We start from the raw sequence: 224,982 nt of genomic DNA on the forward strand, positions 1-224,982 counted from the left end.
CAAGGAAATTATGAAACAACTTCCTCCAGAAAGAGTAGTCCTACAAAGCTTTGACTTTAACGTTTTGAAATACTGGAACTTACAGTTCAAAAACAAAAAATATAAAAAGGTGACATTATCGGCTTTAGTGGAACGAGAAGGCATTGAACCAAGTTTTCAAAAATTAGGATTTTTACCAGATATATTCAGTCCGTATTATAAACAACTAACCATAGGAAAAGTAAAAATGTGCCACGATAAAGGCGTAAAAGTTGTGCCGTGGACAGTCAATGATATTGAAGCCATGAAAGAAATGAAAGCTATCGGTGTTGATGGCTTAATTTCTGATTATCCTGATAGATTTGTAAAATAGGAGGAAGGGGAAGAAGGAAAGAAGGGAGGAGAAAAGAGTAAATAAGATGAAAGTCTGAATAGTATTGTCTCTCCTTTCTCTTTACTTACTTCCCCCTTCTTTCCTTCTTCTCCCATTCCTCATTCCTCCATTCCCCTTCAAAAAATGCTAACATTCCCAAACGCTAAAATAAATATTGGTCTGCACATCACCGAAAAACGTCCAGACGGTTTCCATAATCTTGAATCATGTTTCTATCCTGTGGGGTGGTCAGACGCTTTAGAAATTCTTCCTGCTGAAAAATTATCTTTTAAAAGTACAGGTATTGAAATTCCTGGAAATCCAGAAACAAATCTATGCTTAAAAGCGTATCACCTTGTAAAACAGGATTTTGACATCGCTCCCGTGATGATTCATTTGCACAAAGTTGTACCCATTGGAGCAGGAATGGGTGGTGGTTCGGCAGATTGTGCCTTTACAATTAAAACTCTCAATGACCTTTTTGCGTTACATCTTACAACGGAACAAATGGAAAACTACGCCCGACAATTGGGTAGCGACTGTGCATTTTTCATACAGAACCGTCCGCAATATTGCTTTGGTAAGGGTGATGAATTTGCCGAAATTTCGTTGGATTTATCAGGGAAATTTATCGTTTTGGTAAACCCAAATATTCATATTTCAACGGCAGAAGCTTATTCAGGCGTGAAGCCAACGAAAACAGCAGTTGATTTAAGAGAAATTTTACAAAAACCTGTCAATCAATGGATTGATACCGTAAAGAATGATTTTGAAAATCATCTTTTACCAAAATATCCTGCTATCCAAACGATTAAAGACCAACTGTACCAAAGTGGAGCAGCTTACGCAAGTATGACAGGGTCGGGTTCGACAGTATTCGGATTTTTTGACCAAGAAACAGATTTGAAAGAAAACTTTGCCGAATATTCGGTTTGGCAAGGAAAAATGTAGCACGAATCAGCTGATTCGTGTATCACCGCAAACACACGAATCAGCAAATTCGTATTACAATTATGCAACGCAGAGAACCCTTTAAATTTATGCTCCAAACGGCAATCTTCGGAAGTGGATTGATGTTTTTGGGATTGATGATTTCGTACCTAAATTTAGAAAGACCCAATGCAGGTTTTGGCAAAATTGAAATTCCGCAAGTTTTCTGGGTGAGTACGCTTCTCATTATGATTAGTAGCCTAACTTTACACCTTGCCAATATGAATTTCAAGCAGGATAAATACCTGAATTACAGAACTTTGATGGCAATTACGCTTTCGCTTGGGCTAATTTTTATTGGAATGCAATTGTGGGGTTGGCAGGAGATTTTCACTCAAAATGCCAGTCCAGAAGTCAGGACTTCGAGAGGATTTATTTATATGTTGTCGGGCTTACACATTGTGCATATTGTAGTTGGCTTGTTTTTTCTCATCAAAATTTTCGTGGAAGCCATCAAAAGAATGTCTTACGTTGAGTCATTTATCTACTCCGTAAACCCTCCTAACCAACTGAAAATCAACCTCATTATCTTTTATTGGCACTTCGTAGATTTACTTTGGATTATCTTGTTTTTATTTCTGCTTTGGCGGAATTGAGTAACTTAATGACATTGGTCGCTTGCCTATGAGAATGACCACTACTACAAGTATTTTTTCTTTTGTTAATCTTGAAATTTGTCTTAATATAAACCGTTGCGTTATCCACTCAAGCTACAATTAATAAGAATATCAATTGTAGCTTGAGTGATAAAATCACGTTTTGATAAAAAAATATATAAAATTTCATTATTTTTGATAAATTATTCAATCTTACGTGAAAAAATCACATTGACATGCTAATTCGTTTAGTTATTGAAAACTTATTTTCCTTTGGTGAACGAAAGGAATTTAATACTATTCCAAATAATCTTTTAAAAACCCTTAAACATCATAGATATGATATTGATGGTTTTAATATTCTTAAAACTTCTTCTATTTATGGTGCAAATGGATCAGGCAAATCAAATTTAATAAAATCATTAAGCCTTTTTCAAAAACTAATTACTAAAGAAGCTATTCCTTTTAAATTAAAAAATACTCAATTTAAATTTAATAAAAATTCTAACAAAAAAAAGCAAACTTTTGCTATAGAATATATTCAAGACGATACTCCTTTTTATTATGGAATTGAACTTATTGATAGTATCATATCTACAGAAGAATTATATGTATCAGGTTTAGGGCTAAAACCAGATAATCTTATTTTTGAACGTAAAACTGATGAAAATGAGAATACGAAAATCACCTTTTTAAAAGAATTTGAAGAAGATGAAAAAAGTCAATTATTAAAATCTATATTACTTGAAGAATTTATCAAACCAAACAAACCTGTCTTAAGGCTATTATCAAATAGAGAAAATAAGCATTTAAAAAATGTCAAAAAAGCTTATCAATGGTTTGACGAAACACTACAAATAATTACCCCCGATTCTCGACCAAGTGCTTTAGCTCATAAAATTGATAAAGACACATCATTTAAAAATTATGCAGAAGATATAATGTGTTCTTTTAATATTGGTATTACAAGGTTAATATCTGAGAAAAAAGAGCTAAATGATTTTTTTGGTGAAGATGATGAAAAAAAAATTGAGGAACTTACAAAGGCTGTACATGACTCTCCCATAAAAATGGTTGGTTTAAGAAGTGTCGGAGCAGAAGAGTTAATTGTAGTTGAGGAAGACGGTAAAATATGGGTTAAAAGTCTTAATTTAGAACATACTGGAAAGAATGGCAATATAGCTATCTTTGGATTAGAGGAAGAATCAGATGGAACAATACGATTACTTGACTTTGTACCAGCATTTAGGGATGTAATTACCAAAAATAAAGTATTTGTTATTGATGAGATAGAAAGAAGTATTCATCCTTTACTAATTAAAGAATTGTTAAAAAAATTCTCCTTAGATACCGAAACGAAAGGGCAATTAATTTTCACAACGCACGAATCAAATTTATTAGATCAGGAAATATTCAGACAAGATGAAATCTGGTTTACAGAAAAAGATGATAATGGTTCTACGGATTTGTATTCATTAAGTGATTTTAAAGAGCATAAAACAATAGATATAAGAAAAGGATACTTAAACGGTCGATATGGTTCAATTCCATTTTTAGGAAATTTAGAAGATTTAAATTGGCACAAATATGATATTAACTAACAGGCTTTTTGTGAGAGAAACACCTACACGGGAAGCTAAAAGTATTTACATTTTTGGAGAAGGTGCTAAACGAGAATTTCAATACTTTGGATATTTCAAAGGAATGGATTCTCGAATAAAAGTTGAAGTATATAAACTTGGAAACAATGAAAATAATTCTCCTTTAGGGTTATTAAATATTGCTAAGAAATGTATTATTGCAACAGAGGAAAATCTTAATCCCAAATACTCTTTTCAAGAAAATGATGAAGTATGGATAGTTTTAGATACAGATAAAGACAAAGGTGAGTCAAGAAAATCTCAAATAGAAGAAGTAAGAAACTATTGTGAAGAAACGGAAAGTTGGTTTTTAGCTCAAAGTAGTCCTTGCTTTGAAGTTTGGCTCTACTATCATTTACAATCAGAAAATCCTCTTTTCGAAGAAAATGAATACTGCTTTGGTTGGAAAGAATTGGTAAACAAATCAATATCAGGCGGTTTCGATTCTCGAAGACACCCTATTTATATTGAAAATGCAATCAAAAATGCTGAGAAAAATTACTTTTCCAAAGATGGTACCCCTGATATTGGAAGTACAGAGGTATTTAAATTATCAAAAAGTATATTGCCATTAGTAAAAACAAAGATAATGCAGATCTTATCATCTATTGAATAATAGAATGTTTACAATGTGTTTGTTGAGTATTATCTTTTAGATAAATTGTCCTCATACCCAAACCTCCTTAGCCACCAACAAAATTTCTTCAACAAATTCTCTTGAATTGCTTAGTCTTGGTACTTTGTGTTGTCCGCCTAATTTTCCTCGGCTTCGCATCCATGTGTAAAAAGTTTCGTGTGGTACAACGTTAATTTTTGGGGATTTCAACACCATGTCTTTGTAGCGTTTGGCATCGTAATCGGAGTTGATTTCTCGGAGGGTTTCGTCTAAAACCTTATCAAAAACTTCTTGATTATCAGGTTCTTGTGAGAATTCGACTATCCATTCGTGGCAACCTTGTTGGCGGTCGTTCATATACACAGGGCCAGCGGTGTAGTCGGTCAAAACTGCCCCTGTTGCTTCGCAGGCACGAGTAATGGCACGCTCGGCATTTTCTATGATAAGTTCTTCGCCAAAGGCATTTATGAAGTGTTTTGTTCGTCCTGAAATCTTGATTCGGTACGGGTATTTGGAAGTAAATTTGACAGTATCTCCAATTTTATAACGCCACAAACCAGCATTGGTAGAAATCACGATGGCGTAGTTTTTATGCAATTCTACTTCGTCGAGTGTTAATGTTTTCGGGTTTTCATTGTCAATTTCTTCCATCGGAATAAATTCGTAGAAAATACCATAATCCAACATCAAAAGCATTTCGTCGGGACGAGCAAAATCGTCTTGCACTCCAAAAAAACCTTCCGAAGCATTATATATTTCGAGATAACTTATTGATTTTGAAGGAAAAATTTGATTAGCAAACATTTCACGGTAAGGCTGAAAAGCTACTGCCCCGTGAATAAAAAACTCGAAATTTGGCCAAACTTCAAGGATATTTTGTTTGCCTGTTATTTCTAAAACTTTCTCAATCAACACCAATGTCCAAGTAGGTACGCCCAAAATACTGGTTACGTTTTCTTGGGAAGTAACTTCTGCCATCTTTTGGATTTTCTCTTCCCAAACGTCCATCAAAGCAACATCCAAAGACGGCGTGCGAATTAATTGAGCCCAAATCGGGAGGTTTTTCATCACCACTGCCGACACATCTCCCAATAAACTCCTGGAATTCAACTCATTAGAATACAAGCTTCCACCAATAGAAAGTCCTTTCCCTGCAAAAACTTCGGTATCGGGTTTATTAGCAACCAAAAGCGTCATCATGTCTTTTCCTCCCATAAAGTGACAATCGTCGAGGGTTTCTTTGGAAACAGGAATAAACTTGCTTCGTGCGTTGGTGGTACCAGAAGATTTTGAAAAAAACTGAATGTCGGAATGCCACAGAATTTCCTGTTCGCCCCGCATCATACGCTCTATGTACGGGTAAAGATTTTCGTAGGTAGAAATGGGAACACGCTCTTGAAAATCTTTGATAGAACTGATAGTATGATAATGGTACTTTTTACCCCATTCCGTCAACATTGCCGACTGGATTAAATTCCAAAACATTTGCTCCTGCGTCTCCATCGGTCGTTCCATAAACGACTGGATACGGGGCAACCGCCTTTTCATGAGCCAAGCAATAGTTTCGTTGAGGAGAGCCATTTTAGTTTAGGAATTAGGGAATAGGTGTTGGGGATTAGGGTTAGCAAAAGAATTATTAATAATCTAATGACTAAAACTAACAGGAACGCCTGCCGCAACAAATACCTAAAACCTATCATTACAAACATACAAGAATTTATTGAATGTCGCAAGGGGCTTTGTCAGTACAAACATAGTAAAAACCCTCTATCTATCATTTATGCAAAAACCCTCAAAGCCTTTCCTTCAAATTCCTTATCTTTGCAGTCCTACAAAAGTGTTAAGTATCAGGCGACAGTCGCTCGGTATTAAGTATCAAGACGTTTCCACAGATAGCCTTCTTGAATACATAAATCATGGATTGTTTTCGCTTAATACTTTGTACGTAATACATAATACTTTCAAACAAATGATTTCAAAAACATACGCTCCACAAGACATTGAAGCCAAATGGTATCAATACTGGCTTGAAAATAAACACTTTGCGTCAAAACCGAACCCTGACAAGGAACCTTATTCAATAGTCATTCCTCCGCCAAATGTTACGGGCGTGCTTCACATGGGACACATGTTGAACAATACCATCCAAGACGTGCTTATTCGCAAGGCTCGTATGGAAGGCAAAGAGGCTTGTTGGGTACCTGGAACTGACCATGCGTCGATTGCAACGGAAGCAAAAGTGGTGGCGATGTTAAAGGAAAGAGGGATTGAGAAAAAGGATATTTCTCGTGAAGAATTCTTGAAATATGCACACGAATGGAAAGATAAATACGGCGGAATTATCCTTGGACAATTACAAAAAATCGGTGCTTCTTGCGATTGGGACAGAACTCGCTTCACGATGGAACCATCTCTTTATGAAGCAGTTATTGACACTTTTGTTCGTCTTTACAACAAAGGACAAATTTATCGTGGCGTAAGAATGGTCAACTGGGATCCACTCGGAAAAACGGCTCTTTCGGACGAAGAAGTTATCGAGAAGGAAATCATGGCGAAACTTTACTATCTACAATATCCAATTGTGGGTAGCGAAGGTGAGTTTTTGACCATTGCCACCACTCGTCCAGAAACAATTATGGCGGATTCAGCTATTTGTGTGAATCCAAATGATGAACGTTATATGGCTTATCATGGAAAATCAGTTTCGATTCCTTTATTAAATCGTGAAATTCCAGTAATTACTGATGAATACGTAACGATGGATTTTGGTACGGGTTGCCTGAAAGTAACGCCTGCCCACGATTTGAATGACTACGAATTGGGAATTAAGCATAAATTACCCGTTCTTGACATTTTGGATGACGCTGGATTCTTGAATGAAAAAGCCGTTCTTTATGTAGGTCAAGACCGTTTTGCTGCTCGTAGAAATATCGTTAAAGATTTGGAAGAAGCAGGATATTTGGTAAAAATGGAAGAATACAAATCTATCGTAAAAACCTCTGAGCGTACAAGTGCGGTTATCGAACCGAAATTGTCATTGCAGTGGTTTTTGAAGATGGAAGAACTTTCAAAACCTGCTTTGGAACACGTAATGAATGATGACATCAAATTGTATCCTTCAAAATTCAAGAATACCTACCGTTCTTGGATGGAAAATGTACATGATTGGTGTATCAGTCGCCAGTTGTGGTGGGGACAACAAATTCCTGCGTTTTACCTACAAGACGGAACGGTTATCGTGGCAAAAACCAAGCGTGAAGCCTTGCGTAAAGCACAACACGAAATGCAGTTATTTGCCTTAACCGAGGAAGATTTAACCCAAGACCCAGACGTTTTGGATACATGGTTTTCGTCGTGGTTATGGCCAATTTCAGTTTTTGATGGCATCGAAAATCCTGACAATGAAGACATTAAATATTATTATCCAACCAATGATTTAGTAACGGGCCCAGATATTTTATTCTTCTGGGTAGCTCGTATGATTATTGCGGGATACGAATGGCGTGGAGAATTACCTTTCCGCAATGTGTATTTGACAGGTATCGTTCGAGATAAACAAGGACGAAAAATGTCTAAATCGTTGGGCAATTCACCTGACCCATTAGAATTAATTGAGAAGTTTGGGGCGGACGGAGTTCGTTCTGGGTTGTTGTTCTCTGCACCAGCAGGTAACGACTTACTTTATGATGATAAATTAATTGAACAAGGACGTAATTTCTGTAATAAAATCTGGAATGCGTATCGTTTGGTAGAAGGTTGGACGGTTACGGAACAAGCTCCAATTGAAAGCAATAAATTGGCGATTGATTGGTTCAATGCTCGAATTAATCAAACAATTGCGGAGATTCAAGACCATTTCTCGAAATTCAGAATTTCGGATGCGTTATTATCGTTGTATAATTTAGTTTGGGACGATTTCTGTTCAAAATATCTTGAAATTATCAAACCTGCTTACGAGCAACCAATCGATAAAGCTACGTTTGACGGAACTATTGAGATTTTTGAAAAATTGATGTGCTTGCTGCATCCATATATGCCATTTATTACCGAAGAAATTTGGCAAGCATTGGCACAACGCAGTGAAGGTGAAAGTATTTGTAGAGCAACCTTCCCAACGGGCGGAAACGTGAATACTGAGCTTTTGGCAAGTTTTGACGTGATGTTTGAATTAGTTTCAAAAATTCGTGAGACACGCAATGCCAAACAACTTTCTCCGAAAATTGCTTTGCCATTGGCTATTAAAACGGACAATAAAGGACGCTACGAAAACATCGAATCAATTATTGAAAAATTGGCGAATACGGAGACAATTAGTTACGTTTCTGACAAATTAGACGGAGCAATTTCATTCGTGGTAAAATCGGATGAATTCTTTATTACTCTTGAGGGAGAAATCGACATTGAAGCAGAATTAGAAGCCGCTCAAAAGGATTTGGAATACAATTTAGGTTTCAAAAAAGCTACTGAAGCCAAACTTGCCAACGAGCGTTTTGTGGCAAATGCCAAACCAGAATTAGTAGAAAGAGAACGCCAAAAATTAGCCGATGCCGAGTCGAAAATTAAGGCTTTGGAAGAAATGATTACGAGGTTGAAAGGATAATAAAAAGCCCCTAAAATTAATTTTTTAGGGGCTTTTTTGTTTTACAAATCATCAATTTCCTTTTCTGACAAACCTGTCGATTCTACAATAATATTTTTGGTAACGCCTAATCTTTTTAAATCCTTAGCTATTTTCTTAGCATTATCCTTTTCTGCATTCTTCACAGCACTATTTACAGCCGTATTTACAACTTCTCTTATTTCAATATATTTCATTAAACTCTTTTGATAATTATCATATTCACCAGAAGTCATTGCTGCAATTTCTGCTTCGTGGAAAGCTTTTTCAAAAATGGGTTCTCTTAAAATATCAGGAATATCATTCGACGAAGCTAAATTTTTCAAAAAGTATATCCACTTATCGAAATGCGTAACTAACTCATTTTCAGCTTTATTAAACAACGGCATTTGAATAAATTTGAAATGCAATTTATCATAAAACAATTCTCCATCTTGGTCTTTTAGAGCTACTGAACGTAAGAATTTTTGCTTTTCAGCTTCTTCATCATATAAAAAGTCTAAAATGGCAATCATGTAAATGGGCGTTAACCGAAAATCCCACTCATTGCCTTTTTTTGCTTGGTCTCTAATTGGAAATGTAGTATAAAATAAAGACCTATCTTTAAAGAAATTAATCTTTGCTTTCTGCATTTCTACAATAAACCGCTCTCCGCTTTGTGCTTCACAATGAATATCAAAAATAGCACTCCGTTCAAAAGCAAATTCAGACAGATTTTCATTATTTCTAAATGTCAGTGTTGCTATTTGATGATAGTCAGGCAGTAATTGATTCAGAAAATCAATCAATAAATCCTTGTTGGCTTCTTCACCAAAGAGTTTCTTAAACCCAAAATCGGTATATGGATTGATATATTTAGACATTTTAAATATTGATTTTTCGTAAAGTTATAAAAAAATCACAAAATCCACTCCCCTTTAGAAACCCATTGCACCTTCCCTCCTATTCTAATACTAAATTCTGTTTCTGAGATTTTTTGTCCATCGTGGTACAAAATCGAAGGTCTTGGAATTTCGTAGCCTTGCTCTACCGAAATTTTCACGGAATCTGTTCCCATAAAATTGGTTTTCAATAAATATCCCAACAAACAACCATTGGCACTTCCTGTGGCTGAATCTTCAATTAACTTTCCGTCTTCTATTAAAAACATCCGTCCATTTAATTGATTTTCAGCAGAATATGTTTCTTTCGTAAACACAAAGAAATTCATGGATTTACCCGATGGATGATTGGTTTTGTATAATTTGTGTTTCAACAAAAAGTCTAAAATTTTCTCAGCATTGGGCTTCATATTTTGAATTGCCAAAAGACTTTTTACAGGAATAATCAAAAATGCCAATCCCGTAGAAACTTCTAAAATTGGGAATTCTGAAAACAGATCTTCTACTTGAAACCCTAAAATATCTGCTAATTCATCAGCTAAATATTCATTCCCAAAAATTGGATTAATCTGTTGCATCCAAAGTTTATCTTCGACAAAATCAACGGGAATTTTACCCACGCCTAAATTCAAAATAGTCTGATTTACAGGCTGTTTGATAATCTGTTCACGAACCACAAAAGCCGTTCCCAAAGTCGGATGTCCTGCAAAAGGAATTTCTTGCTCCGTCGTGAAAATACGAACATCGTAGCTTTCTGATGTTGAAGTTTGAGTATTAATAAAAGTGGTTTCGGCAAAATTGATTTCTTTAGCAATCGCTTGCATCGTTTCAGAAGTCAATGAGTTGTCATGCTCAAAAACGGCTAATTGATTGCCTTGATATTTATTTTCAGCGAATACATCGACGATGTAAAAAGGGAGGGTTTGCATGGAGTTTTAGAATTTTAGGAAATACAGAGCAGTGCATTTTTAGTAGAGACAAGGCACTGCCTTGTCTAAAGAGACTATCTAATTAAGTTGAAATGGAGAAGGACATATTCTCGAAAATCTACATTCGTTGAGGCATCCGTTGCTGTACTCAATTCTGTTTTTTCCCTTAAATAAGAACATGGATGGAGACAAGGCAGTGCCTGGAAAATCAATCAAAATATGATACAGATAGAAACACCTTAAATAAGGACATTGATGGAGACAAGGCAGTGCCTGGAAAATCAATCAAAATATGATACAGATAGAAACACCTTAAATAAAAACATTGATGGAGACAAGGCAGTGTCTGGAAAATCAATCAAAATATGATACAGATAGAAACACCTTAAATAAAAACATTGATGGAGACAAGGCAGTGCCTTGTCTCTACTAAAATCTAAAACCGTCTCAAAGCCATTTCCGCCACCGTCTTTCCAATTGATAATGAGGACGTTGCCGCTGGAGATGGAGCATTCAAAATATTGATTACCTTTTCGTCTTCGATGATTGAGAAATCGTCCAAAAGTCCACCAGTACGGTCGCAGGCTTGGGCTCTTACACCCGCACCGCCTTCGATAAGGTCAGATTCTTGAATATCTGGAATCAATTCTTGTAAAGCTTTGGTAAATGCGGCTTTCGAGAAACTGCGGTACATTTCGCCCAAACCTGTTTCCCAATATTTTGCTGCCACTTTCTGAAATCCACCCCAAGTGAGGGTTTCCCACAATTCTTTGGCGTTGATGTCCATTTTCTTGTAACCCTCTCTTCTGAATGCTAAAACGGCATTTGGTCCTGCCTCAATTCCTCCACGCATCATACGGGTAAAGTGTACGCCCAAGAATGGAAAATTAGGGTCTGGTACAGGATAGATTAGGTTTTTCACCAAATAATGTTTTTCTGGACGAATCTTGAAATATTCGCCACGAAAAGGAACAATTCTTACATCAATTGGTCTATCCTGCGACATTTGAGCCACTTTATCAGAATACAATCCCGCACAATTGATGACCAATTTGGTTTCGTAAGTATTATATTCAGTTTTCACGATTGACAAAGTATGTCCTTTCGTTACACCAGTTACTTTTTCGCCAAATTGCAAATCTACTCCCAAAGTACGCAATTTATCTGCCATGCGTTGGCAAACTACTTTATAGTCAACAATACCCGTTTGAGGCACCCACATTCCTTCCACACACGCCACGTAAGGTTCGTATTCTTTTACTTCGGCAGGAGAAATTTTACGAACTCCCTCCAAACCATTTTGTTGTCCACGCACATAAAGATTGTCCAATTGTTGGCGTTGTTCTTCTTTCGTTGCCACAACCACTTTTCCTGTGATTTCGTAGGGAATATTTTCTTGCTGACAAAAATCAATCAATTGATGATAACCTTGAATACAATTGGTTGCCTTCAAAGAACCAGGTTTATAATATAGTCCAGAGTGAATAACGCCTGAGTTATTTCCTGTCTGATGTACGGCTACTTCACGTTCTTTTTCAAGCACTAAAATCTTCATATCTGGGCGTTGGTCCTTGATTCTGAGAGCAGTAGCCAAGCCAACAATTCCTCCACCAATTACGACAATATCGTGTTGCATATTTCTTATTTACGGTTATTTTTAATGCAAATATACGAAAAAGCCCTGCAAGATTTTTGAAATCTTACAGGGCTTTCTATGATTTTACGCTTGTTTATAATCATTTAGGAATTGTTGAAATAGCCACTACTACTTCCGTAGACGTTGTAGGCAAACCATATTGAGATAAAAATAATGCCCAAAGGCTCTCATCACCAAAATCAGACTTTTTAGTCGTTTGTGTATAATCGAATTTTTCTTTGCTAAGTATAGAAATATCAAAAACTTGTCTTTTCCCATTGGCATTTGTAAGAGCTATTTGGGTTTCATCAGCAAGAAATTGCCATCTTCCAGTTGTTGTACCACTGCTGGCTGAACTCGAATAAGTACCATCGGCTTTATAAGTCGTTAGCACTGTACTAAATTCAGACGATAAACCTATGGAATTAGGACGAGAAAACTGTACTACGGTTTTAGTTCCACCTCTAATTACTACTTCATTGTATTGCCAAGCTTGCGATGTTAATAATTCAGTCTTGGTGGGAGGTACAACTTCGGGCGTATTGCTATTTGGCGTAATTCGTTCATCACAACTTTGTAAAAAAAAAGCAGTTGATATCAATAAGATTAGCAGTATATTTTTCATGGTATCTTTCATTAAGATATTTATTTTATAAAGAAAATTTTCGGTAATTTGTTTCTAAAACGTCAAAACTCGTACAACTTTGTCAAAATTTAAAACGAAATACACATCACAAAATGTATATTTTTCGTTTGAATTTTAAATGCTAAATTATCAAAAATCAGTCCTAAATTATGAAAAATATCGTCTTGCTCTTCTTTTTTTTCTTTCTTTTAAATAGTGAGGGCATTATCGCTCAAGTAAAAACCACTGAACCCATCAAAAAATATCAACTTCAAATCAGAGCGTATGACTTCGACACCAGAGACGATTTAGAAGGAACTTACATCAAACTTTATAATCTTACTAAAAAGAAATTAGCCGACTCAGCCGTTGTCATGAACGGTTATGCCACTTTTATGCTTGAAAAAGGGAATGACTACGATATTTTAGGACAACGCACTCGATACATGAGTCGTAGAGGAAATTTTAATGCTGCCTGTTATTTACAAGACCCTAAAAAGGTGTTTTGTGTATCAGGAATGAGTATCGAAAATGTTTCAAAACAGTCGAACGGCATTGATTTGGTAGAAGGAGCAATTACATTAAAGAAAATCAATATTGATGATTCTTTCAAAATTGAAAATATTCGCTACGACCTTAATAAATGGGATATTCGTCCAGATGCAGCGAAAGAATTGGACAATTTAGTTCAGATTTTAAGAGATAATCCTAACATTGTGGTTGAATTAGGCTCACATACGGACTCACGGGCGAGCGATGATTACAACTTAAAACTTTCTCAAAAACGTGCCGAAGCCGCCGTTAAATATATCATCGAAAAAGGAAAAATTCCTTCAAATAGAATATCAGCAAAAGGCTACGGAGAAACCAAATTATTGAATAAATGTGATGACGGCGTGGCTTGTACCGAACTCGAACACGCTATGAACCGCAGAACAGAAATCAGAATTACGGGGTATTTAGTAGATGGGGTACCTGTGGATTTAAAGGGAGGAAGTGCTGTTTCTGGCGATAGAAATTAAGTGGTGATTAGTTATTGGTAACTGAGAAATTGGTAAAAGGTGGCTTATTTGTCTATTCATTGCATCATGGTGTTGCCAGATAACATTTAAAATTCTATTAAAAATAAAAGGTGCTTTCAAAAAATCTGAAAACACCTTTTATTTTTAACGTTGAAACGATAAATCGCTAATCCGTTTACTCTCTTTCCATACTTCGTCTCACGTCTTTTTCTTTAATAGAATCTCGTTTATCATAGAGTTTTTTACCTTTCGCTAAGGCAATTTCTATTTTGGCAAAACCACGCTCAGAAATATACATTCGGGTAGGAATTATTGTTAAGCCCACGTCTTTCAAACTGTTTTGGAGTTTGCGTAATTCACGTTTGGTTAATAATAATTTTCTATCTTGCAAAGGTTCGTGATTGTAATGCGTTCCTTCGTTGTACTTAGAAATATTCATTTGACGGATATACAATCCTTCTCCTAAAAACAAACAATAAGCATCAGTCAAGTTTACTTTCCCTTGACGAATGGACTTAATTTCTGTTCCCATTAGCATAATTCCAGCCGTATATTTTTCCAGAAAAGAGTACTCGAAAGATGCCCTCCGATTCCTGATTTCTATGTGTTTTTCTATTTTCTCCTTTGCCATATTTTAGGGGTTAGGAGTTAGGGGTTAGGAATTAGGGCTGGAACTTCTATTTTCCACTAAACCCTAATCCCTAACCACCAACACCTATTTAGAGCTATAATTTGGTGCTTCTTTTGAGATTGAAATATCGTGCGGGTGACTTTCTTTCACACCTGCCGAAGTGATTTTTACAAACTGAGCCTTTTTCAAAGCATCAATAGAACCAGCTCCGCAATATCCCATACCTGCTTTTAAACCACCTACCATTTGGTAAATAATTTCCGAAACTGAACCTTTGAACGGTACACGTCCAACAATTCCTTCTGGTACTAATTTTTTAATATCGTCTTCTGCATCTTGGAAATAACGGTCTTTTGAACCATCTTCCATTGCCTCCACAGAACCCATTCCACGATACGATTTAAACTTACGTCCTTCGTATAAAACAACTTCACCTGGAGCTTCGTCAGTTCCTGCCAACATTGAACCTACCATGATTGAACTTGCACCACCAGCAATTGCCTTTACAATATCGCCCGAGAAACGAATTCCACCATCGGCTACGATTGGTACATCTAAATCAGCAACGGCTTTTGCAGCTTCATAAACGGCTGATAATTGTGGCATTCCTACACCCGCAATGATACGAGTTGTACAAATACTTCCCGGCCCTACGCCTACTTTCACGGCATCAGCACCTGCTTCGGCTAAGGCTCTTGCTCCTGCACCCGTTGCTACGTTTCCGCACATTACTTCTAAACTTGGGAATGCTTTTTTCACTGATTTCAAAGCATCAATTACACCTTTTGAATGTCCGTGTGCTGTATCAATACTTACTACGTCAACGCCAACATTTACCAATGCCGCAACACGGTCGAGTAAATCAGGTGTTACCCCAACTGCCGCCCCAACTCTTAAACGTCCCAATGGGTCTTTACAAGCATTTGGGTGGCTTTTTCTTTTAATAATATCTTTGTAAGTTACCAATCCGATAAGTTTATATGCTTCATCAACAATTGGTAATTTTTCAATTTTATATTCTTGAAGGATAACTTCTGCATCATCTAAAGAAGTTCCTTTTTTAGCGGTAATCAAATTTTCGGTAGTCATCACTTCCGTAACGGGACGAGACATATCTCTCTGAAAACGTAAATCACGATTGGTTAAAATACCGATTAACTTGCCATTTTCATCAATCACTGGAATACCTCCAATTTTCGATTCACGCATAATTTTATGAGCATCTCCGAGCGTTTTACCAACTGTCAAAGTTATTGGGTCAATAATCATTCCCGACTCTGAACGTTTCACTTTTCTAACTTGCTCTGCTTGTTGAGCAATTGTCATATTTTTGTGAATAATTCCGATACCACCATTTTGAGCCATAGCAATTGCCAAAGCAGCTTCAGTAACGGTATCCATTGCAGCAGAAAGAATTGGAATATTAAGAGTAATGTTCTTGGTCAGTCGTGTTTGAGTAGTAACTTCACGAGGAAGGACTTCAGAATAAGCAGGAAGGAGAAGCACGTCGTCATAAGTAAGGGCTTCAAAAAGGAACTTCGATGAGTCTAACATGGCAAATAGCGTTGATAGTGTTATTTGCAAGACAAAGTTACATCGAATTTTGTACTTTTAAAAGAAATGGCAGTTAAAATTGCAAATTTGATAATTTATTAATCTGAAAATAATACTAAATTTGTCTGAACAACTTGAATTTAAACCGTTATTTTTGAGCAACAAATCTTTTAGAATTATAGAAATAGTAGCAAATAAATTGGTCGTTGATTTACAAGCCAACGACCGATTTTAGCTTTTCAACATATATACAAAACTGTAATATTACCCATTTTCAAAGCGAAACAAAATGTTCAATTACTTAGAACCAACATACATTAAAAACTTTATCCAAACCGCCCTGCACGAAGATGTGGGCGATGGCGACCATACTTCACTTTCTACCATTCCAAGCACTGCCACAGGGCGGGCGAGGCTTTTGGTGAAAGATACGGGTATTTTGGCGGGTGTAGAATTAGCTAAAATGATTTTTGCCGAAGTTGACCCTAATTTACAAGTAAAAACCATTTTGCAAGACGGTGCTTTTATCACAAAAGGTGAAATCGTTTTGACGGTGGCAGGTTCGTCGCAGTCCATTCTCAAAGCGGAACGTTTGGTGCTAAATTGTATGCAACGGATGTCGGGCATTGCTACTTACACGGCTTCAATGGTGAAGTTGTTGGAAGGCACAAATACCAAATTATTGGATACTCGCAAGACCACTCCAAATTTCAGATTGTGTGAAAAATGGGCTTGTAAAATTGGTGGAGCGGTCAATCACCGTTATGCTTTGTTCGATATGATTTTGATAAAAGATAATCATGTAGACTATGCAGGCGGCATCTATAATGCTATCAATCAAGCACTTGACTATTTAAAATCTACTGGGCGTGACTTACAGATAGAAATTGAAGTCAGAAACCTTGATGAATTACGTCAGGTTTTAGAAATTGGGAAAGTTGACCGCATCATGTTGGATAATTTCTCCTTTGAAAATCTTCGTGAAGCCGTAAAAATGATTGATGGGAAATTCATGACCGAGGCATCGGGAGGAATCAACGAAACCACCATTCGTGAATATGCCGAATGTGGTGTAGATTATATTTCATGCGGTGCTTTGACACATCATGTGAATAGTTTAGATTTGAGTTTAAAAGCGTATTAGGGGTTTAAATGGCACGCTGATGACGCAGATGCCTTCGGTAACACAGATTTTCACGGATTAAAAAAATGGGATTTGAATGATTGTTTTGGATTAAAAAATCTACTTCTGAAATATCCCAACAAATTGTAGAAAAGAATCTGCGAAAATCTGCGTTTCTGAAAGAATCTGCGTCATCTGCGTGCCAAAAACATAGAACATGAATTTATTAGAAGAATCACAACGAGTTGGCTACGTGAGCCGTTCAGTGCCTTTCAAAGGTGAAGATTTGAAAGAACAAATCTTGAAATTAAAAAAAGAAAAAAATGCCGTGATTTTGGCTCACTATTATGTAGATGCTGAAATTCAAGATATTGCCGATTATTTGGGCGACAGTCTCGGATTGGCACAAGCTGCTGAGAAAACCGATGCTGACATGATTGTTTTCTGTGGCGTACATTTTATGGGCGAAACCGCTAAAATCTTGAACCCAAATAAAAAAGTGGTTCTTCCAGATTTGAATGCAGGTTGTTCATTAGCAGATGCCGCTCCGAAAGAAGAATTTGCGGCTTTCAAAGCAAAATATCCTGATGCCGTTGTAGTAAGTTATATCAACTGTACGGCTGATATTAAGGCAATGACGGATATTATTTGTACGTCGTCCAATGCGGTAAAAGTGGTAGAATCTATTCCTGCGGACAAGCAAATTATCTTTGCTCCAGATGCCAATTTAGGTCGTTATGTTGCCAAGAAAACGGGTCGTGATTTAATTCTTTGGGAAGGTGCTTGTATCGTTCACATTGATATTTCTTTGGAAAAACTCAAAAAAGCGAAAGAGGAAAATCCGAATGCGTTATTGATTGCTCACCCAGAATGTAAGGAAGTAATTTTATCGCAAGCAGATTTTGTGGGTTCAACAACTGCCTTATTAAATTTCGTAAAAACATCTGATTGTCAAGAATTTATCGTGGCAACCGAAGCAGGTATTTTACACAAAATGAAAGCTTCTGTTCCTGATAAAAAACTAATTCCTGCTCCTGCCAACGAGAAAAACTCATGTGCTTGTTCTGAATGTCCTTACATGAAAATGAACACGATGGAGAAATTATACAATGCAATGTTCTATGAATTGCCAGAGATTCAAGTAGCAGAAGAAGTTCGTGTTCCTGCATTGAAAGCATTGAAGGCGATGTTGGAGATTAGTAAGTAATCGTAACACAGACTTTAGTCTGTTTTGAAATATAAACAGACTAAAGTCTATGTTACTTTGCTCTCAAAACAAATAAACCCCTCCATCCTTCCCAACGGCAATGGCTTTGCCTTGAGAATTTATCTTTAAATCATTGAAAATTGCCGTGTCTGGCGTGGTAATTTTTGTCCATTTTGTACCTGCATCTTCTATTTTGTAAAGATTAGTTTTTGCACCATCTACCACAATTCCGTAACCTAAATTTTCAGTCTGAAAAGCTAATTTTGATACATCTCCAGCAACCCCCGTTTTGATAACCGTCCAATTGATTCCACCATCAACCGTCTTCAAAAAAGTGCTGTTTTTACCTCCAACAAATGCCTTTTTATCACTTATCAAATATACAGAAAGTAAATCTTCGGATACAGGCTTTACTTGGTCAATGTAATCATACGTACCGTCTGCCTTTGCCAGAATCACATCAATTGCACCTACTTCTCCTACAAAAATCCCTAATTTATCTTTCAAAAAATGAACATCATTGATATACCCTCCAAGCGTAACATAATTGAAATGACTCAAATTAGCGGTATTTATTGAATGAACTTCCGTATATTTTTTACTATGAAAATTATCATATAGTCGCATTAAAATAAGTCCTTCTTGACTTTTGGGATATACAGTTTGTTGTGCATCAGTAGGACGAGAAATGAGCGTCCAAGTTGTTCCTCCATCAATTGTTCCTAAAACATTTTTACCGTTTAAAATACCCACTTTTTCATCTTTGAAACTTACCGACTGCATGATTGGATTTGCATCGCTAAACTTAACTTCTGTCCAAGTTTTCCCCAAATCTGTACTTTTAAATAAATATCCCTTACTGGCATCATTTCCGAAGGCATACAATATTTGGTCGCTTGCAAAACTTACCGAAACCAAATTGGCTTTCTTCATGGTTGGGTCAGTAAAAAAACTTGTCGTGGGAGTGCTTGGCGTAATTGGAGTCGTTGGTGTTACGGGCGTGGGCGTGGTTTCTACTTTTTCAGAACAGCCCATGATACTCAGACTCCAAAGTCCTAATATTGCCAAAAGTTTAATTGTCTTCATATTTTAAAATTTAAAAATAGTTGTCAGAATTTAGATTTTAGTTGTTCGTTTAAGTACATAAATTGTCGCATATTCTAACCTCTAAAACCCAAATCCTAACACCTCTATTAACTATTTGCGATAAACGGAGCCTGTTTTATAAACCTGTCATCCGTTAATTGTTCAATAAGAAACTCTGCTAAGTTGGTGGCACTAATTTTATCTTCCAGACAATCCTCCAAGCTGACTTTTATATTCCCTTTTTCATCGGTTTGTTCGATTAAAGGCAAACGAACCAGAGTCCAATCAACATTACTGCTCGACAAAATATCATATTCAGTTTGCTTGTCTGCCGTTGTTTTGGGGTAATTAGCGTACATCCAATCCGTTGCAAATTGCGTTTTGGGGCTTTTTTTATCGAAAGGAGTATTTACGTTCAAACCCGTTATAACGATGTAACGTTGAATTTGGTGATTGGTCATTGCCAACAAAATATTTTTTGTGGATTCACTAAAAATATTCGTTTCACTTGACGGTTGCCCAAGTCCCAAAGTGCTGATAATAGTATTACAACCTTGCATCAATAAATGAATATCTGTTGCATTGTTGGCATTACCTTCAACAACTTGAATTAGAGGATTTTTTAATTGGAACGTTTCAGGATTTCTGATGAGGAGTTTAAGGCGGAAACCTCGTTGGACTAACTGATTTACTAAATATTTTCCAGCTTTGCCAGTACCACCAATAACGGCGATAGTTGTATATTGTTTCATGATTTCTTTATAAAATTTAAAATACCATTTTGGGTGTTTAAGAAATTAAACACCTTATGGCAGTGTAAAAACTGCCCATCGGAATTCTAATATTTTATCAAGAGAGTCTAATGATACAAATATACATTTTTTTAGAATAAAGAATACACTTCGATAATCACCTACGCCTGACTCTTCATTTTATTTAATTTTGTTTCTTTGTATAAAAATCATCAATTCATGCTTGAGATAAAACAAATACAACCTGCTGATACTTGGGAACTTCGTCACCGAGTGATGTGGGCCGACAAACCCTTTGAATACGTCCAATTGGCAGAAGATGACTTTGGCTTACACTTTGGGGTTTTCAAAGAAGCTAATTTGGTATCAGTTGTTTCGCTTTTTATAGAGCATAATTCTGCTCAATTTAGAAAATTTGCGACGGAAATATCAGAGCAAGGCAAAGGCTACGGAGGAAAATTATTAGGCTATTTAATTGAAGAAGCAAGCCAACGTAACGTAAAAAAACTTTGGTGCAATGCCCGCCTATCCGCCACAGGATTATACCAAAAATTTGGCTTTCAAATCGTTTCTGAAGCTTGGTTAAAAGATGGCGTTGAATATGTAAAAATGGAAAGGAATTTGTAAAATATTAGTCCTAAAGCCGTAATTTTACATAAATATTAATCCTAAAAAATTGAAACTTTCCCTCATCGTAGCAGTAGCCAAAAACCATGTAATTGGCAATAAAAACCAGTTAATTTGGCATTTACCCAATGATTTAAAGCAATTTAGACGACTTACTACGGGTCATTGCATCATCATGGGGCGTAAAACTTTTGATTCCATCGGAAAACCTCTGCCCAATAGAACTTCTGTGATTATTTCACGAAATGAAGCATTTAAAATTGAGGGTTGTATCACGGTTGACTCTTTGGAAAATGCAATATTGGAAGCTAAAAAAATAGAAAACGAGGAGGCATTTATCATTGGAGGAGCAGAAATTTATCGTTTATCTTTACCTTTAGTAGATAAAATTTACCTGACTGAAGTGCATCATTCTTTTGAAGGAGATACAATTTTCCCTGAAATTGACAAATCTATTTGGCAAGAAACTCACCGTGAAGATTTTACAACTGACGAAAAACATCAATATCCATATTCTTTTGTGGAGTTGAGTAGATGCTTTTCGTAACACAGACTTCAGTCTGTAAATATACCGTAACACAGACTTCAGTCTGTAAATATACCGTAACACAGACTTCAGTCTGTTTATTCACTTACAGACTGTAGTCTGTGTTACTTATTTCAAATAATGATAAAAATAGCAGACCAAGCCATTGATATTCAAGCGTGTATAGATGCAGCACAGTCAGAACGTGCAGGAGCAATTGATGTTTTTATAGGCACAGTTCGTAATCATAATAATGCCAAAGAAGTAGTCCGTTTAGAATTTGAAACATACGATGTCATGGCAGTAAAAAAGATGGAAGAACTTGCCAATAAAGCCCGTGAACGTTGGGATATTGAAAAAATCGTGATGATTCACCGCAAAGGCGTTTTACAAATTGGAGACGTAGCAGTGGTTATTGCCGTTTCAACGCCTCACCGTGCTGCTTCTTTTGAAGCTTGTCAATGGCTGATTGATACCCTAAAAACGGTTGTTCCCATCTGGAAAAAAGAAATTTATCAAAGTGGTGAAGAATGGTTAGAAGCTCATGCGTAAATTTATTTAGTGATTTATTAATCACTAAATCACCATTCGCTCAATCACAAATATCAAAAACTTCCTTACTAAACATATAAAAATGACTACTTGGCTCAAAAAAAATCTGGAAGGTGATTATCAAATTTGGACAGTTATTGCAGCATTGTCCATCATTAGTATTGTAGTAGTTGCGAGTGCCTCAGGGCGACTTGCCGTTCAAGGCGATGGGAATATCTTTTTCCTTGTCATCAAACACACTATTTATATGAGTGTTGGCTTGGGTGCTATGTGGTTTTTTCATCGTTTCGACTACCATAAATTTGCTACATTCTCAAATATTGGCGTTTTTCTATCAATTGGACTGTTGCTATACGCCTATAAATTTGAACATGGTGTCAATAATGCAAATCGTTGGATTCATTTGGGTGGAATGACCTTTATGCCTTCTGATATTGCCAAATTATCGCTCATTACTAACTTGGCGTTAATGTTGGCAAAAAGACAGCATTTGGAATACTCTTTTACAGACATTTTGCCAATGACTGCTAAAATTATTGCCGTTTGCGGATGTATTGCCTTAACCAACGTTTCTACCTCAGCATTACTATTTGCCACTTGTTTTTTGTTGATGTTTATTGGACGAGTACCAAGTAATTTCTTGTTTATGACCCTCGCAGGGATTTTCATGGCAGGTACAGTTTTGGTGATGACAGGAACGGGAAGTCGTATCGAAACAGCTCGAAACCGTATTTCAAACTTCACCACAGGACTTATGGGGAAGAAAGATGCCAATGCAGGGAAAGATACCGACTATCAAATTGAAAGAAGTTATTATGCCATTGCTAATGGAGGTTTTACAGGAAAAGGCCCAGGAAAAAGTCAGCAAAGATACTTTTTGAGTGAATCTGAATCTGATTTTATTTATGCCATCATTATTGAAGAATGGGGCATGATTGGCGGTTTATTTGTACTATGTCTGTACCTATGGCTTTTGTATCGAGGCATGAAAGCCGTTGATAGTTCGGGGCGAGCCTTTGGTGGATTGCTCTCGGCAGGGCTAACATTTAGTTTAGTAATTCAGGCAATGGTTCACATGGGCGTTGCTACGGGTTTAGGCCCAGTTACGGGACAACCCTTACCCCTTTTGAGTATGGGAGGTAGCTCACTTTTATTCACAGGAGCTATGATTGGAATTATCATTTCAGTTAGTAAAGATAAAGTTAAGGATTCAGTTTTATAAAATCACGATATGCCAAAAGTCATAATATCAGGAGGAGGAACGGGCGGACACATTTATCCTGCCATTGCCATTGCCAATGCTTTGAAAGAAATTAACCCTGCCACCGAGATTCTTTTTGTGGGTGCAGAAGGTAAAATGGAAATGGAAAAAGTCCCAAAGGCAGGTTACAAAATCATCGGTTTGCCCATTGCAGGAATTAATCGCTCTAACCTTTTGGCAAATATCAGCTTTCCCAAAAAATTAATTTCAAGTCTTTCAGAAGCACGAGGCATCATTAAGGATTTTAAACCCGATGTTGCAGTTGGTGTGGGCGGTTATGCTTCTGGCCCTGTTTTGTTGGCAGCTTCTATGATGGATATTCCGTATTTGATTCAAGAACAAAATTCTTATGCGGGTGTAACGAACAAATTTCTCTCCAAAAGTGCCGATAAAATTTGCGTTGCTTACCCCAATATGGACGCATTTTTCAAAAAAGAGAAAATTAGAATGACAGGAAACCCTGTTAGAAAAGATATTTTGGAGGTAAACTCAAAACGTGCCAAAGCTCTTGAACATTTTGGTTTATTATCAAGTAAAAAAACAGTTTTAGTTATTGGTGGAAGTCAGGGTGCGAGAACGATTAATGAAGCCATCGACGCTGGATTGACCAATTTAGTCGGAGCAGGTTATCAAGTAGTTTGGCAAACGGGAAAATTATACATCGACCGTGCTAAGAAAACCGCAGAAGTATTTGAAGGGCAAGTATTTGTCTCTGATTTTATTTATGAAATGGATTTAGCGTATGCCATAGCTGATGTAGTCGTTTCTCGTGCAGGAGCATTGTCAGTTTCTGAATTATGTTTAGCCGCAAAACCATCCATTTTAGTGCCACTACCAACCGCTGCCGAAGACCACCAAACCATGAATGCTATGAGTTTAGTAAAAAACGATGCAGCTATTTTAGTAAAAGATGTTACCGCTCGTGAAGATTTGATAAAAGCAACGATTTCATTATTGCAAGACCCAGAGAAACAGGCAATTCTCTGTAAGAATATTCATGAATTAGCCAAGCCAGAAGCCGCCAGAGAAATTGCGGAGGAGGTTTTAAAATTGATAAAATAATTATTTTTATTCCATATTCCGTAGAGACAAGGCATTGCCTTGTCTTATTGGCAGAAGAAAAGATAAACCCTTGTCTGATTGACAGAAGACAATATAAAATCTTGTCTGGTTAGTAGAATATTTTGAATAATAAAAAACGCCGCAAATTTTGATAATTTACGGCGTTTTTTATTGAAATTATATCCTCTAAAAATCTTCGTCTAAAGAGAAAGACATTGATTCTTTTTCTGACATTACACCTGATTTTTGGTATTCTGCCACACGTTTCTCGAAGAAATTAGTTTTTCCTTGCAACGAAATCATTTCCATAAAGTCGAATGGATTGGTTGCATTGTATTGTTTTTGTAAACCCAAAGCTATCAATAAACGGTCGGCAACAAATTCGATGTATTGGCACATCAACTCTGCATTCATACCGATTAATGAAACAGGAAGAGCGTCTGTTACAAATTCTTTTTCAATAGCTACGGCATCAAGAATAATGCTGTAAATATCATTAGGGTCTAATTGGTTTTTTACGTGGTCGGTATAAAGGAGACAAGCGAAGTCACAGTGCAAACCTTCATCTCTCGAAATTAATTCATTTGAAAATGATAAACCTGGCATCAAACCACGTTTTTTCAACCAGAAAATCGAACAGAAAGAACCCGAGAAGAAAATGCCTTCTACGGCAGCAAAAGCGATAAGGCGTTCTGCAAAATTTCCTTTTTCAATCCAACGCAAAGCCCAATCTGCCTTCTTTTTCACACATGGAATCGTGTCAACAGCACGTAACATTTTATCCTTCTCAACTGGATTTTTGATGTAAGTATCAATCAACAACGAGTACGTTTCTGAGTGAATATTTTCCATCATAATCTGGAAACCGTAGAAACATTTTGCCTCAGCATATTGTACTTCCGAAAGGAAATTTACCGCCAAGTTCTCATTAACGATACCGTCAGAAGCTGCAAAAAATGCTAATACGTGTGAAATAAAATGTTTTTCTCCGTCATTCAAACGATTTTCCCAATCGTTCAAATCTTGTGAAAGGTCTATTTCTTCAGCAGTCCAGAAAGAAGCTTCTGCTTTTTTGTAGAATTGCCAAATATCATTTTGCTTGATAGGAAACAATACGAAGCGGTTGGGGTCTTCTACCAAAAGAGGCTCTACCAGTGGAGTATTTGTCATGATTTTAGGAAGAATTTTTAGTTCTGTAACTGATGTTGACTTAAAAGCAAGATGCTCACATTTGATATTAGAACTCCTCAGAATTACAATATATTTTCAGTGAATATCAGAAAAAACTAATGATTTAAAATTAAACTTACTTTGTATAAATTATATTAACGAATTTACAAATTTGACAGTTAATTAGGTTTTATTTGGGGTTAACTATTTGTTTTTTTTGATGAACTAATAATTTCCTGTACAAATGAAAACCGAATAAAATTTACTTACAAGATTTTGAGTTGGAGTGTTACGATATACTTCTATATTTACTATCTGATAAAGTAAAATGTTTTGTATTTTGAAGATTATTTGTCAAATTTAGAAAGCAATCGCTTTAATTACTAATGATTTGTGTTGATTTTAGTCAGGTCAATAAAATAAACATTTCCAGCCTTCTTTAAGCCTCTTTTTAAGTCTCTCATATTCAAACAATTCTCAACAAGTTAATAAAATGACACACAATTTTGCAGGAAAAGTCGCCCTCATTACAGGTGCAGCATCTGGTTTGGGTAGAGCTGCCGCTTTACTATTTGCCCAACACGGAGCGAAAGTAATCGTTTCTGATATTACCATTGACGGTGGACACGAAACCGTAAAAATGATTCAAGATATAGGTGGAGAAGCCACTTTTATAGAGTGTAATGTTGCCAACGAAGAATCTGTTAATAATCTCATTTTCAAAACAATAGAAATCTACAAACGACTTGACTTTGGTATAAACAATGCTGGAATCGGTGGACTATGGACTCCAACACATAAATATCCAACTGATAATTTTGAGAAAGTAATGGCTATCAATACCACTGGTGTTTTTATGTGTATGCGTGCAGAATTGGACGTGATGACCAAACAAGGTTTTGGCTCAATCGTCAATGTATCGTCGGTGGCGGGTTTATCGGGATTTCCCAATAATGTGGCTTATGCCGCCAGCAAACACGCTGTGGTGGGCATGACAAAATCGGCAGGATTAGAATACGCCAAGAAAGGTATTCGGGTAAATGCCGTTTGTCCAGTCTTTACCATTACGCCTTTAGTTACGGAAATGTTTGACGTAATCGGCGACGACATGAAAGATAAATTAGAAGCCTCCATTCCGATGAAACGCTTTGGCAAACCAGAAGAAATTGCGGAGGCAATCGTATGGTTATGTTCGGACTCAGCGTCATTCATCACAGGTCACGCCTTGCCCATTGATGGCGGAATCACGGCGGGGTAATTTTATTGAGTGATTGAGTGATTTGTGATTGAGTAATTTTCGACAATACACTCAATCACTAATTATCTTCCTCTCCTCTCAAAATTACGACTTCATCAACGGAAGGATATTTTAATAATTTTGACATATCATTTTTCCAGAAATCTAAATCCAACAATTGCCCTTTATCGTCTTCGGTCAAAGTAATAACCACAGGAATACCGTCGGTATCAATGTATTCTACCTGTATCAAATCTCCGACGTAACTATCAGGATTATTATTCAAACTGATACTTCCCATTTTGCCACCTTCGTACTCAAAAACATCTTCATTGATGGGATAATCTGCCAAATCTAAATTTAGGCTTTCTAATAAAAAAGTAATTAAAGCTTTTTCGTTGTCTCTTATTTTGCGGGTTTCCATTTTATTTGTGATTGCTTGATTTGTGAATTAGTGAGTTAAAAATGTCAACTCTTTTTCTAAATTCACTCTTGCTTGTGCTTCAAATTTAAGGTAAAAATAATTAGTTTTAAAAATTCGTAATAAATTCTCCAAATGCTTCAAAGTATGATAATGTCTCTTTTTGTCGGAGTAATTTCGTTCGATTTCAGCCCATAATTCCGTAATCAAATCTTGGTCATTTGTATATTTCGTCAAGAGGGCAATGAAAGTTTGTTTTAGCATTGTTTAGCAAGATAGAGTACCCTTTTTTTCGTACTTTTGTAAATATACAAGGCAATTTTACTTATGGCAAAGAAAAAAGAATGGCGTGAAGGTGAAATGATTTTGACCTTCGGACTCACTAAGATAGGTTTTCCCAATACCACGCCACTTTTGGACGAGTGGCTGGATGTACAAGACCCCATCCTTAATCAAGGTGAAAAATACATTTTTGAACATACCTATACAAAAGGCACTCAAAAAATGACCACATGGAGCGAAGAGGATTTGAAAATGAAATTTATCAGTCCTGTTCTCGAATTGGGTGGAGTGATGGAAGATACCATTTTTGCTTCCTTTTTTGATAAAAAATTAGAAGCCAAAGTTGATGGCTATAATCTTTCAGTAAAAGCTGATTTTGTCATTGCCAAGGGTTTGTTAGATTATATGATTCGCCCATTTTTCCACTTTCAAGAATACAAACCCGAAAAAAACCCTACTGGCGACCCAATGGCTCAATTATTAGAAGCATTTTTGATTGGACAAGCCCAAAATGATGACGATAAACCTCTTTATGGTTGCGAAGTAGTTGGGCAAAGTTGGAGATTTATCGTGATGAAAAATAGAACTTACTGCGTGTCTAAAACCTTCAATAGTATGGAAAGGGAAGACCTCCTAAAAATCATATCTATCCTGAGGAAATTTAGAGAAATATTAGAAACAAAACTGCTGTAAATGTAGGACAGGTTTTTTAACCTGTCTTTGGACGATAGACAGGTTAAAACCTGTCCTACAAAATAAATAAATGGATTATTTACAAGGATTAAATCAACCGCAACAAGATGCGGTACAACATATTAACGGGCCGCTGATGATTATTGCGGGTGCGGGTTCGGGAAAAACACGAGTTCTGACTTATCGCACGGCTCATCTTATCAAAAATGGCGTTGACCCTTTTCAAATTCTTCTTCTGACTTTTACCAATAAAGCGGCAGGCGAAATGCGTGAGCGTGTTGAAAAGGTTATCGGAAATGATGCCAAAAACCTTTGGATGGGTACTTTCCACTCGGTTTTTGCCAAAATCCTCCGTTTTGATGGCAAGCATTTGGGTTATACCTCTGACTTCTCTATTTATGATACCGACGATTCAAAATCGCTTATTAGAAGTATTGTAAAAGAACGTGGTTTGGACGATAAAATCTACAAACCAAACGTGGTTTTTAACCGTATTTCGGGAGCAAAAAACCGTTTAATTGGTCCTGACGACTACATCAACAACCCTGTCATTGCGGCGGATGACACGGCGGCTAAATTGCCAGAAATGGGTAGAATTTACAAGATTTACGCCCTCCGTTGTTTCCAAGCCAATGCGATGGATTTTGACGATTTGCTCTTCAACACCAATCTACTTTTCCGTGACCACCCTGCGGTTTTGGACAAATACCAACGGAAATTCAAGTATGTAATGGTGGATGAGTTTCAAGATACAAACGTCTCTCAATATCTGATTGTCAAGAAGTTATCTGACATTTCACGCAATCTTTGTGTAGTGGGTGACGACGCTCAGTCGATTTACGCTTTCCGAGGTGCGAGTATTGATAATATCTTGAATTTGGAGAAAGATTATCCCAATATGACCACCATTAAGTTGGAACAAAATTATCGTTCTACCCAAAATATCGTGGAAGCTGCCAATTCAATTATTGCCAAAAACAAAAATCAGCTAAAGAAAAATGTCTTTACTGAAAATGAAGAAGGTTCATTAATTGAATTGATAAAAGCGAGTTCGGATAATGAGGAAGGCCGCTTGGTTTCAACGCATATTTTTGAGTCGAAAATGAATTTGGGGCTTCGGAATACGGATTTTGCGATTCTTTACCGCACCAATGCTCAATCGAGAACTTTTGAAGAATCCCTCCGAAAACTCAATATTAAATACCGAATTATCGGTGGACTTTCCTTCTATCAGCGTCGTGAAATCAAGGATTTATTGGCATATTTTAGGTTTACGATAAATCAAAATGACGAAGAGGCTTTCAAGCGAATTATCAATTTGCCCAAAAGAGGTATTGGCGATACAACCATTGCCAAAATCACGATTACGGCATCTGAACAACAAATTCCAATTTGGCAAGTCGTTTCCAATATCAAACAATACCAAGCGGGGCGTTTTGCTGATACCATTGAAGGTTTTGCTGACTTGATTAAGTCGTTCAAAATCATGGCGGAATCGGGCAAAAAAGATGCTTACGAAGTGGCATCACACATTGCCAAGTCATCGGGATTATTGAAGGAACTTCATGAGGATAAAACTGTTGAAGGACTTTCTCGCTACGAAAACGTGCAGGAATTATTGAACTCCATCAAAGAATTTGTGGATAATCCAGATGAGGGTGCGGAGGACAAAAACTTGAATACTTTCCTGCAAAATGTTTCATTAATGACCACCGCCGACCAAGACGACCCCGATGGCGACAATGACCGAGTAACGATGATGACCATTCACGGAGCGAAGGGATTGGAGTTTAATCATGTGTACGTAGTGGGTATGGAAGAAGACCTTTTCCCGAGCCAAATGATGCTCCAAAGTCGGGCGGATTTAGAAGAAGAACGTCGTCTTTTTTATGTAGCCATTACCCGTGCGGAAAAGAAATTAATGATGTCTTACGCCGAAACTCGTTACCAATGGGGACGCTTAAAACCTTGCGAGCCAAGTCGTTTCTTAGACGAAATAGACCCTAAATATTTACAGTTTGCCAAAAATATTCGTCGTGCCGTTGAAGATACTCAGCGTTTGCCACAAGGTTTTGTCAGAATGTCGAATCGTGAGCAAAAAATGCCCGATTTTAATACCCCAGACACCAAGACACCCATTGCAAACTTAATTAGACCATCTGTAAACACTCGTCCAGCCGTAGTTGGGAATACCTATAAACCTTCCACCGATTTTACGCCAAGCGATACCAAAAACTTAGCCGAAGGCGACCGAGTTGAGCATTTGAAATTTGGGTTTGGAAAAGTAAAAAAGATAGATGTAAACGGCACCGACCGTAAAGCAAGCATTCAGTTTGAAGGGACAATTGGCGAGAAGACTTTGCTTTTGAGCTTTGCTAAATTGAGGATATTGTAGTAATTTAGAAATACATTTAAACTTAAATCAAGATGTTACATAAAATTGCTTTTTTTAACCATAAAGGAGGAGTAAGTAAAACGACTACTGTTTTTCATTTGGGTTGGATGCTGGCAAATCTTGGGAAAAAGGTTCTTCTCATAGATGCTGATTCACAGTGTAATTTAACGAAGATAGTTTTAAAGGAAAATTATGAATCTTTCTATGAAACTCATCCTCAGCAAAATATCAAAAGTGCTTTGTCCGTAGCATTTGAAGCAAAAACAACGGTAATTGAGGCTTTGGAATGTGTCTCAATTCCTGAAAGAGATAACTTGTTTTTAATGCCTGGTAGCTTCGATATTTCGGAATATGAAGTTCAATTAGGAGTATCTTTCCAAATGTCAAATTCTTTTACCACGATGAAGAATTTACCAGGGGCATTGAATTATTTAATTGAGAAAACAGCGGAAAGATATGATGCTAAGTATGTATTGATAGATATGAATCCAAGTTTAAGTGCAATTAATCAAGCACTGTTACTTTCAAGTGATTATTTTATAGTACCTACATCGCCAGATTATTTTTCTAAAATGGCTCTTGAATCCCTTTCAAGAATCTTACCTCAGTGGGAGCGTTGGGCAAAATTATCTCGAGATATGTTTATTGATTCATCATACCCACTGGCGTTGAATACTCCAAAGTTTTTGGGATATACAGTCAATAATTATACTTTAAGGAATGGAGAACCAGCAAAAGCATTTGATAATATTATTAGTGAAATAGATCAGGTAGTGGTGAATAAATTTATACCTCAACTTAGAAGAGCTGATATGCTTTTGAATAATGATACTTATACAGATAATACATACAAAAGATTACAAATCTCAAACTTCCAAACATTAGGAATTAAATATCAAGATGAAAGCACACCTGTTTTTGAACTTACAGATGCTCAATTAGGACATACTGGAACAGTTTTAGAAAATCAACAAAAACAAAGAAAGGCATTTAGAGACAAATATGAAGCATTTGCCAATGATGTTATATCAATGATAGAATATGCAGAGAGCCATGCAGAAGTTCACGCTTAATCTACAAAGCGTAAAAGATTTAGGTCAGATTTATGTATTAGTTTCTACTAATTTTCCACTTATTGAAGAAAAAGCTGATGATATTCTGAGAGCGAAGATTGTTTTAATGGTTAGTGCCTTTGATACATTTATACATGATGTAGTCAAAGTTGGTATGAGGGAAATCTTTGTGGGTAGAAGACTATCTCATTCCAAATACAATGATTTTAAATTTTCTCTTTCTGCATTGAATAATATCAACAGTAGTAGCAACCAAAGTGAAAAAATAAATTATTTTGAATCAGAATTGGAAAAAATAAACTCAAATGATTCATTCCAATCACCTAAAAGTATCGAATATGCACTTGGATTAATTGATATTAAAAATGTCTGGACATTAGTTTCTCCATTAATGGGAAATGTCAGTGCAATGGATATTAAAAACCGTTTAAGTCTGATAGTTCAGAGAAGGAATAAAATTGCTCACGAATCTGACCATAACCCTGTAACAGGTGATAAATATCCAATTCAAAAAAGTGATGTTGATAATGATATTTTATTTATAGAAAATTTATGCCAAGCTATTTATACTTTGGTTTAAAAAAATCTCTTTAATTTTGCATCGGTCAGAGAAAAATCAAAAAACTTCTTTGAGGTATTGCGGTTCGCCGTAATACCTCATTGTATTTTTAGATAATCTATCAATAATTCCATGAAAATATCAGTAACCTTTATTACCCTAAACTCCGAAAAAACCCTTAAACCTGTTTTAGAAGCCGTTTCGTGGGCAGATGAAATTATTTTGGTGGATTCAGGAAGCACCGATAAAACCTTAGAAATTGCTCAACAATTTAAGGCAAAAATCGTATATCGGGTATTTGATGGATATGGTTCTCAGAAGAATTTTGCGACTGAACAGGCTTCGCACGATTGGATTTTGTCCTTAGATGATGATGAAATCCTTACACCCGAATTACAAAAGGAAATTCAAGATTTAGATTTAAAAAACACTGATTATCAAGGATTTAAAACCCCACGTTCATTGATTTTCTTAGGAAAATTATTGAGATTTAGCGGTGAATATAGACGATTAACCTTGAGACTTTTCAATCGAAAATATGGAAATTGGAATGCAGAATACGTCCATGAAAGCGTAGAGGTGAAGGGGAAAATCGGTACGCTGAAAAATCAAATTTTGCACGATAGCTACCGTGATTTAACAGATTTTTTCAACAAGTTTAACAAATATACTTCGCTGGGTGCGAAGACTTTGGCAGAACGTGGCAAAACGGCTTCGAGCCTAAAAATAATTTCTCGTTTCCCGACAACTTTTTTAAAGATTTACCTTCTAAAAGGCTCTTGTTTAGATGGTTACGCAGGTTTTATGTGGGCATTATTAACAGCGATAAATCCTGTGGTAAAATATGCAAAGCTGAAGGAAATGAGCGAGAGGAAATGATTTTGGATACAAAGAAGGCTTCGTTTTGAACGAAGCCTTCTTTGCAACTTATCTATGAAGAAATCAGAAAACTTTCAATCGTAGAAAACTGATTTTCAGGATTTTGCAACGCTAAAATCAAATTTTCTAATCGTTTTAACAGTTTATCGTTGTCAATTCTTTTTACGTAAGTTGGCAACTGATACGGACGCAAATCGCAAAACTCCCAAGGGTGAAAGTATAAACTCAAATAACCGTCTTTTTTCAAACATCTTTTTGCCGCAAACTGAAAATACCATGCTGGGTAATTTTTGAAACCTAACCAAAACAAAGGAATTCTGCCGATTGGCGTAACAGATGTTGGTAAAATGGTAATTTCGGGCAATTTGTAAACTGTGCGTGGTTTATCCAAATGATTGTATCGTCCTGGCAAAAAAGTCGGGTTCATCGACGAATCGTATTGATAACCAGCCTTTTGCAATTCTGCATAACTGACTGGTTGCAAACGAGGCATTCTAAAACCAAGCACTTTTTGTCCACTAATTTCCATCAATTTCTCTCTCGATTTCCGTAAATCACCCACTTCAAAAACAGAATGATAATAGCCATGTGAAGCAATTTCATGTCCTTCTGCTACAATTCTTTTGATTTGCTCTACGTTATTTTCGGCATAACAAGCTGTACAAAAAATAGTCGTTTTGACTTGATATTTTCGGAATAAAGCCAACACTTTTTCCATGCCTTCGTAAGACATTCGCATTTTGGTCTGAAAATCAACCGTTTGCCCAAATTCTTCAGGTATATCAAATTCTTCTAAATCGAAGGTTAAAAATATTTTATTCATTTTTTTAAGGTTGGAACGTAGATGAATGAAACATAGATGGCACGGATGCTACGCAACACAGATTTTCACGGTTTTTTATCAGATTTAAGCATCAAAATATAGAATTCATGAGAATCTATATCCTTTTTTTAATCTGTGAATATCTGCGTTGCGAAGCATCAGCCTCATCTGCGTGCCATAAATTATCACTCGAAGAAGCGGATTTTCAATAATCTCATAATATTCCCGAACTCTTTTTTAATCACTTTTAAGCCCATTTGTGAAAGAATTACACCCTCACGCAAGGTTAGTGGAACGGTTGATATGATTAAATCATTTTGCTTGCAAGCTCTCATAATAAACTCAGTATCAAACAAATAACGATTAATAATTGTCTTCAAAAACACAGTTCTCCCTCTTTGATTAAAGCCTTTTAAGCCACCTTGTGTATCAGTAAATGGAAGATTCAATAAAAAAGCGTTGAAAATATGTGAGCCAGACGATAAAACCTTACGATAACGTCTCAACTGATTGGAATACGAAAATTGTCTTTCACCCAAAACAATGTCTTTGCCTGCCAATAATTTGTTAATCATTGCTTGCATACAAACCAATTCAAAAGGAAAATCAACGTCAGTATAAACTACAAAATCGTGAGTTGCCAATTTTATTCCTTCACGAAGAGCGTAGCCTTTCCCTTGATTTTCAACATAATTAACATACTGAAAACCTGCAACTTGCGATTTCAAATATTCAATTTGGTTTTCAGAAATCCCTCTCACCGAACCATCATTAACCAATGTAACAAAAAAGATTAATTCGGGAAAAAGTTCTTGTAATGCTACAATATTTCGCTTAATGTCAACGTGCCACTCCTGCTCCTCAGGATTATAACATGGCAATACAATATCAATTGTTTTGTTCATGGAGTGGTTGGTATTTTTGCGTGAAAACTAAATATTGTAAATGCAACCAAACCAATAAAATGGGTAAGGCTTTAAGATTATAAGGAATTACGTATTTATCTCGAATAATCTTTGGGAAAATATCTGTTGGAGATAAGATTGTCAGGATAAAAACGAAAATTACTAAAGCTTTTGTTAGCTTATTTTTCGGACTAATTAAATACCAAAATGCCACGCCCACTACCGAAATAACGTGCGTGTTGGATTCGGCGGCGTGGTTGAATAAAATTACCCACATCATCAAATACGCCACAACCGAAATCCGTAAGGTAATATCCTGATTTTTAACCAAAAAGAATCCATAAGCCAAGAATAAACCTAAGCAAATCAAACCTACTAATTGGATATAAATAATTGGAATTGAGGTGGTTATCAAAGTACAAATCAAACCGATTATTGATACGCCATAGTTTACTTTATGGTCTTCCACTAACAATGTTTGCCATTCAGAATATAATCTCGGCAACTGGTCAAACCCAACTACAAAAGCAGGCAAAATTGCTAATATTCCAAAAAATATGAGATATACAAATACATTTTTGAAGAAGTCTTTTCGATAAAAAGGCAATAAAGCGGCTGAAATTCCGCCATAACCTTTGATAAAAAAGCCCAATGACGACACAAATCCTGTGGCAACTGTTTTCTGATTTTCAAGATTAACGAAAGTCCAAACAATCAGTGCTGCAATCAATGGATTGGTCTGTAAATTATGCAAAGCCGTCATTAATTCTACAAAAATAAACCACCAAATAAAGGTTTTTTGTTTGGAAGAAATCGGTAAAAATTTAATGGCATAAAAGACCATTAGAGCCGAAAAAACATTCCATAAACACATTCCTAACCACATAGGCAGCCATGCAAAGGGAGCAAAAAGGACGGCAAAAGTAGGATGATACAAAAACAAGTCGAAATACTCATTTGGGTATTCTACATGAAGATTTTGACGAGCCAACAAATGAGCGGTGGAAGCCTTAAAAATTTTATAATTATTATAACTTCCATGTAAATAATGCTGTAAGGCTATAACAAAACCTGCCAGTACATAAAAAAACAAAATAACCTTTTCCTGAGAGAAAAAGCTTTTTGCTTTACGCCAAAATGAATTCATAAAATTGAGAGAGTTTAAAGTACAAAAATAGCAGTTATCTTTCGATTGTACATAGAATCACTCCGTGTGCAATCGTTATTTTCATTAAATTTGTAAAAAACTATCTCGAACGAAGAAAATCTTTCCGAAATCGAATCTCAAATATCGAAAATATCCTTTGAAAACATACCTTCGCATTCTCCAATACGCTGATTCTATCAAGACTTTAGCATTTCCATATTTTATTCTCTCATTACTCGCCAGCTTGTTCGGAATTTTAAATTTTACCCTGCTCGCTCCTCTTTTAGATATTATTTTTAAAGATTTAAAACCCGCTGATTTACAAGAATATAGCCAGTCAGTACCGTTCTCGCTGAGTGTAGAATATTTCAAGCACACTTTCTATCATTATTTTTATGAAAGTATTAGTTTGTACGGCAGATTGGGGGCTTTAAAATTTGCCTGTGGAGCAATCGTTGTGTCGGTAATTTTATCAAATATTTTCAGATATTTATCCCAAAGAGTGCTAAAAACGGTCGAAGCTCGCACAATTGCCTCCTTACGTCAGGCAGTTTTTGAGAAAACGATGCAATTGCATTTTGGATTTTTCAATAATGAACGCAAAGGAAATTTGATGGCTCACCTCACAACGGACGTGCAAGAAGTAGAAAATTCTATCGGAAGAGCCTTTACAGCTACGGTTAAAGAGTTTTTTACTTTAATAATGTACTTCGTGACTTTGTTTAATATGTCCACCAAATTGACGCTTTTTTCACTTATTATTTTACCGCTTTCCAGTGGAATTATTGCTTTAATTAGTGGAAAACTTCGCCGTGCTGCTCGTGATGTTCAGTCGTTACAAAGTACGATGGTTAGTACCCTCGACGAAGTTTTTGGAGGCATGAGAATCGTCAAAGGATTCAATGCGGAGAAGGTGGTTTCGGAGAAATTCCGAAAGGAAAATTACAGTTATAAAGATGCCGTTCTCCGAATGGTTTATCGTCAAGAAATGACCTCTCCACTCTCAGAAGCGATGGGCGTTACCGTTGTGGCTGGTATTTTATTGTACGGCGGTTCATTGGTTATTTCGGGCGATGATAGCCTCACTGCGGCTGGTTTTATTTCATTTATTATTTTGTTTTCGCAGGTAATGCGTCCTGCAAAATCTATTTCTGATGCTTTTAGTACCGTCCAAAGAGGGGTTGCTTCAGCAGAAAGAATTTTGAAATTAATTGATACCGTTCCAGAAATCCAAGATGCTCCGAATGCCGTTGAAATTCAAGGATTTAACAAAGAAATTGAGTTTAGAAACGTCAGTTTTTCTTATGAAACTGGCAGAAAGGTTTTGGATAATATTTCATTCAAAATACAGAAAGGAAAAACCATTGCTCTGGTCGGAACATCAGGCGGTGGAAAATCTACGATTGCTGACCTTGTTCCCCGTTTTTATGACCCCAACGAAGGACAAATTTTGGTGGATGGCGTGGATATAAAAAGTATTAAAATCCACTCGCTGACTAAACAAATCGGCATTGTTACGCAAGAATCAATTTTATTTAATGATACAGTTTCTAATAACATCACTTTTGGAACAGAAGCTACTGAAAATCAAATCATTGATGCAGCGAAAGTTGCCAATGCCGATGTTTTTGTGAAGCAATTATCGGAAGGTTATGAAACATTAATTGGCGACCGTGGCGGACGACTTTCGGGCGGTCAACGTCAGCGTTTGAGTATTGCCCGTGCAGTATTAAAAAACCCTCCTATTTTGATTTTGGACGAAGCTACTTCTGCCTTAGATACCGAATCTGAAAAGTTAGTTCAAGAGTCGCTTACAACCTTGATGAAAAACCGCACAACGCTTGTAATTGCTCACCGTTTAAGCACAATTCAGCACGCTGATGAAATTTTGGTAATCAATAAAGGGCAAATTGTGGAAAGAGGAACGCACGAAGATTTACTGAAAAATGAAAACGGATTTTACCGTAAATTGAATAGTATGCAGGAATAATCGTAGTGGCGAATAGCATTCGCCAAATGAAGAGAATCCGTAGTGGCGAATAGCATTCGCCAAATGAAGAGAATCCGTAGTAGCGAATAACATTCGCCAAATGAAGAGAATCCGTAGTGGCGAATAGCATTCGCCACCATTCGTGATAAATTGGCGAATTCTATTCGCCACTACTTATTTCAACAATCGAAAATTACGATATTCGCCAATTCTCCAACCCGTAAGGTTTTCAATCAAAAATCTAAGTTTGTTTTTCAAAGAAAGTTTTTTCTCCCGAATATCAAAATCAAATTGCCAATTTACTCGTTCAAGTCGTGCTTGCATAACCGCAGGATGGGTTCCTTCAAAAGATGCCAACGAATCAATTCCTGAGTAATCAAAAGTATCTTCATATTCCTTCTTTTTTTTCTCCGCAATCTCATCTTTTTCCCAAAAATTAATCGAACTTTTCATCTTCGCTTTTTGCACTTCGGGCGGTTTTACCCAACCATAATGAAACATATAGGCATCAATCATTTTTACGTTAAGCTTCTGATTATCAATCGTTCGGAAACCCTGTGCATCACGATAAGAGGATACATTTTTATTATTCCGAATCACTCGAATTTCTTGTCGGTACCATTTTTGCGAATCCGCCACGTATTGATACGAACCATAAAAATGCCGATATTTCAACAACAATCCCTCTACTTTTGAATCGTTTAAATAATCTTTCATTCCTTGTCTGATAGCAGGTAAATATTGCTCATGCACCACTTCATCACCCTGAATATAAAAACACCAATCTGAATCAGACGAAACGGCAGCTAAGGCCTTATCAGTTTCAACGGCTAAAACTTTCCCACCTTCACGCAGGGAATCATCCCAAACGGTTTCAATAATTTTGATTTTAGGCGAACCAATACTTTTAATTAAACCCAACGTATCATCGTCAGATTTTCCAACCGACACAATCATTTCATCACAAATCGGAAGAATCGACGTGATGGCTTCCACAATTGGATAATCAAATTTTATGGCATTTCGCACAAAGGTAAATCCTGATACTTTCATTTTTGGGTAGGACAGGTTTCCAACCTGTCATGAGTGTTATTAATAGGTTGGAAACCCAATGTCGTTTAGTTAAGCCGATTAACTAAATGACATTAGGTTAAAACCTGTCTTACTGTAAACTAAACAAATCCTTTATCCTCTGAAGGAAACCATTTTTTTATCAGTTTCCGAAGCCTCCTTTGGGTATTGGGAGTTCGTTTATGAATTGCAATTTTTCTAAAATCAAAATACCCAATCGTCTGAATATCATCGTCTAAAGTATTATTTTTAAGAAACGAATCAGCCATCAGTCTTTGGATTTCGGCATTCCATTCTTCTTTATTTGACCAATAATGACCAATAAATTTACTTACGGGCGACAGCTTACCTGTTTCAAATAAAGCCACCGACAAAGCAAACTGCTCAATCAATCGGCGAGTGACCTCTTTTTTCAACATATCATCGCAAATATTCAAAGCCAATTGCGTGATTAACAAGCCTTTATTGGCAGGAATCCCCACCACGCCTGCATTCCACATGGCATGATTTATAGTCATTCCACCAAAAGATTGATTGCCCGTTTGTTGCCACATCAACTTCTCTGTTTTACTTTTCAAAGCCGACAAATCTCCTTCTTTTAAGTGCATTACAGGATTTTGCAAAGTCTTTTTTAGTTGATTTATATCGCCAAATAAAAAAGTATCTGTGTCTAAATACAAAACACACTCATCTGGATGAAGCCCACAAACATACTCAATTGCTTTGATTTTTGCACGCCAAAAAAATTGAAATTCCCCTTGCCAGTCAATCAATTGCTCTTGTGTAATTGGCAAAATCTGTACCCTATTTCCTAATTTTTTATAAAAATCGGGAGCGTCAGTCATCATATAAATTCGATCGAAATCCTCAGTCTGGCTCAGAAATGAGCAAATAGAAAAATATGCTTGAGCATGATTATGTTGGTTTTCACCAAAAACTAAGTAGAGAAGATTCATTTTATAGGTTTATTATAATTTAAAGAGTTTAAATGTTATTTATAGTTAGAATACAATTATTTTATTCGCAGTTGATTTCCAACAAAGTTACAGGGTTTGAGTAAGTTATTACTTCCATAAAATAAGATTTTACAAGTATAATAATACAAGCAAAATGACATAAAAGCGATAGGTATCTAAAACCGAATTCTCAAAGGACAAAATATATCCATTTTTTAGCCCAAAAATCCCTCAAAAATGCCCAAACGTTAGTTGGTACAAGGGATTTTTTGTATTTTTACTTTTTCAAAGAAAATAGCCATGCTTATTGATTTTGAAATAATAATATCACAATCTCCGAAAAATCTAATAATGCAAATAAATTCTGTTTTTGAGATTAGAAATCCGAAAATAGAATCCGCAATCAAAAGATATGTCAGAATTTCAAGAACCAGAAGAAAACAGTAGAGCAAATTATGATGCCGACAATATCCAAGTCCTCGAAGGCTTGGAAGCCGTGCGTAAACGTCCGTCCATGTATATTGGAGATACGGGCTTTAAAGGTCTTCACCACCTTATTTGGGAGGTTGTCGATAACTCCATTGATGAAGCCCTTGCAGGACATTGCGACACAATTAGCGTAACTATCAATACCAATAATTCAATTACCGTAGAAGATAACGGTCGTGGTATTCCAACGGGAATGCACACAAAAGAGAAAAAGTCAGCTTTGGAAGTCGTAATGACGGTTCTTCACGCTGGTGGTAAGTTTGACAAAGACACGTATAAGGTATCAGGTGGTTTGCACGGTGTGGGGGTTTCTTGTGTGAACGCCCTTTCTACTGATTTGAAAGTGACCGTTTACCGTGAAGGAAAAGTATTTGAACAAGAATATAAAATCGGTATTCCACAATATGCCGTAAGAGAAATTGGCACAACTGAACGTCACGGAACAACCGTTACTTTCAAGCCAGATGAATCTATTTTCACGGTTACAGAATACAAATACGAAACCGTAGCAGGTCGTTTACGTGAACTTTCATTCTTGAATGCAGGTATCAAAATCAATTTGAAAGACCTTCGTGAATTAGATGAAAAAGGAGAACCAAAATCTGATTTATTCTTCTCAGAAGGTGGTTTGAGCGAATTTGTCTTGTACTTGGATGCTACTCGTGATAAAATTATCGACGCTCCAATTTACATGGAAGGTGATAAAAACGGAGTGCCAGTTCAAGTAGCGATGATGTATAATACTTCGTATTCAGAAAACGTAGTATCTTATGTAAACAACATCAATACTATCGAAGGCGGTACACACGTTGCGGGTTTTCGTGGTGCGTTGACTCGTACTTTGAAAAACTACGCTGACAAATCAGGTGCTTTAGATAAATTAAAAATTGACATCGTTGGAGACGACTTCCGTGAAGGTTTGACTGCCGTTATTTCGGTAAAAGTAGCTGAACCTCAATTTGAAGGACAAACCAAAACCAAATTGGGTAACGGTGAAGTTTCTGGAGCAGTTTCGGCAGCCATGTCGGATATGTTAGAATCTTGGTTAGAAGAACACCCGAAAGAAGCTCGTCAAATTGTTGCGAAAGTGATTTTGGCGGCACAAGCACGTCACGCTGCTCGTAAGGCACGTGAAATGGTTCAACGTAAAACCATTTTGGGCGGTAATTCACTTCCAGGAAAATTAGCTGACTGTTCAGACAGCGACCCTAAAGTTTGTGAACTTTACTTAGTAGAAGGGGACTCAGCAGGTGGAACGGCAAAACAAGGTCGTAACCGTGCTTACCAAGCTATTTTACCATTGAGAGGTAAGATTTTGAACGTTGAAAAAGCTCAAGAATATAAGATTTACGAAAGTGAAGAAATCAAGAATATGATTACGGCTTTGGGCGTAAGTTTTGGAAAAGATGGCGACGAAAGAGCCTTAAATACCGATAAATTACGTTACCACAAAGTAATCATCATGACGGATGCCGACGTGGATGGTTCTCACATCAGAACCCTAATCCTTACGTTCTTCTTCCGTTATATGAAAGATTTGTTAGACAGTGGCTATATCTACATTGCACAACCTCCACTTTACCAAGTAAAAAAAGGACAACAAATGGAATATTGTTGGACTGAACAACAACGTGAATTAGCGGTAAAACGCTTAGCAGGTGGCGGACGTGAAGATTTAGTAGGAATTCAACGTTACAAAGGTCTTGGAGAGATGAACGCAGAGCAATTGTGGGAAACTACGATGAACCCAGACACTCGTACTTTGAAACAAGTAACCATTGAATCAGCGGTAGAAGCTGACCATTTATTCTCAATGTTGATGGGTGACGAAGTACCACCTCGCCGTGATTTTATTGAGAAAAATGCTAAATATGCGAAGATTGACGTGTAATTGTAACACAGGAATCTTTCCTGTGACATAATAAAAGAGGCTAAATCCAGTGGATTTAGCCTCTTTTATTATGTCACGATTTAAAAAATTCAAACATCATTATTTATAAAAATTCTAAATAATGATGTTTAATAATCAAATATTATGAATTTGAAATAAAAAAAAACAATTTTGTGTTTTAAAAATATGGAAAACACAATCGACATACTAGCATTTTCTGAATACTTAGTTAATCATTTCAACTATTATCAAGAACCCATAACTAATAAAAAGTTACAAAAACTTCTTTATTACATACAAGGTTGGCATTTAGCTTACTTGAAAACTCCTCTATTTGATGCTACTCTTGAAGCTTGGGTTCATGGTCCAGTATATCCAAGTGTCTACAATAAATTTAAAAGCTTTCAGTTTCAACCATTATGTATTACAAATGAAGAGCCATCTCTTAACTCACTGGCTGTAGATATTCGTCGTTTTGACCTTACAAGTAATCAACAAGATTTAATTAATAGCGTTCTAAATCATTATGGAGGAAAATCTGCTTTTGAATTAGAAATGCGTTCTCATAATGAAAAACCTTGGCTTGAAGCTCGGGAAGGGTTAAGTGATATTGATTTATCACAAAATCAAATAAATATCGCTACGATGAAAAGTTTCTTTGAATCAAAACTACAAGAAAAATAATTTATGTCTTATTATATTCCCGATGATGACGAAGATATAGTAGCTACAAAATATAATGTTGGTGATTCTGATATTCGTTTCCCTAATATCAAAGAATATACTTTATTATTTGCATTTGATTACCTTTCTCTCAACGCTACAAAACTTTGCTTTAATAATCCTAATATTTCAAAAGAAGACTTTGTGAAAATTTATGAATTTAAGCAACAAGTTTCAACAATTAAAATAGGAGAGTTCATCGACAATACGAAAATAAAACAACGCTATCATTTTCATGACATACAGGTTTATCAAAAGACGGAATTGAAAACTCTTTTTGAAAGACTGTTAGGGAAAGGAAAAACATTTAGGATAGACCAATTACCTACATTATATCAGTTTGCAATTTTTACGGATAATAAAACAAATAAAGCACCACGAATTGTGGGCTTTTTTGGTAAAATGGGGGTTTTTCATGCTTTATGGCTTGATTATGAGCATTCTATTTTTCCTAAGAAGTAAGTTTATTATTAATATAACAACCGAGTAAAAGTATCGAACATTCACAAAAAAGTCCAAACCTCACAGTTTGGACTCACCGATTCCCATTAATCCTGTCGCTTCTTCAAGTAAATTTCATACTGCTCTTCCGTCAAAACCGCTTTGAATTCCTTACTTTTCCCTTCTTTGATAGCATTTAATTTCTCTTTAAACTTCAACCTAACATCTTCAGTAAATGGAGGCGTAAGTTTTTTGGCTTCTTCGTATAAATCAAATTTTTTGAAGGCGTAATTTATATTTATTGTCTCAACTTTAGGAATTTGCTCCTCCGTGAGTTTCAACTTTTTTTTCATCCAATTGGTTTCTTCCGTTGACATTTTCTCAGGGTCCATTTCGTCTTTCTTTGAACTGGAACTACTACCTGCATCATTACGGAAACCACCACCACCATAACCTCTTCCGTATCCGCCACCATAACCGCCACCGTATTGAGCTTTGTTTTCATGAGTCACCATTAAAAAAAGAAACAGGGTAACTAAAATGTATTGTAAATTTCTCATATTATTTTCTTTAATTTCAATAAAATTATGCTGGATTTATCTAATATTTGAAGAATTAAGAACCCTTCATAAAAGCCGTAAAAGTACCGATATTGAGTGAGATTTTTATTATTATTGAATGAAAAGGTTAGGTTTTACTAAATTTCAAGACTATCCCCAAGACAAATCTTCCCCTCTTGAATTACCTTACAATTAATACCACCGTGTCCACGCATGGCATTAAAACCACCTTTCCCCAAATTCTCTTCCATTCTACTACACGGAAAACAAAAGCCTGTCATTTCCAAAATCGCCTCCCCTATTCTGAATTGCTTACCTTTCAGAGCATTCAGATTGATTCCTTTTACCACAATATTTCTACGAATGAGAGCAGGGTCAACGCTTTCTTTACCCAAAAAAGAAGCAACAGCCTTTAAATGTTCGGCTTGAATGAGGGTCACTTGGCGTTTGCTATCCGCATTTCCTTTATTAGAACGGTCGCCTGTGAGTCCTCCAATATTGGCAAATGTCTCTTCTAAAACCTCCATTGGTTGTCTTGATTTCGGGCGAACGCCAATCCAAACTACCGTTCCAGCTTGTGGAAAATTTCCGAATAAATCTTTAAAAGCCTTTTCATCAGATGAAAATATCATGTGTTATTTTTTAAATATTTATAAATCAATTTCCAAACAACATCAATTCAATATCGTTGGTAGATATTTGTACCATTTTCTCGTATTTCAGCCCAATTTTCTTAATCAAGGCAATTGAACTTGCATTTTGTGGGTCAACAATGGCAATGATTCTCCCCAATTTCAATACATTCAGAGCATAATCCAAAGTTGCCGAAGCGGCTTCATAACCGTAGCCTTTGCCAATTGAATTAGGTAAAAAGGCAAAACCAATATCAATGTCATCCAAAGAATCACGTTTCACCATGCCACACATTCCAATTGCTTCGTTACTTTCTTTTGTCGCAACTAAATAAAATCCAAAACCGTGTTCTGCGTAGCTTTTAAGGTTTCCATTACGGAGGTAATTTTCGGACTCTTCAACGGTATGCACATTTCTATCGCCGATAAACTTTAACCATGCGGGTGTATTGACTAATTCAAGTACAAACGGAGCATCTTCAAGTGTGAATTTACGCAAGATTAACCTTTCGGTTTCAATAACTATTTCCATCGTGTTTAGATTTTCAAATTACCATTTTCCTTAACCGCAGACAGGGCTAAAGCCGCTGTCTGGGTACAATACCAAAACCCAGACAGCGGCTTCAGCCCTGTCTGCGGTTATATAATTTCACAATTTAGCGATAGAAAACAATTTGGGCAATAAAAAAGACAAGGGTGTGCCTTGTCTTTGGAAAAATAATTAATTACTTTTGTATCGGTCAGGGAGAAATCCCAGACCCTCCTTGAGGTGTTACAGCGATGTGGCACCTCATTGTATTTTATGGTTAATTGCACCAGTAATTACTTCTTCTCTTGTAAAAATATACAATTCACCTTTCCATATTAACCATAAATCCTTCATTGTTTGATATTTAGGTTGTGGTCGTCGATAGCGATTTTTAATTCCTTCTAATAAATCTTCTCTTGAAATATCGCTCTGTATATCTATCAGAATATAATCTGCTTGGTTCTTTGCATCACGTATTTCATTATCAATTGCACTTTTTGTTGCTTTTACATTATGCTTAAACTCAATAATAATATCCTTATTCACAATATAAGCATCAGGGTTTTTATGATTAGGTTGATTAATAACTTCTAATAATCGCACTTGAAACCCCTTCTTTGCCAAAAATATAGCGGTTTCAATATTTTTATTTCTTTCTTCTCCTAGATGTGTATTATGAACTTCTACGTAACCATTTATAGGGGTATCTTCTCCAATTTCATTACTTGGGTAAACTTTTAAATAATCATTCATTATAGCATAATTTACTGTTTTGGTTTTGTATTAAACATTTATTTCATTACAAAGCCCCCAATCCAAACAGAATTGAGGGCTTTTAAAAAGGTTACTCGAAATTATTAAGACCCGCAGGCTTCGCACCCATCAGGGTCATCAAGTGAGCATTGCATATTCGACCAATTTTGTTCGGTCACGTTGTCTAAGCCTCCTATGGTAAGTGTGGCCGCTGAGGACTTCGCTACCGCTGCATTTACTGCGTAGGCTTCGTAGTTCATCTCATGCTCTTGCACAACGTTGGCTTGCTCAATTGCCACTTCGGCTTGTTTCTCGACAGTAAACTTGATAGCATCGGCAGCAGCTTTCGTTCTGAGATAATACATCCCAGTTTTCAAGCCTTTCTCCCATGCGTAGAAGTGCATCGAGGTTAGTTTTCCGAAGTTCGGGTCTTGAATGTGTATATTCAACGACTGCGACTGACAGATGTATGCACCTCTATCGGCAGCCATTTCAATAATTACTTTTTGCTTAACTTCCCAAACTGTTTTGTACAAGTCTTTCAAATTCTGAGGAATTTCATTGATATTTTGTACTGAACCGTTAGCAGAAATTAATTTATTTTTCATCGAATCGTTCCACAATCCTAACTTCACTAAGTCACGAAGTAAGTGCTTGTTTACTACCGCAAATTCGCCCGACAATACTCTACGAGCGTAAATATTAGAAGTATATGGTTCGAAACATTCGTTGTTACCCAAAATTTGTGAAGTCGAAGCTGTTGGCATCGGTGCCACTAACAATGAGTTACGCACACCGTGTTCCATTACTTTCGCACGCAACGCTTCCCAGTTCCAACGTCCTGACTCTGGCGTTACATTCCACATATCAAATTGGAAAACACCTTGTGAGATTGGTGAACCTGCCCAAGTTTCGTAAGGACCTTCTTTGATTGCTAATTCCATGGATGCTTCCATTGAAGCATAATAGATAGTTTCAAAAATGTCTTTATTCAACTGTTTTGCTTCGTCCGATTCAAACGGCATTCTCAACATAATGAACGCATCTGCTAATCCTTGCACCCCCAAACCGATTGGACGGTGACGCATATTAGAAGTACGAGCTTCGTCAACTGGGTAATAATTGCGGTCGATGATTTTATTTAAGTTCTTCGTCGCTACTTTCGTAACATTATAAAGCCCTTCATGGTCAAAAACTTGGAAACCTTTTTCGTTTGTCTTGATAAATTTAGGCAATGCCAAAGAAGCCAAGTTACAAACCGCTACTTCGTCTTTTGAAGTATATTGGATAATTTCAGTACACAAGTTAGACGACTTAATAGTACCTAAATTCTTTTGGTTAGACTTTTTATTGGCATTGTCCTTGAACAACATATAAGGCGTACCCGTTTCAGTTTGAGACTCTAAAACTTCAAACCATAAATCTTGAGCTTTAACAACCTTACGAGCTTTTCCTGCTAATTCGTAGCTTGTGTACAATTTCTCAAATTCTTCGCCATACGTATCCGCCATTCCTGGGCATTCGTGTGGACAGAATAATGACCATGTATCGTTATCCTTTACTCTTTGCATGAACAAATCAGGAATCCAAAGTGCGTAGAACAAATCTCTTGCACGCATTTCTTCTTTACCATGATTTTTCTTTAGAGATAAGAATTCAAAAATATCTGCGTGCCAAGGCTCAAGATAAACGGCAAATGAACCTTTGCGTTTTCCGCCTCCTTGGTCAACATAACGAGCAGTATCATTAAATACACGAAGCATCGGTACAATACCATTTGATGTTCCGTTTGTTCCTTTGATGTAAGACCCCGTTGCACGAACATTGTGGATTGACAAACCAATTCCACCCGCCGACTGTGAAATCTTAGCACATTGTTTCAAAGTATCGTAAATTCCTTCGATTGAGTCATCCTGCATTGTTAATAAGAAACAAGAAGACATTTGTGGTTTTGGTGTACCTGCATTAAATAATGTAGGCGTAGCGTGTGTAAACCAACGTTCAGAAAGAAGATTGTAAGTTTCGATTACCGATTCAATTTCCGCCCCATGAATACCCACTGCTACACGCATCAACATGTGCTGAGGACGTTCAACAATTTTACCCTCCAATTTCAACAAATAAGATTTCTCCAAAGTCTTGAAACCAAAATAATCGTACCCAAAGTCACGGTCATAAATGATAGCAGCATCTAATTCGGCAGCGTGTTTTTTTATCACCTCATATACTTCCTTAGATAACAAAGCCGCATTTTCTCCTGTTTTTGGGTCAAGATAATTGTACAAGCGTTTCATCGTCGCAGAGAAAGATTTCTGCGTTTCCTTATGCAAATTTGAAATTGCAATCCTTGCCGCAAGCACAGCATAATCTGGGTGCTTGGTAGTCATCGAAGCAGCCGTTTCTGCTGCTAAATTGTCTAATTCACTCGTTGTTACTCCATCATAAAGTCCTGTAATAACTTTTTTTGCCACATCTAAGGGCTGAACAAAGTAAGGGTCGAGACTATAGCAAAGTTTTTCGATTCTGGCGGTAATCTTGTCAAACTTTACAGACTCACGTCTGCCATCTCTTTTGATAACGTACATAATACTCGGGTTTTGGGGGGGTGAAACAAAAACAAAGGGCGGTCTTAATAACTTAGTAATTAAGTGGTTATTATAAATAAACCTACTGTTTTTAAATATTTTTTTGATTTTATTTAATTTGAAAAAACCTTTCCTAAAAATTCGCAGCGGTGAACGAATCCGTTTAATTATTAATGGAAAGATTTAGATGACTACTTTTGGTGGTTCAGTTGATATGCAGTTCAAAGATAACAATTTCTTAATCTATATACAACGAAAAAAAATAGGTCAAAAAAACTTCGAATATTTATTCTATTCGTAATGTACAACACAAGTTTTGGATAATCAGACTGATATGGGACATCTAACTTAGAATAATTATAAAGAATATTTTTTGAAAAATTTTGTGGATAACTTTTCTTACAATTTCGGGAACTTTTAACATAAAAATAATTTTTAATCCCGATAATAAATTTGTAATTTTGCAGTCCTTTTCGAGGAACAGTTATAAAGGTTATAAAGTTTTATAGATAAAGAAATTTTTCAATATTAGTTATAGCTCAGTCCCAATTTTATAACTGCAAATGGTTAGTGAAAACAAAGAACTGAAAAGCAACTTTTTTCCCTAATTTTTAATTTAACAGAGACGGCGGGGAATCGTCTAATACTATCAAAAAAATAATGAAACCAGAAATTCACCCAAATTACAGACCAGTGGTATTCCACGATTTGTCTGCTGATTACAAGTTTTTAACACAATCTTGTGTTAATACAACTGAAACAACTGAATTTGAAGGCGAAACTTATCCAGTTTTCAAAATTGAAGTTTCTTCTCAATCACACCCTTTTTATACAGGTAAAAACGTATTACTTGATACTGCGGGTCGTGTTGATAAATTCTACAAGCGTTTCGGCGGTAAGAAAGAAGTTGCTGCTGAATAGTTTCTTCGTAAACTTGAATGTAGTTATACAACAAAAAAGCCTTCCAGAGAAATCTGAAAGGCTTTTTTTGTTGTACTTTTATTTTTGTGTGCTTAGTCTGATTCGTAGATTTCGCTACGAAATAGTTTCTTCGGTTATGTATTTACAAAGGAATATCAAATAGATTTCTTAATTTATAAAACCTTAGACATCGTTAATTAAACTCCTTATGAAATGAACTCTGTTTTATTAATAATTTTCACACGATATAAACCTAAATTCATTCAATCCGACAACAAAATATAATATGCTACAACACAATCAAAATAAACAGATTATTCCAATTGGTGGCAATGCGTGGACAAGTAATGGCGGAAAAATTACTGAAAACGGACTCACTGACTGGAATAATTCACAAATCGATTGCAAAATCTATTTCAAAATTGCTCAATCAGGAAAGCTAAATATATCAATATTGCTGAAACCCGAAGGAAATGAAAGTAAAATCTCAGTGAATATTGCGGGAAAAACCATTGAATTTTCAACCGAAGGAAATACTGAAAAAGAGTATTTTGTGGGACAATGGGATAATATTCAAAAAGGTTATGTTACAGTTGTGATTAAGGGGGTTTCAAAAACTGGGGCAACCTTTGGAACACTTACAAGTTTGACAGTTAGTGGAAATACCGTTAACAATGAACTTTCTTTTGTAAAAAGTAACAAAGATGATTTTTTTCATTGGGGACGCAGAGGTCCTTCAGTACATTTGAACTATTCTATTGATGCAATCGAAAATATTGAATGGTTTTATAATGAGGTCACCGTTCCAGAGGAAAATGACATTATTGGTTCGTATTTTATGGCAAATGGTTTTGAGGAGGGATATTTTGGGATGCAGGTGAATTCTGACCAAGAGAGACGAATATTATTTTCTATTTGGAGCCCATTCAAAACAGATGACCCTACAACCATTCCACAAGAGCAAAAAATATTGTTGCTAAAAAAAGGTATGGATGTTTTCACAGGAGAATTTGGAAATGAAGGTTCAGGTGGACAAAGTTATTTGAAATATAACTGGAAGGCAGGCAATACCTATAAGTTCTTATTGCAAGGTAAACCAACGAATGATAATTGTACAATCTACACCGCCTATTTTTTTGCTCCCGAGGAAAACCAATGGCGAATAATTGCAAGTTTTAGTCGCCCAGAAACAACTACGTACTTAAAATGTTTACATTCGTTTCTTGAAAATTTTATGCCCGAAACGGGCAATAAAGAACGAATGGCATTCTACAATAATCAATGGGTCTTCAACACAAAAAATGGTTGGACAGAAATAAATCAAATTATTTTGACAGGTGATAATACTGCCCAAGAAAAATATCGCTTAGATTATGGCGGCGGTGAAAAAGAAGGCAAATTTTACTTACGAAATTGTGGTTTTTTTAATAGTAACACAAGGCTGAACTCACAATTTACCCGACCAGTCAATGGAAAATCTCCCGAGATTGATTTTTCAAAACTATCTTAAATTATTTAATAGGACTTATTTTGAAGGTTCCTTAGTTTAGTCGTAACGTCCCACTACAACTAAATCCTTTCAAGAAACATCAACATTAGAATAATTATGGCCTTTTAGATAACCCTAAAAGGCTTTCTTGTTGTAATTTTGTAGAAATATATTACCGATTAAAAAAATGAATTATATCCTTTTCGACGACTCAGCGATTCGTCCTGCTTTATTGCCCTTAACTTTCACTCGTCCTGTTAGTGAAATCCGTATTGGGATTCAGACGATTACTGAAAAATGGGAAGATTTTTTAAAAACTTCCGTTTCTTTTGCCACGCAAGATTATTTACAGATAAAATACCCAATCAGTATTTCTGATGATAATATTTTCATCAACGGAGCGGTTTGTCCAAATACTGAACTTGTGGAAGCTATCTCAAATTTGTCGGAGAATACTGTCCTTAAAAATGACGAAACAATTATTGCTTATCGAAGTAATCAATTAAATCCAGCAGCTTTTGAACAGGAAGTATCTTTTGATGGAAACATTGTCATCTTGAATCAATTAACTGATATTTTTAGCTACAACGGAGAGGAAATTAAAACCGATTTTGCCCGAATTACCAAAGGTAGAAAATCCCAACCCATCACCGACCGTTTTACGGCTTATTACAACGAATCTCAGATTTTTATCGAAGAAGGTGCTGACATCAAAGCTGCAGTTTTGGACGCTACCAATGGCTGTATTTATATAGGCAAAGACGTAAAAATTCAAGCGGGAGCAATGATTCAAGGACCTTTTGCCATTGGTGAGCATTCGGTGATAAATATGGGCGGAAAAATGCGACCAAACACAACGATTGGTCCTTTTTGTAAAGTTGGCGGAGAAATTAGTAATGCAGTCATGTTTGGCAATGCGAATAAAGGACACGACGGTTTTATGGGCAATGCTGTTATTGGAGAATGGTGTAATTGGGGTGCGGATACCAATAATTCTAACTTAAAAAATGATTATTCAAAAGTGGAATTATGGAGTTATGTAAGTAATAAATTTGAAAATACTGGTATCCAGTTTGCAGGACTTATCATGGGCGACCACTCAAAATGTGGCATCAATACCATGTTTAATACTGGAACAGTTGTGGGCGTAAATTGTAATATTTTTGGTGGTGGTTATCAACCACGCCACATTCCATCATTTTCGTGGAGTGCAGGTACAGAGGAATTTAAAACGTACCATCTTCGGAAAGCCAATCAAGTAGCCAGAGCCGTTTTAGAACGTCGTGGAAAGGTTTTTGATGAAGTTGAAGAAAATATCATGAAAGCCGTTTTTGAACAAACAAGATAAGTCAATAGACGGTTATTGGAAATTGGTTATTAGTTGATTAAGTCTTGGAAAGATATTAAAATGCTATTTTCGACCTTTCGGTAATTAGTTTGTATTGCAATTCTTTATCTTCCTTTCTTTCGCAAATCGCTTTTCGCTTAGTAAATTACAGTCCAAAATAAATAAGCAAGTTTCGCTTATTTATTTTGGACTTACTTATTGGAAAAGTTTAGCTCATGCAGACCAATCAACCAATAACTAATTTCCGATAACGACGTATAAATAATGCTATTTAAAGATATTCCTGGCTTAGCGGCTCTTAAAAATACCTTAATCCATTCTGTTGAAGCAAATCACGTGGCTCATGCTCAGTTGTTTCATGGCGGGGTGGGAAGTGCCAATTTGGCTTTGGCGTGGGCATACTCAACTTATATCAACTGTGAGGATAGGGAGGAAGCAGATGCTTGCGGGCGTTGTGCCTCATGCGTGAAGATGGCAAAAATGGTTCACCCCGATATTCACCATATTTTTCCAACACCCAGTGCCAAAGAAACCATTTTAGAATTATTACCCACTTGGCGAAAATTTTTGATTGAAAGTCCGTACCGAAGTTTGACCGATTGGTTGGAATTTACGGGCGTAACGGGTAACAAACAGGGAATTATTCCGATAAAAGAGGGTCATAATATCATTGAAAAAATCTCGCTGAAAGCTTTTGAAGCGGAATATAAAATCCTAATTATTTGGCAACCAGAATTAATGAATATTGAGTCGGCAAATTCATTGCTGAAAATTTTGGAAGAACCGCCAGCCAAAACGCTGTTTATTCTCGTATGTAATGACACCAATCGTTTATTAGCGACCATTTTGTCAAGAACACAAAGAATTGTCATTCCATCATTTACCGATGAAGACACGGTTAAATATCTCGCTGAAAAAGAAGGGATTGATACCGAAAGAGCCAAACAAATCGCTTATCTTTCCGAAGGAAATTTATCCAAAGCCGTAACATTAATTAATTATGAAGGCGAAGGAAAACACCAATGGTTTGCCAATTGGATGCGAATGACTTACAAACCAGACTTAGCAACTTTGGTAAAATTAGCCGATGAATTTGATGCTTTTCCGAAAGAATACCAAAAAGGAATGATGGAATACGCTCTTAATATTTTCAGAGATTTATTACTTTGGAAAAACGGAGCAGAAGCATTAGTGAGGCTTGAAGGCGAAGAATTAACTTTCGTACAAAACTTTTCAAAAGCCGTCAAAATTAACGCTATCGAACAGATTGTCAACGAATTAAGTCAAACATATTATTATTTAGAACGCAACGGAAGAGCTAAGATTTTACATCTGGATTTGTCGCTCAACATTGCACGATTATTCAAGAAATGAGTGTAATTAAATTAGGAACAAGAGGCTCGAAATTAGCCCTTTGGCAAGCATATTTTATCAAAGAAACCTTAGAAAAAGGTGGCTTAGAAGTCGAAATCGTCATTATTAATACCAAAGGTGACCAAATTCTTGACCGTTCTCTTTCAAAAATCGGCTCAAAAGGCGTTTTTACGGAAGAATTAGAAGAACAATTGCGTTCGGGAGCGATTGATATTGCTCAACATTCAGCCAAAGATTTACAATCTGAATTAGCCGATGATTTAGAACTTATCGCTTTTACAGAACGTGAAAAAGTTAATGACGTTTTGGTGAGTTTCGATAAAAGTTTATCCTTAGAAAGTGGTAAACCTTTCGTGGTGGGAACTTCCTCAACTCGTCGAGTAGCGATGTTGAAGCATTTTTACCCGCACATCAAAACCGTTGATATGCGTGGAAATCTCCAAACTCGTATGGGCAAACTTGAAAGTGGCGTGTGCGATGCCCTTTTGCTTGCGTATGCGGGCGTGCATCGTATGGGCTATATGGAACACGTTGCGGAGTTGATTCCTACCGAAAAATTTACCCCTGCGGTTGGACAAGGTTCGGTGGCTTTGGAATGTGCAGTTTCTTTAGACCCTGAGAAAAAAGCTAAAATCAGAGAACTTTGTAATCATCTCGAAACGGAGCAACAATTATTGGCTGAGCGTGCCTTTTTGAAGCGTCTGCAAGGTGGTTGTAGCATTCCTGTTTTTGGATTAGCAGTTAGCAGTAAACAGTTAGCAGTAAACAGTGAGCAGTTAGCAGTAAACAGTAAACAGTTAGCAGTAAACAGTGAGCAGTTAGCAGTAAACAGTAAACAATTAACAGTAAACAGTGAGCAGTTAGCAGTAAACAGTGAAGTTACTGCTAAAAATAGCTCAAATCTGATTACTGATAACTGTTCACTGTTAACTGTAACAGGTGGCATTGTTAGTTTGGATGGTTCTGAAATTTTGAAAGAAACTGTTTCTGGTAATAATCCACTTGAATTGGGCGAAGCATTGGCTGAGAAAATTTTAAGTTTGGGCGGAGACAAAATGTTAGCAGAGATTAAAGCCAATCTATAAAATGGACAAAGAAGCAGTTTTCAAAAAACTTCGATTCGATGCCAATAAAACCGCATTAATTCTGAATGCTCCACAAAATTATATTGACCTTTTAGAAGGCATTTCGTTTGATTCATCGCCAAAAGAAAATACGGAATATGATTTTATACAAATATTTGGTTATCAACAAGATGAATTAGAAAATCTTGTAAAATCGGTTGGCCATTTCAGAAAATATGATGGCTTATTTTGGGCTTGTTATCCTAAAGGAACAGGCAAAATCAAAAGTAACATTAAACGTGAAACTGTCTGGTCTGCCTTAGCTTTAATTGGTTTGGACACGGTAACTCAAATTGCTATTGATGAAACTTGGAGTGCTTTAAGAGCAAGACCAAGCGAAATGGTGGGGAAATAAATTCATAATAATATTATGAATATTGCTACAAATAATTTCACAAAAATAAATCTAAATAAAACAATGCAAAAAACGTACTTATCAACTCTACTCTTCTTACTATTTGTATCACTTAGTTCAAACCTCGCTTCTTACGGACAATGTACAATCACTGACTCGAAAGGTTGTGAAAAGACAATTTATAAAGTTGATGTCAATAAGAATACAACAGAAATTTTATTTGATTCTTGTGGAAAAACACCCAATGTGATAAAATTCACTTACAATTCTCAAAAACAATGTACTGGAATTTCTATGCCTGAAGGAACTACTAAATTCACGTTTGACATCAATAAAAAATTGGTTAAAGCTGATTTGAATGCCGGTGGTACACCAATAGTGAATACTTACCAATATTTGGGAAAAAATCTCAATAAGATTATTTCTAAAATTAATATGGGTGGGATGAAATTGGATATAACTACTAAATACACATATTCGGGTGACAATATCACAAGAATAGAAGTTTCGGAAAACTTGACCAATAAAAAAGAAATTGTAGTAGATTCAGTTACTTATATGAATGACTATAAAAAAAGTAATTGGGATAATAATACACAAGGAATCAAAGATTTATCATTAGGATTTTATGTAGGAATGGGAGCTTTCGAATCATTACTAACAGCCACGCCTAAACCAGTAAAATCATTTTATCTCAGCGACCAAAAATTTTGCGAATCACTTATAAAGGTTGAGTACGAATATGAGTATGAAGGAACAATGCCTGAGCCTATTTCTATGGTTCAGAAAAAAACTTGTAATGGTGAAACCAAGATAGAGAAACATTTAATTTCGGTAGATTGTAAGTAATCAAATAATCACTATATTTATCGAAATAATTATAAAATTCATCATGGCACTAAATATCCCAAGACAAGCTAATCTTCCCAATCCAAATGATGCCCAAGCAGGTGCATCGTCTGTAATTACTAAAATTAAGGAGCTTTTTGTAAGTCCGCTGACAGTTACAATTATTTCTTTAGCCTTTATTTTAGGCTACTTTGGAGACTGGTGGACAGTGGCAATTGCGGCATTTATTGGTGGGGCAATGTTCGCTAAATCAAGTGGAGAAGCATTTGCAAAAGGTACGGCAGCTATTTCAACGCTTTGGTTATTAGCAACTTGGTATCATCATTTTACTACGCAAGGAATTCTCTCTAATAAAATTGCCCAAATTTTACCCGTTGGTGGCAACGTTGGAATTTTGATTACTACAACGGTTTTCATTGGTGGACTTGTAGGTGGTTGGGGAGCAATGAGTGGTTTTTTAGTCAGAAATTTGTTTAGAAAATAGATTATCGAAAGAACTTAATTTACCATGTAAAATGTCCTTGATTCAATAGTTGAATTCAGGGACATTTTTTTATTTTTATGTAAATTGAGAATTCGTCAAGCCAATACAATTATGCCATTAGAAATCGAAAAGAAATATTTAGTAAAACACGACCTTTGGAATGCCCTTGCCAAACCCAAAGGCGAATATTACCGTCAAGGATATATCACGAGTGATGTCAAAAAAACGGTTCGGGTGCGAGCAACTGAAAATCATGGGTATATCACCATTAAAGGAAAAACGGATAATCCTGCCATAAAACCCGAATATGAATATCAAATTCCGAAGGCTGAGGCGATTGAATTATTAGATGGTTTTACGGAAAATAACATCGAAAAAACTCGTTATAAGATTGATTTTGAAGGAAAAGCATGGGAAATTGATGTTTTTCACGGAGCAAACGAAGGGCTAATTGTAGCCGAAATCGAACTTTTAGACATTAACGAGGCTTATCAAATCCCCGAATGGATTGACCAAGAAGTTACTCACGAAGACAAATATTTTAACGCCAGCCTTTCCAAATTTCCGTTTAAAGATTGGAAGTGAGTGATAGCACGCAGATGACGCAGATTTCCAATCGCAGATAATCGCAGATTTATTAAAAAAATCCGTAAAATCTGCGTTAGTATATCTGTGTCATCTGCGTGCTATCACTCACTAAATCACCATTCACTAAATCACAATTACCCCCTCCTCATGTCAAATTTAGATAATATAGATTTACAGATTTTGAAGTTTCTTCAAGAAGATGCTTTGATGACCAATAAAGAAATTGCGTCGAGGCTCAATATGACCCCTACGCCTATTCACGAGCGTATCAAGCGACTGGAAAAAGATAAAGTCATTGAGAAATACACTGCCATTCTGAACAAGTCGAAGCTTGGGAAAAGTTTAGTGGTTTTGGTTGATGTAACGCTTAAAGAACACGCTGCGATATTTTTGGAGCAATTTGAGCGTGATGTTTTACTACTGCCCGAAGTGGTGGAATGTTACTGTATTTCGGGAGGTTCAGATTTTTTACTGAAAGTTTTGGTAAAAGATATGGATGAATATCGGCATTTTATCCTCCAAAAATTAGCCACAATTTCTAATATTGGCAATGCTCAAAGTCGCTTTGTAGTCAACGAAATAAAAAGCCAAACACCCGTTCCGATTGAGATTTAGGAAGTAATGAGTTAAGAAGAAATAAGTAATGGGGAAAATGGGTTAAGAGAGAGTTGGAGAATCGGTAAAAAAAATGGAGGTAAGAGAAATGGCGTAGGGATAAAATTCCCAATCTCCATTTCTATTGCCTCCATTCTACTTCCTATTCTTCCTTAACCCTTCCCTCATTTCCCCCTTCCTCATTTCCCATTCCTCATTTCCCATTCCTCATTTCCCCATTCCTCATTTCCCCTTCCTCATTTCCCATTCCTCATTTCTCATTTCCCCATTCCTCCTTAACTCTACTTAACCGCAGGCGGTGGCGTTGTTTTTTTGCCAAAAATTGACAAATTTACGTAGCGTTTTGGAGCTAAGCGAAAGTCAATCAAGAGTTTATCTAAATCCGCCAAAGAACGATTGATATTTGAATAAAGCGAATCGTCTTTCAATAATTTACCCACAGAACCTTGTCCCGACTCAATTCCTGCCATAATTCTCTGTAAACCCTCTAACGATTGTTGAGTGGTTGCCAATGCCTTACTAACTTTCAAAGCATTCAATGAATCAGCAATTGAGCTAAATTTACCGATAAGCGGTTTTAGGCTTTTTTCTGTTTCAATCAAATTACCCGAAAGTGCCTTCATATTAGCGGTAATTCCTGCTAAATTATTTCTATTTTCGGCAATAGTTGTGTTTAATGATGCTCCTAAACCAGTAACTGTTCTATCTGAATTTCTGACTAAATTATTCACTGAAGTACCCGTAGCTTCAAAACTTTTTGAGACAATTCTCAATGAAAGGGTCAATGAATCTAAGTTATGAATCAGCGGAAGTGCTTGTTCTTTCAATAAATCGGTAATTCCTGTTTCGCTTTTCGGTAATAGTTTTCCGCCATTTTCAACCAGTTTGCTACCTTTACCCATTTGTAATCTTACCAATTTTCCACCCAATAAACCGTCTGATGAAAGAATTGCTTGTGTGCCTTCTGGCAGTGGTAAATCTTTACGAATAGAAAGGGTAACTCGTACTTTATTTCCTTCAATTAGTTCTACGGTTTTTACTTGTCCCACTTTCATTCCACTTAAAGATACTTGATTAGCGGCAGTTAATCCTTCAACATTATCATAAACAACGATGTATTTATTTTCAGGGGAAAAGAAGTCTTTTCCTTTCAAAAAATTGAATCCTAAGTATAAAATTACAAATGTACTGAGGGCTAAAACACCCACTTTAGTTTCTTTAGAGATAGTCATATTTTCAGTGAGCAGTTAACAGTAAACAGTTGTCAGCTATCTGAATTTACAGTTTAATGAAACTTAAAATTTGATTACTGGTAACTGTTCACTGATAACTGTATTAGTTTTCAATTTCTTCTTTATACAATTTAAAGGCTTTAAAAACAGCCTGTGCTACTTCCTCTTGTCCTTCTTTTGAGGCTAAATATTTTTCTTCTTTGTCATTGGTCAAAAAACCTGCTTCTATTAATACACTTGGCATGGCGGTTTCCCAAAGAACTAAGAAGCCTGCTTGTTTAACACCAAAACTGGTACGATTAGTTTGTTTTTTGAATTGACGCTCTACTTTTTGGGCTAATTTAATGCTATTCATCATAAAAGTATTCTGATAGTTAGCCATCATAATATGTGCCAAAGGTGAGTTGGGATTGAAGCCATTATAGGTTTTCTTATAATCGGTTTCTTGCAAAATTACAGAGTTTTCCCGCTTGGCAACGTCCAAATTCTCACTCGTTTTATGTAACCCCATTGTGTAAGTTTCCGTTCCTGCAAATTTAGAAGATGGATGAGAATTACAATGAATGGAAATAAACAAATCAGCTTTATTACGATTGGCAATTGCCGAACGTTCATGCAAATTAACGAAAACATCCTTCATTCGGGTATATAGCACTCGCATATCGGGATATTCTTCTTTTATTTTTGCCCCTAATTCTAAAACAATTTTCAAAGCAACCTTTGATTCATTGTTCTTTGAGCCATGACAACCAGGGTCTTTTCCACCATGTCCAGCATCGAGGACAATCGTTTTAAGTCGAGTTCTTACTGATGTCAGCGGTGCATCAATATCCAGACTTTTGCTTGAGTCTTGAAGATTTGTAAAGCTTGCAAATCCACAAAATGTAGCAATTAATAAAAGACCTTTAACAAAGTTTAACATTATTTTTGAGTGGGTACGTTATCTTGAATAAGTAATGACTTAATTTTGTAGTTATTAAAATAGCTATAAGCTTTTTAAAGCGTGCGTATGACTTAAAGTATATAGTCTAAGGCATTTCCCCACAAAGATAAAATTTAAAGACTTCTGAAAAAAGAACTTCACATATTGAGTATCGTAATTAGCTTACTTTTAGGGCTTTTAAGTAATAATTACACCTCAGCACAGCGTGTTGCAAGCGGTACGTTTAATAGAAATTCAAAAAAAATTACGACAGCTATCCCAAAACGAGATACTATCAGGGCTGATAGTATCACAAAAGCCGTTCCTGACTCTCTGAAAAAGAACAACGATTTGCAAACTACGGTGGTATATTCTGCTAAAGATTCTACCATTATGGATACTCAAAACCAAATAGTTTTGTTGTATGGAGATGCCACCGTTACGTATGGAGATGTTGTTTTGGAAGCTGATTTCATTAAACTAAATTGGGATAAAAACGAGGTTTTTGCCACTGGAACGAAAGATTCTTTGACCAACAAGATTAAAGGAAAACCCGTTTTTAAACAAGGAGGCGAACCTTACGATGCCGATGAGATTAAGTACAATTTTAAATCTCGGAAAGCTATTATCAAAGGACTTATCACCAAACAAGGCGATGCTTATGTACAAGGCGTAAGCGTAAAGAAAGATAATGAGGATAATTTGTATATCCGTAATGCCGTTTATACCACTTGTAATTTGGCTCATCCTCACTATAACATTAGAGCTTCTAAAATCAAAATGGTGGGTAAAAAAGAGATTGTTTCGGGTCCTTTCCATTTTGAGTTGAACGAATTGCCTTTACCAATTGGTCTGCCGTTTGGATTTTTCCCTTATAAACCACCGCAAGAAAACGGAACTTCTGGTATTATTATGCCAAATTACGGTGAAGAACCGCTTGGACGTGGTTTTTTCCTTCGTGAAGGAGGTTATTATTTTGCCATTAACGAAAATATTGGTTTACGTTTAACGGGTGAAATTTACTCAAAAGGTAGCTTCGGGATTACCGCAAATTCTCAATATGTAAAACGTTATCGTTATGGAGGTTCATTTAATTTAACTTTCCGTGAAAGTAATAACGGTTTAGAAATCGGACGTGAGTACAGAAATGACTTTGGCATTCAATGGTCGCACTCGCCACAAAGTAGAGGAAATTCGAGTTTTTCGGCATCGGTAAATGCCCAAAGTAACTCAAATGCTCAGTTTAACAGTTTAACGTCGTCCAATTATATCTCAACGGCTTTAAACTCTTCTATTCAATATTCTAAAAATTTCGGACAAAATATCCGTACCAGTGTTAGTTTACAAGCCGACCAAAACACGATAACTAAAGCGGTTAATGTCAATAATAACTTTTCATTTGGTTTAAATCAATTTCAACCTTTCAAAAAGAAAAATGCCGTTACTGAAAAATTCTGGGATGGTTTCCGTTTTGGGTTAGATTTCAACGGTTCAATCGGTATAACCAATCAAGTGGCATTGAATAACCGTGCTTATAATAGTTTACCGTACAATGTAAACCGCCAAAAAGATACTACCGACACAGACCCAAATAAACCATTAATCGTTGACCCACGTGATGCGGCAAGTCAAACGGCAAACTTAGCTCGTGATGGCGTTATTCCATTTGAACTTAGTGGTGAGAATTGGCGAACAATTAAAGAAAATGCCAACTTTAAAATGACCTATTCAATTCCTTTGGCTTTGCCCAATATTAAAATAGGAAAATACATCAACTTGACTCCAGGCATGAGTCTTTCGGGAAATGTTTATAAACGTAAATACAATTATAAATTCCTTAAACCTGGTGAAAGTTATGTAAATAGCAAAAATCAAACGGTTACATTTCGACCTTATGCCAGCGATACTTTAGCTCAAAATGGTGTTGTTGATATTGATACCGTGAGTAGTCCAAGTGCCGATTATCAGTATTCGTTTTCAATGAGCATGAATACCCGCTTGTACGGAACGTTGAATTTTAATAAAGGACGATTGAAGGGAATTAGACACATTATGACTCCTTCAATCAGTATGAATTATACGCCTGATTTTACCGACCCTTCATTTGGTTTTTATCAGGAAGTTCAAGTCAGTACCAAAGGAACGGATGTCAGAACAATCAATGGGCAACAAGTAACAGGTTCTTTCCGTAGAATATCGTCTTTTGACCCACGCCAAACCAATTATGGTGTACAGTCGGGAGGTATAAATTTCAGTCTGTCTAACACCTTAGAAGCGAAAGTGAGAGCGAAATCTGATACTGCTCAAAAGGAATTTGAAAAAGTTACGCTGATTGACAATTTTGCTTTATCAACGAGCTACAACTTTTTTGTTGAGCAATTCAAATTAGCCCCCATTTCATTTTCGGCAACATCAAGAGTAAAGAAATTTGATATTAATTTAAACGGTACATTTGACCCTTATAAATATGAACAAGATGGTTCTTCGTTAGTTGGAACTCGTTTAGACGAATATACTGCTCCGAGTTTAGCAAACTTAGGCTTTTCAATTGGTAAGAGTTTTCAGCCTGGAAAAGCTCAACAACCTAAAAAGAGCAATAACTCAGATATTCCTGAAGACCAAGTTAATCAGGTTAACAGAAATATCAACGACTACGTAGATTGGTCTGTGCCGTGGACTTTCCAGTTTAGTTATCAATACAATTACAGTAAATTAGGCTTTGCTCCTGCCGTAATTGTGAGTGCTGCAACCTTTAACGGAAGCTTGAAATTGACTGAAAAATGGGACTTAAAAGTACAGTCGGGTTATGACTTTGTGAATAAAGGAATTTCACTGACCAATATTCAAGTTCACCGAGATTTACACTGTTGGGAAGCCGCCTTCAACTGGACACCTGCCGCCAGCCCATATTACGGACGTGCCAGTAGTTATTCATTTGAAATCAGAGTAAAATCTGCTTTATTACAAGAACTTAAATTATCAAGAAGACGTACTTTCTACGATAGAGGAGGCTTTTAATAAAGGGTAATTGGTTTATTGGAAATTAGTTATTGGTGAATTGTACAATGGTAATAAGTGATTTATAGTTCAGATTTTTCACCTTTTAAAAGTTGAAAACCTTGAGTTTCAAATATAATGTAAGCCAGATAATGGTAAAAATAAAAGGTTAAGAAGTTGAAACATTTGCCTCAACTTCTTAACCCTTTAACTTTTGTAAATCTTTAACTTCATTCATTACTTAATTGGTACAGTAACCTGCGTATTATCCCAAGCTAAAATCATATCTGCACCACCGCCTGTTTGCTCCGAAAAATCAATTTTAAATTGTTCTAAAGCATTTTCAGTTTGTATAGCAGGAGCTGGAACTGTCAATACGTTCTTTTTCTCATCATAAGAAAGTCCCCATTGTCCAACTTCTTGATTAATAATAATCGTCCAATTATCTTTTTGTGGAATGGTAAAAAGCGTATAAGTTCCTGCTTTAAGTGGTTGCCCTGCAATTTGTACATCTTTTGAAAACTTAACCACCGTTGCTTCGTTTGCTCCTGTACGCCACCATTTTCCGTAAGGAACAAGTGCTTTATCTGCTTCTTCGCCAAAAATTTTACGTCCTTTTTTTGAAGGCTGGCAATAATCTACCGTAATTCTTAAACCATTATTATCAAATTCTGCGGTAGATGATGGGCTGAAAGATTTTGTATAATAGAATCTAATAAAAACAAAAACAGAGGCTAATACTGCCAAAATAATGAGTATAATTCTTAAAATTTTCATTGGTTATCATTCCTTCTCACCCGCAGAAGGACTTTTGGTTAGTTGAGAGACATTGGGTATGTTTGTAAAAATACGTAAGTTTATTTTACGTTCAAAATTAAAAGTAAGAACGGAAAATCAGTATTTTACTTGAATACCGTGATAATATTCTTGAGCTTCATAGTCTTTACGTAGTGGATATCCGACCCAATCTTCAGGCAGTAAAATTCTACGTAAATCTGGGTGATTGGTAAAGGTAATTCCTAATAAATCAAAGGCTTCTCGTTCGTGCCAATCGGCAGTTTTCCAAATATGACTCACCGTTGGCACTTGCGGTAACGGTTCATTTTCCTGATTTCTCGGAAAAACTACTTTCAGCATTAATGAGTTTTCGAAAGGAATTGAGTAGAGATTATAGACAATCTCCATCGTGCCTTTTTCCACACCATTATCCAAGCCTGTCAAGCAGGAAAGCATATCAAAATAACATTCTTCATGGGTATGTAAAAGTGTACAAACCTCAGCAATACGCTCAGTTTGAACGGTAATGGACTGTTGGTCTGACTGAAGCATAATCTCTTCTCCAAGAGATTGGGCTATGATATTTGTAAATTTTTGTATCAATGTTAGATAAATGAATTTGATTGATTTTTCTTTGGACTTAATACTTGGGACTTATTACTCCCTAAACAACCGCAAAATCGGGCTTTTGATTTCTTGCTTCTTCCTCTTCCATTTCCAATAAAGCTTTTGGAGCGACTAAACTTTCGTTTCTTATTTTTTCTTGTAATTTCAAAAATCCACCAATCAGAGCTTCTGGGCGTGGTGGGCAACCTGGTACATATACATCTACGGGAATGATTCGGTCAACGCCTTTTACTACGTGATAACCATGCTCCCAATAAGGTCCTCCACAATTTGAACAACTTCCCATCGAAATCACATAACGTGGCTCTGGCATTTGTTCGTAAAGACGACGAATACGGTCTGCCATTTTGAAAGTTACCGTTCCCGCCACAATCATCACGTCCGACTGTCGAGGTGAAGGTCTTGGAAATACCCCAAAACGGTCTAAATCATAACCAGATGCCATTGTTTGCATCATTTCTATGGCACAACACGCCAAACCAAAACCCATTGGCCAGAGCGAACTAAGTCTTGCCCAATTGATGAGGTCATCTACTTTGGTGATTACTACGCCACCTTCATTAAATTGTTGGTCTAATAAACCTTGCATATCTTTTTGTTTAGAGGTTTTAGTGGTTAGGTTTTAGGTGTCAGGTACTATAACCTAAAACCTAACCACTAAAACCTCAATATCATCTAACTATGGTAACATATCCAGTCAGCGTTGGTACGTCTGGACTTGGTTTTATTACGTAAAAATAAGCTCCTGCGGGTAATCTGGCTCCGTCTTGAATACCATCAAATGGACGTGTTTGATAAGACCCAGAACCAATTGAGTAAAAAATTTCACTCCCCCATCTATTATAAATTTTCACTTCAATATCTGGATAATCGTTAAACTCTCGGTTATTCTCCATAATTACCCAAGTGTCATTAAAAGTATCACTATTAGGCGTAAAAGCTGTTGGAATTTTCAACTTTGCACGAACCGTAATCGTAATATCAGCCGTAGCAGAACATCCACTTGGCGATGATACTTTTATGACATAAGGAGTTGTCTCATCTGGATTCGCCGAAGGCTGAATTACATTTGGATTACTCAACTTAGTGGCGGGTGTCCATTGATACGTAAATTGTGGACCTGTACTTCCAACGGCTTTAAGCCTTACGGTATCACCTCTAAAAATAGTAATGTCATTTCCCAACTTTATTGACGGTGTTAAATCTACCACAATTGTTTGTGAAGCATCTCGTGTACATCCTGCTGGGGTTGTGTAGGTATATGTTATTGGAAATGACCCATAACCCGAAGCGGTTGGGTCAAACTCATAGCCGTTTTTAATACCTCTTCCCGTAAAGACTCCCTCAGCAGAAACATAAGTTGGCGTTACATAATTCCGCAAATCTATTTTACTTGATTTAGTATTACAAATCGCTGCAACAGGAGCAAAGGTTGGCGTTGGATTTGGGTTTACCGTAATAGTAGCCTGCACAGGAGCAAAATCAAAACAATCTGGATTTTTTGTACTTTCGGCTCTCAAACCATAAGTTCCAGAAGTAGTCACGTCTAAATCTACTCCATTCTTTATGTCTAAGCTATTTTTTACCCAAAAATAATTAACATCCGTTTCTACGGGGTCAGCCTGTAATTTGACTACGTCACCATCACAAATAGATATTTTTCCAGTCGTATTCAGAATACTTGGTGAAGGCGAGGGCGTAACCACCACTTCTTTAAATGCCTCGTAAGTACATTGAGGAGCAGCAAATTGTGTAACTTTTACGGAATATTTCCCCCCAACAGAAATTTGGGTAAATTGACCAAAAACGCCACTCATCAATACACCATTATTAAACCACTCTCTTCTGAAACCACTCAATGCAGAACCCGAAGAGTTTTGTGTAATTGTTAAAACTACTGGCACATTTCCGCTACAAATGGTACTATCTGGAATGGAAAGTTGCACGTTTTCCCCTGCTTGTGGATTCACTTGTGTATCCGCAGAAGTTCCTGTACCTACACAAGTGGTACTTCTGCGAGTAACTGTGTAAGTTCCTGCATCAGCATAGTTAACTCTTATCTGATTGGTTGTTGCACTTGATATAACCGTCCCATTCTTTTTCCACTCGTAAGTAAAGGCCGCATTATAGGGTGTTTCTAAAATTCTGTATGAACCCTCACAAATCACAACAAATGGTAGATGGTTAGGACCTGTGCCTGCTAAATAAATTTTAGGGTCAGTTGGGGTGCAGTTTTCAACAATAATTTCAAAATCCATGCGATTTAAACCAATTGGAACTCCTCCTCTGGATTCCCTACATTCAATAACCACTAAATATTTACCTGTGGCAGTGGGTGTACCCGACAAAACTCCTGTACTACTCAAACTCACTCCACCTGGTATTGGACTTGTTGCCGAGAACCCAGCATTCCAAACAACAGGCTGATATGTGCTTCGAGGGTCAGGAATTCTTTGTTTTCCTACTACCGTTGATGTTCCAGGGGCAGAAATTGGATTTACTAAAGCATACGTCAAGGTATTTCCGTCAGTATCGCTTGCTCCCAAATCAATACTAAATGCGTTACCTCTACAAGCCACTAAACCTTTATTTAGTTTAAATACAGGGGATGAATTATCGGTCGTATTCAAAGCAGGAAATTCCAAATAAAAAGTCATGCCTTGTGTTGCATTGGCATTGGTCGTTACATTTCTGTTACCATCTTGCCAGACTAAATAATATCCTCCCGCATTGTTATACTGAGGTTTGTCTATTGTAATGTCCGTTGAGTAAACAATCTTGGTGGTTGATAAGGTAATTGAAGCGACACACTCAGCATTATCGTAAGGAAAATTATCCGTTTTTGATTCTAAATTTAACTGTATTGTCTCCTTCAATACATCTGTTAATGCTGTTGCTCCTTTTGAATAAATAGCAACCCTTATAAAGTTTTGATAAAGATTTGGAGAAGTTGCACCTGCCCCTTTATCAATATAAACTACCGTTTTTATATGGTAGGTACTTCCACTTTTATGAGTAAACTCAAGCGTTCCACCCATCACATTCTCAGCAAAAGCTTGAAAATTTAAGGAGAGAAAGAATAACAAAAAGAATAATTGATAATAATATTTTCTCATAAAAACTAAATCATGGGGTGTTCTCTTCTTTAAACGTAAGTATAAGCAGTTTTTCTATACGAAGTTAAGATTTTTTACCCAAAATCCATTTTACGGTATGATTCTCAAAACCAAAATATCATAGTCAAGAAGGGCATTTCTATTTAATAATAATTTTATTACTAAATAAATTCCAAAAAAATCTTGACAAATGTCAATATCTTTCATACTTTCAAAGTATAATTAATACCCATAATAATCATTTATAAAAATCTTTATCCTAAAAATGAAGTCACAGCTTAAAGATTTTTTCCGTCGTTTGGTAGATTTCTCTGATGAAGAATTGGAACAGGTGAAAGCCTTTTTTTATCCAAGAAAAATAAAAAAAGGTGAGTTTCTATGTGTTCCAGGAGATACTGCCCATGAAATTGGTTTTATTTTGACAGGAGCTTTTAGAATTTATTATTTAGTAGAAGGGAAAGAAAGTACACGTTTTTTGTGTTGTGAAAACATTTTCATTACTTCGTCACCAAGTTTTACTTCTCAAACGCCTTCCATTGAGTATGTTGAAGCATTAGAGAACGCAGAACTATTAATGCTCTCTTTTCAAGATTTGCAAGCTATGTATCAATTATCCCATAAGTGGGAACGCATGGTGAGGCTTTTAGCTGAATATTCTTACGTTGAGCAGCAACAGAGAATTTATTCATTAATTGCACATTCAGCACAAGAACGCTATGAAAGTTTGGTACAAAATCGTCCAGATTTAATTCAGCGAGTTCCTCAATATATCATTGCCAATTATTTAGGAATTTCACCCGAAACTCTGAGTCGTATCCGTAAGCATTAGAATAGTGACATTTACTAACAATCTTGTGCAACCAATTACATAAAAGTTGCAGTATTTATTGATAATAATCAATGTACAGGTGGATAAATCTTCCGAAATTTGTATTGTATTTAACCACTTTTTTATACATTTCAAGTACAACAGCTAAAATTTAGCGATTTTCAAGTGCAGAAACCGCCATGACTGCCAAATGCAAATGTCCGCCAACATTTGCATTTTTTTTGTTCTAAAAGATACTTTGAGATTAGGTACACCAATAACTCTTCATCAATTTACATCAAAAAAGGCTTCGCAAAATGCGAAGCCTTTTTTGTAATTTATTGTCATCAATAAACCTCTTAGTGTTTAAAGTGACGAATACCAGTCATCACCATTGCCACACCGTTGGCATCGCAATAAGCCACTGAATCTTTATCTTTAATTGAGCCTCCAGGTTGTGTAACGGCTGTAATTCCTGCCTTATGTGCAATTTCTACGCAGTCAGGGAATGGGAAAAACGCATCAGAAGCCATCACTGCACCGTTTAAATCAAAACCAAATTCTCCTGCTTTTTCGATAGCTTGTTTCAAAGCATCAACACGAGAAGTTTGTCCAACGCCACTTGCTAACAATTGACCTTCTTTGGCTAAAATAATGGTATTTGATTTGGTATGTTTACAGATTTTCAAAGCAAATTCTAATGCTTTCAATTCTGATGCTGTCGGAGCTTTTTCTGTTACTGTTCTGAAATCAGCTACTTTTTCAGTTGACAAATCTTTATCTTGTTCCAAAACACCATTCAACAAAGTTTTGAACATCATTTTAGAAACTTGAACAGGCTTGCGTTTTAATAAAATACGATTTTTCTTCGATTTTAATACTTCTAAAGCTTCTTCGGTAAAATCTGGAGCAATTAAAATCTCGAAGAATAATGAATTCATTTCTTCTGCTGAGGCTTTATCAACTGTTCCGTTGGTTGCCAATACACCACCAAATGCCGAAATAGTATCGCAAGCGAAAGCGTTTTTGTAGGCTTCGTGTACTGTTGGAGCAGTTGCAACGCCACAAGCATTAGTATGTTTGATGATTACGAAAGAAGTTTCTTCAAATTCATCCAACAATGTAATACACGCATCTACGTCCACTAAGTTGTTGTACGATAATTCTTTTCCGTGCAATTTATCAAAAAGAGAATCTAAATTTCCGTAAAAAGTAGCTGCTTGGTGTGGATTTTCGCCATAACGAAGTCCATTTTGTGGCAACGATTTGAAATCGTAAATATCCGTATTGTTTCCGTTGAAATACGCATGAATAGCCGTGTCATAATGTGACGACGTTCCAAATGCCAACATCGCAAAACGCTTACGGTCTGAAAGGTCAGTTCCGCAATTTTTTTGTTCTAAAATAGAAAGCACTTCTGCGTATTGAGTACGTGAAGAAACGATAAGAACGTCATTGAAGTTTTTGGCAGCCCCACGAATCAATGAAATACCACCAATATCAATTTTTTCAATAATATCGTCTTCCGATGCACCACTTGCCACTGTTTCTTCAAATGGATATAAATCAACAATTACTAAATCAATTGAAGGAATTTCATATTGGGCTGCTGTATCTACATCTCCTTGATTATCACGACGGTACAAAATACCTCCGAATACTTTTGGGTGAAGTGTTTTTACACGTCCACCAAAAATTGACGGATAACTTGTAAGGTCTTCTACCGCTGTTACGGGAATTCCTAATTCTTCGATGAAAGTTTGAGTACCACCCGTTGAATAAAGCTGTACGCCATTCTTGTGAAGTAGTTCGACAATCGGAGCAAGTCCGTCTTTGTAATAAACCGAAATGAGAGCAGATTGAATTTTTTTGGATTCCATTTTTTTTTGTTTAGGTGTTAGGGATTAGAATTTAGAATTTAGCATAATACTACCCTCTAATCGCTAACACCTAACACCTATTAATAAATAAGGTGCAAAATTAATGATTTTCAGTTAGATTTATGGCAATTATGCTTTGACAAAATAAACACAAGATTAAACAATGGCTCTTAGCTTAGTTAGATTAAGTTTTTACTTGAAAAAGTATTATCTTTGCTGACATTTTTCGAGAAACAAACATATTATCAATATTTTAACAAATTACAAATGAAAAAATTATCCCTAATCGTGTGCAGCGGTTTGTTGGCAATCGGTATGTTGTCATGCGACAAGGCTGAAAACAAAGGAACTGCTACTGCTTCAAGTACAACCACTAAAAGTAATGTAGACAAGAAAACTGTTTATGTAAATACTGATTCTCTATTAGCTAATTATCAATTTTACAAAGACGCTCAAAAAGAATTTGAAAACAAAGGTTACCGTTTACAAGTGGATTTGGGACAACGTGAGAGAGGACTTCAAGGAGAATTGCAAGCAATTCAACAAAGAGCTCAAACAATGACTCAAGCAGAATTGCAAGGTGCTGACATGATGTTGAAGAAAAAAGGTGCTGAATTGCAACAATACAGCCAACAACGTCAGCAAGCTTTAGCAACTGAACAAGCTAAAAAAATGCAAGAATTGTATGCTAACATTCGTGAATATATCAAAAAACACAATGCTGAAAACAATTTTGAGTTTGTATTAGGTTACACAACTGCGGGTGGTGGAATTTTATACGCTGACGAGTCGGCTGACAGAACAAATGAGATTGTTGATGGCTTAAATAAGGAATACGCAGAAACAAAGAAATCTGCTCCAGCAGCTCCAGCTAAAAAATAACGGAATTATCTACTATTTGTCGCAAGACAAAATTAGCCCACGGATAGAACAGATAAAACAGATTTACACTGATTTTTCTTTAAATTTATCCGTGTAAATCCGTTGAATCAGTACAATCTGTGGGCTAATTTTATTCTGCGACAAATTGTAGATAGTTCCGTAAAATAATTAGATTTTAATATCAAAAAGCCATTCCAAATGATTTGGAATGGCTTTTTTGCTTTATGAAAATCGAAGTTTTACTTCCATAAAATCCTCATTTTGTTGAAGTAAAACTTCGACTTATCTAATCCCTCCGTACCTTTGCATCATGGATTATTTTAAAAATTTACTTGATTTACTGAAAATTGAACGGAATGAAGACCGTGAACAATATAAGAGATTAACGGAATCATCATCGGTTGCAGAACGCCGTGCCAATGGTTTGAGTTGGTTTCCTGTGGCAATTAGAGGTTCAGAAATGAGTCGAGGAGATTATTTAACAATTGAGCTGGAACGTACCACTCACCAAGATATTTCGCACCAATTCAGAACGGGAATGCCAGCGATTTTCTTTACCAATCATGACCCACAAAAAGATAGAATTGAAGGGACAATTGCTCATCAAAATGGCAACAAATTAAAAATTACCATCAAAGACGACGAACTGCCCGAATGGAGCAGAGACGGAAAATTGGGCGTTGATTTACTTTTTGATGATAATAGCTACGACGAAATGAACGATGCTCTCAAAAAAGCATCGGATTTGAGTGAGAAAAGTGCATTAATCCAGATTTTGACGGGAGCAAAAAGTCCAACGTTTAGACAAGATAACGTAGGTAGAGTTCAAAATCCTGCCGACGATGAAAAACAGTTGCCGTTGTCTGTGTCCCCACAGACGACTGTGCAGAAATTGTCTGTGGAGACACAGACAATGGCAGCCGAAGCCTTGCAAAAACTTAATACTTCGCAGAAAAATGCAGTCGATAAAATCCTTTATGCCAATGAATTAGCCATCGTTCACGGCCCTCCCGGAACTGGAAAAACCACCACTTTGGTACAAGCAATTAAGGCATTGATAAAACAGGAAAATCAGAAGATTTTAGTAGTTGCACCGAGTAATACTGCGGTTGATTTATTGAGCGAAAAACTATCAGAAGAAGGGTTAAATGTACTTCGAGTTGGAAATCCTGCACGAGTTTCTGAACGTTTACAAAGATTGACATTGGAGTCAAAAATGGCTGACCATGATTATCTGAAAGAAACCAAAAGACTCAGAAAACAGGCTCAGGAATTCAAAAATATGGCTCATAAATACAAACGTAGTTTTGGGAAATCTGAAAGAGACCAACGCAAAGCTTTGTTTGATGAAGCCCACCGAATTATGAAAGAAGTTGACAATACCGAACAATATATTATCGACGATTTATTGACTAAAACACAAGTTGTTACGGCAACGCTCGTTGGAGCAAATCATTACACAGTGCGTAATTTGACTTATCAAACCATTGTAATTGATGAAGCGGGACAAGCACTTGAACCAGCTTGTTGGATTCCGATTTTGAAAGCTCAAAAAGTCATTTTAGCAGGCGACCATTGCCAATTATCACCCACGATAAAATCTAATGAAGCCGCAAAAAGTGGGTTAAGTAAAACGCTTTTGGAAAAATGTATTGAACTGCATCCAGAAGCCGTGACTTTGCTCGAAGAACAATATCGGATGAATGAAAATATCATGGGATATTCTTCGTCAGTTTTTTATGATGATAAGCTAAAAGCTCATAATTCAGTAGCAAAAAGTTTACTTTTTACAAATGATACTCCCCTCCTATTTATTGACACGGCAGGTTGTGGTTTTGAAGAAAAATTGGAAGGAACAAGTAGTACCAATCCCGATGAAGCAGCGTTTACATTTAAACACATCAGTTTGTTTATCAATGAGTTAAGTAAAAATTTGATTGACAGTAATAACGCTGGCGGGGCTTTGAATCCAGCCAGCGTTCAAAAAGATTTCCCAAGTATTGCCGTAATTTCACCCTATAAGCAACAAATCAATCTGCTAAAAACGCAATTTGAACACAGTCCAGATTTGCAGAAATACAAAGAAAATATCAGCGTAAATACCATTGATAGTTTTCAAGGACAAGAGCGTGATGTTGTGTACATCAGCCTGACGAGAAGCAACGACAAAGGCGAAATTGGTTTCCTTTCCGACATTCGCAGAATGAACGTAGCGATGACTCGTGCCAGAAAAAAATTAGTCGTTATTGGCGATAGTGCCACTTTGGGACAACATCCATTTTATGCCAATTTCATTGAATATGCCGAGAAAAAAGGCGGGTATGTAAGTGCTTGGGAGTTTTTGGAATAGAATTAAAGAATTTTACAAATAACAAAGACTCCCAAATATTGGAAGTCTTTGTTTAAAATGAATAATATCTACACTAAACCTGATTTGATTTTTACGATAATCTCTTCTATTTTTTGAACAGGTAAATTTAAAATATTTGACAGTAATTCACTATTAATGCCATTATTATAACCTCGCTTAATCGCATCTATTTCTTTCATCTCTGTACCTTGAGTAATTCCTTGAGTAATTCCTTGGTTAATTCCTCGACTGATTAATTGTTCTGCTGTTGTCATAACTGTCTGATGTAAATTTGATGAAACCCTTGTAAAAATAGTAAAAAGTTCTGTGATTGTCAATTCATCTGTATTCTGAATATATAAAACAACAGAAGTAACAAACTGACTACTCCCTTGATTATCAACGAGTTTTAGTAACTCTACCAAATTATCTTCTATCTTTTTTACATACTTCTTGTAACGACTATACTTAAATAAAAGTGCTGAAATTGCTAAAAATTTGTTTTTAAAATTACTGATTCTTTTATCTGAAATATCATTTAGATTAACAAGATGATATTCAAATTCAGGAATATATTTTATCAAATTTTCATCAATATTATTAAAATATGAAGCCATTGATTGATAATTCCACTTCTCTCTTCCATGATATAATATTATTGGAATTACAGGAATAGGTTTCTCCTTATTTTGCTTCAATCCACTTTTCCAAACATTTAGCATATATTGATTTAGCTGCCAATGAGGATAATCTTCTTTGTAACTTTTATGTTCATAGAGTAAAGCAATACGAATTTTACTTTTTTCACCATACTCGCAAGTATAGAGAATATCGGCAAAATGTTCTTCTAATTCTTCATCTACAAATGAGTTGTTATCCATTTGTAAAGTAGAAAGATTCATTTGTCGAACAAGGTTTTGCTCTAAAAGTTCTTCCAAGAAATTAATAGCAATATCAATTCTCGAAAATGTTTCTTTAAAGAATTTATCGTGTACGTTTTGTATTTTCATGTATGATGTAGTTATTTTTTATATTTTCTTTCTAAATCTTACTTCATCTGCTCCGCTAAAATCGCAATTCCCTCTTCAAAACTCACTGGATTATAACCCAAAACAGAAATGGCTTTGTCTAAAATAAAACCCGTGCGGGGCGGACGTTTGGCGGGTTGCGTAAAATTACTGGAATCAACTTGCGAGATTAAGGATTTATCTAATTGGAAAAAATCAGCCGTTTTAATTGCCATTTCGTAAGGACTAAGAAAGTCTTTCCCCGAAATATGGAATATGCCATCTGCTTTTTGTTTGACAATTAACCAACAACCCATCGCTAAATCTTCTGCTAAAGTTGGTGTTCGAAGTTGGTCGGTTACAACTTTAATTGGTTTCTGTGCTTCTAAGGAGTTTTTGACCCATAAAATAATATTCGAGCGACTCATATCTTCTACAATTCCATAAACTAAAACCGTTCTAACAATCGCCCAAGAGCATTTTGAACGTTTTACTACTTCTTCAGCTGCATATTTACTCCAACCATAAAAACTTATAGGACTTGGTTTATCGTCTTCCGAATATGGGCCTGCTTCTCCATCAAAAACAAAATCTGTGGAAAGATGACAAAGGAAAACATTATGCTTTTCACAGGCTTCCGTTAAATATTCCAATGCTTTTACATTCATTGCCCAACACAAATCCTTCTCACCTTCGCATTGGTCAACATTGGTCATGGCGGCGGTGTGAATAATGGTATCTGGACGATTTTTGGCAATCACTTCTGTTACTTGTTCAGCATTGGTAATATCCATTTCTTGATATTCGTAGCCATCTTTAAAAGCTAAACGATTTCCTCCACGAGAAGTAGCAACTAACTGAATATCAGCTTTTTGAGCAAGCAAATGGACTAATTTTTGACCCAATAATCCGTTTGAGCCTGTGATGAGTATTTTCATTTTTTACAAATATTTAAAGTAACACAGACTTTAGTCTGTAAGAAATTGAAAAATATACAGACTGAAGTCTGCGTTACTTCAAAACTCCCAACCGTACAATTTTGTAATCTTCTTTTTACGCATTTTTTTGCACTTTATTTTCATGGCAATATCCTTTAATGGGCGATTTTGCCTGTTTCTTGGCTGTTTTGCAACGGAATCAATTACCCACAAATTATCTAAAACTTGTCCAAAAACAGTATAATTTCCATCAAGATGAGGCGTACCTCCAATGGTTTTATAAACCTGCTTTTGTTTGTCTGTAAAAATATGTTGGGGATTTCGAGCCATTTGCTCTTTCAAGGTTTCATTATTCAAAATTTTTCCTTGAACGATGTAATATTGACAACCCGAAGAAGATTTTTGAGGATTATTATCTCTGGCAGCGGCTAATGCTCCTTTCTTGTGGAATAAATCTGGAAGAATTTCTGCATCAACTTTATAGCCGACATCTCCATTTCCAAGCATTCCTCCCTTTTTTGCATTTTTTGAGTCAGGGTCGCCACCTTGAATCATAAATCCATCAATGATTCGGTGAAAAAGTAAATCATTGTAGAATTTATCATTAACTAATTTCAAGAAATTTGCTTTGTGTTTGGGGGTTTTATCGTACAAAATAGCGTGCATTTCGCCCCACGGAGTTGTGATAGTTATGAGATAATCTCTTTTGGATTGGGCTTTGAGTTGTTGAGAAATGGTAATGATTATAATAAAAAAGAGTATTTTTTTCATTGTATATAAAAATGCCATTGCGAATAAAAGACAGCAGGCTGTTTCTTGATGGAAATACAAAATATTTTCCTGCAAATTAACAGATTGTTATACCTTTATTTACAATGGCATGTAATTTTATTCGTGGTTCTATTTACTTCGTCAATTTCACCACCTTTTTAATTCTGTCCGATTTATCGGTTTTGGCTTGTAAAAATAATAAATCATTCAACTTTCCTTGTCGCCAAGTTTCAATCATATCGGCATAATGTGGACTTCCTGGATTTCCTGATTGTCCACCTGGAATTACTCCATAGCCTTTTACAGCATTATTTTTGCCCAATTGAATCACCATTCTCCAAGATGGCCCCGTGCGTTCTGTGGTTGCGTTCACAATTCCTACTCCTCCTCCAATATTTACATCTACGCTACTGAGGGCTTTTAAAGCTCCGTCACGGTCGAGCAAGTGGCGAATACTGGTTGATTTCTGCTTTGCCCAAGCCCATTCTTCTCCCATTGGTGCTTTTCTCCAAATGGTTAAACTATCTATTGAAGCTGATAAAGTGGCACTTACTAATTCGTCTAAAGTTTCAACTTTATTTTTTGTGGTAACATCATCAAACCATTTAGATTTCGGGTCTTTTCTGATTAACTCAATCGTTCTGTCTAATGATGGATATTTCATTGGAATATTTTCATCGTAAGCAAAATCGTCTTTCCAAATTGCACCATACAATAGTTTCGACCATGTTTCAAAAATGGTTGGGGCAATTTCGGCAGGGTCATTTTTCTTATTCCAAGTCTTCAAAATTTTAATGGCTTCGACTTGTTTCGCCGTTGGCGTTTTTACTAACGAAATCAAATTATCCAAAACACCTTGGGCTTTTAAGTTGTAATTATCATTTTGCAAGGTTCTCAAACTATCTACTGTTGCCTTTTCCATGACGGTCAAACGCTGATTAATTCGTCTGCCACGTTCAGAAGGAGCAAATTCCCAATTGATATAATACGGATAATTAGGGTCGGTAGAAGATTGATTTGCCGAACTCACAAAACCACGAACGGGATTTTTTACATGTGGATTGTGTGCATGAGGAATAAATCCTTGCCAATCTGCATTTTTATCTGTTCCGTCCAAAGTGTATTTTCCTTGCTCGTGGGCTTTCAAAGGGAATTTCCCGTTTACCCAAATAGCAATATCATTTTGATTACTCGCAAATACAAAATTCTGAGCAGGAGCCGCATAAAAACTCAACGCTTTCACATAATCATCATAATTTTTAGCCCGATTTAATTGATAAAATGTTGTCAATTCTTGTGATTTATCATGGGCAATCCAGCGTAAAGCGTGTCCCGTTGGGATATTTTCCTTGAACGGTTTTTGATTATCCAAATACACAATTGGCCCATGATGCGTAAACAAAACGGTATCTTGAATGTCTTTTCCGCCTTTAACTTTGAAGGTTTCAAAACGCTTCGTAATCTTTTTCCATTGTCCGTCGTGCCAATATTCATTCATTTTAGCATCTTTAAATTTCACTTCGTACCAGTCAACTACATCAGCTCCAACATTGGTAACGCCCCAAGCAATATCACGATTGAAACCACTAATTATATTTGGTGTTCCTGGCATGGTTGCTCCGTAAACATTCACATCAGGTCCAACTAATTGAGCTTGATACCAAATTGACGGCAAACTCAACGTCAAGTGTGGGTCATTCGCTAAAATTGGCAAACCCGTTGCTGATTTTGAACCTGCAATTGCCCAGTTATTTGAACCAATTCCTTTATCTCTCTCTTCCTGTGCTTTTACGCTTCCTCTTCCCATAAAATCTGCGGGAGCTTTTGGCAATGGAAGTGGCGTAAAATCACGTGGCGTACCCGTTGGAATGATTGGACTTTCTTCAAATGGATAATTTGGAAAAAGATTTTCAGCAATATCTTTTCCGTATTTTCTCAAAATATTGGTCATCCGTAAATCGTCCGTTCCAGAAGCTAAAACGAAGGACATATTTTTCAAAAATAAAGCACTTTTAATGGGCGACCAAGCCTCTGGTGCATAACCCAATAATTTATATTCTACGGGAAAATCACGTGGTTTTAACTGGGAAATATAAGCATTTACACCGTCGGAATAGGCTTCCAGAGAAACCTTAGATTTTGGGTCTTCCATCATGCCTAAAAGTGATTTTTCTGCTCCATAAACCGACCCCATTCTTCGATTATAACGGTCTGATTCCAAGGCTTTTTCACCTACAATTTCCGTCAAACGTCCTGCTGCGTAATGCGTTTGAAATTCCATTTGCCAAAGTCGGTCTTGGGCGGTTACGTAACCTTGGGCTAAATATAAATCGTGGTCATTATTAGCAAAAATATGTGGGATTCCGAGTTCGTCGTATTGTACACTTACTTCGTCTAATAAACCTGGAATTTGTAAAGTGCTTTCAGAATTTGTCTGAGAAAGTGGCGTTTCTCCATTAACCCAAAAACCCGTAAATGGACTTAAAAATGAGCCAAAAGCAGGGATTGAACCCCAATTTCGATTAAGAGCATAGCAAAGAAAAATAGTAACAGCAAGCGATAGTAGGGCTTTTACGAATTTCATGGTTCGATATTTAGTTTGGAAATGATAGTACCAAATTAGGAATTTTTTTGATTATTTTGAGACTTTATGAGCAATAACCGCAAAATGAACAGTGAATCAATGTTTTATATTGGAAGTAACTGATTCAAATGTGGATATTTGATAAAATTTGAAGTAGGGATGAATTGTTCTAAAATTTAGTTACTCCCAGTCTCAACGCTGACAGGGTTTTGAACCCTGTCAGCGTTAAACGACGGATAATTCCCTAATTTGCATCCTTTCTGAACCTTTGGTGTCTTTGAAAAAAGACGCAATGATATGACTGAAACCAGCGAACATACAATTACTTTCAATGAAATTTGGCTAAAATTTAGCCATCCTGTGAAAGATTATATTCGAAAACAAACCCAAAATGCAGATATTACGGACGACCTTTTGCAAGACGTTTTCATTAAAATACACCAAAATTTGCATCTACTTCGTGAAGAGGAACGAGTGGCGGGTTGGGTTTTTCAAATTGCGAGAAATACCGTTTTGAATTACTTTCGCTCGAAAAAACGCCAATTGGAAGATAATGAATTGACGGATATTGAAAAGGAAGATGAACCTTTTAAGGAAAATAATTTTAATGAAATGGTTGGCATTTGGTTAAAAGAATTCAAAAAAGACCTCGACCCAAAGTATCAAGAAGCACTACAATTAGTTGACATTGAAGGAATTAGCCAAGTGGAATTAGCCCATCGCTTAGGCATTTCAGTTTCGGGAGCAAAATCTCGTGTGCAACGTGGACGTGAACAGTTGAAGCAAAAACTGATTGATTGTTGTCCCGTAAAGACCGATCAATACGGAAATATTTTAGAAATTCAGACTAAAACTGGCGAGTGTCTTTGCTAATTCAAAAGTCTTTGGTAAGAATTTTTTAAGATTTTTGCGGTTTTTTCTGACAACACTTTATACTGTTGAGCTTTTGCCAACGATGGAGAATTTTCTAATTTACGAATCATGAATTTCAAAGGAGTTTCATGAGACACAAACACTAAGGAAATCTGCCAATTTTCAGGTTTGGGTTCAACTAAATAGCTCACAATAGACTGCCCAAGCCATTGTTCTTCTTTCAATAAATTCAAGTCCATGTTTTCCCCTTGAGATTCTTCCTGAAAATGGTAATTAAAACTATGTAATTCCATACTATTATTTTGCGTTGATGATTTTTATTATTTCAAGATAATCTTTAAATATAACAGGAAATTCAAAAGATTTATTAGTAAGTAAAGATTTATTTTTTCAATTCTTGCGTCTATTTCCAAAAACTGTGTCTTTAGGATATAAACAAATCGAATATAAAATCATGAAACTTTCAGAAATCAAAAATATCTTAACATCTGTTCAAGATGTTCGTTTTCAATTACAGAATGGAATGTCCGTCCCAGAGCATTTTCATGTGACAGAAGTGGGCGTAATTACTAAAAACTTCGTTGATTGTGGCGGTACGGTTCGTCATGAAAAAGTAGCTAATTTTCAACTTTGGAATGCCAATGATTTCGACCATCGTTTGAAACCTGCAAAATTATTGAATATTATCGCTCTCTCAGAAAAGGTTTTGGGCATGGAAGATTCTGAAATTGAGGTGGAATATCAAGCAGATACAATTGGAAAATACGATTTAGATTTTGACGGAACAAATTTCATTTTGGTGTCAAAACAGACAAATTGTTTAGCTTCTGATAAATGTGGGATTCCAGAAGAGAAAATTAAAGTAAATTTGGCTGATTTACAGCCTGCAACGGCTTCAGCGTGTTGTACACCTGGCGGTGGTTGTTGCTAAAATGTAAATCGAAGCTTCTGCTTCGAAAGTAGATAAAGATAAAGCAAATGCCTAAGCGGAAGCTTCGGGTTACAGAAAAATGAAAAAAATCTTAGTATTATGCACAGGAAATTCGTGCAGAAGTCAAATTGCCGATGGCTATTTAAAATATTTTGCGGGCGACAAAGCCGAAGTTTATTCAGCAGGAGTTGAAACGCATGGGGTCAACCCTAAAGCAATCGCCACGATGGCGGAGGATGGCATTGATATTTCAAAAAATACCTCAAACAACGTTTTAGAATACGAAAATATTGATTTTGATTATGTCATTACCGTTTGTGATAATGCTCGTGAACGTTGCCCATTTTTCCCAACGAAGGCTGAAAAATTCCATTATAATTTTCCTGACCCTGCCAAATTTGTGGGAACAGAAGAAGAAACTAAAGCAGAATTTGCTCGTGTCCGTGAGATGATTAAAACGTATTGTAAGGATTTTGTAGAAAAGATTTAATGGTAATCGGTTTAGAAAAATTGTAAAATCCCCCCTCTACTTGATTTGGGGTAACTTCCCGAAAGTTTTAAACTTTCGGGAAGTTAATCGGTAAAACTAAACGACATTGAATTTGAACCATGCCTGCGTTTTTGTAAACTAATAAAAAGGCGAATGCTATTCGCCTCTACTTCAATTAACTAATTCTCGCCCAGTTGCTTTCGTTGGCTCTTAAATTGTCAACTTGCTCTTTAATCATCTCATTTTTAGGCAAGTCCAGATTATTATCTTCTTCCAAAATTTCGGTGGCACATTCACGAGCAACTCTTAGTATTTCACCATCTTTTGCCAAATCTGCGATAAGCAAATCAATGACTCCACTTTGTTGCGTTCCCGATAAATCTCCTGGCCCACGCAATTGTAAATCGACATCGGCAATTTCAAAACCATCAGTTGTACGCACCATCGTGTCAATTCTGGTACGAGTGTCTTTTGAGAGTTTAACGTCAGTCATCAAAATACAATAACTTTGGTCAGCTCCACGCCCAACTCGTCCACGTAATTGGTGCAATTGTGAAAGCCCAAATCGTTCGGCACTTTCAATCACCATTACAGAAGCGTTCGGCACATTTACACCTACTTCAATTACGGTAGTTGCCACCATAATTTGGGTTTCTTTATTGATGAAACGTTGCATTTCAAAATCCTTATCGGCAGGTTTCATTTTACCGTGAACAATACTGATAAAATTGTCAGGAAAAGCTCTTGAAAGGCTTTCAAAACCATCTTCGAGGTATTTATAATCTAATTTTTCGGATTCTTCAATGAGTGGGTAAACCACATAAATTTGTCTTCCTTTAGCAATTTCGTCTCGCATAAAGCCAAAAACATTCAAGCGGTGAGAATCATAACGGTGAACAGTTTTAATGGGTTTTCTACCTTTGGGCAATTCATTGATAACAGACACGTCCAAATCTCCGTAGAGTGTCATTGCCAAAGTTCTTGGAATTGGCGTGGCAGTCATCACCAAAATATGCGGGTGAATGTGTTTATTTTTCTCCCATAATTTTGCTCTTTGGGCAACGCCAAAACGGTGCTGTTCATCAATTACACAAAGTCCAAGATTTTGAAATTGAACATTATCTTCCAACAATGCGTGCGTACCAACGATAATTTTCAAAGCCCCACTTCGCAGTCCTTCGTGAATAACTTCTCGTTGTTTTTTCTTAACCGAACCTGTCAATTTTTGAATGGTAACGCCCAATAAATCCGCAAAAATTTTCAAGCCGTCATAATGTTGTTGAGCCAAAATTTCGGTTGGAGCCATGATACAAGCTTGAGCCTTGTTATCAATTGCCAAAAGCATACAAATAAATGCCACAATGGTTTTTCCAGAACCTACATCTCCTTGCAATAATCGGTTCATTTGTTTGCCACATTTCATGTCTTCAAAAATCTCTCGGATTACCTTTTTTTGGGCATTGGTCAATTCAAAAGGCAAATGTTTTTTGTAGAAATCCGTCACTAAAACGGCACTTTTGAAAACCTGTCCGCTATAATCTATTCTGCGAAGCAATTTCTGTTTTATCAGTCGCAATTGATTATAAAACAGTTCCTCAAATTTTAGTCTGCGTTTGGCTTGATGCAACCATGCTTCTGATTGGGGCAAATGAATATTATAAACGGCATCTCGTTTGGCAACTAATCTAAATTTTTGGGTCAAACTTTCGGGCAAGGTTTCCCGTATGTGCGTGTAGGCTTGGTCGAGCAGGTTGCGTTGCATATTGGCAATCACCTTCGAGTCCACATAACGCTTGCGAAGTTTATCTGTTAAGCCGTAAACTGGTTGAAAATATCCGCCTTTTTCATTATCTGGATTGAGCAATTCCATTTCTGGATGTTGCATTTGTGGGCGACCTTGAAAGAAAGCAGGTTTGCCATAAATAACGTATTCAGCACCTGCCCGAAGGTTTTTTTCTAAGAAACTAACTCCCTGAAACCATGTCAATTCCATTGTGCCAGAACCATCCGAAAACTGCCCTGCGAGACGGGCTTTATGCCCCTCTCCTATTTTTTCAACGAAACGCAAACGACCTTTAATTTGGGCAGAATCCATGCCCTCGTATAAATCTGAAATTTGGTGGAATTTTGTACGGTCTTCATACCGAAAAGGATAATATTGGATAAGGTCGCCGTAGGTGAAAATTTGTAATTCGGTATTTAATAACAAAGCCCTCGATGTACCAACTCCTTTGAGATATTCTATTCGGGTATCGAAAAAATGAGTTTGCATAAGATGGTGAACGGTTTTCGGTCAACGATGAAGGATTTAACTTAGAATTTAAGCAGTAATTTTTGGTGGTTAATCCACTCAAATGGATATGTGATTATGAGGTTGTTCAATGCTTCATCGTTAAAACAATTTTGTGAAAATACATCTTTTTGATTAAATTAGTATTCAACACGCTGCACTTATCGTTTGATTTTCAATATTATCGACCAAATATCTTACCACAAATTCTTCTCACAATACAATAAATAGTGCTAACTCCCTGTTAATCAGTAATAATACACCTGCAAGATAAACTCCACTTTTCATATCATAAAATAGCATTCAATAATTTGTAATTACACTTTGTCGTGAATTAGCCAATTAAAATTTGAAAGTTTATGTGTAAAGGTTTACGTAGTATCTTTTTCGTTTTTCTATTGACGCTCACGAATATCTCTGTTCGTGCTAATCATATTTTAGGGGGAAATTTTGAATTGAATAATACTGGAACTAACGGTAGTTATGAGTTAAAATTGAACCTGTTTTTTGATAAAGCGGTCAGAAGTGCTACCGCTGCCGACAATAATATTAAAGTGGCTATTTATCAGAAAAGCAATAATAGATTGATGAAGTCTATTATCTTGACCACCTTTCAGTTAGCGGGTTCTCCCTTTGTGTATTCCAATGAAAACTGTGCTGCCAGTCAAGGTTTGAAAATTACCGTTATTAGTTTTTCTCAAGATATTTTTCTTGACCCAACTTTATACACCGACCCAAACGGATATTATGTTATTTGGGATAGGTGTTGTAGAAATGCAGCGGATAATATTAATAATTCTTCGGGTTCGGGAATGTTGTTTTATCTTGAATTTCCTCCTTTACAAACAAATGCAGGTGCCGATTTCATTAATTCTTCCCCAAAATTTTCTGTTCCAAATGGTGAATATATCTGTGCTGGACAACCTTTTACGTTCGATAATGGAGCGTCAGATATAGATGGCGACCAACTAAGATACTCATTAGTAACTCCTTACAGTGGCTTTAGTAGTTCAAGTAGCCCTGCTCCCGACCCAAGACCGTCGTCTAATTTCCCAACCATCAATTGGGGCAGTGGCTTTAGTGCCACGACTGCTATTCCGAGTAACCCCGCCATGAGTATTAACCCCAACACAGGTTCTATTACAGTAACCTCCAGTCAATTGGGCTTATATGTTTATTCTGTTTTGGTGGAAGAATTGAGAGGCGGTGTCGTTATTGGGCAAGTTCGTCGAGATTTTCAATTGAAAGTAATTAATTGTAATGCACCACCTGCCCAACCTATTGTTTATGATGAAAAAACGCCTTCGCCAGTTCAGCTGACTCAAATTGATGTTTGTGATAATGGATTTGCTGAATTAGCGACTAAGGACGACCTTAATTATCAGTACCAATGGCAAAAAGATAATATTAATATTGCCAATGCCGATAAATATAAACTGAAAGTAACTGAGGCAGGAGAATATACAGTTGTTATTAGTTATAAACAAGGTTGTAGCGGTTCTACAACTTCTGAAAAAACGGCTGTTTCTATTAAACCAGGTGAAAAATTTAAGATAAATCCTGATAATATTGAATTTTGTGAAACCGCTGCGGGCGTACCTCTACAAATTCAAAAAGATGATGGAAGTGCCTTTAATGCAGGCGATTATTTATATCTCTGGACAAGAGATATTACTGACGTTCTGGCAATTCAAAATGTCTTTATCCAAGCAACAAAAACAGGAAAATATGTAGCCAGAATGACTCAAATTTCAGGCGTATGCCAATATGAGTTAGAATCAACTGTGAAGGTAAATTCATTACCTGATGCCTTTATTACCAATCCATTAGGTAAAAAAATTGTGTGCGAAGGCGATACAATTCCCCTAAAAATCAGTGATGGGTCAAGCTATCAATATGATTGGCAAATTGATGACATTTCAGTTACGCTGAATACAATTAGCAGATATTCCGCCTTAAAATCAGGTACTTATAAAGTAATTGTTACTGATGGCAATAATTGTCAAAAGACTTCAGATACGCTCAAATTAACCTTCAATCCATTAACCCCTGTAACATTTGACACCATCTTTCCGACCTGTGGTTCAAACAGTAATCGAATCAATTTGATGCCATACGTTCAACCGTATGATGTTGCAAAAGGTATTTTTTCGGGCAGAGGAGTTTCTGGAACAATTTATAGTCCATTATTAGCAGGTTTTGGTCCATCGCCCATCGTTTATTCTTACACAAACGATTATGGTTGTACCACTAAAAAATCCAGAATTGCTTACGTAGATTTAACCCCTAAAGTTCGTTTGGGCAACGATATTATCATTTTTAAAGGTGATACCACCAGTATCAAAAGTTCCATTACAGGTGGTTTCAAAAACGATATTACCTTATACTGGACACCAAGTACAGGTTTAAATAGTAATACCATCAGTCGTCCTTTAGCATCACCCGATGCCACAACTCAATATATTTTACACGCAACGGCTTTATCAAGTGGTTGTACCAATGAAGATACCATTTTGATTACGGTAAAAACAAAAATATTAACTCCATCAGGATTTACGCCAAATGGCGATGGCTTGAATGAAACTTGGGTCTTGGATGGGATTGAAGATTATCCAAATGCAGAAGTACAGATTTTTAATCGTTGGGGAGGAGAAATTTTCACGACGAAAAACTATGCAAATAACCCATTCAATGGCAAAAAAGACAACTCTGATTTACCAATGGGAACATATTATTACGTGATAAAAACGGGCGATGAAATTCCTAATTTAACGGGATATATTACCATTGTACGAAGTGGGCAGTAGGTAATGTTTTACTTTCTGAAATGGAATTTTCTACCTTTTCCAAAGTATTAAAACTTCCGAAAAGATAGAAAATGAATTTGCATTTTATTGGTCTTTATTTGTTCCCAAGTTATCTCTTGTATTTTTTTGGACAGAAATCGCTCCAAAAAGTCCTAATAAAAACGCAAAAGCATAAAACCCTTTTTCACTTGGTAATAAAGTTGCATTCCAAAGCCCTATCGCCAATAAAATGATTGATAATATTGTCGCAAACCAACAAATATTATAGTACAAACTTGTAACAGGAACACCTTCAAGCCTATCTCGTACACTTTTCTGGAGAGAAATTACCGCAAAAAGTCCAAACATTAATACTGTAAAATAATACCCTTTTTCATTGAGAAGCATTTCAGACTGCCAAAGTCCCACCAGAAATCCAAAGATTCCCGTTCCTAAAGCAACCCATGAGGCAATTACAAATGCGTTTGATGTTTTTTGTTGCATTGTTTTTATCGTTTATAAGTTTTATACTTAGCTTTTTAATTCGTTTTTTTAGAGTGTACTTGATAAATAGCAAAACCGAGTGTAACAATTAGCCAAATACCTAATTTTCTGAAAGTTAAAGTAGAATCTATCCACTCTGATAAAAGATTATAATCAACAGACCAATGCTTGATAAATTTGTAGCCAACTTCTATAAAAAAGCTGATTACAAAAACCAAAAGAAACAATCGAACCATTCTAATAAGTACTGAGGGAATTTGTAGATTTTCCATAGGGTAAGTTTAATAATGAAAGGATTTTTTGCTTTAATAATAAAGCAAAAGTAATAATAAATCGGTACTATGTACTTATTAATACAAATTTGACCCTATTAACCGCAGACGGGTTTTTCAACTGCCTTCTGGGTTTAATTTTTAAATATTTTCAAGCAGAACCAAATCTAAACGTCCCCCCCCCCCCCCAACAACACAAAACCGCCACAAGCCTAAGCTCGTAGCGGTTTTACTATAAATAGCAGTACAGAATAATGATGTTATCTTATTTGATAATAAAATTACCTTGTCCTATTTTGAAACCTTCTGAATATAATTCTACCGTGTAGTTTCCTGCACGATACGCCGTACCACGTGCATAAAGCATTTCAACGTTTTGGTCGTTGTTGGTATAAGCAACCGTTCCTTTAGTTGTATAAGCCATTTCTTTTCCGTCGAAATTAAAAACGCTTGACCCCGTTGCACTATCACTGATTACAGCACCGTCTGCATCCATGATACGTACCATAATTTCTTTATTTTCCTTTTCAGTGATTGCGTTTGATGGTAATGTAAAAGCTAACTTCAATTGGTCAACTTTCTTCGCACGATATTTCCCTCCGTCTTTTACTTTTCCGTTTGCTTTCACAGCATACACTTGCAAGTTCTGAGCTTTCAATTGAGCCCCAGTTTTCACCTTTTTAGTCAATTCTTCATTCTTAGAAGAATAATCTGCAACGGTTTGAGTCAATTTTTCTTTCTCCCCTTTCAAGCCAGTATTCTCTTCAATGAAAACTTGTTTCTCTTGTACTAAAACTTCTTTTTCTTTCGATAAAGTAACTGTTTGAGCCGTTAAATTTTCATTTTCAGATTTCAATTGAGCAATTACTTGGTCTTTTTCAGTCAACAATGCTACATATTCCTGAATTTTGGCATCGTATTGTTTTGAGTTAAAGAACTTTGCATTTTTCAAGGCTTTTCTGTCTTTCTCTAATTGTTGTTTAGCTGCTACTAATTCGTCAACACGCCCGCCCAAAGATTGAATTTCAGCAATTTTAGCGTCCAATTGTGTCGAAACTGAATCTAAGCGAGATTTTGTATTCGCCAACTGTTCAACTTTTTGGCTAATCACTTGCTCTTGATTTGTATTTGTTTTTTTAGAATCATAAAGCAAATACCCTAAAAATCCGATAAACAACATTGCCACAGCCAAAGCCGCCTTCAAAATGCCATTTCCATTATTATTATTTTGTGTTGTTTCCATTTTGTTTGTTTTGGGTTTGAAAATTTACAGAAAATTGTAGGTAAGTATTCTTTTCAAATTTTTGCGTTTTTTTCTTTGACGTAAAATTAACGTTATAGATACATATTTCATATACTGCATATAATTATGAAATATAATAGAATATTGCAATAAAAATACAACCAATTGATTTACAAACACTTAACGCCAAATCAAGAAAAATACATCCCCTTATCATGTGATTATTATTCCCCAAAACACCTTAAATTTTAACCCTATTTTAATGTCATTTTTTCATTTTCAAATATTTTTAAGAGAAATATCTTTTAAGTCAAAACAATTTTATGCTACAAAGCTTTATCGTAATAAGCTACTACTACATTTTTAACCATTTATGAGCTATGTTTTGTCTTTCTTCCAATACCAATTGTGACTCTTTCCGTGAGCGTCATTCTGTAACGCCACTTTTAGCGGCTTATGAGTTTCTGGAAATTTCCAGAAATGATATAGCGGAATTTGAATTAATCGAAACTTTTGCTCAGAATAAACAATGGGCGTTTGATTTGACCAAAGTCAAACGCTTTTTACAAGACCGCAAAAATACAATTGTTGTAACCTGTGAAAAACAGAAAATTGCATGGGTAAGCAAAGGTTTTTCTCGAATGACGGGTTATGATTCAGAAGAAGCGTTGGGGCAATTCCCAAGATTTTTGCAAGGAGCTGAAACCTCTCCAGAAGCCAAAATAAATATTAGGAATAAAATAAGTTTGAAAGAAAAATATTCAGGAAAAATTGTCAATTATCGTAAAAATGGGGAAAAATATCTCTGTAAAGTCGATATTCTTCCCGTATTTGACCAACAAGATAATTTAGTAAACTTCATTGCTTTTGAACATGAAGTAGATAAATAATTCTGCTAAACGCCACCAATCATTACACTCGTCATAGAAAGTGACCCTGCTTGCAATTGGTCATTGAAGAAACTTAAATTATCCTTTTTATCCTGCAAAGCCAAGGTGTAAATGAGTGGATAATAGTGGTCAGGCGTTGGTACTGCCAATTTTACTGCTTCTCCCAATTTCTCATAATCAAACAACGCTTGATGATTACCATCGGAAATATACTTTTTGAATAATCCGTTGGCTTCCTTTGCCCAATCAAATCCAAAATTTGGTTCATTCATTTTGTCAAAAGCTACCATTCGGAGATTATGAACCATATTTCCACTACCCAAAATCAACACGCCTTTATCACGTAAGGCACTCAGTTGTTTTGCCAAATCATAGTGATACGAAGCAGGTTTGTAGTAGTCAATGCTCAATTGAAGCACTGGAATATTGGCATCTGGGTACATTTGTTTCAGAACGGACCAAGCTCCGTGGTCTAAACCCCAATCATGGTCAAGCCCAACATTTGTACTTTTAATAATATCTTTAATTTCTCCCGCCAATTGTGGATTTCCTTTGGCTGGATAAGTTGATTCAGATAAAGCTCTCGGAAAACCACCAAAATCATTAATTTTCTTGGGGGCTTCCATAGCCGTTACGTGTGTACCACGTGTGAGCCAGTGGGCAGAAACTACCAAAACGGCTTTCGGTGTGGGCAAGCGTTTCCCTAAATCTTCCCAAGTTTTTGTAAAGCCATTGGTTTCTATGGCGTTCATCGGAGAACCATGTCCGACAAAAAGAACAGGCATTCGTTGGGTCAAGGGTAAGTTGGCCGTAAACGAATTAAATTCAGCAATATTCATGGAATTAGCTGTAAGTGGTAACAGCGATAATGTTTTTAAAAAATCGGAACGTTTCATTTAGATATATCTTCGTAAAATCAGGAATACTTCCATCTTCAGAACTGAATTATCTCCTAAATAATTCAAAACCAAACGCTACTTATTCGGGGTATCGAAGTTTTAAATAAAATTGACGTATTTTCGCATTCTATATTCCTTTTTAATGTAGCTTTTATTATTTCTTAAAGTCTTAACTCAAAAACCTCCGCCAAAATTACCGTTTAAGATAGGCTATTTTCTTGCTTAATGCCTATAATCCATAATCATTATTTTACTTATGAATTTCAAAAAAATACTTTCTACTATTAACCAATGGGGAATTTTCCAATGCCAAATTTTCTTAAATACACTAAAGTTTTACACTCGTATTCCCGTACCAACATGGGTTCATGTCGATGAAAAAATAGGTCGTAAAGTCAATATTTTCCTTCCTGTTATTGGTTGGCTTGTGGGCGGATTTTCTACGGCTGTCTTTTATATTTTCTCTCATGCGTTCAACCCTGAAATTGCCATTTTATTGAGTATCGTTGCGGCAGCTTTAGCGACAGGCGTATTGCATGAAAATGGATTTGCTCACACTTGTGATGGTTTGGGAGAAGGGAAAACTCCCAAAAATATGATTGAGATTATGAAAGATACCAAATTGGGGACATTCGGTACGATGGCACTAATTTTACTTTTAGGTATTAAATTTTTTAGTCTCGAAATTCTTGATAATCAAACACTTATTTGGACAATTTTCATTGCTCATTCATTGAGTAGATTTGTAGCGTTAAGTTTAAACTTCACCCTCGACTATATTTCAGAAGATGCTCCCAAAAATTACGTAATCAATACCAAAATTCATCAAAATGATTTGTTGACGGCTTATATCTTCGCTATTTTTCCTTTATTTTTATACGCTATCATTACCAAAAATTTCTTTTTATTTCTGGTATTTCCTCCACTCATTTTATTACACCTTTACTTTGGTTATTATTTCAAAAAGAAACTCGGCGGCTACACGAATGAGTGCTTTGGAGCAACACAACAAATATCTGAAGTGATTATTTATTTGGTAATTGTAGCTATTTCGACATAATTGGCACCCTAATATTAAGGATTTAGGGGTATTTTCTTCTTCAAAATCTCAATTTGAATTTCATGAACTTTGATAAGTACCGTATTGAGTTCTCCGTTTTTTAAATCTTCCATTGATAAATTGTAGAGTTCTGCAATTTGCTTAAATCTTGCATCGGAAGGCACTCGTTTTCCATTTTCTTTTTGCCAATAAGCAGGTTGAGAAATCCCCATTCTTTCAGCTACGTATTCTTGACTGTATCCGTATATTTCCCGAATTCTTCGGAGTTTGGTCGCTATTTCTTCTATATAATTCATTTATTTTTATGACAGATTAGTATGTTATAACGTTCAAGATACGCACATTTATTCACCAATAACGATTAGAATTCCCTTAGATTTATTCCAATTTTATCCATAATATCTAAAAAATCAGCTTGTAACGGAGCTTCCACCGTGATTTTTTCTTGGGTAAATGGATGCTCAAAAGTTAAGGTTTTTGCGTGAAGAAGCATCGTATTTAAGCCAAATTTTTCTTCAAACATTTTATTATGTTTACATTCTCCATGCGTTTTGTCGCCAATCAAATAATGACGTAATTGTGCAAAATGTCTTCTAATTTGGTGTGTTCTGCCTGTTTTGGGAGAAATTTCTGCCAACGAATATCTTGATTTTGGATAACGACTCACTTCAATATCAAGCTCTACTTTTTGCAAACACCGAAAATGAGTTACTGCTTCCTTCAAAATTCCTTTGTCGTTTTCTAGTGGGCGGTCGGTCATTCCTTCATCGGGCAAGTAACCTCTAACCAAAGCTAAATACGTTTTCTCGCAAGATTGGGATTCAAACTGTTTTTTTATTATTTGGTCAGCTTCTTTAGATAAAGCAAATAATAAAACACCGCCCGTTTTTCTATCAATTCTATGGCAGGGACTCACCCAATGATTCAGTTGATCACGGAGCAATTGTAAGGCAAAAACACTTTCATCAGCAGCAATGGGCGAACGATGGACTAATAAATTATGAGGTTTATTGATGGCAACGAGATGTTCGTCCTGATAAAGAATTTGAAGGGGTGTTTCGAGCATTTTTGTTATTAAAGGATGATAATTTCATAAAATTACTCATTGCTGATGATGAAAGCGGGGATTGAGGGGGAATTTTAAAATTAGGTACTGGCTGAGAAGTCAGTATAAATTGATGTTTGTTTATGGAAATATCTACCATCGCATCACGATGGTAGATAATGAATCACGTTAATTTGGTAATTAAACAATAGTATTATTTTTCACTTATTTCAAATTGAATGGCAAGTACCAATTGCTTTTATCCATCAATTTTGTTCTGACAGCCTCCGCATTTGGATTATTTGCTTTTCTGAGTTTATCGTAAATTTTATCGGCTAAAAATGCAGGGTCATTTCTTCTATTGGCAATTCTTAATAAATCCGCCCAACGTTGTCCTTCGTAAGCTAATTCTAAACCCGATTCTTGAATCAATGAGTTTTCAATCGAAATGGTACTGTCTCCAACCACTGGTACCGACTGCAAATATGCTCTTCCTCTGATACCCGTATTTCTATACCAAGAAGCTCTAAAAGCTGGATTATCTCCGTTTCTTGCATCAAAATCATACGGTGGAACATCAAAGGTGTTCATTAATCTTGTTTTATCAGCAGACGCTCCATTGTAGGTGCTTCCAATTCCCTGATTCATTAGTGCGAACGCTAACTTACGACGACCATCACGATTGGCGGCTTCGGCAAATCTTAGGTGCAAGGTTGCCGCACGATAAAGCCACCATTGCCCTTTCCCGAAATTGGCATTTCCAAGACTTAAAGACGTTGATGGGTCAATATAGTTATAAAGATATTTCATCACAGTAGGTTTACCATTGACGGTTTTATAACTCATTCTTCCACGAGCGTCAAAAGGGAAATTATTGATTTGCCTTTGGCTATTCCACATCGAAATACTTTGCTCTGAAGGCTGTACTTTATTGGTAAATAAGTCGATGAATGGATTTTGAGGATTGAAGGTCGCATCAAAAGGTAATGACCAAATCCATTCGTAGTTATAACCTGCATCGGTATTTCTACGAGCAAAAATTGACCTCCAACCTGTATCGTTATTATCAACTAAAGCATTGACATCGTTTCTACTTGAAGCATAAGCGACTGTCATATCACGAGCATTAGCCTCTGCATATTTAATCTTATATAAACCCAAAAAGATTTCGCCAGTATTGATGTCATAACCCAATCTCGAAGCCGTTTCTAATACCAATTTATACGTAGTAGCCGCCTTTAAATATTGATTATCCCACAGATATAAATCGCCTAATAATACGTGTTTATTGATAAACATTTTGTTCAATAAATAGCCATCAACGGAACTCGCAACTAAGGTATTGGTAGAAGGATACGGATCCATATAAACAGGAGAAATCGTTTCCATTGTTTTGATGAGTTCCTTCACCAAATTTTCTAAAGAAAGTTTTGGAGCGGAGTTCAAGACGCTTAAATCAGCCGTATTTTCAATGGTAGAAGTTGTGTAAGGAACTTCGCCAAAGTGAATACCCACCTGCAAATACACCCATGTACGCAATGAAATTACATCAGCAACACGTTGGTTATATTCTTCCAATTTCATTTTATTGGAATCAAGCATAATCTTGAAATTTTTCAAGATGTCATTACAATTCAAAATCACTTCATAAAATGGGCGTGGGTCGGCATACACATTGCCCGCTTGCACATTATGATTGTTGAGTTGTACCATTTGCTCATCAGCACCACTGCTTACATCCAATAAATCGGCTCTTAACTCATTGAGAATTACGTGCTGTTTTGCCAAATTCATGAATTTACCGTAAAGCCCAATAATGGCAGCATCGGCATCAAAAAGATTACGATATACTTGCTCTTTGGTAAGGGTTTCTTCGGGTTGTAAGTCAAATACTTCTTTGCATGACGAAGTTGCCATTAGCATACTTGAAAGTATTCCAACGTTTAAAAATATTTTCTTTATCGAGAATTTCATAAGTATAATGACGAATAATTGAATGATATATTTAACCCCACCCTAAATCCCTCCCCGATAGGGAGGGACTTAAAAAGAAATGAGATATATTGTTTTGCTCCCCTCCCTGTCGGGGAGGGGTTGGCTTTTACAAACCAATTTTAAGACCTAACTGAAACGATTTTTGGATTGGTTCGAGGGTATTATCAACGCCTTGTCCAAAAATATTATTAGTTGCACTAAATTCTGGGTCATAGCCTAAATATTTGGTAAATGTAACCGCATTGTTAACTGTACCATAGAATGTTAGGTATTTCACCATGCTTGCATCCAATGGCAGATTATACGAAAGCGTAATGGCTCTTACTCTAAAATACGAACCGTCTTCTATCCAACGACTTGAAAAACGGCTATTGCCCATTGGGTCATTCATTGAGGCTCTCGGAATAGAAGTTACTTGTCCATCTCCTCTCCAACGATTCAAAACTGCTTGTGTCTGATTATTTTGATTCGACATTGATTCTAAAGCACTACGAGTATAATTGAAAATACTGTTGCCCGAAACAAACGTACAAAGTGCATCTAAAGTCCAGTTTTTGAATGAAACACGATTGACTACCGAACCGAATAAATCTGGCGTTGGATTACCAATGGCTTGTTTGTCTTTTTCATCAATAATTTTATCGCCATTTACATCTACAAATTTCATATCACCACCTTTAAATGGCATCAATGAACCGTCTGGACGCTTGGTTTGTAAACCTGCGGCACTCGCTTCAGCATCAGAAGTATAAACGCCTTGAGCAGATAAACCGTAGAAAAGATTGGGAGCTTGTCCGACTTTAGAAATATATGAAGCCGAACCGTAAGTAGTAACCGTATTATCGTCAGGTAATTTGGTAAGTGTTGACTGGTTTTTTCCCAAAGTCACCCCAAAATCCCATTTTAAGTTTACATGATTAATTGCCTTGATATTCAAAGAAACATCCAAACCTTTGGTTTCCATTGAACCATTGTTAGTCAATAAATACGAAATGCCAGAAGTAGTTGGTAATTTCTCCATCGTCAACATATCATTGGTTTTGTTGTTGAAGAAGTCCACCGAAAGGTTAATTTTTTCGTTGAACAATGACGCATCAATGCCAAAATTGGTTTTGGTGATAGTTTCCCATTTCAATCCAGCATTACCAATATTTCCACGAACTAATCCTTGCATTCCTAATAAATTCTGAACAACATAATATTGGCGAGAAGCATAATTTCCGATGTCGTCATTGCCTACGCTACCCCAAGAAGCACGAAGTTTCAATAAATCAAAAGGAGAATTTGCCATGAATTTTTCTGATGAAACAATCCACGCACCTGAAATAGAAGGCATTAAAGCGGTTGGAGAACCTCCAATTTTGAAACCTTCAGAAACAGCCTCTTTCCCAAATCTCGACGACGCATCCATTGCCATGTTAAATGCCAAGAAATATTTGTCTGAAATATTATAATCTAAACTGACATAAGTATTTAACCAGTTTGAAGTTCCAATGCCTCCGCTGATTTTGTTCAATAATCTTTGTCCATTGCCAACGGTTACTAATTCATCCGTTGCTGAGTTGAAACCTAAAATTTGGTCTTGTTCCACCCGACTATTTAAAAATCTTGCTCCAACTCTTGCCGATAATGAATGAATATCTTTAAAGGTCTGATTATAAGAAAAATACGTATCGTTGAATAAATTAAATAGACGTTTTGTTTGTGAGCCTAATTTGTTTTCAGCCAAATAAAGCCCTAAAGTATCGCTCAAAATACCACGTTTCGGTACAAAACGATTTTCTTTAATTTTATCGAAAATCAAACCAATTGTATTTCCCCAATGAAGTGTTTTGCTTAATTCATAATCAAAATTGATTGTTCCTGCAAAACGATATGAACGATTGGACGCTGACATCGTTTGTGCTGCCACCGTTGGGTTTCCGACATTGAAAATATCTTCGTCCGATAAATCTGGAGAAGCTATCCCAAGACTTGAAATATCATGGTCGCTCAAAAATGGTGCTTTCGTCAATGATAAAAAGATAGGATTTGTTTTTGAAGCAAAACCTAAATCTTTTACCGTAGCTTCATTGAAAGAGAAACTTAAATTGGTCGTTGCTTTTAAACGGCGACTCAAATTCAAATCTGCATTGAAACGTGTGCTGTATTTACTTAAATCTGACCCAGCTAAAGCCGTTTGATTTTTGGCATAATTTAGCGAAAGAGCATATTTTGCGATGTTATCACCACCAGTTACTTTCAAATACATATTTGACATTTGCTGATTGGCGAACATTTTGTCTTGCCAATTAGTATTGTTATGATACTGATAATAACTCGCCGACGATTTATCATCATTCATAAATGGCAATGACTGAATCAAGTCCGTCGTTGCACCGCCCGATTTATACAAGTCTGACAAATAAGTACGATAATCGCTTACGTTCAACACGGGCAAAGCTTTGGGAGCGGCATTCATGCCACCATAAACTGCCAAATCAATTTTTGTTCCTAATTCTTTGGCTCTTGCCGTAGTGATTAAAATAACACCATTAGCGGCTTTTGTACCATAAATTGCGGCTGCCGAAGCATCTTTCAACACCGTAATATTACTAATATCACGAATATCAATATTTGCCAAAGGATTATCAATGTAATTACTAATCAATGAGTTACCGTATTGACTATTGTCGTACATCATGTTATCCACAATAATCAAAGGCTGATTGGTTGCTTGCATTGACGACAATCCACGAAGCATCAAATTGGCTCCAGAATTAGCAATTCCTGAGTGACGAGTTACATTTAAGCCTGCAATTTTTCCTTGCAAATAACTATCTGGGCTATCCGTTGCTCTTGACCAAGTGTCTGTTAATTGAACTGAAACGGCTGCCGAAGTAAGACGATTACCTGAAACTGCATTAATTGGAAGAGCAATTTCTTGATTGAAAGAAGGATGACCTTCTTCGTTTAGACTCACTTTTAGGTCTTTTCTTCCCGCAATAAAAACTTCTTTTGACTGATAACCAGCCATTTCTACTACTACCGAAACAGAATAGTTTGGTACTAATAATTTAAAAACACCATTATCATCAGTGATAGCGGTTGTGGCTTGTTTGTAATATACTCTCGCTCCCATCAATGGCTTTTGGGTAACGGCATCAGAAATAAGTCCTGATATTTGATTGGTATATTTTGCCTTCTGAGTTAGGACTACCACATCACCTTGAGCAAAAATGCCCGTAGTAATGAGTAAGAAGCTAATCATTAAGTATGTTATTTTCTGAGATGCTCGCATAAAATTAATTTTATTGAATATGTCTTTTATAAAACGGGTACTAACCTTACGTAATCCAATACGATAGGCGTTGTTCCACTGCCTTGCAGGAATATGTCTAAAGTACCATATTTGTTGGTTGTGTATTCTCCGAGAAGTACCTCTGAGAAATTATTGAGTGTAACCGTTACATTCGCAAAAGTGGTATTGGTTACATTTCCCATTGCCAAACGTTGAGTCAGCGTTACAGGAGGCGTTACGCCACTACTCGTATAATTTGGTCTTGTTTGGTCGTTTACTGCTACCCAATACACTTTATATTTAGCGGCAGGTACTTGCGGAATTCTGTATCTTACCCAAAAATTGGCTACTCCATGTCCTGCAAATAAAATATGCTTAGAAAGTGAATTAGTGGTCGGGTGTTTCTTTTCTAATACCGCAAAAGTAGCCGTAGAAATACTTTGCATAAAGGTGCTATTACCTTCTGCTTCTACTACAATTGGTTGTATTTTTTCTTGTAATTTAAAATCAACCTTATTGAATACATACGCAATACCATTACTTAATTTGATGGTTTTCACAATGGCTGTTGTATTCAATGGAATTTCAACGCCAAACTTTGATTTGAGAACCGCTGGCAATTTATCAGGAGTATAATAACCCTCAACCGCTAAGTCTTTTACAACATTCCAAGCTGAAGCATTATAGGTACTGTCAGCAGTAGAGGTCTTGAAAAACGGACTTACCTTCGTAAGCTCAGTTGTAAATGCTTGGTCGTTCAAAATAAAATACGTGTATTGTTTCGACTCATCGTTTAGGTCATAAACGGCATCAGTAAATAGATTTTTGAGTTCAAAACCGCTTCCTGGTCTATAAATCGGGCGACCTGTTGTTCCGCTAATACTATCCACAATTGCTTTTGAAGCATTGAAAGAATAATACGCCAAATTGGCAATTAATTTATTCTGAGCGTATTCATCTTTAGCACCATTGATATATGTCCAAACGCTTGGTAAAACGGGTGAATATTTATCAAGAATGTGTAATACTCCGTTGCCCACATAAGTATTAGCCGTTGAAATGGGAGATTCTCCCAATGCTCCTTTCGTAAGCGTAGCGTATTTCCCGTTTAATAATTTGATGCTTGTTTCTGTGCTGCCAGAAGGCATCGGATAAGATTGTAGGGCAATATGATTTCCGACAAATGCTTTGATAGAGGCACTATCTTTTAAACTTGCCATGTCAAAACCTTCTAAGGCTTTGTTGGAAGGAGCAAAAACAGTATAATTTTGAGACGCACTAATGAGTTTGTCATAGCCACTTTTCACTAATAGCTCTTGAAATTTACTCAAATCAGACTGTGAGGCTATTTGCTCCGCAAGGCTTCGTCCTAAAGCCGCATCGGTTAGGCTTATACGGTCATCCCATTTTTCACAAGAAAGCGAAATAAAGCTGATGACAAGTATTAGGAAATATGTATATTTTTTAATCATTTTCTCTTGAGTTAAATCGTTTTTTATCAGCTAAAACTATATTCATAGAGGATTTCGGTAGGATAAAACGCAAAATCCTCTATGGTTTTATTTAGGGAACCATTAAGCCTGATTGTGTAAATCTTGGACTTAGTTGGTTCATATCGACTGGAATAAATTGAATTAAATCGACGTTATTGGTATTTTGTCCACCGCCACCAATGGCTTGCATACGAAGGTTATGGCGGTCGGTTGTTTTAATATCAATTGTTCCTAACAGTCTTCCGCAAGCAAAAAGAGAGGTTACATTGTTCATGTACATTTTCCAACCTAAAGATTCTAACTCTCCTGGTGTTCCCGTTGGAGCTTGGTCGGTAAAAGTGACTGGTCTTGGCAAAGGTTCTCCGTTTACACTTACTTGAACAATATTGACAGACCCACCCGTTGTACCCAATGAACCTGACTGTTTTTGAGCTCTGTAACAAATCCAAACTTTATATTTTCCTTTTACAATTAAAGGCGTTTTCATTTCAATCCAGTTACTTCTGGCTGCGTTTCCAAGTCCCAACGGAATTTGCAAACAGTCATTAAAATAAGTAGTGGCAGTAACTCCTCCTGTTCCATAAACGTAAGAGATGTTGTTCATTTGCCACGACCAGTCTTTGATTGACCCCATCGTAAAAGCATAACCTTGTTTACGGAAATAAGCAGGTAGTTTACGAATCTCTGGGAAGTCGGATACTTTCCAATGAATTGGCGTTGGCTTACGGAATTTGACTACAAAGTGCGTATTGGTATTATGAAGTACACCGTTAGTTGCGGCATTGTCACTTAATGTTCTATCCAGTTCAACACCAGGTTCGTAAGTTCCGTTGAAATCAACATCATTTAATAAAACAGTTTGACCGTCTAATTTGGACGTTACCACTTCCAATGGTACTTTCGTTAAATGCGATGCCGCCGAAATAATATCGGCTAAATACTTGATACCTGGAAGAATATGGTAAGCCATATAAATATTCAAACTATCCGTTTTCAAGCGAGGATTTCCTGTAGTTGAGTATCGTTTTTTCAAGGCATCATAAGTGGCAAAACCTGCTTTATTTAATACTGCGTTAGATTCTACAATAATCGTTGACCAACGTTTTGATAAATCTTCATCAACCACTTTCAAAGAATCGTAATAACCTGTTTCTTTGAGTGCCTGCGTAAAAATGGAATAATTAGGATTTGATTCTATCATTCCAGAAAGTGATGATTTGGCAGGTTGTAATGTTTTGTCGATGATATGTAAAATACCATTTCCAACGATGATATTCGACTCCGTAACAGATGCTTGACGATTGACACTAAAACTCGAAATACCATTTTCAAAAGAAACCCCACCTACCAAATACTGTCCGTACATGGTAATTAATGGCAATTTTCCATCTTTGAAAGATTTGGTCGTGAGGGTATCACGAATGATATGAATTTTGGCAATATCCTTTGCTTCTTCAACCGTTAGTTGGTCGGCAGAAGTTTTATTGATGCCCTTCAAAAATGCTTGCACACCTGCATTGGTTGGTACAAACATTGTGTACGCTCCATAAGCATCCAAAAAACTGGCGTAGCCCGCTCGGTCGAGAATAGTTGCAAAATCTGAATATTTGTCTGGATATTTCCTCAAATAACTATACATATTCACATCGGTAGTGGTTGTTTCTACGATTTGAATCTCTGTACAACCTAATAAGTACAAACTTCCGAAGATAGTTGTCATTAGGATGAATATAGATTTTGATATTTTTTTCATTACTTTATTTGAATTGAAAATGCTGTAAGAGTCTGAAAGTCAAAAGCTTCTTAAGTCATAAGGAGGATAAAACACTTTTAAAACTCAACGTTTTATGACTTCTAACTCAATCTCTATTTGTAAAATGGATTCTGTACCAAGTTTTTATCTGTCTGTAATTCGTACTGATAAATTGGCAAATAATGACTGTTGAAATCTTTGTATTTAGCGATTGCAGATTGTTGTCTATCTGGCGGAGCAGCTCTTGAAATCATTTCAAGCATGATATCTAATCGTTTGTATTTATTACGTTTAGCGTGACGAAGCACATCATACCAGCGTTTTCCTTCAAAAGCAAATTCTCTGGCACGTTCAGCCAAGATAAAATCAGCCACTGCTTCTGCATTGGTTGGGTCTGGGTTTTCATTGGTCAATTCCAAAGCGGTGGCTCTGTTTCTAATTGTTCCAACAATTGCCAAAGCCTCTGCTCCACGATTGAGCAATGCTAATGCCTCCGCTTTCATCAGTAAAATATCGGCATAACGATAAACCATCCAATGAGCAGTATAATCTTCAATGGCTCGTGCTTGAGTAGCATTGATGCCCGAATATTTCCAAATCATACCATCTGTTGCTCTCACAGAAGCTTCTGGACCTCTTAAATCTCTTTTAGTATCGTCGGTAAAATCTTGCGTATAAACATAATCCATCACATAGGCATTGGCACTGAAACGACGTGGATTGGCAAATAATGGATAAAACTCATTTAACCTTTGACGGTCAAATTGTAATTCAAAAATGCTTTCATTAGAATTTCCTTGCACAAAAACTGTATTGAAAAACCGAGAACCTTCAATCAATCCAAACTTAGCACTTTTCGTAATTTTATCGCAAGCAGTCAATGCTTCTGCATATTTTTCCATCCACAAATACACATCTGCTTGAATGGCATTAACGGTATAACGAGTAATTCGTCCTTTGTCTGAAGCCGTATTTCCGTAAGTCAATGGAGCGTCGGGTTCGGCTTCATTCAAATCCTTCACAATTTGGTCTAAAACCTCCGCTTGCGTATTTTTAGGAATTTGCTGAATTTCTTCATCGGTACTGGTTGACTTCAATTTCAAAGGAACATCTCCGAAAGTACGAGCCAAATAAAAGTACATTAATGCTCTAATTGCCTTCGCTTCTGCTACATAACTGTTGAGTGATGCTTGCGTAAAAGTTTTGTCGTTTTCCAAAACCGCAGGAGCAAAATCAATGACCGTATTACAATAGTTAATGATTTGATAAACGGTTCTCCAGTTGGTGATTCCGTTACTTGCCAATACGTTGACATTCATAATGTCGAGGTCTTCGGCACGGGTTGCAAATGTTGTTGTGAGCATATCGGCACGAAGTTCTCCCCACAAAAACAAATTAACGACTAAGCTATTTCCTCCCAAAGAACTAACAGCTGTAATACTGGTTGAACTTGGAGCAAGCATTGAGGCATAAATTCCTGACATTCCCGCTTGCACTTGTTCTTTGGTTTTCCAAAATTTATCTTTCGTGATACCATCTTGTGGCTGTAAATCAAGCCAATTATCACACGACGTAGGTATGATAAGGAGTAGTAAACACACTGAACTATGAAGTAGTTTTTTTAACATTTTTTTAAATATTTTACTTTAAAATATATGCTTTAAAATATTTTTCGAGGAACAATTTTTTGGGGAACTTCCCGAAAGTAAAAATAACTTTCGGGAAGTAGAAGTAACTTATTAAGCAGTGTACCTAACAACTATTTATTCCCTTAAAACGAAGAAGTTAAACCAATAGTAATCGTTTTAGAAGGTGGAGTCATTGAGTAATCAATCGCTACTCTGAATGGGTCACCTCCACGCATCGAAACCTCTGGGTCTTGTCCTTGATAATTAGTCCATGTAAATAAATTTTCTGCTGTCAGATAACCACTTAGGTTTTTGACTTTCAACAAATCGTTTATTTTTTTAGAGAAAGTATAACGAACCGTTAAAGTACGGAAACGAACAAACGAAGCATCTTCCACATAACGACTTGAACCTAACCAGTTATAACCCGTTCCAAATAATGCTCTTGGTACATTGGTTACATCCCCTTCTTTTCTCCATCTTGAAAGCACCTCTGTACTTTGATTGTCGTAACCATACATGGCAGTTGTCGCCATTCTTGTACCATTTACTACGTCATAATCAGAACGAAAGTTGAAGAAAGCCGTTAGTTTCAATCGTTGTTTGTAAGTGATTGTTCCACCAAAACCACCTGTTAAAGCAGGGTTACTATTGCCCAAATACACAATATCCATATAATTGATATTTCCATCGTGGTTGATGTCTTCGTACATGGCATCGCCAGGTTGGAAAGTATAATCTGTTGCAGGATAGTTAAATCTCATATAAACACCTTGTCCGTCTGGCGTGATGATTGGCTCACCGTTTTTCCCTTTAGCAATTGTTGAGTTTTTATCTTTATAAACTCCTGTGTACTTAAATCCATAAAATGAACCGAAAGGGTTATTTTCTTGCATATAAGTTTTGTACTCACCATTGGCAGTAATATTTCCTCTGGTACGTGGGTATAAATCAGAAATTTCACGGATTACATTGATATTTCTTGATACGTTCATGTTCAAATCAACCTGCCAATTTTTAGATTTGTAAGGCGTAAGACCCAAGTTTAATTCCCAACCTAAGTTATCCATCGTGCCAACGTTCATGTTTACACTATTGAAACCCGTAAATGATGAAATTTGAAGACCGTTAAAGAATAGATTTTCGGTACGGTTGGCGTATAATTCAGCATCAATTGTAATTTTTTTCTTGAACATCGACAGGTTTAAACCTAAGTTTTTTCCTGTAATGGTTTCCCAACGTAAGTTTTTCAACTCCATAGAAGCAGGTACTACGCCCGCTTGACCCAAGTATGACCAACCCAAAGTGGCATAAGTGCTAAAGAAAGTATAATCATATCTCGGTGCATTTCCACTTTGTCCATAACTGGCTCTCAAACCCAAATTATCAACAAAACTCTCGAAAGGTCGCATGAACGGTTCATCCGAAATGTTCCATTTTGCCGATACCGATGGGAACAATCCATAACGATACGCTGGACCAAATTTTGAACTTCCATCCGCTCTAATACCTACGTCGATGATGTATTTTTCCTTGAATCCATAGTGCATATTCCAAAGTAAACCAACCGAACGAGTTTGATTGATAGACGATGAAAGTACAGAAGATGTCTGACGAGCTACACTGGTAATATCTTGTAGTAAGTCAGAAGCCGTATTGGGTACAGAAGCTTGTTGAGAAATGCTTTTTATATCAGAAGTATTCAACACCCAGAGACTGGTTAAATCGTGTTTTGTATTTTTGATTTTTGGAGTATAAATCAAAGCCGTTTTTGTTGTGATACCAAAAACATCTACGTCTCCATCATAAGCCAAGTTTACGTTTGAACTCGTCCAAGTTTGTCCTGTTGCAATTTGTGGAAGGAACGACTGACTTTTGGTATTATTAATGTCAAATTGAACATCAAATGAAGCCATCAAAACGGCTGGCTTCAAGTCGTACTGTAATTGAAAGTGAGGAATAATTCTTTCAGAAATAATATTATTTTTGGCACTCAAAGCCATAGCCACAGGGTTATAAGTACCTGTATAACCTCCCTGAATATTTCTGAATGGTGAAAAATAATTAGGAGAAATTACGCCATATTCGTTGTACTCAAAAACGCTCATGTTTGGCATTTTTTTGTAGGCAATATTTCTGATTTGGTCTGACGAACTATTTGAATTCACATAATTACGGTCATTATCAGAATGCGTAAACGAAAGGTCAGTTTTGAAACGAATACGATTTGAAACGTTATAATCAAGGTTAATACGTGTATTTAAACGGTCTAAACCTGTTCCAATCGTTGTACCTTGTTGATTGAAGTACCCAAATGAAGCAAAATATTTAGCTTTTTCCCCACCACCAGTAATCGAAATATTATGGTCTTGGGCATTTCCTAACTGCGTAATTTCCTTTATCCAATCGGTATTATTGCTATAATTGTTATACCAATAAGGGTCGTTGGGGTCATATTGAAATTCTTTAACACTTTGAGTATTAAGTGGTACACCATTTCTATTCATGTATTCTTCAGGAATAAGCATTGAATATTGGTCGCCCGATAACATCGGAATAGCAGAAGGTTGTTTTGAAAGTGACCCCTTAAAAGTGTAAGTAATCAATGGTTTACCAATGCTACCACGCTTTGTATTAATTACTACAACTCCGTTTGCAGCTCTTGAACCCCACATAGCAGTGGCGGCGGCATCTTTCAAAATAGTAATATTTTTGATGTCCGTTGGAGCAAGATTTAATAAAGCAGCATAACCCAATTCATCGGCAGTACCAAAGTTAAAGTCAGAAGGAATGGCAGTTTCATAAGGCATTCCGTCCACTACTACCATTGGGTCAACGGCTGAGTTGATTGATGAAGTACCTCTAATTCTGATTTGCATACCTGCTCCTGGGTCACCTGAGCTGGCGGTAATATCCACACCTGCCAAACGCCCTTGAAGCATTTGGTCAATAGATGAACCTTGCATTTCTTCAATCTGTTTGATGTCAATTTTAGAAACTGCCATCGTATTGCTACGGTCTGAGTGTGAAACTAATCCGTTGTCGTTTCGTTGTGCCGAAACCACTACTTCTTCAATTTCACTATCGGTAGATTCCAGTAAAACGGTGATATTTTTTTTCCCGTTTATAGATACCTTTTGCGATTTGTAACCAATACTCGAAAATGAAAGAAGGTGTACCGTAGAATTCATTCGGAGAACAAAATTACCTTCAATATCGGTTGTAACGCCTTTGATAGTACGATTGTCTTTGTCGAGTTCGGCAACGGTTGCCCCAATCACGGGCGAATTGTCTTTGGAGTCTATGACTTTTCCTCTAACAATATTTGTGGGGGCGGGAGTTTGTGCGGAGGCGTAATAGCCTTGCGTCCAGATTGCCCCAATAATCAACAATAATTTAGTAAATATTTTCATTCGCTTTAAGTTTCAATTAACGACTCAATATAAAATGTTGATAAATATCCCTTTTTAAGAATAGCTATTACTCACTGATTTACAGCGACTTAAACCCAATAACTAAACCCTAATTTCTATTTATTATGGTTTTAAATAATTATCCATTAAGTGGATGACCGCACGGTTGGAAAGATTGTTACTTTTAGCAACATTCACTACCGATTTACGGCTGTTTCTATCTGTTACTTGCATCGCTCCTACCGAATTGATAACCGTCACTCTGATTCCATCGCCTGTGTTATCTTTCAATAGCGTTTCCATCGAACCTGATTCTTTACCATCTGGAATCAATGATTTTTTATTCAAAACATGATATGAAATGAAATTCAAAACTTTCAACTTATCGTCGTTGGTGGTAGGATTAAAATTCGGAGTTTTTATGCTTCCTGTACCTGTTCCTGGTAAAACACCTGCATTAACTGCCGCTTGAATAGCCGCATTATCAGGTACAAAGACTGTATAGAATGACCCAGAAGCCGTCCCTGTGATTTCGCCTGTTGTGGCATTATAAGTATTTGATGAGTTTTTAAGGAATTGCCAAAAGAAGTTAAATGGCGAAGTTGTAGCAGTTCCCAACAATTCTATATGCTTTCCAATATTTAATGCTGTAAAATTCAGTAATCCATCTGTATAATAAACCTTACCATTTGAAGCCGTTTTTGAGCCTAAAATGGTTAATGATTTATTGGCATCAACTAAACCCGCTGAAAAAACTTTATTTTGTGAAAACTTAATATATTCACCATTAGAAGCATCAATGATTCCGTCCTTGCTCAAATTATCCAATTCATTATTTTGCGTAGGAATCACACTGGTTGCTACCATTCTCAATAAGTTGTTTCTGTTCACATCACCAACTGTACGTGTGGTTGTTCCTGGAGCAGTATATCCCCATTCATTTTTTGCTCCGTCATAATCATAACCTGCGGTCTTGAAGGCATCGTCACTCATCATGAAAACGGTATAATTGAATTTTGGATTAAGAATGGTTGGTCTTAAATCCAAATTCAATAAACGGGTCATAATTGAATATTTTGGGTCGAGATACGCTTTGGCATAAACCGTACTGAAAACATTGGTTTCCTGTACTTTATTGGTTCCGTAGAAGAACCCGTTACTCAATATTTTTTTATCAACAATATTGGCAGCAGGGTCGAAACGAGCTTCTTCACCAAAACCATTAAATGACGTTTTGAATTTACTTGGCCAAACACCTGAAGCCCACAAGTGAGCATTTAATAAATCGGCAATAACACTTGAAGGAACAACGTCTAAAGAAGTATAATTTTCAAGAATTACGTTTTTGAGAAAAGGTTGTAGCGTTTCGTTAGTTGGCACAAAAATACTCCAAGCCTCCTGTTGACCGTCGTTATCGGCAAATTTGGCGTAATTTTCATTATTTGGCCAAAACGTAAGTGCTTGTTTTGAATATGATTTGATATAAACTTGGTCGCTTTTCCCCGTTAAAATCTGGTATTTTTTCGTTGCCTCTGCATTTGGAATAAAATTGACTGCATATTTTTCCAAAATCTTCTTAAACTCACTGTATTCGGGTTTGTTACGCAAATATTCTTCGATAGAAGGTTGTGCCGTAAAAACGTTATCAACTTCGTGAATCATACCGTTTTCTGCAACAATATCCTTAGTTACAACCTTTGAATCCATTACATTAAAGCCTGTATATGACACCGCTGGATAGAAATAATTGTAGTCAGCCGCAGAAAGTCCTTTATCAGCAAAATAATTATCGGTGAAATACGATAAATATTTATTGTTGTTATCGGCAGTCGAATAAAATGTTGAATTTCTGTTTGATGCAACTGTTTTTACAGGTGTTCCCTCAAAAGTTTGGTCAGTATAAAAGCCTGTGTAATAAGCAGTTCTTCTTCTAAATGCCTTCGACGGAACCCAGCCAATAGTCGATTGATAGTCGTCTAATCTGTCTTTGTCAAAGGCATTATAAACCAATAAGTATTGGATTAGCTCACGTGCTTTTGTAGAGTCAATTGTTCCGATTGTCAGGCTATTTTTTTGAAAATACTTCGTAAATGCTTCGTCATTTGGAGCAAACATTGTCCAATAACCTGCACTACTCAGGGTACGTTGGTAGCCACTTTTATCAATGACTTGCAAAAGTGTATTGAAGTTTTTCTTAGCCTGTAATTGTTGGTAAATGGGCGGTTCTAATCCCGCAGGACGTGCGTAAATGTCTAACTCTTCTCGTGTGCAACTCACCAACGAACTGAAAGCCACAAAAAGGATAAAAAATGTACGCATTTGGTATTGGTGTTTCATACGTTATTGATTGTAATTTTTATAAATTTTCTTCGTTAAGTACAATTTAATTTTAACTATTTTTATTCTACTCTTAATCAAATTACTGTTAAGATTTTATTTACTCTACCAAAAGATTATGAGAAATTCGTAAGGCTTTAAAGAAATCAGACAATCACCTTACGAATTTTATAGGAATAAATTGGATATCGAAAATTACCCAATTTGAGTTTATTCAACCTTTTTGTTACGTTTTCTAATCTGTCTTTCCGTCAAAACAAACTTGTTGATTTTGCAATCTTTCAAGGTCTTTACGCCCTCGATTACCGTTGCAGCATTGAGTTTTGCTCCTGCATGGTTTGTGTGTGTATGGTCAGTTGGGAAGAAATCAGCTTTCAATTTTGCTTCATTCGATAATTCGTATTTTGTTGCGACCAACTCATTCAAATCTACAAAAAAAGCTCCTGCCGTTTGGGCTGATTCTAATGCCCATTTGGTGTAGCCATCTCTTGGAATTTTACCTTCTTTCCAAACATTGCGTGGTACTGGTGAAAATACGATGGCAGTTGCTCCCTTTTCATTGGTTTCAGTGATGTATTTTCGCATATACCAACCATAAGAATGTACGATTTCATGCTTTTTGGTGAGCATATTATCAATTTCTTGGGTTTCTTCGCCCGTTCCTTTGATACTGCCTCTTGCTCGGGTGGTATCATTAATAGCACCTCCGTCGTTATGTCCAAATTGCATCATGACGTAATCTCCTTTTTTAAGATTTTTCAAGATTTTCTCCCAACGTCCTTCCGTCAAAAATGTACGGCTGCTTCTGCCACCTATGGCATGGTTTTCAATATGGATTTTAGTTGTATCGAAGTGTTCGTAAACGAGACTTCCCCAGCCCCATTGTCCGTCTGAACCTTTTCCAGAACCATTTTTCACGGTTGAATCACCGATGATATAAAGCGTTGGTTTGGTTTTTTGTTTGGCACTTATTAAGCAAATACAGCTTAAAATCAAGAAAATATATTTTTTCATTTTATGTAGCACAGACTTTAGTCTGTAATTAAAATAGACAGACTAAAGTCTGTGTTACTTCATCTTATAAACCTCCGCTCCTGCTAAAAGGAAACAGCCAACGCCAAAATCATCGAAGTTTGGCACTTTTTCAAACGACAACGGCTGACCATCTTTTGGTTCTTTTCCTGTTCCTTGTACGTAACCCAAAAATCCGTTTGGATGCACACAATCTTTAATCATGGCATTCATGGCTTTGGCAACGATTGGCTTATATGTTTTTTTGCTAATCAAGCCTTTGTTAATTCCCCAAGCCATTCCATAAGCAAATAATGCAGTTCCTGTTAATTCTTTTCCTCCAAAATCAGTTTCGTCCATTAAGCTCACATTCCAAAAACCATCTTTTCTTTGTAATGCAGGCAAAGCCTTCATCATTTCTAAGTAGGTTTTCAAATATTCTTCACGATGTGGAGCATTTTTGGGCATAATATCTAATACTCGCACCAAAGCAGCAACCACCCAACCATCACCACGTGACCAATAGCAACTTTTGCCAGCGGGTGTTACGTAAGGTGGGTCAAAATCTTTATCTCTGTACCAAAGCTTTTCTACTGGATTATACAAACCTTTGTCTCCATGTACATTTTTTGTGTACATATACATCTGATACATTTTTTCATAATAGCGATTGTCCTTATAGATTACCCCCAACTGAGCAAAAACGGGCATTGCCATTTGCAACGCATCAATCCACGACCAATCATCAATTTTTTCACTATTGACCATGTAATCCATGCTCTCTTTGATGTCTTTGATACGCTCTGGTTTTGGGTCAATCATGTACAAATCAATATAGGTTTGTCCACAACATTGGTCATCGCCATTTCTGGTTTTTGTTCCATTTCTGAGTCCCCATTTGTGGGCTTCTCCCCAAGCAACGGCATAGTCATAATAGCGTTTTTGCTTATCAACTTTGTAAAGTGCCATCAATCCTTCATAATAAACGCCACGAGTCCAAATATTGCTTGGACGAGTTTTGTCTGACGACCAAATGGGTTTACTAACATCCGACCATTCGGTCATGAAATAATCATTAGCAGCGGTAATTGCTTTTAAAACCTCCTGTTTTTTAGGCATATTTTGTGCATCTGAATTGATGCTTAATGCCATGATAATTAGCCCAATACTAAGGGTTTTGAGATACATGTATGTTTGTTTGTTCATATTTTAACATGGTTATTTATTTCGTAACAGAGGCTTAACCTGTAAATAACAATCTTGATTTACAGACTGAAGTTTGTGTTACAAAAAACGTCACCTAAATAATCTACTCTTTCACAATCTTTAAAGAGTCATTTCCTTGTGCTGATTCTATTTGAATAATGTAAATGCCAGTTGGTATTTTTGCCCCTATTTCACATTCATCTTTGCAAGAATGACTTTCTACTTTTCTACCATTCGTTGTAATAATTGAATAGGTAAATTTGCCTTGCATCTTTAACTGAAATGAATGTCTTGAAGGATTTGGGAAAACCGTTGCTTTGTGCGTAATATTCTCGTCAATACCTGTTATTATTTGTGAACTTTCTTTAGCAACCAACTGAATATTAGGCTTTGGCGGTTTATTCATGCCATCGCCTAAATAAAAACTTGGATGCGGTGGCTGATTGTATGCCGAATTTTGCCAAGCAATTGCCACTCTATATTGTGGGTCGTGCATGAGCGTATAAATGCGATTCGTTGCAGGAATAGTCGTTGTGAAAATTCTTAATGACGTATTATCCGTTTTTCTAAGAATTACCTCTTCCCGCCAATCACCCAAAATATCAGCACTCAAACTTGGCGTTGCTTTTGTTCCATTGTTGGACGAATAATCGGTTGCGGTTAAAATTCTATTAGATTTTCCGTTCAAATAATCCCATTTATCAATATGATTTCCGTCTAATAATTCACGAGAAAGGTCAGCATCCCACCAAACAGCAAAATTCATAGAAGGTCTTGCCGTTCCAATTGAATTTCCTTTACAATCATATAATCCACCTATTGAACCCCAACACTCATAACCTTTATAGCGTGGGTCAATATCAATGGCTAAAGCACGACCAATATCTTTGTTTTCACCATCTACACCCCAAAGTGGTGTACCTGTTTTGGCATCTCTAAATTCAAGACCATAAGCTCCATATTTGGAAGGACTTTCATGTGACTGCCAAATTTCCTGTCCTTCACGGTCTGGATTCATATCGGTCATGTGAAGTGCATCACCATGTCCTAAATGATTTTCGTACAATCCTTTTCCGTCGTCATCAATGGCACTACTTCCATTAATAATTTCATCTTTACCATCGCCATCAACATCGCCAACGGTCATTTGGTGATTGCCCTGATATTCGTAATTTTTATTGTTATTATCACTGTCAAAAACCCAACGAGAAGTTAATTTTCCATCACGCCAATCCCAAGCGGCTCTTACCAAACGAGTATAATAACCACGCCCCATGATAAGGCTTGGGCGTTTCCCGTCTAAATAAGCAACGGCAGCAATGTATCTATCAACTCTATTTCCGTAACTATCTCCCCAACTTTCAACCGTTCCACGAGCAGGCAAATAATCAGTTGTTGCCATTGCTTCGCCAGTTTGTCCATTGAAAATTGTCAAAAATTCGGGTCCAGAAAGTACGTAACCTGATTTATTACGATAGTCGGCTTTCTCATCACCAATTAATTTTCCTTTTCCATCAATTGTTCCATCGGCAGTTTTACAAGCAATTTCTGCTTTTCCATCAGAATCAAAATCATAGACCATAAACTGGGTATAATGAGCTCCTGCACGGATATTTTTGCCTAAATCAATTCGCCACAATTGGGTTCCATCCAACTTTAGGGCATCTAAATAAACATTACCTGTATAACCACTTTGCGAATTATCCTTTGCATTTGAAGGGTCCCATTTCAAAATTATTTCATATTCCCCATCTCCATCTACATCGCCAACGCTACAATCATTGGCATTGTAGGTGTATGCTACACCATCGGGCGTTGTGCCACCTGCGGGAGCTTTCAGCGAAATATCTAAATAAGCTTGTTCCCAAATTTTGGCTTGTTCAGAATCTTTTTGTTCTATATTATTGATGATTGCACGAACGGTATAAATGGCATTACTGCCCGAATTATCAATAAAATTTGTACTGATAACGACAGGCGAAGTATTCAATTTGACACCATCTCTATAAACATTGAAAGTGGTTGATTCTGCTTCTGTCCCTAATAAACGCCAGCTCAAAAATACCTGAGTTGGACTTGTACGCACGGCTATTAATCCACGATTGAGGTTTTCAACAAACCGCTGACCTTGACAAATAGTGGCAAAAAATAGAAATACGAGGAAAAAACGAACGTGCATTAGTTAAATGTATATTTAGAGTTTTGTGTTTTAGATTTCAAAACATTAACCGCCGACAGGGTTTTGCAACCGCTGTCGGGGTCATGTAAATTATCCCAATTTTACTATAGTTAATGCTTTATAAATTTGATAATATTTTATCTAAAGTGTTATTTTGACACGTTCAGGGTCATAATAACATTTAATTTCCATCTGGCTTAATAACTGGAATTGCTGGACTTGCAGGAAAATCCCATGTTTGTAAGTTATCTGGAAAATGTGGGTCAAAAGAATTTGTTTGTACTAAATACTTTGAAATCGGCAATTGTATTTTTTTAATTTGCTCAACAATACATTTTGCCAATTGATACGCTCCATAATTACTAAAATGAGTATTATCTGCAATGGCTTTTTCTTGATTTGGATACACACCTGCGGGTACATGAACAAATGCTTTTTGGGATTCTTCTACACCCATACTTTCCCAAAGAATTTTACTGACAGCGTTTAGGTCTATTAAAGGGACATTATACTCTTGTGCGGTCAATCTCATTGCTTCTGGAAAATCTCCAAGTGTATTGATAATTTTACCATTTGCATCAAAATTTCGACGGTGCATGGATGTAACCAATACTGGATTACCTCCTTTCTTACGAGTTTTCTCTATAAAGTCTTTCAGCAAATTTCTATACTCAACAAAAGGTCTAAAATCCTTAATTTTCTGGTCGTTATGAGCAAATTCAATAAACAAATAGTCTCCTTTTTTCATTTGAGACAATATTTTTTCTAATCTATTTTCACTCACAAAACTTTTCAATGACTCTCCCGACTCGGCATGATTGGCAATGGCAACTTTATGAGCATTAAAGAATCTTGGAATCATTTGTCCCCATGCCGAAAAAGGCTCTTGCACTTGGTCAACTACCGTTGAATTACCTGCTAAAAATACCGTAATCGCCTTGTTATTGGGTATTATTTCAATACTTTTCACGGCAGGTTTCTTTCCACAAAACTCAAATGTTAGTTGATTATCCCAATGCAAATAAGTTGATTCTCTTGGTTTCAGATTAACGCTTTTTGTCTCATCAATCTTTGCATTCCGCAGATTAACTGTAAATGTTTTTGTTATCGTTTCACCTTTACTTGCTTGTATTTTTTCAAGAACCAATCTCCTGTTTTCTACTTTAATAGTCGTTTCTGAATCGTCGGTATTACTCCCAAAGCATACTTTTACATCATAATTTCCTTCGGATAAATCAAAGGTAAAAAAGTGGTTATTTGTCCCTTTTACATAACCATAAGGTTGAGTAGAGCTATAAAGTTGTTCGGAAGTAACTGCGACAAATCCTTTTTTATTAAGTGCCTCAAAATTGAATTTTTGAGGCACTTGAGCAAATGAAAAATGGGAAATTAACCCAATTAAGAAAATTATTTTTTTCATTTTTGTAACAATTGAACCGAGCTATCATTTATCTCAAACTTCTTACTTTTTAATAGATTTATCACCTCTGCACCAGCTAAAATTACAGGGCCGTAACCATGTGCGGCAAATGGACTGATTGGACGATGATAGTAAAAAGCAGGGTCAAAACCCATTCCTGTACCCACACAAGTTCCATCTACTTGACCTTTTTCTGTGATTTTAGTCGCTACGGCATTCCAACCTAAAAGTGCCATTGGAGCATAAGCAAGCCCATCTATCCAACCACGATTGATGGCACGGGCGATAGCGAATGTATAAATTGCCGTTGCTGATGTTTCAAGATATGAATCTTCACGGTCAAGTAATTGATGCCAAAAACCTGAGCCTGATTGATAGCCTGTTAAACCTTTTACATGAGCTTTCAACAATGCCAAAATTTCAGGACGAGCAGGGTGATTTTCTGGTAAAACTTCTAACAATTCAACCTTAGTAAGAATTGCCCAACCGTTGGCTCTTGCCCAGTGAAATTGTGGATGTTCTGTCATTCCTTCAATCCAACCGTGCATATATACGTTTTTGTCTTTATTGAACATCTTTTTAGAAAAAGACAATACTTGACGTGCGGCTTCGTCGTAATATTTTTTGTCGCCTGTAAGTTTTCCCATTTGAGCCAAAGCAGGAATCCCCATAAACATATCATCTAACCAAAGTGAGTTTGGTTGTGGACGATTTCTTGCTAATGTACCATCTTTTAAACGGTGTTCTTTATTGAGAATATAGTCTATATGCGAATCAATTAATGGGCGAAAATTAGATTTACTTCCCTCACGAGAAGTCTTAATCATGGCAGCACACATGGCACCACAATCATCCAAAGCGTGCGGTGTCAGTAAACCCTTCAAAGGTCCTTTTGTTCCCCAATCTGCGTGTTCTTCCGTTGTTTTTTTGAAAAATGGAGCGGCATTGGCAATAAATTGTAATCTTTTTTCTGAATATTCCTTAAAACGTCCATCACCTGTAGCTTGGCTTGCTAATAACATAGCTCCGTAAGTAACCCCCCATTCATAACTTACAATTCTGAAATCGCCTTTTTTCAAAGCAGTATATTCATCTAATTTTGATAAATCTGTAACGGTTTCACCAGTTTTTGAATTGATAAATTCGGCAGGTGTTACCTCATTCAAATAAGCATGAATTTTATCTAAAGAGCCTTTTATTTCTTCTGTTTTAGGAATACCATAATTAATTGGATAATCAGGTCTTAATAAATGCAAGGGAGTATTAGAATCATTTGCATTGGTAACATTTCTTTGTGCATAAAGACCTGTCGAACTAACTAAAAGCGTAAAAATTAAAACGATGTTTTTTTTCATTTTTTGATTTTGCTTGGTCTAACCCTAAATATTAGAATTGTACAGCTAAATAGACCATTTCCTTTGAAAAATTATATTTATTCATCAAAAATACTAAAAGAGCCTGCTTTCGCCATCCTGTACTCTACTACCTTATGAGGTTAGTTATTGTATGATATTATCAACTTTTCTGTACTAAAATATCCTAATGACTATTTCCACTTTTTCTCCCAAATAGGATATTCCTTCTCTAATAAAACTTTAGGCCAAACTCCGTAATACGCATACCCAACTCGACGTTCGTTTTCTATTTCGGCAAGGGTGTTTTTAGGAATGCTATTTCTACCTACAAAGAAAGGTTTATTGGTTTCGAGTTCGTAAAACCTTGCCCAAACAACTGAATTTGGGTCTTCTACAACAATTCGGTCTTTTCCTTTGGGCTGACTTGCATCAGGAATATCTTTGGTTTTGATGCCTATAATTTTAACGGATTCTAACCACTGCACGCCAGCGTGAATAGCGTTTTTAATTTCAGCAGAAGGTTTGTCAATACTCATTAAAAAACGAATAATTCCAACGCTTTCATTGCCCGAAAGTGAGGGTAATTCAAACATTCTGGCTTTGGCAGGTTTTAAGGTTTGGCGGTCGTGTTGAGCACACCAAGCCGTAGATTTTCCGTTTTGGACAACCTGTGTATTTAGGATACATTTTATTCCTTTTTCGAGAGCAATTTTTGCTTTTTGAGCAATTTTTTTATCAATTTTCTCAAAATCATTAGTACAGTCAGCAGCGTATTTCATAATCCACATTACCTCAATCATGGCGTTGTCATTGTAGGTAATATGCTTATGATAACCACTTGAATCTGGATAGAATTGTCCCCAACCTCCCGCTGAATTTTGAGCAGTTAATAAATAATTCAATCCATTTTCAAGGGCTTTCAAATAAACAGGATTTTGCGTTTTTTGATAAGCTTTTGCCAAACCTTTTATTTCACGAGTTGTGGCTTGGTCGTCGATAGTGGCATCCAATAATGGTTTTTCTGCCAATAAAGTAGCTTTTAACTTATCCGAAAGGGGCAAATCATACTTAATCGGGTCGCCGTGTGGCTGTGGGAAACCGCCATTATTACGTTGGTACAATAGCATCTTTTCAGCGGTAGAATCAGTCACAATTTGCCCTTGTGATGAAAACGCTAATAGCGTTAAAGATGCAATCAATAAAACATTTTTTACCATTTTTAAAGAATATCAAAGCGTTTAAGATGGTCTTGAACGTAAAAGGGCGTATGTTATACGCCCTCAACGGTAATTATAATCAATCAAGTAATATTAATATCCAGGATTTTGTTTCAATTTTCCTTGGTAAGAATCAACGGTAGCTTGGTCAAAAGGGAATAATTCACTTTTACCGCTTACGAATAATCTTGCCATTGCTTTGTCTAAGGTTACACCATCAATTACATTTCTACTCAAATCTTGTCCCCAATCCAAACGAGTCCAGCCTGTTGGTGCGGTCGTTAAACTGGTTGCTTTGTAAAATGAGTTTAGGAATTGAATTTCTTCCCCATTATTTTTCCAGAAAATATATCTTGGAACATTGGCAAAAGCACCTTTTCTGTCTCTCATATCTGCAATTTTAGCACGAGTTTCTTCGATTTTTTTAGACAATAAATTCCAACGAATCAAGTCAAATTTACGGATTCCTTCGCTCCCAAATTCTAAATAACGCTCGTTGGTGATGGCATCAAAAAAGCCTGTTTTATCAGTTGGAGTTACACCAACTCTGTTTAGATTTCCTCGGTAAGCTCTTTTTCTTACTTCTTCAAAAGCTGAGATTGCTGCCGCCGAAGGCACTCCATTTATTTCATTTTCTGCTTCTGCAAACATTAATAATACATCAGCAAAACGAATCATTGGCCAGTTATAACCTGGATTAAGAGCAGTGCCTGGTAAAAGTGGTACTCTCCAATCTTTTCTAAATTTACCATCTGTCAATTCTGCCAAACGACGTGGTGCTTTTACATTAGTTGCCGCAATAGAGTAAACCGTAACCGTTACATCACGACGGGTATCTGTTGAGTCAAAAGCATAGAAATAATTTGGCAAAGCGACTAAGCCTCCGCCACCAGTTCCGTATCTCGACGAAGCATTTACCGAAGGGCCATTATAATTACCCATACGGCTATCTGAAGTTGAATTTGAACCTCCTGCTCCTACTTCAAAAATAATTTCTCCGTTAGGGTCATACTGAAAAGAGGTTAATTTTCTCCAAACATCTTCAAAATTTGGGTTAAGGGTGTGTTCTGTACGTTTTGCCATTAAGTCGGCACATTCGTCACGAGCAATTTTGTAGTAAGTCAAATAATCTGCATTACGTTCTAATTTACCCGTGCTACGCAAAGAATATCCACCTCTGAATAATGCAATCTTAGCACGAAGGGCTTTTATTGCTCCTTTTGTGAGACGCTCATTTCTTACACCAACTTCAGAACGCCATCCTACAAGGTCTGTCGCAGTTTTCAAATCATCCAAAATTTTTGTGTAAGTAACATCACGGTCAACTTGTGGAATGAATAAGTCTGTTTGTTTATAAGCAGGAATCATTGGTGCTGGAACATCGCCCCAGTTACGGATTAATTCAAAGAAAAACTGAGCTCTCAAAGTCAAAGCCTCTCCGTGTAAACGACGTAATTCTTTTTTATCTGCTTCCGTTCCGTTTGAATATTGAGCCATCGCAGGAATTTGCTCGATACATAAATTGGCTTTTTCGATACCACGATACAATTGTAAGAATGGGTTACGAAGTTCTGCGTTGGTTAAAAGCAATTGGTAACGACCAATTCCTCTACGTCCATTATCCAAGTTTCCAGAAACGATAATTTCATCAGAATCATAAGGATAATACATATTGATACGGATTCCGTAGCCATTATCTCCCATCAATTCATCATAAACACCAATGACGGCATTGGTGGCATTGGCAACATTTGAGAAAGCATCAGACACACTAATTTGTGACTTTGGTTGTACTTCCAAATAGTCTTTACAGCCCGAAATAATAAATAACGAAACGGTAAGGATTGATATTTTTTTGAATATATTTTTCATCTTGATATATTTTAATCATGGTTTTCGTGGATAGCAGTATATCCAATATGCCCTACATTTTAAAACGTCAAATTCACACCAAATACCCAAGTTTTTGCTCTTGGATAACCTGCAAAATCAACTCCTTGTGTAAGTGGGTCACTACGGCGAGTGTTTACTTCTGGGTCATATCCTGAGTAATTCGTGAAAGTAGCCAAGTTGTTGACTGTTCCGTAAATTCTCAATTTTGAAATTTTCGCTTTTTTCAAAATGGCATTTGGTAATGAATAACCCAAAGTCAAGTTATTGATACGTAAAAACGAACCATCTTCAATCGCCCAAGAGTGTAACCAATAACGTTGTACACGTACTGGCGACCATATTTGAGCGTTTGCATTCAATGCTTTCAATTCAGTTGGGTCAGTTACAACCGCACCAGCATCGTTGATATTGGTAAAACGATTTTTCATAATATTAAGCATATTCAAACTTGTAAATGCACCGTCAGTCATTTCAATTTTGTTCGCATTATAAATATCGTTTCCTACCACAAAGTTTACAAAACAACTCATATCGAAGTTTTTGTAGGTAAATTGGTTATTCCAACCACCCATAAATGTTGGGTTTGCGTTACCAATTACGGTACGGTCTTTATCGGCAGTTACTAATCCGTCTCCATCAAGGTCTTTCCATTTCAACATTCCAGGTTGTGGTGTTCCATAAACAGAGTTGAAGGCAATTCCTGGTTTCAAGGTATAAAAACCAGCAGGCGTTGTTGAAGCTGGATTATAGTTAAAATCATCCACAGAATAAAAACCATCCGTTACAAAACCGTACATTAAACCCACAGGCTCGCCAACTTTTACTAAATAATCATCCGTTCCGTCTGAACCTTGCCAGCCAGAATTACGAGTTTGTTGCGTAATTGTTCCCAAACTTGTAACGGTGTTTTTGTTAGTTGATAAGTTAAGACTGGTATTCCAAGAAAAGTCTTTTTGTTGGAAAATATTAGCACTCAACTGCATTTCAAGCCCTTTGTTGGTGGTTGAACCTAAGTTTTTGATTTGCGAAGAATAACCAGAAACAGGAGGAATCGCTACGGCTAACAATAAATCTTGTCCCGAATTTTTATAGGCATCAACCGAAAGTTGGATTCTATTATTCAAGAAAGACAAGTCTAAACCTAAGTTTTGAGAAACGTTAGATTCCCATTTTAAGTCTTCATTTGCCAAGGCAATTGGAGCATAACCTGGCAAAACACTATGGTTTAGGGCATATTCTCCCGTTACACCGTATAATTGTTGGTACAATAAATCACTGATACGGTTATTACCTGCTACACCATAACCAAAACGAAGTTTACCTTCCGAAAGCCATTTAACATCTTTCATAAAGTCTTCCTTCGTAAATCTCCAAGCCAATGTTCCAGAAGGGAAAACTAATGAACCATTTTCATATTTGAATTTTGAAGAACGGTCTGAACGAAGTGAAACCGTTGCTAAATATTTGTCATCATAACTATAAGTTGCTCTTCCGAATAATGAAAACAAACGGTTTGATGGCATCTCATTTGAGATAGGACGAGCTTGCGTTGCACCAGTCGGAGGAGAACCAAGTCCCATATTGGCAAGAGCTTGGTCTGAATTAATATCAGCAGGGAAATAACGAGTTTCGATAGTTGTACTTTTCGAGTTGTAATCGTAAATCTCCTGACCAACTAATACACTAAAATCATGTTTTTTGCCAAATTTCTTGCTGTATTGAAGCGTATTTGAGTTATTGAGCGTTACTGAGTTTTGCGTAAAAATATTAGCCACTGGCAATGAAGCATAGTTACGAGCAGTTCCAGTAATTTTAGACCAGAATTGATTAATCTGACCATCATTATTATCAATACCAAAAGTTGATTTAAACACTAAATTTTTGAGAATATTATAAGAAAAATATCCACTTAAATTGGTTGTTTTCGTATCCGCAGAACGGTATTCCGCTTGGGTAATCAAAATTGGATTAACCAAGTTTCCTGCATTGATATAAAGGTCATTGTCAAAATCATCAATAACAGGATTGACCCCAACCAATAATGGACGATATTGAACCGAGTGACGTAAACGGTTGGTTGATTTTGTACCACTTCCAGAAGTACCTGCACCTGTAATGGTTTGGTTAGAATATCTTACATTAAAACCAACTTTCAATTTCTCGCTTGCTTTATGGTCAATTCTAAAACTTGCCAAATAGCGGTCAAAACCAGATTCAAGCAAAATACCATCTTCTTTATTGGCAGTCAAACTAAGGTTGAAGCTGGTTTTGGCATCGCCTCCATTTATCATCAAATTATGGTTTTGATAAACGGCTTTTCTTCCAAATACTTCGTTTTGCCAGTTGATTGGCGTGGTAGTTTTGTATTGATTGATATTATCCCAAGTACCGTATTGGTCGTTAAAACTTTTCTCCGCAGCGGCATCGCCTCTACTTCTTTCATATTGCCAACGCACAAAGTCGTAAGGACTCATCACGTCTAAAGTCTTGAAAATTTGACGGAAACCCATTGAGCCATTATAACTCACCGTTGTTTTTCCATTTTTCCCTGATTTAGTTGTGATAATAACCACACCATTCGCTCCTCTTGCTCCATAAATAGCCGTTGTTGAGGCATCTTTCAATACGTCAATACTTTCAATATCTTGCGGAGAAATAAACGAAAGTGCATTTTCAACCTGAATTCCATCAACTACATAAATGGGAGAATTATCTTGTGTGATTGACCCTCCTCCACGAATTCTAATCTGAATATCCGCCCCTGGAGAACCCTCAGATGTGGTTACACGTACCCCTGCAAGTTTTCCTGTAAGTGCTTCAGCAGCATTGGTTAAAGGAATATCTTTTAGTTGTTTTGCCCCAACAGATGACACAGACCCTGTTAAATCTCTACGGTTGACAGGTGCATAACCAATGTAAACGACTTCATCCAACATGGTATTAGTTGGGTCAAGAGCTACATTTATTACTGAACGGTCACCGACGGTAATATTTTGGGTTGAATAACCCACGAAACTGATAACCAAAGCTCCATTATTAGGAACATTGATAGAGAATTTTCCATCAACATTGGTTGTTACTCCTGTTTTTGTGCCTTTAACCAAGATACTTACTCCTGGCAAAGCTTCTTCTGAATTACTGTCTTTTATTTGTCCAGTTATTTGTCGATTTTGAGCGAAAGCTCCAAACCAAAAAAGTAGGCAAAAACAGCTCATTAGCAGTTTTTTCATATTTTGAATGATTGTTAAGTGTTTTTAGTAATATAATTGGGATGATACTCCTTAAAGTACAGTCAATTTAAAATCTAATGATTTAGCAAAAACAATTCTTATAAAAATTACTGATACGAATTTTCTATGCTCCCTTTCCTTTTCAGAAATAATAAAAACTTAATCCAATTTTGGGTAATAATATCTATTTTTTGGCTTTATGAGGCAGTAGTCATTTTACATAGTTTTATTATTTTGCAAGACCTTACCCATGAAACATACCATTTTCATTTTACTCTTTTTGCTCCGCTTTTCTCCTTCTTTTTCTCAAAAAATAACCGTTGCAAAAGATGGTTCAGGAGAGTTTACAAGTATTCAAGATGCTATCAATAGTCTGGATACTACAACAACTAAAACCAGAATTATCTACCTTAAAAATGGGGTATATTCAGAAAAATTGATGATTGCCAAATCTTTCATAAAATTTGAAGGACAAAGTGAAAAAGGGGTAATTATCCGCATTGCATTACCCCGTGATATTTGGCGTTGCAACCATCCTGATGACTACGGAGCAGCAACAATGAATGTAAAAGGGCACGATTTATCTTTTGAAAAACTCACCGTTCTAAATGATTACGGCTTTACGGCAAAAGGTGATACAACCATTATTTGTACCACCGAAGCAGGTGGTGGTGGAACTGCCAATAAAGGCTATGCCATTCATCGAGAAAATGGTGAAGAAGTTGGCAAAAAAATAGTGAGAAAAGACGGACATCAATTTGCCTTTCGGTCAATGCCTGGAGCAACTCGTTTAGTTTTCAAAAATTGTACTTTTCGCTCAGGAGGTGGAGACACCGTAAGTCCTTGGGACGCAGAGGGTGGAATGTTCTATTTCAAAGATTGTACGATGGAAGGTGGCGTAGATTTTTACTGTCCGAGGGGTTCGTCTTGGGCTGAAAACTGTCATTTTATTTGCCACAATATGAGTGCTGCCATTTGGCACGACGGCACAGGTCATGAGTATTCAAAAACAGTTTTAAAAAACTGTACTTTTGAAGGTGACAAAGGCTATAAATTAGGGCGTTATCATCGTCCAGCTCAGTTTTATTTGCTTGATTGTCAGTTTGATAAAAACATGGCTGACACCGAAATTTACCATGTATCCAGCAGTCCAGAACCACAGTGGGGACACCGTGTTTACTACCAAAATTGTCATAGAAAAGCAGGTGATTATCAATGGCATAAAGACAATTTAAAAATTGACCCAAAAACGATTTCTGTCAATTGGACTTTTGAAGGAAAATGGAATCCTTTGAAATAGAAATTATATCGCAAAACTTGATTTTAAAACTAAAATAGTGCTAAAAAGCTATTTACTTCAAATTAATACCAATGAAAAAAATACTATCAATAATTGCCCTGACGTTAATTTTTGCCTTTAAATCGGCAGACGACAAACCAAGAATTTTCTTGATTGGCGACTCTACTTGTGCCAATAAAAACCCTTACGACGAACCCGAAACTGGTTGGGGACAAGTATTTCCTCAATTATTCACCAATGCCGTTGAAATTCAAAATCATGCGGTAAATGGACGTAGTACCAAGAGTTTTAGAACGTTGGGACATTGGAAAAAGGTAAGCGACCAATTACACAAAGGCGATTTTGTATTTATCCAATTTGGGCATAATGACCAAAAGGAATCAGATACTACTCGTTATGCAGCTCCACAAACGGATTATCGTAAAAATTTGATTCGCTACATCGAGGAAGTACAAGCAAAAGGTGCTACGCCAATCTTACTCACGCCCGTAATGCGTAGAAAGTTTGATGAAAACGGAAAGTTCGTTGACCAACACGGTGAATATCCAAAAGTTGTCCGTGAGATTGCCCAACAATATCATTTACATTTAATAGATGCTCATAAAGAAAGTCAAAAAATCATTGAACAACACGGCGTAAATGACTCAAAGAAAATGTTTATGATTTTTGGAGGAGGTATTTATAGCAAATTCCCAAAAGGAAGCGATGACAATACGCACTTTTCGCCCTACGGAGCAAGATTAATGGCAAATATGGTGGCAGACGAAATGGTTAAACAAGGCAATCCATTAAGAAACTTTTTGAAAAAGACAGAATTTGCAGATAAATATGAGTATGAATTACCCATTACTTACCGCCCAGCTTTCAGAAAAGATACTTTTAATATCGTTCGTTACGGAGCTATCGCCGACGGACTTACCGTTAATACGAAAGCCATCAATCAAGCGATTGAATTATGTAATGCCGCAGGTGGTGGAACTGTTTTGATTCCGAAAGGAATGTGGATAACTGGACCAATTGTGTTGAAAAGTAATGTGAATCTTCATCTTGAAAAAGGTGCTTTATTGCAATTCAGTCGTAATTATGCTGATTATCCAATTGTGTTAACAACTTGGGAAGGACAAGACTCATATCGTTGTCAAGCTCCAATTGGCGGTTTTGATTTAGAAAATATTGCCATTACAGGCGGTGGAATTATCGACGGTGGCGGAGATGTTTGGCGTGCTATCAAAAGAGATAAAATGACGGCTGGTCAGTGGTCGAAATTGATAAAAACAGGCGTTACCAATGACAAAAAAGATATGTGGTATCCTTCGGAAAAATCAATGAAAGGAAACCAAATTCCCAACGCAGGGCGATTGAGAAAAGATAGTGTAGGAACATATACCATACGTCCGAGCATGGAAGAATTGGAATCTTACAAAGATTTCCTTCGTCCAAATATGTTGAGTTTGACTCGTTGCAAAAACATTATTTTAGAAGGATTTACCCTTCAAAATTCTCCTGCGTGGACAATGCACCCACTTCTTTGCGACCATATTACGATTAAAAATGTATCGGTAAGTAATCCTTGGTATGCTCAAAATAGTGATGCCATTGATTTAGAATCTTGTCGCAACGGAATTTTGGAAGGTTGTAATTTCAGCACAGGAGATGATGGAATCACGATAAAATCGGGCAGAGATGAACAAGGTAGAAAACGTGGCGTGCCAACGGAAAATTTTATCGTTAAAAATAATATTGTTTACCATGCACACGGTGGTTTTGTGATTGGTTCAGAAATGTCTGGTGGTGTGAGAAATATGTTTATTTCAGACTGTACTTTCATGGGTTCAGACGTTGGTTTACGCTTCAAAACGGCTCGTGGACGTGGTGGTGTTGTTGAAAATATTTACGTGAATAATGTCAATATGACTGAAATTCCAGGTGAGGCAATTTTATTTGATATGTATTATGCTGCAAAAGACCCTGTTTTAGCATCAGGCGAATCATTGGCTTCAGGCGAAGTAAAAGAATTACCAGAAATTAAGTCAGAACCTGTAAGCGAAGCAACGCCACAATTTAAGAATTTCTTTATCAAAAATATTGTGTGTAAAGGAGCTGAAACGGGTATTTTAATAAGAGGCTTACCAGAAATGGCAATCAAAAATATCAATATTGAAAATGCTATTCTTGAATGCAACAAAGGTTTACTTTGCATTGAAGCACAAGATATTAACTTGAAAAACATTACCCTTTTGACACAAGATAATACCATCGGGCAAATTCAAAATAGTCAAAACGTAACACTTGATGGCATTAAATTTGGCAGTAATGCAGAAACATTTTTGAAAGTTCAAGGCACACGCTCAAAAGCGATTCGTTTGTTAAATACAGATATTAAAAAGGTAAAAAATGGTATTATTTTAGGAAATAAAGTAAGCAATGGCGTTGTTTTGAAGAAGTAAATGGAGTTATGAGGTGATGGGTTTATGAGTGAAAAGTTTAAGAGTTATAGGTTCATGAGTTTATGAGTAAAAAAATTAAAGTATAATTTCTCATAAACCCTTTACTCATAAACCCTTTACTCATAAACTCTTAACTCATAAACTCATAAACCCTTTACTCATAAACCCTTTACTCATAAACTCATACCATCCTCCCCAAAACTATACAAAAACGGAGCTTTATGTGCCTTTCCCAAAAACTGCTTTTCGTGTCTCTGCAACAGTCCCAATCCTAAAATTTTCCGCTGAAAAGTACCTCGGTGTAATTTCTCTCCCAATATCGCTTCATACACTTTTTGCAATTCCGTTAATGTAAATAATGGAGGCAAAAGATTTGTTCCTACCAATTTTCGTTCTAAATTTTCCCGTAAAGTGTGTAAAGCCTTCGCCACAATTTCGGCATGGTCGAGCATCAAATTTGGCAATTTATCCATATCGTACCAATCGCAAGAATCCGACAAAGCATCGGGCGTTGGTACAACATCATTATAATTTATCAAAGCATAATAAGCTACCGAAATAAATCTATCCAACATCCACAGATAAGGCTCAGAATTATGCCCATTAGCTTCTAAAATAGTCTGCATAATTTCGGGTTTGTAACGTGCCACATCGCCAAAAGTATAAAACTGCTCCAAATAGATATTTTCTAAACCAGTTCGTTCTTTCAACCCCCTTCTTACGGCATCATTCAAATTTTCATCTCTTTGCATAAATCCACCTGGCAAAGCGAAAAATCCCGTATTATGATATTTCGTAATGAGAATTTTTAGCTTTTCTCCCGAAAAACCAAAAATGACCGAGTCATAAGCTATGTGACGTAAAAAGGTAGTTTCGTTGTCGTTCACGATGAAGTATTTAAAGAGTTTATTTTTCGACAGAAAGGTCGTAATATGTCAAGGTAAATGTTACACTTCTCCGAAGTGCATTCCATGATTTCACTTATTTCTTATTTCTACAAAGGTTCTACTTCTCCGAAGTATGCTCATTGTTAATTACTTCGGAGAAGTAAAACCTTTGTAGTAGTAGAGTCTCTGATGAACAGTACTTCGCTTCGGAGAAGCGTAACATTTATGTATTTTAATTTCATCTTTAACATGAATGAAAACTCATCATCGTGTATCTAAATCCCAAAAACCAACCCCAAAAACCTAATTAATATAAATTTTTCACAAATAAATAGGATTAATTTTAAAAACCAATTATTATTGTCTCAAAATGCGACAATAATAAATTTAACCTAAAAAAATGAAAAAAATAGTCTATTTATTCGGACTGCTTTGTCTTGCTAATTTTTCAGGAATGGCACAAGGAAATAATGCTTTTGCGGTGCAAACTACCATTGAAAATGGTGTGATTGAAGGAAATTACGATACAAAATCGGGTATTCAAACTTATTTTGGTGTTCCATTTGCCAAACCGCCAGTTGGCGAATTACGTTGGAAAGCTCCCCAAGCATTAACAAATTGGTCGGGTGTGAAGGAAACTAAAAAATTTGGTGCAAGACCGATGCAAACTATTGTTTTTGGCGATATGAATTCACGTTCAAACGGCGTAAGTGAAGACTGCCTTTACCTAAACGTTTGGACTCCTGCGAAAAGAAATACCAAAGATTTACCTGTTTTAGTGTATTTCTACGGTGGTGGAAATGTAGCTGGAGACGCTTCTGAGCCACGTTATGACGGTGAAAGCATGGCAAAAAAAGGAATCGTAGTCATTACTTGCAACTACCGTCTAAATGTTTTTGGCAACTTCGCTCACCCAGAATTAAGTGCTGAAACGTCTTACAAAGGTTCTGGAAATTATGGATATTTCGACCAAATTGCGGCGTTGAAATGGGTTCAGAAAAACATCGCTCAGTTTGGCGGCGACCCTAAAAAAGTAACGATTGCGGGAGAATCCGCAGGTTCTATTGCGGTAAGTTATCAGATGGCTTCGCCTTTGTCAAAAGGCTTAATTGCGGGGGCAATCGGTGAAAGTGGAGCAGGAATTAACCCAACAATGGCTCCTGTAACCTTAGCAGAAGCAGAAAAACAAGGTGCTGAATTTGCAAAAAATGCGGGCGTTCCAACCTTGAAACAATTGAGAGCCTTATCAACCAGAGAAGTTTACGAAATGTACAACGAATCGAGACGTTTCGGCTTTCCAGTAGTTATTGATGGTTATTTTATGCCAAAAACGCTTCCTCAAATTTTCGGGGCAAAAGAACAAGCTCAAATACCTCTTTTGTTAGGTTGGAACTCTGCCGAAATTCCAGGAATGGCGTTTATGCAAGGAAAACCTTATACTGCTGAGAATTTTACTGCCAAAGTAAAAGAAGCATATCCTACTGATTTTGAGGAAGTTTTAAGATTATACCCACACGGTTCTGACAAAGAAGTTGAGCTTTCGGCAACGGCTTTGGCATCAGATAGATTCATTTCTTATAGCACTTGGAAATGGTTTGACTTGCACCGTAACAATTCTTCACAACCTGTTTATCGCTATTTATACAGCAAAATCAGACCTGATTTAGTGGATAATTCTATGGCTTCTGGTTTGGCAGGCGGAACAGTGAAAAAAGATGCAAATGCTCCAAAACCTCCTACTCCTGTGGGTGCTCCTCACGCTTGTGAAATTGAATATTGCATGGGAAATCTTCATTTGGTAAAAGAATACGCTTGGACTCCAGACGATTATAAAGTATCGGATACGATGCTGAATTATTTTGCCAATTTCATCAAAACTGGAAATCCAAACGGTGGAAAATTACCAGAATGGACAGCCGCAAAAACTGGTGATGCAACGCCTCCAGTAATGATTATTGATACAGAATCAAAAACAATCAAAGCTTCTGACGATGCTCGTTATGAGTTTTTGGATAAGGCTTTTAAGAATAAGTAGGACAGGTTTCCAACCTGTCAAAAAACTTACTAAGCTTTTACTTTTCAACTTCTCGTATGTTTTAAAACATACGAGAAGTTACTCCAAGTCAAATATTGTACTGACAGGTTTCCAACCTGTCAAAAAACCTACTGACAGCTTAGAAACCTGTCCTACAATATCAATCGTAAATTAAAATAACATGACAACAAGAAGAGAATTTTTAAAAAACACATCGCTTTTAGCGACTGCCGCTGCAATAACGCCTTTTGCTAATATCATGGCAGAATTGAAGCAAGAAAACAAATTAGGTATCCAGCTTTTTTCTATCCCAAAAATGCTTTCTGAGGATTATATGGGTGGAATCAAGATGTTATCTGAATTGGGATTTAAGGAATTAGAGCTTTTTGGTCCATTTCCATTCAGTGCTGAAAAAGCCAAAAAAAGTTGGGAAGGTGCTGGTAAAATGTTAGGATTTTCGGGTAGTGGCTATTTCGGAAGAACTGCTCAAGAAGTGAAAAAAATCCTTGACGACCACGGAATGACAAGTCCGGGAACACATACAGACTTGGAGACTTTAGAAACAAACATGGGGGCTTTAGGAGAAGCATCTCACATTTTAGGACATAAATACGTAACGCTTCCTGCTATTCCAGACGATAGACGCAAAACCCTTGACGACTACAAACGTATTGCTGATTCCTTCAATAAAATTGGGGAAAGTGCTAAAAAACAAGGCATTAAATTCGGTTATCATAATCACGGTTATGGTATTAAACCAATGAACGGACAAGTTCCTCTTCAAATTATTTTGGACAATACCGACCCTAATTTGGTATTCTTTGAAATGGATATTTTCTGGACAACCGCTGGTGGTGCAGACCCAATTGAGTATCTCACTAAATATTCAAATCGCTACAAAATGTTGCATTTAAAGGATATGAAGGAGAAAAAACAATTCGCTGGAGACGGTGGCGGTATGAATGACTGGATGCCAATGTTCTCATTAATGGCTTCGGCAGGTGATGGAGCGTTAGATTTACAAGGCATCGTAAAAAAAGCAAAAGAAGTGGGTGTTGAACACTATTTTGTAGAACAAGATATGGTGCAAGGACCAGAAGTAGCCTTGAAACGTAGCGTAGATTATTTGAAAGGTAAAATTTAATCGAATGATGAGTTAAGAATGATGAATGATAACTCTCAATGGGTCATTACTCATCATTCATAACTCATAATTCATAACTCCCCATGAAAACTCTTCTTTCCATACTTTTAACAGTAGGTTTTATATGCAATGCAAACGCCCAAAAGGTCATTTCACTTTACGAAGGCAAAGCCAAAGGTTCTGAAAATTGGACTTGGGAAGAAGCCGTTTCTGAGAAAAATATCTTCAATACCAAAGTTGTTTATAATGTTTCCAGTCCAACGATTACGGCTTATTTGCCCGAAAACCCCAATGGAACATCTGTAATTATTGCCCCAGGTGGAGCATTTCATACACTTTCAATTGATAGTGAAGGCATTGACGTTGCCAAATGGTTGAACGCAAAAGGCGTAACGGCATTTGTGTTAAAATATCGAGTTGTGCATAGTTTGACCGATGACCCTGTGAAAGAGTTAATGCCAAAAATGGCAAATTTTAAAGCATTAGATGAAGAAAATGCAACAGTTGTTCCATTGGCAACTCAAGACGGTTTGACCGCCGTAAAATACGTTCGTGAACACGCCAAAGAATTAAATCTTGACCCGAAAAAAATCGGCTTTATGGGATTTTCAGCAGGCGGAACACTCACCATGTCAGTGGTTTATAGTGCTGATGACAATAATCGTCCAAATTTCGTTGCTCCTATTTACGCTTATGAAAATGCCATCATTGGGACAAATATGCCCAAAGAAAAAACGCCCATTTTCATTGCCGTTGCGGGTGACGACCAATTGGGTTTAATGCCTCACAGTATTAATATTTATCGCAAATGGTTCGATGCCAAACAACCTGCCGAATTACACATTTATGAAAAAGGCGGACACGGTTTTGGTATGCGAAAAACGGGTATTTCAACCGATAACTGGATTGATAACTTCGGAAATTGGCTCAAAATGCAAGGTTATTTGAAATAGAAATAATGCCGTAGATATTAGAAAGCGTATGCGATACCGATGCTGTCAATTTAAGAAATTTATCTGCTTAACGCTGACAAGGTTTTGAACCCTGTCAGCGTTGAAACAGGAATTATCTAAATTTTGGTACAATAAAAAAATAAAATTGACAGTATTGGGGTGCAATACACCCCTACATAATAAACGATATCAAAATATTAAACAATTTGTTATTGATACTTAACCACTTAAAATCCAATCATCTCAATTATAAATCCTTTACCAACTCATTTATCCCACTATGAAAAAAAGAACTTTCCTAAAAGCCACTTCACTTTTAACCGTTGGAGCGATGTTTCCTCAATTGATTTCTTGTAAAGAAAAAGCAAAAGCTGCTCCACGCACCAATTGGGCAGGAAATTTGACTTATAGTACCGATAATTTATTTACACCAAAAACGGTTGAGGAACTCCAAGAAACCATTAAAAAGTGTAAAAAAGTTAGAGGTTTAGGAACAAAACATTGTTTCAATAAAATTGCTGATAGTACCGAAAATCAGATTTCATCAGCAGAATTCAATAAAGTTATTTCTATTGATAAAGAGAAAAAAACAGTAACAGTTGGGGCAGGAATCAAATACGGAGAATTCTGTAAACAATTAGATGAAAGCGGTTTTGCCTTGCATAATTTGGCATCATTACCTCATATTTCGGTAGCAGGTGCGTGTGCCACTTCTACGCATGGTTCGGGGATTAAAAATGGTAGTTTGGCAACGGCAGTTTCTGGAATTGAGTTTGTAAATGGCAAAGGCGAAGTTATCAATTTAACGAAAGAAAAAGACGGTGCAGAATTTCTGGGTGCAGTCGTGAATTTGGGAGCATTGGGAATTGCCACCAAAATTACGCTTGATGTACAACCAACCTTCAAAATGAAGCAAATTGTATATCAAAACTTAGCGATGACTGAATTGGAAAAGAATTTTGAAGCCATTATGTCGGCAGGTCATAGCGTAAGTTTATTTACCGATTGGACAAAGAAAAACGTTAGTGAAGTTTGGATAAAAAGTAAATCGGACGACATGAAAGAAATCGCTCCAGAGTTTTTCGGAGCAAAATTAGCGACTAAAAACCTCCACCCAATCGAAGCCCTCGATGCCATTAATTGTACCGAACAAATGGGCGTTGAAGGTCCTTGGTACGAGCGTATGCCACATTTCAGAATGGGTTTTACGCCAAGTAGCGGTAAAGAATTACAATCAGAATTTTTCATTCCTTTTGAAAACGCCTACGAAGGTTTTATGGCAATTGAGAAATTGAACGCAAAAATTTCTCCGCATTTAATGATTACGGAAGTCAGAGCCATTGCTGCCGATGATTTATTAATGAGTCCCTTCAATGGCAAAACTTGCGTTGCTTTTCACTTTACTTGGAAACAAGAAATTGAAGAAGTTACGGCAGTTTTACCGTTTATCGAAGAAGCCCTCGCTCCTTTTAATCCACGTCCGCATTGGGGAAAAGTATTCACGATGAAGCCGTCAGTTTTACAGGGAAGAATTGAAAAATTAGCAGAATTTAAAGCATTGATGACCAAACACGACCCCGAAGGAAAATTCAGAAATGAGTTTATTGACGTGAATTTATTTGCTTAAAAATACACGTTCAACATTATCACAATATCATGAAAAAACACTTTTTATTTATTCTCTTTTTATCATTTTTCAATCACGTTTTTGCCCAGAAACCAGTACAGACGTTGCCAGTACAGACGTTGCCTTTGGAAACGTTGCCTTTGGAGACGTTGCAGGCAACGTCTCTACTTTTTGGGGTGGCGTATTACGACGAATATATGCCTTACGAACGTCTTGAAAAAGATGTAGCAATGATGAAAGAGGCTGGCATAAATGTAGTCAGAATTGCAGAATCGACATGGAGTACCCTTGAACCACAAGATAATGTTTGGGATTATTCGCACATCGACCGTGTGCTAAATGCCATGCACAAAGGCGGAATTAAAGTAATTATTGGCACGCCAACGTATGCTTTCCCGACTTGGTTGGCTAAAAAATATCCTGATATTTTGGCGACTACGTCCAAAGGTAAAAACCTGTACGGAGCAAGACAAAATATGGATATTACCAATGAACATTTCCGTTTTCATGCCGAGCGAGTGATTCGTAAAATCATGGAACACGTCAAAGACCATCCTGCTATTATTGGTTATCAAGTTGATAATGAAACCAAAGCCTATGGAACAGCGGGCGACAATGTGCAAAAGGCTTTTGTGGCGTATATGAAAGATAAATTCAAGACTTTAGAGGCTGTAAATAAAGCTTTTGGCTTGGATTATTGGAGTAATAGAATCAATAATTGGGATGATTTCCCTGTGGTAAATGGCACGTTCAATGCTTCAATTAATGCCAGTTTGAACTCGGAATTTTCAAAATTTCAACGTCAAATCGTTACGGATTATTTGGCTTGGCAAACCAAAATCGTAAAAGAATATGCCAAACCAACGCAATTTGTCACTCAAAATTTCGACCTTGATTGGCGTGGATATTCTTACGGAATTCAGCCTGATGTTGACCACTTTGCGGCGGCAAAAGCCTTAGACGTAGCAGGAATTGACATTTATCACCCAACGCAAGACGCTCTGACGGGTATCGAAATTTCTTTGGGTGGGGATTTAACTCGCTCGATGAAAAACAAGAATTACTTCGTCATCGAAACCGAAGCACAAGGTTTTCCGCAATGGGTTCCATATCCAAACCAATTGCGTTTACAAGCGTTTAGTCACTTAGCTTCGGGAGCAAATATGTTGGAATATTGGCATTGGCATTCCATTCATAACTCAGCAGAAACCTACTGGAAAGGACTTTTAAGCCATGATTTCGAACCAAATCCAACCTACAACGAAGCCAAAACTATCGGTAAAGATTTTGCCCGATTGAGCGATAAACTCATCAATTTGAAGAAAAAGAATGAAGTGGCAATTCTTTTCAGCAACGAAGCCCAAACCGCTTTCAATGCATTTAGTTTTGGTTGGGGTGCAAGAGAAACCTACAACGATATTCTCCGCCCTTATTATGATGCTCTTTACAAAATGAACGTGGGCATGGATTTTATTGACGCAACGAAAAACCCTGCATTGAGTAATTATAAACTCATTATTGTCCCTGCACTTTACGCTGCTTCAGATGATGTTTTGAAGAAATTAAATCAGTTTGTCAAAGATGGCGGACACGTGGTTTATACTTTCAAAAGTGGATTTTCGGATGAAAACGTGAAGGTTAGAAGCACCGTTCAACCTGCCATTATCAATGAGGCTTGCGGAATTTCTTACAGTCAGTTTACTGTTCCGCAGAATGTTTCGTTGAAAAATGACCCTTTCAAAGTTGGCTTGGAACACAACAAAATCAATACATGGATGGAATTAATTACGCCAACAACTGCCAAAGTTTTAGCCTATTACGAACATCCATCTTGGGGAAATTATGCGGCCGTAACCCAAAACCAATTCGGGAAAGGTTTGGCAACTTATGTGGCTTGTATGACGACCTCAGCATTGACCGAAAAAATCATGAAAGATGCTTTGGAAAAAGCTAACTTATGGAAAACGGAGCAAAGCTTAACCTTCCCAATTATCACCAAATCGGGCGTAAATCAACAAGGGAAAACGATTCGTTATTTCTTCAACTATTCGGCTGTTCCTCAGCAGGTTAAGTATGCGTACAAAAACGGAAATGAGCTAATTACGAACAAAGCCGTTTCAGCAAATAGTACCTTAGATTTAGAAGCGTGGGGCGTACAGATTGTGGAAGAAAATTAATCAAATAAAGTTTAAACAAAACTATGCGAAATTTCATCTATTTAGTCATCATTCTTTTTACTTTTTCTGCAAAAGCCTCAACGCTTGATAGCCTCGATGTGCCAAGTGCGGTCATGAATAAAGCCTACAAAGCAGCAGTGGTTTTACCTGCTTCCTATGCCAAAAATCAGGCTTCGTATCCTGTGCTTTATTTACTTCACGGTGGCGGTGGGCATTTCCGTGATTGGCTGACTTCAACGCCTGATAAAAATCTCGTAAAAAACTTAGCCGATAAATATAATTTGATAATTGTAATGCCCGAAGGCGAAACTTTCGGTTGGTATATGGATACACCCAATAGCCTGTTTGAAACCTACATCACCAAAGAAGTTATTCAGAAAATTGATGCTACTTACAGAACCATAAAAAGCAATAAAGGACGAGTAATTACGGGACTTTCGATGGGTGGACACGGTGCAATGTATTTGTCAAGTCGTCACCCTGATTTATTTGGTGCGGCAGGAACAATGAGCGGTGCAATGGATATGAATTACACAAAATTTAAAGTCAATGCAGATTTTTCAAAATCGTTGAAAGACCGTTTTGAAAAACTTTTAGGTACGTCAGATGTTTCAAACGAAGTTTTTGTAAAAAATTCAATCGTTAATATGGTTGATGTTATCAAGAAAAATGCCATGCCTATCATTATTGACTGTGGCGTAGATGATTTTCTAATTGATGCCAATCGTGAATTGCATAGCCGACTACTTTACGCTGGCGTTGCTCATGATTATACCGAAAGACCAGGAGCTCATACATGGCCTTATTGGGAAAACTCATTGCCTTATCATGTGCTTTTCTTTCACAATATCTTGAAAAAGAACGGTGTCATTGTTGAATAAATTGAGTTGATTAAAACCTAACACGAACCCTAAATCATGCTTTCTTTACTTGGTTTTACCACGATAATTATCTTTTTAATCTTGATAATGACCAAGAAAATGTCAGTGATGACGGCATTGGTTATTACGCCCATTGTCTTTGGTTTGATAGCAGGTTTTAATCCAAAAGAATTGGGTGAGTTTAGCCTTGCGGGCATCAAACAAGTTGCTCCAACAGGTATTCTATTGATGTTTGCCGTGTTGTATTTTGCCACGATGCTCGATGCTGGACTTTTCGACCCTGTAATCGCATTCATCATCAAATCGGTAAAAGGCGACCCGCTAAAAGTTATCATCGGAACGGCAATTTTAACGATGATTGTACATTTGGATGGCGACGGAACGGCAACGTTTATGATTGTACTTTCGGCATTTTTACCTATTTATAAACAACTAAAAATCAACCGATTGGTATTATCAACCATTGTAGCCTTGAGCGTTGGACCAATGCACTTGGTTCCTTGGTCGGGTACTTCGGCAAGAGCCATTTCTACTCTAAAATCGGACGCAGTACATATTTTCAATCCAAATATTCCTGCCATTTTGGGCGGTATTGCTTGGGTGATTTTCGTGGCGTATTGGTTGGGTAAAAAAGAAAGAAATCGACTTGGCATTATTGATTTTCAGTACAATCATAAAGAGAATCTGACCGAAGAACAACACGGATTAAGAAGACCCAAATTGCTCATTTTCAACGCTATTTCAACAATTTCTTTGATTATAGCCTTAATGAAAGATTGGATTCCTGCCCCTGTTTTGTTTGTGGTGGCAAGCATGATTGCCTTGCTGATTAACTACCCAAAACTTGCTGACCAACAGAAAGTTATGAAAGCTCACGGGACAAATATTTTTATGGTGGCAAGTATGATTTTTGCCGCAGGAATTTTCTCTGGAATCTTGACAGGCTCAAAAATGATTGAAGAAATGGCAAATACTTTGGTTGCTTTCATTCCGCAAAATCACGCCAATCTTTTACCCATGCTAACGGCAATCACGAGTTTACCAGCCAGTATGTTATTCACGCCAGATGCCTACTATTTTGGTGTTGTGCCAATTTTGAGTCAGACCGCTACACAATTTGGCATCGACCCACTCGAAATTGGTCGTGCTGCTTTATTGGGACAAATGACAGTCGGTTTTCCAATTAGTCCGCTTACGGCATCAACGTTTTTATTGGTTGGTTTGGCAGATGTTGATTTAGGCGAACATCAACGAAATACCTTCAAATGGGCTTGGGGAACAACCATTGTAATGACGATTGTGGCGATTTTAACGGGTTCAATCCATTTGTAAATTATGAAACAAAAAATTAGAATAGGTTGTGGGGCAGGGTTTTCTGGCGATAGAATTGAGCCTGCCATCGTTCTTGCCGAAAAAGGAGAATTAGATTATTTGGTTTTGGAATGTTTGGCAGAACGCACCATTGCCCTTGCCAATAAACGCAAAATGGCTGACCCAACCAAAGGATACGACCCACTTTTGGAACGTAGAATTGAAACGCTTTTACCTCATTTGGTCAAAAATAATATTCGTCTCATTACCAATATGGGAGCTGCTAATCCAATTGAGGGAGCAAAAAAAATCATAGAAATTGCTCAAAAACAAGGAATCAAGATAAAGGTAGCGGCTATTTATGGGGATAATATATTGGATAATCCAACTTTGACTGATGACGATTTTGTAAAATTTGGGAATGAAGATTTTGCCGTTGAACTAATACAAAAAACCTCATCACCTATCACGATTAACTCATCACTCATTTCCGCCAACGCTTATCTCGGCGTTGAAGGAATTTTAGAAGCCTTACAAACTGATGCTCAAATCATTATCACAGGTCGAGTAGCAGACCCTTCGTTATTTCTTGCCCCAATGATTCATGAATTTGGTTGGAAAACGGACGATTATAATTTATTGGGAAAAGGAACAGTAATCGGGCATTTGATGGAATGTGCAGGACAAATAACGGGTGGATATTTTGCCGACCCCATTAAAAAAACCGTTGAAAATTTGGAGAATTTAGGACATCCATTCGCTGATATTTTCCCCGACGGCTCGGCAATTATTAGTAAAGTAGAAGGAACAGGCGGAATCATTAATCTGCAAACTGCCAAAGAGCAATTATTGTACGAAGTTATTAATCCAAACGAATATTATACGCCCGATGTCATTGCCGATTTTACGAGTGTAAAGTTGCAAGAGATAGCTAAAAATCAAGTAAAAATGACTGGTGGCGGTGGCAAAACCAAACCCAAAAATTATAAAGTAAGCGTTGGCTATAAAGCATTTTGGCAAGGGGAAGGAGAAATTTCCTATGCAGGTTCGTCGGCATTGGAAAGAGCAAAATTGGCAGGAGAAATAATTGAAAAACGATTAAAATCTCAATTTGACGAGATTCAAGTAGATTATATTGGTCAAAATTCAATTTTCCCTAATTCCGAATTTCAATATCAAAATTCAGAAATCCGACTTCGAGTAGCCGCAAAAGCCAAAACACAAACCGAAGCAGCATTAATTGGGGAAGAAGTAGAAGCTCTTTATACCAATGGCCCAGCAGGTGGTGGCGGAGTCAGAAAATACGTCAATGAAGTTATTGGAATTGTATCCGTTTTGATGGATAGAAATAAAGTTATACCCATCGTTGATTATTTCGAAAGCTGAAATATTTACTCAAAATTAAACGGAATTATCTATCTACTATTTATCGCAAGACAAAATTAGACCACTGGCAAAACAGATTAATACCCCTAACGGAGTTATGATTTTCTTTAATTTTTCCGACTGTGCATCGTCCCAGTGTAAATCTATCAAATCTGTACAATCTGTGGTCTATTTTATTCTCCGACAAATTGTAGATAGTTCCCAAATTAAATAATGAAACTATACGACATCGCACATAGCCGAGCGGGCGACAAAGGCAATATTTCAACGCTTTCACTGATTCCATACGATGAAAATGATTTTGAAATGCTTTGCCAAAAAGTAACCGTCGAAAATGTCAAAAAACACATGAAAGGCATCGTTTTCGGTGAAGTCATTCGCTACGAAATGCCCAATATTTCATCCTTACTTTTCGTTTGTCAAGATGCTTTGGCAGGTGGCGTAACAACGTCTCTACGCATGGACACACACGGAAAAGCCTTAAGTTATGCACTTTTAGAAATGGACATATAATTCAGAATATCAATCTCAAAAACATAATGAAAAAAACAATTATTGCTCTTTCCTTAGCTCTCAGCACTTGTTTTGGAGTTAACGCCCAAATTCAAACAGGCGAAAATGTAGCTGTAACTTCTACCGATGCGGGTAAAGTTCGTGGCTATATTCACAATAATATCGTTACCTATAAAGGCATTCCGTATGCCGAAGCCAAACGTTTTGAAGCTCCACAAAAAACCAAAGCATGGTCGGGCATACGCAGTTCTTTATCGTATGGCCCTGTTGCTCCACTTGTTGACCCAACAACGAGTGTAATGGACGAAGGCGAATTTGTTTTCAACCACAGTTGGGGATATACCAACGAAGACTGTATGCGTGTCAATGTGTGGTCGCCAAGTGTTAATGATGGCAAAAAACGCCCTGTCATGTTCTGGATTCACGGAGGTGGTTTTACCGCTGGTTCTTCGCAAGAATTGCCTTCTTACGATGGTGAAAATTTAGCTAAAAAAGGCGACGTTGTGGTTGTTTCAATCAATCATCGTTTGAATGTTTTGGGTTATTTAGATTTATCAGCTTATGGCGAAAAATATAAGCAATCTGCCAATTTGAGCATTTTGGATATGAAAGCAGCTCTTGAATGGGTTAAAACGAACATTTCAAACTTTGGTGGTGACCCAAATAATGTTACCATTTTCGGACAATCAGGCGGTGGAGCCAAAGTAAATACTTTAATGGCAATGCCGTCAGCAAAGGGTTTATTCCACAAAGCTATCAATCAAAGTGGGGCTTTCCGTACTGCTATGCTCGACAAAACCACTACGCAAGCCATTGGGGCAGAAGTGATAAAAGAATTGGGGCTTTCAGCAGATAAAGTTGATGATATTCAAAAAATTCCATTCCAAACTTTGAGCGATGCAGGGAAAAAAGCACTTAAAACGATTGCTGATAAAATGAAAGCTGAAGGAAAACCCGTAATCGGTTTTGGCTTAAGTTGGGGACCAAGTGCTGATGGTGACGTTTTACCATATCAGTTGTTCTCAAATGAAGCATTTGAATTATCTAAAAATGTTCCCTTGATGATTGGAACTACGGTTAATGAATTTATGCCATTCAGAGGTGGACTTCCAAAAGGAATTACTCAAGAGCAAGCAGTAGAAGCAGTTAAGAAAACTTATGGAGATAAAACTGATGCTTATATTGCGGCTGTCAAAAAAGCTTACCCTACCGCAACGCCTTCACAATTAATGGATTACGACGTAACGTTCCGACCTGGAGCAGTTGTTCAAGCAAATCAAAAATCAGCTTTAGCAGGTGGCTCACCCGTTTATATGTACTTATTCGACTGGCAATCGCCCGTAATGGATGGCAAATACAAAGCGGTTCACTGTATGGAAATTCCTTTCGTTTTTGATAACATCACTCGTTGCGAAGAAATGACAGGTGGCAATAAAGATGCGTATATATTGGCAAATAAAATGAGCCAAGCATGGATAAACTTCGCAAAAATTGGCAATCCAAATCACAAAGATTTACCAAAATGGGAGGCTTATAATTCAAGCAGTACCACAACCATGCACTTCGACAATACTTGCACTGTGAAACCACAAATGGATAAAGAATTATTTGAAGTAGTGAAATAAGCGAGAATAGCGATTAACGAAGGTTAAACAACCCAATATCGTTTAGTTAAGAAATTTATGAGTTATTACTTGTGGACGAACTTCCCGAAAGTTAAAAACTTTCGGGAAGTTGAATCCGCTTAACTGAATGACATTGGTTTAACAACTCACTTCGCTAATCGACATTTGCTATTTCGCTTATTTAAAACAAAAAAACGTCCAAAGCAAAGCAATGGACGTTTTGGTATCACCTAACCACTAAATATAATTTTGTCAAATGATGATTTATATTTTCATTTGTTCTAAAATCTTGCTTTAAATCTTGCCGATTCCAACTGAGCTTGTTTTCCTTCTGAGTTATTGGCAATAATAATTAATTCACCTTCGATTTCGTCTTCGGTCAATTTAACGATGTTTACTCTACCAACTCCATTTTTTAACCCTTCATCATTGGCTAAGGTTGTTTGGTAAAAATTACTTTCTTGACGAAACTGATTGACATCCTTTATCAAATTCCCTACATTCTGAAAATCTCCTTCTCCTGGGATAAAAAATGTCCCTTTCTCATTGGCATTATATAATTTCACAAAAACTGATTCAGGAGAATTATTATCGGTTACTACAATTGTCAAAACCGTCACACCACGCTCTGCACTTTTCTTTACTTGTATTTTATCTGAATATAATTTATGACTTGATGTGCTATCAAAACTAATTTTTCCTGAGAAAAAACCTTGAGGTACTTTTGCAGTAGATTCTAAATTTCGGCTATAAGTAATAATAGTTACTATGGAAAGTAGTAACGCAGAGATAACAATAATTGGATTATTTTTTAACTGCTTTTTCATAGGTTTCATAATCTGACTATAAAGTAAAATAGTAGGGATAAACAATGATAAAATGTTTTAGAAATCTTTTTACAAAAAAAATATAACTGTTAAAAATTTGTATTTTTCCTATATTTCACATACAAAACTACTGTCTTTTACCGATTAAGTCAATAGATATGACCTTTAGTTACTCATTAAAATTATTAAACGGTCAATAAATTATCTTAAGAAGTTCAACAATTCAAATATGTTTTATATAGTAATAGAAATCAGCCTATAAGTCAGAGATATACTATTATAGACTATGTTAATGAGACGCAGAAAATTGTAAAATGGTTGTTTACTTTGAAAATAAATTTAATAAAATCTCAAAATTCATTATTTTTTGTACAATTCCAATATTTTTTAGAACACAAAAGGACTCATTTATTTTATTGAACAAAATAATTTAACACCCTGTTAATCTGAGACTTTACAATATCGTGTTTGAAATTAATTCTTTGTAAATTTGTGCCAGTTTTTGAAAAACAATACCCTTTTTTTCTCCCAAAATGAAGATAAACTTTCAGTATCAAGAAAAATTTGAGAATCGTCATAACAATTCTAACGTAGCTGACCGCAAGGAAATGCTTGATATTATTGGAGTAGATTCTATCGAAACACTCATCAATCAAACAGTTCCGCCTGCTATTCATTTACCTAAGCCTCTGAACTTGCCAGAAGCAAAATCTGAAGCACAATTTTTGAAGGATTTCAAAAAAATGGCTCAGATGAATGATACATATAAGTCTCATATAGGTATGGGGTATTACGACACTTACACGCCAGCCGTGATTTTACGTAACATTCTTGAAAATCCTGCTTGGTACACTGCTTATACACCATATCAAGCAGAAATTGCACAAGGTCGTTTAGAAATGTTGTTGAATTATCAAACAATGATTATCGACCTTACGGGTATGGAAATTGCCAACGCTTCTCTTTTGGATGAAGGAACGGCTGCAGCTGAGGCAATGACGATGTTGCACGGACAAAGAAAAGGTGCTAAGAAAACAGCAGAAGCTTTTTTTGTTTCGGAGCTTTGCCATCCACAAACGATTGATGTTTTGAAAACTCGTGCTAATCCACTTGGCATCGAAATTATCGTTGGCGACCATCGTAAAGTTGATTTAACACAAGATAAAATTTACGGAATGATTGTCCAGTACCCAGCGGGAGACGGACAACTTTTTGACTATACTTCATTAATTGAGTCGGCTCATGAATTAGGAATAAACGTAGTAGTTGCTTCTGATTTATTAGCATTAACTTTATTGAAATCGCCAGGTGAAATGGGTGCCGACGTTGTTGTGGGTACGTCACAACGTTTTGGTGTGCCAATGGGTTTTGGAGGTCCTCATGCCGCATTTTTTGCCACAAAAGACGAATTTAAACGTCATCTTCCAGGTCGTATCATTGGTGTGTCTGTTGATGCTCAAGGAAATCGTGCTTTGCGTATGGCATTACAGACTCGGGAGCAACATATTCGTCGTGAAAAAGCTACTTCAAATATTTGTACTGCCCAAGTTTTATTGTCGGTAATGGCAGCCGCTTACGCTATTTATCATGGGCCAGAAGGTTTAAAAGCAATTGCAGAACGTGTTCATGGCTTAACAAAGTTGACTGCTTTAGCTCTTGAAAAGTTAGGTTATAAAATTGAGACAAGTTCATATTTCGATACGATTAAGGTAAATATTGGCGAAGATGAAACGCATTTGAAAAAAGAGGCTTTAGCAAACGGTATCAACTTTAGATATTATGATGATTACAAATATATCGGAATTTCTTTAGACGAAACTTGTACCATTGAAGACGTTCAAAATATCGTTTCAGTTTTTGAAAAAATTGGAACAGCAGAAGTTGAATTATCGTCACTTTTCGACCAAGTTGATTTTGCTTTTGGTAAATCATTCAATCGTACTTCTGACTTCTTAACTCATGCTGTTTTCAATAGCTATCATTCTGAGCATGAAATGCTTAGATATTTAAAGCAATTAGAAAACAAAGACCTTTCAATGGTTCATTCAATGATTTCATTGGGTTCTTGTACGATGAAATTGAATGCAACTACTGAAATGATTCCTGTAACATGGTCAGAGTTTGGTAATGTACACCCATTTGTCCCAAAAAGTCAGGCACAAGGTTATACTGCCATGATTGAAGATTTGAACGAATGGCTTTGTGAAATTACAGGGTTCTCGGCAATGTCATTCCAACCAAATTCTGGAGCTCAAGGTGAATACGCTGGTTTGATGGTTATTCGTGCATATCATGAATCTCGTGGAGATTTCCACCGTAATGTTGCCTTAATTCCATCATCAGCACACGGAACAAATCCAGCTTCTGCGGTAATGGCAGGAATGAAAGTAGTTGTTACCAAATGTGATGAAAACGGAAATATCGACCTTGTTGATTTAAGAGAAAAAGCACAATTACACGCTGACAATTTATCTTGTTTGATGGTAACGTATCCATCAACGCATGGAGTTTTTGAAGAATCAATCAAAGAAATTTGTGCAATGATTCACCAATTTGGCGGACAAGTTTATATGGACGGTGCCAATATGAATGCTCAAGTAGGTTTAACTTCACCTGCAACCATTGGGGCGGATGTTTGTCACTTAAATTTACACAAAACCTTCTGCATTCCTCACGGTGGTGGTGGCCCTGGCATGGGACCTATCGGCGTAGCAAAACAATTAGTACCATTCTTGCCAAGCCACGCAGTTGTTTCAAAAGTTGGTGGCAAAGATGGTATTTCAGCGGTATCGGCAGCACCTTATGGTTCGGCATCCATTCTTACTATTCCATACGCATACATTGCGATGATGGGTGGCGATGGCTTAACTCGTGCTACGGAAACGGCAATTTTGAATGCCAACTATATCAAAGCTCGTTTGGCAGGACATTACCCTGTGCTTTATACAGGTTCACAAGGACGTTGTGCCCATGAGATGATTTTAGATTGTCGTCCGTTTAAAATATCAGCAGGTGTTGAAGCCGAAGATATTGCAAAACGTTTGATGGACTATGGTTTCCACGCTCCAACGCTTTCTTTCCCAGTGGCTGGAACGTTGATGATTGAACCAACAGAATCTGAATCAAAAGCAGAATTAGACCGTTTTTGTGATGCCATGATTGCGATTCGTGAAGAAATTGCGGAAGTTGAAAACGGAAATGCAGACAAAGCAAATAACGTCTTGAAACACGCTCCACACACGCAAGCAATAGTTTTATCGGAAAATTGGGACAGACCATACACTCGTGAAAAAGCAGTTTTCCCATTAGGATACGTAAAAGCGAATAAATTTTGGCCAACAGTTTCAAGAATTGACTCAGCTTATGGTGACCGTAATTTGGTTTGTAGCTGTTTGCCAATTGAGGAATATGCTGAATAAACTTTTTCTTTTTTAGAAATGTCAAAAGGAGAAACGGTTTATACTGTTTCTCCTTTTTGATTTATAAGCCCTAAAATCAATCAAATTCATGAAACACATTAACATTCGTCAAATACAACCTCAAGATAACCGAGAATTAGCCACAATTATCCGAAATTCATTATTAGATTTTAATGCAGCAAAACAAGGAACGGTCTTTTATGACCCCACAACCGACCATTTGTTTGAGCTTTTCAGAGAGCCAAAATCCATTTATTTTATCGTAGAAGTTGATGGAAAAATGGCGGGTGGTGCAGGTGTTTTTCCAACTGAAAATCTTCCTGAAGATACTTGTGAGTTGGTGAAACTTTATCTTAAATCAGATTTTAGAGGTTTAGGATTGGGTAAAACTTTATTGAATCGTTGCTTTGACGCTGCCAAAGAATTGGGCTACACAAAAATGTACCTCGAAACGCTACCTGAACTAAATATTGCTATTCCTCTTTATGAAAAATCAGGATTTACTTATTTAACAAGTGCTTTGGGTAACAGCGGACATAACAGTTGCGACGTTTGGATGATGAAAGATTTATGACCTTTAAATAATTTCCAGTATCAAGGCAATAACTAAAATTTGATTTTATAATGTTTTAGCTAATTTTGTATTTCAATTATTTCAAATCTATTCATGAATTTAATAATCAACTCAGCGACTGAAAAGACTGATATTTTTAGTCAAATTGCCTCTGAACTCTCAGCATTAGGCTTCACGGTTTCGGCTCAAGACCAAACTCGTCCTTGGGGTGGTTTTTTTGTCTTGGAAGAAAGTCAAGCAGCCGCATTTGCCGCTCTTTATTTTCCACAATTAGAAATGTCGGAAATTCAAATTACGAATAAATTATCGCCCAAAATATTGGTGGTTGCTCCGCAAAAACGTTTGTCATGGCAATACCATTTTCGTCGTGCTGAAATCTGGAAAGTAATTGCAGGAACAACCGTTGGCGTAAAAATTAGCGATACCGACGAACAATCGGAAGAAGTAAAAACGTTAGAATCGGGAAGTTTTATCCAAATGGACAAAGGTGAACGCCACCGTTTGATTGGCTTGGATGGCTGGGGCGTTGTGGCTGAAATTTGGCAACATACAGACCCAGAAAATCCGTCGGACGAAGAAGATATTGTGAGATTACAGGATGACTTCGGGCGGTAATTATTTAGACCACCGATTATACAGATTAAACAGATTTACACAGATTTTTTATTATTATCGTTGATTTTATACTATTATATTTTATCTGTGTAAATCTGCCCAATCGGTCTAATCAGTGGTCTAAGTAGCTAATATTTCAGTAAAAGCTCCAAAGCACGGTGATACTCCTGAAATTCTCCTAAATTTTTATGTTTACCTTCTGGAATTGTCGTTAAGATTTCAGAAGGTTTTTTATTTAATAGTTTTGCCAATTTGATACTTGATTGGTACGGAACAACTTCGTCTTTTGTGCCATGAAATAAGTAAATTGGGCATTTTACGGCTTGCATACATAAATCTGTCCGCATTTTGTATCTCAATAATTTATCATAAGGAAGAATCCGAAAATAGCTTTCGCCTACATCTATCAAGCTAAAATACGGCGTTTCCAATAATAACATTTTAGGATTGGTTTCTGATGCCAAACGTGTAGCGATACCCGTTCCCAATGAACGCCCGTAAATGATAATCTTATCCTCTGGAAATCGTTTTTTTGCCCAATCATATACGTATCTTGCATCTATGTGCAAAGCTTTTTCAGAAAGTTCTCCCGTTGATTTTCCAAATTGCCGATAATCAATCATCAAAATATCGTAATGATTTTTTGTGAAGTCGTCAGCATATTTCCCCCAACGCTTCAAGTCGTCGGCATTTCCATGAAAATACACGACAAGCCCCTTTCTTTTTACAGAATCCGTTCTAAAATAAAGGGCATTTAGCTTTACGCCTGATTTGGGTTCAAACCACATTTCGTCAAAATCACTTTTAAATTCATACTGATAATTTACAGCAATTTTGGTATTTCTGAAAATGAGTTTTTCTTGAAATACAGTTGCCAATGCCAATAACAAAACACAAGCTAAAGCGACGTATATAAGCACATTACGAATGGTTTTCATATTTACAAAGATAGAACCGATTTCGACTTTACACTTCTTAATGATTTCTTAATTCAAATGTCTTTCACGTATTAATATAACCGTACAAACTATTTTTTAGCGACAAAATCCAAATAAGCTTTTCTTTGCATCTTGAAATAGTACAAAGTATAAAATATAACTATATTTATAAAAAATATAATATATAGAATTTTTACCTTAAAATCAACAAGTTAAATTTATTTTTAAAATTCTATCAATATCTGATTTCTAAAAAAAATTATAAAAACTTTGAACCTTTTAAAAGTTTCCAAAGTTTTAAAATTGGAAACTCTAATTGTTTCTAAAGTTTTTAAGTATTTAAAAATGTTAAAAATTGGAAATTAAAGAAAGAATAATCGCTAAGGCTCGTGAGCATTTTTTTCGTTACGGAATTAAATCTGTAACGATGGATGACATTGCAAGTGAGCTTGGCATTTCAAAAAAAACGATATATCAGCACTTTGAAGATAAAGATGAATTGGTTCATCAGTTGATGTTGTTGGAGATTGCCACAGATGAATGTGAGTGGGATGAATTGAATAAAATATCCTCTAATGTGGTAGAAAAAACCATGAAAGCGATGGATTTATGTAAAGATTCTTTTACCGAAATCAACCCTTCTGCCTTTTTCGATATAAAAAAGTATCATCCCCGCACATGGAAACTATTTCAAGAACATAAGGAAAAATTTGTGCTTGAAATGATTAAAAAAGACCTTGTAGAAGGTATTGGACAAGGATATTTCAGAGCAGATATTAAGGTTGATATTTTAGCAAGAATGAGATTGGAGCAAGTAGAAATGGGATTTGACCCGCATATATTTCCTCCTAACAAATTTACAGTAGTTGATGTCCAAATCACGTTACTTGACCACTTTATGAGAGGAATGCTCACCGAAAAAGGTTTAGAAATTTATCAACATTACCAATTGTAAGTAAAATTATTTTATTTCAACAGTACAAAGCGGTCTAATTCCACAAAAACAAACACGTTATGAATACAAACCTACTAAGTAAGTGGCTAATTTTCAGCCTATTGCTTGTTACAAACCTCTCTTTTTCACAGCAAAATTATTCGCTCCGTGAAGCGGTTGATTATACCGTAAAAAATCATATTTCTATCAAAAGTGCCCAACTTGACATCTACAATGCTGAGGCTCGTGTCAATGAAATTAAAGGAATTGGCTTGCCACAAGTAAATGCAAGTATTGGTTATACCAACAACTTAATCATTCAAAAAGCATTTATTCCTGCTAAAACTTTTGACCCTAATGCGGCTGAAGGTGATGTTATTGCGGCTGAATTTGGAGTAGCAAACGCAGGTCAGGCGGGCATAAGTTTAAGCCAATTATTATTTGATGGTTCTTATACTTTGGGCTTGAAAGCAGCGGATGTTTATAAAGAATTATCTAAAAAGGCACTTATCCAAACTAAACAACAAGCTGCCGAAGCGGTAACAAAAGCCTATTATGGTATTTTGGTAAATGAAGAACGTATTAAGTTATTGACGCTTAATATCGGTCGTTTGGATTCTCTTTTGCGTGATACAAAAGCATTTAACGTACAAGGCTTTGTTGAAAAACTTGACGTACAACGCCTTGAAGTTCAATTAAATAACTTGAAAATTGAAGCTAAAAACGTTGACCGTTTACAAGAATTGAGCTATCATTTATTGAAATTCCAGATGGGGAAAAAGCTCACAGAAACGATAACCTTAACGGATAAACTTTCAGATGTGAATATCAATGAATTAATTCCTGAAAATCAATTGGATTTGAAATATGGCAACAGAATTGAATATTCTATTCTTGAAACACAAAATCGTTTGGCTGAATTGGATTTGAAAAATCAAAAAGCAGCGGTTCTTCCCAAAGTTCTTCTAACGGGTAGTTATGCTTATTCGGCGGGTCGTCCTCAGTTTTTTGATTTAATCACCAAACCGTGGTTTAATGCTGCCAACATTGGCTTTGCAGTTCAAGTACCTATTTTTGATGGTTTCCAGAGAAAAAACAAAATCATCCAGTCGCAAAATAGCTTGTTGAAAGTAAAACAAAGTTTTGAATTATTAGAAAATTCAATTGATATGCAGGTAAAACAAGGTCAAATTACTTTGAAAAATGCGTATGAAACTTTGCAAGAACAAAAAGCAAATATGGATTTGGCAAGCGAAGTAGTAAGAGTTACCAAAATTAAATACAAACAAGGTGTTGGTTCAAATTTGGAGGTAGTCAATGCTGAAATTTCTTTTAAAGAAGCTCAAACCAACTATTTCACCACATTTTATAACGCTTTAGTGGCTAAAGTTGACTTAGACAAAGCTTTAGGAAAATTATACAATGAATGATTGAGCGAATGAGTGATTGAGTGAATTTGTCTAAATATTCACTCAATCACGTAATCACTTAGTCATAAACATTCTCTCAATAAATCATTCAACCATACTATCATTATTTTATATAAGATGAAAACAATACAATACTTAAGCCTTGCCTCTATCCTACTTTTAGCTGCGTGCAGTAAGCCAGATAAAAAAACGGAATTGGCAGATTTGAAAACTCAACAAAAAGAAATTGAAGTAAAAATCAAAGCTCTTGAAAAAGAATTAGGAGCAACTGAGAAAAAAGTCGAAGCAACGCCAATCAATGTTTCGGTAATGCCAATTCAAGCACAAAATTTCAAACACTTTGTGGAAGCTCAGGGCATTGTGACTTCTAAAAATATCGTACAAGTAACCCCACAAATGGGTGGAGCAATTACTGGACTTTTCATAGTAGAAGGTCAGGTTGTGAAAAAAGGTCAATTAGTAGCAACGATTGATAATTCAGTAATGAAAGAATCACTGGTTGAAATAAAAACGCAATTAGACTTAGCAAGTACCATTTTCAACAAACAAAAAGCTCTTTGGGATCAACAAATTGGTACGGAAGTTCAGTTTTTACAGGCAAAAGCAAACAAAGAATCTTTGGAGAAACGTATCGCAACGATGGAAACGCAATTGGCAATGACGAAAGTTTACGCTCCAATTTCGGGAACGGTTGAAAAAGTTATCCAAAAGTCGGGAGAAATGGGAATGCCAGGTGGTCCAATTGCCCAAATTGTAAACGTGGGTGACTTGAAAGTAACTGCTAAAATTGCTGATACTTATGTAGGTTCAGTAAAACGTGGAGATATGATAACGGTAAAATTCCCAGATATTAATAAAGAATTTTCAACCCGTATTTCATTGGTAAATGCTTTGATTGACCCCGCTTCAAGAACATTCGGCATTGAGGCGAATATTCCAAACTTGGGTGGTTCATTAAAACCAAATCAAGTAGCCATTATTAACGTAAATGACTTATCAAAAGCTAATTCATTGGTTGTTAATCAAAACATTGTACAAAAAACTGAAATGGGTGACATTGTTTATGTAGCTGTAACTGAAAATGGCAAAAAAATCGCTAAAAGTAGAAAAGTAAAATCAGGAATTTCTTACAACGGAAATGTAGAAATTATTGAAGGTTTAACCTCTGGCGATCTGATTATTACACAAGGCTATCAAGACTTGGTGGATGGGAGTTTGATTAATTATTAGTCAATCACTCATTTTATCAATTACTCATTCACTCATTAGAGACTATTAAAAAATGAAACAAGAAGACCTCCAAGACGAAGCCTTAACCAATGAAAAACATGGTGCGGGTACGATTTATAATATGATTGGTTGGCTGGGAGCTAACCAAAAAACAGTGTATTTATTCACCACTATTCTATTTATTGTAGGTATGGTGATTTACAATATCTTACCAAAAGAGCAATTTCCAGATATTAAAGTTCCACAAATTTATGTGCAAACTATTTATGCAGGAACAACGCCAACGGATATTGAAAATACGATTACAAAACCTATTGAGAAGCAGATTAAGACTATCTCTGGTGTTAAAAAAGTAAAGTCAAATTCACTACAAGATTTTTCAATCATCTTGGTTGAATTTAACCCTGACGTAAAAGTTGAAGATGCCCTTCGTAAGGTAAAAGACAAAGTCGATATTGTTGAATTACCAAAAGATTTGACTAAAAAACCAGTTGTGCAAGATGTAAACTTCTCGGAGTTTCCAATTATGAACATCAACTTGGCAGGTAACTTTCCACTATCAAAATTGAAAGATTTTGCAGAAGATTTACAAGACGAAATTGAAGGTTTACCAGAAATTACTCGTGTAGATATTGTAGGAGCTTTAACTCGTGAAATCCAAATCAACCTTGACCTTTACAAAGCACAGTCGGCAGGTTTATCATTTTATGATATTCAGACAGCAATTCAAGGAGAAAACGTAAATATTTCAGGTGGTGAATTAAACGTTGACGGTGTTAGAAGAACGCTAAGAGTAAAAGGTGAATTTAAGTCGATGGCTCAGATTCAAGATATTCAATTACGTTCATCATCAGGTGCGATGGTTCGTTTGGGCGATGTTGCAGAAGTAATTGATAGCAGTGAGGAACAACAAGATTTTGCTCGTTTAGACAACAAAAAAGTTGTAACCCTCAACGTTATCAAACGTGGTGGAGCAAACTTAATTAAGGCTTCGGAAGAAATTGAGGAAATCATTGCAAAGGCTAAAGAAAACCGTTTGCCACAAGGTTTAGAAGTTAGAATTACGGCGGATACTTCAGAAAGAACAAAAGGAGATATTGACGATTTGGTGAATACTGTAATTTTGGGATTTATCTTCGTGGTATTGGTTTTGATGTTCTTTATGGGTGTGCGTGATGCCATTTTTGTGGGACTTTCTGTTCCATTATCGGCTCTTTTAGCATTTATTCCATTGTTTTTCTTAGGATTTACGCTGAATACCATCGTACTTTTTGCCTTCTTATTAGGTTTGGGTATTGTGGTAGATGATGCCATTGTGGTAATTGAAAACTCGCACCGTATTTTCAATCAGTACCGCCATATTTCAATTATCGAAGCTGTAAAATTGGCTGCTTCTGAAGTATTTATTCCTGTATTATCGGGAACAGTTACGACGGTTATGCCATTTGTTCCGCTTCTTTTTTGGCCTGGTATTATTGGTGAATTTATGAAATTTTTACCAATTACCTTGATTTGTACCTTGATTGCTTCATTGATTGTAGCGTATGTAATGAACCCTGTTTTTGCCATTTCATTCATGAAACGCCACGACGAACATGGCGTAGTTGATACAAGCGTTGCGGCTATCAAAAAGCCAATGATTATCTTGGTAGTTTGTGCTTTATTGGGTTATCTTATCAATATAGGTTTGGGGAATTTCTTTGTGTTGATTGCTCTTTTATACGCTTTCAATCACTTTATTCTTACCCCAAAAATTATCGTTCCTTTCCAAGAAAAGAGTTTACCAAAATTCAAGAATAATTACCAAAAATTGATTTCTTGGTTGATTACAGGGTACCGTCCTGTTTGGGCAGTGATTTCTATGTTTGTGTTATTTGGCGTAACGATTTTCTTACTGGGTGTGGTAAAACCACAGGTAATTTTCTTCCCAAGTGGCGAACCCGATTATATTTATATCTACAACAATTTACCCATTGGAACGGATGCTAAAGTAACGGACTCGGTAACAAAAGTGATTGAGAAAAAGGTTTTTGAGATTATCAAACGTGAAAAAGCTGAAGGAGCTATCAACTCGGTAATTTCAAATGTTGGTAAAAATGCAGGTGACCCAACCAATCCTGACAGAGCTCCAACACCGCAAAAATCAAAAGTGACCGTTGCTTTTGTGAGTGGCATTAATCGTGGAGGTATTTCTTCAGAGAAAATGCTAACCATTTTCAGAAATGAAATCAAAGCATTACCAATTCCTGGAGCAGAAATATCTGTTGATAGAGAAAACAATGGGCCACCAACTGGAGCTCCAATTGCGATTGAAATTGCGGGTGATGATTTCCAAACGTTGGCAAAATTAGAAAAACAAGTACGTGCTGCCATTGATAAATCAGGCATTAAAGGTATTGAAAAATTGAAATCCGATTTGATTACCAACAAACCAGAAATTATCATTGACGTTGATAAAGCGAAGGCACAAAGAGAAGGTATTTCGTCAGCACAAATTGCATTGGCTGTTCGTACTGCCTTGTTCGGTTCTGAAATTGCTAAATTCCGTGACGATAAAGACGAATACCCAATTCAATTGAGAATCAAGTCGCAAGACCGTAATCAAATTGAAAAATTATTGAGTATGAAAATCGTTTATCGTGATATGGTAATGGGTGGAATGTTGCGTGAAGTACCATTAAACTCGATTGCAAGCATCTCATATTCAACATCTTTCAGTCAGATTAACCGTAAAAATCAAGAGCGTGTTGTAACCTTGAGTTCAAACGTTTCACAAGGATATACTGCTAATGAAATTGTACCACAAATTCAGGAAGTGGTAGAAGAATTAGACGTTCCGAGTGGCTACGTAATCCGTATGGGTGGTGAACAAGAAGACCAACAAGAAACAGGTACTTTCTTGGTTGGAGCATTATTAGCAGCCGTTATTTTGATTTTCATGGTGTTGGCAACTCAATTCAACTCAATATCAAAACCAATTATCATCTTTGTAACCATTTTGTTATCGTTCATTGGTGTATTATTAGGCTTCATGGCATTTGGTCAACAATTCTCGGTTATCATGTCGGGTGTTGGTATTATTGCTTTGGCAGGTATTGTAGTAAAAAATGGTATCCTTTTAATTGAATTTACCGATGAACTTATCGGACGTGGTTATCCATTGAAAAAGGCAATCGTTGAAGCAGGTAGCACTCGTTTAACGCCTGTAATCTTGACAGCCGCAGCGGCAGTTTTAGGTCTTGTGCCTTTAGCAATTGGTTTGAGTATAGATTTTGTAAAAATGTTTACTGAATTGAACCCACACATTCATACGGGTTCAGACAGTGCGGCATTCTGGAATATTTTAGCTTGGACTATTATTTATGGTTTAACATTCTCGACAATTCTTACCCTCGTAATTGTACCATGTATGTACTATATCAACGAGCGTATTAGAGATAAATGGTTTAGAAAAAATAAAGTCACTCAAGAGATTTCGGTTGCAGAAGAGGTTTAAGATTTAGTCAAAAACACTTCAACCCAAAGATTATATTTAGTGGTTAGGTGATACAGAAACGTCCATTACTTTGTAGTGGACGTTTTTTTGTTTTGTCAACAATACACTATTACCTTTACTCAAAATCTAAAACTATGAATATGCTCTTTACAACTTTACAAACCATCAATACGCTTATTTTTCTTGGCATCTCAGGCATTCATTTCTATTGGGCATTTGGTGGAAAACTCGGCGTTAATGCTGTCATTCCCGAAATGGAGGGAAAAACCGTTTTCAATCCTCCATTTTTAGCAACGATTGGCGTTTCTGTTGCCATGTTAATTGCCGCTTGGGTATCATGGACACCCAATGGAAATACCAATAACAACATTTTAATTTATGGCAATCTTGGTATTGGCATCATTTTCTTAATTCGTGCCATCGGTGATTTTAAGTATGTGGGCTTTAGTAAAAAAGTAAAAGGGTCGGTTTTTGCCAAAAACGATACTCGTTATTATTCTCCTTTGTGTTTGGTTATTTCTACAATTGGCTTTTTTGTTTATCTGACAATCAAATAAGACTTCTATATTATCAATCGAAAGCCTTACTTTTTAAATAAAATACTACTTAGATGAGTAGTATTTTATTCTATCCAACACAAATCCTCCACAATCCTCAAATCGAAAAAATAAGTATAAATACACTTCTAATATTGAATTAGAGGTATATATTCCTTTCTCTGAAAATCTCAATACAGGTTTCTTTTCCTCCAAAAAAATGTAAAAATCTCAGTTTCCTTTAGTACAAAATATAATTTTGAGAATATAAATTTTGAATTATCGAACAATCGTATTCTACAATTTGGTGGGTTTTTAATTGATGATTAAGTTAAGATTAAGTCTTAATATCACTCAATTAAACTAAAATTGCTCATGAAATCATTTATACTCATTTTATTTCTAAGTTACTTAAGTATAACCACTTACGGACAGAATCGCAAGATTACAGGTCGAATAACTGAAGCCGAAAACAGTTCTACCATCATTGGTGTGAGTGTTTTATTAAAGGGAACAAACACTGGCTCAACTTCGGACAAAGATGGTTCATTTTCTCTCAATGTACCCAATTCGGGAGGCATATTGGTCATATCTTTTGTTGGTATGGAATCTCAGGAAATTCCTATTACAAGTCAGACCAATTATCTGGTAAAACTCAAACCAGATACCAAACAGTTAATGGAAATCACGGTGACTGCTCTTGGTTTTGAACAAAACAAAGATGTTCAAGGAGCAACCTCCTCAAAAGTGACTGGACTTGCCATTGCCCGCACGGGTGAGGCTGGCGTTATTAATGGCTTAGCAGGTAGGGCTGCGGGTGTACAAATATCTCGTTCCTCTGGCGACCCAGGTGCTGGTTCATATATCCAAATTCGTGGACAAAGTACCATCACGGGTGATAATCAACCACTTGTCATTATTGATGGTATTCCGATGAGTAACAGTAGTATTGGGGAAAATGCAGGTGGTGTACGTCAACAGTCTCGTCTGAATGACCTCAACCCAAATGATATTGCCAATGTTGAAATTCTTAAAGGGGCAGCGGCAGCAGCCTTATGGGGTTCAAGAGCCGCCAATGGCGTGATGGTAATTACCACCAAAAAAGGAAGAAACAGTACAAAACCAGAGATTTCATTCAGCTCAACGGTTTCATTTGATAAAGTAAACGTACTGCATCCACTACAAACTAAATTTGGACAAGGAATTAACGGTGTTTTTAGCCCAACCTCCTCTACTTCTTGGGGTGATAAAATTGAAAATCGCTCAGGTGGTGCTGATGAATATAATACCACAGGACAATATTTTCAAGCCCTTGATGGTACAAAATATTACCCCATTACTAAAAAGAATTCTAAGGAAATCTTCAATGACCAACGCCTCGACCAAGTTTTTAGAACAGGAATTTTTGTTGATAATAACCTAAGTATCAGCGGTGGTAATGACCAAAGTACGTATTATATAAGTTTTGGAGATTTGAACCAAAAAGGAATTATTCGTGGACAAAGCGATTATCGTCGGACAACATTCAGACTTAATGCTGACCGAAAATTTGGCGATATTTTCTCAGTTTCTACTAAAACATCTTACATCAAATCGGTATCCAATCGTATCCAAACAGGTTCAAACGTAAACGGTTTGTATTTAGGAATGGTAAGAACACCTGCCGATTTTGATGATACTGATTATCAAGGATATTATTATTCATCTCCAAGTGCCGCACCTGCTTTTCGCCAACGTTCTTATCGTCGTTATTTAGGAAATGATAACCCTATTTATGATTCTCCATTATGGGTAATTAATGAATTAAAAAACCCAACGGTTGTCAATCGTTTTCTTACAGCTACTGAATTGAATTTTAAACCAACCAAATGGTTTGAATTGAAGGCTCGTGGTGGCGTAGATTCCTATACAGACGAACGCCAATCTTATTTTCCAGTTGGGTCTGCGGGAAGTGCATTTACAGGAAGTTATCAAGAAGAAGTCATCAAAGAAACTGAGTTGAACTTTGACCTTATCGCACGGGTTACCAAAGACATTTCTCCTTCAATATCAGGAACTTACATTGCTGGCTGGAACGTAAACAATAGAGATTACCTCAATTTAGGATATTCTATGGTAAACTTTTTGATTCCAAACGGCCCAAAAGATGCCAGTAATGCTACCGCAGCTAATAGAACTCCTTTTGATACTGAACAAAGAATACGCACCACTCGTGTATATGGAACTACTAATTTTGGATTTAAAGACCAAATATTTTTGAACTTAGGAATTGCCGCAGAGTCGGGGTCACCATTCGGAGAAAAGACTAATCGTACTTTCCTTTATCCATCGGCTGATTTAGCTTGGCAATTTTCAAAACTCAGCACTTTCAAAGATTCTAAAGCATTAAGCTTTGGTAAAATCAGAGGTTCTTATGGAATTGTGGGAGTTCAGCCACAGCCTTATCGTACCACTACCGATTTCGTAACTGCTGAATTTACAGGCGGTTGGGGCGGTACTACCAGTGGTGTTGCTTATGGCAATGGAGCTTTTGTTCAGTCGGCTCAACAAGGTGACGCATTCTTACGTCCAGAACGCAAAACTGAATGGGAAATTGGTACAGATTTACGCTTTTTATCAGACAAACTCACTTTAGGTTTTACTTATTATCAGAACAAAATCAAAGATTTATTATTGGAAGTTGCCGCCTCACCAAGTACAGGTTTTACCAGCCGTTACACCAATGCGGGAACAATGTCTAACAAAGGATGGGAAGGCGAAATTTCTGCTGATGTTTTCCGCCAAGACGGTTTAGATATTCAATTAGTCGGAAATATTAGTCAAAACATCAACCGAGTAGAAGATTTAGCAGGAACCGACCAAATTGTTTTAGGAGGATTCAGCACACTTACCAGTTCGGTAGCGAAAGTTGGCTATTCATTATCAGCACTTTATGGAGGAACTTATCTCCGCAAAACAGATGGTAGCTTAAATTTGAACAGTAATGGTTTTCCACAATTAGCCCCAACTTATGGCGTTATTGGTGACCCAAATCCTAAATATCGTGCAGGTTTTGGTACTAATATTTCTTACAAAAACTTTACATTGAATGTACTTTTTGAAACATTTCAAGGCTCAACTTTCGCCCCAAATACACAAGCCGTTTTATATAATTTCGGGACTCATGCAGATGTTGGAAATGAAGTGCTTATCCCATCGGGTGGTTTGAAAAACTACGACGGAAAAGTTTTTGAAGCAGGACAAACGGTACGTGGTAATATCAAAGATTTCGGAGCAGGCCCTGTACTATTAGACCAAGCTTGGTACACCACATTAGGACAAGGTTTCAGTGCCTTACAAGAGCAATTTATGGTAGATGGAAGTTGGACACGCCTTCGTGAAATGACTTTAGCTTACAACTGGAAAAGCCCTTGGTTGAAAGACAAACTTCGCTTGAGTTCAATCAACTTTTCTGCAACAGGACGTAATTTATTCCTTTTCACCGACGTAGTGGGAATTGACCCTGAAACTTCACTGAATGGTACTGGAAATGGTAGAGGACAAGATTATTTCAATAATCCAGGTTCAAAATCTTTAGTTTTCTCGGTGAGAATCAATTATTGAGTAGAACTGTATTATTTGGCGTACAACCGCTGACAGGGCAAAAAAGCCGCCGTCAGGGTTACGACAACAAACCCTGACGGCGGCTTTTCGCCCTGTCAGCGGTTAAAAACTAAGAATCCGCCAAATAGTATATAAATCCGTTATTACTTAGTCCAATCAACTTTTAAATTAAGAAATCATGAAAAAATATATTTCACTATTAATACTGACCATCACTCTATCATTGTCTGCTTGCGAGACAATTGTGAGTGACCTCAACGAAGACTTAAACAACCCTACCGATGCACCCGCTGAATTAATGTTTACGGGAATTGAACTCGCAACCGCTTCTGTTCATGAAGGTTATAACTCCTTATTATCAAGTATCTGGTCGGGCTATTATTACGGATACGACCGCCAATGGGCTGATTTTCATGTATATAACGTAGCAGGTTCTTATTTTGACGGTATGTGGAGTAGCAGTTATTACGGAATTCATAGAAATGCTCGTTTGATTTTACAGAAAATAGAACCGTCAGGCATAAAAGTAATGGCAGGTATGACCAAAGTTATCATGGCACATAATTTAGGAACAATGACTGCTCTTTATGGTGACATTCCTTTTACACAAGCGGCACAATTAGAAGAATTCCCAAGTGCCAAATACGACTCTCAGGCGGATGTTTATGCAGGAGTACAAAAATTATTAGACGAAGCTATCAAAGACCTTGAATCGGGTGTTGGTATTCCAAGAGCAGGAACTGATATTTTATTGGGAGGTGACCCCAAAAAATGGATAGAAGTAGCCTATACTTTAAAAGCTCGTTTTTATATGGATACCAAAGAATATGCCGCCGCCGCAACAGCATCTGCCAAAGGAGTAAGCAAAGCGGTCAATTCAATGTATTTTCCACATGGTAGCATTCAAAATCAAAATCAGAATTTCATTTATAACTTCTTGGCAGTAAGCCGTATTGGCGATGGAGCAGCCGTGACGAAAGCGAATGAGCCATGTTATTTATTAAAAATAATTGACCCAACACTTACAGGTTCGTATCGTGGAAATGCCAAAACTGATGAAACCGCTCGTTTCAATTTCTATTATTTACGTCAAGGTGTAAATGTGGCAAATCGAGTTGAACCTAATACCGTCAAACGTTCAAATATCGTTGGATTTATGAGTATTGATGCACCATTCCCTTTAGTAACTTTCCAAGAAAATAAACTTACACAGGCTGAATTGTCTGCTCGAAGTGGTAATTTTTCAGACGCTCTTAAATATTTGAATGAACATCGTGCTTTTATGAATACTGGCGGTGGATATATCAATAACGTAACTGCGTCTAATTTTTCATACAAATATTTACCCTACGAAGACAAAGATTTTGAAGCAGGTGGAATGGAAAATACCGCAGGAATTCCTAAAAATGATGCTCTATTACGTGAAATTTTAGAAGAACGCTACGTAACTTTTTACTGCCAAACTTTAGGTTGGAACGATGAACGCCGTAACCGCACAAGTGCCGTTGGCGTTAAACTTACACCCAATGCGGGAACAAAACTCCCTTGGCGTTTTATTTATTCACAAAATGAAATCAATGGTAATCCACTGGCACCCAGACCTGTACCTGGCGTTTTTGACAATATGACCATTTACAAGTAGATTATTTTCCTATAATTTAAACGCAGGTAGGAGTCAAAACCCTGCCTGCGTTACTCCAATAGCCTTTTTGGGAATTCCTTTTACTACTTGCTCAACTCATAAATCCCTCTCCCATGCGACTCCTACCACTGCTTATTCTCTTGCTTAGTGTTCGTATAGTAGCCCAAAAATTAGATGCGAAACCAATAACCGTTAATGAAGGGACTAATATCGCCTTGGCACTTTCACCCGATAACAAAACCATTGCGTTTGATTTACAAGGCACAATTTATACGTTTCCAATAACGGGCGGAACGGCAAAACCTCTCACTGATGGCATGGGTGACGACCGCCAACCACATTGGAATCCCGACGGACAAAGCATTGTTTTTCAGTCATATAAAAGTGGAAATTATCATATTTGGCGTGTACAAAAAGATGGAAAAAACCTTCAACAACTCACCACTGGACCTTACGACCACCGTGAACCATTTGCTTCGCCAGATGGGAAAAGCATTATTTGTTCTTCCGATAGAAATGGAAATTATGATATTTGGAAATTGACCCTTGCCACAGGTGAAATGACCGCATTGACTACCAATGCTGACCAAGATTATACGCCAGCTTATTCTCCTGATGGAAAAAGTATCGCCTTTGCCTCCAACCGAACCGAAGGAGCAGGCATATATTTGAAATTAGGAAATGAGACCGAAAAACTACTCGTACCCACGGGAAAAGGCATCCCCAATGCCCCTGCGTGGAGTGCTGACGGTAAATATGTTAGCTATCAAGTAGCTACTGGAAGCCAAACGGCATTGATGTCGGTGGAGGTTTCTTCGGGCAAAATCGTACAACTCAGCAAAACAGGCGACGATGTTTTTCCATTTAGAGCCTCGTGGCTGCCCGATGGAAGTTTCATTTATCCTTCTGACGGAAAAGTAAAACTACAAATGCCCAACGAAAAGTCAACAAAAGATATTCCATTTCAAGCAACACTCACAGTAAGTACGCCCATTTATAAACGAAAAACCTATGATTTTGACGGAATTACAAGCAAAAATGTCAAAGGAATTCGTTGTCCAGTTGTATCTCCCGATGGCGAAAAAGTAATTTTTGTGGCTCTCGGAGACATTTGGCTACTCACCATTGGGCAAGCTAAACCAACCAAACTTACTGATGATATTTATTACGAAACAGACCCAACATGGTCGCCAGATGGAACAAAAATTCTTTTTTCTTCCGACCAATCAGGGAATATGGATTTATATACCTTAGAACTTTCTACTAAAAAAATTACCCAAATCACAAAAACTAATGAAGACGAAAATCAAGGGTCATGGCTTGCCAATGGCTCTAAAATCGCATTTTTGAAACAAGGTTTACGCAATACGCTCGGTTTAGGAACAACTTTACAAATTATGGATTTAACCACAGGCGAAACCAAAGCGGTACACAAACCCATGTTTTTGCCTGGACAACCCAGTTGGTCACCCAATGGAAAATTGGTTTTAATGGCAGCCTTAGATGCCTATTCGTCCAAATACAGAGAAGGTGTGAGTAAATTTTTATTAGTCAATGCCGAAAGTGGTAAAGCCCAAAGTTTAACAACGCCTTTCCCCAACCAAACAATGGCGATGCGGTATAGAAATGGTCCAATTTGGTCGCCCGATGGCACAAAACTCGCTTACGTAAAAGATGCCCTTTTGTGGGTTATTGACGTAACAGAAGATGGACAATTTATTGGAAAACCTCGTGCAATTACCTCCGAATTAGCCGAAGCCCCAACTTGGACGGGCGATTCTAAATCAATAGTTTATATAGCAAGCGACCATCTTCGTAAGGTAAATTTGACAGATACTTCAAAAATAAATATTCCACTCGCATTAACTTGGACAAATGCCAAACCCAAAGGCATTATAGTTATTCATGCAGGAAGATTATTTGACGGTAAAAATGAAAAATTGCTCACAAACATGGATTTAATTGTAGAAGATAGCCGAATAAAAGCGATACAACCGCATCAAATAGCTTATCCAAGCCATTACAAAAAAATAGATGCTTCTAACCTTACCGTAATGCCCGGTCTTTTTGAAACGCACGCCCACTTAGATGCTCAATTTGGTGAGAAAACAGGAAGAATTTGGTTGGCTTATGGCATAACAACTGTTCGAGAACCAGGTTCTGACCCTTACGATGCCGTTGAACAACGAGAATCATGGCATAGTGGAAAACGCCCTGGCCCTTTTCATTTTTTGACGGGGCCATTAACCGATGGCGGAAGAATTTATTACAACATGGCAACAGCTATTGGCTCAGAAGAACAACTTAACTTAGAACTCAATCGAGGAAAATTATTAGGCTACGATTTCATCAAAACCTACGTCAGAATGCCCGATAACTGGCAGAAAAAAATTACTGAATATGCCCATCAAAATGGAATGGCGGTTTCTTCTCACGAGATATTCCCTGCCACAAGATACGGTGTTGATAACGTAGAACACATCGGGGCAACCAGTCGGCGAGGATATTCTCCCAAAATCACAACGGCAGGTAAAAGTTACGACGATATGATTCAAATTATCAGTAAGTCTAAAATGGTAATTACGCCCACATTAGCACTTTCAGGTGGATTTTGGACTTTAATTTCAAAAGATACTACTCTATTTGACACGCCACAATTTAAACAGATTTATCCTGCTTATTATCGCACGGCGATGCTCGAAACTGCCAAACAAATGCAAGGGCAACCTTTACCCATGATAGCCACTTATAGCAACACAGGTAAAACGCTAAAAAAACTTTGGGATAACGGAGCCGTAATTACCAGTGGAACAGATTCCCCCATTATGCCTTATGGAACAAGTCTGCACGTCGAAATCTGGAATTATGTAGAAAGTGGATTAAGTCCTTTTCAAGCACTACAAACCAGCATGATAAACGCTGCCAAATCTTTAAATGTAGAAAAAGATTTGGGAAGTTTAGAAGTAGGAAAAATTGCCAATATTAGTATTGTAGAAGGTAATCCACTCAAAGATATTCATGACACCCAACGAGTAAAATATGTACTAATAAATGGCAAAACTTACACAATTGATGAATTGATGAAACGCCCTTGATTGAATTCAAGCAAAAAATACCATTTTAGGAAAGACATCCTCTATCTGATATTCCATCATAATAGAGGATGTCTTTTGCTATTTCACTCATTACCAAAGTCAATAACTATGGCTCGCTCAATTTTGCATTTACCCAAGTTTACAAAAAGATATTGCACATAACTTTTGTATTTAACTAAGAATCAGTAATTTTGCACCCTGATTTATTGGGAGGATTGGGTTTTGTAACAAAAAAAAATTTTTTAATTTGTTACGTCCTAAAATTCAACCGTTTAAATAAAGATAAAAAACAAATAATCAACATATTTACAATGGCACGTGATTTAAAGTACACAAGAAACATTGGTATTGCTGCCCACATTGACGCAGGTAAAACAACAACCACTGAACGTATCCTCTATTATGCTGGTGTGAGCCACAAAATTGGTGAAGTTCATGATGGAGCTGCAACAATGGACTGGATGGAGCAAGAGCAAGAAAGAGGTATTACTATTACTTCAGCTGCAACAACTGTTGGCTGGAAATACAGAGACGAAGATTACCACATTAACATTATTGATACTCCTGGTCACGTTGACTTTACCGTAGAGGTAAACCGTTCGTTACGTGTACTTGATGGTCTTGTGTTTTTATTTAGTGCTGTTGATGGTGTTGAGCCTCAATCAGAAACTAACTGGCGTTTAGCGAACAACTACAACGTAGCTCGTTTAGGTTTTGTAAACAAAATGGACCGTTCTGGTGCTGACTTCTTAACAGTTTGTCGTCAGGTGAAAGAAATGTTAGGTTCTTACGCTGTGCCTTTACAATTACCAATCGGTGCAGAAGATAAATTTGAAGGCGTAGTTGACTTAGTGAACTTCCGTGGTATCAAATGGAATGAGCATGATAAAGGAATGACTTTTGAAGTTGTGCCAATTCCAGAAGATATGTTAGAAGAAGCAACAGAATACCGTGAGAAATTATTGGAAGCAGTTGCTGAATTTGATGAGTCATTGATGGAGAAATACTTCGAAGACCCAGAATCAATCACTGAAGATGAAATGTTAGCTGCTCTTCGTGCTGCTACAATTTCAATGAAAATTGTTCCAATGCTTTGTGGTTCTTCTTTCAAAAACAAAGGAGTTCAAACAATGCTTGACTATGTGATGGCTTTATTGCCTTCACCAATGGACAGAGAATCAACAATCGGAACTGATCCACGTACAGATGCAGAAATCGTTCGTCACCCTACGGTTACTGACCCTTTTGCTGGTTTAGCATTCAAAATTGCAACTGACCCTTACGTAGGTCGTTTATGTTTTGTTCGTGCTTACTCTGGTGTATTAGAAGCTGGTTCTTATATCTTGAACAACCGTTCTGGAAACAAAGAGCGTATTTCACGTATCTTCCAAATGCACGCAAACAAGCAAAATTCTATCGAAAGATTAGAAGCTGGTGATATTGCGGCAGTTGTAGGTTTCAAAGACATCAAAACAGGAGATACTTTATCTGACGAAAAACACCCAATTGTTCTTGAATCAATGGTGTTCCCTGAGCCAGTTATTGGATATGCAATTGAGCCTAAGAAATCGGCTGACCAAGATAACTTCTCTAAAGCTATCGGTAAATTGATTGAAGAAGACCCTACATTAAAGGTTGAATCAAACGAAGAAACTGGTCAGACTATCATCAAAGGTATGGGTGAGCTTCACCTTGAAATCATCATCGACCGTATGCGTCGTGAATTCAAAGTAGAAGTAAACCAAGGAGCTCCACAAGTAGCTTATAAAGAATCGTTGACAAAAACTACTGAACACCGTGAAGTTTACAAAAAACAATCAGGTGGTAAAGGTAAATTTGCCGATATCGTATTCGAAATGGGACCTCGTGAAGATGGTAAAGAAGGTTTAGAATTCATCAACGGTATTGTTGGTGGGGTTATTCCAAAAGAATTTATTCCTTCAATCCAAAAAGGTTTTGATGCTGCCATGAAAAATGGTGCATTAGCTGGATACCCAATGGATTCAATGAGAGTAAGATTATTCCACGGTTCTTTCCACGATGTCGATTCAGATGCGTTGTCATTCGAATTAGCAGCGAAAATGGGTTACAAAGAAGCAGCGAAAGCAGCAGGTGCAAAATTGATGGAACCTATCATGTCAGTTGAAGTAGTTACTCCTGACGAATATACAGGACCTATCACTGGTGACATGAACCGTCGTAGAGGTATGATGAAAGGTATGGATGCTAAACAAGGTGCTCAAATCTTGAAAGCTGATATTCCTTTATCAGAATTGTTCGGTTATATTACTGACTTACGTACTATGTCATCTGGACGTGCTACTGCAAACTTAACTTTCTCTCACTACGAATTCGTTCCGCAAAACATCGCTGACGAAGTTGTGAAAAAAGCTAAAGGTTTGTAAGAACAACGATATAGAAAGATAAAAGGGTTATCTACGTAAGTAGATAACCCTTTTTATTTTAAAATAATGTAAATTAGTATCTTAAATCCTAAAACTGTATTCCAAGAGTACAATATTAAAGAATAGTGTAAATTATGCATATTATATCACTCAATATAAAAAACTTTAAATCTTTTCAAAATGTACTAATACATTTTAATCCAGATTTGAATATCCTTACGGGCGTAAATAATGCAGGGAAAACTACAGTATTGGAGGCAATTTCATTATGGAATGAATGTTTCACTAAGCTAATTAGAGAAGCGAAACGTTCGGTTTCAAACTATAAAACAGGAGATTGGACACTTGGGAATACACAAGATAAATATTTTAGATTTGATGAAATAAATAGTGTAAGAAGTCCCAATGCTGAAGATATTTTTTATAATAGGAATAAGAAGAATAAAATAGAAATAGCCGCAACCATTAATAATGGTACTGATAATTTAGAAATACGCTTTAAAATAAGCGACTCTGGTGGAAATTATATTATTGAGTTAGACAACTTTACATCTTATAATTTTACAAAATTTAATGCTTTTTTCAGAAATCTTCCTGAACCTTTGGGCTTATTCTATTCATCCCCAGTCTCTTCTATTCCTCAACAAGAAAATTTTGTGACTGACCCACAAATAAAAGATGCCATTAAAACCAGAAATTCAGTTGCTGTTTTAAGAAATAGAATTTACAGGTTATATCAAACACCTCGTTTCCAAGTATTTCAAAGTGATTTGTCTTTTATTCTCTATAATACAACATCTTCATATTTGAAAATCGTTAATAGAAGTGATATACAGAGAAATCCAAGTGTACAAATTGACTTTACTATCGGAAACCAAGATGTAGAAAAAGATATCGCTCTTTTAGGCAGTGGCTCGCTTCAAGCAATCGAAATCCTGTTAAATATATATCAACAAGGTGATGAAAGAAGAGACTTAAATATCATTTTATTAGATGAACCAGATAGCCATATTCACAGAGATATTCAAAAGAGACTAATGATAGTCCTAACGAGGTTTTCTAAGAATAATCAAATTTTCTTTTCAACTCATAATGAGTCTTTAATAAGAAGTGCATCTCACAAACACTTATTTCATTTAGATGGACAATCTGAAGCGGAAATAAAAAGTATAGATAAAGGAGTATTAAATAAAATAGGAATCCCACACTTTTCTGGCATTTATCCTTCACAAATAAATCCATTAATAAGAAGTTTAGGAAGTACCAGCGGACTTGACTTCATCAATGCCATTGAATCAGACAAATTAATTTTTGTAGAAGGTGAAGATGATGCAAAAGTTTACGCTCAGCTATTACAACAAATCATTGGGAATGATAGTAGAAAGTTTATGTTCTGGGTTTTGGGAGGAATAAGCAAGGTTTTTGAAAATATCCAAAGTTATAAAAAGGTGTTTTCTGAAATAAAAAATGGGAAAACCTTGTGGGAGAAATCATACCTCATCTTTGACAAAGATGATTTGACTGATGACCATAAAGATTTATTTGTCTTAAAGTTAAAGGAAAAATTAGGCTTAGGAGCGTTCTGTTTCAGTGCTTATACTCAAGAATCTGTGCTATTTACTGATTTATTAATTTTGACAAAATTATTGTCAAAATGGATAAATAATAAAACTGAACAGTTACCTAATGAAAATGAATTACTTGAAAATATTGGGAAAGCTTACATTAACATTGAAAATGTATTGAAAGCGAAATACACCGAAGATTATATTAAATCGGATAATTGCTACAAACAATATAGAGGTAGATTCATTGATAAGACAAAAGTTGCATTCAATTCAACATCTTCAATCATTTCTTTGAATGATATTCAATTGTTTAGTGCTTTAACAACCTATTACAATCAAGTAATTGAATCAGGTAATTATTACAAATTAATGACAAAAGAACACGTAGAAATGGTTATAAAAGAAGCTCTAATCCCATATAATATCCCATTTTTTATTGAAGAAGATTATTTTGATTTGATTTCTTTTGCCGATAAATCTTTGTGGTTTAAGGAATGGGACTTTTTAAGAGAAATTTAATTAATGAAACATAAAGCCCATCATAAAAAATTATGATGAGCTTTATATTTCACTAATTTCCCTAAGAATTCTGCAGCAATCTTCCTCCCGACAACATACACAACTCCTTAAATTTCCCTGGCGTAACACCCACATATTTCTTGAAGATAATAAAGAAATAATTGGTACTGCTAAAACCCGCTTTGAAACAGGCATCACTTATGTCATTGTGGGCATCAGACAATAATTCTTTAGCAATTTTTATCCTTTCCTGATTGATAAAATCTACGGGCGTAATGCCTAATTCACGCTTAAATTGTCGGAAAAAATTGGCTTTGCTCATACAAGCTAAATCACACAGTTTTTCAATATTCAACTTTTCGGTAATATGTTCCTTAATGTATTGAATCACAAATGCAAAGCGATTGGTATTGGCGTATTTTTTGTAATTATCCACAATCAAAACTCTTGCCTGTGTTTGCATCAGCCTGATTAACAGTTCATTAATCATAAAATTGGCAAATAAATCTTTTGCCGTATTTGTCTCCGTTGATACTTTTACCAAGCGGTCAATCGTGTTGGTTACTTCAAAAGAGTTTTTAAGGTGAAATGTGTCTAAATCGATTTTCCATGAATCATGCTCTTCTATTTTAGCATATTTTTCATTCAATAAATTAACCGTTTCTTTTATCTGCTCGCTCTTGATTGCCAATGCCATACACTGCGTTGGATTTGAAAAATCCGCTTCGGGAAAATCTATCGTCATTTCCTCATTGGCTGGTACAATCACCGATTCTCCAGGAAGATACTCAAAGCCTTTTTGGTCAAATAAGTGCATGACTTTTTTGCCCCTAAACATACTGGTCAAAACAAAACTATTGAATTTCAAACGTACATTTTCACTTTGTTGATTGGTTTCAAAAATATTAAGTTCAAAATTATTAAGTGAATACACTGTCCGATTTTCTACGAGCGTAGTTAAGTCCTTCTTTGGCTTCAATGTGGGTGCCTCAGGCTTATATATCTGTCTCATCTTGTGATATTATACTAAATATTAAAGGGATAAAATAACGATTATAACACAATCTTGCTTTCACTTTATTCACAATAATAATCATCTGATACTTGTGATGCAATGGATTAATTGTACAATGAGATTATTATCAATTTTTATGAGACTATCATCAAGGATACAACAATAATCTAATATTATATACAAAAAATACAATGATACTATTGTCAAGTTTTATGATATAAAAGTAAACATAAATGGTAATAATTCAAGATAATTTTGTACATAAATAAATCACCCAAAAACAAAATACTTATTATTATTATGGAAAATACAGAATTAGATGCTCCAGTAGTAGCGAGTTTAATCACAGATAACCTTGTACCAAGACCCATTTTCAGAAATCAATACGAAAACTTTATCGGCGGAAAATGGATAGCACCCGTAAAAGGACAGTATTTTGAAAATCCATCACCCATTGATGGAAAAATATTCACTAAAGTGGCTCGTTCAACTAAAGAAGACGTTGAATTAGCTCTTGATGCTGCTCACGAAGCTTTTGCAACATGGTCTAAAACTTCAGCTACTACTCGTAGTAATATTTTATTGAAAGTGGCAGATATTATTGAACAAAATCTCAACTATCTGGCTACCGTTGAAACAATTGATAATGGGAAGCCAATCAGAGAAACTATCTACGCTGATTTACCTTTGGTAGTTGACCATTTCCGTTATTTTGCTGCTTGTATTAGAACTGACGAAGGTTCAGCGGCAGAACACGACCCAAATACACTTTCTTTGATTATTCACGAACCAATTGGTGTGGTTGGACAAATCATTCCTTGGAATTTCCCGTTATTAATGGCTACTTGGAAAATGGCTCCTGCTTTGGCAGCGGGTTGTACCATCGTAATGAAACCAGCCGAACAAACGCCAGTAGGTATTTTATGTTTGATGGAATTATTGCAAGATGTTTTACCAGCGGGTGTTTTAAACATCGTAAACGGTTTTGGTTTAGAAGCAGGAAAGCCTTTGGCAAGTTCTACGAGAATCGCTAAAGTTTCTTTTACAGGAGAAACTACTACGGGGCGTTTAATCATGCAGTACGCTTCAGAAAATATCATTCCTGTAACGATGGAATTAGGCGGAAAATCTCCAAATATTTTCTTCCCAAGCGTTATGGAAGCCGACGATGAATTCTTCGATAAATGTTTGGAAGGTGCAGCAATGTTCGCTTTAAATCAAGGAGAAATTTGTACTTGCCCATCACGTATGTTGGTGCATGAGTCTATTTTTGATGCTTTCATTGCCCGAGTTATTGAGCGTGTAAATGCTATCAAAAAAGGTCACCCATTGGATATGACAACGATGATTGGAGCTCAAGCATCAAACGACCAATACGAGAAAATTTTATCTTACTTACAAATCGGTCAGGATGAAGGAGCAGAAGTGCTTTGTGGCGGTGCAGCACATATCCAAGAGGGAGATGCAGCCAATGGATATTATATTCAACCAACTATCTTGAAAGGACACAATAAAATGCGTGTTTTCCAAGAAGAAATCTTTGGACCTGTTTGTGCGGTGACGACTTTTAAAACTGTTGAAGAAGCCATTGAAATTGCCAATGATACGCTTTACGGCTTAGGTGCTGGCGTTTGGACTCGTGATGCACATGAGTTGTACCAAGTACCAAGAGCTATCCAAGCGGGTCGTGTTTGGGTAAACTGCTATCATGCGTATCCTGCACACGCTCCATTTGGAGGATATAAAAAATCTGGATTTGGTCGTGAGAACCACAAAATGATGCTTGACCACTACCGTTCTTGCAAAAATATGTTGATTTCTTACGACAAAAAGGCTTTAGGATTCTTTTAAAATGAAACTATAAAAGATTGGTCGCCAATAAAATTAGACCACGGATAAAACGGATTGGACAGATTTTCACAGTTTTTTTATTTCATCCGACTGTGCATCCCAATATAAATCCGTAAAATCTGTGGTCTAATTTTATTGGCTATAAATAATTCATAATTCCACAAAACAATGGACAAAACACCCAGAGTTTTATTAACTGCCAAGGCAGAAGAATTAATTGACCGACTTCGGGCAGAACATGGCGAGATTATGTTTCACCAAAGCGGAGGTTGTTGTGATGGTTCAGCACCGATGTGCTTTACAGTTGGAGAATTTTTGACGGGGATAAATGATGTGCTACTTGGAAAGGTACACGGCTGTAATTTTTATATGAGTGCTTTCCAATTTGAATACTGGCAATATACCCAACTGATGTTAGATGTAGTGGAAGGCAGAGGTGCAAGTTTTTCGTTGGAAATCCCGCTTGGATTACGCTTCATTATTTATTCACAAGTTTATACAGAAGAGCAATTGAAAAACCTTTGTACAATTTATGATGGCGAAGGAGATGAGTTAATTTATAATCAGTCATAAAAAAAGGCTTCGTTTGCTACGAAGCCTTTTAATTTTATTTCGGAACTATCTACAATTTGTCGCAGAATAAAATTAGCCCACAGATTGTACTGATTCAACGGATTTACACGGATAAATTTAAAGAAAAATCAGTGTAAATCTGTTTTATCTGTTCTATCCGGGGTCTAATTTTGTCTTGCGACAAATTGTAGATAATTCCGTTTTATTTATGCCTCCACAATTGGTTCAGCTTCTGGAAAAAACGAATGTAATCTTAATAAAATTGATTCGACCACCGCATCAGGACAAGATGCTCCACAAGTTAGCATAATCGTCACTTGTGCTTTTTTAGGAATAAAATCTTTCGTTATTTTCTCAATTTTTGCGTGTAAATCAAAGTGGCTGATAAGATTTTCAGATAAGATTTTCTCTGCCGAAGAAATAAAATAGGTCGGTAACTTATGCTCACAAAGTTCAACCAAATGCGAAGTATTAGAAGAATTATATCCACCAGCTACAATTGCTAAATCTGCTTCTTCTTTCAATAATCCATACGTTGCACTCTGGTTATCATTGGTTGCATAACAAAGAGTATCACGAGTATCAGCAAAATAGGCGGTTACATCTGTTCCTTCAATATTATGCTTCTGAATCATCATTTGCTTTAGATAATCGGCAATCCCCTGTGTATCAGACGCTAACATAGTGGTTTGATTCACAACACCGATTCTTTGTAGGTCTTTTGTTACATCAAATCCCTCCGAAAATTGTCCCGCAAATTCTTCGTAAAACTGTTCCGAAGTTTTTTCACCCGTCATATATTTGGCTAATTCTACGGTTTGAGCCATATTTTTCACCACAATCGTCGGAGCATTTTCCTTTGAATGTGAAAACGTTGCACGAGTTTCTTCATGCGTTGGCTTACCGTGAACTACGATTGTATAATCTTTCTGCCCAATTGCGGTGGCACGATTCCAGACTTTTTCTACAAACGGACAAGTTGTATCATATTGATAAGCATTAATCCCAATTTCTGAAAGACGATTCTGAATTTCAACGGTTGTTCCAAATGCAGGTACAATTACGACATCTTCAGAAGTAAGTTCTTCCCATGCAATCAGTTGATTTCCAGCCGTATCCATGATAAATTTCACGCCACGACTCAATAAATCTGCATTTACGTCAGGGTTATGAATCATCTCAGAGAGCAAGAAAATCCGTTTATCAGCATTTTGCTCAATGGTTCGATACGCAATTTCTACGGCATTCTCTACCCCATAACAGAAACCGAAATGCCTTGAAATCAAGAACTTGACCGTTCCATAGTCCAAAACAGTAGGCGTGTAATCTTTCTTGAGCTTATCCTGCAGTCGGCGAGTTTCTTTAATACCGCCAATGATACTACTTTTATATAAGTCAGGTATGTGAAATGCCTTCATTTTCTTCATTTTTTTTCGAGCATTGTCCGCTTCGGGAGCATTGACTCGAAACCGTTTAATATTAGAAGAATTACTAATTACCTCCATTTGTTTAAACAACTTTTTTGATTAACAGTTTTGAAATAAGACTAAAAAAATGTTTTTGTTTAATATTTCATATAAAAAACATCACAAAACACCTGATTGTCAGTATTTTAAAATTTAGTCATCAAAATTAGTCTCTATTTTATTGATTAGGTGAATTTTAACGAAAATAATTATAACAAATGTCTCGAAAAACTGTTTTAAAGCACAAAAATTATGATGTCCATTCAGTTACATCGGTGTCTCCATTAGGAAAAATCAACGCCAATATTGCCACTTGGGTCATGCAAAGTGCCATGCAAGGAAAGTTTCTGACGGTTGCTTTGTTTAAAACAGATTACACAATACAATTAGTTCGTGAAAGTATGATACTGAATGTCAACTTATTAGCTCAAGACCAAGCCAAAAAACTAATTCCAAAATTGGGAAGAAAAAGCGGATTAACCTCAAATAAGTTTATCAACCTTCCATTTGAAGTGGATGAAAGAGGTTGCCCATTTTTGACAGAGGCAATTGGTTATGTTCAATGTAAATGTGTGGGTAGTATCGACTCTGGCGACCATGAGTTATTTGTTTGTGAAGTATTAAAACAAGTAACGCTAAATCCAGATAAAGAAGTTTTGACAAATAATTACCTTCGGGAGAATGGATTGGTGAGGGGCTGAGGTTTTCAATTTTAGGCAAATGAGAATAATTTTGCTCAATTTAAAAGTCAATTACTCATTAGATATAATCAATAGCCATGATTATTCCTTTTTTTTTATCAAATAATTATATTTTCTACTTTAAAATTGAACTTTTGTAAGAAAACAGTCCATTTTAATTCCAAGTATTAAATGGATAATGTATTTTTACAGTATCGAATGATATGAGTAGAAATAACTGTAACCAAAATATGTCTTTTCAAAGAAAAACCAAAATTGTAGCCACTGTTGGTCCAGCTTCTGAGTCCAAAGAAATGTTGACCAATTTCGCCAAAGCGGGTGTAAATATTTTCCGTCTGAACTTTTCTCATGGTACACACGAAGACCACCTAAAAAGACTTAAAACTGTCAGAGAAATTTCTGAGGAATTAGACACCAATCTTTCAGTTCTTCAAGATTTACAAGGGCCAAAAATCCGTACCCAATTAGTTGAAAACAATGGGGTAGAAATCAAATCAGGTAATTTACTTACTTTCGTGATGGATGAAACCTTAATGGGAACTTCTGAGCGTGTTGGTACAACTTATACTTCTATGTATTTGGATGTAAATGTTGGCGAAAGAATTTTGATGGATGATGGTAATTTAGAAGTTAAAGTATTAGCCATTGATAAAGAAAAGAAAGAAGTAATTACCGAAGTTATCTATGGTGGAATCCTGAAATCTAAAAAAGGTATCAACTTACCTGGAACAAAGGTTTCATTGCCATGTTTGACTGAAAAAGATATTAAAGATTTGTATTTCGGTTTAGATAATGGCGTTGACTGGATTGCCCTTTCGTTTGTTCGTACTGCGGCTGATATTCACGACATTAAAGACAGAATCAAAGCCTATGGTAAAAACACGAAGGTAATTGCTAAAATTGAAACGCCTTTTGCTATTGATAATTTAGACGAAATCATTGAAGCAACTGACGCAATTATGGTTGCTCGTGGAGATTTAGGTGTTGAAATTGACGGTGCAAGAGTTCCACATTTACAGAAATTAATGGTTGAGAAATGTACTTTGGCAGGCAAGCCTGTTATTGTGGCAACTCAAATGTTGGAGTCGATGATTAGTAATCCAGTTCCAACACGTGCAGAGACTTCTGACGTTGCGAATGCGGTACTTCAGGGTGCTTCAGCAACGATGTTGAGTGGCGAATCAGCTTCGGGTGCTTATCCGTTAAAAGCCGTTGAAACAATGGCTCACATTCAAGAAGTGGTTGAAGAACAACAAAATGAAATCAAAATTGTAAAAGGTGATGAAGCTTCTATTTACTTCAAAAACCACTCTTTGATGAATAGTGGTTCTAAATTCCCTTTGAATGACCGTATGATTGCGGGTGCTTGCCGTTTGGCACGTGATACAGAAGCAAAAGCAATTTTGTGTATCACCAATAGCGGTTATACAGCATTCCGTTTATCAGCTCACCGTCCGAAAGCTAATTTGTATATTTTCACTTCTAATAAAGCTGTGAAAAACGAAATGGGTTTATTATGGGGAGCTAATGTTTTCTATTACGAATCTTTAGGAAAAGACGTTGAAGCAACTGTAAAAGGAATGACAGACATCTTAAAATCTAAAGGTTTATTGACTAAAGGAGATACTTTTGTAACAACTTTAAGTGTACCTTCAAATCAAGATTTAAAAACGAATACGGTTCAATTAGGAACAGTAGAATAGTTTTAACGATAAATTTAAAAAGCCTCGTAAATTAATTTTACGAGGCTTTTTTTGTTTACACGTATTCTCTCTTTAATCATGAATTCTAAATCTCAAAATCCTATGCAACTGTATTTTAGTCCGAACCGTCTGTGATAGTAATACTAAAACTTTAAAATCATGAATAAGGTAATTACGATATTACTCAGCTTCAGCATATTCTCAACTTATGCACAACAAACAATCAGCGATTGGAAATATCAAAAAGATATGAGTTCCAATCCTCAAAATTTTATAAAAGCAGGCAAAAAAATCTATTTCGTAGCTACTACGCCTGAATACGGGCGTGAACTTTGGGTTACGGAAGGCACTTCGGAATCTACTAAATTGGTGAAGGATATTATGGTAGGTGAGAATAGTGGATTAGTTGAACCCGCTAATTTTTATAACTACACTAATTATAACTTTGTGAATAATGTAGCTCCGCTTGAAGATGGAACACTTTATTTTGTAGCCTCTGACAACCCCAATGAAAAACCTAAAATTTGGGTAACTGATGGAACTGAAAAAGGGACGAAAATCTATCAGAATGAGGTGAAAGGAACACTTTTTCATACAGGGGACGAGTTGGTAGAATATGAAACCACCCTACTTGGTAAAATGATTATATACCGTAAAACAAACAAAGTAGATACAATTTCAGTGATTGGAAAAGCGAGTCCAATTTTAAGAAGTGGCTCAATGTTGACATTGGGAATGTATGGCAGTGAAACACCTGAACGATATTTCTTCATGATTTCGATAGATATGAAAGATGCCAAAGTGAAGGTCAAAACGCCTATATTGTATTTTCAAGATGGATTCCGAAACACAACCTTGTGGGATGGTGATATGTTCGCAACTCATAACAATAAAGTGTTTCGGATGAATACAAAAACGGGCATTTTGGATACTTTATTTGTGGGTAATAAAAATTCTAATCTCAACGTCCAGTCGCTATATTCTACCAATCAGAAGTTATATCTTACCGTAAGCAATAAAGTATATTACTTGCAAAGTGATAAGTTTTTACCTACGGATAATACCGTGCTTGAGGATGTGCTAAGTCTTCCGAGTGGTACGTATGAAGAGTATGTAGTAACATCTTATGATGCTAAGAATGATATACTGTACAGTTTTAGAAATGAAAACAATTGGAAAGACCTCAAAGTGAAGGGAATTAGGCTTTCTGATAATAAATTAGTGAAAGATTTTAAAATACCTTCTTTCAGTTCGATTTCGAATTATACAGCTTATTCTTCTTCCAGAAATGTCTCCGAATTTACGAAAAACAAAGTTTTTGTATCTGCAACAAATGAACCCTATGGAATGAAAATTTTAGATATTTCGAATGAAAAAATAGTTGATTTTAAATTTACTGCGATTGAAATCTACTACGGAATTTCAAACCGTAACTATGTAAATATTGCTGATACAGATAATTTTTTAATGAGTGACCCTGACCCATCCAAAATTACGGATAGAGAATTATATTTATTTGATAGTCAGACAGATAATGTAAAGTTATTAAAAAACATCAATACCACAGGAATCTCAACGCCAAAGGTTTATACCACTACTTTCAATGGCAAATTAGTCCAAGTATATAGTGGTGAACAGGGAATTATGCTTGGGGTTTCGGATGGAACCAAGGCTGAGACGAAGGATTTGAAATTATTGGTGAAGAATTATAGTATTCAATCTATAAATAGAGTGGAATTTCAAGAAATTAATCAACGGCTTGGCATTTTACTACTTACTCGTAATGCGAACAATAATAGTGCTGATTCGACATTTTGTTTTGCAATTGATAAAAGTTTTGTAAATATTACCAAATTAATTTCTGAAGCAACTTATATTAATGAGTATAATGCACAAACGCAAAATATACGAGTTTCAAAATTTTATAAAGACCGATTGGAAATAGATGTTTATCATAAAATACCTGTTGCTGGCTATACATTAACTCCAAACAGGTACATAACCGATTTAACCCTTCAAAATACATCATTCTTAGAGTTTACTAAATACCCAATATTGACAAATGATAATTTTAGCATAATTTCAGGAGTAGTACTCGGCACATATCTTTACCAACATCGTAAATACTTGGCAAAATATGATTTAAAAACCCTGAAAGTTGATACTATTTCTAATGCACTTGCTCAGTCTTATGTAGGAAATGAAACTTTACATATAATAGGCGATAAAGTCTATTTCCGTACAGAAAGTTCAAATAAATGGTATGTTACTGACGGAATTACAACGCAGGAAATCGTTGGCGTGAACACTATTTCAAGACCTATCAAAATAAATGGGAAGACTTTATTTGTTGAAAACTATAATAAAGGTTATGTTACCCCGAATGTGAATAATCAAAACTTTATTTACGATTATTCTATCTTGCAATTAGATAATAATGTGGCAAAACGAATATTTAGTACAACCGCTGTAACTCAATTCTATCAAACTTTCACAGAAAAAATCTGGGACTTTAAGGGTAAAACGTATTTAATTCTCAACATTCCACCTCAATATCAAAGCAATAAATACATTACCCAATTTTATGAAATAAAAGCAGACTTTTCGTTTGTGAAGGTGTATGAAGTGGAGGAAAATTTATCTGACCTTTTGATTTTGAGTAAGGGAATCGTTTTCGAAAAAATTGAAAATGATGTACAAGTATTTTCTGTAATGAATGATTCTTTTCAACCCAAAGTTGTGTATCGTTCAAAAACAAAGGATAGACTTCAATATGAGCCTTCCATTGATTACAGTTCAAAAAAATACTTCGCTTTTTATAGTGGAAGTATGTTTGTTACCGATGGAAGTGTTGATGGAAGTATAGAATTATTAGACAATAACATCAATACAGGAATTGCTTACCAGTTTTTCAGTAACTATAAAATTGAAAATAATTCAGATAAATTCTTCTTCTCATTTTTCCCTGCAACTGAACACGGCGTTAATTTATGGATTACTGATGGCACAAAAAATGGAACTATTCAACTGATTAATCAAAAAGTAAATACTGACCGTGATTTAGTTTACGCCAATGAACTTCTTGGAAAGTTAGGGAATAAATATTTTTTCAGAAAACCAAGTGCAAACTCACTTGAATATGAAGTATGGACAACAGAAGGTACGCCTTCAACCACTCAAAAATTAAAAGATGCTGACGGTAATATTTTATCTCAACCCATTTTGCCTTATTACGATTCTAAAGGCTGGCAAAACCTCCCCAAAATCAACAATAAACTCTATTTCTCTCGTCAAACCGAAAAGAATGGTTATGAACCTTGGGAAACTGACGGCACTCCAGAAGGCACAAAAATGATAGGTGATTTAGTAAAGGGTATTCAAAGTTCAAACCCTTATCAGTTTGTTGAAATCAATCAGTTGCCTTACTGTATTGCTACCGAGGAAAATAAATCGTTACAATTGTGGTCGTTTTGTAACCCAAAAGTATCATTAAATGTGGATAAATTCTCTTCCATTTACACCGAGGAGATCAAACTATTAGCAACCCAAAATAATGACTGGAAGTATCAATGGCTCAAAGATGGTAAGGCATTGGATAAAGCAAATACTACGACTTTCACCGCCACAGTTTCGGGAACGTATCAGATAAAAATAGAAGATAAAATTGGTTGTACCAATGTGTCTGATTCTATCGTGATAAACTTCGCCCAAAAGATTTTAGCTAATGAAGAATTAACGGATGAATTTGAGTTGAATGTCTTTCCAAATCCAGCCCAAAATGATTTAAACGTAATTTTTAATAAAAAAAGTAAAGGTGTTTTCCATGTAAGCCTTTATGATTTATCGGGTAATTTGTTAATAAATCAGGATGTTCAATCGAATACTACAAATACTATTTCAACTCAAAATTTGAGTTCAGGGATGTATTTTATTCGGTTAACGAATGGGGAAAAACAGACCATTCGGAAAATAATGAAGCATTAGAAATGAGTTTAAATCTATGTAGAAAGAGTTTTATACAAAACCACTTCATTAAAATACGGAACTATCTACAATTTGTCGCAGAATAAAATTAGACCACAGATTGTACTGATTCAACGGATTTACACGGATAAATTTAAAGAAAAATCAGTATAAATCTGTTTTATCTGTTCTATCCGTGGGCTAATTTTGTCTTGCGACAAATAGTAGATAATTCCGTAAAATATATCATTCCTTTTGGGTGAAGAATTTAAAAAGCCTTGTGAATTAATTTCACAAGGCTTTTTAATAAATCAGGATATATCTTCTTAAAAATTTCTCTCGCCAGCTTCTCTTTTCCCCAACATCACCGCTCCAACCATTGCCACAAAAAACAATACTGAAACCAATTCAAATGGTAAAACGTAATCACGATATAAAATCTTACCTAAACTCTCCACCATACCAGTTTGTGAGCTATAATTAGCAATGATTGCATCTCCTGATAAATCCATTTTACGAGTTGCCGCTACCATAATTACTAATAAGGTTCCTCCTAATATTGCACCTGCTAATTTGGTAAGTGTGTTTTTGGAGTCTGGCATATTTTTCCTCAAATCCATCATCATGATTACAAAAAGGAATAATACCATGATTGCTCCTGCGTAAACGACAATATTCACCGCCATCAAAAACTGTGCATTCAACAACACATAATGTCCTGATATACAGAAAAATGTGAATACTAAATACAAAACGCTATGGATTGGGTTCTTTGACAAAACCACCATTAAAGCACTCAAAAGCGTTAAAGCTGTTAAAAAATACCAAAAATTCATGTCTTTTTAAGGTATTAGGTATTAGGTATTGGGTATTAGGCAATTATCCCTATTATCAATGCTTAACCCTAAGATTTATTAATTTCCTTGATTACTGATTGCTGTTAATTGATAACTAAAATCATTTCCAGCCTTCTCTTAAATAACGGTTGTCCATTTTTTCTACCAATTTATCTTTCCCGAAAATTACTTCAGAACGGTCTTCAAAAACAGGTACCATTTTATCATGTTGTAGATAGATTGCTTGTTTAGGACAAGCTTCTTCACAAAGTCCACAAAAAATACAACGAAGCATATTAATTTCGTAAACGCTTGCATATTTCTCCTCACGATATAAATGCTCTTCGCCTTTTTTACGCTCATCGGCTACCATTGAAATTGCTTCCGCAGGACACGCAACTGCACATAAACCACAGGCAGTACAACGTTCAGCTCCTTCTTCATCACGTTTCAAGATGTGATGTCCACGAAAGACTGGACCTAAATAACGTTTTTGTTCAGGATAACGAATGGTTACTTTTTTAGAAAAGAAGTGCTTTAAAGTTGTACCCATACCACCAACAATAGCAGGTAAATAGATACGCTCTGCAAAAGTCATTTCTCCTTGTTCTAAGACTTTGGTTTTATTACTTAACTTCATATTTCTAATTTGAAAATTATGCTGTTGCTAATTTTTTCTTTTTATACTGTGTTTGGCTATAAAATGCCGTTACAACTAACATTAAGGCAACGCCAACCCACGACAATAAAACTGTCATCCAGTTTGAACCTTCTCCGTTTACGGTAAATAACATCGTTGCACCTGTCAGAACAACATTGAACATTGAAAGTGGAATTAAACCAGTCCAACCTAAGCCCATTAATTGGTCATAACGGAAACGTGGTAATGTCCAACGTACCCACATAAATACAAATACGAAGAATAAAGCTTTTCCAATTAAAGCACCTACGCCTAAAAGAGCGGCGATGTTCATTCCAAATTTATCCAATACAAATTCATAACCTGGGTAATCATATCCTCCAAAATATAGCGTTGCCATTACCGCTCCCGAAATGAACATATTGATATATTCTGAGAACAAATAGAAACCTAATTTCATAGAAGAATATTCTGTGTGATATCCACCGATAAGTTCCGTTTCACACTCAGGTAAGTCAAATGGTGTACGGTTACATTCAGCAAAAGCACAAATAATAAAAATAACGAATCCTAATGGTTGGTAAAGAATATTCCAGTGTCCGTTTTGTTGAACTTCAACGATTGATTTTGTAGAAAGTGAACCCGACAACATCAAAATCGCAATAATAGAAAGCCCCATTGCTAATTCGTAAGAAATATTCTGAGATGCCGCACGGATTGCTCCTAACAATGAATATTTATTATTTGAAGCCCATCCACCAATCAATATTCCATAAACACCTAATGATACAATACCGAATACCCAAAGGATACCAATATTCACATCAATTCCTTGTAAATCAAGAAACACATCATTTCCTAAATCTAATTTATCTCCAAAAGGAACAACTGCAGAAGTCATCAAAGCCGTAAGCATTGACAAACACGGAGCCACGATAAATAACCATTTATTTGATTGAGAAGGAATAAAATCTTCTTTCATGAACATTTTCACGGCATCTGCAAGAGGTTGTAAAATCCCGAAAGGTCCTGCACGGTCTGGCCCAACACGGTCTTGCATAAAAGCCGCAATGATACGTTCAAAGTATGTTGAATAAGCCGCAACGCCCAAAGTAATGGCAAAAATAACGCCTACGTAAATAGCTTTTGCGGTAAATAAGGTTGATGTAATTTCCATATTTTTAGGGGTTAGGGGTTAGGTTTTAGGAATTAGGTTTATTTACTAAATCCGAAATCAAAACTCCCAAATCCAAAATCAATTTAACTGTTTCTTGGGTGCTAAAAATGAGCGGTCACGATTGTCGTCAATTTGCTTATATTGTTCAGCAGCTTGTTTCAATGGGAAAGCAGGTGTTATGGTACTTGCTCCGTATTTATTAGCTGAAATCACTGAATTTCTTGCAATTGTTGTTGGTCCTTCCAAAGTCCAATCAGACGTTTTTTTACGCTCGAAACGGCAAGTATTACAGATAAATTCTTTTACTTCTCCCCACTCGTTTTTACGTGCTGTTACTCTGATAACTTCGTCACCTCTATACCAAAGTGTTACTTTTCCAGAACATTTACCACAACTACAACTTGCTTCTTCTGGTTTTGAGAACCAAACACGGCTTTTGAAACGGTAAGTTTTATCGGTTAATGCTCCAACTGGACAAACGTCTATTACATTTCCAGAGAAATCATTATCAATTGCTTTCTCAATATAGGTACTGATTTCAGCGTGGTCACCACGATTCATAACCCCATGTACACGTCCATCCGTAATTTGGTCAGCCGTATAAACGCAACGGTAACACAAAATACAACGGTTCATATTCAATTTGATGTATGGGCCTAAATCAACTGGTTCAAAAGTATTACGCTCTTCAACCGTACGAGTTTTTGAAACACCATGTTCAAATGAGAAATCTTGTAAATGACATTCTCCTGCTTGGTCACACACTGGGCAATCCAACGGGTGATTTAACAACAAGAATTCAACAATACCTTTACGAGTTTCTAATACTTGTTCGTTGATAGTATTTTCCACAATCATACCGTCTTGTACTTGCGTAATGCACGAAGGTACAAGTTTTGGCATTGGACGTGGGTCTTTTTCAGAACCAGCGGTTACTTTTACCAAACAACCACGACATTTACCACCCGAAGCCTTTAAAGGTTCGTAGTAGCACATCGCAGGTGGAGCAATATGTGGCCCAATTTGACGAGCCGCATTCATGATGGTAGTTCCTGGTTCTACGTCAATCGTAATATTATCTATTGTAACTTTCATTTTCTCAAAATTTCAAATTAAAGACTCCAACTTGCTCCTTCACGCATGAAAACTGCTCCTTTTGCAGTAGCTTTTTCTGGATGATTAATGTGCCATTCAAATTCATCACGGAAGTGACGAATCGCAGCAGCAACTGGCCAAGCGGCAGCATCTCCTAATGGACAAATAGTATTTCCTTCGATTTTCTTGGCAACATCAACCAATAAATCAATATCTTCTTGGCGACCTTTTCCATGTTCAATTCTATGCAAAACTTTATCCATCCAACCCGTCCCCTCACGACATGGAGAACATTGTCCGCAAGATTCGTGGTGATAAAAACGTCCGAAAGTCAAAGTATTATGAACAATACAAGTTGTTTCGTCCATTACAACAAATCCACCAGAACCTAACATTGTTCCTGTGGCAAAACCTCCGTCTGAAAGTGATTCATAAGACATTAAACGATTTTCGCCATTGGTAGTTTTTAAAATCAATTCCGCAGGGAGAATTGGCACTGATGAACCTCCAGCCACAACAGCTTTCAGCTTATGTCCATCACGGATACCACCACACCATTCATCAGCATAAATAAAATCTTCAACGGTAATTCCAAGTGGCAATTCATAAACCCCAGGCTTACGAACGTGTCCAGAAACAGAAATCAATTTAGTACCTGTTGAGCGACCAATACCAATTTTAGCGTATTCATCTCCTCCATTATTTACAATCCAAGAAGTTGCAGCAATTGATTCTACGTTATTGACAACGGTAGGACATTGCCATAAGCCTTTTACGGCTGGAAATGGGGGTTTATTACGTGGATTACCACGTTTTCCTTCTAATGATTCTAATAAAGCGGTTTCCTCTCCACAAATATATGCTCCTCCGCCCAATTGTACATGAAGCTCAAGGTCGTAACCTGAACCCAGAATATTTTTACCTAAAAGACCTTTATCTTTAGCCTCTTGGATGGCTTTTTCAAGAATAGTTGCCACATACATTAATTCTCCACGAATATAAATGTACGAAGTATTGGCACCCAAAGCATAAGACGAAACAATCATGCCCTCAATTAACGTATGAGGCGATTTCATCATCAAATAATGGTCTTTGAAAGTACCAGGTTCTGATTCGTCAGCATTACAAACTAAATAGCGAGGCACACCTTCTGGTTTAGCTAAGAAAGACCATTTCATTCCCATCGGGAAGCCTGCTCCACCACGTCCACGAAGTCCTGATTTTTTAACTTCCTCCGTTACTTCGTCGGGAGTCATTTTTTTCAAGGCTTTTTCAACGGCTGCGTAACCACCATTTTTTCTGAAAACGTCAATGGTTTCAATACCCTGTACGTCAATATGTTCGGTTAATATTTTCATTTGTAATCCTTGTATTCTTTATCAATTATCGACCATTGGGCCGATTAATTTCAGCATTAACTATTTAGATAACTCCTCAATAATTTCATCTACTTTCTGAGTTGTCAAATTCATGTAATATTTTTCACGAATTTGGAAAACTGGTCCCCAACCACAAGCAGCTAAACATTCTACTTCTTTCACGGTAAATTTACCATCAGCGGTTGTTTCTCCTGTTTCGATTCCCAATTTAGCTTTCAAATGGTCATAGACTTCTACACCTCCCATTAAGCAACAAGGACCTGTACGACAATACTCAATTACGTGGTCTCCAACTGGTTCAAGGTGAAACATCGTATAAAAAGATGCAACTTCATAAACCTCAACAGGCTTGATACTTAACAAACTTGCTACATAGTCCATCACTTCTGACGAACACCATTTCCACTCTGCTTGAGCTAAGTGTAAAACGGGCAACAAGGCTGATTTTTGTTTTCCTTCTGGATAACGCTTGATTATTTCATGAACTTTTTCCAACGTACTGGCTGGAAACTGTATGGTTTGCGTATTGGTCATTTCTTGATTTAGGATTGTGGAGTTTAACCTAAACTCTTCTCTAAATTATTCAATGTTCATTGGGTTTACCTCTGAACTATTAATTATTAATTCAAGCGGCGAACCGCATTATCTCTGCTAAGCGTCTAATTCTCCAGCAATTACATTCATTGATGACATCGTAATGATTGCATCTGAAAGGGTTGTACCTATTGCCATTTCTGGGAATGCTTGGTAATAAATGAAACTTGGACGACGGAACTTCAATCGATACGGGGTTCTTCCGCCATCTGATACCAAGTAGAAACCTAATTCTCCATTTCCACCTTCTACAGAATGATAAACTTCTCCAACTGGTGCATCAATTTCGCCCATTACTATTTTGAAATGGTAAATCAATGCTTCCATATTAGAATAAACCTGTTGTTTTTCAGGCAAATAATATTGTGGAGCATCAGCATGATAAGGTCCTTCGGGCAGGTTTTGTAGAGCCTGTTTGATGATACTCAAACTTTGCCACATCTCTTCACCACGCACCAAAAAACGGTCGTAAGTATCACCTTTTGTTCCAACTGGTATTTCAAACTCAAAATCTTCATAAGAAGAATATGGATTCATCGCACGCACATCATAATCAACACCAGTTGCACGAAGGTTTGGCCCTGTAAAACCATAATTCAATGCTCGTTCTGCCGAAATCATTCCTACGTTCTGAGTTCTGTCCATGAAAATACGATTACGTTTAATCATACTTTCAAATTCTAAAAGCACCTTAGGAAAGTCATCTAAAAGAACATTTATTTTACGAATTGCTTCTTTCGATAAATCACGTTCCATGCCTCCGCAACGTCCCATATTGGTCGTTAATCTGGCACCACACATTTCTTCATAAATCTCGTAAATGTGTTCACGCCACTCAAAAACATAGAAATATCCTGTTAAAGCCCCTGTATCTACTGCCAAGATTGAGTTACAAATGATGTGGTCAGCAATACGTGCTAATTCCATCATAATAACTCTGATGTATTGAGCTCTTTTAGGAACTTCAACACCTAAAAGTTTTTCTACTGTCATGTGCCATCCCATGTTATTGATTGGCGACGAGCAGTAGTTCATACGGTCAGTAAGCGTTGTGATTTGATAAAGCGGACGACGTTCGGCGATTTTCTCAAAAGCACGGTGAATATATCCTACCGTTTGTTCAGCATCTACGATTGTTTCTCCGTCCATCGTTAAGATGTTTTGAAAAATTCCGTGTGTTGCTGGGTGTGTCGGACCTAAGTTTAGGGTCGAAAGGTCGTTCACATATTTTTTATTTTCTTGTGCCTTGGTTAATCCCACATTTGGGTTCGACACTAATGCTATTTCAGCCATATTATATATCAATATCCAACTAATTTTTCTTTATCAAAGGCTATTAAATTACAACCATCAAGTAATAGTTTTATCAGATTTTCAAATAAACCCAACAACTCATTATTTGTAATATTTCCAATTCTCAAATGAATAATTTTAGGAGGACTTCCGTTAAGATAAAAATTATCTAAAAAATCAGAGTCTTTGGTAATAATAATCCAATCTTCATTAATTGCGACCTCTGTGATTTCCTTATCCTTCATCAAATGCCCATCGTCCTTATAGTTCATTGCATGAATCGACTCATAACCTTTACTCTTTAAATATCTGGCTAATCGTGGTGCTGTCTGCGTATCTACAAAGAAATTAAACATCAGGCTGCTAAAGGAATTAAAGTTTTTGCATCTGAAATTCGTGAGGCATATAGCATACAAGCTAAAATATCATCCCGTTCAATAAACGAATAATCTTCTAATATTTCCTCAAAAGTCATTCCTGATGCTACTAATTCTAACATTTGAGTTACAGTAAAACGCATATTTCTAATAGTAGGTTTGCCTTGACAAACCTCCTGATTAAGCGTTATTCGAGATATTATTGTATTATCCATTTTTTGAGTTTTATCGCCCAAATAAGGCATCAATCTTATCTTCACGTGTGGCATCTTCCAACGGATATTCTTTACGCATTGGGTGATAATCCATGTCCTCTACGTTCAAGATTCTTTCCATTTTAGGGTGTCCTGTAAAAGTAATTCCGTAGAAATCGAAAGCTTCACGTTCCATCCAGTTTGCACAGGCATACAAACCTGTAAGGGTTGGCACTGCGATATTGTCTCGTGAAACATAAAGTTTGATAATTAATCTTACGTTGTTTTCAAGACTATGCAAATGGTAAATAACGCCAAATTCATGACTTGGAACATCGGGGAATTGAATTCCTCCTAAGTCAGTCAAAAATTGAAACTTGAACGTTGGATGTTGATATAAATAGTGCATCAACGGAATGATAGTCTCGGTAGAAGTCGTTACGTTTAAAATACCGTAATTTTCTGTGATACCGTAGATTCTCTCTTCGCCAAATTGTGCGACTAAATCTTGTGCTATTTGTTCGTTGCTCATTGGTCAGTGAACAGTAAACAGTAAGCAGTAAACAGTATTAAAACTATTTTCTGATAACTGGTGACTGATAATTGATAACTGTTATTCGATTCCGTAAGAAGCTAAAAGGGCTTTATATTCGTCTGATTCTCTTCTTCTTCTTTGTTCTGATTTTGCTAATTCTTGAATTTGCATAAAACCATCCAAAATTTGTTCTGGACGTGGTGGGCATCCTGGTACGTAAACGTCCACAGGAATTACACGGTCAATGCCTTGCAATACAGAATAAGTGTCAAAAATACCACCCGAAGATGCACAAGCTCCAACTGAAAGAACCCAACGAGGTTCAGCCATTTGTAAGTAAACTTGTTTCAAAACGGGAGCCATTTTTTTGGCAATTGTTCCCATCACCATCAAAACGTCTGCTTGACGTGCCGAAAATGACATACGCTCAGAACCAAAACGTGAAATATCGTAATGAGCCCCTGCAGTTGCCATGAATTCGATACCACAACATGACGTTGCAAATGGTAGAGGCCAAAGAGAATTAGCACGTGCAAGACCTACGAAATCATCTAATTTGCCCGCAAAGAAACCTTGTCCTTCAAGTCCAGCGGGTGCATCAACTGTTTTTATTATTCTATCGCTCATTCTTTTCAGTGAACAGTTATCAATTATCAGTGAACAGTCGGGCGGCGAACCGCTAATGATGAACAGTTACCCGTAAATGATAGGTTATTCCTTTTATTAAAAATAATTATTTTATCAGTAATATCAATTAAAACTATGTGTTATTCAGAAAGGTTTTTAAAAACTTATTGCTGATAACGATTTAATAGATTACTGTTTTATTTTTCCCAAGTTAAAACGCCTTTCTTGATTACATAAATGAAACCTGCCAAAAGTAATCCCATAAATACTATCATTTCTAAGAACATATCCATTGCAAGGGCTGATGAAGATTTTACCCAACCCATAAAGTTTACTGCCCAAGGATACATGAAGATAATTTCTACGTCAAAAAGTACAAATAAGATAGCTACTAAGAAATATTTTACTGAGATTGGAGTTCTTGCATCGCCCACAGATTCGATACCACATTCAAAAACCTCATCTTTAAGTTTACTATGACGCTTTGGTCCAAGCCAGTGAGTGGCAATCATTGTTCCAATGATGAAAGCTAAGGCTGCTCCTAATTGTACAAGGACAGGAAGATAATCAGATGGTTGGTAATTCATAATTTGTTTGATTTTCAAGCACTTACATTAATTGTTTACAGAAAGTCATAAGTTGCTATTAAAATAGCAATGCTTATCGGCATTTCTATTTTTTCATTTCTACTTGAATTAAGTCGCAATTTACTTATAAAATTTTGTTTACGATATTATTTTAATCTTAAAATTGGGTAATATTTAGCTTTAATCAATACGAGATAAGCAAATGAATATTTTGAGACTTTTGCAAAACCTTTTCAAAGATTTAAAATCTTCTCTAATATATGTATCTTTTTATCAATATTTATTGAGAATCTCTTGAATGATTTCTTGAAAATAAATGCCATTTTGTGGGCCGTACCAATTCATAACTCTGGTTTCGTAGGCGTTTAAATCATAGTGGCGGTCGTGGGTGATATACCCAACATATCCTCCATTAAAACTGGTAACGATGAGGTTAAGATTTTTAGATTGAGCCGTTCTGATAATTTCGGGCATTAATTCTCCCGAATAGTCGCAAGGTGTGCCAATTAAAATGTTATTCCCGATTTTGAGTGCTTTCATTTCGGCAGGATAGTCGCCAAAAAGCGTTTTGAAAACCCAAGGACGAACTCGCCAATTTTCGGAGAACCTTACTTGTGGATTTCTTAACGAAATATCAAATGTAGCCAAAGACAATTGTTTAATGGTTTCACATTTTATCTTGGGAATTTCCGACAAAATCTTTTTAGAAACACCATCGGATATATTTTTCATTTGTTGAAAATCATCTTTTAGCTCCTCTCCTACTGGCCCTGTACTGCCCACTGCTCCCGCCATGAAAGCGACAAAATTGGCGGATTGAGAAAGTTGTTTTACTAATTCTCCTGGATAATCAGCCGAAAGAAAGTTTTTATCATCACCTAAAGTTGTAGCATGAGCTGAAAACGTAGTAAAAATGGCTGTTTCGCCTGTTGTTTTCTCTATCTTCAAAACCCGAATCATTGGGTCGGTTGTACCTAATTTATCTCCGACCAAACGGTTAAATACTAACTCTTTTGCATTTATTTCAGCATAACCAACTTTAGCCGTTTGCTGATTTGTATTGGCTTTTTTGATGGCTTCCAAAACCTTATCAGCAATATGATTGACGGTTTGGTGGCTATATTCTCCAGCAAATAATTCTCCAACGGTATTTTTACCCCAAGCACCCAAACTGTTGTGAGTGTGAGTCGTTCCCACGTACACCTGCGACCAATCGAAACCAATTGTTTTGAGTTTTTCTTTTAGTAAAATGGTTACTTCTGGAGGAAAAATCAGGAGGTCACAACTCACAACGGCAATTGGCTTTTGAGCATTAGAAAAAACCATAGCACGTACATAAACTGAATCATGGACGTATTGATACAATTTTCCTTGCCTTTTGCCATAACCTGCGGTTGGCGTGGGTTTGTTGGGTGTCAAATTGACAATTGCCCAGCCTGCTTTAAAAGCATCTGCTGAATCTCTTTGTGGTTGCCAAGCATTGAGCGTTTCGCCCATTTTTTGATAATATCGCATTTGTCGATAATCATCTCGGTCAATGGGAGCGATGGTAAAAACTAAACAAATGATTAGGAAAACAACTAAACCTAAAAGGATTTTAGCGAATATTTTAAATATTTTCATTGGAGGTATTTAGCTTGGACTCGCAAAAATAATGTGTAAATTAATAGCTTTGTGAATGGTGTTCGGTTTTAGTTTCGCACGGAATATTAACGACTAAAATCGAACACCATTTACCTATAAAATTCATCAAACAAATTAATAATATGGAAAAAGAAAAAATTATGCAGAGAGCCATTGAACTATCTATCAAAGGGAGTTCAGAGGGAAAAGGAGGTCCATTTGGGGCTGTTGTAGTAAAAAATGGCGTAATTGTGGGCGAAGGACATAATCAAGTAACTTCTACCAATGACCCAACGGCTCATGCTGAAGTGGTTGCGATTCGGGAAGCGTGTAAAAACTTGGGAACTTTTCAGTTATCAGATTGCGAATTATACACTTCTTGCGAACCTTGCCCGATGTGTTTGGGAGCAATTTATTGGGCAAGACCCGCCCGTGTATATTTCGCCAACACCCGAGAAGATGCCGCTATTGCTGGTTTTGACGATGCTTTTATTTACGATGAAATTCCACTGCCACTTGCAGAACGAAAAATTGAAATGATTCCACTTGGACGTGAAGAAGCCAAAAAAGCGTTTCAATTATGGAGCGAGCAAACAAATAAAATTGATTATTGATTTCCTTTACGAACATACAAATATGATTATTAGAATCGTTAGAATGACTTTTCAGGAAGATAAAACTGAAGCGTTTTTGGATATTTTCAATCGTTCCAAACAATACATTAGGGCTTTTGATGGTTGCCAGCATTTAGAGTTATTGCGAGACAAAAACACGCCCAATATTTTGATGACATATAGTTATTGGAATTCAGAAGAGCATTTGAATATTTATCGAGATTCTGAATTATTCAAAACTACTTGGGCAGCTACGAAGGTTTTATTTTCGGATAAACCTGTGGCTTTTTCTTCGGAAAGAGTTGAGGTGGTTTGATTGTAATTGTTTGTGTGAGCGTGGACACTTTGGTGGTTCAAACGTGGACGTTTGAACCAATTCAGTAGAAATACCTCCATAAATGCGTAAAAATACTTGTATTTCAAAACAGGCTTTTTTACCCTGTCACAGCCAATTGTTTTCTGCCAACTTTGTATCACTCAAAAACAAATGAGGCGTGGAAGTTCGCAACACGGAATTATGCGAACGAAACACATCAAAATAACTCATACAATGGCACAATCAGTTGGTAAATTTAGTCTTCACAATGGAGGCGGTTTCGTAGTTTCAATTTCATTTGATTATTTGGACGAAAATCTACAAAAACAACGTTCAAAAAGTGGTTCAAACTTCCCTCTTGGACAAACAGATACTGTTGACCCAGGCACTTTGGGCGTACCTAATGGAGCAACTTTATGGCTTCATGCTGACGTAGTTTGGGGAACGGACAACGTTGCTACTCAAGGATTTATCTATCAATCGGGTGGATCTTTGACGGCTGCTTATACTATTACAGGAACTACTTTGGATAATACAATGGGCTTAATCAGTGTTTCATAGTTTATTCCTCTGAATCTACCTTAAATCTATGAAAAAGCCTTTCTGTTGACATGAACAGAAAGGCTTTGTTATTTTGGAGATAAATATTTATCTAAACTTCAAATAAAGACCGTAATTCTACTGCTTCAGAAGGATTCATTCTGCCTGCTAAAACTAAACGCAATTGACGACGACGTAACGCTCCGTCATACAAGGCTTTTTCTTCTTCCGTTTCAGTAATCAGTTGTGGTACATCAATCGGGCGACCACTTTGGTCAACGGCAACAAAGGTAAAAAATGCTTTATTGGTTGAAACTCGCTCTTGAGCAGGAATATTTTCAGCCCAAACATCAATCACAACTTCCATTGAAGAACTGAATGCACGGGTTACTTTTGCTTGAAGGGTTACGACACTTCCCAAAGGAATTGATTCTTTGAAAGAAACATTATCCACCGATGCTGTAACAACAATTCGGTTTGAGTGTTTTTGAGCACATATCGCTCCTACCACATCCATCATACGCATCAAATTTCCGCCCATTAAATTACCTAATGTATTGGTATCATTCGGGAAAATCATTTCGGTCATGGTGGTTAATGACTCTGCTGCTAATTTAGTTTTTGACATATATTTAAGTAGGACAGGTTTCTAACCTGCATTTGCTGATTTGTGTTTTTTGAAGTAATACAAGTTTCTAATCTGTATTTACTGATTGAAATTATTTAAAGACAGGTTGGAAACCTGTATTTACTGATTGAAATTATTTAAAGACAGGTTGGAAGCCTGTATTTACTGATTGAAATTATTTAAAGACAGATTGGAAATCTGTACTACATTTCTTTCACTTCACTTATTTCATCAAGATTGACGGTTTTGAAATATTCGTAAGCTTTTAGAATAATGGCTAAAGCTACCACCGATTCACAAACGGCAACAACAATCACAAAGAGTGAAAACATTTGTCCTTGCAGATTGGGGTCATTTTTACTGAATGCAACCAAATTCAGGTTTACGGCATTCAGCATTAATTCAATCCCCATCAAAACCACAATAACGTTACGTTTGGTAACAACAACTCCTAAGCCAATGCTAAAAAGCAAAGCACTTGTGAGCAGATAATATGGAAGAAAACTATTGTCCATGTATTGTTTGATGCCTATACATCTTTTATACTTTTTTTACTCAAATAAGCAGCACCAATTAAGGTTGCCATTAATAAAATCCCTGATGCCTCGAAAGGTAAAACGAAATTAGTCATTAATTGGATACCAATTGTTTGGGTGGTGGCAGTAGGCTCAACGGTTTCAAATAGAGCATTTTGAACATTTACAAAATTGGCTCGTGCAAATGTGTAAAATAACAACCCAAAAACGCCACCTGCTATTAAAAAACCTAATACTCTGTTGGTACTTTCTGTAAAAATATCATTTTTAACATTTTGCTTGTTCCCCGTCTGATTGGTGAGCATTACTCCAAAAATCAACAAGACTAAAATTCCGCCCACATACACAAGAATTTGGGTAATAGCTAAAAAATCTGCTCCTGCCAAAACATACAACGCTGCCATTCCTAAAAAAGTCATGAGCAAACTAAATGCGGCATAAAGGACATTTTTAGACCATAAAACAACTCCCGCAGAAATTACAGTCAGAATTACAAAAGCTATGAAAATGTATTGAATCAAGGTTGGTTATGAGTTATGAGTTATTTAAGCAATTTTTGGAGAGAAAATGCAAGTAAATGGTTATGTATTTTCTCCTGAATCTGGCTTTTTAAACTTTGGTTTGAAAACAGGTTTGGGTCTGGGACTTACCTCCTCAGCTTGAACTTCAATATCCTCTACAATCTGTTCTTTATTTTCTAAAATCTCCGTTTCTTCTGCTGAAACTACGGGTTTTGTAAATTTTGGCTTGAAAACAGGTTTTGGTTTGGGAGTTACCTCTGCTTTTGCTTCAATATCCTCAACAATCTGTTCTTTATTTTCTAAAATCTCCGTTTCTTCTGCTGAAACTGCGGGTTTTGTAAACTTTGGCTTGAAAACAGGTTTTGGTTTGGGAGTTACCTCTGCTTTTGCTTCAATATCCTCAACAATCTGTTCTTTATTCTCTACAATTTCAGTTTTCCCCTCCGAAACTGCGGGTTTGTTAAACTTTGGCTTGAAAACAGGTTTTGGTTTGGGAGTTACCTCTGCTTTTGCTTCGATGTTTTCTACAAGCTCAGATTTTTCCTCCGAAACTGCGGGTTTGTTAAACTTTGGTTTGAAAACAGGTTTTGGTTTGGGAGTTACCTCTGCTTTTGCTTCGATGTTTTCTACAAGCTCTGTTTTTTCTGCTGAAACTGCGGGTTTGTTAAACTTTGGTTTGAAAACAGGTTTTGGCTTTGGTGATTCTTCTGCTTTTTCTTCTCTATTCTCTAAACTCTGTTCTCTATTCTCTAAATTTTGTTCCTTATTTTCATCAATAACCGCTTTCTTAAAGGCAGGTTTGAAAGCAGGTTTGGGCTTTGGTGATTCTTCTGCTTTTTCTTCTCTATTCTCTAAGCTCTGTTCTCTATTCTCTAAATTTTGTTCCTTATTTTCATCAATAACCGCTTTCTTAAAGGCAGGTTTGAAAGCAGGTTTTGGCTTTGGTGCTTCTTCAGCTTTTTCTTCTCTATTCTCTAAACTCTGTTCTTTATTCTCTGTACTCTTAACCTTACTCTGTAACTTCATCGCTTCTTTTTCAACCATGAATTGTTCATAAAGGTCTCTTTTTTCTTGCGATTGTTCAGCTGTTAGATTTCCGAATTCAAAGTTATGATTTTTCACATCGAAGGTTGAGAAATCGTACTCATGTGTCATGGTTAAACATTCTGTTGGACACACCGTTGTACAAAGCCCACAGAACATACATTTTGCCATATCAATATCAAACTTGGCAGCGTAGAGGCGAATCGCTGAACCATCGGAAGCATAACCAGCAATACCTGTTGCTTTGATTGGTTCAATTTCGATACAATCAACAGGGCAAACTTTGGCACATTTATCACAGACAATACAATCGTCCATTTCGTTATCTAATTGATAACGACCATTGTCTGGTAAAGGCAGTTGCTCGTGTGGATACTGAAGCGTGACGATACCTGTTTGTTGTTTGAAATAATCTGGATTATCGACAAAAATGGGTTTTCTACTCTGACGAGCTTCTTTGAGGTGTCGCCAAGACAAAGAAAGTCCTTTCAGAGAAGATTTAATGCCTTCTTTGATATTCCCGAAGTATGTATTGTTAGCTCCTTTTTTCAATGAGTGATTGAGTAAATGAGTGATTGAGTGAATGTCAAAACGCTTAACCTTTCACTATTTTCCGTTAACCATTGCTTTACAAAGTTACGTTCACATTTTTAACAAAAGAATATTTGGATAAAGTTTCTGAAATAGAATAAAAAACAAAACCCTCATAAATCTATGACTTATGAGGGTTTTTATGTTTACTATTATATTAATTGATACTGATCATCATATTGGTAGCTGTATTGGCATCAATAGTTGTCCCCGCTGGAATTTCAGCATTTTTACCTTTCATTGTTAAAAATAAGATACAAAGTACAACTCCTAAAACAATTGCTAAAGTCTGTTTGTCCTCTCCTTGTCTATAAATATTATTGCCAACTACTGGAATCTGTTGTCCATCAACAGAAGAAACGCTTTTAATTTGAATTTCGATTTGCCCCTCTTTCCCTAATCCTTTTGCAATATTAGCACGGGTTACTAAGCCTTTAGCAATTGACCCTGCTTTGATAACAACCACATCTCCAACTTTAATATCACTTCTAACCTTAAAATCTACAGTTTGTCCTGCCTGAACAGCATCTGAAGCCAATCTTTGAACTGTCTCTAATGCAATGGGGGTTCCTGCTTGTAATGAAACTTCACGAACATTACCTGATTTAAAAGAGAACAAACTTAAACAGATAAGTAATAGGTAAGCAGTAGGTTTAGCTACTAATGGATTAATAAATTTTTTTAACATGATACAGAAATTTAGGGTAAAAAATTAATATGAAAAATTTAAACTAATTCGGTTTAGAAGTGTGTCTCTTCGGGTTTGATTAAACCTTTTAACACTCTTTATAGAGCCTTGAATATTTCCAATATAAAAAGCTACTCCAATTACAGATGCAAGAATTCCAATTCCTACATTATTGGTTTTAAAAGATGTATAAGCTCCGTAAGCAAATAATGAGTTGATAATTAATGAAGAGAGGGCTGTTTGTTTATGTGAAGCATATAAATATCCTGCTCCTGGAATTATGCCTAAAATACCTCCCCAAACAGCATTCTTACTTTTTTGTGTATTTACATTCACTATTAACTCTATATTTTTAGCTGCATTTTTCCCATAAAAACCTGTATTTGAGACCTTTTCAAATGATTTTTTTGCACTATCTAATTGAACCAGTTTGATATGGCTAATTCCTTTTAACATCCAAGCTTCATCAATCAATGTAGTGTCTTTATTTTCAATGGAAATTACTTTTTTATATTGCTGAATACTATTCGAATAATTTTTTAGTTCCTTCCATGTATTCCCGATTTCTAATACGATTTTGGGGTTATCTTTAATATTCACAGGAAAATCAATCTCATAATCAAATAGGGCTTTCTCACTTTCATCAATTGCACGAAGGCAAATTATATAGTTTGTATAAATTTCAACATTATCTACGCCCAATTCCTTATTAAAAATTGCCCTATTTATTTCTAAAAGTGCTTGTTGATGTAAGCCTTTATTAATCAAATACTTAATAAATTTTAGATTTTTTGAGGCATCTTTTATAGTGTCAGAATAAGCATAAAGTGGCATATTCAAACCAAGAACATATTTAGAGTTATCCCGACTGTCAACAAAATCAATAAGCCTAAGTTTTTGATTTTGTAATGACAAGTCATAATTGGTTATGTCATGGCTACACCTAAGAAGTCTATCTGCTGTAAGCGAAAAACCTTGTAGTACATTATATTCCTTGAAAACACTTAGAGAAAAATTTGAACAAGAAGGGTACATTTGGCATTCTCCGCCCCTAATATTACTTATATACTTTTGATAAACAGAGAGATAATCGACAAAGGAAGTATTCTTACTTTGGCAAAAAGAAGGGGATACAAAAAGTAGAAACGACAATTTGAAAGTAATAGTCAAATAATCTAATAGGTTCTTTTTGAACAACATGAAAATAAATGCAGATAGTTTTAAACCATTTTATGCACAAATATAGTATTGGTTCAATATTCAGGCAAGTTTAAACGTATTATTTTATACCAACATTAAGTTTTACGTTTGTTATCGTTTTGCATGACATCAAACGTTGCTACTCAGTAAAGCCATGTATTTTTATAAATATATTCGGAAGTGTATACTTAATCAGCCTCAAAAAACAAAACCCTCATAAATCTATGACTTATGAGGGTTTTTATTAATTATTATCAATATGACTACTTTACAATTTGTAATTTCTTGATAATCATTCGACCATTTTCTAAACCTACATTGACAAAATATGTTCCTGATGGCATATTTTCAACTGGTACTTTTACGCTTGTGCGTTCTGTACCTGTGGCTGTTTGAGCGAACTCAACATTGCCTGCTGCACTCAATATGCTTACTTCTACACTTTTGTTTGCTCTCATCAATTCTGCCGATAATTCAATAGAACAATCTGCATTTGATGGATTTGGATAAATTGTTACATTATCAGCAAATGTTACTTCTTCCGTTACTGCTACTCTCGCTGCTGCATTAGTAATTGTTGAAGTTGTTGTTTTCTTCGTTACAGTTACTTTGAATGAACAATAAGAGGTATTTCCTTTCGCATCTACGGCTTTATAAGTTACCGTTGTAATACCAACTGGAAATAACATTCCTGGTTCGAAATTGTAAGTAATTTCTGGAATACCACAATTATCTCCTACTGCTGGATGATCCCAAAGAACTACTGCTGTTGTTCCAGTGGTTACTACGCTAATGTCGGTTGGACAATCATAGAATACTGGAGCTTGTGTATCAACATCACAAGTAACCATTTTCACTACATTTACTACAAATGAACAAGTTGCTTTGTTTCCTTTGGCATCTGTTGCTGTGTAAATTACGGTTGTTGTTCCAACTGGAAACTGACCACCTGATACACTTGTAGAAGTTAATACAACTGTTCCACAATTATCCGTTGCCGTAGGTTCTGTCCAAGTAATGATTGCAGATGTTCCTCTTGTTTTGATAATAATGTCCGCAGGACACGTACTCAATACTGGAGGAGTTGTATCAGTATCGCATGGAGTTGTTACACCCGCATCAATATCTTTATTTACTTGTCCTTCTGTTAAAGTAATAACAGTTGTTTTACCTGTTGTTAAGTCTGCATCACTATCTTTATCGGAAGTAGTTGCTCCTTTTGGAGAGAAATTAAATCCTGAACCGATAGTCGATTTAACAAACTCAACAATATAATTACCTGCAATTAAATTATCAAATAGATACTTACCATTTGCATCTGTTGTAGTAGTTGCGATTACGTTGTTTGCACTATCGTACAATTTCACAGTAACGCCTGATACTCCACCTTCACCTACATCTTGCTTTCCATTACCGTTTGAGTCACGGAATACATAATCTCCAATTTGTGCAGGTTTAAATAATCCAAAATCAACGGTTAAGTTATCTCCACCTGCTACTGTTAAGGTTACAGGTTTTGTTCTGATAGTTTGTCCACTTATAGTCGTTCCGTTATCATCGCCATCTACATTATTATCAGGGGCAACTGCGGGTTCTGCTGAACCTGTTGCTGAACCTACTGTTCCTGTTGATGATTTATAACCCGTTGGTGCTGAAATCTCAACTACATAATCATTAGGTGCTAAATTTGAGAATAGATATTTTCCGTTTGCATCAGTTGTTGCCGTGCCTACTAAGTTATTAGCACTATCGTACAACTTCACGCTTACATTTGCAATACCTAACTCACCTGCATCTTGTTTTCCGTTGTTATTCTTATCGTTGAAAACTGCATCACCTAATTTCAAACAATTGGTAATTTTCACATTTACTGTTGCTACTGCACTACAACCTGTTCCATTTGAAACTGAAACAGTATAAACTCCATTATTGGCAATCGTTGAATTTGCAATAACTACGTCTTTTGTGTTGGCAGTAAATCCGTTTAGACCTGTCCATGAATAAGAAACCGTTCCAGTTGCGGTTGTTGACAACGTAATACTTACTGTTGTTCCTGCACAAACTGCATTTGCATTTGTTGATGGAGTAACTGTAAATGGCGTTGTAACTGTTTTCTTGACTGTATTAGATTCTCCTCCAATATAATCTGTACAACCTGCTCTTCTCGCACAACGAATATAACAAGTTGTTTGAGTGATTGCTCCTGGTTGATAATCTGCCGTATTACTATTAGGAATCTCTGTGTAAAGATTTTGACCAATAATATTCAATGGACAAGCTCCATTTGATAAAGTTGTTGTTTGTAACCAAACATATTCAATGGCTGCATTTACATCTCCACCGCTTGGCAAAGTAACATTCGTAATTTTAGCAGGTGTTCCACTTCCACAAAGTGTTTCGTCGGCTTTGATTGTACCTCCATTCGTGATTTTAGCTACTACCGTCGCTACTACTGCTGTTCTTGCTGACTCACAACCTGTTCCTGCTTTACAACTTACATAATAAGTAGTGGTTGTCGTTAAATTTGGAGTTGTATAACTTGCTCCACTTGCAATAGCCGTTCCACCTGTTAAAGCTGAATACCAAGTTGCTACACCTGCTGAACAAGTCGCTCCTAAAGTAACTGAACCTGCTCCACAAGTTGTCGCTGGTGTTACTGTTGGGGCTGAGGCACTACCATTTACCGTTGCCGTTACTGGTGTTCTTGCTGATTCACAACCTGCATTTGATTTACACGATACATAATAAGTAGTCGAGGCACTCAAACTTGGTGTTGTGAAGCTTGCTCCACTTGCCATCGAAGTTCCACCTGTCAATGCCGAATACCACATTGCTGTTGCTCCTGTTGAACAAGTTGCTCCTAAAGTAACTGTACCTGTGCCACAAATTGAACCTGAAGTAACCGTAGGTGCTGATGAAGCTGAACCAACTGTTTTCTTGACTGTATTAGATTCTCCTCCGATATAATCTGTACAACCTGCTCTTCTCGCACAACGAATATAACAAGTTGTTTGAGTGATTGCTCCTGGTTGATAATCTGCCGTATTACTATTAGGAATCTCTGTGTAAAGATTTTGACCAATAATATTCAATGGACAAGCTCCGTTTGATAATGTCGTTGTTTGTAACCAAACATATTCAATGGCTGCATTTACATCTCCACCGCTTGGCAAAGTAACATTCGTAATTTTAGCAGGTGTTCCACTTCCACAAAGTGTTTCGTCGGCTTTGATTGTACCTCCATTCGTGATTTTAGCTACTACCGTCGCTACTACTGCTGTTCTTGCTGACTCACAACCTGTTCCTGCTTTACAACTTACATAATAAGTAGTTGTTGTCGTTAAATTTGGAGTTGTATAACTTGCTCCACTTGCAATAGCCGTTCCACCTGTTAAAGCTGAATACCAAGTTGCTACACCTGCTGAACAAGTCGCTCCTAAAGTAACTGAACCTGCTCCACAAGTTGTCGCTGGTGTTACCGTTGGGGCTGATGCACTACCATTTACCGTTGCCGTTACTGGTGTTCTTGCTGATTCACAACCTGCATTTGATTTACACGATACATAATAAGTAGTCGAGGCACTCAAACTTGGTGTTGTGAAACTTGCTCCACTTGCTATTGAAGTTCCACCTGTCAATGCTGAATACCACATTGCTGTTGCTCCTGTTGAACAAGTTGCTGCTAAAGTAACTGTACCTGTACCACAAATTGAACCTGATGCTACTGTTGGCGTAGCAGGTGTTGGATTAATGGTTACACCCGTTGTTGCCATTACAGAACATTTACTTCCATTAGCTGCTGTAAATGTTACAGTTATTGTATAAGTTGTCGACGCCGTTACGTTTGTATTGGTAACTGTTGCTTGTGTACTTGTAAATCCATTTGAACCAACCCACGAATAAGTAGGCGTACAATTGATAGATTTAGAATTAGCATCAAGCGTTGCCGTTAAATTAACATCACCTCCTGTACAAATGGCAGTAGGATTAGCTGTTGCAGTTACCGAAGCAATTGTAGTTGGCGTTCCTAAAGTAACATTAATATCTCCGTCTTTTGAAACTGTTGTCCAGTTATTAGTACCACCATTTGTGATATTAATTTTGAACCAGCTACTTGCTCCAAATTTCGTAATATCATTCAAACTTGCTCCTGTTCCTAATTGGAATGCAGCCATGTTTTGCGTGTATGTTCCTGTCAAACCTGCGTAAATACCAGCACCTGTAAACGTACCATTTGAAGTTGGGTAATAATACCAATCTCCAAGATTTGGTGAATAACCTGTACAATGTGTATTAGCAACTGGGCTACCCGTTGGAGGTGTTCCTGTACGTCCTGAATAGTTAACAATTACATTAATACAGTCGCTTGAAGTTCCACCTGTTACACAAGCTGTATAATTTAATACGGCTGTTCCATCACAGAATTCTGTTAATTCTCCTGACTTCACTGTAAAGTGTTGATTTGGAGAAACTACATTTCCTTTTAAGTCTGCAAAATATAATCCGTATGATTGTGTTGCATCACCACAAAGTGTACTATTTGATACCGTTGTTTTACGTGATAAACAAACAGGGTCTTTTCCTTCGCAATTAGCTAAAACTGATTTCTTAACAGTATTAGATTCTCCACCAATATAATCAGTACAGCCTGCTCTTCTTGCACAACGAATATAACACGTTGTTTGAGTGATGGCTCCTGGTTGGTAATTTGGCGTATTACTGTTTGGAATTTCAGTATAAAGATTTTGACCAACAACATTCAATGGACAAGCTCCATTTGATAATGCGGTTGTTTGTAACCAAATATATTCAATCGCTGCATTTGCATCTCCGCCAGTTGCAGGCGTTACACTTGTAATTTGTGCAGGAGTTTTTCCTAAACAGATACTTTCATCAGCTTGGATTGTTCCTCCGTTTGTGATTTTAGCAATTACTGTTGCTTTAACTTCAATTCTTAGAGATTCACAACCTGCCGTTGATTTACAAGAAACATAATAAGAAGTTGTTGTAGTCAAAACTGGCGTTACATAAACTGAACCTGTTGTAAACGATGTTCCACCTGTTGCCGTTGCATACCACATTGGCGTTCCTGTTGTACAAACTGCTCCTAATTCAACTGTTCCATTTCCGCAAATTGTACCATTTTTAATCGCTGATGGCCCTGATAAACTTCCATTAACCGTTGCTACTACCGATGTTCTGGCTGACTCACAACCTGCACTTGATTTACAAGAAACATAATAAGTAGTCGTTGCAGTTAAACTTGGTGTTGTATAAGTAACTCCACTTGCGATTGATGTTCCACCTGTCAATGCGGAATACCACATTGCCGTTGCTCCTGTTGAACAAGTTGCTCCCAACGTAACTGTTCCTGTGCCACAAATTGAGGCAGGCGTTACTGTTGGGGCTGCTGCTCCTCCATTTACCGTTGCTACTACCGAAGTTCTACCTGACTCACAACCTGCACTTGATTTACAAGATACATAATAAGTAGTCGTTGCACTCAAACTTGGTGTTGTGAAACTCGCTCCACTTGCAATTGATGTGCCACCTGTCAATGCTGAATACCACATTGCTGTTGTGCCTGTGCCACAAGTTGCTCCTAACGTAACTGTTCCTGTACCACAAACTGTACCTGCTGTTACGGTTGGGGCTACGCCAATTGAACCTACTGTTTTCTTGATAACATTTGATTCACCTGTGTAATCTGTACAACCTGTCAATCTTGAACAACGAATAAAACAAGTTGTTGTCGTAATCGCTCCTGGTTGATATTCTGAGGTATTTGTATTGGCAATTGGGCTATATAAAGTTTGACCTGCAATGTTCGCTGGACAAACACCATTCGTTAAACTCGTTGTTTGTAACCATAAATATTCTATCGAACCTAATCCACCATTCGGTAAAGTCACATTCGTGATTTTTGATGGTGTACTGCCTGTACAAATAGTTTCATCGGCTTGAATCTTTCCTCCGTCAGTAATTTTTGGTGTTACCGTTGCTTTTACCGATGTTCTACCTGACTCACAACCTGCACTTGATTTACAACTTACATAATAAGTAGTCGTTGCACTCAGACTTGGTGTTGTAAAGCTCGCTCCACTTGCAATTGATGTTCCACCTGTCAATGCTGAATACCACATCGCCGTTGTGCCTGTGCCACAAGTTGCTCCTAAAGTAACTGTGCCTGTTCCACAAATTGATGCAGGTGTTACTGTTGGGGCTACACCAATTGAACCTACTGTTTTCTTAATAACATTTGATTCGCCTGTGTAATCTGTACAACCTGTCAATCTTGAACAACGAATATAACAAGTTGTTGTTGTGATTGCTCCTGGTTGATATTCTGAACCATTACTGTTTGAGATAGGGCTATATAAAGTTTGACCTGCAATGTTCGCTGGACAAACACCATTTGTTAAACTCGTAGTCTGTAACCATAAATACTCTATCGAACCAACTCCACCATTTGGTAAAGTCACATTCGTGATTTTTGATGGTGTACTGCCTGTACAAATAGTTTCATCGGCTTGAATCTTTCCTCCGTCAGTAATTTTTGGTGTTACCGTTGCTACTACCGAAGTTTTACCTGACTCACAACCTGCACTTGATTTACAACTTACATAATAAGTAGTCGTTGCACTCAGACTTGGTGTTGTAAAGCTCGCTCCACTTGCAATTGATGTGCCACCTGTCAATGCTGAATACCACATTGCTGTTGTGCCTGTGCCACAAGTTGCTCCTAACGTAACTGTTCCTGTACCACAAACTGTACCTGCTGTTACGGTTGGGGCTACGCCAATTGAACCTACTGTTTTCTTAATAACATTTGATTCCCCTGTGTAATCTGTACAACCCGCTAATCTTGAACAACGAATGTAACAAGTCGTAGTCGTGATTGCTCCTGGTTGATATTCTGAGGTATTTGTATTCGCTATTGGGCTATACAAAGTTTGACCTGCAATGTTCGCTGGACAAACACCATTTGTTAAACTCGTAGTCTGTAACCACAAATACTCTATCGAACCAACTCCACCATTTGGTAAAGTCACATTCGTGATTTTTGATGGTGTACTGCCTGTACAAATAGTTTCATCGGCTTGAATCTTTCCTCCGTCAGTAATCTTGGGTGTTACCGTTGCTTTTACTGATGTTCTACCTGACTCACAACCTGCACTTGATTTACAAGATACATAATAAGTCGTCGTTGCACTCAAACTTGGTGTTGTAAAGCTCGCTCCACTTGCAATTGATGTTCCACCTGTCAATGCTGAATACCACATTGCTGTTGTGCCTGTGCCACAAGTTGCTCCTAACGTAACCGTTCCTGTACCACAAATTGAGGCAGGGGTTACCGTTGGGGCTGTTGGAAGTGGGTCGATAATCACCGAAACTACATTTGTTTCTCCAACATAATCCGAACAACCTGCACGACGAGAACAGCGTTGGAAGTATGTTGTTTGTGAAATATTGTTCAAATCAAGTGTTGCACTATTAGAGCCTACAATTGGAATCCACTCACTTGCATTAGCATCTGTATAAGTAGAAGCAGTTGTACTTTTTAACCATAAATATTCCAAAGTACCCGTTCCACCAGAAGGTAAAGTAACGTTGGTAAATGCGGCAGGGTCGAATGCACCGCAATTTCTTTGATTTCCACCAATCTGACCACCGTTCGTAACATTATCACAACAATTTGCACTAAGTGCTACTGCCGTAGTTCCCGTTACAGAACATTTACTACCATTCTTCGCTGTAAAAGTTACAGTAACTGTATAAGTAGTAGCAGTTTGTACGCTTGTATTGGTTACAGTTGCCTGTGTACTTGTGAATCCGTTTGAACCAACCCATGAATATGTTGGAGAACAACTTGCTGATTTTGAAGCAGCATCAAGTGTTGCAGTCAAAACAACATTTGAACCTTTACAAATTGAATTTGGATTAGCCGTAGCCGTTACTGAAGCAATATTTGTTGCAGTTCCCAAATTAATATTAATATCACCATCTTTTGAAGCAGTAGTCCAATTATTAGTACCTCCACTTGTAAGATTAATTTTAAACCAACTACTTGCACCAAATTTTGAAATATCATTTAAACTTCCACCTGTTCCAACTTGGAATGCAGCCATATTTTGTGTGTAAGTTCCTGCCAAACCTGCAAAAATACCTGTCCCTGAGAATGTACCATTTGAAGTTGGATAATAATACCAATTTCCCACATTTGGAGCATATCCAGAACAGTGAGTATTAGTAAGTGGACTACCCGTTGGAGGCGTTCCTGTACGACCAGAATAATTTACAGTTGCAGTAATACAGTCGCTTGCTCCACCGCCAGTTACACAACCTACAACTTTTAAAATCGCTGTTCCATCACAAAACTCTGTCAATTCACCAGATTTCACGGTAAAATATTGTGATGGACAAGTAACATTATTGCTACTTTTCAAATCATTAAACCACAAACCATAAGATTTTGTAGCATCGCCACAAAGGCTACTACTTGATACTGCACTCTTCCGAGAAAGACAAACAGGGTCTTTTCCTTGACAATTTGCATTTACTGTTGCTGTAATCACATTTGCCTCACCTACATAAGCAGTACAACCTGCTCTACGAGAACAGCGAGTAAAATAAGTAGTCTGAGTAATTGGTCCAGCATCATAAGTCAAGCCTGTTGCCCCTGGAATAACCGTCCATTGGCTTTGTGTAGTCGAATTTAATACAGACGAAGTTGTACTTTTCATCCATATAATCTCCAATGTACCTGCCCCACCAGCAGGAGCAGTAACACTCGTAAAAGTAACAGGATCAAAGCCACTACAACCAGTCTGATTAGAACCAATCGTTCCTCCTGATGTTACATTACTACAAGTTGACGTTAAAGAAACCGAGATATTATCAAGTTTCAATGCCGTTCCATTTGTATAACCAACTACTCTCAATTTAGTAGTACCTGTTGGAGCAGTAACACCTAAAAACTCATATTTGCTATATCCTGAAGAATTATAAACACTACCGGTCACTCTTTTTTCAACTCTACTTCCAATAATTATTCCTGAAGAATTATAAAATTCATAACCAACCGCCGCATAATATACAGGATTATGCGTTGAAGCCATAAAACTGATATTATATTTTATCCCAGCCGTCGCAGTAATACTTTGCCAAGTATAATAATTCCCCCAATTGTCGTTGTTATTTAAGGTAAGAGCATTTCCAGAGTAAGCATATTGCCCACTAAATGTAAAAATAGAACCTGAGGGAGAGGCACTCCATCCAGTTGTACCACTGTCAAAACTATTGTTTGAAAGAAGATTCTGGGAAAATGTCTGCATAGAAGCACTAAATAGGAAAAAAAACATGAATCCCATCCACATTTTCATTCTATTTAACACATTTGGCATACAATTTGCTTCATTCTTGTTACCGAAATTAGATAATTTGCATAGATTCGAGTCAGGCAGATAATCCATTCCAGCACAATTAAAGCTTAAAAACTTAGTAGAGTTTTTCATGAATAGCTATTGTGTTGTTTTAATTTTAGAAACATTTAATTATTGAGAGTTACTGAAGTACACTAATCGGTACAGTTATTCCTTCTATATCCCTTTAGGAATACAAAAACCACGAGCGACCATTAATCACATTCATTGAAAATATGTTTAGCATCTTCAAAGACATAATTGACTTACATACACAAGCCCACAATGCTTTTGTAATTAAAAAGCAATTGGGTAAAAAAAGACAGCAATTTTTTCAAGGCCAAGCGGAAGAGGCCGAGATAAATTAATATCACAGATTACTGAATATTATTTTTGGAAGGTAAGGAATATACAATTCAAGCCGAGAATCATTTACCCGTAGGCAAATATTCACAGATTCAAATCATACAAGATACTCGAATAGACGGTTGTTTGATAAGATACAGCAGGCTAAGACATTGAGAGAATCGGCGGATTGTTTTCAAAGTTTCTTAAATAAAAACTCTTCATAAATACTCAACAGAGTAATACTTTTGTATATACTCTATATTTGCATTTATACACAGTTTCACTAAGATATTTACTGTATCAGTGAGTAAAATTATGTAATTCATTACTAATTTCAAATAATTCCTATTTAATTTCTTATTAATTTTATTTTATGTTAAGGCTGTACGTAGAAATTAAACAATCAAAGCAATAAAACTACGATTAGGCTTTCGCCACTTTATCTTTTATCCCTATTTTTCTCAACTCTCCACGTTATTTCCAGTCAAATTCTCCAGTAAATCGGTAGCATTAATACTTTGTGTATAACGATGTACTACAATCTGAAATCTATATTATCGAATCATTAAATCCGCTAATTAAAACCGTTTTGAATAACCTTTTCATTGATTTTAAGGCTTGTTCAAATATTATCTAATAATTCACAAAAACTTTTACTATTCTCTTTGTGAAATCTCAAAAAAATCACTAATTTTGCGTTCCCAAATTTTGGCTGGATGCCCGTTCAGAAAAAAATAAGGTCAAATCATTGAAAATCAGAGTCGTTCCAACGTCTGATGTACAAAAGAAACATTTGCGAATCTTAATAAAAGTCCAACGTAAAAGTAAATTTTGTAACGCCTTTTGGCAAAGGTGCTTTCTGTGAGAAAAAAATATCGGACTTTTAAACTATAATAAAGTGGATACTTTAAGTTATAAAACCATCTCGGCAAACGTTGCAAATGTTGAAAAAGCATGGATAGTCGTTGATGCAGAAAATCAAATTGTAGGTCGTTTGAGTTCACAAATCGCAATGATTTTGCGTGGAAAACACAAGGCTTCATATACCCCACACGTGGATTGTGGAGATAATGTTATCGTTATCAATGCTGATAAAATTCGTTTTACAGGAAAGAAAATGAATAACAAAGTTTACATTCGTCACACAGGTTATCCTGGTGGACAACGTTTTGCTACTCCAAGAGAAGTGTTAGCAAAAAATCCAAGAGGAATTATGGAATCTGCTGTGAAAGGTATGTTACCTAAAAATCGTTTAGGAAGTCGTTTGTTTACAAACTTGTATGTATATGCAGGTTCTGAGCATCCACACGCCGCACAACAACCAAAAGAAATCAAATTCTAATCATCGTTATCTTTATTTAGGGATTAGGAGTTAGGAATTAGGGGTTAGGTTCGCCAACCAACTGATGACTAATAACTGATAACTGATGACTGATAACTTCTCTATAAAAAAATGGCAGAAGTAACTAATACATTAGGAAGAAGAAAAACGGCTGTTGCTCGTCTATATATGACTCCGGGCAATGGTGCATACTTAATAAATGGTCGTACTTTAGAAGACTATTTTCCATCAGAAATTTTAAGAATTATCGTTAACCAACCTTTCGCTTTAACAAAAACTGAAGGTTCTTATGACGTTAAAGTTAATCTTGATGGTGGTGGAATTAAAGGACAAGCGGAAGCTCTTCGTTTGGCAATTTCACGTGCATTACAAGAAATTGATGCAGAACGTCGTCCAGCTTTGAAAAAAGAAGGATTCCTTACTCGTGACCCACGTATGGTTGAACGTAAAAAACCAGGTCGTAAGAAAGCACGTCGTAAATTCCAATTCTCGAAACGTTAATATTTGTATGTTCCAAGTATTAAGTACTATGTCTCAAGTTACTCACTTGTGCTTCGTACATAATACTTGGTTCTTAATACTAATATAAATTGACAAGACTTACAGTGACCGGTGTCTTGTTATTATTTTTCATATTTCATTTTAATCTTTTAAGGTTTTAGGCATAAGATTTCAGGGTTTAGTTTCATTACTAACCACTAATATTCAACACCTAATACCTAACGCAACAAATGGCACAATTAGAATACAAAGAATTATTAGATGCTGGTGTTCACTTCGGACACTTAACACGCAAGTGGGATCCAAGAATGGCTCCGTTTATCTTCATGGAGAAAAATGGTATCCACATTCTTGACCTTAACAAAACTTTAGGTTGTTTAGACGAAGCTTGCAATGCTATCAAAGGTATTGTTCGTTCTGGACGCAAAATCATGTTTGTTGCTACGAAGAAACAAGCTCAAGAAATCGTTTCAGAAGAAGCTCGTCGTTTGAAAATGCCATACGTAACTGACCGTTGGTTAGGTGGTATGCTTACAAACTTCCAAACTGTTAGAAAGTCTATCAAGAAAATGGGGACTATCGACAAGTTGTTGAAAGACGAAGTTACTGTAAAAGCATTAGCGAAACGTGAGCGTTTGATGATGTCTCGTGATAAAGAGAAAATGGAAAGAGTATTAGGTGGTATCACTGAATTAACTCGTCTTCCAGCAGCCCTTTTCATTGTTGACGTAAAGCGTGAGCATATCGCAGTAGCAGAAGCACAACGTTTAGGTATCCCTGTTTTTGCTATGTGTGATACTAACTCAAACCCTGACTTAGTAGATTTTCCAATCCCTGCTAATGATGATGCTTATAAATCAATCGCTTTAATTACTTTAGCTATTGGTAAGGCAATCGAAGAAGGTTTGATGGAACGCAAACAAGATAAAGATGACGCTCGTTTAGCAGAAGAAGAAGAAGCTAAACGTCTTGCTGATGAGGAAGAAGCTAAAGAAGCAGCTAAAGTAGCGGCTAAATACGAGAAAGAAGATTAATATAATGAATGATTAAGCATGAAAATGAATAATTCTTATGCTTAGATTTATAAAAAAATCATTTGCTTAAATAGCCCATAGTTTTCTGTGGGCTATTTGAGTAAAATATCGAATTGATAAAATTATATTAAGTTATTGTATTGTAAAAGATATTTCTAAGCTATTACCTTATCTTAGTATTTGATAACAATACTTGACAAAACATAAAATTAATAAATTTCAAATTTTCAAATTAACAAGACAATGGCTATTTCAGCAGCAGACGTTAATAAATTAAGACAAATGACTGGTTCGGGCATGATGGATTGTAAGAAAGCCCTTACTGAAGCAGGTGGTGATTTTGAAGCCGCTATTGATATTCTCCGTAAAGCTGGTCAGAAAGTGGCTGCTAAACGTGCAGATAACGAAACAAACGAAGGTACTGTATTAATCGCAATTAGTGCTGACGGAACAAATGGTAAATTAGTAGCTTTAGCTTGTGAAACTGAACCAGTTTCAAAAGTTGCTGACTTTACTGATTTAGCTTCTGCTTTATTGGCTTCTGCAGTTGCCAATAACGTTGCTGATAAAGATGCTTTGTTAGCTTCTACTTTAGCTGACGGACGTGTTGCTCAAGAAGCAATGATTGAATTGACTGGTAAAATTGGTGAGAAAATCACTATCGCTGGTTACGAAAATGTAACTTCTGATAAAGTTGTTTCTTATATCCACTCTAACAATAAAATTGGTGTTTTGGTAGCGTTTGCTAACGTTCAAGGTACTGATGTTCAAGAAGTTGGAAAAGACATCGCTATGCAAATCACGGCTATGAAGCCAGTTGCTTTGGATAAAGATGGTGTTGATTCTGCTACTATCGAGCGTGAAATTGAAGTTGGTAGAGAGCAAGCTCGTGCTGAAGGTAAACCAGAAGCAATGTTGGACAAAATCGCAGCAGGTCGTTTAGAGAAATTCTATAAAGAATCTACTTTGTTGAACCAACAGTTTGTCAAAGACGGTTCTATCAACATTAAGCAGTTATTAGAACAAACTCAAAAAGGTTTGACTATCTCTTCTTTCAAAAGAATTGCATTAGCTTAATCGTTGAATTGATAGATATTAAAAAGGGCTTTTTCGTTAAGAAAAAGCCCTTTTTGTTTGAAATGGGTTAAATTGGTAGAACTGTAATTGATTGGATTTAATAATTTTTGGATTTTCAGAATCACATCGTAATCTTAAATTCATTAAATCGTTCAATCATAGTTCAAACAATATCTACTCCTCCTCCGCCATATTCTTCATTTTCATTAATAAAGTATAAGCTCCTTTTTTGACAATTGATTTTTGTGTCAATGATTCAGCATCCGTGATTTCAGTGAAACCGTCTTCTTTGTTACCAACTTTTACGGGAACAATTGAAAATTGATTGGGTTTATCTTCTACAAAAATATAGTCTTTGCCTTCAAAATTTACCACAGCATCTTCGGGTAAAGTCAAAACTGAATTGTTCTTGATTTCAATTTCAGCATTCATATACATTCCTGGAAGAAGATTCTTATCATAATTTTCAAAGTGACAATGAACATCAGCAATATGCTCAGGAGAAAGGTCTTTACTGATTAGAATTATCTCACAAAGATGTTTTTTATTAGGTTGATTATTGGTATAAGCAATCACTTTTTGTCCGATTGATAGTTTATTGAGGTCTTTCTCAAATACACTGAGGTTCAAATGTATATCAGTCGGATTGACCAATTCAAATAAAATATCTGATGGATTAACGTATTTACCAATATTGACATTTACTTTTGAAACAAAGCCATTAATAGCAGAATAAATATGTACGCTTTTTGAAAGATTACCTTCTGTTAATGTTTTTGGATTAATATTGATTAATTTCAACTTTTCGCCCAAAGCACTGATATTAATTTTAAGGGTTCTATATTCAGATTCTGCCTGTTGAAAAACTTTATCGCTACTGGCTTGACTTTGATTTAATTCCTTTTGACGTTGATATTCTTTTTCAGCAAAAACTAATTTTGATTGATTGATTAAATAGTCTTGTTGCAATTGAATATACTGCTGGTCTTCCATCGTGGCTATGATTTCACCTTTACGCACGAACATTCCTGGTAAAAGCTTAGTCGATTTCAAATATCCTCCCAAAGGCATACTTACGGAAATCATATTTTGGGGTGGCACATCAATTTTTCCATTCAGCTTGATGATGGATGAGATGTTTTTTCTTGCTAAACTACCCGTTACAACTTCGGCATTTTTACGTTGTGCTGCGGTAAGAGTTACCGTGTTTTCGTCAATGTTTTTGGGTTCAGAAGTTTGTTCGGCAGTAGGTTTTGAGCCACACGCCCAACATAAAATAAGGCTTGAAATGATAATTATATTTTTCATGATATTGTCCTTTCTTAATTTCTTGATGTTAAATAATTGATGTGAATGATGCTTTGGTTCAATTCTCTGATAGCATCAATATAATTTGCCTGAATATCAATGGCTTGGTTGGTGAGCATTACCCAATCTAAATAATTAATATCTCCGTTGGTAAATTGCTTATTGGCAGTTTGAATAATCTGGGTAGCGTTTGGCAAGACTTGTTTTTCGTAATATTGAATGGTTGCCAAATTATTCCGATACATCAAAAATGCCTTTTGAAATTCCTTTTCAAGTGCTTGTTTTTGCTGTAAAAAAGAACTTTCTGCAACTTCTTCGTACATTTTTGAAGCCGCAATTTTTGCCTTCGTAGCAGATTTAAAAATCGGAACATTTACGCCAACTTGGACGGAGGTAAAACGACTGCCCAAAGAATAATATTCATTATCTGAACCAACACCTCTAATTGTACTTGAAAAAAGCCCTACGTTAAAATCTGGCAATAATTTAGTTTTTTCCAAAGCCGTATTGGCAATACTCAATTGCTTCTGCTGACTATATATTTTAAGTAATGGATGCTCGGAAACTGCGGTGCCGTCAGCCGTTAAAATATCCTTTATTTTAAAATCTTTAACGTCTGGTTCTAAGTCTGTATCAGTATTGAGTAATAATCGGAACTGAATTTTAGTGGCTTCTTTTTCCTGACGAACTAATTTCAATTGCAGATTGATGTTGCCTCTTTGCGTTTCAGCAGTAGTTTTTTCTAAGATATTGGTTTCGCCTTTTGTTAAACGTAAATCAGCTTTTCTGAGAAATTCGGCGTAAATCGTATCAATTTTGAGTAGTAATTTTTCTTTTTCGTTCCAATAAACGAGCGAGTAGAATGTCTCGGAAACAGCTCTTTTCAACTCTGCTTCTCTGAGTGTTACGCCCAAAGCCACCACTTTCCATTCTTCTGTAAGTAAGTCCTTTTGGCGAGCATACACCTTGGGAGAACTAAACGATTGCGAAGCTCCTAAACGATTATCAAAATAGATACTATTGTTTTGTCCGAAATCACCTACAAAATTAGTAGTTGGCAAATTATGGTACGTTTTGATGAGTTGCTCTTGATAATTGGCTCTTAATTTTTCACTTTTTACACCTAAATTATGGCTTATTGCAGTGTTGATGGCAGTTTGTAAAGTTATAACCTCACCCCCAGCCCCTCTCCGTTGGAGAGGGGAGTTTTGAGCGTTGATGTTATTATTCAACGAAAATAAAGTCAATAAAATAACAATGCTCGTGGTTGTTTTTAGGTCTAATGGTTTCACGCCTTTTTCAAAAATGATGTATAAAATTGGTAGAACAAACAGCGTTAAGAAGGTTGCTAATAACAATCCACCAATCACCACCGTTGCCAATGGGCGTTGAACTTCTGCTCCTGACCCATTACTAATCGCCATCGGTAAAAAGCCCAATGAAGCCACAAAAGCAGTCATCAAAACAGGTCTTAAACGAAGCATTGTTCCTTCCAAAACTATCTTTTTCAAATCGGTCATACCTTCATGTTTGAGTCGGTTGAATTCAGCAATTAAAACGATTCCGTTCAATACCGCAACCCCAAAAAGGGCAATAAAACCAACGCCCGCACTGATACTAAAAGGCAAACCACGCAATACTAAGAAGAAAATTCCTCCGATGGCAGAAAGTGGAATGGCTGAGTAAATCAATAAACCTTGTTTTACGGAATTGAAAGCAAAAAAGAGCAGAACAAAAATCAAAATCAACGAAACAGGCACAGCAATCATTAAACGTTGTTTGGCGGCATTGAGATTTTCAAATGCACCACCGTAAGTGACATAATATCCCGTTGGAAATTTCAGTTTAGCCTCTACTTTTTGTTGCAATTCCGTTACGATACTTTGTACATCACGGTCTTGAATATTGAAGCCGACTACAATTCTACGCTTGGCATCTTCCCGCTGAATTTGATTAGGTCCATTCTTAATTTCTACATTTGCCAATTGAGAAAGCGGTATTTGTGTGCCTTGTGGCGTTGGAATCAAGAGATTTTGTACGTCTTCCAAGTTTCTACGTTGTTCGGTATTTAATCTTACCACTAAATCAAAACGTTTTTCTCCTTCAAAAACCAAGCCCGTACTTTGTCCTGCAAAAGCCGTATTCACCACTCGATTAATATCGGCAATTGATAAATCATATTGAGCAATCATTTCACGTTTGTACTCAATAATAAGCTGTGGCATTCCCGTTACGGGTTCAACATAGAGGCTTTTTGCACCTTGAACAGTATTGATAATTTTCCCCAATTTATCAGCATACAGAGCCAAAGTATCTAAATTTTCGCCAAATATTTTACAAACTACGTCTTGCCTCGCTCCTGTCATCAATTCATTAAAACGCATTTGAACTGGATACTGAAAACCAACGGTAATTCCTGGCACATCTTCGAGGGCTTCAGTCATTTTCACAGATAATTCATTGAAAGTTTCAGCCGAAGTCCATTCGCTTTTATCCTTCAAAATGACCATCATATCGCTGGCTTCCATCGGCATTGGGTCGGTTGGCACTTCACCGCTACCAATTTTTGTAACTACTTTTTCAACTTCTGGAAATTGCGATTTTAGAATATGAGCTGCTTTTTGGGTACTTTCTATGGTTGTAGCAAGATTACTACCTGTCAAAACTCTTGTTTCAACGGCAAAATCGCCTTCTTCTAAAGCAGGAATAAATTCACCTCCCAAAGTTGTAAGCATAAAAATAGCAAGAATAAACAAACCAATAACGGTACTTAAAACCATTTTGGGATGTCCTAAAATGTTAGCTAAAGTATTCTGATACGCTTGCTCAATTTTGCCCATTAATCTATCTGAAATATTGGGTGTATGTTTTGTTTTCTTGCTCAAAACCAAAGAACTCATCATCGGAATATAGGTGAGCGACAACACGAATGCACCCAATAAGGCAAAAGCAACGGTTTGTGCCATTGGCTTAAACATTTTCCCTTCAATACCTTGAAGCGTAAAAATGGGAAGGTAAACGATAAGAATAATGATTTGTCCGAATACTGCACTATTCATCATTTTACTGGCTGAATAATTCACTTCGGTATCCATTTCGGCTTGGGTAAGGCGGTTGATGGTCGTTGTTTGACTACCTTCTGATAACTGTTTACTGTTTACTATTAACTGAGAACTGCTCAAACGGTGCATTACTGCCTCAACGATAATTACGGCACCATCCACAATTAAACCAAAATCTAATGCCCCTAAACTCATTAAATTTCCACTCACGCCAAAAGTATTCATCAAGATAATAGCAAAAAGCATCGCTAAAGGAATAACGGAAGCTACCAAAAGCCCTGCTCGGAGATTTCCCAAAAATAAAACCAAGACGAAAATGACAATTAACGCTCCTTCCAAAAGGTTTTTTTCTACCGTTCCGATAGCGTTATTCACCATTTTGGTACGGTCTAAAAATGGCTCAATGACTACGCCTTCGGGTAACGTTTTTTGGATTTGGGCAACTCTCTCCTTAACATTTTGAATTACTTCGCTACTATTTGCCCCTTTCAACATCATTACGATTGCACCTGCTACTTCTCCTTTATCATTGTAACACATTGCTCCATAACGAGTTGCATAACCTAATTTTACGTCTGCAACATCTCTGACAAACAATGGTGTTCCGCTGGGTGTAGATTTTACCGAAATGTTTTCAATATCTTGAATTGACCCAATTAAACCTTCACTACGAATGAACAAGGCAGTGGAAGATTTTTCGATATAAGCACCACCCGTATTTTGATTATTTTTTTCTAAAGCCGTAAAAACATCGGAGATTGTTAAGTTGTAAGACTGTAATTTATTGGGATTGACAGCGATTTCGTACTGTTTTAACTTTCCCCCAAAACTACTTACTTCGGCAACACCTTTTACACCTAATAGTTGGCGACGCACAATCCAGTCTTGAATAGTACGCAATTCCGTTGGATTATATTTACTTTCATAACCTACTTTTGGACGGATTACATATTGATATATTTCCCCTAAACCTGTTGAAACTGGCCCTAATTTTGGCAAGCCAATTTCGGGAGGAATTTGAGACTTTACCTCCTGCAAACGCTCTGTTACTTGTTGTCTCGCCCAATAAATATCTGTTTCATCATCAAAAACAATCGTTACTAAGGATAATCCAAATCTGGAAAAACTCCGAATTTCCTTTAATCCTAAAATATTATTATTCGCCTGTTCGATAGGAAAAGTGATAAGTCGTTCAATATCTGTTGCCCCAAAAGACGGAGCAACAGTAATAACCTGAACCTGATTATCAGTAATATCAGGCACGGCATCAATCGGAAGTTTTGTTAATGAAAAACTACCATAAACCATCAAGGCAATCGTAAATAAGCCAATAATGAGTTTATTCCCGATAGAAAAATGAATGATTTTGTTAAGCATAGTAATATTATGGTTTTACTTGGGCTGTCATACATCAGCAATCAAAAATTGGATTTAGATAGTCTTCACAAAAAGAATAATCCTAACAATTATTGATAACTAAAAGTGAACAGTCAAGTAATTATGAAACAGAATTCTCTACCATTTATCGCAAAATAAAATTAGACTAAGAATTGGACTGACCAAACAGATTTACACCGAAAAATTGAAGTAAAATCATAACTCCGTTAAGGGATTAATCTGTTTTATCCGACATATCTATGGTCTAATTTTATTCTACGACAAAGAGTTGAAAATTCCGTAATGAAATACAGAGAGATACCCAAAAACAGGATAGATGTTCATGAGCAATTATAAAATCAAGAAATGATTAACAAAATTTGGGAGGTTGCCAAATAGAAGAAAGGTACGAAGACGTTAAAAAAGTTGGTTGATAACCATTGACAATTTTAGCTTCAATAAAAGGACTTAATACTGGAAATATAAGATTTTGAGTAGGTAAATCGGCTGTAAAAGTAGCATAATTCATGTGAAAATGTGATTTGAACGGCAGTTTCATATCCTTTTCATAATCGGCATATTTTACATCATCTTCTGCATAGTGCATACACAAAAACTGCCAAAGGGTTAAGTTGTTGTTTTGTTCTTTATGCTCAATGAAATGCTCTATCAAAAAGGGTAGTTTCAACGTCTGGTACAATTCAGTCGTTGAAAACATATAAATGATAAGAAGCGATATGGCAACATATTTTTTCACATCGCAAAGATATAGATTTATTTGTTTGAGTGTGCTTTACTTGTCTTATTTCATTAATTTGCGACCTTGAAATTCTAAAAGAAAACATGAAAATTCTGCATACTGCCGATTGGCATTTGGGTAAACGACTTGACACTTTTCCACGATTGGACGAACAACGAGAGGTTTTAGAAGAAATTTGCGAAATAGCAGACCGTGAAGCCATTGAGGTGGTCATTGTGGCAGGTGATTTATTTGATAATTTTAATCCTTCATCTGAAGCAACCGAACTTTTATATACCACTTTACACCGTTTGTCTGACAATGGTAAACGGGCAATTATTGCCATTGCAGGAAATCACGATTCTCCAGAAAGAATTGAAGTTCCCGATGCTTTGGCTCGTGCTTGTGGAATTATTTTTGTGGGTTATCCGAACACTGAAACAAAGTCTTTTTGCACGCAAGCAGGCGTGGAAATCACCAAAACAGACAAGGGTTTTGTGGAATTAAAACTTCCCGAAAGTCCTTTTCCTTTACGCTTAATATTGACTCCGTATGCCAACGAATTACGCTTAAAAAAAGATTTAGGGGCAGAAGAGTCAGAAGAGGCATTAAGAGTTCATTTACAAAATCATTGGCAAGAATTAGCCGATAAATATTTTGATAATCAAGGCGTTAATATTTTGGCAAGTCACCTCTTTTTCATGAAAAAAGGAGGCGAACAACCAGAAGAACCCGATGATGAAAAACCGATTCTGCATATAGGTGGAGCATCAGCCATTTACTCTGAAAATATTCCCGCACAAACGCAATACGTAGCTTTGGGACACTTGCATCGCTACCAAATTATTGATAAAAATCCATGTCCTATTGTGTATTCAAGTAGCCCTTTGGCGTATAGTTTTGCAGAAGCAAATCAAACAAAATTTGTGGTTTTGCTAAATGCAGAACCCAACAAACCCATTGATTATCAACCCATTGCTCTAACAAAAGGCAAAAAACTTTTGCGTGGAAAGTTCTCCGATATCGACGAAGCCGTAGCTTGGTTGGAAGAACACATCAATGATTTAGTTGAAATCACGATTGTGTCTGAAAGTTATTTGGAAGTAACCGACAAAAGACGTTTGCAGGAAGCTCATCAAGGATTAATTCAGATTATTCCAGAGATAAAATCACAAGACACAGACACCCAATCAGGTATCCAAATTGATTTGACAATGGGTATGGAGGAGTTATTTTCTAACTATTTCAAACAACATAAAATCGGGAAAGGACAAGAACCTTCAGAGGGTTTGATGGCGATATTTAGAGAAGTGCAGGGGGAAGAGGATTGAAAATAGAATTTCGATAAATCTCCTATTTTCAAGAGTAATTTCTTATATTTGTTTACCTAAATTTTTGATAAATGTCACCTATTAATGAAGTAATTGACAAACTTACAAACTCAATTGAGAATGTAAAATCAGGGGAAAGTTTTAGGACTACCATATTGCCTTTTTTACCAAATGACAAAGGGTTTTCAAAAGGAAAATGGAAGTTTGATTGGACTAAAGAATCGACAGAAATACAAAGACAAATTTTCAAATTAGTCACATTGGAGAATCCATCCATCATTCATGGATTAATAAGCATTGAAGACAAAGGCGACCTTATTTATATGCACCTTATTGAAAATGCAAAATTTAATAAAGGGAAAGAAAAAACGTACTATGGAGTAGCTGGAAATTTGGTAGCATTTGCTTGTAAAACTTCATTTGAAAAAGGCTATGATGGATTCATTTCCTTTACTTCAAAATCAAAATTGATTGAACATTATAAAAAATCATTAGGAGCAAAAATATTCATGGGAAATGTAATGATAATTGACACTCCTGAATCATTTAGGCTCTTTAAAAGATACTTCCCAGATGAAAACTAACATTGATTTTAAAAAATTATCTATGGCTGACTTGGACATAAATGGAAATTTTGAGCCAATCACGAAAGAAATAGAACAGGCATTATCTGAGTTTTTGAAAAATAGAAAGAAGACTAAAGGCTCTACATCGAATAACGATAATAAGGTATTAGTTAACGTATAATCATCGTAAAAAAGTAATAAGTCCGTCCTTTCTCTTTGTGATGAAGGACGGATTTATTTTATAAACCCCTATTGTCTGACAATAGCACATTTATAATTTCAAACAAAATGATACCTAAATACCTAAAAATCAAAGGATTATACTCATACAAAACTGAACAAGAAATTCATTTTGACCAACTGACGGAGGCGGCTTTATTTGGAATTTTTGGCTCGGTGGGTAGTGGAAAATCATCTATTTTGGAAGCCATTACTTTTGCTTTGTACGGAGATACCGAACGCCTAAACAACAAAGGCGATGACCGTACTTACAACATGATGAACCTTCGTTCGGATGATTTAAGTATTGATTTTGAGTGTTTGGCAGGAAAAGATGCTCAACATTATCGCTTTTCGGTTCGGGGAAAACGTAATTCAAAAAACTTTAAAGATGTAAAAACTTTTGAACGAAAAGCGTACTTAAAACTCAATGACGAATGGAGTCCAATTACGTCAGAAGATGTAGCAGAAAAGGTTATTGGACTGAGTTATGAGAATTTTCGTCGAACGATTATTATTCCACAAGGGCGTTTTCAAGAATTTATTGAACTTAGAGATAATGACCGAACCAAGATGATGAAGGAGCTTTTCAACTTGGATAAGTACGATTTGAGTCGAAAAGTAGGCAGCCTGAATACTAAAAATAAATTAACGCTTTCAAATTTAGAAGGTCAATTAGTGTCATTGGGAGATGCTACGCCCGATATGGTGGCTCACGAAGAGTTTCATTTAAAATTGGCACGACAAGAAATTAAAGTTCTATCTGAACAATTGGAAGTTGAAAATGAATTTGATAAAGCCCTCACCGAACTACGACAAGCCACTGAAAAAATACAAATCCTTAATAGTCAAGTAATTGACTTGGAGGACAAAAAAGATTTTTTTACTCAAAAAGAGGAAACACTAAAAATTTACGAAATCTGTTCAAGACAATTCAAGTCTTTATTGGAACTAAAAAAGTCGAATAAAGTGGTTTTTGAACGAAATCAGGAGGTTTTTCAGAAAAACGAAAAACAACTTATTGCTATTGAAAAATTGTTAATTGATGATAAACTAAAACTTGAATTATTACGCCCACAATACGACCAAAAGGAAAGCCTTCTAACGGAAGCCAAAGAGTTAGAAATTATCATTGAAATACTGGAAAACCAAACGCAATTAAGCAAAAAATCAGGGGCAATTGAACGGGGTTTAGAAAAACAAAAAACGAAAGAAACAGCGTTAGCTTTATTGAAAACTCAAAAGCAAAATTCAATTTTAGAAAACGATAAATTAAAATCAGAATTACCTAATATTCAAGAATTTAGCTCTATCAAGACATGGTTTAACGAAGCTGACTCTTTACAAGAAATCAAGAAAAAAACGCATGAAGAAGCAGGAAATTTACAGAAAGAATTAGTCAAGCAACAAGACCTTAGAACTGAGAAAATTTCAGCTATCAATCAACATTTTTCTTTAGAAATTCTAACGGATTGTACCACTGAAATCGTAGAAAATGCGTTTACTGATTTATTGAAAAATGCTGAAAAAGAGCAACAAATTCTGACGGAAAAATTAGAAAATCTTAACACACAAGCCGTTTTACAACAGTACGCAACCGACTTGAAAGACGGTGAAGAATGTCCTTTATGTGGAGCAATTCATCATCCTGCGTTGTCACAAAATGGACATGATTTTAAACAAGAAATACAAGCTATTAAGGCTCAAATTAGTGATTTCCAAAAATTGCCGTCTCGTGTACGTGCTGCCCAAATGCCTGTTGAAAAGATTTTTTCTGAAATTTCAAACTTAGAAAAAAACAAAACTGTCATTAGAAATAAGTGGGATGAAATAAAGGCAAAAATTGAAAATCATGAGCAGCTTTTCATCTGGGAAAAGTTTGACAAATCTGACCGTGAAAGCTTTGAAAAAACATTCAATTCTATTACAATTTTACAAAAACAAATTACTGATAATGAAATACTTATCAAAAATTTAGACGCAAAATTCGAACAAGAAAGCCAAGCTAAAATCAAAGATATTGATACACCTTTATTGAATTTACAAAATGAGATTTCTGGTTTAAAAATCACGATTGAAACGTTAAGTAAGCAACTTCGTAAAGTTCAATTTCAAGATTATGAAAATCTGTCGAAAGAAGATGTTTTGTCGAAAATAAAATCGCTCAAAAATCAATATGAAACCTTAAAAAGTGATTTTGAAACAACACAGAAAAAAGTAGCAGAGTTTGAACAGGAGAAAAATGTCATTGCTGGTAGTCAACAAGCATTATCGGAAGTATTAAAAGAAGCCCAAAGTGAACTCAAAAACACGCAAGAACAAATTGAAAATCTGTTAGTTATCAACAATTTCGATTCTGAAAATAAAATATCCGATATTCTCCAAGAAGCATTAAATATTGATGCTGAGCGTCTGGAAATCGAGAATTATAAAGCTACATTAAAAAACCTGACCGAGCAATTACGAACGTACCAAAAGGATTATGCTAATTTGACGTATGACTTTGAAAAACATAAAGCTGTAACTGATAAAATTGTAGATATTAACACCAAATTAAATGCTCAAAGGCAAGAAGAAGGTAGAATTGGGGGGCTTTTAAAGAAGGCTCAGGAAGATTTAGCGAAAAAAACTGAATTACTAAAAGAGCAAGAAAAACTCAAAATCCGTGAGCAACATTTGAGTGATTTGGCAACGCTTTTTCGTGGAAATGGCTTTGTTGATTTTGTTTCGAGCGTACATTTGCAGAATCTTTGTAATGCTGCCAATGTCCGTTTTCATAAAATGACTCGCCAACAATTACATCTTGAATTGGGTGAGGACAATAGTTTTTGGGTTCGGGATGTACTAAATGGCGGACGTTCAAGGCTTTTAAAAACGCTTTCGGGTGGACAAAAATTCCAAGCAGCTTTGTCGTTGGCTTTGGCTCTGGCAGATAATATTCACACATTGACGGAATCTAAACATAATTTCTTCTTCTTAGATGAAGGTTTTGGTTCACTCGATAGAGAGTCATTGCAAGTGGTTTTTGAAACCTTGAAATCTTTGAGAAAAGAGAATAGAATTGTAGGAATTATCTCACACGTTGAAGATTTACAACAAGAAATTGACCGATATTTAACCATTCATAATGATGAGGAATTGGGAAGTTTAATCTCGGTCAATTAATCCCCAAAAATTAATATTCATGAATATCCTAATTTTCCATAATTCAGTATTGCCTGTTAGTAAATATGGAGGTACAGAACGTATAATTTACTGGTTGGGTAAACAATATACTCAAATGGGGCATCGAGTTACTTTTTTGGCACAAGCCAATTCGCAAAGTGATTTCGCCGATATTATTGTCTATAATCCCACCTTGTCGGTTGACTCGCAAGTACCTGACGATATTGATATTGTTCACCTCGACCATACGCCTGTTCATCCGCTTCGTAAGCCGTACGTCGTGATGATGCAGGGAAATCCGAGTTTTGATTTAGATTGTGATTTGAATACTATTTTCGTTTCTAAAAATCAGGCAACTCGTTATGGTTCAGAGGCTTTTGTGCATAATGGTTTATATTTACCTGACTACGGCAAACCAACTTTCACCCAAAAAAGAACGCATTTACACTTTTTAGCAAAGGCAGCTTGGCGACTAAAAAACGTAAAAGGAGCCATTGAGTTAGCCCGAAAAACGAACAATAAATTAGCCGTTTTGGGCGGTACTCGACTGAATTTGAAAATGGGTTTTCGCTTTACGCCCTACCCGAGTATTAAATTTTACGGAATGGTTGGTGGCGAAGAGAAGAATCAATTATTGAACAATTCTAAGGGTTTATTATTCCCTGTTTTGTGGCACGAACCTTTTGGAATTGCCCTAATTGAGAGTTTATACATGGGTTCGCCTGTGTTCGGAACGCCGTATGGTTCTTTGCCCGAATTGATTACACCTGAAGTTGGTTTTTTGTCGAATAGCAAGTCGGAATTAATTACGCAAATCAATGATATTGAGCGTTTTGATAACAAAAAATGTTCGGAATATGTAGCGGATAATTTTACTATCAAACACACGGCTGAGGCATATTTGAAGTATTATGAGGTGGTGATGAATGGAAAAACTATCAACCAAAAGCCGCCAAGAGAAATTGAAAAACCTGATAAATTTTTGTATTGGGGAGAGTAGAAGAACGGTAGTTGATTGGTAGGGGCGAATAGCATTCGCCTAAAATAGGTAAAAGACCAAATAAAAAAGGGCGAATACTATTCGCCCCTACTGAATATCTTTGTTTGTCAACAACAATAAATCTACTTAACTTCAAAAACGCCCTCTCCTATTCTATAACCTTCGGCGTAAAGCTCAATGATGTGTTTGCCTTCTTTGTACGACAAGCCACGACTATAAACAAATTCTACTGATTGATGAGAATTGTCGTAGATAATCTTCTGCTTTGCCGTGTAGGTCATTTCTTTATTTTTGTAATTAAATGTTCCCGAACCCGTTGCCATATCAGCAATTGTTGCTCCTGACGGGTCGATAATTCGGAGGAAAATTGTTTTTGCTTCACGAGTTGTCACTTGATTTTCTTGCAAATAAAACGTGATTCTTACTTTATCAACTCTTTTGGAACGATAAACGCCTCCTTCACTTTCCTTACCTTTTGTCGAAATTGCATAAATATTAATACTTTCAGCCCGTAAAGCAGCCGCTTGAGATACTTTTTCGTTCAACTCACGGTTACGAGCTTCTACTTCTTTAGCACGGTCGGCTAATTCTTTTTGCTTGATGGTAAAATTCATTGCAGAGTCACTCAATGCTCTTTGGGCATAAGAAATGCCTTCCAATAAATTCTGTGTTTCTTTACTCAATGAGTCATTTTTGGCAACTAAAATTCCATTTTCTCTACGCAATTTGCCTAATTCTACATCTTTCTGACCCAATAAAATCATATATTCTTTGATTTTCGATTGATATTTTTTCACCGAAAATCCTTCCATTTTCTGTAAAGATGCTTTGTCTGCTTGCAATTGTTCTTTTGCACGCATCAATTCCTCCACATTGCCACCGAGCTTTCTAATTTCTACAATTTTACTATTCAATTGGTTTTCGATTGAATCCAATTTTGTGTTAGCTTGTAATAATTCTTTAGCTTGTAAAGTAGTAATCTCTTCAGCTTTATGGTTATTCTGGCGTTCACGAACATATAAAAAACCCAATGCCAATGCCAAAAGTCCTAAGACCGCCACGGCAATTTTTAGTTTATTTTCGCTTTGTCTATTCGGATTGTACTCCATTTCAGATTTTTTATATTTAATGGGTCGTGTTAATTTAAAACGCTTTTTCTTGTCTTTTATTTAAAAAAATAATCCACGAACAATGTTTAATTTTACAAATCTAAGTTATTGCAACTGATAACGCAAAAAATTGTAACGATGAACTAAACCTTATGAGTTATCGGTAATTTAATTTAGATTATATTTCATAAAATTTTGTAATTATTTAAGCTGTCATAATTTAGAAATTTCTTAATTTTTCCATCTAAAAAACAGAAAGCTGACTGCCAAGAGCCAATGGCTTCAAAATAAATTTATCAATGAATATAGCAGAAAATATAGAAAAAATCAAGGCTGAATTAGCAGGTACTTCTGCCCGATTAATTGCCGTTACAAAAACCAAACCTTTAGAAGACTTACAAGCTGCTTACGATGCCAATTGTACAATTTTTGGTGAAAATAAAGTCCAAGAAATGGTGCAAAAATGGGAGGTTTTACCCAAAGATATTGAGTGGCATTTAATTGGACATTTACAATCCAATAAAGTGAAATACATGGCTGAATTTGTGGCGATGATTCATTCGGTAGATTCTTTAAAATTATTGCAAGAAATAGACAAACAAGCCTCAAAACATAACCGAATTATTGATTGTTTACTGCAAATTTATATCGCCCAAGAAGAAACCAAGTTTGGATTATCAGAAGATGAAGCTCGTGAAATTTTGGATTCTGAAGAATTTAAAGCCATGAAAAATGTTCGTGTCGTTGGATTAATGGGCATGGCAACCAATACCGACGACCAAGAGCAAATCAGATTAGAATTTAGAAGTTTAAAGACTTTCTTCGAAACATTGAAATCAGCATATTCAGTAAGTGAAACCCTCCAATTCCGTGAAATTTCAATGGGAATGTCGGGTGATTTTATGATTGCTGCCGAAGAAGGTTCAACGCTCGTGCGAGTTGGTTCTGCTATTTTTGGAAGTCGATAATTTAGTAAATAACCATTTTTATGAACATCAATACGATAATGCCACTAACTCAAAATTATTTCTGTTGCTTTGGGGAAGTTCTTTGGGACTTGCTACCATCTGGCAAACTTCCTGGAGGAGCTCCCATGAATGTTGCCACACATTTACAAAATTTAGGAACTCCGTCGGTAGTCATAAGTCGGGTTGGAAATGATGAATTAGGCGATGAAATCAAGGCATTTTTGCAGGAAAAAAACTGTACGCTCGATTTCGTACAAACTGACGAAACGCATCCAACAGGAAAGGTAAACGTCTTTTTATCCGAAAAACACGAAGCCACTTATGAAATCGTTCATCCAGTAGCATGGGATTTTATCAGTATTTCCCCCGAAATAATCGACTTAGTAAAAAATTCAAAAGGATTAATTTTTGGAACATTGGCTTGCAGAGATACACGTACTAAAAATACCTTGTTAGCCTTATTAGAAGTTGCCCCGCTAAAAATTTATGACGTTAATTTACGTCCTCCTCATTACACACAAGCATTGGTAGAAACGTTTTTACACCAAACTGATATTGTTAAAATGAATGAAGATGAATTAGAAATTATTACGAATTGGTATGGATTTACGGAAGGTAGTGACGAGCAAAAACTCTCAAGATTGAAAGATAAATTTGCTTTACAAACGCTCATCGTAACGCAAGGTGGCGACGGTGCTATGGTTTTGGCTGCACAAGGTTTTTATAAGTCAAAAGGCTTCAAAGTAACGGTAATGGATACAATTGGTAGTGGAGATTCATTTTTGGCAGGTTTTCTCACTAATTATTTGGCAGGAAAATCAATTGATTATGCACTCACTTATGCCTGTGCTTTAGGTGCTTTGGTGGCATCACACAAAGGAGCAAATCCACCAATTGAGGAAGTTGATATTTTGGAATTGGTTACTGGTTATTAGTTACTGGGGATTGGTTACTGGAGATTGGTTACTGGTTAATTAGTTACTGGGGATTGGTTACTGGTTATTAGAAATTGGTTGATTCGTTACTGGAGATTGGTTACTGGTTAATTGGTGTCCCGTCCTAAAATAGGTTGACTTTTTTGATTATTTGTAAACTTAGAAAAGTCCAAGTTGTTGTCCAAATTTTTGTTTGTTAATTGTTCTTTCATCGACGTAAATATTCATTTTAAC

Annotated in this window: 173 protein-coding genes and 1 pseudogene (1 of these 174 cut by a window edge); 88 read left to right on the forward strand and 86 right to left on the reverse strand. The window is 36.4% G+C overall.

The features are described 5' to 3' along the window. From VB796_RS10000 to VB796_RS10020, 5 genes are all read left to right on the forward strand, one after another. On the forward strand, positions 1 to 352 hold the final stretch of the coding sequence (locus tag VB796_RS10000) for a glycerophosphodiester phosphodiesterase family protein (RefSeq protein WP_323346394.1). 533 nt of this gene lie to the left of the window's left edge; 352 of the gene's 885 nt are visible here — the last part of the coding sequence; its start codon lies off the left edge, out of view; the stop codon is at positions 350 to 352. Positions 353 to 496: 144 nt separating this feature from the next. Continuing rightward, positions 497 to 1,303 (forward strand): 4-(cytidine 5'-diphospho)-2-C-methyl-D-erythritol kinase, encoded by an 807-nt coding sequence (gene ispE, locus VB796_RS10005; protein ID WP_323346395.1) that lies wholly within the window; start codon positions 497 to 499, stop codon positions 1,301 to 1,303. A gap of 62 nt (positions 1,304 to 1,365) precedes the next feature. Continuing rightward, the gene (locus tag VB796_RS10010) at positions 1,366 to 1,938 is read left to right on the forward strand and encodes a cytochrome c oxidase subunit 3 (RefSeq protein ID WP_323346396.1); all 573 of its coding nucleotides are present in this window, start codon (positions 1,366 to 1,368) and stop codon (positions 1,936 to 1,938) included. A 236-nt stretch (positions 1,939 to 2,174) separates the two neighbouring features. Then, positions 2,175 to 3,539 carry an ATP-binding protein gene (locus VB796_RS10015; protein ID WP_323346397.1) on the forward strand — a complete coding sequence of 455 codons (1,365 nt, stop codon included), beginning with the start codon at positions 2,175 to 2,177 and terminating at the stop codon, positions 3,537 to 3,539. Next, positions 3,526 to 4,194: an RloB family protein gene (locus VB796_RS10020; protein ID WP_323346398.1), complete on the forward strand. Its 669-nt coding sequence runs from the start codon at positions 3,526 to 3,528 to the stop codon at positions 4,192 to 4,194. The genes VB796_RS10015 and VB796_RS10020 overlap by 14 nt, the downstream gene beginning before the upstream one ends. A 51-nt stretch (positions 4,195 to 4,245) precedes the next feature. Here the strand turns inward: VB796_RS10020 and VB796_RS10025 are convergent, their stop codons facing one another. Next, positions 4,246 to 5,775: a GH3 auxin-responsive promoter family protein gene (locus tag VB796_RS10025; protein ID WP_323346399.1), complete on the reverse strand. Its 1,530-nt coding sequence runs from the start codon at positions 5,773 to 5,775 to the stop codon at positions 4,246 to 4,248. Positions 5,776 to 6,163: 388 nt separating this feature from the next. Between VB796_RS10025 and VB796_RS10030 the strand changes: the two genes are divergently transcribed. Further along, entirely contained in the window at positions 6,164 to 8,794 is a 2,631-nt protein-coding gene (locus VB796_RS10030) for a valine--tRNA ligase (protein ID WP_323346561.1), read from the forward strand. Positions 8,795 to 8,835: 41 nt separating this feature from the next. Here VB796_RS10030 and VB796_RS10035 read toward each other — a convergent pair whose 3' ends face one another. The 4 genes from VB796_RS10035 to VB796_RS10050 form a co-directional block, all read right to left on the reverse strand. After that, complete coding sequence (locus VB796_RS10035; RefSeq protein WP_323346400.1) at positions 8,836 to 9,675, reverse strand: Rpn family recombination-promoting nuclease/putative transposase; 840 nt, start codon at positions 9,673 to 9,675, stop codon at positions 8,836 to 8,838. 35 nt (positions 9,676 to 9,710) lie between these two features. Beyond that, positions 9,711 to 10,622, reverse strand: coding sequence for a PhzF family phenazine biosynthesis protein (locus tag VB796_RS10040; protein ID WP_323346401.1), 912 nt, complete (start codon positions 10,620 to 10,622; stop codon positions 9,711 to 9,713). A gap of 436 nt (positions 10,623 to 11,058) precedes the next feature. Then, positions 11,059 to 12,258 carry an L-2-hydroxyglutarate oxidase gene (lhgO, locus tag VB796_RS10045; RefSeq protein ID WP_323346402.1) on the reverse strand — a complete coding sequence of 400 codons (1,200 nt, stop codon included), beginning with the start codon at positions 12,256 to 12,258 and terminating at the stop codon, positions 11,059 to 11,061. Between the two features lie 100 nt (positions 12,259 to 12,358). After that, complete coding sequence (locus tag VB796_RS10050; protein WP_323346403.1) at positions 12,359 to 12,883, reverse strand: hypothetical protein; 525 nt, start codon at positions 12,881 to 12,883, stop codon at positions 12,359 to 12,361. A 170-nt stretch (positions 12,884 to 13,053) separates the two neighbouring features. On the opposite strand from VB796_RS10050, the gene VB796_RS10055 reads away from it, so the two are divergent. Continuing rightward, the gene (locus VB796_RS10055; protein ID WP_323346404.1) at positions 13,054 to 13,905 is read left to right on the forward strand and encodes an OmpA family protein; all 852 of its coding nucleotides are present in this window, start codon (positions 13,054 to 13,056) and stop codon (positions 13,903 to 13,905) included. 175 nt (positions 13,906 to 14,080) lie between these two features. Here the strand turns inward: VB796_RS10055 and smpB are convergent, their stop codons facing one another. After that, on the reverse strand, positions 14,081 to 14,536 hold the full coding sequence (smpB, locus tag VB796_RS10060) for an SsrA-binding protein SmpB (protein WP_323346405.1): 456 nt from the start codon (positions 14,534 to 14,536) through the stop codon (positions 14,081 to 14,083). Positions 14,537 to 14,620: 84 nt separating this feature from the next. Further along, positions 14,621 to 16,090 (reverse strand): IMP dehydrogenase, encoded by a 1,470-nt coding sequence (guaB, locus tag VB796_RS10065; RefSeq protein ID WP_323346562.1) that lies wholly within the window; start codon positions 16,088 to 16,090, stop codon positions 14,621 to 14,623. 289 nt (positions 16,091 to 16,379) lie between these two features. Here guaB and nadC point away from each other — a divergent pair, with 289 nt between their 5' ends. Then, positions 16,380 to 17,234 carry a carboxylating nicotinate-nucleotide diphosphorylase gene (nadC, locus tag VB796_RS10070; RefSeq protein WP_323346406.1) on the forward strand — a complete coding sequence of 285 codons (855 nt, stop codon included), beginning with the start codon at positions 16,380 to 16,382 and terminating at the stop codon, positions 17,232 to 17,234. Positions 17,235 to 17,430: 196 nt separating this feature from the next. Then, positions 17,431 to 18,420: a quinolinate synthase NadA gene (gene nadA, locus VB796_RS10075; protein WP_323346407.1), complete on the forward strand. Its 990-nt coding sequence runs from the start codon at positions 17,431 to 17,433 to the stop codon at positions 18,418 to 18,420. A gap of 63 nt (positions 18,421 to 18,483) precedes the next feature. Here nadA and VB796_RS10080 read toward each other — a convergent pair whose 3' ends face one another. Further along, positions 18,484 to 19,506 (reverse strand): WD40/YVTN/BNR-like repeat-containing protein, encoded by a 1,023-nt coding sequence (locus tag VB796_RS10080; RefSeq protein ID WP_323346408.1) that lies wholly within the window; start codon positions 19,504 to 19,506, stop codon positions 18,484 to 18,486. Positions 19,507 to 19,613: 107 nt separating this feature from the next. Then, positions 19,614 to 20,258 (reverse strand): NAD(P)-dependent oxidoreductase, encoded by a 645-nt coding sequence (locus VB796_RS10085; protein ID WP_323346409.1) that lies wholly within the window; start codon positions 20,256 to 20,258, stop codon positions 19,614 to 19,616. A gap of 219 nt (positions 20,259 to 20,477) precedes the next feature. On the opposite strand from VB796_RS10085, the gene VB796_RS10090 reads away from it, so the two are divergent. The 5 genes from VB796_RS10090 (at position 20,478) to murG (ending at position 24,286) form a co-directional block, all read left to right on the forward strand. Beyond that, positions 20,478 to 20,885 carry a GNAT family N-acetyltransferase gene (locus tag VB796_RS10090; protein WP_323346410.1) on the forward strand — a complete coding sequence of 136 codons (408 nt, stop codon included), beginning with the start codon at positions 20,478 to 20,480 and terminating at the stop codon, positions 20,883 to 20,885. Between the two features lie 49 nt (positions 20,886 to 20,934). Next, entirely contained in the window at positions 20,935 to 21,432 is a 498-nt protein-coding gene (locus VB796_RS10095; RefSeq protein ID WP_323346411.1) for a dihydrofolate reductase, read from the forward strand. Positions 21,433 to 21,552: 120 nt separating this feature from the next. Further along, on the forward strand, positions 21,553 to 21,963 hold the full coding sequence (locus tag VB796_RS10100; RefSeq protein ID WP_323346412.1) for a molybdenum cofactor biosynthesis protein MoaE: 411 nt from the start codon (positions 21,553 to 21,555) through the stop codon (positions 21,961 to 21,963). Between the two features lie 82 nt (positions 21,964 to 22,045). Further along, a complete protein-coding gene (locus tag VB796_RS10105; protein WP_323346413.1) occupies positions 22,046 to 23,185 on the forward strand; it encodes an FtsW/RodA/SpoVE family cell cycle protein in 1,140 nt (379 codons plus the stop codon). A gap of 9 nt (positions 23,186 to 23,194) precedes the next feature. Then, on the forward strand, positions 23,195 to 24,286 hold the full coding sequence (murG, locus tag VB796_RS10110; protein ID WP_323346414.1) for an undecaprenyldiphospho-muramoylpentapeptide beta-N-acetylglucosaminyltransferase: 1,092 nt from the start codon (positions 23,195 to 23,197) through the stop codon (positions 24,284 to 24,286). A 186-nt stretch (positions 24,287 to 24,472) separates the two neighbouring features. Here murG and VB796_RS10115 read toward each other — a convergent pair whose 3' ends face one another. Next, positions 24,473 to 25,456, reverse strand: coding sequence for a ribonucleoside-diphosphate reductase small subunit (locus VB796_RS10115; RefSeq protein WP_323346415.1), 984 nt, complete (start codon positions 25,454 to 25,456; stop codon positions 24,473 to 24,475). A gap of 493 nt (positions 25,457 to 25,949) precedes the next feature. Here VB796_RS10115 and VB796_RS10120 point away from each other — a divergent pair, with 493 nt between their 5' ends. Then, complete coding sequence (locus VB796_RS10120) at positions 25,950 to 26,714, forward strand: glucose 1-dehydrogenase (protein WP_323346416.1); 765 nt, start codon at positions 25,950 to 25,952, stop codon at positions 26,712 to 26,714. 58 nt (positions 26,715 to 26,772) lie between these two features. On the opposite strand, the gene VB796_RS10125 is transcribed toward VB796_RS10120, so the two are convergent. Further along, complete coding sequence (locus VB796_RS10125) at positions 26,773 to 27,117, reverse strand: DUF6984 family protein (protein WP_323346417.1); 345 nt, start codon at positions 27,115 to 27,117, stop codon at positions 26,773 to 26,775. A gap of 27 nt (positions 27,118 to 27,144) precedes the next feature. After that, positions 27,145 to 27,378 (reverse strand): hypothetical protein, encoded by a 234-nt coding sequence (locus VB796_RS10130; protein WP_323346418.1) that lies wholly within the window; start codon positions 27,376 to 27,378, stop codon positions 27,145 to 27,147. A 63-nt stretch (positions 27,379 to 27,441) separates the two neighbouring features. On the opposite strand from VB796_RS10130, the gene VB796_RS10135 reads away from it, so the two are divergent. The 5 genes from VB796_RS10135 to VB796_RS10155 all read left to right on the forward strand — a co-directional run bounded on the left by VB796_RS10135 (position 27,442) and on the right by VB796_RS10155 (position 32,995). Further along, on the forward strand, positions 27,442 to 28,089 hold the full coding sequence (locus VB796_RS10135) for a hypothetical protein (protein ID WP_323346419.1): 648 nt from the start codon (positions 27,442 to 27,444) through the stop codon (positions 28,087 to 28,089). 70 nt (positions 28,090 to 28,159) lie between these two features. After that, on the forward strand, positions 28,160 to 30,484 hold the full coding sequence (locus tag VB796_RS10140) for an ATP-dependent helicase (RefSeq protein ID WP_323346420.1): 2,325 nt from the start codon (positions 28,160 to 28,162) through the stop codon (positions 30,482 to 30,484). Between the two features lie 32 nt (positions 30,485 to 30,516). After that, positions 30,517 to 31,557 carry a ParA family protein gene (locus tag VB796_RS10145; RefSeq protein WP_323346421.1) on the forward strand — a complete coding sequence of 347 codons (1,041 nt, stop codon included), beginning with the start codon at positions 30,517 to 30,519 and terminating at the stop codon, positions 31,555 to 31,557. Beyond that, positions 31,538 to 32,137, forward strand: coding sequence for a HEPN domain-containing protein (locus VB796_RS10150; protein ID WP_323346422.1), 600 nt, complete (start codon positions 31,538 to 31,540; stop codon positions 32,135 to 32,137). Before VB796_RS10145 ends, VB796_RS10150 begins: the two co-directional genes overlap by 20 nt. 111 nt (positions 32,138 to 32,248) lie before the next feature. Beyond that, positions 32,249 to 32,995, forward strand: coding sequence for a glycosyltransferase family 2 protein (locus VB796_RS10155; RefSeq protein WP_323346423.1), 747 nt, complete (start codon positions 32,249 to 32,251; stop codon positions 32,993 to 32,995). 52 nt (positions 32,996 to 33,047) lie between these two features. On the opposite strand, the gene VB796_RS10160 is transcribed toward VB796_RS10155, so the two are convergent. The 3 genes from VB796_RS10160 to VB796_RS10170 form a co-directional block, all read right to left on the reverse strand. Beyond that, positions 33,048 to 33,818, reverse strand: a complete 771-nt coding sequence (locus VB796_RS10160; RefSeq protein WP_323346424.1) for a polysaccharide deacetylase family protein — start codon at positions 33,816 to 33,818, stop codon at positions 33,048 to 33,050. Between the two features lie 185 nt (positions 33,819 to 34,003). Continuing rightward, positions 34,004 to 34,723, reverse strand: a complete 720-nt coding sequence (locus VB796_RS10165; RefSeq protein ID WP_323346425.1) for a glycosyltransferase — start codon at positions 34,721 to 34,723, stop codon at positions 34,004 to 34,006. Beyond that, positions 34,707 to 35,870 carry a glycosyltransferase family 87 protein gene (locus tag VB796_RS10170; RefSeq protein WP_323346426.1) on the reverse strand — a complete coding sequence of 388 codons (1,164 nt, stop codon included), beginning with the start codon at positions 35,868 to 35,870 and terminating at the stop codon, positions 34,707 to 34,709. Before VB796_RS10170 ends, VB796_RS10165 begins: the two co-directional genes overlap by 17 nt. A gap of 157 nt (positions 35,871 to 36,027) precedes the next feature. Here VB796_RS10170 and VB796_RS10175 point away from each other — a divergent pair, with 157 nt between their 5' ends. Then, a complete protein-coding gene (locus VB796_RS10175) occupies positions 36,028 to 37,860 on the forward strand; it encodes an ABC transporter ATP-binding protein (RefSeq protein WP_323346427.1) in 1,833 nt (610 codons plus the stop codon). 174 nt (positions 37,861 to 38,034) lie between these two features. Here VB796_RS10175 and VB796_RS10180 read toward each other — a convergent pair whose 3' ends face one another. Together VB796_RS10180 and VB796_RS10185 are read right to left on the reverse strand one after the other, a co-directional pair. Beyond that, complete coding sequence (locus tag VB796_RS10180) at positions 38,035 to 38,913, reverse strand: glycosyltransferase family 2 protein (protein WP_323346428.1); 879 nt, start codon at positions 38,911 to 38,913, stop codon at positions 38,035 to 38,037. Between the two features lie 119 nt (positions 38,914 to 39,032). After that, a complete protein-coding gene (locus tag VB796_RS10185) occupies positions 39,033 to 39,887 on the reverse strand; it encodes a hypothetical protein (protein WP_323346429.1) in 855 nt (284 codons plus the stop codon). Between the two features lie 412 nt (positions 39,888 to 40,299). On the opposite strand from VB796_RS10185, the gene gyrB reads away from it, so the two are divergent. The 3 genes from gyrB (at position 40,300) to VB796_RS10200 (ending at position 43,452) form a co-directional block, all read left to right on the forward strand. Beyond that, a complete protein-coding gene (gyrB, locus tag VB796_RS10190; protein WP_323346430.1) occupies positions 40,300 to 42,267 on the forward strand; it encodes a DNA topoisomerase (ATP-hydrolyzing) subunit B in 1,968 nt (655 codons plus the stop codon). A 186-nt stretch (positions 42,268 to 42,453) separates the two neighbouring features. After that, positions 42,454 to 42,951, forward strand: coding sequence for a Panacea domain-containing protein (locus tag VB796_RS10195; protein WP_323346431.1), 498 nt, complete (start codon positions 42,454 to 42,456; stop codon positions 42,949 to 42,951). Between the two features lie 3 nt (positions 42,952 to 42,954). Continuing rightward, positions 42,955 to 43,452 carry a hypothetical protein gene (locus VB796_RS10200; RefSeq protein ID WP_323346432.1) on the forward strand — a complete coding sequence of 166 codons (498 nt, stop codon included), beginning with the start codon at positions 42,955 to 42,957 and terminating at the stop codon, positions 43,450 to 43,452. 86 nt (positions 43,453 to 43,538) lie between these two features. On the opposite strand, the gene VB796_RS10205 is transcribed toward VB796_RS10200, so the two are convergent. The 5 genes from VB796_RS10205 to VB796_RS10225 all read right to left on the reverse strand — a co-directional run bounded on the left by VB796_RS10205 (position 43,539) and on the right by VB796_RS10225 (position 48,490). After that, positions 43,539 to 43,991 carry a hypothetical protein gene (locus tag VB796_RS10205; RefSeq protein WP_323346433.1) on the reverse strand — a complete coding sequence of 151 codons (453 nt, stop codon included), beginning with the start codon at positions 43,989 to 43,991 and terminating at the stop codon, positions 43,539 to 43,541. A 137-nt stretch (positions 43,992 to 44,128) separates the two neighbouring features. Beyond that, a complete protein-coding gene (locus VB796_RS10210) occupies positions 44,129 to 44,623 on the reverse strand; it encodes an MOSC domain-containing protein (RefSeq protein WP_323346434.1) in 495 nt (164 codons plus the stop codon). A 25-nt stretch (positions 44,624 to 44,648) separates the two neighbouring features. After that, positions 44,649 to 45,155, reverse strand: a complete 507-nt coding sequence (locus VB796_RS10215) for a GNAT family N-acetyltransferase (protein ID WP_323346435.1) — start codon at positions 45,153 to 45,155, stop codon at positions 44,649 to 44,651. Positions 45,156 to 45,413: 258 nt separating this feature from the next. Further along, positions 45,414 to 45,905 (reverse strand): hypothetical protein, encoded by a 492-nt coding sequence (locus VB796_RS10220; protein ID WP_323346436.1) that lies wholly within the window; start codon positions 45,903 to 45,905, stop codon positions 45,414 to 45,416. A 104-nt stretch (positions 45,906 to 46,009) separates the two neighbouring features. After that, positions 46,010 to 48,490 (reverse strand): ribonucleoside-diphosphate reductase subunit alpha, encoded by a 2,481-nt coding sequence (locus VB796_RS10225; RefSeq protein ID WP_323346437.1) that lies wholly within the window; start codon positions 48,488 to 48,490, stop codon positions 46,010 to 46,012. Between the two features lie 660 nt (positions 48,491 to 49,150). Here VB796_RS10225 and VB796_RS10230 point away from each other — a divergent pair. The 10 genes from VB796_RS10230 (at position 49,151) to VB796_RS10275 (ending at position 57,637) form a co-directional block, all read left to right on the forward strand. Next, entirely contained in the window at positions 49,151 to 49,411 is a 261-nt protein-coding gene (locus VB796_RS10230; RefSeq protein WP_323346438.1) for a type B 50S ribosomal protein L31, read from the forward strand. Between the two features lie 286 nt (positions 49,412 to 49,697). Further along, positions 49,698 to 50,921, forward strand: coding sequence for a DUF3472 domain-containing protein (locus tag VB796_RS10235; protein ID WP_323346439.1), 1,224 nt, complete (start codon positions 49,698 to 49,700; stop codon positions 50,919 to 50,921). A gap of 166 nt (positions 50,922 to 51,087) precedes the next feature. Beyond that, entirely contained in the window at positions 51,088 to 52,248 is a 1,161-nt protein-coding gene (locus VB796_RS10240) for a GlmU family protein (RefSeq protein WP_323346440.1), read from the forward strand. 264 nt (positions 52,249 to 52,512) lie between these two features. Then, the gene (locus VB796_RS10245) at positions 52,513 to 53,622 is read left to right on the forward strand and encodes a DNA polymerase III subunit delta (protein ID WP_323346441.1); all 1,110 of its coding nucleotides are present in this window, start codon (positions 52,513 to 52,515) and stop codon (positions 53,620 to 53,622) included. Beyond that, entirely contained in the window at positions 53,619 to 54,707 is a 1,089-nt protein-coding gene (gene hemC, locus VB796_RS10250) for a hydroxymethylbilane synthase (RefSeq protein WP_323346442.1), read from the forward strand. Before VB796_RS10245 ends, hemC begins: the two co-directional genes overlap by 4 nt. 1 nt (position 54,708) lies before the next feature. Continuing rightward, positions 54,709 to 55,101 (forward strand): hypothetical protein, encoded by a 393-nt coding sequence (locus VB796_RS10255; RefSeq protein WP_323346443.1) that lies wholly within the window; start codon positions 54,709 to 54,711, stop codon positions 55,099 to 55,101. A gap of 63 nt (positions 55,102 to 55,164) precedes the next feature. Beyond that, on the forward strand, positions 55,165 to 55,950 hold the full coding sequence (locus VB796_RS10260; RefSeq protein WP_323346444.1) for a hypothetical protein: 786 nt from the start codon (positions 55,165 to 55,167) through the stop codon (positions 55,948 to 55,950). A gap of 43 nt (positions 55,951 to 55,993) precedes the next feature. Next, positions 55,994 to 56,434, forward strand: coding sequence for a hypothetical protein (locus tag VB796_RS10265; RefSeq protein ID WP_323346445.1), 441 nt, complete (start codon positions 55,994 to 55,996; stop codon positions 56,432 to 56,434). 111 nt (positions 56,435 to 56,545) lie between these two features. Next, entirely contained in the window at positions 56,546 to 57,019 is a 474-nt protein-coding gene (locus VB796_RS10270; protein ID WP_323346446.1) for a CYTH domain-containing protein, read from the forward strand. Between the two features lie 150 nt (positions 57,020 to 57,169). Then, on the forward strand, positions 57,170 to 57,637 hold the full coding sequence (locus VB796_RS10275; RefSeq protein WP_323346448.1) for an Lrp/AsnC family transcriptional regulator: 468 nt from the start codon (positions 57,170 to 57,172) through the stop codon (positions 57,635 to 57,637). 281 nt (positions 57,638 to 57,918) lie between these two features. On the opposite strand, the gene VB796_RS10280 is transcribed toward VB796_RS10275, so the two are convergent. Together VB796_RS10280 and VB796_RS10285 are read right to left on the reverse strand one after the other, a co-directional pair. Next, on the reverse strand, positions 57,919 to 58,869 hold the full coding sequence (locus VB796_RS10280; RefSeq protein WP_323346449.1) for an MlaD family protein: 951 nt from the start codon (positions 58,867 to 58,869) through the stop codon (positions 57,919 to 57,921). Positions 58,870 to 58,972: 103 nt separating this feature from the next. Then, the gene (locus tag VB796_RS10285) at positions 58,973 to 59,791 is read right to left on the reverse strand and encodes an N-acetylmuramoyl-L-alanine amidase (RefSeq protein ID WP_323346450.1); all 819 of its coding nucleotides are present in this window, start codon (positions 59,789 to 59,791) and stop codon (positions 58,973 to 58,975) included. 165 nt (positions 59,792 to 59,956) lie between these two features. Between VB796_RS10285 and VB796_RS10290 the strand changes: the two genes are divergently transcribed. After that, positions 59,957 to 62,809: a putative LPS assembly protein LptD gene (locus VB796_RS10290; RefSeq protein WP_323346451.1), complete on the forward strand. Its 2,853-nt coding sequence runs from the start codon at positions 59,957 to 59,959 to the stop codon at positions 62,807 to 62,809. Between the two features lie 216 nt (positions 62,810 to 63,025). Here the strand turns inward: VB796_RS10290 and VB796_RS10295 are convergent, their stop codons facing one another. The 4 genes from VB796_RS10295 to VB796_RS10310 all read right to left on the reverse strand — a co-directional run bounded on the left by VB796_RS10295 (position 63,026) and on the right by VB796_RS10310 (position 67,308). Continuing rightward, positions 63,026 to 63,565 carry a DUF2911 domain-containing protein gene (locus tag VB796_RS10295; protein ID WP_323346452.1) on the reverse strand — a complete coding sequence of 180 codons (540 nt, stop codon included), beginning with the start codon at positions 63,563 to 63,565 and terminating at the stop codon, positions 63,026 to 63,028. 117 nt (positions 63,566 to 63,682) lie between these two features. Beyond that, positions 63,683 to 64,168, reverse strand: coding sequence for an NADH-quinone oxidoreductase subunit C (locus VB796_RS10300; protein WP_323346453.1), 486 nt, complete (start codon positions 64,166 to 64,168; stop codon positions 63,683 to 63,685). A gap of 61 nt (positions 64,169 to 64,229) precedes the next feature. Next, entirely contained in the window at positions 64,230 to 64,781 is a 552-nt protein-coding gene (gene nuoB / locus VB796_RS10305) for an NADH-quinone oxidoreductase subunit NuoB (protein WP_109742159.1), read from the reverse strand. A gap of 82 nt (positions 64,782 to 64,863) precedes the next feature. Continuing rightward, positions 64,864 to 67,308: a gliding motility-associated C-terminal domain-containing protein gene (locus VB796_RS10310; RefSeq protein ID WP_323346454.1), complete on the reverse strand. Its 2,445-nt coding sequence runs from the start codon at positions 67,306 to 67,308 to the stop codon at positions 64,864 to 64,866. 265 nt (positions 67,309 to 67,573) lie between these two features. On the opposite strand from VB796_RS10310, the gene VB796_RS10315 reads away from it, so the two are divergent. Further along, on the forward strand, positions 67,574 to 68,137 hold the full coding sequence (locus VB796_RS10315; RefSeq protein ID WP_323346455.1) for a Crp/Fnr family transcriptional regulator: 564 nt from the start codon (positions 67,574 to 67,576) through the stop codon (positions 68,135 to 68,137). Positions 68,138 to 68,475: 338 nt separating this feature from the next. On the opposite strand, the gene purH is transcribed toward VB796_RS10315, so the two are convergent. Next, entirely contained in the window at positions 68,476 to 69,996 is a 1,521-nt protein-coding gene (gene purH / locus VB796_RS10320) for a bifunctional phosphoribosylaminoimidazolecarboxamide formyltransferase/IMP cyclohydrolase (protein ID WP_323346456.1), read from the reverse strand. A 267-nt stretch (positions 69,997 to 70,263) separates the two neighbouring features. Here purH and VB796_RS10325 point away from each other — a divergent pair, with 267 nt between their 5' ends. Then, positions 70,264 to 70,878 carry an OmpH family outer membrane protein gene (locus tag VB796_RS10325; protein WP_323346457.1) on the forward strand — a complete coding sequence of 205 codons (615 nt, stop codon included), beginning with the start codon at positions 70,264 to 70,266 and terminating at the stop codon, positions 70,876 to 70,878. 310 nt (positions 70,879 to 71,188) lie between these two features. Further along, positions 71,189 to 73,228, forward strand: a complete 2,040-nt coding sequence (locus VB796_RS10330; RefSeq protein ID WP_323346458.1) for an AAA domain-containing protein — start codon at positions 71,189 to 71,191, stop codon at positions 73,226 to 73,228. Between the two features lie 68 nt (positions 73,229 to 73,296). Here the strand turns inward: VB796_RS10330 and VB796_RS10335 are convergent, their stop codons facing one another. The 4 genes from VB796_RS10335 to VB796_RS10350 form a co-directional block, all read right to left on the reverse strand. After that, positions 73,297 to 74,238, reverse strand: a complete 942-nt coding sequence (locus VB796_RS10335) for an Rpn family recombination-promoting nuclease/putative transposase (RefSeq protein ID WP_323346459.1) — start codon at positions 74,236 to 74,238, stop codon at positions 73,297 to 73,299. 38 nt (positions 74,239 to 74,276) lie between these two features. Further along, the gene (locus VB796_RS10340) at positions 74,277 to 75,173 is read right to left on the reverse strand and encodes an NAD(P)-dependent oxidoreductase (RefSeq protein WP_323346460.1); all 897 of its coding nucleotides are present in this window, start codon (positions 75,171 to 75,173) and stop codon (positions 74,277 to 74,279) included. Between the two features lie 78 nt (positions 75,174 to 75,251). Next, positions 75,252 to 75,944 carry a peptidylprolyl isomerase gene (locus VB796_RS10345; RefSeq protein WP_323346461.1) on the reverse strand — a complete coding sequence of 231 codons (693 nt, stop codon included), beginning with the start codon at positions 75,942 to 75,944 and terminating at the stop codon, positions 75,252 to 75,254. 133 nt (positions 75,945 to 76,077) lie between these two features. Further along, positions 76,078 to 78,528 (reverse strand): penicillin acylase family protein, encoded by a 2,451-nt coding sequence (locus VB796_RS10350; protein ID WP_323346462.1) that lies wholly within the window; start codon positions 78,526 to 78,528, stop codon positions 76,078 to 76,080. Positions 78,529 to 78,825: 297 nt separating this feature from the next. On the opposite strand from VB796_RS10350, the gene sigZ reads away from it, so the two are divergent. Then, positions 78,826 to 79,401, forward strand: coding sequence for an RNA polymerase sigma factor SigZ (sigZ, locus tag VB796_RS10355; RefSeq protein ID WP_323346463.1), 576 nt, complete (start codon positions 78,826 to 78,828; stop codon positions 79,399 to 79,401). On the opposite strand, the gene VB796_RS10360 is transcribed toward sigZ, so the two are convergent. Further along, positions 79,398 to 79,694 (reverse strand): hypothetical protein, encoded by a 297-nt coding sequence (locus VB796_RS10360; protein ID WP_323346464.1) that lies wholly within the window; start codon positions 79,692 to 79,694, stop codon positions 79,398 to 79,400. The two genes, sigZ and VB796_RS10360, sit on opposite strands and share 4 nt — an antisense overlap. Before the next feature lie 161 nt (positions 79,695 to 79,855). Here VB796_RS10360 and VB796_RS10365 point away from each other — a divergent pair, with 161 nt between their 5' ends. Both VB796_RS10365 and VB796_RS10370 read left to right on the forward strand, forming a co-directional pair. Beyond that, entirely contained in the window at positions 79,856 to 80,332 is a 477-nt protein-coding gene (locus tag VB796_RS10365) for a DUF6428 family protein (protein ID WP_323346465.1), read from the forward strand. 79 nt (positions 80,333 to 80,411) lie between these two features. Then, a complete protein-coding gene (locus VB796_RS10370; RefSeq protein WP_323346466.1) occupies positions 80,412 to 80,822 on the forward strand; it encodes an arsenate reductase ArsC in 411 nt (136 codons plus the stop codon). 175 nt (positions 80,823 to 80,997) lie between these two features. Here the strand turns inward: VB796_RS10370 and recG are convergent, their stop codons facing one another. After that, positions 80,998 to 83,094 carry an ATP-dependent DNA helicase RecG gene (gene recG / locus VB796_RS10375; protein WP_323346467.1) on the reverse strand — a complete coding sequence of 699 codons (2,097 nt, stop codon included), beginning with the start codon at positions 83,092 to 83,094 and terminating at the stop codon, positions 80,998 to 81,000. A gap of 377 nt (positions 83,095 to 83,471) precedes the next feature. On the opposite strand from recG, the gene VB796_RS10380 reads away from it, so the two are divergent. After that, positions 83,472 to 85,919, forward strand: a complete 2,448-nt coding sequence (locus VB796_RS10380) for a gliding motility-associated C-terminal domain-containing protein (protein WP_323346468.1) — start codon at positions 83,472 to 83,474, stop codon at positions 85,917 to 85,919. 84 nt (positions 85,920 to 86,003) lie between these two features. Here VB796_RS10380 and yiaA read toward each other — a convergent pair whose 3' ends face one another. The 3 genes from yiaA to VB796_RS10395 form a co-directional block, all read right to left on the reverse strand. After that, complete coding sequence (gene yiaA, locus VB796_RS10385) at positions 86,004 to 86,402, reverse strand: inner membrane protein YiaA (RefSeq protein ID WP_323346469.1); 399 nt, start codon at positions 86,400 to 86,402, stop codon at positions 86,004 to 86,006. 35 nt (positions 86,403 to 86,437) lie between these two features. Beyond that, positions 86,438 to 86,674, reverse strand: coding sequence for a hypothetical protein (locus VB796_RS10390; protein WP_323346470.1), 237 nt, complete (start codon positions 86,672 to 86,674; stop codon positions 86,438 to 86,440). A 265-nt stretch (positions 86,675 to 86,939) separates the two neighbouring features. After that, complete coding sequence (locus tag VB796_RS10395; protein ID WP_323346471.1) at positions 86,940 to 87,917, reverse strand: hypothetical protein; 978 nt, start codon at positions 87,915 to 87,917, stop codon at positions 86,940 to 86,942. Between the two features lie 380 nt (positions 87,918 to 88,297). Between VB796_RS10395 and VB796_RS10400 the strand changes: the two genes are divergently transcribed. Beyond that, the gene (locus VB796_RS10400; protein ID WP_323346472.1) at positions 88,298 to 88,807 is read left to right on the forward strand and encodes a PAS domain-containing protein; all 510 of its coding nucleotides are present in this window, start codon (positions 88,298 to 88,300) and stop codon (positions 88,805 to 88,807) included. A 5-nt stretch (positions 88,808 to 88,812) separates the two neighbouring features. On the opposite strand, the gene ygiD is transcribed toward VB796_RS10400, so the two are convergent. Beyond that, positions 88,813 to 89,703 (reverse strand): 4,5-DOPA dioxygenase extradiol, encoded by an 891-nt coding sequence (gene ygiD / locus VB796_RS10405; RefSeq protein ID WP_323346473.1) that lies wholly within the window; start codon positions 89,701 to 89,703, stop codon positions 88,813 to 88,815. Between the two features lie 259 nt (positions 89,704 to 89,962). Here ygiD and VB796_RS10410 point away from each other — a divergent pair, with 259 nt between their 5' ends. Next, positions 89,963 to 90,766, forward strand: coding sequence for an adenosylcobinamide-GDP ribazoletransferase (locus VB796_RS10410; protein WP_323346474.1), 804 nt, complete (start codon positions 89,963 to 89,965; stop codon positions 90,764 to 90,766). 14 nt (positions 90,767 to 90,780) lie between these two features. Here the strand turns inward: VB796_RS10410 and VB796_RS10415 are convergent, their stop codons facing one another. From VB796_RS10415 to VB796_RS10495, 17 genes are all read right to left on the reverse strand, one after another. Then, positions 90,781 to 91,062, reverse strand: coding sequence for a helix-turn-helix transcriptional regulator (locus tag VB796_RS10415; protein ID WP_323346475.1), 282 nt, complete (start codon positions 91,060 to 91,062; stop codon positions 90,781 to 90,783). A 65-nt stretch (positions 91,063 to 91,127) separates the two neighbouring features. Further along, the gene (locus tag VB796_RS10420; RefSeq protein WP_323346476.1) at positions 91,128 to 91,832 is read right to left on the reverse strand and encodes a pseudouridine synthase; all 705 of its coding nucleotides are present in this window, start codon (positions 91,830 to 91,832) and stop codon (positions 91,128 to 91,130) included. 204 nt (positions 91,833 to 92,036) lie between these two features. Further along, a complete protein-coding gene (locus VB796_RS10425; RefSeq protein WP_323346477.1) occupies positions 92,037 to 93,785 on the reverse strand; it encodes a RagB/SusD family nutrient uptake outer membrane protein in 1,749 nt (582 codons plus the stop codon). 127 nt (positions 93,786 to 93,912) lie between these two features. After that, the gene (locus VB796_RS10430) at positions 93,913 to 97,086 is read right to left on the reverse strand and encodes a SusC/RagA family TonB-linked outer membrane protein (RefSeq protein WP_323346478.1); all 3,174 of its coding nucleotides are present in this window, start codon (positions 97,084 to 97,086) and stop codon (positions 93,913 to 93,915) included. Positions 97,087 to 97,112: 26 nt separating this feature from the next. After that, positions 97,113 to 98,558, reverse strand: coding sequence for a fasciclin domain-containing protein (locus tag VB796_RS10435; RefSeq protein WP_323346479.1), 1,446 nt, complete (start codon positions 98,556 to 98,558; stop codon positions 97,113 to 97,115). 91 nt (positions 98,559 to 98,649) lie between these two features. Continuing rightward, entirely contained in the window at positions 98,650 to 100,299 is a 1,650-nt protein-coding gene (locus VB796_RS10440) for a fasciclin domain-containing protein (protein WP_323346480.1), read from the reverse strand. Between the two features lie 146 nt (positions 100,300 to 100,445). Then, positions 100,446 to 101,960 carry a RagB/SusD family nutrient uptake outer membrane protein gene (locus VB796_RS10445; RefSeq protein ID WP_323346481.1) on the reverse strand — a complete coding sequence of 505 codons (1,515 nt, stop codon included), beginning with the start codon at positions 101,958 to 101,960 and terminating at the stop codon, positions 100,446 to 100,448. A gap of 143 nt (positions 101,961 to 102,103) precedes the next feature. Further along, positions 102,104 to 105,373, reverse strand: coding sequence for a SusC/RagA family TonB-linked outer membrane protein (locus VB796_RS10450; RefSeq protein ID WP_323346482.1), 3,270 nt, complete (start codon positions 105,371 to 105,373; stop codon positions 102,104 to 102,106). A 123-nt stretch (positions 105,374 to 105,496) separates the two neighbouring features. Further along, positions 105,497 to 107,710, reverse strand: coding sequence for a fasciclin domain-containing protein (locus VB796_RS10455; RefSeq protein WP_323346483.1), 2,214 nt, complete (start codon positions 107,708 to 107,710; stop codon positions 105,497 to 105,499). 210 nt (positions 107,711 to 107,920) lie between these two features. Next, positions 107,921 to 108,724, reverse strand: coding sequence for a rhamnogalacturonan acetylesterase (locus VB796_RS10460; protein WP_323346484.1), 804 nt, complete (start codon positions 108,722 to 108,724; stop codon positions 107,921 to 107,923). Positions 108,725 to 108,778: 54 nt separating this feature from the next. Further along, on the reverse strand, positions 108,779 to 109,927 hold the full coding sequence (locus VB796_RS10465) for a glycoside hydrolase family 88 protein (RefSeq protein ID WP_416233523.1): 1,149 nt from the start codon (positions 109,925 to 109,927) through the stop codon (positions 108,779 to 108,781). Positions 109,928 to 110,030: 103 nt separating this feature from the next. Beyond that, positions 110,031 to 112,106 (reverse strand): T9SS type A sorting domain-containing protein, encoded by a 2,076-nt coding sequence (locus VB796_RS10470; RefSeq protein WP_323346485.1) that lies wholly within the window; start codon positions 112,104 to 112,106, stop codon positions 110,031 to 110,033. Between the two features lie 181 nt (positions 112,107 to 112,287). Further along, positions 112,288 to 113,526 (reverse strand): rhamnogalacturonan acetylesterase, encoded by a 1,239-nt coding sequence (locus tag VB796_RS10475; RefSeq protein WP_323346486.1) that lies wholly within the window; start codon positions 113,524 to 113,526, stop codon positions 112,288 to 112,290. Beyond that, complete coding sequence (locus VB796_RS10480) at positions 113,523 to 114,881, reverse strand: glycoside hydrolase family 88 protein (RefSeq protein ID WP_323346487.1); 1,359 nt, start codon at positions 114,879 to 114,881, stop codon at positions 113,523 to 113,525. Before VB796_RS10480 ends, VB796_RS10475 begins: the two co-directional genes overlap by 4 nt. Before the next feature lie 191 nt (positions 114,882 to 115,072). Beyond that, positions 115,073 to 116,098 carry a pectate lyase gene (gene pelA / locus VB796_RS10485; protein WP_323346488.1) on the reverse strand — a complete coding sequence of 342 codons (1,026 nt, stop codon included), beginning with the start codon at positions 116,096 to 116,098 and terminating at the stop codon, positions 115,073 to 115,075. A gap of 93 nt (positions 116,099 to 116,191) precedes the next feature. Beyond that, positions 116,192 to 117,970, reverse strand: a complete 1,779-nt coding sequence (locus VB796_RS10490) for a RagB/SusD family nutrient uptake outer membrane protein (protein ID WP_323346489.1) — start codon at positions 117,968 to 117,970, stop codon at positions 116,192 to 116,194. Between the two features lie 59 nt (positions 117,971 to 118,029). Further along, positions 118,030 to 121,221 carry a TonB-dependent receptor gene (locus VB796_RS10495; RefSeq protein WP_323346490.1) on the reverse strand — a complete coding sequence of 1,064 codons (3,192 nt, stop codon included), beginning with the start codon at positions 121,219 to 121,221 and terminating at the stop codon, positions 118,030 to 118,032. A 250-nt stretch (positions 121,222 to 121,471) separates the two neighbouring features. Between VB796_RS10495 and VB796_RS10500 the strand changes: the two genes are divergently transcribed. Together VB796_RS10500 and VB796_RS10505 are read left to right on the forward strand one after the other, a co-directional pair. Then, complete coding sequence (locus VB796_RS10500) at positions 121,472 to 122,521, forward strand: pectinesterase family protein (protein WP_323346491.1); 1,050 nt, start codon at positions 121,472 to 121,474, stop codon at positions 122,519 to 122,521. A gap of 71 nt (positions 122,522 to 122,592) precedes the next feature. Then, the gene (locus VB796_RS10505) at positions 122,593 to 124,968 is read left to right on the forward strand and encodes a glycosyl hydrolase family 28 protein (RefSeq protein WP_323346492.1); all 2,376 of its coding nucleotides are present in this window, start codon (positions 122,593 to 122,595) and stop codon (positions 124,966 to 124,968) included. A gap of 173 nt (positions 124,969 to 125,141) precedes the next feature. Here the strand turns inward: VB796_RS10505 and VB796_RS10510 are convergent, their stop codons facing one another. Next, positions 125,142 to 125,855: an NUDIX hydrolase gene (locus tag VB796_RS10510; RefSeq protein WP_323346493.1), complete on the reverse strand. Its 714-nt coding sequence runs from the start codon at positions 125,853 to 125,855 to the stop codon at positions 125,142 to 125,144. Positions 125,856 to 126,255: 400 nt separating this feature from the next. Between VB796_RS10510 and VB796_RS10515 the strand changes: the two genes are divergently transcribed. From VB796_RS10515 to VB796_RS10560, 10 genes are all read left to right on the forward strand, one after another. Beyond that, the gene (locus tag VB796_RS10515) at positions 126,256 to 127,890 is read left to right on the forward strand and encodes a carboxylesterase/lipase family protein (RefSeq protein ID WP_323346494.1); all 1,635 of its coding nucleotides are present in this window, start codon (positions 126,256 to 126,258) and stop codon (positions 127,888 to 127,890) included. A gap of 181 nt (positions 127,891 to 128,071) precedes the next feature. After that, positions 128,072 to 129,034, forward strand: a complete 963-nt coding sequence (locus tag VB796_RS10520; protein WP_323346495.1) for a sugar phosphate isomerase/epimerase — start codon at positions 128,072 to 128,074, stop codon at positions 129,032 to 129,034. Between the two features lie 83 nt (positions 129,035 to 129,117). Next, entirely contained in the window at positions 129,118 to 129,987 is an 870-nt protein-coding gene (locus VB796_RS10525) for an alpha/beta hydrolase (protein WP_323346496.1), read from the forward strand. Positions 129,988 to 130,267: 280 nt separating this feature from the next. Further along, positions 130,268 to 131,614 carry an FAD-binding protein gene (locus tag VB796_RS10530; protein WP_323346497.1) on the forward strand — a complete coding sequence of 449 codons (1,347 nt, stop codon included), beginning with the start codon at positions 130,268 to 130,270 and terminating at the stop codon, positions 131,612 to 131,614. A 29-nt stretch (positions 131,615 to 131,643) separates the two neighbouring features. Continuing rightward, positions 131,644 to 133,791 (forward strand): beta-galactosidase, encoded by a 2,148-nt coding sequence (locus tag VB796_RS10535; RefSeq protein WP_323346498.1) that lies wholly within the window; start codon positions 131,644 to 131,646, stop codon positions 133,789 to 133,791. A 23-nt stretch (positions 133,792 to 133,814) separates the two neighbouring features. Beyond that, positions 133,815 to 134,672 (forward strand): alpha/beta hydrolase, encoded by an 858-nt coding sequence (locus VB796_RS10540; RefSeq protein ID WP_323346499.1) that lies wholly within the window; start codon positions 133,815 to 133,817, stop codon positions 134,670 to 134,672. A gap of 36 nt (positions 134,673 to 134,708) precedes the next feature. Further along, a complete protein-coding gene (locus VB796_RS10545) occupies positions 134,709 to 136,004 on the forward strand; it encodes a citrate:proton symporter (protein WP_323346500.1) in 1,296 nt (431 codons plus the stop codon). Between the two features lie 3 nt (positions 136,005 to 136,007). After that, on the forward strand, positions 136,008 to 137,369 hold the full coding sequence (locus tag VB796_RS10550; RefSeq protein WP_323346501.1) for an acyclic terpene utilization AtuA family protein: 1,362 nt from the start codon (positions 136,008 to 136,010) through the stop codon (positions 137,367 to 137,369). Positions 137,370 to 137,582: 213 nt separating this feature from the next. Further along, entirely contained in the window at positions 137,583 to 137,882 is a 300-nt protein-coding gene (locus VB796_RS10555) for a hypothetical protein (RefSeq protein WP_323346502.1), read from the forward strand. Between the two features lie 26 nt (positions 137,883 to 137,908). Continuing rightward, positions 137,909 to 139,507, forward strand: a complete 1,599-nt coding sequence (locus VB796_RS10560) for a carboxylesterase/lipase family protein (RefSeq protein ID WP_323346503.1) — start codon at positions 137,909 to 137,911, stop codon at positions 139,505 to 139,507. A 281-nt stretch (positions 139,508 to 139,788) separates the two neighbouring features. Here VB796_RS10560 and VB796_RS10565 read toward each other — a convergent pair whose 3' ends face one another. Beyond that, positions 139,789 to 140,334 carry a hypothetical protein gene (locus VB796_RS10565; protein ID WP_323346504.1) on the reverse strand — a complete coding sequence of 182 codons (546 nt, stop codon included), beginning with the start codon at positions 140,332 to 140,334 and terminating at the stop codon, positions 139,789 to 139,791. A 533-nt stretch (positions 140,335 to 140,867) separates the two neighbouring features. Here VB796_RS10565 and gcvP point away from each other — a divergent pair. The 3 genes from gcvP (at position 140,868) to VB796_RS10580 (ending at position 144,942) form a co-directional block, all read left to right on the forward strand. Beyond that, positions 140,868 to 143,753: an aminomethyl-transferring glycine dehydrogenase gene (gene gcvP / locus VB796_RS10570; RefSeq protein WP_323346505.1), complete on the forward strand. Its 2,886-nt coding sequence runs from the start codon at positions 140,868 to 140,870 to the stop codon at positions 143,751 to 143,753. A gap of 88 nt (positions 143,754 to 143,841) precedes the next feature. Further along, a complete protein-coding gene (locus VB796_RS10575; protein ID WP_323346506.1) occupies positions 143,842 to 144,327 on the forward strand; it encodes a GNAT family N-acetyltransferase in 486 nt (161 codons plus the stop codon). A gap of 93 nt (positions 144,328 to 144,420) precedes the next feature. Next, positions 144,421 to 144,942: a phosphoheptose isomerase gene (locus VB796_RS10580; protein WP_323346507.1), complete on the forward strand. Its 522-nt coding sequence runs from the start codon at positions 144,421 to 144,423 to the stop codon at positions 144,940 to 144,942. Positions 144,943 to 145,070: 128 nt separating this feature from the next. Here VB796_RS10580 and VB796_RS10585 read toward each other — a convergent pair whose 3' ends face one another. After that, positions 145,071 to 145,880, reverse strand: a complete 810-nt coding sequence (locus VB796_RS10585; protein ID WP_323346508.1) for an alpha/beta hydrolase — start codon at positions 145,878 to 145,880, stop codon at positions 145,071 to 145,073. A 355-nt stretch (positions 145,881 to 146,235) separates the two neighbouring features. Here VB796_RS10585 and VB796_RS10590 point away from each other — a divergent pair, with 355 nt between their 5' ends. The 10 genes from VB796_RS10590 (at position 146,236) to VB796_RS10635 (ending at position 166,338) form a co-directional block, all read left to right on the forward strand. Continuing rightward, positions 146,236 to 146,835 carry a TetR/AcrR family transcriptional regulator gene (locus tag VB796_RS10590; RefSeq protein ID WP_323346509.1) on the forward strand — a complete coding sequence of 200 codons (600 nt, stop codon included), beginning with the start codon at positions 146,236 to 146,238 and terminating at the stop codon, positions 146,833 to 146,835. Positions 146,836 to 146,894: 59 nt separating this feature from the next. Continuing rightward, the gene (locus tag VB796_RS10595; protein ID WP_323346510.1) at positions 146,895 to 148,244 is read left to right on the forward strand and encodes a TolC family protein; all 1,350 of its coding nucleotides are present in this window, start codon (positions 146,895 to 146,897) and stop codon (positions 148,242 to 148,244) included. 117 nt (positions 148,245 to 148,361) lie between these two features. Next, a complete protein-coding gene (locus VB796_RS10600) occupies positions 148,362 to 149,474 on the forward strand; it encodes an efflux RND transporter periplasmic adaptor subunit (RefSeq protein WP_323346511.1) in 1,113 nt (370 codons plus the stop codon). Between the two features lie 121 nt (positions 149,475 to 149,595). Beyond that, positions 149,596 to 152,970 (forward strand): efflux RND transporter permease subunit, encoded by a 3,375-nt coding sequence (locus VB796_RS10605; protein ID WP_323346564.1) that lies wholly within the window; start codon positions 149,596 to 149,598, stop codon positions 152,968 to 152,970. 134 nt (positions 152,971 to 153,104) lie between these two features. Continuing rightward, a complete protein-coding gene (locus VB796_RS10610; protein WP_323346512.1) occupies positions 153,105 to 153,527 on the forward strand; it encodes a DUF3995 domain-containing protein in 423 nt (140 codons plus the stop codon). Positions 153,528 to 153,881: 354 nt separating this feature from the next. Continuing rightward, positions 153,882 to 157,109 carry a SusC/RagA family TonB-linked outer membrane protein gene (locus VB796_RS10615; protein WP_323346513.1) on the forward strand — a complete coding sequence of 1,076 codons (3,228 nt, stop codon included), beginning with the start codon at positions 153,882 to 153,884 and terminating at the stop codon, positions 157,107 to 157,109. Between the two features lie 178 nt (positions 157,110 to 157,287). Continuing rightward, the gene (locus tag VB796_RS10620; RefSeq protein WP_323346514.1) at positions 157,288 to 158,751 is read left to right on the forward strand and encodes a SusD/RagB family nutrient-binding outer membrane lipoprotein; all 1,464 of its coding nucleotides are present in this window, start codon (positions 157,288 to 157,290) and stop codon (positions 158,749 to 158,751) included. 113 nt (positions 158,752 to 158,864) lie between these two features. Further along, the gene (locus VB796_RS10625) at positions 158,865 to 161,846 is read left to right on the forward strand and encodes a DPP IV N-terminal domain-containing protein (protein ID WP_323346515.1); all 2,982 of its coding nucleotides are present in this window, start codon (positions 158,865 to 158,867) and stop codon (positions 161,844 to 161,846) included. 311 nt (positions 161,847 to 162,157) lie between these two features. Then, a complete protein-coding gene (gene fusA, locus VB796_RS10630; RefSeq protein ID WP_323346516.1) occupies positions 162,158 to 164,251 on the forward strand; it encodes an elongation factor G in 2,094 nt (697 codons plus the stop codon). Positions 164,252 to 164,385: 134 nt separating this feature from the next. Next, on the forward strand, positions 164,386 to 166,338 hold the full coding sequence (locus VB796_RS10635; protein ID WP_323346517.1) for an ATP-dependent nuclease: 1,953 nt from the start codon (positions 164,386 to 164,388) through the stop codon (positions 166,336 to 166,338). A gap of 61 nt (positions 166,339 to 166,399) precedes the next feature. On the opposite strand, the gene VB796_RS10640 is transcribed toward VB796_RS10635, so the two are convergent. Continuing rightward, positions 166,400 to 167,350 carry an AraC family transcriptional regulator gene (locus tag VB796_RS10640; RefSeq protein ID WP_323346518.1) on the reverse strand — a complete coding sequence of 317 codons (951 nt, stop codon included), beginning with the start codon at positions 167,348 to 167,350 and terminating at the stop codon, positions 166,400 to 166,402. 303 nt (positions 167,351 to 167,653) lie between these two features. On the opposite strand from VB796_RS10640, the gene VB796_RS10645 reads away from it, so the two are divergent. Both VB796_RS10645 and VB796_RS10650 read left to right on the forward strand, forming a co-directional pair. Further along, positions 167,654 to 169,204, forward strand: coding sequence for an aldehyde dehydrogenase family protein (locus VB796_RS10645; RefSeq protein ID WP_323346519.1), 1,551 nt, complete (start codon positions 167,654 to 167,656; stop codon positions 169,202 to 169,204). 168 nt (positions 169,205 to 169,372) lie between these two features. Next, on the forward strand, positions 169,373 to 169,777 hold the full coding sequence (locus VB796_RS10650) for a DUF779 domain-containing protein (protein ID WP_323346520.1): 405 nt from the start codon (positions 169,373 to 169,375) through the stop codon (positions 169,775 to 169,777). Positions 169,778 to 169,983: 206 nt separating this feature from the next. Here the strand turns inward: VB796_RS10650 and VB796_RS10655 are convergent, their stop codons facing one another. Continuing rightward, complete coding sequence (locus VB796_RS10655; protein WP_323346565.1) at positions 169,984 to 171,195, reverse strand: 4-hydroxy-3-methylbut-2-enyl diphosphate reductase; 1,212 nt, start codon at positions 171,193 to 171,195, stop codon at positions 169,984 to 169,986. A 266-nt stretch (positions 171,196 to 171,461) separates the two neighbouring features. On the opposite strand from VB796_RS10655, the gene VB796_RS10660 reads away from it, so the two are divergent. From VB796_RS10660 to VB796_RS10670, 3 genes are all read left to right on the forward strand, one after another. Then, complete coding sequence (locus tag VB796_RS10660; RefSeq protein WP_323346521.1) at positions 171,462 to 171,944, forward strand: flavin reductase family protein; 483 nt, start codon at positions 171,462 to 171,464, stop codon at positions 171,942 to 171,944. A 230-nt stretch (positions 171,945 to 172,174) separates the two neighbouring features. Then, positions 172,175 to 173,647, forward strand: a complete 1,473-nt coding sequence (pyk, locus tag VB796_RS10665) for a pyruvate kinase (RefSeq protein WP_323346522.1) — start codon at positions 172,175 to 172,177, stop codon at positions 173,645 to 173,647. Between the two features lie 159 nt (positions 173,648 to 173,806). After that, the gene (locus VB796_RS10670; protein WP_323346523.1) at positions 173,807 to 177,631 is read left to right on the forward strand and encodes a T9SS type A sorting domain-containing protein; all 3,825 of its coding nucleotides are present in this window, start codon (positions 173,807 to 173,809) and stop codon (positions 177,629 to 177,631) included. 305 nt (positions 177,632 to 177,936) lie between these two features. On the opposite strand, the gene VB796_RS10675 is transcribed toward VB796_RS10670, so the two are convergent. The 13 genes from VB796_RS10675 to VB796_RS10735 form a co-directional block, all read right to left on the reverse strand. Continuing rightward, the gene (locus tag VB796_RS10675) at positions 177,937 to 178,446 is read right to left on the reverse strand and encodes an NADH-quinone oxidoreductase subunit J (protein WP_323346524.1); all 510 of its coding nucleotides are present in this window, start codon (positions 178,444 to 178,446) and stop codon (positions 177,937 to 177,939) included. Positions 178,447 to 178,567: 121 nt separating this feature from the next. Beyond that, complete coding sequence (locus VB796_RS10680) at positions 178,568 to 179,086, reverse strand: NADH-quinone oxidoreductase subunit I (protein ID WP_323346525.1); 519 nt, start codon at positions 179,084 to 179,086, stop codon at positions 178,568 to 178,570. A 16-nt stretch (positions 179,087 to 179,102) separates the two neighbouring features. After that, the gene (gene nuoH / locus VB796_RS10685) at positions 179,103 to 180,263 is read right to left on the reverse strand and encodes an NADH-quinone oxidoreductase subunit NuoH (RefSeq protein ID WP_323346526.1); all 1,161 of its coding nucleotides are present in this window, start codon (positions 180,261 to 180,263) and stop codon (positions 179,103 to 179,105) included. Between the two features lie 78 nt (positions 180,264 to 180,341). After that, positions 180,342 to 181,358, reverse strand: a complete 1,017-nt coding sequence (locus VB796_RS10690) for a 2Fe-2S iron-sulfur cluster-binding protein (RefSeq protein WP_323346527.1) — start codon at positions 181,356 to 181,358, stop codon at positions 180,342 to 180,344. 17 nt (positions 181,359 to 181,375) lie between these two features. After that, entirely contained in the window at positions 181,376 to 182,716 is a 1,341-nt protein-coding gene (gene nuoF / locus VB796_RS10695; RefSeq protein ID WP_323346528.1) for an NADH-quinone oxidoreductase subunit NuoF, read from the reverse strand. A 60-nt stretch (positions 182,717 to 182,776) separates the two neighbouring features. Then, positions 182,777 to 183,271 (reverse strand): NAD(P)H-dependent oxidoreductase subunit E, encoded by a 495-nt coding sequence (locus VB796_RS10700; protein WP_323346529.1) that lies wholly within the window; start codon positions 183,269 to 183,271, stop codon positions 182,777 to 182,779. Between the two features lie 117 nt (positions 183,272 to 183,388). Then, positions 183,389 to 184,624 carry an NADH-quinone oxidoreductase subunit D gene (locus VB796_RS10705; RefSeq protein ID WP_323346530.1) on the reverse strand — a complete coding sequence of 412 codons (1,236 nt, stop codon included), beginning with the start codon at positions 184,622 to 184,624 and terminating at the stop codon, positions 183,389 to 183,391. 8 nt (positions 184,625 to 184,632) lie between these two features. Continuing rightward, positions 184,633 to 184,980, reverse strand: coding sequence for a DUF5615 family PIN-like protein (locus VB796_RS10710; protein WP_323346531.1), 348 nt, complete (start codon positions 184,978 to 184,980; stop codon positions 184,633 to 184,635). Continuing rightward, the gene (locus tag VB796_RS10715; protein WP_323346532.1) at positions 184,980 to 185,216 is read right to left on the reverse strand and encodes a DUF433 domain-containing protein; all 237 of its coding nucleotides are present in this window, start codon (positions 185,214 to 185,216) and stop codon (positions 184,980 to 184,982) included. Before VB796_RS10715 ends, VB796_RS10710 begins: the two co-directional genes overlap by 1 nt. A gap of 10 nt (positions 185,217 to 185,226) precedes the next feature. Then, entirely contained in the window at positions 185,227 to 185,727 is a 501-nt protein-coding gene (locus VB796_RS10720; protein WP_323346533.1) for an NADH-quinone oxidoreductase subunit C, read from the reverse strand. An 81-nt stretch (positions 185,728 to 185,808) separates the two neighbouring features. Further along, on the reverse strand, positions 185,809 to 186,357 hold the full coding sequence (locus VB796_RS10725) for an NADH-quinone oxidoreductase subunit B (protein ID WP_323346534.1): 549 nt from the start codon (positions 186,355 to 186,357) through the stop codon (positions 185,809 to 185,811). Between the two features lie 197 nt (positions 186,358 to 186,554). After that, positions 186,555 to 186,944 (reverse strand): NADH-quinone oxidoreductase subunit A, encoded by a 390-nt coding sequence (locus tag VB796_RS10730; protein WP_323346535.1) that lies wholly within the window; start codon positions 186,942 to 186,944, stop codon positions 186,555 to 186,557. A gap of 273 nt (positions 186,945 to 187,217) precedes the next feature. Continuing rightward, positions 187,218 to 188,567: a neutral/alkaline non-lysosomal ceramidase N-terminal domain-containing protein gene (locus VB796_RS10735; RefSeq protein WP_323346536.1), complete on the reverse strand. Its 1,350-nt coding sequence runs from the start codon at positions 188,565 to 188,567 to the stop codon at positions 187,218 to 187,220. 143 nt (positions 188,568 to 188,710) lie between these two features. Between VB796_RS10735 and VB796_RS10740 the strand changes: the two genes are divergently transcribed. From VB796_RS10740 to VB796_RS10750, 3 genes are all read left to right on the forward strand, one after another. Further along, positions 188,711 to 189,181 carry a nucleoside deaminase gene (locus tag VB796_RS10740; protein WP_323346537.1) on the forward strand — a complete coding sequence of 157 codons (471 nt, stop codon included), beginning with the start codon at positions 188,711 to 188,713 and terminating at the stop codon, positions 189,179 to 189,181. 22 nt (positions 189,182 to 189,203) lie between these two features. Continuing rightward, a complete protein-coding gene (locus tag VB796_RS10745; RefSeq protein WP_323346538.1) occupies positions 189,204 to 189,497 on the forward strand; it encodes an antibiotic biosynthesis monooxygenase family protein in 294 nt (97 codons plus the stop codon). A gap of 171 nt (positions 189,498 to 189,668) precedes the next feature. Beyond that, positions 189,669 to 190,058 carry a hypothetical protein gene (locus VB796_RS10750; RefSeq protein WP_323346539.1) on the forward strand — a complete coding sequence of 130 codons (390 nt, stop codon included), beginning with the start codon at positions 189,669 to 189,671 and terminating at the stop codon, positions 190,056 to 190,058. Between the two features lie 91 nt (positions 190,059 to 190,149). On the opposite strand, the gene VB796_RS10755 is transcribed toward VB796_RS10750, so the two are convergent. From VB796_RS10755 to VB796_RS10785, 8 genes and pseudogenes are all read right to left on the reverse strand, one after another. Beyond that, positions 190,150 to 190,665 (reverse strand): acyl-CoA thioesterase, encoded by a 516-nt coding sequence (locus VB796_RS10755; protein ID WP_323346540.1) that lies wholly within the window; start codon positions 190,663 to 190,665, stop codon positions 190,150 to 190,152. A gap of 203 nt (positions 190,666 to 190,868) precedes the next feature. Continuing rightward, complete coding sequence (nuoK, locus tag VB796_RS10760) at positions 190,869 to 191,180, reverse strand: NADH-quinone oxidoreductase subunit NuoK (protein ID WP_323346541.1); 312 nt, start codon at positions 191,178 to 191,180, stop codon at positions 190,869 to 190,871. A 14-nt stretch (positions 191,181 to 191,194) separates the two neighbouring features. Then, the gene (locus VB796_RS10765) at positions 191,195 to 191,722 is read right to left on the reverse strand and encodes an NADH-quinone oxidoreductase subunit J (protein ID WP_323346542.1); all 528 of its coding nucleotides are present in this window, start codon (positions 191,720 to 191,722) and stop codon (positions 191,195 to 191,197) included. 60 nt (positions 191,723 to 191,782) lie between these two features. Next, positions 191,783 to 193,318 (reverse strand): 4Fe-4S binding protein, encoded by a 1,536-nt coding sequence (locus VB796_RS10770; protein ID WP_323346543.1) that lies wholly within the window; start codon positions 193,316 to 193,318, stop codon positions 191,783 to 191,785. Between the two features lie 196 nt (positions 193,319 to 193,514). Continuing rightward, the gene (locus VB796_RS10775) at positions 193,515 to 194,045 is read right to left on the reverse strand and encodes a hypothetical protein (protein ID WP_323346544.1); all 531 of its coding nucleotides are present in this window, start codon (positions 194,043 to 194,045) and stop codon (positions 193,515 to 193,517) included. A 24-nt stretch (positions 194,046 to 194,069) separates the two neighbouring features. After that, complete coding sequence (locus tag VB796_RS10780) at positions 194,070 to 194,960, reverse strand: hypothetical protein (protein WP_323346545.1); 891 nt, start codon at positions 194,958 to 194,960, stop codon at positions 194,070 to 194,072. A 30-nt stretch (positions 194,961 to 194,990) separates the two neighbouring features. Continuing rightward, positions 194,991 to 195,245: pseudogene (yidD, locus tag VB796_RS23775) on the reverse strand (membrane protein insertion efficiency factor YidD); the annotation flags it as partial. A gap of 263 nt (positions 195,246 to 195,508) precedes the next feature. Beyond that, the gene (locus tag VB796_RS10785; protein WP_323346546.1) at positions 195,509 to 204,607 is read right to left on the reverse strand and encodes an SdrD B-like domain-containing protein; all 9,099 of its coding nucleotides are present in this window, start codon (positions 204,605 to 204,607) and stop codon (positions 195,509 to 195,511) included. Positions 204,608 to 205,913: 1,306 nt separating this feature from the next. On the opposite strand from VB796_RS10785, the gene rplM reads away from it, so the two are divergent. The 4 genes from rplM to tsf all read left to right on the forward strand — a co-directional run bounded on the left by rplM (position 205,914) and on the right by tsf (position 208,969). Next, positions 205,914 to 206,357 (forward strand): 50S ribosomal protein L13, encoded by a 444-nt coding sequence (gene rplM / locus VB796_RS10790; protein ID WP_323346547.1) that lies wholly within the window; start codon positions 205,914 to 205,916, stop codon positions 206,355 to 206,357. Positions 206,358 to 206,468: 111 nt separating this feature from the next. After that, positions 206,469 to 206,858: a 30S ribosomal protein S9 gene (gene rpsI / locus VB796_RS10795; RefSeq protein WP_323346548.1), complete on the forward strand. Its 390-nt coding sequence runs from the start codon at positions 206,469 to 206,471 to the stop codon at positions 206,856 to 206,858. 230 nt (positions 206,859 to 207,088) lie between these two features. Then, the gene (rpsB, locus tag VB796_RS10800) at positions 207,089 to 207,892 is read left to right on the forward strand and encodes a 30S ribosomal protein S2 (RefSeq protein ID WP_109744593.1); all 804 of its coding nucleotides are present in this window, start codon (positions 207,089 to 207,091) and stop codon (positions 207,890 to 207,892) included. 243 nt (positions 207,893 to 208,135) lie between these two features. Beyond that, complete coding sequence (tsf, locus tag VB796_RS10805; RefSeq protein ID WP_323346549.1) at positions 208,136 to 208,969, forward strand: translation elongation factor Ts; 834 nt, start codon at positions 208,136 to 208,138, stop codon at positions 208,967 to 208,969. Between the two features lie 174 nt (positions 208,970 to 209,143). On the opposite strand, the gene VB796_RS10810 is transcribed toward tsf, so the two are convergent. The 3 genes from VB796_RS10810 to VB796_RS10820 form a co-directional block, all read right to left on the reverse strand. Further along, positions 209,144 to 210,277 carry an efflux RND transporter periplasmic adaptor subunit gene (locus tag VB796_RS10810; protein WP_323346550.1) on the reverse strand — a complete coding sequence of 378 codons (1,134 nt, stop codon included), beginning with the start codon at positions 210,275 to 210,277 and terminating at the stop codon, positions 209,144 to 209,146. Between the two features lie 14 nt (positions 210,278 to 210,291). Continuing rightward, positions 210,292 to 214,716, reverse strand: coding sequence for a CusA/CzcA family heavy metal efflux RND transporter (locus VB796_RS10815; RefSeq protein ID WP_323346551.1), 4,425 nt, complete (start codon positions 214,714 to 214,716; stop codon positions 210,292 to 210,294). Positions 214,717 to 215,086: 370 nt separating this feature from the next. Further along, on the reverse strand, positions 215,087 to 215,473 hold the full coding sequence (locus VB796_RS10820) for a hypothetical protein (RefSeq protein WP_323346552.1): 387 nt from the start codon (positions 215,471 to 215,473) through the stop codon (positions 215,087 to 215,089). A gap of 86 nt (positions 215,474 to 215,559) precedes the next feature. Here VB796_RS10820 and VB796_RS10825 point away from each other — a divergent pair, with 86 nt between their 5' ends. From VB796_RS10825 to VB796_RS10845, 5 genes are all read left to right on the forward strand, one after another. Next, positions 215,560 to 216,786 (forward strand): exonuclease subunit SbcD, encoded by a 1,227-nt coding sequence (locus VB796_RS10825; protein ID WP_323346553.1) that lies wholly within the window; start codon positions 215,560 to 215,562, stop codon positions 216,784 to 216,786. Between the two features lie 71 nt (positions 216,787 to 216,857). Beyond that, a complete protein-coding gene (locus VB796_RS10830; RefSeq protein WP_323346554.1) occupies positions 216,858 to 217,370 on the forward strand; it encodes a hypothetical protein in 513 nt (170 codons plus the stop codon). After that, positions 217,360 to 217,533, forward strand: a complete 174-nt coding sequence (locus tag VB796_RS10835; RefSeq protein ID WP_323346555.1) for a hypothetical protein — start codon at positions 217,360 to 217,362, stop codon at positions 217,531 to 217,533. The genes VB796_RS10830 and VB796_RS10835 overlap by 11 nt, the downstream gene beginning before the upstream one ends. A 107-nt stretch (positions 217,534 to 217,640) precedes the next feature. After that, positions 217,641 to 220,736, forward strand: a complete 3,096-nt coding sequence (locus VB796_RS10840) for an SMC family ATPase (protein WP_323346556.1) — start codon at positions 217,641 to 217,643, stop codon at positions 220,734 to 220,736. Between the two features lie 19 nt (positions 220,737 to 220,755). Further along, on the forward strand, positions 220,756 to 221,736 hold the full coding sequence (locus VB796_RS10845; protein WP_323346557.1) for a glycosyltransferase: 981 nt from the start codon (positions 220,756 to 220,758) through the stop codon (positions 221,734 to 221,736). Between the two features lie 122 nt (positions 221,737 to 221,858). On the opposite strand, the gene VB796_RS10850 is transcribed toward VB796_RS10845, so the two are convergent. After that, on the reverse strand, positions 221,859 to 222,845 hold the full coding sequence (locus tag VB796_RS10850) for a hypothetical protein (RefSeq protein WP_323346558.1): 987 nt from the start codon (positions 222,843 to 222,845) through the stop codon (positions 221,859 to 221,861). Between the two features lie 299 nt (positions 222,846 to 223,144). On the opposite strand from VB796_RS10850, the gene VB796_RS10855 reads away from it, so the two are divergent. Both VB796_RS10855 and VB796_RS10860 read left to right on the forward strand, forming a co-directional pair. Beyond that, positions 223,145 to 223,813, forward strand: coding sequence for a YggS family pyridoxal phosphate-dependent enzyme (locus VB796_RS10855; RefSeq protein WP_323346559.1), 669 nt, complete (start codon positions 223,145 to 223,147; stop codon positions 223,811 to 223,813). A gap of 20 nt (positions 223,814 to 223,833) precedes the next feature. Then, positions 223,834 to 224,748: a carbohydrate kinase gene (locus VB796_RS10860; RefSeq protein ID WP_323346560.1), complete on the forward strand. Its 915-nt coding sequence runs from the start codon at positions 223,834 to 223,836 to the stop codon at positions 224,746 to 224,748. Positions 224,749 to 224,982 lie beyond the last annotated feature (234 nt).

This window comes from Arcicella sp. LKC2W (genome assembly GCF_034931005.1).
GTDB lineage: Bacteria > Bacteroidota > Bacteroidia > Cytophagales > Spirosomataceae > Arcicella.

What these genes read in the sequence shown, in the direction of transcription:
- ispE (WP_323346395.1), top strand. Translation starts at nt 497, where the DNA reads ATGCTAACATTCCCAAACGCTAAAATAAATATTGGTCTGCACATCACC.
- VB796_RS10010 (WP_323346396.1), top strand. Translation starts at nt 1,366, where the DNA reads ATGCAACGCAGAGAACCCTTTAAATTTATGCTCCAAACGGCAATCTTC.
- VB796_RS10015 (WP_323346397.1), top strand. Translation starts at nt 2,175, where the DNA reads ATGCTAATTCGTTTAGTTATTGAAAACTTATTTTCCTTTGGTGAACGA.
- VB796_RS10020 (WP_323346398.1), top strand. Translation starts at nt 3,526, where the DNA reads ATGATATTAACTAACAGGCTTTTTGTGAGAGAAACACCTACACGGGAA.
- VB796_RS10025 (WP_323346399.1), bottom strand. Translation starts at nt 5,775, where the DNA reads ATGGCTCTCCTCAACGAAACTATTGCTTGGCTCATGAAAAGGCGGTTG.
- VB796_RS10030 (WP_323346561.1), top strand. Translation starts at nt 6,164, where the DNA reads ATGATTTCAAAAACATACGCTCCACAAGACATTGAAGCCAAATGGTAT.
- VB796_RS10035 (WP_323346400.1), bottom strand. Translation starts at nt 9,675, where the DNA reads ATGTCTAAATATATCAATCCATATACCGATTTTGGGTTTAAGAAACTC.
- VB796_RS10040 (WP_323346401.1), bottom strand. Translation starts at nt 10,622, where the DNA reads ATGCAAACCCTCCCTTTTTACATCGTCGATGTATTCGCTGAAAATAAA.
- lhgO (WP_323346402.1), bottom strand. Translation starts at nt 12,258, where the DNA reads ATGCAACACGATATTGTCGTAATTGGTGGAGGAATTGTTGGCTTGGCT.
- VB796_RS10050 (WP_323346403.1), bottom strand. Translation starts at nt 12,883, where the DNA reads ATGAAAAATATACTGCTAATCTTATTGATATCAACTGCTTTTTTTTTA.
- VB796_RS10055 (WP_323346404.1), top strand. Translation starts at nt 13,054, where the DNA reads ATGAAAAATATCGTCTTGCTCTTCTTTTTTTTCTTTCTTTTAAATAGT.
- smpB (WP_323346405.1), bottom strand. Translation starts at nt 14,536, where the DNA reads ATGGCAAAGGAGAAAATAGAAAAACACATAGAAATCAGGAATCGGAGG.
- guaB (WP_323346562.1), bottom strand. Translation starts at nt 16,090, where the DNA reads ATGTTAGACTCATCGAAGTTCCTTTTTGAAGCCCTTACTTATGACGAC.
- nadC (WP_323346406.1), top strand. Translation starts at nt 16,380, where the DNA reads ATGTTCAATTACTTAGAACCAACATACATTAAAAACTTTATCCAAACC.
- nadA (WP_323346407.1), top strand. Translation starts at nt 17,431, where the DNA reads ATGAATTTATTAGAAGAATCACAACGAGTTGGCTACGTGAGCCGTTCA.
- VB796_RS10080 (WP_323346408.1), bottom strand. Translation starts at nt 19,506, where the DNA reads ATGAAGACAATTAAACTTTTGGCAATATTAGGACTTTGGAGTCTGAGT.
- VB796_RS10085 (WP_323346409.1), bottom strand. Translation starts at nt 20,258, where the DNA reads ATGAAACAATATACAACTATCGCCGTTATTGGTGGTACTGGCAAAGCT.
- VB796_RS10090 (WP_323346410.1), top strand. Translation starts at nt 20,478, where the DNA reads ATGCTTGAGATAAAACAAATACAACCTGCTGATACTTGGGAACTTCGT.
- VB796_RS10100 (WP_323346412.1), top strand. Translation starts at nt 21,553, where the DNA reads ATGATAAAAATAGCAGACCAAGCCATTGATATTCAAGCGTGTATAGAT.
- VB796_RS10105 (WP_323346413.1), top strand. Translation starts at nt 22,046, where the DNA reads ATGACTACTTGGCTCAAAAAAAATCTGGAAGGTGATTATCAAATTTGG.
- murG (WP_323346414.1), top strand. Translation starts at nt 23,195, where the DNA reads ATGCCAAAAGTCATAATATCAGGAGGAGGAACGGGCGGACACATTTAT.
- VB796_RS10115 (WP_323346415.1), bottom strand. Translation starts at nt 25,456, where the DNA reads ATGACAAATACTCCACTGGTAGAGCCTCTTTTGGTAGAAGACCCCAAC.
- VB796_RS10120 (WP_323346416.1), top strand. Translation starts at nt 25,950, where the DNA reads ATGACACACAATTTTGCAGGAAAAGTCGCCCTCATTACAGGTGCAGCA.
- VB796_RS10125 (WP_323346417.1), bottom strand. Translation starts at nt 27,117, where the DNA reads ATGGAAACCCGCAAAATAAGAGACAACGAAAAAGCTTTAATTACTTTT.
- VB796_RS10130 (WP_323346418.1), bottom strand. Translation starts at nt 27,378, where the DNA reads ATGCTAAAACAAACTTTCATTGCCCTCTTGACGAAATATACAAATGAC.
- VB796_RS10135 (WP_323346419.1), top strand. Translation starts at nt 27,442, where the DNA reads ATGGCAAAGAAAAAAGAATGGCGTGAAGGTGAAATGATTTTGACCTTC.
- VB796_RS10140 (WP_323346420.1), top strand. Translation starts at nt 28,160, where the DNA reads ATGGATTATTTACAAGGATTAAATCAACCGCAACAAGATGCGGTACAA.
- VB796_RS10145 (WP_323346421.1), top strand. Translation starts at nt 30,517, where the DNA reads ATGTTACATAAAATTGCTTTTTTTAACCATAAAGGAGGAGTAAGTAAA.
- VB796_RS10150 (WP_323346422.1), top strand. Translation starts at nt 31,538, where the DNA reads ATGCAGAAGTTCACGCTTAATCTACAAAGCGTAAAAGATTTAGGTCAG.
- VB796_RS10155 (WP_323346423.1), top strand. Translation starts at nt 32,249, where the DNA reads ATGAAAATATCAGTAACCTTTATTACCCTAAACTCCGAAAAAACCCTT.
- VB796_RS10160 (WP_323346424.1), bottom strand. Translation starts at nt 33,818, where the DNA reads ATGAATAAAATATTTTTAACCTTCGATTTAGAAGAATTTGATATACCT.
- VB796_RS10165 (WP_323346425.1), bottom strand. Translation starts at nt 34,723, where the DNA reads ATGAACAAAACAATTGATATTGTATTGCCATGTTATAATCCTGAGGAG.
- VB796_RS10170 (WP_323346426.1), bottom strand. Translation starts at nt 35,870, where the DNA reads ATGAATTCATTTTGGCGTAAAGCAAAAAGCTTTTTCTCTCAGGAAAAG.
- VB796_RS10180 (WP_323346428.1), bottom strand. Translation starts at nt 38,913, where the DNA reads ATGAAAGTATCAGGATTTACCTTTGTGCGAAATGCCATAAAATTTGAT.
- VB796_RS10185 (WP_323346429.1), bottom strand. Translation starts at nt 39,887, where the DNA reads ATGAATCTTCTCTACTTAGTTTTTGGTGAAAACCAACATAATCATGCT.
- gyrB (WP_323346430.1), top strand. Translation starts at nt 40,300, where the DNA reads ATGTCAGAATTTCAAGAACCAGAAGAAAACAGTAGAGCAAATTATGAT.
- VB796_RS10195 (WP_323346431.1), top strand. Translation starts at nt 42,454, where the DNA reads ATGGAAAACACAATCGACATACTAGCATTTTCTGAATACTTAGTTAAT.
- VB796_RS10200 (WP_323346432.1), top strand. Translation starts at nt 42,955, where the DNA reads ATGTCTTATTATATTCCCGATGATGACGAAGATATAGTAGCTACAAAA.
- VB796_RS10205 (WP_323346433.1), bottom strand. Translation starts at nt 43,991, where the DNA reads ATGAGAAATTTACAATACATTTTAGTTACCCTGTTTCTTTTTTTAATG.
- VB796_RS10210 (WP_323346434.1), bottom strand. Translation starts at nt 44,623, where the DNA reads ATGATATTTTCATCTGATGAAAAGGCTTTTAAAGATTTATTCGGAAAT.
- VB796_RS10215 (WP_323346435.1), bottom strand. Translation starts at nt 45,155, where the DNA reads ATGGAAATAGTTATTGAAACCGAAAGGTTAATCTTGCGTAAATTCACA.
- VB796_RS10220 (WP_323346436.1), bottom strand. Translation starts at nt 45,905, where the DNA reads ATGAATGATTATTTAAAAGTTTACCCAAGTAATGAAATTGGAGAAGAT.
- VB796_RS10225 (WP_323346437.1), bottom strand. Translation starts at nt 48,490, where the DNA reads ATGTACGTTATCAAAAGAGATGGCAGACGTGAGTCTGTAAAGTTTGAC.
- VB796_RS10230 (WP_323346438.1), top strand. Translation starts at nt 49,151, where the DNA reads ATGAAACCAGAAATTCACCCAAATTACAGACCAGTGGTATTCCACGAT.
- VB796_RS10235 (WP_323346439.1), top strand. Translation starts at nt 49,698, where the DNA reads ATGCTACAACACAATCAAAATAAACAGATTATTCCAATTGGTGGCAAT.
- VB796_RS10240 (WP_323346440.1), top strand. Translation starts at nt 51,088, where the DNA reads ATGAATTATATCCTTTTCGACGACTCAGCGATTCGTCCTGCTTTATTG.
- VB796_RS10245 (WP_323346441.1), top strand. Translation starts at nt 52,513, where the DNA reads ATGCTATTTAAAGATATTCCTGGCTTAGCGGCTCTTAAAAATACCTTA.
- hemC (WP_323346442.1), top strand. Translation starts at nt 53,619, where the DNA reads ATGAGTGTAATTAAATTAGGAACAAGAGGCTCGAAATTAGCCCTTTGG.
- VB796_RS10255 (WP_323346443.1), top strand. Translation starts at nt 54,709, where the DNA reads ATGGACAAAGAAGCAGTTTTCAAAAAACTTCGATTCGATGCCAATAAA.
- VB796_RS10260 (WP_323346444.1), top strand. Translation starts at nt 55,165, where the DNA reads ATGCAAAAAACGTACTTATCAACTCTACTCTTCTTACTATTTGTATCA.
- VB796_RS10265 (WP_323346445.1), top strand. Translation starts at nt 55,994, where the DNA reads ATGGCACTAAATATCCCAAGACAAGCTAATCTTCCCAATCCAAATGAT.
- VB796_RS10270 (WP_323346446.1), top strand. Translation starts at nt 56,546, where the DNA reads ATGCCATTAGAAATCGAAAAGAAATATTTAGTAAAACACGACCTTTGG.
- VB796_RS10275 (WP_323346448.1), top strand. Translation starts at nt 57,170, where the DNA reads ATGTCAAATTTAGATAATATAGATTTACAGATTTTGAAGTTTCTTCAA.
- VB796_RS10280 (WP_323346449.1), bottom strand. Translation starts at nt 58,869, where the DNA reads ATGACTATCTCTAAAGAAACTAAAGTGGGTGTTTTAGCCCTCAGTACA.
- VB796_RS10285 (WP_323346450.1), bottom strand. Translation starts at nt 59,791, where the DNA reads ATGTTAAACTTTGTTAAAGGTCTTTTATTAATTGCTACATTTTGTGGA.
- VB796_RS10295 (WP_323346452.1), bottom strand. Translation starts at nt 63,565, where the DNA reads ATGAAAATTTTAAGAATTATACTCATTATTTTGGCAGTATTAGCCTCT.
- nuoB (WP_109742159.1), bottom strand. Translation starts at nt 64,781, where the DNA reads ATGCAAGGTTTATTAGACCAACAATTTAATGAAGGTGGCGTAGTAATC.
- VB796_RS10310 (WP_323346454.1), bottom strand. Translation starts at nt 67,308, where the DNA reads ATGAGAAAATATTATTATCAATTATTCTTTTTGTTATTCTTTCTCTCC.
- VB796_RS10315 (WP_323346455.1), top strand. Translation starts at nt 67,574, where the DNA reads ATGAAGTCACAGCTTAAAGATTTTTTCCGTCGTTTGGTAGATTTCTCT.
- purH (WP_323346456.1), bottom strand. Translation starts at nt 69,996, where the DNA reads ATGGAATCCAAAAAAATTCAATCTGCTCTCATTTCGGTTTATTACAAA.
- VB796_RS10325 (WP_323346457.1), top strand. Translation starts at nt 70,264, where the DNA reads ATGAAAAAATTATCCCTAATCGTGTGCAGCGGTTTGTTGGCAATCGGT.
- VB796_RS10330 (WP_323346458.1), top strand. Translation starts at nt 71,189, where the DNA reads ATGGATTATTTTAAAAATTTACTTGATTTACTGAAAATTGAACGGAAT.
- VB796_RS10335 (WP_323346459.1), bottom strand. Translation starts at nt 74,238, where the DNA reads ATGAAAATACAAAACGTACACGATAAATTCTTTAAAGAAACATTTTCG.
- VB796_RS10340 (WP_323346460.1), bottom strand. Translation starts at nt 75,173, where the DNA reads ATGAAAATACTCATCACAGGCTCAAACGGATTATTGGGTCAAAAATTA.
- VB796_RS10345 (WP_323346461.1), bottom strand. Translation starts at nt 75,944, where the DNA reads ATGAAAAAAATACTCTTTTTTATTATAATCATTACCATTTCTCAACAA.
- VB796_RS10350 (WP_323346462.1), bottom strand. Translation starts at nt 78,528, where the DNA reads ATGAAATTCGTAAAAGCCCTACTATCGCTTGCTGTTACTATTTTTCTT.
- sigZ (WP_323346463.1), top strand. Translation starts at nt 78,826, where the DNA reads ATGACTGAAACCAGCGAACATACAATTACTTTCAATGAAATTTGGCTA.
- VB796_RS10360 (WP_323346464.1), bottom strand. Translation starts at nt 79,694, where the DNA reads ATGGAATTACATAGTTTTAATTACCATTTTCAGGAAGAATCTCAAGGG.
- VB796_RS10365 (WP_323346465.1), top strand. Translation starts at nt 79,856, where the DNA reads ATGAAACTTTCAGAAATCAAAAATATCTTAACATCTGTTCAAGATGTT.
- VB796_RS10370 (WP_323346466.1), top strand. Translation starts at nt 80,412, where the DNA reads ATGAAAAAAATCTTAGTATTATGCACAGGAAATTCGTGCAGAAGTCAA.
- recG (WP_323346467.1), bottom strand. Translation starts at nt 83,094, where the DNA reads ATGCAAACTCATTTTTTCGATACCCGAATAGAATATCTCAAAGGAGTT.
- VB796_RS10380 (WP_323346468.1), top strand. Translation starts at nt 83,472, where the DNA reads ATGTGTAAAGGTTTACGTAGTATCTTTTTCGTTTTTCTATTGACGCTC.
- yiaA (WP_323346469.1), bottom strand. Translation starts at nt 86,402, where the DNA reads ATGCAACAAAAAACATCAAACGCATTTGTAATTGCCTCATGGGTTGCT.
- VB796_RS10390 (WP_323346470.1), bottom strand. Translation starts at nt 86,674, where the DNA reads ATGGAAAATCTACAAATTCCCTCAGTACTTATTAGAATGGTTCGATTG.
- VB796_RS10395 (WP_323346471.1), bottom strand. Translation starts at nt 87,917, where the DNA reads ATGGAAACAACACAAAATAATAATAATGGAAATGGCATTTTGAAGGCG.
- VB796_RS10400 (WP_323346472.1), top strand. Translation starts at nt 88,298, where the DNA reads ATGTTTTGTCTTTCTTCCAATACCAATTGTGACTCTTTCCGTGAGCGT.
- ygiD (WP_323346473.1), bottom strand. Translation starts at nt 89,703, where the DNA reads ATGAAACGTTCCGATTTTTTAAAAACATTATCGCTGTTACCACTTACA.
- VB796_RS10410 (WP_323346474.1), top strand. Translation starts at nt 89,963, where the DNA reads ATGAATTTCAAAAAAATACTTTCTACTATTAACCAATGGGGAATTTTC.
- VB796_RS10415 (WP_323346475.1), bottom strand. Translation starts at nt 91,062, where the DNA reads ATGAATTATATAGAAGAAATAGCGACCAAACTCCGAAGAATTCGGGAA.
- VB796_RS10420 (WP_323346476.1), bottom strand. Translation starts at nt 91,832, where the DNA reads ATGCTCGAAACACCCCTTCAAATTCTTTATCAGGACGAACATCTCGTT.
- VB796_RS10425 (WP_323346477.1), bottom strand. Translation starts at nt 93,785, where the DNA reads ATGAAATTCTCGATAAAGAAAATATTTTTAAACGTTGGAATACTTTCA.
- VB796_RS10430 (WP_323346478.1), bottom strand. Translation starts at nt 97,086, where the DNA reads ATGCGAGCATCTCAGAAAATAACATACTTAATGATTAGCTTCTTACTC.
- VB796_RS10435 (WP_323346479.1), bottom strand. Translation starts at nt 98,558, where the DNA reads ATGATTAAAAAATATACATATTTCCTAATACTTGTCATCAGCTTTATT.
- VB796_RS10440 (WP_323346480.1), bottom strand. Translation starts at nt 100,299, where the DNA reads ATGACAACTATCTTCGGAAGTTTGTACTTATTAGGTTGTACAGAGATT.
- VB796_RS10445 (WP_323346481.1), bottom strand. Translation starts at nt 101,960, where the DNA reads ATGTTAAAAAAACTACTTCATAGTTCAGTGTGTTTACTACTCCTTATC.
- VB796_RS10450 (WP_323346482.1), bottom strand. Translation starts at nt 105,373, where the DNA reads ATGAAAATATTTACTAAATTATTGTTGATTATTGGGGCAATCTGGACG.
- VB796_RS10455 (WP_323346483.1), bottom strand. Translation starts at nt 107,710, where the DNA reads ATGAAACACCAATACCAAATGCGTACATTTTTTATCCTTTTTGTGGCT.
- VB796_RS10460 (WP_323346484.1), bottom strand. Translation starts at nt 108,724, where the DNA reads ATGAAAAAATATATTTTCTTGATTTTAAGCTGTATTTGCTTAATAAGT.
- VB796_RS10465 (WP_416233523.1), bottom strand. Translation starts at nt 109,927, where the DNA reads ATGAACAAACAAACATACATGTATCTCAAAACCCTTAGTATTGGGCTA.
- VB796_RS10470 (WP_323346485.1), bottom strand. Translation starts at nt 112,106, where the DNA reads ATGCACGTTCGTTTTTTCCTCGTATTTCTATTTTTTGCCACTATTTGT.
- VB796_RS10475 (WP_323346486.1), bottom strand. Translation starts at nt 113,526, where the DNA reads ATGAAAAAAATAATTTTCTTAATTGGGTTAATTTCCCATTTTTCATTT.
- VB796_RS10480 (WP_323346487.1), bottom strand. Translation starts at nt 114,881, where the DNA reads ATGAAAAAAAACATCGTTTTAATTTTTACGCTTTTAGTTAGTTCGACA.
- pelA (WP_323346488.1), bottom strand. Translation starts at nt 116,098, where the DNA reads ATGGTAAAAAATGTTTTATTGATTGCATCTTTAACGCTATTAGCGTTT.
- VB796_RS10490 (WP_323346489.1), bottom strand. Translation starts at nt 117,970, where the DNA reads ATGAAAAATATATTCAAAAAAATATCAATCCTTACCGTTTCGTTATTT.
- VB796_RS10495 (WP_323346490.1), bottom strand. Translation starts at nt 121,221, where the DNA reads ATGAAAAAACTGCTAATGAGCTGTTTTTGCCTACTTTTTTGGTTTGGA.
- VB796_RS10500 (WP_323346491.1), top strand. Translation starts at nt 121,472, where the DNA reads ATGAAACATACCATTTTCATTTTACTCTTTTTGCTCCGCTTTTCTCCT.
- VB796_RS10505 (WP_323346492.1), top strand. Translation starts at nt 122,593, where the DNA reads ATGAAAAAAATACTATCAATAATTGCCCTGACGTTAATTTTTGCCTTT.
- VB796_RS10515 (WP_323346494.1), top strand. Translation starts at nt 126,256, where the DNA reads ATGAAAAAAATAGTCTATTTATTCGGACTGCTTTGTCTTGCTAATTTT.
- VB796_RS10520 (WP_323346495.1), top strand. Translation starts at nt 128,072, where the DNA reads ATGACAACAAGAAGAGAATTTTTAAAAAACACATCGCTTTTAGCGACT.
- VB796_RS10525 (WP_323346496.1), top strand. Translation starts at nt 129,118, where the DNA reads ATGAAAACTCTTCTTTCCATACTTTTAACAGTAGGTTTTATATGCAAT.
- VB796_RS10530 (WP_323346497.1), top strand. Translation starts at nt 130,268, where the DNA reads ATGAAAAAAAGAACTTTCCTAAAAGCCACTTCACTTTTAACCGTTGGA.
- VB796_RS10535 (WP_323346498.1), top strand. Translation starts at nt 131,644, where the DNA reads ATGAAAAAACACTTTTTATTTATTCTCTTTTTATCATTTTTCAATCAC.
- VB796_RS10540 (WP_323346499.1), top strand. Translation starts at nt 133,815, where the DNA reads ATGCGAAATTTCATCTATTTAGTCATCATTCTTTTTACTTTTTCTGCA.
- VB796_RS10545 (WP_323346500.1), top strand. Translation starts at nt 134,709, where the DNA reads ATGCTTTCTTTACTTGGTTTTACCACGATAATTATCTTTTTAATCTTG.
- VB796_RS10550 (WP_323346501.1), top strand. Translation starts at nt 136,008, where the DNA reads ATGAAACAAAAAATTAGAATAGGTTGTGGGGCAGGGTTTTCTGGCGAT.
- VB796_RS10555 (WP_323346502.1), top strand. Translation starts at nt 137,583, where the DNA reads ATGAAACTATACGACATCGCACATAGCCGAGCGGGCGACAAAGGCAAT.
- VB796_RS10560 (WP_323346503.1), top strand. Translation starts at nt 137,909, where the DNA reads ATGAAAAAAACAATTATTGCTCTTTCCTTAGCTCTCAGCACTTGTTTT.
- VB796_RS10565 (WP_323346504.1), bottom strand. Translation starts at nt 140,334, where the DNA reads ATGAAAAAGCAGTTAAAAAATAATCCAATTATTGTTATCTCTGCGTTA.
- gcvP (WP_323346505.1), top strand. Translation starts at nt 140,868, where the DNA reads ATGAAGATAAACTTTCAGTATCAAGAAAAATTTGAGAATCGTCATAAC.
- VB796_RS10575 (WP_323346506.1), top strand. Translation starts at nt 143,842, where the DNA reads ATGAAACACATTAACATTCGTCAAATACAACCTCAAGATAACCGAGAA.
- VB796_RS10580 (WP_323346507.1), top strand. Translation starts at nt 144,421, where the DNA reads ATGAATTTAATAATCAACTCAGCGACTGAAAAGACTGATATTTTTAGT.
- VB796_RS10585 (WP_323346508.1), bottom strand. Translation starts at nt 145,880, where the DNA reads ATGAAAACCATTCGTAATGTGCTTATATACGTCGCTTTAGCTTGTGTT.
- VB796_RS10595 (WP_323346510.1), top strand. Translation starts at nt 146,895, where the DNA reads ATGAATACAAACCTACTAAGTAAGTGGCTAATTTTCAGCCTATTGCTT.
- VB796_RS10600 (WP_323346511.1), top strand. Translation starts at nt 148,362, where the DNA reads ATGAAAACAATACAATACTTAAGCCTTGCCTCTATCCTACTTTTAGCT.
- VB796_RS10605 (WP_323346564.1), top strand. Translation starts at nt 149,596, where the DNA reads ATGATTGGTTGGCTGGGAGCTAACCAAAAAACAGTGTATTTATTCACC.
- VB796_RS10610 (WP_323346512.1), top strand. Translation starts at nt 153,105, where the DNA reads ATGAATATGCTCTTTACAACTTTACAAACCATCAATACGCTTATTTTT.
- VB796_RS10615 (WP_323346513.1), top strand. Translation starts at nt 153,882, where the DNA reads ATGAAATCATTTATACTCATTTTATTTCTAAGTTACTTAAGTATAACC.
- VB796_RS10620 (WP_323346514.1), top strand. Translation starts at nt 157,288, where the DNA reads ATGAAAAAATATATTTCACTATTAATACTGACCATCACTCTATCATTG.
- VB796_RS10625 (WP_323346515.1), top strand. Translation starts at nt 158,865, where the DNA reads ATGCGACTCCTACCACTGCTTATTCTCTTGCTTAGTGTTCGTATAGTA.
- fusA (WP_323346516.1), top strand. Translation starts at nt 162,158, where the DNA reads ATGGCACGTGATTTAAAGTACACAAGAAACATTGGTATTGCTGCCCAC.
- VB796_RS10635 (WP_323346517.1), top strand. Translation starts at nt 164,386, where the DNA reads ATGCATATTATATCACTCAATATAAAAAACTTTAAATCTTTTCAAAAT.
- VB796_RS10640 (WP_323346518.1), bottom strand. Translation starts at nt 167,350, where the DNA reads ATGAGACAGATATATAAGCCTGAGGCACCCACATTGAAGCCAAAGAAG.
- VB796_RS10645 (WP_323346519.1), top strand. Translation starts at nt 167,654, where the DNA reads ATGGAAAATACAGAATTAGATGCTCCAGTAGTAGCGAGTTTAATCACA.
- VB796_RS10650 (WP_323346520.1), top strand. Translation starts at nt 169,373, where the DNA reads ATGGACAAAACACCCAGAGTTTTATTAACTGCCAAGGCAGAAGAATTA.
- VB796_RS10655 (WP_323346565.1), bottom strand. Translation starts at nt 171,195, where the DNA reads ATGAAGGCATTTCACATACCTGACTTATATAAAAGTAGTATCATTGGC.
- VB796_RS10660 (WP_323346521.1), top strand. Translation starts at nt 171,462, where the DNA reads ATGTCTCGAAAAACTGTTTTAAAGCACAAAAATTATGATGTCCATTCA.
- pyk (WP_323346522.1), top strand. Translation starts at nt 172,175, where the DNA reads ATGTCTTTTCAAAGAAAAACCAAAATTGTAGCCACTGTTGGTCCAGCT.
- VB796_RS10670 (WP_323346523.1), top strand. Translation starts at nt 173,807, where the DNA reads ATGAATAAGGTAATTACGATATTACTCAGCTTCAGCATATTCTCAACT.
- VB796_RS10675 (WP_323346524.1), bottom strand. Translation starts at nt 178,446, where the DNA reads ATGAATTTTTGGTATTTTTTAACAGCTTTAACGCTTTTGAGTGCTTTA.
- VB796_RS10680 (WP_323346525.1), bottom strand. Translation starts at nt 179,086, where the DNA reads ATGAAGTTAAGTAATAAAACCAAAGTCTTAGAACAAGGAGAAATGACT.
- nuoH (WP_323346526.1), bottom strand. Translation starts at nt 180,263, where the DNA reads ATGGAAATTACATCAACCTTATTTACCGCAAAAGCTATTTACGTAGGC.
- VB796_RS10690 (WP_323346527.1), bottom strand. Translation starts at nt 181,358, where the DNA reads ATGAAAGTTACAATAGATAATATTACGATTGACGTAGAACCAGGAACT.
- nuoF (WP_323346528.1), bottom strand. Translation starts at nt 182,716, where the DNA reads ATGAAAATATTAACCGAACATATTGACGTACAGGGTATTGAAACCATT.
- VB796_RS10700 (WP_323346529.1), bottom strand. Translation starts at nt 183,271, where the DNA reads ATGACCAATACGCAAACCATACAGTTTCCAGCCAGTACGTTGGAAAAA.
- VB796_RS10705 (WP_323346530.1), bottom strand. Translation starts at nt 184,624, where the DNA reads ATGGCTGAAATAGCATTAGTGTCGAACCCAAATGTGGGATTAACCAAG.
- VB796_RS10710 (WP_323346531.1), bottom strand. Translation starts at nt 184,980, where the DNA reads ATGTTTAATTTCTTTGTAGATACGCAGACAGCACCACGATTAGCCAGA.
- VB796_RS10715 (WP_323346532.1), bottom strand. Translation starts at nt 185,216, where the DNA reads ATGGATAATACAATAATATCTCGAATAACGCTTAATCAGGAGGTTTGT.
- VB796_RS10720 (WP_323346533.1), bottom strand. Translation starts at nt 185,727, where the DNA reads ATGAGCAACGAACAAATAGCACAAGATTTAGTCGCACAATTTGGCGAA.
- VB796_RS10725 (WP_323346534.1), bottom strand. Translation starts at nt 186,357, where the DNA reads ATGAGCGATAGAATAATAAAAACAGTTGATGCACCCGCTGGACTTGAA.
- VB796_RS10730 (WP_323346535.1), bottom strand. Translation starts at nt 186,944, where the DNA reads ATGAATTACCAACCATCTGATTATCTTCCTGTCCTTGTACAATTAGGA.
- VB796_RS10735 (WP_323346536.1), bottom strand. Translation starts at nt 188,567, where the DNA reads ATGAAAATATTTAAAATATTCGCTAAAATCCTTTTAGGTTTAGTTGTT.
- VB796_RS10740 (WP_323346537.1), top strand. Translation starts at nt 188,711, where the DNA reads ATGGAAAAAGAAAAAATTATGCAGAGAGCCATTGAACTATCTATCAAA.
- VB796_RS10745 (WP_323346538.1), top strand. Translation starts at nt 189,204, where the DNA reads ATGATTATTAGAATCGTTAGAATGACTTTTCAGGAAGATAAAACTGAA.
- VB796_RS10750 (WP_323346539.1), top strand. Translation starts at nt 189,669, where the DNA reads ATGAGGCGTGGAAGTTCGCAACACGGAATTATGCGAACGAAACACATC.
- VB796_RS10755 (WP_323346540.1), bottom strand. Translation starts at nt 190,665, where the DNA reads ATGTCAAAAACTAAATTAGCAGCAGAGTCATTAACCACCATGACCGAA.
- nuoK (WP_323346541.1), bottom strand. Translation starts at nt 191,180, where the DNA reads ATGGACAATAGTTTTCTTCCATATTATCTGCTCACAAGTGCTTTGCTT.
- VB796_RS10775 (WP_323346544.1), bottom strand. Translation starts at nt 194,045, where the DNA reads ATGTTAAAAAAATTTATTAATCCATTAGTAGCTAAACCTACTGCTTAC.
- VB796_RS10785 (WP_323346546.1), bottom strand. Translation starts at nt 204,607, where the DNA reads ATGTTTTTTTTCCTATTTAGTGCTTCTATGCAGACATTTTCCCAGAAT.
- rpsI (WP_323346548.1), top strand. Translation starts at nt 206,469, where the DNA reads ATGGCAGAAGTAACTAATACATTAGGAAGAAGAAAAACGGCTGTTGCT.
- rpsB (WP_109744593.1), top strand. Translation starts at nt 207,089, where the DNA reads ATGGCACAATTAGAATACAAAGAATTATTAGATGCTGGTGTTCACTTC.
- tsf (WP_323346549.1), top strand. Translation starts at nt 208,136, where the DNA reads ATGGCTATTTCAGCAGCAGACGTTAATAAATTAAGACAAATGACTGGT.
- VB796_RS10810 (WP_323346550.1), bottom strand. Translation starts at nt 210,277, where the DNA reads ATGAAAAATATAATTATCATTTCAAGCCTTATTTTATGTTGGGCGTGT.
- VB796_RS10815 (WP_323346551.1), bottom strand. Translation starts at nt 214,716, where the DNA reads ATGCTTAACAAAATCATTCATTTTTCTATCGGGAATAAACTCATTATT.
- VB796_RS10825 (WP_323346553.1), top strand. Translation starts at nt 215,560, where the DNA reads ATGAAAATTCTGCATACTGCCGATTGGCATTTGGGTAAACGACTTGAC.
- VB796_RS10830 (WP_323346554.1), top strand. Translation starts at nt 216,858, where the DNA reads ATGTCACCTATTAATGAAGTAATTGACAAACTTACAAACTCAATTGAG.
- VB796_RS10835 (WP_323346555.1), top strand. Translation starts at nt 217,360, where the DNA reads ATGAAAACTAACATTGATTTTAAAAAATTATCTATGGCTGACTTGGAC.
- VB796_RS10840 (WP_323346556.1), top strand. Translation starts at nt 217,641, where the DNA reads ATGATACCTAAATACCTAAAAATCAAAGGATTATACTCATACAAAACT.
- VB796_RS10845 (WP_323346557.1), top strand. Translation starts at nt 220,756, where the DNA reads ATGAATATCCTAATTTTCCATAATTCAGTATTGCCTGTTAGTAAATAT.
- VB796_RS10850 (WP_323346558.1), bottom strand. Translation starts at nt 222,845, where the DNA reads ATGGAGTACAATCCGAATAGACAAAGCGAAAATAAACTAAAAATTGCC.
- VB796_RS10855 (WP_323346559.1), top strand. Translation starts at nt 223,145, where the DNA reads ATGAATATAGCAGAAAATATAGAAAAAATCAAGGCTGAATTAGCAGGT.
- VB796_RS10860 (WP_323346560.1), top strand. Translation starts at nt 223,834, where the DNA reads ATGAACATCAATACGATAATGCCACTAACTCAAAATTATTTCTGTTGC.